Below are 230,686 nucleotides of genomic sequence, written 5' to 3'. Positions count from 1 at the left end.
TTCCTTCAGCAAACATCAAATCATCGTCTGTCAGCTCAGCATATTTCTGCTTTAGTTTGCCTTTCAACTCATTCCAGTTTCCTTTTATTTCTGTGGTATTCATGATTGCATTTTGTTTGTAATTAATAGTAAAGTAAAGTTCTGTTTTAAAATTGAGACCTTTTTACATTAATTCCCGGTTAATTTGCATAATTCACATTTTTGCTTTTAAACCTGATAACGGCGCAGAATCCAAGCCATTTTTTCATGCTCCTGCAGCAATCCGGTTACAAAATCAGCAGAACCTGCGTCTTTGGTTTCATTTTCAAAAATCGGAATGTAATCTCTAAATTCAGTAACCAGCTGTTCGTGATTTTCTAAAAGTTCTTCCAGCATATGTTTTTGTGAAGCATATTCTTTTGGAGATTCTTTTAGTGTTGAGTTTTCGATAAACTCTTTCATGGTTCCAATCGTTTTTTCGCCAAGCTGGCTGATTCTTTCGGCTACTTCATCAATATTAGCTTCTAGAATTCTATATTGATCTTCGAATAATTTATGTAATTCCATGAAGCTATTTCCTGAAATATTCCAGTGAAATTTTCTTGTTTTTACATAAAGAGTCATTTCGTTCGATAAAATAGTAGCTAATATGGTAGTGCTCTTTTTAAGGTTCGCAGCCGATATTCCGATATTTGGAGTCATAATTTCTTTTTGTAGGTTACAAATCAAAATTAGATGACGACTACGCATTTAATTTTACACAATTTTTCTAAGATGTTATATGAATCCAATGTGAAGCTCAAATTCGCAATACATTAATATTATTTGTAATTTTGCCGCACAACAAAAAAAGCAATATGACAACACAACAACTGCACGAACAAATTCTTCAAAAAAAATCATTTTTATGCGTAGGCTTAGATCCAGATCTTACTAAGATGCCACAACATTTATTGGAAAGCGAAGATCCAATTTTCGAATTTAATAAAGCCATCATCGACGCTACACACGATTTAACGGTTGGATATAAACCTAATACCGCTTTTTTTGAAGCATATGGAATAAAAGGCTGGATGTCGCTGCAAAAAACAATTAATTACATCAACGAGAATTATCCAGATATTTTTACGATTGCCGATGCCAAAAGAGGTGATATAGGAAACACTTCGAGTATGTATGCCAAAGCTTTTTTTGAAGATTTAAGTTTTGATAGTGTAACAGTTGCTCCTTATATGGGAAAAGATTCGGTTGAACCTTTCCTGGCTTTCGAAAATAAACATACTATTATGCTGGCTCTAACATCAAATGAAGGAGCATTTGATTTTCAGACCTTAAATGCAAACGGACAAGAGCTTTACAAACAAGTTTTAGAAACTTCTAAAACGTGGAGAAATAGCGAAAACTTAATGTACGTAGTCGGAGCTACTAAAGCCGAATATTTTACTGAAATCAGAAAAATTGTTCCAGACAGTTTCTTGTTGGTTCCAGGAATTGGCGCTCAAGGTGGAAGTTTGTCTGAAGTTTGCAAATACGGAATGAACGATAAAGTGGGACTTTTGGTAAACTCAGCAAGAGCAATTATCTATGCATCAAAAGGAACTGATTTTGCTGAAAAGGCTAGAGAAGAAGCTCTCAAAGTGCAAAAAGAAATGGAAGAGATTATTGATTTGAAGTTTCAGGTTTAATAATTGTTAGACACGAATTCTCCAATTTCTTTTTAATTTGCGGAATTAGTGAAATTAGCAACTAAAATCTACACGAATAAAAAATTAGTGAATTCGTGGCTGAAAAAACTTCTTCTTAAATAAACATGAAACAATTAACCGACCAAATAGGAACGATTCATTCTTTTGAAACGACTCCAAAACGTATTATTTCGCTTGTTCCTTCGCAAACTGAATTATTATATGATTTAGGTTTAGAAGAAAAAATCATCGGAATTACGAAGTTCTGTGTCCATCCGTTTCATTTCAAATCAATCAAAAAAATGGTGGGAGGTACTAAAAAAATCCACTTTGAAAAAATAAAGCTTCTAGAACCCGATATTATTATTTGTAATAAAGAAGAAAATACAATCGAAATTGTCGAACAATTGCGTACAATTTGTCCAGTTTGGGTAACGAATATAGTTTCTATTGAAGATAATTTCCAGATGATAACCGACTTCGGACAGTTATTCAACTGCAGGACTGAAGCACAAAAATGGAATGATAAATTATCTTTCGCCTTGAGCGATTTCAAAAAATACATTCAAGATATTGCTGTTAAAAAAGTCGCTTATTTTATTTGGAAGAATCCCTATATGGTTGCCGGAAATGATACCTATATTAATGAATTGCTAAAAATCAATCATTTTAAAAATATTTATGAAGATAAAGGCCGTTATCCTGAAATCGAATTAAAGAAGATGCGTCTCGAAGGTGATCCAGATATTGTATTTCTTTCTTCTGAACCGTATCCTTTTAAAGAAGAAGACGCTTTTGAAATAGGAAGATTCACCCATCATGCCAAAACTATTTTCGTAGACGGTGAAATGTTCTCTTGGCATGGCAGCCGACTTTTAAAAGCTTTCCCGTATTTTAAACTTCTACATGAAAGGCTTAAAAATTAGTTTTTTTTGTTTCAGGTTTCAAGTTGTTGGAATGTGAATTTGACTGAAAAGGCGCTAAGATTTTTTTTCGTGGAGTAATTTAAAACGCAAAGTTCGCAAAGATGTGATAGCTTTGCGAACTTTGCGTTTATATTCATAATACTTAGGAAAAAATCTTAGCGTTCTTTGCGGTTAAAATATGTTCAAAGCAAATAGTTGTAAAAAAAGAATGCCGACATCTCGAAGACGCCGGCATTATTTAACTAACCAAAACCAAAATAATAAATAACCAGTTTATTACATTACAAATGTCTGAAATATATCAATCTTAAGCTGTTAAGATCTTGTTATTACTTTGTTGAATATAAGTTAATGTATAATTGGAAAGTAAATTCCAATATTTAAATTCCAAAATCCAAATTCACAATTGGGATTTGGAATTTTTATTTGACTTACTTTTTAAATTGGAATTTTACCAGAATTTAGAATTTGGAATTTTTTCATTTGAATTTAAATAATCCATCAGGATTTATCTAAAAAAAGAATGCCGGCATCTCGAAGACGCCGGCATCATTTAACTAACCAAAACCAAAATAATAAATAACCAGTTTATTACATTACAAATGTCCGACATATATCAATCTTATGCTGTTAAGGTTTTGTTATTACTTTGTTGACCATAAGTTAAGATTTTTAGAAACCTATTTTTGAATATTGTAAAGCTAGGTTAAGAGTGCAAAGTTGTAAAAGTTAAGAGGTTTTTAAACATTAATAATAATAAAACCCGACAAGTTTTTTAAACTGTCGGGTTTTATTATTATAAAGCAAAGTATAATTCTTTTTAAAAAACTTTGCACCTAAGAAAAAACAACTGTCTTATTACTATACACCATTGTTTTTCTTTCGGAATGTAATTTAATTGCTCTTGCCAAAACTATTCGCTCTAAATCACGTCCTTTCATGATAAAATCTTCAACAGAATGAATATGTGATACTCTGGCAATATCTTGTTCAATAATTGGACCTTCGTCTAATTCTTCGGTTACGTAATGACTTGTTGCACCAATAATTTTCACGCCGCGTTTAAAAGCCGAATGATAAGGTTTTGCACCTGGAAAAGCTGGCAAAAACGAGTGGTGAATATTTATAATTCTATTTTCGTAAAGTTCAATCAATTTTGGTGTTATAATTTGCATGTAGCGGGCTAAAACAATAAAATTGATATCATATTTTCGTAATAATTCAATTTGTTTGGCTTCACCTTCCTCTTTATTGTCTTTTGTAAAAGGAACACAGTGAAACGGAATATCGAAGCGTTCGGCAATTCCTCTTAAATCATTGTGATTGCTTATAATCACTGGAATTTCAACATTTAATTCATCGGCGCTGTATCGGCCTAAAATATCAAATAAACAGTGGTCGTATTTAGAAACAAACAACGCCATTTTTGGTTTTTGTTCTTGATTGTACAAATCCCATGACATATTGAAATCCACAGCAAGTGTTTTTTCAAATTCAGCTTTTATATCATCGATTGTATTTCTGTGATTGGTAAATTCACATTCCAATCGCATAAAAAAGACATTCTGCTCGACATCAACATGCTGATCGATATAAATAATATTTCCTTCTACTCTGGCAATAAAAGCAGTCACTGCGGCAATAATACCTTTTTGGTCTTTACAGTGAATCAGAATGGTTATTTTTTGCATTTTGGCTTGTTTTGGTTTAATCGGTTAATTGTTAATTTGTTTAACTGCAATATAGATGCTGAAAATTATGAAAGACTAAAGAAGATAAACCTTTGAACCTTTGCAACTTTGAGCCTTGGCAGCTATAAAAAAACTATTTTCCGTCTTGCAGGGCAAAAACACTTTTCAATAAAGGAGTTGTTCTGGCGCTGATATTGTTACGGATTTCTTTTTCTTCTACAGCAATCATTTTAAAAACACCTGATAAAGCCTGATTGGTTGTATAATCTGTTAAATCTGGATTTACCTTTTTTACCAATGGTATGGTGTTGTATTTATTGATGATTTTTGTCCACACAGCATCGGCACCTACTTTTTGAAAAGAGCTTTTAATTACAGGATTGAATTTTGAATATAAAGCTGTGGTTGTAGTTCCCTGTAAGTAGGTAGTTGCAGCGCTGTCATTTCCTAAAAGGATATTTTTTGCATCTGTAAATGACATATTTTTTACAGCCGAAACGAAAATCGGAGTAGCTTCTTTTACGGCATCTTCGGCAGCGCGGTTTAGCATTTTAATACCTTCATCAGCAAGAGAACTCAACCCGACTTTTCTTAAAGTGGCGTCTACTTTTTGCAGTTCTTCTGGCATTAGAATTTTTACAGCTTCATTTTTATAAAAGCCATCTACTGCGGTTAATTTACTCACTTGCTGGGTAATTCCTTTGTTAAGAGCTTCTCTTAATCCAGAAGCAATGTCTACGCCTCCAACTCCAGGAACCTGAGAAGATATTTGAGGGAATTGATTTAGAGTTTGTTGTACCTGTGCACAAGAGGTAAGTGAAAATGCAACGGCTAATAATAAAATCTTTTTCATTGTGGGGATTTGTTTAAGTTTCAAATGTAGTATTTTATTCAAAAATAACGCCACAAATATATTCAAAGACCAATAACATTTTGTTATAATAATTAATGCAAATTGGTTGTTATTAATTTCCAGTTATTTTGATTGAGATCATCCTGAGTCCAACCAAAATGATATAAAAGAGGTAATAAATGAGGAAGTTCTTCATAATCTGTTTTTTCACCAATTTCGGTATTTAAAAAATTAGAATATAAAGGTTTTAATATATCAGAAGCGTTATTATACAATTCTTGACCAACCCAATTGCTTTTTCGAATTAAATTCCCTTTGTTGTAAATTTGGATATCATATAAATCAAAACATTCTGGATGGCCAGTAAAAACTGTAATGTTATCATATTTTTGTGAGTAAGCGATATAAAATTTCTCCAACTTAACAAAACCGCTTTCCATTAAAATTGTACCGAATGATTCATTTTTATAAAAAATATGATGAGAATTAGCATAAAGTAATTTAGAGGAACATTTATCAAGCGTATAGTTTTGCTTATTTTGGGTTATTTTAAATGATTTATCTAAATCACAGTAGACATCTGACAATATTTCTTGCCAATCTTCATTAGGTGGTAGGATAGTAAAACGAATGTATCCCATTATTTTGCTCCAATTTATAGGTGTCATTTTTAAATTAATATTTTTGTTAATGAAAAAACTATGGCCAAGACATTCTACTATTATATTGCCAAAATTCTTTACTAGAAATATAAGCAGGCTGCAGTTGTAGTATGGGTCTGTTATTGGCATCAAATAGCAGTACACGAATGATCTTTTCTTTGGTGTCATTCATTTCGATATTGCCATCTGCATCATCAATTAATTTCTTTTTCTTTAAATAAAGAGTAGGTTTTTCGATGATAAATTGGGTTACTGCTTCTCCATCTAACTTTAAATCGCATCCAATTAAATTTCCTTTAATATCGTATGATTCAATTTTGTTCAAATACTTATTTTCATAATAATATATTTCAAAAGCAATTTGGCAAGATCCCGGCTGTACTTTATGGTTATTTAATCGAAAACGAAGTATCTGGTTTTTAGAATTTGTAAATTCGATATTGCCATTTCCCTGAGTATTTACACTATTATGAAGTATTCTGGCAGGTTTTGAAAACTTGGTGATTCGGTTTGTGTAAGATTGATAATTTTGAGCTGATTGAGCCCATGAGGAAAAACATAGAAAAAGCGTTGTAAGCACAAGTAAATAAGATTTCATGGTATCGGAGGTATTAAAACTCTGCTTTTTCTTTATTGAATTCTCTAATAGCATCCATAAAAGTATTTCGGCTAAAGATTAAAGTATGTGTAAAGGATAAAACTATTTTGCCTTCGTAGTTTATAAAATTAATAGTATTCAAGATAGTATTAAGAGTAATGCGTCTAAAATCATCAAAATAGTAAACATTATCATCTTTAATGATTTTATCTTTAAATAATCTGAAACTTTTAGAATCAATATTTTGGAATGATTTATTGCTGACAACGAAAAACTGGTTTAATAGTTTTTGCTGTAAATTCATATAATGAAAAGTGACTTCCTCGCCGTTTTTTAATTGTTCTACGATTTTTGGTGTGTACTGTGACGCATGCTGATCAATTATAAAATCTAAAGCTTCAATATTATTGGAATAATCAGGAGAAATAACCTGCCAAGAATCTTGATCAGATCCTCTAAACATAATATTGTTAGGCATAAAAAGTTTTTTTCCAGATGCATATGGGTAAATGTCTTTTATTTCATCAAAATACAGTTTTTTTTCGACTGCATTAAACGACGAAACGATTCCATTTTGATATAAAGAAAAAACAGGCTTTTTGGAAAGATAAATGGCAACTGACAATAACAAAATGCCAATCCCCATAAGAAGGGCAATTGTTTTGTAAATTATGAAAACATCACCGCTAAAGTGCACACTATCAATAGGGAGAATCGTTGTAAAACAAATAAAAACTGAAGCAGCTGTAAAAAGTATAAAAACCACAATAGCAGTTATCAGCAAAATTCTTCCCGGTTTGCAGGTAAAAGCAAGGTTTCCTAAAGTATCATTTATCATGGTAGTCAGATTTTAAAATGACTGCAAAAGTATTTTTTAAAATCCCTTCGATACTACCACAATACGTTTTTAAAATAACATATTAAGTTTTTTATTTAGGATATAATCTAAAGAATATATGTTTTTATTTTTGAAGTAAATTAATTTCTTCTTCTGTTTTTTCAACGTAAACCGACATTTCTTCGTAGTTCCATTTTCCTCTTTTATGAGCTACCACAAATAAAGTTCCTTTTCCTTTTGGACCTTTTATAGGAATCTGCAGATCGCATTCGCCTTTGTCGCCGCTTACGTTTATGCTGCCAGAAATCATTCCGTCGGTTTCAATTGGATTTCCTAGTTTTTCGGTTACAATTTTATTCTTTTTTACGGCTGCTATAGATTCTTTGTAAGCATCAGAGTCTTTCATCATTGAAGTAACGCCAAAGAAAATTCCGGCAATAAACAATCCAAAAAGGATAATAAGGCTTAAACATCCAGTTGGAACAAACCATTTCCAGTTTCTGTCCCACCAGTTTTTTCTTTGTATCAACTCATTAGAATCTTCCATAAAATTGTTTTTGGTTTAAATTAGTTGAGGCTAAAATAAGAAATTTATTGAGTCTTAAAAGTTATGTCGTAAATAAAAAAATCACCTATAAATTTAAAGGTGATTTAATTTTGAAATGATGTTACATCTTATCGATTACTAAGAGCAATTTCTTCTAAAGCTTTAGGATTGCTAATAGCTTTTGAAACTTCTTGTTTTCTTAAATTGTCATGATCACCTGTTCCAGTGCTTAAAATTAATTTTTTAGGAATAATAGGCTTTTTATCAAATAGGGTGACATACAATAAAACTGCCTGTAAAAATCCGCCATCATTTAAAAAATGAAGTGTACTTTGGCCAAAGCGAAGATTATCTTTGTTGTTTTTCAAATACTGATAGCCATGTTTTCCTTCGTAAGCATCTGTAACAGCATCACCAACTCTCAGCATCCCTGCATTTTTTATGAACGCGGTCGCTAAAATTGTATTTTTTCGCAATTCTTTATAATACTCGTTATAATCAGAATTTGTATAAGGTAGAGGAGGTATGTTTTGATACACATAAATTGCCGCATCTGGGCTGTTTTTATGTATTTTTTCTGCAATCAGTTTTAGATTTGTTCTATATTTTTCCACATTTGTTAATGCGGTTGGCGTTGATTCCTGTAAGACCACATAATCATAATAATTTCCATCTTTATCTATATTTGAAAAATTCTGATTGGCTTCTGTCTTATTGGTATAATATACTTTGTCAAGTCCAACTCCCATCGTTATCAATTGTTGCACATTTATATTTACATTATTCGCGTTACATAATTCTTGAAATAAAGTGGGAGCGCTTACAAAATATTCTATCTGACTATTGCCTATAAATAATATGCGGGGAGGACCTATAGCTTTTGGGGCTTTTGGTTTACGTATTCCATCTGCTGAAATTGGATTCTCAGAAGTAAAGTTATTACATGAAATAAATAGGAATGATGCAATACTACTAAAAAAGAAAACGTGTTTTTTCATTATGATTCATTAAAAAAAGATTGTGCAAATCTCATTCTAACTAATCACGTTCTCTGCCTCAAAAAGATTTTAAAATAATAATTTAAGGTAAAAAAGTTTTTACTGCAGATATTGAAGATCGGGACGATAAACCGGATTGTTATTTTTTAATTCATTCAATATATCCTGAGTATAATCTTTTCCGCCTTTAATTAAAAAATAAATGGATTTAATAACATATATTGGACCATACGGAATAATACGCCAGCTTAATGATAAATTTAAAAAGAAATGCTTTAAAGCATATTTGAAAGTAGTTTCGTTTGGGCGGATAAAATAAATATTCGAAAGTTTAAATTTTTTAAAGAGTTTTGAAATGGTATTCGGAAAAATTACGAATTTCCCGCCTTGCTGCACCAATAGATTTATTTCGAATAGGGTTAAACCTTCTGTATTATTTGTTTTCATGCTGAGTAAATTTAAAATAATAGTTGGGTATGTAATCTTCTGTAAAAGTCCGAAGAAAAAAATGTCCTGCTGGGAAAAAAAGTCTAAAAAACACTAAAATAAGCTTTTTTTTAAAAGTGATAAAAAAATCGGAAACCCAATAAATGAATTCCCGATTTGTTTTATTTAATAGTAAATTAATTTGCAGTAAGAGTTTTTTCTGGATTTAATTCAGCGTCTTTTTCATAGACATCCGGAAAGAAACCTACTTCTCCGTTTTCGTTAACCAATGAAGTAAAATAACAGATGTAAATTGGCACTTTTTTAGAAAGTTTAAAACTGTTTTCTACTTTTCCTGCCATTGCTTTGTCGATTTTTTCCTGAGTCCATTCAGGATAATCTTGCAACATCGCTGCGGCTAATTCTTTTGCCATTTTCACATTAATACAACCATGGCTGAATGTTCTTTTTTCGAAATCGAATAAGGTTTTAGACGGTGTATCGTGCATATAAATATCATCTGGGTTTGGGAACATGAATTTTACCAATCCCAATGAATTTCCAGGTCCTGGTTTTTGTCTTACCTGACCGTTCACGACTTCCATGTTATGTTCGGCTAGATAATTTTTATCGGCTGCGATTTTCAATTTCAACTCATTGTCAACAATACTTTGAGGTACTGTCCAATATGGACTAAAAACAATTCTGTCAATTTCTCCGTTAAAAATAGTAGTTTTAGTTAAAGGCGATCCTACGAATACACTTGATGTTAAAACGACTTTTCCATTTTTTACATAAATCAATTCATAAGAAGGCACGTTTACCATTACAAACTCATCATTATTAACCAATTGAGGAGATATAGCTCTAATTCTTTCCATGTTCAGCATCAATGTTTTTACCTTATCTGAAACTGGAATATTCATTTCTTTAATGTGTTCTTCGGCCAGAATATAGTTGGGTTTAAAACCATTACGAACTTTATATTTCATAACAGCATCCATCAATTCACGATCATAAAAATCACTTTTAGAATCTTGTTTTAAATCGCCTAATAAATATAAGCGTGTTCTAACTTGTGCAATAGTGCTTGAAACAGCATCTGGACGTAACTCTTTATAAGGCACTTCGGTTACGATAGGTTTCCATTTGCTTGATCTTTCAAGTTTTTTATATTTTTTTAAAACATCCTGAAGTTTATAATATTGGTCGTATAAATTTCCGTCGTCTTCCACTTTAGCTGTTGCTTCTTCGATTGTACTGTAGTTCAGAAAATCTTTAAGCATAGCATCATAAGCTATTTTTTTCTTGTCAGCGTTATTTTTTTTGGTGTACACTACATATAAAGAACTTAGTAACATATCAGCATCTGTTCTGGAAAAATTGGCATCTGATGAAGAATCAAATAACTGATCTATTTCTTTTTGATATGGAATAACCAAATCATTTGTTTTTTTTGCTTTTTGGTATAAAATACTTCCAAACTCGTTGATCTCATCTTCATCATACCAAATGGTTCCAAGAGTTCTGTTTTTATATAATGACATTACTTCAGATTTATACTTTTTTAAATCAGAATACCTCTTGAAGAAGTCATTTGAAATGTTTTCTTTTACGTCATCATTATCTGAATTTTTAAAAGAAATGGTGTTTGATGTTTTTTTATATTTTAAATTGTCATTTTCAATTGTTGCAAAAGAAGATACAAAAAAACTCAAACCTAAAATTACGGTGAATGAATAAAATGTTCTCATTTTTAAAATTTTTACGTTATACTTTTTCATGTTTAAGTCGTGGTAAAAATTTGGGGCTTTTCAACAATGCTAAATTAATTTAGGAAGGCTCAAAAGATGTTTTCAGATTTTAATTAAATGTTGCGAAATTGCCATGTCTTTAAGCTTTCCTTAACTATATCAGTTAGTTACGCAAATTGTTACCTCTTTGGTTTACGAAATCGATTTAATTTTGTTAACATAAAGCTATAGCCTTCATCAAATATTAAAATATTTTGTACATTGGTCGCATAAAATTATCATATTCATAAAATGGAACAACAAATCCCATATATTCCTAAAAATAAAGTAAGAATTGTTACTGCTGCTTCGCTTTTTGACGGACATGACGCGGCCATCAATATCATGCGTCGTATCATACAGTCTACGGGCGTTGAAGTGATTCACTTAGGCCACGACAGAAGTGTTGAAGAAGTGGTAAATACCGCCATTCAAGAAGATGCCAATGCGATTGCCATGACTTCTTACCAAGGCGGACACAACGAATACTTTAAATATATGTATGATTTGCTTCGCGAAAAAGGAGCAGGGCACATTAAAATCTTCGGAGGCGGCGGCGGCGTTATTCTGCCAAGCGAAATTGAAGAATTACATGAATATGGTATCACCAGAATTTATTCGCCAGATGACGGCCGTTCTTTAGGACTTCAAGGAATGATTAATGATTTGGTACAGCGTGCCGATTTCCCTATTGGAGATCAATTAAACGGAGAAATCGATCATATCGAAAATAAAGTGCCAACAGCAATTGCACGTTTGATTTCGGCAGCAGAGAATTTCCCAGAAATTGCTAAACCAGTTTTTGATAAAATTCACGATAGCAACGCTACTTCTAAAATTCCAGTTTTAGGAATTACAGGAACAGGCGGTGCCGGAAAATCTTCTTTGGTGGACGAATTGGTTCGCCGATTTTTAATTGATTTCCCAGAAAAAACAATTGGATTGGTTTCTGTCGATCCTTCAAAAAGAAAAACAGGAGGTGCACTTTTAGGAGACAGAATCCGTATGAATGCGATTAACAATCCTCGAGTATATATGCGTTCGCTGGCGACACGTCAGTCGAATTTGGCATTGTCTAAATATGTAGCCGAAGCGATTCAGGTTTTGAAAGCCGCAAAATACGATTTGATTATTTTAGAAACTTCCGGAATCGGACAGTCTGATACCGAAATTATGGATCATTCAGATGTTTCTTTATATGTAATGACACCAGAATTTGGAGCGGCAACGCAATTGGAGAAAATCGACATGCTTGATTTTGCTGATTTAGTGGCTTTAAACAAATTTGATAAACGAGGCGCTTTAGATGCTTTACGCGATGTTAAAAAACAATACCAGCGCAATCATAATCTTTGGGATAAAAATCCAGATGAAATGCCAGTTTTCGGAACCATTGCTTCTCAGTTCAACGATCCCGGAATGAACACGCTGTATAAAGCAATCATGGATAAAGTAGCAGAAAAAACGAATTCGGACTTGAAATCGACTTTTCAGATCACCAAAGAAATGAGCGAAAAGATATTCGTAATTCCGCCGGGAAGAACACGTTATTTATCTGAAATTGCCGAGAATAATAGAAATTATGATGAGACTGCAATTGCACAGCAAAAAGTAGCTCAGAAATTATACGGAATCTTTAAAACTATAGAATCGGTTTCTGGAAAAATTCCGCAGATTACAAAAGCAGGAATCGATGACAATAGTGTCATCCAGAGCGGAGTCGAAGGACTTGACGAAAACAGAATCTTCTTAAATCTTTTACTAAATCAATTTGATAAAGTAAAAATGGATTTAGATCCGTACAATTGGGAAATTATTCTGAATTGGGCTGAAAAAGTAGCCAAATACAAAAATCCAGTTTACAGCTTTAAAGTTCGTGATAAAGAAATTAAAATCGCGACCCATTCTGAAAGTTTATCGCATTTGCAAATACCAAAAATTGCTTTGCCAAAATATGAAGGTTGGGGCGATATTTTGCGTTGGAATTTACAGGAAAATGTTCCAGGAGAATTTCCTTTCGCTTCTGGATTATATCCGTTTAAGCGTGAAGGCGAAGATCCGTCAAGAATGTTTGCGGGCGAGGGTGGACCAGAAAGAACCAACAAACGTTTTCACTATGTAAGTGCGGGAATGCCTGCAAAACGTCTTTCAACCGCTTTTGATAGTGTAACTTTGTACGGAAACGATCCCGATTTACGTCCGGATATTTACGGAAAAATCGGAAATGCGGGAGTTTCAATCTGTTGTTTAGACGATGCTAAAAAACTATATTCAGGTTTCGATTTGGTTCATGCTTTGACTTCGGTAAGTATGACGATCAACGGACCTGCGCCAATGCTTTTAGGTTTCTTTATGAATGCCGCAATCGATCAGCAATGTGAGATTTACATTAAAGAAAATGGTTTAGAAAAAGAAGTAGAGGCTAAAATCAACAAATTATATAAAGATAAAGGAATTGAAAGACCGAAATACCAAGGCGAACTTCCAGCAGGAAACAACGGTTTGGGATTAATGCTTTTGGGCGTTACGGGAGATCAGGTTTTACCTTTGGAGGTTTACAACGAAATAAAAGTAAAAACGTTAGCACAAGTTCGTGGAACGGTTCAGGCCGATATTTTAAAAGAAGATCAGGCGCAAAATACGTGTATTTTTTCAACTGAATTTGCGCTTCGATTAATGGGAGACGTTCAGGAATATTTTATTACTAAAAACGTTCGTAATTTCTATTCGGTTTCGATTTCAGGATATCACATTGCCGAGGCAGGAGCAAACCCAATTACGCAATTGGCGTTTACGCTTTCAAATGGTTTCACTTACGTGGAATATTATTTGAGCCGTGGCATGAACATCAACGATTTTGGACCAAATTTATCGTTCTTCTTCTCTAATGGAGTAGATCCAGAATATTCGGTTATTGGACGTGTGGCGCGTAAGATTTGGGCAAAAGCCATGAAACTGAAATACGGAGCCAACGAAAGAGCGCAAATGCTGAAATACCATATTCAGACTTCTGGACGTTCGTTACACGCGCAGGAAATTGATTTCAACGATATCAGAACCACTTTGCAAGCTTTGTATGCGATTTACGACAACTGTAATTCATTGCACACAAACGCTTACGACGAAGCGATTACAACACCAACAGAAGAATCGGTGCGTCGCGCGATGGCAATTCAGCTGATTATTAATAAAGAATTAGGGTTAGCGAAAAACGAAAACCCAATTCAAGGTTCGTTCATCATCGAAGAATTAACTGATTTGGTTGAAGAAGCTGTTTTACAAGAATTCGACAGAATTACAGAAAGAGGCGGAGTTCTAGGCGCAATGGAAACGATGTACCAACGTTCTAAAATTCAGGAAGAAAGTTTGTACTACGAAACCTTAAAGCACAACGGAGATTTCCCAATTGTAGGTGTAAATACTTTTTTGAGTTCAAAAGGCTCGCCAACGGTAATTCCGGCAGAGGTAATTCGTGCCACAGAAGAAGAAAAACAATACCAGATTACAATGCTGGACAACCTGCATAATTTCCACGAAGCAAAAGTAAACGAGCATTTAAGCCAGTTACAAGAAGCCGCCATTAAAAACGAAAACTTATTCGATTATTTAATGGAAGCTACAAAGGTTTGTTCGTTAGGGCAGATTACTTCGGCGTTGTTTGAGGTTGGTGGGCAGTATAGGAGAAATATGTAGAAATTTAATTATATCAAAAAACCTCTCAGATAATGAGAGGTTTTTTTGATTATAGATTTTCTTCTGGTGAAAGATCAATTATGATGTCTTTGTCGAGAACTGAATCAGGATCAATTAGGGGGATAAATATTCCATTAATATCAGTGCCCTCTGTCTTTGCGTGTAAAATTCCACGAGCCACTCCGATTGCTACTACAAGCATTAATCTAGCTGTAGCGAAAGGTAAGGTAAATGTTTTTTTCTTTTTATTTAGAAGTTTTTTAAAGCCTTCTTCGTCTGCTTTAAAATGAGCTCCTGCTTCTATAACTAAAAGCTCATTACTGTCTTTTTTTATTTCAAATTTAAAGAGACACCCTAATATTGATTTCGAAGCATCAACGCCTAACTGTATCGTATTATTCATCGCCCCTTCGGTTTTGTTAAATTCAGAAAATAGGTTTTCTGAACAAAAAAACTGTTCTGTGGTGAGTTTTAGCAATGATACTTCGAGTTTACTTCGTGTAGCCATTTTGAGTTTAATTGTTTTTGATTCGGATAAGTAATTTTTTCAACATAAATATTATTAGAACCAAGTGTCTGTCTCTTGCTCTCTAATTTAATAGTTATTTGTGCTTTTTCTTGTTTTTTAGGGTTTAACTCAGGTATTTCAATTAATTTTACCCCTAATACTTTTTGAATCTTGAATATTGTTTCAAGACCTAAATTTTGTTTTGATCTTAATAGCTTTGAAACATATTGTTTTGTAACTCCAAGTTCTTCAGCTAATTTTGATTTTTTCCAACCAAGTTCTTCGAGTCTTGTTATAATTCTCAAAGAAAGTTCAAAGAAGAAATCTTCTGATTCTTCATTTTCCAATTGTAATTGAAACTCTTCTTTCCAAGAATGTTCGGAAGTAGATTCTTCAATAAGCTGTTTTAGTATTTTATTGTTTTCCATAATAAGTTATAAATCGAGATAACACAAGTCAATTTGGTCGTCATCTCCAGACCTTAAATATTCTTCAGCCTGTTTTAATTTTAGTTTTTGCTCCCTCAAATGTGGTGGAGACATTCCGCTTGTAAGTTTTATACCTCCCCCCGTAACAACGTAAGTGTTTTTAGAACAGCGAATGGCATAAATTCTTAGCCAATTATGATGTAATAAGCCTTTACCTTTATCCCATTCTAAATCCCGAATATTGCCATCAATTAAAGGTTTAAAGTAATCTGAGAGAATTTTAAAATTATTATTTTTTCCATCGGTAATAGCCAAAATAGCTTTTTTCATTTCTTTTGCTTGGACACGTGTATTACGAACAGCGTTAGCAACTGTAATACCTCCCCAAACATCTCTTTTGAGATCAGCTAGATTTGCTGAGAAAAATTTATAAAGCCAATATGGATCATCCCAATTTTTAAACAGTTTCTGAAATTCATTTTCACTTTCACCTTCATACTTAACGGAATATAATATGTCAGGTACTAAACAAACAAGTTTAAATTTACGATAATTACTCATAAAAATCAACTTATAGGTTTATTTTTTGCACAAATATTGATTAATAAAATGGTATTAGCAAATTTTTATTCGTCAAATTCTATAAAATTTGTTATTAAGATTTTATCCATTTAACAATTCTCTGAAAAAAAAGTAAAATGTTTTTTATGAATATGATATTTTAAATAGGTTTGGACAAATATATTTATTCGGTAATCCATTTAAAAAAATGATGTCAGTGTCTATACAAACCTGTTCGAAGTCTTGATATTAATGTTTCAATGTAAAATATTATTGCTTTTGAAAATTCTAATGGACTCTAAATTTTTACCTTTCTATTTTTAATTTGTAAATGTAAAAATAGAAGAGTACTTAATAGATTTTTTAGTTTACTGTTTTCTTTCTTTTCAATAAATTTATATTTACTGCTAACGCAATAATCTCGCTTGTAAAACCAATATTTGCCATTTCCCTCGCTAGCACGAACGTCTCACTCGTGAACACAAAGTAATGCACGAGCGGGACGCTCGCGCCAGCAGACGATTTCCCCTGCTAGCGCGAGTGTCTCGCTCGTGAACTCAAAGGTTATTAAAAAAAATATAATAGCTAAACAACATGTAAGTTTCATTCTTAAAAATTTTTAAAAACGCATTTGGTTAATTAAATTGACTAAATGCGTTTTTTTATTTGAGAAATATTTCTTTTAAACGATATATTTACATCATTGAAAATTATAGGAAAATTAAATTTATGAATGAAAAATTTACTTTAACAGGCGGAGCAAGAATAGGAACGGCAAACGCAAGTTATCCGCTGGCTGATCTTTATGTGGATAAAGAGGTTTTAAAAATCAATGCATCAATTGTTGGAAATTTAATTTTTCAGCCAAAAGATATCATTTCTATAGAAGAGTATCATTCAATTCCTATAATTGGAAACGGAATTAAAATAAATCACAGAATAGAAAAATACAATCCAAAAGTTATATTCTGGACTTTTAAAAATCCTGCTACAGTTATTAATGAAATTAAAAAAACGGGATTTTTAGAAAATACAAATTCAGAAATAAGTACTGAAGATTTGAAAATTCTCGAAAGACAAAATCAAGGAGGATTTCCTATCAAAAAACCTGTTGTTGTAATTTTTGTAGTGTTATGGAATTTACTTTTTTTGTTGGACATTATTCCTTTCTTTTTGCAAGATAAACCAGAAGGTTTTCCAATTGGAATAGGCATGAATATCGCTATTGGATTAGCTTTCTTGAGTTCAATTTTACTATTGATATCAGAAAAATTCAGAAGCTTGATTCTAAAAGAAGGAAGAGAATTTGACGATATTAAGAAATTTGCATATCTGCTTGCCTTTGTAAGCGGGATGATGTTCGTTCAGTTTACAATTATGAATCTTTAACACTTACAAATTAAAACTATTCCACAACCTCCCCAACATACCCCAAAAACTCCATTTCATCTAAAGGAAACAATTGCAAAACCGTTTCGAGAACCAAACCTACATTTATAGATTGTTTTCTCTTCTTTTCTACATTGTGCATATCGTGATCGAGGGCGAGTATGCAGAGTTTCAGCATATCGGTAATGAGACAGCCGAGTTCAAAATAATTTAAAACCTTGATTTTGGCGGTGTATTCGTTTGGTGTGTCGTTTACGGCTTGTAACGTACGGAAATGTAAAGCAGTTAATTGTTTTAGATATTCTAGATTTTTAGTTTCCATAAGGCATATATTTTTTAATTGGTGTTTCTATAAATGGCTTTACAATTTGACTTCTGAAAAAAATATTATAAGAAAAATTGTACTTTTGTTTTGGTTTGGCGAAGGAAGAAATAGATTGTATCGTACCGAACCGTTTTGGCTGGTATCGAACTGATCAAATTAGTTTTTTACCAGTTAAAGTTTCTCACACTTAATTATTATCTTTGAATTATGAGCACACTAACAAAACCAAACCATTTAGGACGAAAAATAAGCCGTATTCGTGAACTTCGTGATATGAAACAGGAAGCTTTAGCGCAGGCTTTGGGAATAAGTCAGCAAACTATTTCGGCTATTGAAAACAGTGAAACTATAGAAGAAGATAGACTTATTGAAATTGCAAAAGCTCTTGGTGTAACGGTTGAGGCTATTAAAAGTTTTTCTGAAGAAGCTGCGATTAATTATTTTAATACTTTTACCGATACAAAAGATAGCCAAATGAATTTTGGATACGGAAACGGAAATCATTGTACTTTCAATCCATTAGATAAATTAGTAGAATCTTTCGAAGAAAATAAAAAACTTTACGAGCGTTTGCTTCAATCGGAAAAAGACAAAATTGAATATTTGGAGAAATTACTAAAAGAGAAATAACGAGCATTTTACAAGCATAGAAAAACTTTTCAGAAATGAAAGGTTTTTATTTTTAAAGAAAGTTAAAGAATAAATTTACCCATAGTTTTCTCCTTTCGTCGAAATGACAATATTGTGGTTCTATAAAAAGTTCCAATGGAACGAAACATATTGTAAATATGGATTTTACTCCATCATAAAAATCATGAACATAAAAAAAGCAGTTCTTGGTAAGAGAACTGCTTTAATCGTTTTTTGTGGGGGCAAAAAAAGGTGGTTTAACGACGAAATCCTGGACTATAGTTTACAGATTCGTCTAACTTAACTGTTTTTACCCTCTTGGCAGCAACTTTAATTTCGTGTTTAGCAACTTTTTCGTTTGCTTTTACTTCCAAAACGTAAGTTCCAGCAGGAAAACCTTCTAGACTAATTGTTTTAGAGATTTCTAATTTGTTTGCTGCAGACTCGCCCGCATAAAGTAAATTGTGATTTTCGTCAAAGATAGAGAATGATGCATTTTCTACTGTGTCTAAAGTAAAGCTAACTACTTTTCCTTTTCCAGTTTTAATGTTTAAAATGTAATCTCCATTTCCATCAATGGCATAAGTAAATACTGTTGCTAAAAAAAAGGCCGCAACCAAACCTGCTTTGGTAAATTTTGTCATGTTTTTTTTGAAATTAATTATTAATATTACTAAATGTGGAACGTTATAAAACTACAAATAGAAATTTAATTTTTTGCAAAAATAATATCTTTTTTGATACTTAAAATGCTGAATTAAAACTCTTTCGACGTTTTATTTACGCTATGTACGTAAATAAAGGGCTTACGGATTATTTTTTTTTGAATTTTTTAATGGTGTAGAAATCAAGGGAATACATTTATTAAGAATAATTTTTCAAAAAAAATAAAAATGCATTTTTTGCTTCAGTAAAATGTAAAAAAAAACAGCTCAATAACCACAAAGAGCTGTTTCTAAAACAATCACGTTTTTAACTTTACTAACTATCTAACCTTGTTTTATACTTATGAGAAGTATAACTTTTTTAGCGTACTGCTACGCTTGTATTTTTAGCAGAAACTCCTGCTTTGTACACTGATGATATTGCTTTTGAAGATAAAACAGTATTTGTATCAGTAATTTTAATTTCGTGTTTTACTTTTTTTACGTTGTCTTCAACTTCTAAGAAGTAAGTTCCTTCTGGAAATTCTTCAAGGCTGAATGTTCGTAAAATTCCATCTTTACCTGAAGCAGTTTCAGAATAAATTAGAGAACCGTCTTTATCATAAATCGCAACATTTGCTTTTTGCACTCTGTTGATTGCAAAAGTGATTAGCTTTCCGTTAGCTTTTATAACGTGAAGATTAAAATCTCCATTTCCATCAATTGCATACGTACTTCCTGTAAAAAGTACTGCACATACTAAACTCAATTTTAAAATCTTTTTCATAGTTCTTAGTTTTTAAATTATTAGTTTAATTCTCTGATGTAAAATTACTACAAGAAGGCATGTTTTTTAGTTGCTCTATTTTCCAATTTCGATGCTGTATTCTCATTTACGAAACCGTTATAGGTTAAAATTTGAATTATTTTTATCGTTTTTGTTAATTCGGCTATTTTTTTTCAACGTTTTTGCAAAATAATAATTTTACGTTGAACTAACTTTTGGGTAATACCTTGCGAGTAAAAATTAGGGCTTTGTAAACTTGGTTTTACCCGAAAGTAAAGAGCAAAAAAAAACAGCTCAATAACCACAAAGAGCTGTTTTTAAAACTTACGTTTTTAAACTTTACTAACTATCTAACCTCATTTTATACTGTATGAACAAGTATAAGTTTTTAGCGTTTCCGCTATATTTTTACAGAAAATCTGTTATTATTTTTGTAATGCTTTTGGCGACAATACTGTTGCAGAAGCAGTAACTGTGATTTCGTGTCTTGATTTTTTAAAATTGTCTTGAATTTCTAAAAAGTAAGTTCCGGTTGGAAATTCTTCAAGACTGAAAGTTCTTAAAATACCTTCTTTACCAGAAGCATTTTCAGAATAAATTAAATTATTGTCTTTGTCATAAATGCTAATGCTTGCTTTTTGAACTTGGTTCATGGCAAACGTGATCATTTTTCCATTTGTTTTCAATACATGAAGGTTAAAACTATTTCCTCCGTCAATTGCATACGTACTTAAACCTGAAAGGAGCACTGCCGCTACTAAACTTAATTTTAAACTCTTTTTCATAACTATTTGTTTTTGTTGTGTTGTTGTGTCTAATTCTCTGATGTAAAATTACTTTAGTTATGCTTGTTTTTTATCAACTCTATTTTCCAATTTCTATGCTATATTCTCATTTACGAAACCGTTATAGGTTAAAATTTGAATTATATTTATCGTTTTCGTTAATTCGGTTATTATTTTTCAACGTTTTGGCAATATGCAGGTTTTGTACTTGATAAGAAAAAATAGAATATCACAGTTTTTTTTCAACCGCTTTTAACCGCAAAGTGCGCAAGGAAAAAAGCGCAAAGTTCGCAAAAGCTTTATATATAAACTTTGCGAACTTTGTGTAAAATCTTTGGTGTCATAGAGGTTCAAAAAGAAAAAAGTATAGAGCAAAAAAAAACAGCTCAATAACCACAAAGAGCTGTTTCTAAAACTTACGTTTTTAAACTTTACTAACTATCTAACCTTATTTTATACTTATGAGAAGTATAACTTTTTAAGCGCAAGGATAACGCTTGTATGGTATAGCAGAAAATCTGCTTATTTCATTCTTAAAGAGCTTTTGCAGATAAAACAGTGCTCTCGTCTGTAATGGTAATTTCGTGTCTTGATTTTTTAGAATTATCTTGAATTTCTAAAAAGTAAGTTCCAGCTGGAAATTCTTCTAAACTGAAAGTTCTTAAAATACCTTCTTTACCAGAAGCAATTTCAGAATAGATTAAGCTTCCGTATTGGTCATATATACTAATATTTGCTTTTTGAACTTGGTTCATTGCAAATGTTATTTTTTTTCCGTCATTCTTTAATACGTGTAAATTAAAAGCATTACCACCATCAATTGCATATGTACTTACAGTTGTTAAAAGTACTGCTGCTACTAAACTTAATTTTAAAATCGTTTTCATATTCACTTATGTTTAAATTCTTAGTTCATTTCTCTGATGTAAAATTACTTCGGAAGTTCAATTTAAAACACAACTCTATTTTCCTATTTATGTGCTATATTCTCATTTACGAAACCGTTATAGGTTAAAATTTGAATTATTTTAGGTGTTTTTGTTAATTACGGTATAATTTTTCAACGTTTTTACGAAAACGATATTTTTTGAAAATTTCTATATTTCCTACAAAAATGTGAGATTGGTATAAATTCATTTTATAAAATGCGATATGTTAAAAAAAAATGGGATAAAAATATCAGTCAGAGAAAAAATGGTTGTTTTGATTGTTAATTTTAAGCTGTAATTTTTAAATTTTGATGAAAAATTCTCATTTGCGAAACCGTTATAGGTTAAAGATTGCGTTTTTTTAGATGTTTTTGTTAAATTTGCTATTATTATTTAAAGATATTTATCATGAAAACAGTTGCCCCAGCTCTTGAAGTGATAACTAACTCATACGGAAGTTCTTTTACCTACACCAAACACGCCGAAAAGACCAATAGTAAAGCTCATTTATGGCATTATCATCCAGAGATTGAGTTGGTGTATATAAATGGCGGGGCAGGAAAAAGACAAATAGGAAGCCACGTTTCCTATTATACAAATGGTAGTTTGATTCTGATAGGCTCTAATTTACCGCACTGCGGTTTTACAAATGAACAAACGGGAAATATAAATGAAACCGTTATTCACATTAAACCTGAATTTTTAGGAAATGGTTTTTTTGATGTTCCTGAAATGAGAAAGATTCAAAATATTTTGAGTCAGGCCAAAGGCGGAATTGCTTTTGGAGGAGATACAAAAAAAAGAATAGGAGATAAGATCGAAATGATGGAAACCCAGCAGCCATTTGAGCGCTTGCTGACACTTTTGAGTATTTTAGATGAATTAGATTCGTCTGAAGAATACACCATGCTCAATGCCGATGGTTTTACGATGGAACTCCAAACACAGGATAACGACCGTATGAATGTAGTCTTTAATTATGTAAAAGATAATTTTCAGCAGTCTATTGCCATCGATGAGGTTTCAAATTTGGTAAGCATGACCACGCCATCATTTTGTCGTTATTTTAAAAAGATTTCCAATAAAACCTTTACTGAGTTTGTAAACGAATACCGTTTGGTGCACGCTTCAAAACTTCTGGCCGAGAAACCAATGAGTATTAACGAAGTTTGTTATGAAAGCGGATTTAATAATTTCAGCCACTTTAGTAAATCTTTCAAGCAATATACAGGTAAAAGTGCTTCGCAGTACCGCCTTGAACACAAGATAATTATTCAATAGTTATTGATTGTATTGTTATAAAAATTATATTTACTCCTTATTATTTTAAAAACGTAACAAGTTAATAAGGAGCAAAATATAACCTAACAAAAAACCAAGAACTAAATGAATTTATTCAGAAAACCTCTTATCTTCCTGTTTTTAGGATTGGCATTATTTAGCTGTAATAAAAAAGAAACAGCATTTTCAGACCCTTTACTTACCAATCGCGATACGACTGTTAATCCAGCAGATGATTTCTTTACGTATGCAAATGGCGGCTGGTTCAAAAAAAATCCAATTCCCGGCACCGAAAGCAGTAATGGTATCATGAAAATTGTCATGGATACTATTAACAAGCAAATCAAAAACATTTGCGAAAAATCAGCAGAAGAAAACGCTCCTAAAGGAAGCAACAAACAAAAAATTGGTGATTTTTATGCTACAGGTATGGATACTCTTGCAATTGAAAAAGCAGGTTTAACTCCTTTAAACGCCGAATTCCAAAAGATTAATGACATAAAAGATGTTTGCGAACTGGTAAATGTAATTGCACATTTGCAGACAATTGGCGCCAATCCGGCATTTTCATTTTATGTTTCCCAAGATGATAAAATAAGCAGTAAATATGCATTGTTCTTCAATCAGGGCGGACTTGGGATGAAACAAAGAGATTATTATCTTGATAATGACAAGCGTAATGTTGCCATCCGTGCAGAATATATGAAACATCTTAAAGCGATGATGCAATTTACAGGCGAAGAGGATGCTGCGGCTTCAAAAAATGCCGATGTAATTATGAAGCTTGAAACGGAATTGGCAAAATCTTCAAGAAAATTAGAAGAATTGAGAGATCCTTTGAAAAACTATAATAAACTTAGCGTTGATAAATTCAATACCTTAACTTCTAATATTGACTGGAAAAAAGTCTTGCCAGTTTTAGGTATTGCAAAAGCAGATTCTGTTATCGTGGGTCAGCCTGAGTTTTTTAAAGCTCTTAATGGAACTTTAAAAACATATAGTATAAACGACTGGAAAACCTATCTAAAATGGAATTTGATAAATTCATATGCTGAATATCTTCCTAAAAAATTTGAAAAACAGGATTTTAAATTTTTCCGTACCGTTTTAATGGGCGTTACCGCTCAAAAACCACGCTGGGAAAGGATAGTTTCACATACAGATGATTACTTAGGCGATTTAATTGGTCAAGTATATGTTGCCGAATATATGCCAAAAGGGGTAAAAGAAAAACTGCAGGAAGTAGGAAACAACATTCGTGATGTATTTGCAGACCACATTAAAAAGCTGGACTGGATGAGCGAACCTACCAAGAAAAAAGCATTATACAAGTTAAGTAAAATTGTAATGAAACTGGGATATCCTGATAAATGGAAAGACATGAGCCAGCTTTCGATTGACAGAACTTCGTTTTGTGGGAATGTTTTAAAAGCGAATAACTGGGCTTACAAACATATGATTAATAAATACGGAAAACCTGTTGATAAAAACGAATGGGGAATGCAGCCTCATACTTATAATGCATATTATAGTCCGAGTAACAACGAAATTGTGATTCCGGCTTGTAATATAATAGTTCCAGGATATGAAGGACGTATGCCGGATGATGCTATTATATATGGTATAATTGGAGGTTCGTTTTTTGGACATGAAATCACACACGGCTTTGACGATCAAGGAAGTCAGTACGACGAAAAAGGAAATTTAAATAATTGGTGGACAGCAGAAGATTTGAAAAAGTTTAAAGCCAAAACAAAATTAATCGTTTCTCAATATAGTAAGTATTCTATTTCAGGTAAAAATGTAAACGGCGATGCTACCCAAGGTGAAAACATTGCTGATTTAGGTGGAGTAGTAATGGGATACGAAGCTTTTCAGAAAACAAAACAGTTTAAAGAAAATGAAAAAATAAACGGATTAACTCCAGATCAGCGTTATTTTCTGGCATATGCATATTCCTGGATGATTAACCGACGTGACGAAGCGAAAATTAATCAAATCATGACTGATGTTCATGCTCCAGAACAATTTAGAGTTAACGGACCTATGAGCAATATTCCGCAGTTCTATAAAGCATTTAACGTAAAAGAAAACAATAAAATGTATTTGCCTGATAGCCTTAGAGTGTCAATCTGGTAAGCTGCATCGCAAAATCATAATTGTAAAAACCATCAAATCTTTTTGATGGTTTTTTTAATGGAAATTACGACAGAAAAGCAAGTCGGATTTTTCAGATAGTTTATTGAGAAAAAGACCTATATTTACAATCCTTAATCGAAAAACTATCAAAATGAAAAACCTTAAAATTTTAGTATTTGCAGTTTTGCTTTTCGCTTCGTCAATGTCCTATGCAGCAAAAGTAGACACTTTACAAATTGCAAGTACGGCAATGGGAAAAACCTATAAAGCGGCTGTCGTGCTGCCAAATACCTATGCCAAAAGTAAAACCACTTTTCCGGTGATGTATTTGTTACATGGAGCTTACGGACATTTTAGTGACTGGTTAAAAAATACTCCAAATAAGAAATTGGTTCAAAGCTTATCAGATCAATATAACTTGATTATCGTAATGCCAGAAGGTGAAACATTCAGCTTTTATCTGGACAGTCCTGTAAATAAAGAAAGTCAGTTTGAAACTTTCATTACACAGGAAGTAATTCAAAAAGTAGATCAGACCTATAAAACCATCAGCAATCGAACAGGACGTGTTATAACAGGACTTTCAATGGGCGGACATGGTGCTTTGTACCTTTCAACCCGACATCCAGATTTATTCTGTGCTGCAGGAAGTATGAGCGGCGCTGTAGATATGGGAGCAATGCTTAACAGAGATTCTTCGGCTCAGGTGGTAAAATTAATGCAGCCCGTTTTTGGCGATAAGAGCGGCAGTACCGAAATGTATGAACAACATGCTGTTTTAGGAATGTTGGATAAAATAAAAGCCAACAAACTTCCTTTAATTATTGACTGCGGTGTTGATGATTTCTTGATAGAACCAAACAGAGAATTACACAGAAGAATGGTTTACAATAAAATTGAACACGATTATACCGAACGTCCAGGCGCACATACATGGGAATATTGGGAAAATTCTTTACCATATCACGTATTATTTTTCAGCAAAATTCTGCTTAAAAACCAAACGGTTACAAAAAAGTAAGAAAAAAATAGCGGATTTTAAGACTTAACATTTTTTTTGGTTTGATTTTTGGAATACCTTTATAATACAAACCTTAAAAAATAATTATTATGAAAAAGATACTTACCTTATTTGCAGTTATTGGATTAGTTGCATTCTCAAGTTGCGAAGGACCAGAGGGGCCTCCGGGACAAGATGGAATAGGAGCTCAAGCATTTGAAATTTTGAATACAAATTTTTCGTATAATGCTAATGACGGTTATTTTATATCTGGAACTTTTCAAAGTAAAGTTGGGGGTGATTTATTTGATGATGAAACAGTTTTGATTTATAGATTGAAAGGAACAATAAATTCTCAAACTCCAATTTGGCAATTAATTCCAACTACACTTTATTTTGATAATGGAGATGAAATAACGTATGATTATGATTTTAGTAAAAAAGATTTTCAAATTTATGTAGGAGCAAATTATAATCTAGCAGAAACTCCTAGTTATATAAATAGCCAATCTTTTCGTATTGTTATAATTCCTTCTGCTTTAGCTTCAACAATAAATAAAAATAGTCTTACTGATGTAATGAAGGCTGCAAAATTAAGCGAGAGCCAAGTCCAAAAAATTAAACTTTAATATTTTGGATATATAAGTAATTAAAAAAGGGAATCGAAAGATTCCCTTTTTTAATTTACTGCTTAATAAATGTTTTTTGAGCAATTCCTAAATTTTGGTTTTCAATAGTAATGAAGTATGTGCCAGCGGGTAAACTTGCGACATTTATATTTATCAATTTTGAATTTAAAATAGAGTAATTGTTTGAATTTACTGTATTCCCCATAATATTAGAAACTGTAACTTTTGCATCTGATATATCTACTGTACACTCAATATTTAGAGTTGAAGAAGTTGGATTTGGATATATTTGAATAAACGGTACTGATGCCGTGCCATCTAAAGATACTTCGTTACTATAACTGGAAACAGTTCTATTGATTAATCTGTTGGTTACAATTGAATAGTTTATTTTAGTAATTCTTCTATATCTATATGTTGTTTGAAAGGCATAACGAGGGTTTCTCATATTTGAAACAACCGTAAGTGGCTGTGAAGGAAAATAATCTTTAGAAGTTGCGTTTGGAATATCTGCCCAAACAGAAATTGAATTTCCTCCTTGAATATTTTGGCTTTGCCACTGATAGTTAAGCGAATTTATAGCGAAATTATCACCTGCTTCTATTGGGGAATCAACGCCGGCAGTTGAACCAGTAATTATTTTAGGATTTTCAAAGCTGGTTTCGGATTGAATCTTTAAAATTTGATCACAACAAATAGTATTGTTAAAGCGTAACCCTCTTACGAGAATTTTTAATTCGTTACTTACTCTTGAGATGTTTTTATAAATTGCAATCCTTCTAATGGAATAATTTATATCTTCTGAATTTGAGGCTTGTGATAAAGTAGCTGAAAAATTAATATCTGCATTGTTTTCATTTGGTATTGTAATCCATGGATTAGAATCCAAACTTGTGTTTTTATATTCCCATTTATAAGAATCAACGCGTACTACATCATCTCCTCTTTGATTTATATGATTTGGATCTTGTAGCATATTCAAATTAATCATTGATGTAAAGCCATATAAATTAAGTGTTTTAACACTTGATAATTCATAGATTCCATCTGAATTAGGAGTGTCATTGGTGGTAATTGTATTTGTTAGTATAGGTGAGGGTAATACAGTTATAGTTACAGCGTTGCTTTTATTTGGTTTGGTCGAAGTACCTGCGTAACCCAAACTTCTTGTTACGGTAAAATTTTTTAGTTCTGCTATATAATCAAAAGTTAATACTTTGTTTGCATTGTCGACATTTAAAAACCTTACCGATGGATTTCCATTTGCTTCCCAAGAAGCACTTATACCGTATGTTTTGCCTTGGTATGGATTTAAGTATTGAGAACCAGTTATGGGTGTTGGTCTATCTCCTAATCTAACAGTTTGGTTGCAACACAGTGTATTTGTAATTTTTGCAGGATCAGGAGCGTCGGCTGGAGGATTTACGCCGCCGTTCATTGTTGCACTTTTGGTTACGGGAACATAGGAACTCTTATAGACTACGCCACCCGGTGTTTTGTATTCTGCATAAATTTGACCTCCAGAAGTAGAAATGCTATTCCAATCAATGTTTATTACGAAACTTTGTGTTGCAGTTTTTCCTTCTCCAAAAAAGAGCATTGTACTGCTTCCTCCAATTGATATAGTAGGGGTTAAACCACTTACTGTATATACAGTAACAGTTCCGGTATTTCCTGGGATAGTTGGCATTTCAACTCGAACACTCAAAGCTACAGTAGAGTATGGTGTTCCTCCTAGATTAACAGAAGTACCATTAAAAGCGTTTCCATTTACAGTTGTTGGAATTAATGTAACTTTTTGAGCAAATGACCCAAGAGTAATAAAAAATAATAAAAAAAGATAATTGTACTTTTTCCTCATGATTTAAAATAATATAGGATTAATAATAAAGCAAAAATATATTTTAAATACGAAATACCTTATTTTTTATTGTTAAAAAGTATGAAAAGTACTAATTTTTTATGATCAAAGGTAAAAAAAAAGGAATCGAAAGATTCCCTTTTTTTTATTACTTATATATTTCTAAAACTTATTCTTCAGTAGAATCTGAATCCGTAAGTTCTTTTTCTTCTCCAAATTTTAAAGAAACTAGAATTCCAACTAAAAGAGAAAGGGCAATAAATCCTAAAGAAGCCCATTCTGGTACGTGGATCCAATCGTGTAAAAGCATTTTTAAACCAACAAATGCCAAAATAGCGACTAAGCTGTATTCTAAATAACTGAATTTTGCCAGCATATTGGCTAAGAAAAAATACATAGAACGCAATCCAAGAATAGCAAAAATATTAGAACTAAATACTAAAAACGGATCTGAAGTAATGGCTAAAATAGCAGGAACACTATCGACTGCAAAAAGGACATCCATAACTTCAATTACAATCAAAGCAACAAATAATGAAGTTGCCGCTTTTTTTCCTTTTTCGGTTCTAATGAAAAATTTCTCGCCGTCAGTCTCTGAAGTAATTGGTATAATTTTTCCTAAAGCCTTATATATAAAAGAATCTTTTGGGTGAAAATCCTCATCTTCTCCAGAAAACAGCATTTTTACAGCGGTAAATAACAAGAACGCACCAAATAGATAAGTCGTCCATGTAAATTTATTAATCAGCATTACCCCAAAGAAAATCATTAATCCGCGAAAAATAACAGCTCCCAGAATTCCCCAGAATAAAACACGGTGCTGGTATTTCTGTGGAATTTTGAACGAAGCAAAAATAATAGCAATAACAAAGATATTGTCAACACTTAACGAAAGCTCGATCAAATATCCAGTAATGAATTTCATGGAAGCCACTGCCGGTTTTAACTGATCTGGATTTTCGATATAATCGGTCGTGTACAACCAGTATATAACACCTGAGAAAATGAAGGATAAAGTTACCCAGATTAGAGTCCATTTACTGGCTTCTTTAGTGCTGATGATATGTGGGGTTTTATTAAAAACTCCCAAATCCAAAGCAAGGATAAAAACAACTGCCAGTAAAAACAAAGTCCAGACTATCATAATGATTTTTTTAAATGATTTACAAAGATAACTTTTGATGTTTAAATTAAAAATTAATTAGTACGAAAGGTACTTTTAAAATTTTTGGTTGATTGTTGGTGGTTGATGGTTGTGAATTTTTAATTTTTAATTTTTAATTTTTAATTCTTAAAATAGATATCCTTATTGTTTCTAATAAAAAATGCCTGCAGTTTTTGCAGGCATTTTTAGAAAATATATGGTAAGCTTTAAATTATAGAGCTGATTTAACAGTTTTGATAATTCTAGCAGCAATTTTGTATGGGTCTCCGTTTGAAGCTGGTCTTCTGTCTTCTAGCCAACCTTTCCAACCTTTTTGAACAGTCATTAAAGGAATTCTGATAGAACATCCTCTGTCTGAAACTCCATAAGAGAAATCATTGATAGAAGCAGTTTCGTGTTTACCAGTTAAACGCTGCTCATTGTAAGCTCCGTAAACTGCGATATGCTCTTTAGTAACAGGACGGAAAGCTTCACAGATTTTCTCGTAAGTTTCTTGAGAACCACAAGTTCTAAGAACTGAGTTAGAGAAGTTAGCGTGCATTCCAGAACCATTCCAGTCAGTATCTCCTAGAGGTTTTGGGTGATATTCAATATAGTAACCATATTTCTCAGTTAAACGGTCTAATAGGTAACGAGCAACCCAGATTTCATCTCCAGCTTTTTTAGCTCCTTTAGCGAATAATTGGAATTCCCATTGTCCACAAGCAACCTCTTGGTTGATTCCTTCAAAGTTAATTCCTGCAGCGATACATAAATCAGCGTGTTCTTCAACTAATTTTCTACCGTGTGTGTTTTTTCCACCTACTGAACAGTAGTACATCCCTTGTGGAGCAGGGTATCCTCCAACTGGGAAACCAAGTGGAAGTTGAGTTTTAGTATCCATGATGAAATACTCTTGTTCGAAACCAAACCAAAAATCATCATCTTCATCATCAATTGTAGCTCTTCCGTTAGAAGGGTGTGGTGTTCCGTCTGCATACATAACTTCAGACATTACTAACCATCCGTTGATACGAGTTGGATCAGGATAAATTGCAACAGGAACTAAAAGACAGTCAGAAGAACCACCTTCAGCTTGTTTAGTTGACGAACCATCAAATGACCAATTTCCAAGTTCTTCTAATGTTCCTTTGAAATTTTCGTGCTCTTCAACTTTAGTTTTACTTCTAAGATTTTGAGTTGGTTCGTATCCGTCTAACCAAATGTACTCTAACTTAATTTTAGCCATAATAATATAAATTTATTTTTTTTGTTTTTTCGCTGGGTCAAATATAGATTTATTTTTTTAGTCCTAAAAATTAGGGGGCTATTTTGTTTTGGCGAGTGTGATTTTTTGGAGAAGCGCAATTTTCGAAGGGGTATATTTTAAAATAAGTAATTTTTTATGGGGTAAAAAAATAAATTCGTAATAATTAAGGGGTATTTTTGATTTTTTGGGTTAAGGAATTATGAAAAAATGTTTATTTAATGAATAATATTGCGGTTTTTTGTTATATTTCTGCATACGACAATGTATATTCTCTGAAAAAACCGTCTTTCATTGTGAAATTAGAGTTCAAAAATCTAAATTTTATATTCTAAAAAGGGACTTTAATTGTTTATATTTGTTCCTCATTTTTTTAATGAAAATTATTACGAATTTAAAATATATAACCAATGTCAACATTACGTTTCCAGGCTTTACAAGAAGCTTCTAATAGAAAGCCGCTGCATTTTGAAGAAATGGACCGAAAATCAAATCTTTTTGGCTCAAATGTGTTTAATGAAAAAGCGATGAAGCAGTACTTAACTCCCGATGCTTTTAAAGGAGTAAGAGATGCCATTCAGCACGGAACTAAAATCGACAGAAAAATGGCCGATTATATCGCCATGGGAATGAAAGAATGGGCTCTGGCAAAAGGAGTTACACATTATACACACTGGTTTCAGCCGCTTACAGGAACAACCGCAGAAAAACATGATGCCTTTTTTGAAACGTCTTATGACGGAAGCGATCCTGTAGAAAAATTTGGAGGGGCACAATTGGTACAGCAAGAACCAGATGCGTCAAGTTTTCCAAATGGAGGAATCAGAAATACTTTTGAAGCAAGAGGGTATACCGCTTGGGATCCAACTTCGCCTGCTTTTATATATGGTACAACTTTGTGTATTCCAACTGTATTTATTGCATATACAGGTGAAGCTTTAGACAATAAAATACCTTTATTAAGAGCTTTATCTGCAATTGATGAAGCTGCGACAGAGGTTTGCCGCTATTTTGATAAAAACGTAAAAAAAGTAACTGCAACTTTAGGATGGGAGCAGGAATATTTCTTGATTGATAAAGCTTTGGCAAATTCTCGCCCTGACTTAATGATGACAGGAAGAACTTTATTAGGACACACTTCTGCAAAAGGACAGCAGTTAGACGATCACTATTTTGGATCTATTCCAACTCGTGCTCTTACCTATATGAGAGATTTAGAGCAGGAATGTATGCTATTAGGAATTCCGGTAAAAACACGTCATAATGAGGTTGCGCCAAATCAGTTTGAGTTAGCGCCGATTTTTGAAGAAACCAACTTAGCCGTAGACCACAACTCTTTATTAATGGATGTAATGCAAAGAGTAGCTGAGCGTCATGATTTTAAAGTGTTATTTCACGAAAAACCATTTAAAGGAGTAAACGGTTCAGGAAAACACAATAACTGGTCATTGGCTACTGATACTGGAGTTAACTTATTAAGTCCGAGTAAAACGCCAATGAGTAATTTACAGTTTCTGACTTTCTTCATTAATACGATTAAAGCGGTAAATGATAACGAAACTTTATTAAGAGCTTCTATTGCAACTGCAAGTAACGATCACAGGTTAGGAGCAAACGAAGCGCCGCCAGCTATTATGTCGGTTTTCATTGGAGCACAATTGACTAAAGTTCTATCAGAATTAGAGAGCGTAACGACAGGAAAACTTTCGCCAGAAGAAAAAACAGATCTTAAATTAAACGTTGTTGGTAAAATTCCAGATGTATTATTAGACAATACTGATCGTAACAGAACTTCCCCTTTTGCCTTTACAGGAAATAAATTCGAATTTAGAGCAGTTGGTTCAAATTCAAACTGTTCAAATGCGATGACAACTTTAAATGCAATTGTAGCAAAACAGTTAATCGACTTTAAAAATGAAGTTGAAAAACTAATTGATACAAAAGACATGAAAAAGGACGATGCTATTTTCAACGTACTAAGAGAATACATCAAACAATCTAAAAAAATCCTTTTTGAAGGAGATGGTTACAGCGAAGCTTGGGAAAAAGAAGCGAAAAAAAGAGGATTGAGCAACTTTAAAACAACTCCAGAAGCAATCAAAGCAAAAGTTTCGAAACAAGCGTTGGATTTATTTGCTGAATTAGGAATCTTTAATCATGTTGAAGCTGAAGCCCGTTATGAAATTGAATTAGAAGAATACACTAAAAAAATCCAGATTGAAGGACGTGTTTTAGGTGATATTGCTAGAAACCACGTTATTCCTACTGCCATTCGTTACCAAAATACTTTAATTGAAAATGTAAAAGGTTTAAAAGAAATTTTCGGAAAAGACTTTGAGGACATTGCACGAGAGCAGATTGTTTTAATTAAAGAAATCTCAGGTCATATTGAAGGCATCAATTCTAAAGTATTAGCAATGACTAACGAAAGAAAAAAAGCCAATCAATTAACAGACGCTCAAAAAATGGCCGAAGCCTATTGCAATAATGTGAAACCATATTTTGAAGATATTCGTAATCACTGCGATAAGCTAGAACTTTTAGTTGATGACGAAAGCTGGACTTTAACTAAATACAGAGAATTATTATTTACCAAATAATAGTTTTCTGAAACCCAATTTACAAACCTGTCTTTTATAAGACAGGTTTTTTTATGCCAAAATATTTGATTTTTTTCGAAACCTATATTTGAATAAGCCAAAGAATTAAAAAAAGGGATTATCTTTGCACCACATCAACACAAACTAATTTTCATGAGTTCAGATTCTAGTAAAAGATATGCACAAAGAGGTGTTTCGGCATCAAAAGAAGACGTTCATAACGCTATAAAAAACATCGACAAAGGTTTATTTCCGCAGGCATTCTGTAAAATTGTTCCTGATTATTTAACTCAGGACGACCAACACTGCCTTATTATGCATGCCGATGGAGCGGGTACAAAATCATCTTTGGCTTATATGTATTGGAAAGAAACCGGAGATCTTTCGGTTTGGAAAGGAATCGCCCAAGATGCCTTAATCATGAATATCGACGATTTGTTATGTGTTGGTGCAACAGATAATATTTTACTTTCTTCTACTATTGGAAGAAATAAAAACCTAATTCCTGCCGAAGTTATTTCGGCTATCATCAACGGAACAGAAGAATTAATCAATGAATTAAAATCATTCGGAGTTACGATTCATTCAACTGGTGGAGAAACCGCAGATGTTGGAGATGTAGTTCGTACAATTATTGTTGACTCTACTGTAACAGCTCGTATGAAACGTGCAGATGTTGTAGACAATGCAAACATCAAAGCGGGTGACGTAATTGTAGGTTTGGCTTCTTTCGGACAGGCAACTTATGAGAAAAGTTATAATGGAGGAATGGGAAGTAACGGACTTACTTCTGCACGTCACGATGTTTTCGGGAAATATTTAGCTAAAAAATATCCAGAAAGTTATGATGCGGCAGTTCCTGAAGAATTAATTTATTCTGGACAAGTTAATTTAACAGATGAAGTTGAAAACAGTCCAATCAATGCCGGACAATTAGTGCTTTCTCCAACGAGAACTTACGCACCTATTATCAAGAAAATTTTAGACAAATACACTCCAGAAGATATTCATGGAATGGTACACTGCAGCGGTGGTGCACAGACTAAAATTTTACATTTTGTAAAAGATTTACACGTTATAAAAGACAATTTATTTCCAGTTCCGCCATTGTTCAAATTAATTCAGGAGCAGTCAAAAACAGATTGGAAAGAAATGTACCAAGTTTTTAACTGTGGGCACAGAATGGAGCTTTACGTTCCGGAAAACATTGCAGAAGATATTATCGAAATTTCGAAATCATTCAATGTTGATGCGCAAATCGTAGGTAGAGTAGAAGCTTCTGAAGAGAAGAAACTTACTATTACAAGCGAATACGGAACATTCAATTATTAAAAAATACTTAAACCATATAAGTTATATAAGTTCATTTTAATTTGACAGATCAGATTTGTCAGGCTGAGCGAAGTCGAAGCCCAATTTTGATTTGACTCTTCAATTTCATTCAGAAAGAATTTATATTTACTTATATAACTTATATGGTTTCAAAAAACACATAATATGTACGAATTACTTTTTTGGAGATATCTAGACGAAATGTATCTGAACAATCAGGAAGTTTATGAAGCTCTTGTAGAAAAACAAGAAGTGGAAGGTCTGGCTGTTCTTCAAGTCGAAGTAATCGTAAACAGAATCAATTCGGTCTTTTCTGAATGGGAAAGAGTCGATGAAAACAGCTGGAAAAATCCAAAAGGAAAAGGCGCATTTCAAGTTATTACAACACCTCAAAGTATAAAAATCGACTGCTACGGTACAGAAGGAAAAACCATGAATAAATTAGTAGATATCATGGAAGAATTCAAATGTCCGCTTTACGACCCGCAAGTTCCGGAACGTTATGACGAAATGAGTGAGTAGGTTTTGTTTACTGTGAATGTGAGATGAAAAAAGCCCTTATTTTTGTTTGTTCGATCCTTTTAAGCATTATTGTAGCTTCACTTTTCGGGATTTTACATAATCAATTTACATTTACCATTTCAAGCGAATTTTTTACCGAAGTATTATTTGAAAGATTCGGTTTTGTAGAATACGGAAGAACTACTCCAAGATTAACCGCTTCACTAATTGGCGTATGGTGTGTTTGGTGGATTGGATTATATGCTGGATTTATCTTTGCATTTATCGGTCTGTTTTCTGCTAATGCAAAAGCAATGATAAAAAGCATTAGTTATGCCATTCAGATAATGCTGACTACCACTACAATAATAGGTTTATTAGGTTTATGTTATGGTTTTCTTGGTTTTTCAAATTTAGAATCAAATTGTTGTTTCCCTCTTCAAATTATAAATGTGAAAAATTTTATTGCAGTTTCTGAAATGCATAGTTTTAGTTATGCAGGCGGAGGAATTGGTGTTGTAATTGCAGTTATATGGCAGTTAAGACAACTGAAAAAAAATAGAATTTTTAAGAGTTTAAATAACGATATATAAAGACTAAAAAATATGAATACAGCTTCAAATTTCAGTTTCTCCGATAAGGTAATTTTAGAAGATAATTTAGTTTTACTGCGTCCTATTCAGGAATCAGATGTTGAAAATCTTTTGGAAATCTCAATCAACGAACCTGAAACATGGAAATATTCTTTAGTTGGTGCTGAAGGAAAAGAAAATTTGATTCATTATATTCAATTAGCAGTAAAAGCTAGAGAAAATCAAAAAGAATTTCCATTTATTGTATTCGATAAAAAATCGCAAAAATACGCTGGATCAACTCGTTTTTATGATATCAATTTAGAATTTAAAACACTTCAGTTAGGCTACACTTGGTACGGTTCAGCTTTTAGAGGAACCGGTTTAAACAAACACTGCAGATTTTTATTATTACAATTCGCTTTCGAAACTCTTAAAATGGAACGAGTAGAATTCCGCGCCGATAATAATAACGAACGAAGCATTGCCGCAATGAAAAGCATTGGCTGTAAAGTCGAGGGCATTCTACGAAGCAATATGCCTACAAGAGAAGGTAATATCCGTCGCGATTCCATAATTCTAAGTATTCTAAAAGACGAATGGTTCGACGAAGTAAAGGAAACCTAAAGAAAAAGCTTTAGATCCTAGTATTCAATAATTAAATATATTCCGTTCCTACGGAACTCAATTTCTGTTGCTATTATTTTTTCAACGGATTTTATCCGTTGCTACAATAGTAATCATTTTATTACAATTAGATTAAAATTCATAACTCACAACTCACAATTCACAATTTATAACTCATAACTCATAACTCACAAAGAATCTTACCCATCCTTCAAAATTAAATTCTGCTCTTTTCTCAATTTCACAACCAATTGATCCACATACGTTTTGATTTTCTGCGGAAGCGAATTCCAATTACTGTCCTTTTTAAAACTTCTGCAATAATCTAAATCACATTCTACAGCACGGATTGCATATTTTTTGTTTTTGTAAACTGTAATTATTTTTACACGTCTTGTATAATCGTCTTCAGTTTTTGATCCATATACAATTACAGGATCAGCATAACCATCTCCATCAAGATCTTTTGCACTGCAATATTTTGTCCAAAACCAAATACTGGTTTCTTTCGGATCAGTATCTTCTAATAAATCAGTAATTCTCCATTTTTCTAAAAAACCGCCATGATCATTAATCACGCAAATTGCTTGAATTTTGGTATTCAAAGTATCTTTTTTAGAAATTGTTTTTTGGTTTTCGGTGAAAACTAAATCATAAACTCCGCCTTTATCGCTGAATTCGATTGCTTTGTAAATTGGAAAATCTGCAATTTCGTTAAGTTCTCTTTGCGAAATTTGTTCTTTAGTCAATTTATAGCTTTCTATTTTTTGAGAGAAAATAGAAGCTGAATTCATTAGTAAAAAAATTAAAAGGACTTTTTTCATTAGGCATATATATTTTAACAATCAAAGATAAACGGAAATTAGTTTAAAATTTTTTAGAAACTCTATTTTGTCGTAATTTTCTAGCTTTAATTATTTTGCTACATTTTTTTATTATGAGATTATTTTTGTTGGGTTTTATATTCTTCTCTAGTCAGCTTATTGAAGCCCAAACCATCATTTCAACAGAATTTAATGAACCCGTAGATTTTGTAAATCCATTAATAGGAAGTGATTCTAAACCCAGTCTTTCAAACGGAAACACTTATCCCGCAATTGCACTGCCATGGGGAATGAATTTCTGGACACCACAAACAGGAAAAATGGGCGATGGATGGATTTATACCTATTCAGCTGATAAAATCCGTGGATTCAAACAAACACATGCGCCTTCGCCGTGGATGAACGATTACGGACAATTTTCGATTATGCCCGTAACTGGAAAACCTGTTTTTAATGAAGATGAGAGAGCAAGCTGGTTTTCGCATAAATCAGAAATTTCAAAACCCTATTATTACAGCGTTTATTTAGCCGATTACGATATTACGACTGAAATAACACCGACTGAAAGAGCGGCTTATTTTAAATTTACTTTTCCTGAAAACGATAAATCGTATGTTGTTATTGATGCATTCGACGGCGGTTCGTATATAAAAATCCTTCCGAAAGAAAATAAAATCATTGGGTATTCTACCAAAAACAGCAAAGGCGTTCCTGCAAATTTTAAAAATTACTTTGTCATTCAGTTTGATGAACCTTTTGAAGAGATAAATACTTTTAACCGAAAATCCTTAAGCAAAGCCAGTGAAGTAACAAACGATCATGTTGGAGCTGTTGTAGGTTTTAAAACTAAAAAAGGTGAAATAATTACCGCAAAAGTTGCTTCTTCGTTTATTAGTATTGAACAAGCTGAATTAAATCTGAAAGAAATTGGTTCTGATGATTTCGAAAAAACCAAGAAAAAAGGAAGAGAAATCTGGAACAAAAGCCTAGGCGCTATTATTACTGAAGGCGGTACAAAAGACCAGAATCAAATGTTTTATTCTTGTTTGTACAGAACGATGCTTTTTCCAAGAAAGTTTTACGAACTTGATAAAGATGGAAATATTATTCATTACAGTCCTTACAACGGAAAAGTATTGCCGGGATATATGTTTACCGATACTGGATTTTGGGACACTTTCAGGGCGTTATTTCCGCTGTTAAATATAATGCGTCCGAATTTGAATGCCAATATTCAAGAAGGACTTATAAATGCTTACAAAGAAAGCGGCTGGCTTCCAGAATGGGGAAGTCCCGGACTGCGTAATGTAATGATTGGAAATAATTCTGCTTCGGTGGTTGCCGAGGCTTATCTTAAAAATAAAGACACCTACAAATACGATATTGAGACATTGTATCAAGCATTAAAGCACGGAGCAAACAGCGAAGGTCCGCTTAATGCTGTTGGACGATTTGGAGTAAATTATTATAATAAATTAGGATATGTTCCGTATGATGTCTCCATTAACGAAAGTGCAGCCAGAACATTGGAATATGCTTATGATGATTTCTCAATTTACCAGCTTGCAAAAGCATTAGGAAAACCAAAAGAAGAAATCGATTTGTATAAAAACAGAAGTTTGAACTATAAAAATCTGTTTGATCCTGAAACGAAATTAATGCGCGGAAAACTGGAAAACGGAAAATTTACAAGCCAGTTTAATCCTTATAAATGGGGAGATGCTTTTACAGAAGGCAACAGCTGGCATTATACATGGTCGGTTTTTCACGATGTCCAGGGATTGATTGATTTAATGGGCGGTAAAAATAAGTTTGTAAAAAAACTGGATCAGGTTTTTTCACTCGAACCTATTTTTGATGAAACGTATTATAAAAGTGTGATTCACGAAATCCGCGAAATGCAGATTGCCAATATGGGACAATACGCTCATGGAAACCAGCCTATTCAGCACATGATATATTTGTACATGTACGCTGGTACACCATGGAAAACGCAATACTGGGTGCGTGAAACCTTAAACAGAATGTACAAACCAACACCTGATGGATATTGCGGAGATGAGGATAACGGACAAACATCGGCTTGGTATGTGTTTTCTGCTTTAGGATTTTATCCCGTTTGCCCAACCTGCAACGAATATGTTATTGGCGCACCCCTCTTTAAACGTGTGACAATTAATTTAGAAAACGGAAAACAGATTGTAATCAATGCTCCAGACAACAGCCAAGAAAATAAATATGTTCAGAATATTTTTCTGAATGGAACAGAATACAATAAAAATTATTTCAGCCATCAAGATTTAATGAATGGAGCTGCCATACATTTTGAAATGAATAATTCCGAAAATAAAGACCGCGAGAACCGCAAAAGTGAAGTTCCATTTTCACTTTCAAATGAAAATAAATTATAGATAAATGAAAAAAAGTATTTCAACGATTTTAAGAGAATGCAAAAGCATTTTGGTTTTTTCAGTTTTACTGTTAAGCATTGGAAATGTAAATGCACAGAAATTAAAAAACCTAATTCAATATGTTGATCCTATGATTGGAACTGCGAAAATGGGGCATACGTATCCAGGAGCAACAGTTCCTTTTGGGAGTGTTCAGTTAAGTCCCGAAACCGATACAATCGCATACGGTTTAAATGGAAAATACAATGGAGAAGTCTATAAATACTGTGCGGGTTATCAATATGAAGATAAAACCATTGTAGGTTTCAGCCACACCCATTTCAGCGGAACTGGACATTCTGATTTAGGTGATTTTTTAATTATGCCCACAACAGGAAAATTGCAGCTAAATCCAGGAGTTGCTTCAAAACCATTATCGGGTTATCGATCGGCTTTTTCACATTCAACAGAAAAAGCTGAACCAGCATATTACAGCGTTCTTTTAGAAGATCATAACATTAAAGCCGAACTTACAGCTACAACAAGAGTTGGAATGCATCAATATACTTTTCCAAAATCAAATGAAGCTCATATTATTCTGGATTTAACTTCTGGAATTTACAATTATGATAAGAAGAATGTTTGGACTTTTGTTCGTGTTGAAAACGATACTTTAATTACCGGATATCGTCAGACAAATGGCTGGGCAAGAACCAGAACGGTTTATTTTGTAATGTCTTTCAGCAAACCCATAAAAAGCTACGGACAAGCGCCATTAGAAAAAAGTGTTTATCGAGGATTTTGGGGAAGATTTGATCAAACCAAAAACTTTCCAGAAATGGCAGGGCAAAACCTAAAATTGTTCTTTGATTTTGACACACAAGAAGGAGAAAAAATCAAAATAAAAATGGCGTTATCGCCTGTAAGTTCTGCAGGAGCCTTGGAAAACATGAAAAAAGAAATTCCAGATTGGGATTTCGAACGCGTGAAAAAACAAAGCCAGGAAATCTGGAACAAAGAACTGAATAAAATTCAAGTAGAAACTATTCAAAAAGAAGATTTAGTAAATTTTTATACCGCAATGTATCATGCCTTTTTGGGGCCTACAGAATACATGGATTTAGATGGAAATTACAAAGGTTTGGACATGAATGTTCATAAAGCAGATAATTTTACCAACTACACAAGTTATTCCTTATGGGATACTTACAGAGCGCTTCACCCTTTATTTAATATTGTACAGCCTTCTAGAAATTCAGATATGATTAGTTCTATGCTGGCACATTCAGATCAAAGTGTTCATAAAATGCTGCCAATCTGGTCACATTATGCCAATGAAAACTGGTGTATGATTGGTTACCATTCCGTTTCTGTTGTTGCTGACGCAATTGTAAAAGGAAATGGTAATTTTGATGCCGAAAAAGCACTTCAAGCCTGTGTAAATACAGCAAAAGTGCCTTATTTCGACGGATTGGAATATTACATGAAAAAAGGCTATGTTCCTGAAGATAAAAATGGTTCATCGGTTTCTAAAACTTTAGAATATGCATATGATGACTGGGCGATTGCACAAGCAGCAAAGAAATTAGGTAAAACTGAAATTTACAATGAATTTATCGAAAGATCGAAGAATTATAAAAATGTGTACGACGAGAAAACGGGTTTTATGCGTCCGAAATTAAATGACGGAACTTTCAAAAAAGAATTTGATCCGCTTGATACACACGGACAAGGTTTTATTGAAGGGAATTCATGGAATTACAGTTTATATGTACCGCAAGATCCGGCTGATATGATCAATATGATGGGAGGAAATGATAAGTTTAAAGTGCGTCTGGATTCGTTGTTTAATATGCATCTTCCAGATAAATATTTTGAAAATACAGAAGACATTACAAGAGATGGAATTATTGGAAATTACGTTCACGGAAATGAACCTTCACATCACGTAGTATATTTATACAATTGGACAGATTCGCCTTGGAAATCGCAGGACAAAATCAGAATGATTCTGAAAAAAATGTATAGAAATGGAGCCGATGGTTTGGGAGGAAATGACGATTTTGGGCAAATGAGTGCTTGGTACATTTTCAGCAGTTTAGGATTTTATCCGGTTGCGCCGGGTTCTGATGAATATGCATTGGGAAGTCCGCTGATTAAAAAAGCTATTTTCAATTTAGAAAACGGAAAAAACTTCGAAGTTGAAACGGTAAATCAATCCGATAAAAATGTTTTTGTTAGCAAAGTTTTATTGAATGGGAAAGAACTTTCAAGACCTTTCTTAAAACATGCTGATGTTGTAAATGGAGGGAAAATTACTTTTTATATGACATCAAAACCTAATAAAAAGAATTATAAAAGTTAAGTTAAAGCTTCGACTCCGCTCAGCTAGACAATAAGACATTTAAAAATTCGAGAAAATTTGTGTAATTCGTGGCAGAACACCAAAAAACTTCACGAAATTTGCATTTCAAATAAAGAAAACGAAATATGAAAATAAATTTAAAATCAGGAATTGATAAATTATTATTCGGAATGAAGCAGAATGATGTTACAGCTGCTTTAGGAAAACCTGATAAGAACTATAAAGACGAAGACGAAAATGTGATTTTTGTGTACAATGCGCACAAAATGAGATTGACATTTTATGAAGAAGAAGATTTTAAATTAGGGTATATTGTGGCTTCTAGCAACAATCTAGAAGTTTTCGGATTCAAAATTATTGGAAGAAAAATCACTGATGTAAAGAAAGATTTCGCTGCAAAGGGAATCACAAAATATAATCAGGAAACATTTGACACTTTCGAAAACTATTTCAATGAAGACAATTGGTTCATTCTTCAAACTGAATTTGATGAGGTTGTAAAATTCGAAATAGGAGCAATCATCAACAATAAAGATGAATTTGACTGGAAATTTCCTGTGAAGAAATAAGAATATAGAAAATAGAATATAGAAAATAGAATATAGAGGAAAGAAGTTGAATCTAGCATTGTCAGGCTGAGCGAAGTTGAAGCCACACAAACTGAATCAGAGTGTTAGATTTCGACTTCGCTCAGTCTGACAAAAACATAAAAAAACCGACAATCACTTGTCGGTTTTTTATTTTATAAACTGAAAAGATTATCCTTTCAGCCATGCATTTTTAAGTTTTTCTTTTGAAGCATCAGTAGCTTTAAAAGTTTCAGATTCTTCGTAAGGAAGTTTTACAGTTCCTTTAATAGTTTCTTCTTTCCCGCCACGTTTCACTTTTAAAGTAATAGGATCATTTTCTTTCCAATTTTCACTTTCACCAATTAAATCGTAAATGTTGTCTAAAGAATACGCTTTATTGTTGATTGCTAAAATTATATCGCCTCCTTTTAAATTTAAATTTTTAAAGAAATCATTTGGCTCAATATCAGGACGAACAGCAATTTCTTTTGTTTGCTTATCAATTTTGATATATGGAGTTTGTCCTTTCAAGAAAATTGCCCCCGCTTTTTTCTCAGTAGCTTTTGTTACACCCACTTTAGCCAAATAGAAATCATACGGAATTGGCGTTGTTCCTTTTACATATTTGTTTAAGAAATCGCCAACTTCCGGATAAGTAAGCTGCGTTATTTTTGCGAATAAATCCTCATCATTAAATGGTTTTTCAACGCCGTATTCCATTGATAATTTATGCATTAAGTCAAGAATTCCTCTTTCTCCATTGCTTTTTTCTCTAATGATAATGTCAATGCACATTCCAATTAAAGCACCTTTTTGGTATACGTTTAAGTATTGGTCTTTATAAGGCTGCTCCAATACATTTTTACTCATTACTGTAAACGACATCGTATCGTCTAATCTTTTTGACTGCTCGATTTTATCAGCAATACGAGTGTAGAATTCAGCTTCGTCAATTAATCCTTGATTGATCTGGAAAAGATTCGCGAAATATTCTGTAACTCCTTCGTACATCCATAAATGTTCAGACATTTGTGGAGCGTTATAGTCAAAGTATTGGATTTCTTTTGAGTGAACCGTTAATGGTGTTACGATATGAAAGAATTCGTGAGAAACCACGTCTTTCATAGATTCAACCAATTTTTCTTTTGGCATTGACTCAGGAAGCACAACTGTAGTAGCTGTTGGGTGTTCTAACGCCCCAAAACCATGTGCATCGTCTTTTGCCATACTTGACAAGTACAATAAAACAGTATATTTTTTATTAGAATTTACTTTTCCTAAAAAGTTTTTCTGAGCCGTCATCATCGTTTTCATTTCCGGTGTGATGCTCTCTGCTGTAAATTTTCCTGTTGGAGAATATACAGCAATCAAAATATCCATTCCGTTTACGTTGAAAGTAGTATAATCTGGTTTAGAATACATAATTGGGTTTTCAACTAAAACAGCATAACGTGGAGTTGTAAAAACATCGCTTGTTTTGCTCGCATCTTGGTCTGTCATCGAAGTCGCTCCCCAAAGTGTTTCAGGATGTGTAATGGTAACTTTGTACGGAATTTCTAATTTGTCTTTAAAATATCCAACAAAACCGTGTGTGTTAACCATGAAATTTTCTCCGGCTTTAATGTTAGTTCCTGCTGGTGAGAAAACGTCATCATTACCAAATCCAGTTCCTTTTTCAGTATCAAAAGTGTCATTGACTAAATACGTGATTTTATGTAACGCCTTAGCATTTGAAATGGACCATGAGTTATCATCAAGTCTTTTTACGGTTAATGGATTTCCTTTGGCATCAAAAGCTCTAAAATCTTCTGAATATTTTCCGTAGTTGTCAGTAGAATACGTTCCAGGAACAGTTTTAGGAATGCTGTAAACCACTTCGTCAGTTTTAATTGGTGGAGGAGTTACAGTTACTAAAACTTTATCATCTTTTACGTCTGTTAGATTGATATTAACTTCTACGACATTTTTTCCGCCGGCGGCAGAACTACCCGTTTTACAGCTCCAAAATGTTACCGCAAGAGCCAGGGTGTAAAGTATTTTCTTCATCTGTTTATGTTTAGTTATAGATATTTGACTTAAAAAATATCAAAAAGTTACAAAAAATTGAATATAATAAAAAAACTCCTGATTTACAGGAGCTTTATATTAGTCAAATTTATTTTTTATATAATATTTTCCGTCTAGATCTTCATCAAAATCATCAATTTTAATTGGTTTTGGTTTTGGTTTATTCGCAATAGCCTTCTTTTTCCACATCTCAAATTTTTCAAGAGGCATTTTCTTTTTCATGATTTCAAGAACTTCTTTTTCTGCCAATCCAAATTCTTTTTTGATAATTTCAAATGGATTTCTTTCTTCTAAGGCTAAAGAAACAAGCTTCTCAGTTTGTTCCACAGTTAACTCTTTGCGGTTACTCTTTTTCATCTCGTGAAAATTAATTCAATAGTGGGTTAATGTTTAATAGATTGACTTTCATTTTATATTTCAATATTAATAAAAAAAATAATTAGTTGGTTCGCTGCATTGCATTTTTTTAATGATTTTTCATGTTTTTTGCTGATCTTGATTTTTGAAACGGAATTTGCAGTAAATTTTTCAATTGATTGTTTTCTTCTGCCAGCATATGCGTGTCAACTCCATACATTATTTTCTCTTTTGGAAGAGAGGTAAAAGTGCCAAAAATACGATCCCAGACAGAAAAAATATTTCCATAATTACTGTCGGTGTAAGGCAGAACATAATGATGGTGCACCTTATGCATATTTGGCGATACAATAAAATAACTTAAAAAAAGATCTACTTTATGGGGCAGTGAAATATTAGCATGATTGAATTGCGAAGCAATAACGGATAAGGATTGATACAGGAAAACCATCCACATAGGACTTCCAACGACAAGAACTCCGAGTGTTGTAAAAATAAAACGGATTACGCTTTCGCCCGGATGATGCCTGTTAGCACTTGTGGTGTCAATCCAAGTATCGGTATGATGAATAAGATGAAAACGCCAAAGAAACTTTATTTTATGCTGCACCAAATGTGCTAAATAAGCCCCAATTAAGTCCAATAAAAGCAAACCGATAATGGTGTAAATCCAGAGCGGAATTTCAGGAATCCATTGAAGAATTCCAAAATGATTTTCGGTAGTCCAGTTTGCCGTTTTGATTAAAATAAAAGCCAAAACAAAATTGACGATTATTGTAGTCAGAGTAAAGAAAATATTGATTCCCGCATGATGCCATTTTCGATACTGCATTTGAAACAATGGAAATGTATTTTCAATCATCCAGAAAATAGTAATTCCTCCAATTAAAATTAAACTCCGATGCGAGGAAGGAATGGTACTGAAGTAAGAAATAATTTCGTTCATAACAATAATATTTGGAGTGAAATGACGATTTCCTTTTCCGATTTTATCCAAAGAAAAAGAGAAAATCAATATAAATATATTTGATTTTCTCCTTCCATTTTAAATTTTATGAAATATTTTTAAGCTTCTTCAGTCTTCTGCAACAATGTTTTATAAATAAATCCAGCTGCTATCGCACCTAAAATAGGCGCAACTAAAAACAACCAGACTTGCGAAAGCGGTTCACCGCCAGCAAAAATAGCTTGAGAAAGCGATCTCGCAGGATTAACAGAAGTATTGGTAATAGGAATACTAATTAAGTGGATTAAAGTCAATCCCAAACCAATGACAATACCGCAGAAACTAGTATTGGCAAATTTATCTGTAGCTCCTAAAATTATCAATAAGAAAAATAAAGTCAGCACAAACTCAGCAATGAAAGCGGATTGCAATGAATAGCCATCGGGAGAAAAAGCTCCATAACCATTTGAGGCAAAAGCTCCAGCTTTGGTATTATCGATTACAAAACCTGCTTTTCCGGAAGCAATTGTGTATAAAGTCCCGGCCGCAGCAATTGCTCCAATACATTGAGCAATGATATACGGAATGAGTTCTTTGGCCGAAAATCTTCCGCCAGCCCATAATCCAAATGATACAGCAGGATTAAAATGCCCGCCTGAAATATGCCCTACAGCATACGCCATGGTTAAAACGGTCAAACCAAATGCTAATGCAACACCTGCAAATCCAATTCCTAATTCAGGATACGCTGCTGCAAAAATGGCACTTCCACAGCCTCCAAACACCAGCCAATAAGTTCCGAAGAACTCTGCAAACAATTTTTTCATAGTAAAATAAATTTAGATTAATAGATTTGATTGTTATAGGGTATACTGATAAGCCCAAAAAATCAAAACAATTTGTAAGGGCAAACGTACAAATAAAATCCATTTTGGCAGACCAAAACCTGCTTTTTTATTTTGAAACATGAATAAATTTGCCGGAAACACGGCTATAAGCAGCACAATGATGCCCCATGCTGCCAATTGGCTTGTAGAAGAAATCATAAGAAGAATGCCTAGTATGATTTCGGCGGCTCCACTAATGATATTTATTGTTTTAGGTTTTTTAAAAATCGGGGGAATGATCCTAATATACATTCCGGGTTTTCTAAAATGATTAACTCCAGCAAGTATATAGAGAACGGACATTACATATAGATGCCAAGGTAAATTCATAATAGCTAATTATTTATAACGAAATTATAAAAAAATTAACAATTATTGCACTACAAAGCTTAGTTTTTTAATGAGCGCTAAAAAGTCTTAAATTTTGCGTTTAAAATTGACATTCATAATGATGATGGCAAGAATAATTAAAACAATTCCAAGCCATTGCGTCAGAATTACTTTTTCATCTAACAAGATAAAAGCCATCATAACTGATACAGGAAGTTCTAATGCCGAAACAATACTTCCTAAACCAATTCCGGTTAATGGAAAACCTAAATTCATTAAAAGCGGTGGGATAATCGTTCCAAACAGTGACAATACAATTCCCCATTTTAAGAAAATTGCCAGATTAAAAGGAGTTACCTGCGTAAAAAAGCCAAAAGTAAAAACAATTACTGCTCCGCCCATAAGCATGTATAAACTGCGTTGAGCCGAAGAAATTCCAACTGCCACACGATTTGCCGTAAACATAGTAGTAGTAAACGAAGCTGCGGCTAAAATTCCCCAGACAATTCCGCGCCAGTCTAATTTGATATCATTGTTTAGGATATTCGTTGCTAGAACAGTTCCTGTAAGTACTATAAAAACAGCGATTACTTTTTGTTTGGAAGGTAATTTCTTTTCTAGAATCATTTCGAGTAGAACACCCATCCAGACCGTCTGCATTAATAAAACTATTCCAATAGAAACAGGAATGAATTTTACTGCCAGATAATAAAACAAACTTGTCATTCCCAGTGAAGTACCAGCAAGCATTAAACTAAAGATGTTTTTTCTAGTTGCTTTTACGACTTTATCTTTGTTTTTAGCTTTTTGAAAAGCGTTAATGATCAAAATACCAATTAGTCCAAGTACAAATTGAGAGGTAGTTACTTCTGCAGTTGTATAACCTTCTGAATAGGCCATTTTGACGAAAGTGGCTAACATTCCGTAAGTTGTAGCTCCTAAAGCAACTAAAAATACTCCTTTTAATACGTTATTTTGTGACATTTTGATAATTTGTTTTAAAAAAATCAAGCCGGCAAAGGTAAGCTATTTTATTTAGGAATTAATAGAAAATATGCGCAAACGTTATCATTGTTTGTGTTTCAGAGCATTTGAAATGTTGAAATTTGAAGATTCAGCAGAATGCTGAAAATTAAAAAAGCCATCAAAAATTATTCTGATGGCCTTTTTAAATGTTTGAAACCGAGATTATTTCACCGGTTGATTTTGATATGTTTCTATTTCGAAAATTAAAGTAGCGTTTGGCGGGATAACACCTCCAGCACCTTTTTCTCCATAAGCTAAATTAGAAGGAAGGAAGAAAATCGCTTTTTCACCATCTGTCATCATGTCTAATGCTTCGATAAATCCAGGAATCATTCCGTCTTTTTTACCCACTGTAAAAGGGAAAGCTTTATAACCGCCTTGTGCATCTCTGTTTGGATCGTATTTTCCATAAGCTTTAGCTACTTCTGACATGCTGCTGTCAAAAAGATTTCCATCTTCAAAATATCCTGCGTAGTGAAAGTAAATAGTTGAACCTTCAGCTCCTTTTACGCCAGTTCCATTTTTAGTAATTACATATTTTAAACCAGAAGCAGTTGTAGTCGCTTTTGCTTTTGTTGCTGCGAAGTAAGCTGCTTTTGCAGTTACCACTTTTTTAGCTTCTTCTTTTTTAGCCTCTTGTTTTTTTACATCTTCAGCAAAAACTTTAACAGCGTCGAATTTCTTTGCCGCAGCGCCTTTGCGCGTAATGGTAATTTTTGTCATCACATCGTCTTGAACAATTTTGTTTACATTGTCCATTCCTGAAACTACATGACCAAAAATCGTGTGTTTTCCATTTAACCATGGCGTGTCTTTATGAGTAATGAAAAATTGGCTTCCGTTTGTTGCAGGTCCTGAATTGGCCATTGCCAAAACACCGCCTTTTTCAAAACGTAATTCTTCTACAAATTCATCCTTAAAAGAATAACCTGGGCCTCCAGTTCCATTTCCTTCCGGATCTCCTCCTTGAATCATGAAATCATTGATAACACGGTGGAATTTTAATCCATCATAAAATGGTTTTCCTTTTAATCTTTCCACTTTTACGTAAGGATTCTTACCTTCTACAAGTGTAATAAAGTTTGCTACTGTTACTGGAGCTTTTACATATTCTAATGCTACTACAATATCGCCTTTTGTGGTTGAAATTGTAGCAAAAATTCCGTCATTTGGATCTGTTGCGGCTACTGTTTTTGCTTTTGCAGCTGTAGGTTTTGCAGCTGGTTTTTTAGTTTGTGCCTGAATATTTACAACAGCCAGACAGAATAAAAATAGAAATTTAAATTTCATCGTATTCGAATTTAAGTCTTTAAATTATACTGAGATAATTATGGTTTTTCTAATAATTGAACTTCAAAAATAATATTTGCATTTGGTGGAATTACTCCTCCAGCACCTGCTTCTCCATAAGCTAAATGAGATGGAATAAAAAGAACAGCTTTGTCTCCAAAAGAAAGTTTTTCGATACCTTCAATAAATCCCGGAATCATACCGTCTTTACGGCCTGCTTGAAAAGGAATTGGCTGGTAGCCATGTTGTTCTGCTCTTGCGGCATCAAATTTTCCAAATGTTTTATTTACTTCTTCAATGCTTGAATCAAATAAGGTTCCGTTTTCTAAGAAACCTGCATAGTGAATGTACAATTGAGCTCCAGTTGCTGGTTTTTTTCCAGCGCCTTTTTCTGTAATTACATATTCTAATCCGCTTGCTGTTTTAGTAGCTTTTGGTTTTAAAGATTCTAGGTATTCTACTTTTTGTTTTTGGGCTAAAGTATATTTAGAAGCTTCTCCAAAATAATCACGTAATACTTTTACAGCATCGAATTTTTTAGCTGCTTCGCCGCTTCTAATGATGTTTACAGAAACAATAGTATCACCTTGAACCACTTTGTTTACCACTTCTTGTCCTTTTTCGTCAACTACATGTCCAAAAATAGTATGAAGATTAGTTAACCAAGGAGTTTCAACGTGTGTAATAAAAAACTGGCTGCTGTTGGTTCCTGGACCATTGTTTGCCATTGCTAAAACACCAGCTTTGTCGAATTTCAAATCTGAAAATTCGTCTTTAAATTTATATCCTGCATCTCCAGAACCTGTTCCTTCAGGATCTCCTGTCTGAATCATGAAGTTTTCAATCACTCTGTGGAATTTTAATCCGTCGTAAAAGTGTTTGTTTTTTAAATAATCTTTTGTTACAAATTCGTTTTTACCTTCTGCTAAGGTTACGAAGTTTGCCACCGTTACGGGCGCTTTTTTATAGTCTAATTCAACAAGGATATGTCCTTTATTCGTTTCGATATCAGCATATAAACCATCAGGCAGATTACTGTGTTCGTCCTTGCATGAATAAAACGAGCTAACGGCTAATAACAATAGAAAAATCTTCTTCATTTTTTAATACGTTTTTTATGGGTTTAAGGTATCTTTTTTAGTTTGGGCTGCAGGTTTTGCAACTGCAGGTTTTGATGTTGGCGTAGTCGAACCAGAAGGTTTTACAGCATTAGCAGAAGTTGGAGCTTGCGCTGGATCTGGAACAAAATTTCGTAAAGTTACAGTGCAGATTAATGACTGATTAGGTCCAATCTTTTTGTTGTCACCATGATAACCGTATGCCATATGCGATGGAAACAAGAAAGTAACCACTTCATTTTTCTTCATGTATTTAATTCCGTCGCGTAATCCCATCATGATGTCTTGTTTGTCAACATAATACGTCTGCGGACCTAAATCGGCTTCAGAATAAATGATTTTACCTGTAATGTCTTTAATTTCTAAATTGAAGTAAGCAATATCTCCTTTTTTTGGAGCACCAGTTTCTGCATTGCTTTTTTCGTCATAGCAAAACCAATATCCTTTTTTAGTCGCATAGTACTTTACTTTTGGATTGCTTTTGATGATTTTTTTAATAACATCTTCTTCACTTGCTACCAGTTTTTTATTTCGGTCGGCAGATTTTTTCATGAAAGAACCAGACGCTCTCGAAATGGGTCTGCGTGCTTCTTCATGGTGCTTGCATCCAGCCAATATAACTGCCAGAAGCAAGGTGTAAATACTAAGTTTCAAGTAGTTCATATTGGGGCTATAATTTTAATTTAGTTACTAAATCTTCAAACTTTTTAACGGTTTCTTCCATTGAAGCTTCAGATCTTCCGCCTGCGGCATTCATGTGTCCGCCTCCGTTGAAGTGATCTCTTGCAAACTGGTTAACATCGAATCCTCCTTGCGAACGGAAAGAAATCTTGATTATTTTTTCATCTTTATTTTCGATAAAGATAGCAGTAAAAACTATTCCACGAATGCTCAAACCATAATTAACAATTCCTTCTGTATCACCTTTAACATAATTAAAAGAATCTAGTTCTTCCTGCGTAAGGGTTGTATAAGAAGTTTTATGTTCTTCAAAAATTTTCATGTTTTGAAGTCCGCGTCCTAAAAGCTGTAAACGGCTGAATGAGCTGTTGTCGTATAATAAAACCGGAATTTGTGTATTCTCAACTCCTAAATCAATTAATTCAGCAATAATACGGTGTGTGTTTCCTGTAGTTCCTGGAAAACGAAATGAACCTGAATCGGTTAAAATTCCTGTATAGATACAAGTAGCAATGGTTTTATCGATGTCTTCTTTTTTGTTTAGGAAAGAAATAAAGTTATAAACCATTTCACAAGTAGAACCATACGATGTATCAGAATACATATAAGTCGCATAATCGTGTGGTTTTTCATGATGATCGATCATGATAAACGGAGCAGTCAGTTTTGCTAAAGTATGCTCCATTTCGCCTGTACGATGAAATGCATTAAAGTCAAGTGTAAAAATTATCTCGGCTTCTTCTAATATTTTAGTGCAGTTTTCGGTATCTTTTTCAAATATTTTCACTGTTTCTGATCCTGGAAGCCAAGCTAGAAAATCTGGAAAATCATTAGGAGCAATCACGGTTGGGTGGTGATTGTTTTTTAGTAAAAAATGATATAAACCTAAAGTAGAACCCATGGCATCACCATCTGGTCCTCTATGTGGAATTATGACTATTTTCTTTGGTGTTGCAAGCAATAATTGTATCGCCTGAATATCTTGTATTTTCATAGTGTGCGAATTTACATTTTTTTAATGTAATGCTGAAAATATTTTTAGTAGGCAGCGATAGTGTTCAGTGTTCCGCATTTTTGTGTTCAGTCTCATCAAATGTTTTTTTAATTTTTTATATGCTTAATATTGAACGCTGATGAAAAGGATTCGCTATCGCGAAAACGCTGATTTAAACGGATTTTTATTTATAAAGTTTCTAAGTTCCGTAGGAACGTTTATTTTGTAGCAACGGATTTTAATCCGTTGAAAATATAAAAGTGTCGTACAAAAGTTCCATAGGAACGAAACATATAAATTGAAGGAATTTGAATTTTAAATTTAGGAATTTTTGAAATTTCAATTTTTTTAAAGATTCTCTAATTCTTTTTTCTGAAATCTTTGATACAATTTGTATTTGGGACCTTTTACAATTTGAGATTTGTAAATCCCCACAGAACCTGATGAAAAATAGGCCACAATACAAGCAATGGCAATAAAAATTCCCGGAGCAATTCCAAATAATTCCATTCCCATAATCGTGCAGGCGATAGGAGTGTGGGTGGCGCCTGAGAAAACAGCAACAAATCCAATTCCGGCTAAAAGAGCAATTGGCATTGGAATAAAAACCGATAAAGCACTTCCTAAAGTAGCTCCAACAAAAAATAACGGTGTTACTTCTCCACCTTTAAAACCAGCTCCCAATGTAAATCCTGTAAACAAGATTTTAAGCAGGAAATCGTACCATTCATTTGGTGTTGAAAAAGAATCTACGATTACAGGAACGCCAAGTCCAGAGAATTTAGTAAATCCCAATCCTGCAATTGCAATAGCTAAAACCGCACCGCCTATAACAGGACGAAGCGGCGGATATTTAATATTTTTTGAAAAAAGAGATCCCCAGAAATGAGTGCTTCTGGCAAATAATAAGGCAGCAAATCCAGATAAAATTCCAACAATTAGGGTAAAGAATAAATTGTTTACACTAAGTTCAGGAATAACAGGAATGCTGTAATGTGTGTGTTTGATTTCCCAAAATTCTACGCTAAAATAAGCGGCGTAAGCGACTAAAAAAGAAAGGAGGATGCTTTTGAAATTAATTTTACTGAAGTATAAAACTTCTAAGGCAAAAATAGCTCCTGCCAATGGTGTTCCGAAAACTGATGCAAAACCAGCACTGATTCCTAAAATGATTAAAATTTTGCGTTCGGTATTCTTGAGTTTGAAAATTTTCGTGAACTGATCAGAAATAGCGCCTCCCATTTGTACTGCTGTTCCTTCACGTCCTGCTGATCCTCCAAACAAGTGAGTTAACAAAGTTCCCAGAAGGACTAAAGGTGCCATTTTTAACGGAATTACTTTATGTGGATTTTCATATTCTTCCAATAAAAGGTTATTTCCTTTCACGACAGATTCTCCCCAGTAATAATAGCTTAAACCTACTAGAAATCCACCCACAGGCAAAAGCCAAATGATCCAATCATGCGCCATTCTGAATTGTGTCACCCATTCTAAAGAAACTAAAAAGAAAGCTGAAGCCGATCCTGAAAATATACCGATTAAGAGACAAATAAGAATCCATTTCGGAATATCAAGCAGTAATTGTTTTGGATTTGGAGTATTCATTAATATGAAGAGGCTTTTTTTTTGCCACGAATTCACAAATTTAAAAAATTACTATAGAATACTCGTTGGAAATTATTTTCAACACATAGAAACATAGTTTATCTAAACTTAAAAAAAAGGCGTTTCACTAGTTTAAATGCACATAGTTTAGCTATGTTGGAAACTTGTTTCTTCCATTTTCTTTTTCGACACAAAAATCTGTGTCCCTATGTGTTAAAATATTTGAATTTTTTAATTTCACCCAACGGGTTATAGAATATAATAATTCGTGAATTCGTGGCTATAAAATAATTACTGAACCACAGCAGTAAATTCTATTTCAACCAAATATTCTGGAGCAACCAGTTTGCTGATTCCATAAAAACCAGTTGTAGGTTTTACATCTTTAAAAAATGCCGAATGCGCTCTGGCTACTTCTTCAAAAGTAGAAACATCTGTTGTGAAAATTCGGGTTCTGATAACATCTTTAATGCCTACATTTAAGTCTTCTAATACTTTTTCGACACGCTCTATAATATTATACGTTTGTGCATAAGCATCATCGGCTTTTACTTTATCGCCGTCCACAATCGCAACAGTTCCCGAAACTTCAATAATATTACCAATTCTTACAGCGCGGCAGTATCCCATTTTGTCTTCCCAAGGTGATCCTGTTAAGATGTTTTCTCTTTTCATTTTATGAGTTTTTTTGAATTCTTTCTTTAGATTTTAGAAACAAATTCAGATTAATTAATGCGCTGCAATTTATGAAATAAGGCTCGTATAAAAGAATTATAATAAGTTGAAATCACATTATAAATGGTTCTTTTTTGTGATATTTATTCACTTTGGTTTTCTTCGTAAATCCGGAGTTTGTTTTGTGTATTGGTTAAATGCTGCTGCAAAACTTCGATCTTGTTTAAAAGGTGATAAATAGCATCAATTCCTTCCATGTTGATATTGAGGTCATAATGCATACGCATCATTTTTTCTATTGCCGGCAGTTGTTCCGACTGTAGAAATTCATCATTTTCTTGAATAATAATTTCAACCAGACCATAATTATTAAGGTCTTTTATAAAAGTATTTTCAATTTCGTGATACAGACAAAATTGTTTTATTTGAATTAAATTTTTACTGCTCATGACTTTCTAATTTTAGATAATTCTTCAAATAACTCTTTTTCTTTTTGCGATAGATTGGTTGGGATTTTTAAATTATAAGTCACATACAAATCACCAAACTGATTTTCTTTTTTATAAACCGGAAAACCTTTTCCCTTTAATTTGATCTTAGTTCCCGGCTGAGTTTCGGCAGGAACTTTGATTTTTACCTTTCCATCAAAAGTTTTAATGTTAATTTCACCGCCTAAAATTGCCGTGTATAAATCCAGATCAACATTTGAATACAAATTATTGCCTTCACGTTTAAAATCGGAGTTATTATCGATTAAAAAAGTAATATATAAATCACCATTTGGACCACCATTAACACCTGGTCCGCCATGTCCCGGAATTTTTATAACCTGTCCGTTTTCAACTCCAGCCGGAATAGTAATTCTGATATTTTTTCCGTTTACGGTTAAATTTTGTTTGTGAGTGGTATAAGCTGCAGTCAAATCCAGTTGCAGTTCGGCATTAAAATCTTGTCCTCTATATTTGGATTGACTTCGACTGCTTCTTCCAGATCCATACATAGAATTGAAAAAATCTGAGAAATCGCTTCCTGAAAATTCATCACCAAAACCTGAAAAATCCTGACTGCTTTGTCTTGAATATTGTCTTTGCTGTTGCTGGTTTGGATTGTAACCGGCTTTTTCAAATTCGTCTGCATGCTGCCAGTCTTTTCCGTACTTATCGTATTTTTTTCGGTTTTCGGGATTGCTTAAAACTTCGTTTGCTTCATTGATTTCCTTGAATTTTTTTTCCGCTTCTTTGTCATTAGGATTCAAATCAGGATGATATTTACGTGCCAGTTTTCGATACGCTTTTTTTATTTCGGCTTCCGTAGCAGATTTTGTAACATCCAATACTTTGTAATAGTCAATATAGTCCATCTTGTTTGTATTTTAAGATAAAATAAATTTGATAATGAAGTTAAGAATAAGTTGGTAAGAATCAAAATGGTGTGTTCTTTTTAAACAAAAAAATAACGAAATGCCCCTGCAGGTTTGAAATTTAATTTTTTTGTCTTAAGAATTAATCATTGGATTTTTGGCAGGTTTTTTGATTCCAAAAAATAGCCTAATATATTGTTATAATAGTCTTAAAGTTGTCGCGCCAAATTTATTTATGTTATTTTTGTGATGTACTTGATTCTATTAAAAAATTAAAAGCCCATTCGATAAAACTTTTTCAATGAAGCATATTTTATTTTTCATATTATTTTTTGCTGCTGTAACGGTTTCAGCACAAACAGAATTTGGAACCAAATACAAACCTATCGCTGCACCGAAATTTAGTGCAAAACCCAAAAAAATTCCCACTCCTGTAAAAGATCCCCAAGCAGAAACTACAGATATGCCGAGTATAAAAACGCCAAACGTTTTTGATAATACCAGCATAACGCCAAAATCTCAATTGCAGGTTGGTGCAGAGAAAAGCAAATTTTCGATGTATGAAAAAAATGAATTTGCGAATCCAGGTGATCAGTATGTAGCAAAAATGGAAAAAGATGTAGACAAAGCTTTAAAAGATGCGGGTTTGCGTGAAGGTCGCGGTACACTTGTGAAGAAGAATATTTCATTAGGAGACTTTAAAACAAAAGCCGAATATTTTATTGTCAAATTCCGTGATTTTGGAGCAATTGATGGCGATTTGGTGAAAGTTTCTTCAAATGATATGGTTATTGCAGAGCGAATATTATTAGATGCAAACTTTAAACAAGTAAAAATAAATCTAGCCAATGGTTTCAATAAATTAGATTTCGAAGCTTTAAACATTGGAACTTTAGGAGGAAATACAGCTGAAATTCAGGTTTACGATGATAAAGGCCAGTTGGTTACCAATGATTACTGGGATAATCTAGCAGCAGGATTTAAGGCATCGATTATTGTTACGAAAGAGTAATTTTTATAGTTGCAAAGCGACAAAGGTTCAGAGAAGCAGAGTTTTACACTTACCTCTGAACCTTTGTCGCTTTGTTGCTTTGGGCCTAAAATTAAAATGGATCTGCAGTCACTCTAAACTTCATATCTGCTTTTACCGTTACGTCTTTAGTTAAAGTTTCTTTTAAAGTAACCTGTGTTCTGATTTTGTAACTGTCTGCTTTAATATATTCATCCAGTCTTTTATCCGTACAGATTAAATCAATCGTGTTTGAAGAGGTATTGATATTGTCTTGATACGCTAATTCTATTTCGTTAGAATTGTTGGTTGAAATATAAAGATGTACTGATTTCAAAAAAGTAAACGTTTTGTCTGAAGGATCAGAGATTGATAATTTCAACGATCTGATTTTTACATCTTTTACCAGACTTGCTTTTGTTTTGTTGTTTGCAAATTCTGCTGAAGAATTGGTGGTAACTTCTGGTGTGATAATTTCCGAAGGCAGATTAATAGGCGATGTACTCTGGATTTTAATCGAAGTTTCATTCGAAATAGTAAAAGATAATAAATCATCGACTGCATTACAAGATGAAAAAAATACTGACACAAGAACTGTCAGAGCAATAAGTTTTGATTTCATAGTTAAATTTAAATGGTTTTTCTGTAGATACGAATTTTTGAGTGGTTTGGATTTTCTGTAAAGTTACAAAGTTACAAAGGTCCAAAGTTACAAAGGTTAAGGTTCTTTAAATTTTGCCTAGGAACCTTTGTCACTTTATCCCTTTGCACCTAAAAATCGGACGATTAAAAAAAAATAAATTTTTTCATTGTTCCGATTTTTCAATTTCGAATTTAAAAAGTATTTTTGCGCATGCAACACAACGTACTTATTTTAGATTTCGGATCGCAATATACACAGCTTATTGCGCGTAGAGTTCGCGAATTAAATATATTCTGCGAAATTTTTCCTTACAATCACATTCCAAGTGATTTATCAAGTTATAAAGCCGTAATTTTAGGAGGAAGCCCTTTCTCTGTTAGAGGAGAAGATGCGCCACATCCTGATTTATCGCAAATTAGAGGTAAAATGCCTTTGCTTGCCGTTTGTTACGGAGCACAATATTTAGCGCATTTCAGCGGTGGAGAAGTAGCAGCTTCAAACACTAGAGAATACGGAAGAGCCAACTTGTCTTATATTAAAGAAAATGAAACTTTTTTTGAAGGAGTTTCAGAAAACAGCCAAGTTTGGATGAGCCATAGCGATAGTATCAAAGCACTTCCAACAAAAGCCGTAAAATTAGCAAGTACGCATGATGTAGAATACGCAGCTTACAAAATTGAAGGCGAAACTACTTATGCAATTCAATACCATCCAGAAGTTTACCATTCTACAGATGGATCAAAAATGTTAGAAAACTTCTTAGTGAAAATTGCTGAAGTTCCTCAAAACTTTACTCCAAACGCTTTCGTAGAAGAAATGGTAGGAGAATTGAAAGAAAAATTAGGAAACGACAAAGTAGTTCTTGGTTTATCTGGAGGAGTAGATTCTACTGTTGCGGCAGTTTTATTAAACAAAGCAATCGGACAAAACTTATATTGTATTTTCGTAAACAACGGACTTTTACGTAAAAACGAATTCCAAAATGTATTGGATCAATACAAAGGAATGGGATTAAATGTAAAAGGTGTTGACGCTGGAGACCGTTTCCTTTCTGAATTGGCAGGAATCAGCGATCCTGAAACCAAACGTAAAACAATTGGTCGTGTATTTATCGAAGTTTTTGATGATGAATCACACTTATTAGAAGACGTAAAATGGTTGGCGCAAGGAACAATTTATCCAGACGTTATCGAATCGGTTTCTGTAAAAGGACCATCAGCGACCATTAAATCGCACCACAACGTTGGTGGATTGCCAGATTATATGAAATTAAAAATTGTAGAACCACTTAGAATGCTTTTCAAAGATGAAGTAAGACGAGTGGGAGCTACATTAGGAATAGATCCAGAATTATTAGGAAGACATCCTTTCCCTGGACCTGGATTATCAATTAGAATTTTAGGAGATATTACACCAGAGAAAGTTAGAATTTTACAAGATGTAGATTCTGTTTTCATCGAAGGATTAAAGTCTTGGGGATTATATGATAAAGTTTGGCAGGCTGGAGCAATTTTGCTTCCTGTAAACTCTGTTGGTGTTATGGGTGATGAACGTACTTATGAAAAAGTAGTGGCACTTAGAGCGGTAGAATCTACAGATGGTATGACTGCTGACTGGGTTCATTTACCGTATGATTTCTTGATGAAAGTATCGAATGATATTATTAATAAAGTAAAAGGTGTGAACCGTGTCGTTTACGATATTAGTTCAAAACCACCAGCAACAATTGAGTGGGAATAGTAGCATAAATTAAAATTAAGGTCTTACATTTGTAAGGCCTTAATTTTTTATAACCTACTATTTATGAGAGAACTTTTAACGATTTCTCTTGTGTTTATTTTGTCTTTTAACAAAATAGCTGCGCAAGATTCAATTATTGAACATACAATTCAAAAAGGAGAAACCGCTTATTTTATTGCCCAGAAATACAAGGTTTCTATTGACGAGATTTACAAACTCAACCCAGAATCTCAAAACGGAATCAAAGACAATCAAATTATAAAGATTCCAGTTCATTCCTCAGAAAATACAAATTTAAAGCAGCAAACCCATATTGTTGCGCCAAAAGAAACACTCTTTGGTTTGTCTAAACAATATAATGTTTCGGTTGAAGCTATTCAAAATGCCAATCAGGCTGTTCTTGTAAACGGACTTCAAATCGGACAAGAATTAATTATTCCCATTATTGTAAATTCATCTAAAACGGAAAATGCAGCTCCTTCAAAAACGACACATCACGTTGTAGCAAAAGAATCCTTGTTCAGCATTGCTAGAGAATACAATGTTTCGGTTCAGGATTTAGAAAGCCTCAATAAAGATATCTTGGTAAATGGCTTACAGATTGGTCAGACAATTACCATCCCAAATAAACGAAAAACAGTAGACGGAAGAGTTCGTGTAATCAATCAAGAAACGGTCTTTCATGTTGTAGAACCAAAAGAAACTAAATTTTCGATTGCTAAGAAATACGGAATTTCAATTGATCAATTGGAATCGCAAAACCCTGAAATCGTAAACGGATTGATTGTTGGAAACAAGTTGGCCATCAATACTACAGCAATAAAACCAGCAAACGAAAGCGAAGAATTAATGCTGGCTCTAGCCGAAAAACAAGTTGTAGTTGAAAAAACAAAAGCCAAAACGGTTGAAATTGAAGATTTAAAAGACCGACTTGTGGTTCAAAAAGAAATGAACCAGAAAATTATAAAGATTAACGATTTGAAAGTGAATCTGAATGATATGAATGGTTCAAAAGAAAATTCGGTTGAAAAATTACGTTTGGTTTTAGAAGCCAATAAAAATGTTCAGGACATTTTAATGGCAAAATTAGATTCATTGGTAAATGCCATGAACAGCGATTTGAAAGAATTAAAACGCATGGATATCTTGAATGTAGATGAATCTAAACGTTTAGAAAAACTTTCTTATGAAAGCATCGGTAAAACAAGTTATTTGTCTTCTCAGCTAAAAAAAGAATTGGCAGAAAACAGAAAAGTGTATGCTGGTTTAATGAATAAAGTAGAAAAAATAGCTGTAGAAGAAAACCAGGAGTACAAGAAAAAAGTCCGCGAAAGCGAAAAAAATAATAACGTAACCTCGTTACAACAGCGACTTTCGTTAGAAGAAATTAAACGTTATAAAATAGATCAGGAAAAAGGCGACGCTCAAAACCAGCTTTTAATTGCCAAGATAGATTCTTTAGATACTCAAAAACAAATTGAAGTAAAACGTCACATCAGTAAGGCTTCTTATTATAGTATGGAAGCCCGGAAATTTAATGATAAACTGGCTTTGGTAAAACTAAAAAAATACCAAGGCGAAGCCATTAAAAAGCAAAATAAACCAGTTTCTGAAGAAATTTCAAAAGCAATTTCGATAGAAGAAATGCGCAAAGAGTTGAAAGAAAACCCATTTAAAAATGAAAAAAATATAAAGATTGAAGTTTATGATAATCTTAAAGAAGTTTCGAATGGCTATTACTTAGTTTTGGGTATATTTACAGATTCAATGATGAGAGATAAGTTAATTATGAAACTCATTGATTCAGGCGATTTTAATGCTAGTTTTTTCTTCAATGTAAACAGTCTTTCGTATTATGTTTACGCAGATAAGTTCGAAAACATAGAAGAACTTTTGTACCAATGCAAGAAAAAAGAAGAAGATGAGTTATATAAGAACATTATTATTGCTAAGTTAGATGTCGATCTTCGATAATATTTTTGAAGAGTAAACAAATGGCGTGAATCTTGTATAAGAGGAAGTATTAACTTGTGAATTGAATTAAAAATTAAATTGTTTTAAGCCATATTATGAAATATTTTTCAACATTAGTATTCTTTGTTTTTTTTGTAACCTGCTCTGCTTTTTCACAGGGGAAAGTAGTTAAATACACTGTTTCGAGTGGTGAAACAATCAATCAGATTGCTCAAAAATTCAAAGTTACCCCTTATGATATTTACGAATTAAATCCTGATGCAAGAAGCGGCATAAAACCTAATACTGTTTTATTGATTCCGTCAACAACTAATAAAGGTGTGGATAAAAAAGAAACAGCTGCGGTAAAATCAGCAGGTAATTCAAAAGAAATAATTCATGAAGTGCAGCCAAAAGAAACATTTTGGAGCATCGAACATAAATATGGTATTTCAGATGAAGCCTTAAAAGCAGCAAATCCGTTTTTAGAAAAAGATGGCATTCAAACAGGACAGAAATTAGTGATTCCTGCAAAAGGAAGCATGCCAAAAACAGCTGTAACAGTTGATAAAAAACCGAAAGAAAGTGGATCTGAAAAATATGTTTTTCATGATGTTCAGCCAAAAGAAACCAAATTCGGTATTGCTAAACAGTATAATATGTCTGTTGAAGAATTAGAAAAACGTAATCCGGATATTGTTTCAGGTCTGCCTGTTGGATATAGACTGACTATTAAAGGTAAAGCGCCAAAAACAGAAACAACAACAACGGCAAAAACTGAAGAACCTAAAAAAACTGCTGAGACTTCTAAAAAAGCAGTTAGTTATATGGAATATCAAGTTAAGCCCAAAGAAACTTTTTATAGTTTAGGACGCGTTTTTCATCTAACACAAGATGAACTAATCGCTTTAAATCCTTCACTTTCTGAAGGAGTAAAAGAAGGAATGGTTTTGAAAGTTCCTGCTGGATATGTAGCACCGCAGCCAATCGTAACGCCACAAGAAAAACCATCTGAAACGATAGCGACTAAAGAAGTTGAAAAACCTGCTGAAAAATCATATGAAAATACTGGTGGCGGTATTAAAATTGTAGATAAAGTAAAATCAGAAACCGTTTCTATTGATCCTGAAATTGTAGAGCTGACTAAAAAAAGAGGTCAGATTGATCGTAAAAAAGTTGTTTTATTACTGCCATTTAATTTAGCAAAATTACAAAGCGATACAACTGGAATGGCTGCCCGATTAAAAACAGATAAGTTTTTAAATATGACCCTTGATTTTTATTCTGGAGCAATGATGGCGATTGATTCGGCTAAAACATTGAAACTGCCAATTGATGTTTCGATTTATGATTCTCAGGAAACGAAAACAACTTCTAATGTTTCAAGTTTAATTGCTCAGAATAAATTACAAAATGCGGATGCCGTTATCGGACCATTTTATCAAAATAATGCTGAAGCGACAGCGAATTCACTTCGTTTGTTTAATGTTCCCGTAATTTCTCCATTGTCTAAAGATGTTGCAAATCCTATTGATAACTTGTATCAAACGATTCCGTCTAATGATGTGGTTCGAAATGCAATTTTTGATTACATGAGATCTAAAAACGGAAATATTGTAGCTGTTGTAGATAAGAAAAAAGAATCCGTTATCAGTTATATCAAGCAAAACCAAAGAGGAGTTGTTTTTGCATCTTTAACAGAAACTGGTGCTTTAGATGCTGCTAATCTAAAAAGTTTGCTGCTGCCTAATAGAATGAATTATGTGGTAATGGAAACTGGAAATACAGCTATGATTAAAACGGTGATTAAAGCTTTAATAGATGCTCAGAAAACCTGTCAGGTACAGTTGGTGATTCTAGAACAAAACAGCACATTAGATACAGATGAAATTAGTTTTAACAATCTGGTAAAATTAAAATTGATGTATCCTTCAGTTACACGTGACAGCGATGAACAATCGGCATCGATCTTTAAGAAAGAATACAAGCTGAAAAATAAAACGTATCCAAATACTTACGCAACCAGAGGTTTTGATGTTACTTTTGATACAATGATGCGTTTGGTTCAAGGAAAAACATATCAAGAAACAACAGATTTAATGACTACGCAGCAAGTAGATAATAAATTTCAGTTTTATAAAAAAGAAGATGGAGGGCATGCCAATAAAGGCGTCTACATTTTATATTACGATTCAGACTTAACTTTAAAAGTAGCAAATTAATGACATCAAAAGTAACCTATTTAGGCGATTTAAGAACGAAATCAGTTCATGTGCAGTCAGGAAGCGAAATCGTTTCGGATGCGCCTTTAGATAATAACGGAAAAGGAGAAGCTTTTTCTCCAACAGATACAGTTGCTAATGCATTGGCTAGCTGCATGATGACCGTAATGGGAATTAAAGCTCGAGATATTGAAGTAGACTTCGTTGGTTCTACTGCAGAAGTAACCAAAATCATGAATGCAGAACCTCGTCGTATTGGCGCAATTGAAATTGTTTTTGAAATGAAAAGCAATGCAGATCAAAAGGCAAGAACAATCTTAGAACGTGTAGCCATGACCTGTCCGGTGTTTTTGAGTTTAAGTTCAGAAATTGAAAAAAAGATTAGTTTTAACTGGAATTAATACTTACAAAAAGAAAAGCCATACATGATTGTATGGCTTTTCTTTTTGTAACACATTCAATACAATTCAAACGAATATTAACAAAATATTCATATCGAATTTGGGAAATTACTAATAAATTGAATTATCTTTGCTTTGCAAAAAATACGCATTTCTATGCAAAAATAATGCAGTATATCAAAGCGAAATGAGATTCAGTTTTGATAGATAATTTTATCTTTATAGGAAAGATAAAAAATAATATTCTGCTTAAAATCAATAATTTATACTCGTATCGCATATAAAGGTTTTATCTTTATAAGATGAAATACGCATATCAGCTAATAGAATAAAAAAAACTATATCATGTTAAAAAGTAAAATAGACAAAGCGACAGGATTTGAAAAACGCTTCGAAAACATCAATACGGTTGTATTTGAAAATTCGGGTGAGGCATCAAAAGCTGTTGCGCAGGAAATTGCCGCTTTAATCCAGTCAAAACAAAAAGAAAACAAACCGTGTATTTTAGGTCTGGCAACAGGATCTTCTCCGAAAGGACTCTATGCCGAACTGGTGCGCCTTCACAAAGAAGAAGGTCTTAGTTTTAAAAACGTAATCAGTTTTAATCTGGACGAATACTATCCGATGGAGCCGAACTCAATCAACAGCTACGTGCGTTTTATGAAAGAGCTTCTGTTTGACCACGTCGATATTTTACCTGAAAACTGCCATATCCCGGACGGACTTTTAACCAAAGAACAGATCGCAGATTACTGCCATGAATACGAAGCCAAAATCGAAGAACTGGGCGGAATCGATCTGCAGATTCTGGGAATCGGAGGAAACGGGCACATTGGTTTTAATGAATCGGGATCGCTCCAGAACTCAAAAACACGTCTGGTGGCTCTGGACCATATCACAAGAGTGGCAGCAAGCAAAGATTTCTTTGGATTGAACAATACGCCGAGAACGGCAATCACACTCGGCGTGAAAAAAATCATGGAAGCGAAAAGAGTGATTTTACTGGCCTGGGGAGAAGGAAAGGCGAATATTGTTAAAAGATCAGTTGAAGATGAAGTAACGAACAGAGTTCCGGCTTCATTTTTACAGGAACATGATAATGCTGTTTTTATTCTGGATAAAGAAGCTTCTTCAAAACTTACCAGAATCAACAAACCGTGGCTGGTGGAGAAAATTGTGTGGACAGATAAACTGACCAGAAAAGCGGTTTTAGGTCTGGCATTAGACCTTAAAAAACCAATTTTAATGCTTACCGATGCTGATTATATCGAAAACGGAATGAGCGACCTGCTGGCAGATTCAGGTCCGGCTTACGATATCAATATCAAAATATTCAACAAACTGCAGAATACCATTACGGGCTGGCCGGGCGGAAAACCCAATGCAGATGATACCAACCGTCCGGAAAGAGCAGAACCGGCAAAAAAACGTGTCCTGATCTTCAGCCCGCATCCAGATGATGATATTATCAGCATGGGAGGAACCTTTATGCGTCTGCAGGAGCAGGGGCATGAAGTGCATGTTGCGTACCAGACCTCCGGAAATATTGCAGTTGCCGATGATGAAGCGCTCCGTTTTGCCAGATTTGTGATTGACTACAATGAAAAATTCGGAATTAAAAGCGAGGAAGCCGACAGCATCTACAAAAAAGCGCAGACTTTCCTTGAAAACAAAAAGAACAGCGAGATTGATATTCCTGAAGTCCGCTATATAAAAGGACTGATCAGAAAAGGAGAGGCAAGGGCAACGAGCCATTTTGTGGGGCTTCCGGACGAGCAGATCCATTTTATGGAACTTCCTTTTTATGAAACCGGAACTATTGAGAAGAAACCAATCGGACAGGAAGATATCCAGATTACGATGGATCTGATTGAAAAAATCAAACCGCACCAGATTTATGCGGCAGGCGATTTAGCAGATCCGCACGGCACGCATAAGGTATGCCTTGACGCGATTTTTGAATCGGTTAAAAACCTGAAACCGAAAGCATTCATGAATGACTGCTGGCTGTGGCTGTACAGAGGCGCATGGCAGGAATGGGGGATTGACGAAGTGGAAATGGCAGTTCCGATGAGTCCCGACCAGGTTCTGGCGAAACGCCACGGAATCTTCAAACACCAGTCGCAGAAAGACGGTGTTGTTTTCCAGGGAACTGACTCTAGAGAGTTCTGGCAGAGAGCCGAAGACAGAAACCGCGAAACCGCTGAATTGTACCACCAATTAGGTTTAGCGACTTATGCGGCAATGGAAGCATTTGTGAGATGGCATTACTAAGAAGGTTCTAAGGCGCTGAGGGGCAAAGGTGCAAAGGTTTCTAATCTTTGTGTGAATCTTTGGCTTTATGTGAATTTATAATCTTAAGCAAAAATTTGAAGCAGGAAAAGAGAATTGAATAAGTTCTTTTTTCCTGCTTCTTTTTGTTTAGATGCTAAGTCACTGAGATAGTGATATGCTAAGTTTTTAATCTGATAATTTTTTATTCCTAATAGCTATTGGGAGTGGCAAAAGGAAAAATAAGTGATAATTTTGCATGAAGAAAGGCGTGAAGTCTTTATTCTTTCATCTAGTATATTTCTTCTAAAAAAATGGATCAAGACAAAAAACAACTTATAAAATTAGCACACGCCAAAATGCCTTTCGGGAAATACGAAGGGCGATATTTAATTGATTTACCGGAATATTATGTTGTTTGGTATCATAGTAAAGGATTTCCAAAAGGAGAATTAGGACAGCAATTGCAACTTATTTATGAATTGAAACTAAATGGTTTAGAAGAATTGATCAGAAATATAAAGAAGCAGTATCCAAAGCCTTAAAATAATTAGATAATGGAAATTTAGAAAATTAGATAATGTTTTAGAGAGATAACATTAAAATGTTGCTTTAAAGTGAATTTAATTCATTGTTTTCTAATTATAACTTATCTATTTCTTAAATTTTTTAATTGGTAAATTTTCTAATTAGCAAATTGTCTAATTAAATTTGTACTTTTGCCAAGTTTTTTACACAACTACTTACAAACAAACAACAGAATGAATCAAACAAAATATATTTTTGTTACAGGAGGTGTGACCTCTTCATTAGGAAAAGGGATTATCGCGGCATCTTTGGCAAAATTGTTACAAGGAAGAGGATACCGTACAACTATTCAGAAATTTGATCCATACATTAACGTAGATCCGGGGACACTAAACCCGTATGAACACGGAGAATGTTATGTAACAGATGATGGAGCTGAAACTGACTTAGACTTAGGACACTATGAGCGTTTCTTAAACGTTCCTACTTCTCAGGCTAATAACGTTACGACAGGAAGAGTTTATCTTTCAGTTATTGAAAAAGAAAGAAGAGGAGAATTTTTAGGAAAAACGGTTCAAGTTGTTCCTCATATCACAAACGAAATCAAAGACAGAATGCAATTGCTGGGAAAATCTGGCGATTATGATATTGTTATTACTGAAATTGGTGGAACTGTTGGTGATATCGAATCGCTACCTTATATAGAATCTGTTCGTCAGTTAGTTTGGGAATTGGGCGAAAACAACGGAATTGTGATTCACTTGACATTAGTTCCATATTTGGCTGCTGCAGGTGAACTAAAAACAAAACCAACACAGCACTCTGTTAAAACATTAATGGAGAGCGGTATTAAAGCCGATATTTTGGTTTGTAGAACAGAGCACGAATTGTCTCAGGAATTACGCCAGAAATTAGCTTTATTCTGTAATGTGAAGAAAGAAGCAGTTATTCAATCTATTGATGCTTCTACAATATATGAAGTTCCAAATTTAATGCTTGAAGAAGGATTAGATGTTGTGGCTTTAAAGAAATTAGATCTTCCTAAGAAAGCATCTCCAGATCTTAAAACTTGGAATACGTTCTTAAAAAGATTAAAAAGTCCAAAACAAACTGTAAACATTGGTTTGGTTGGGAAATATGTAGAAATGCAGGATTGTTACAAATCTATTTTAGAGGCGTTCATTCATGCAGGTGCTGCAAACGAAACGAAAGTAAACGTGATTTCTATTCACTCAGAGCACATCAATACTGATAATGTTGAAGAAAAATTAGGTTCTCTTGATGGAGTTTTAGTTGCTCCAGGTTTTGGAGAAAGAGGAATTGAAGGAAAAATAGAAGCAGTGCGTTTTGTGCGTGAAAACAACATTCCTTTCTTCGGAATTTGTTTAGGAATGCAGATGTCTGTTATCGAATATTCTAGAAATATTTTAGGGTATGCAGAAGCGAATTCTACTGAGATGAACGAGAAAACCACTCATCCAGTAGTAAGTTTAATGGAAGAGCAGAAAAACATAACGGATAAAGGTGGAACAATGCGTTTAGGTGCTTGGAAATGTGATATTAAACCAAATACTTTAGCATACAAAATTTACGGAGAGAAAACAATCTCTGAGCGTCACCGCCACCGTTACGAATACAATAATAAATATGCTGATGAATTGCAGAAAGCAGGTTTAAAAGCTTCTGGAGTAAATCCAGATACAGGATTGGTAGAAATTGTAGAATTAGAGAATCACCCATTTTTTATTGGAGTACAATACCATCCTGAATACAAAAGTACCGTTGCCAATCCGCACCCAATTTTTGTAAACTTTGTGGCTGCAGCTGTAAACGCACATAAAAAATAATAATTCATTCTAAGAGGTGTAACATTTAAATTAAACGAATACTAATAACCTCAAACGAATAACTTTTTTTAAAATAATGGAAGAAAAAAAATTAGATCTCAATTCGATCATTGGTTTTGTATTGATATTTGGACTTTTGATTTGGATTATGTACCAAAATCAACCGTCTGAAAAAGAAATCGCTGCTGAAAAAGCCAAGAAAGAATTAGTAGCTAAACAAGAAGCTCAAGCGAAAGCTGATAAGGCAAAAACTACATCATTACCAGCTGCTGCTGTAACTCCTGGAGATACAGTGCAATTGGCGCAATTGCAAAAAACATTAGGTGGTTTCGCTTATTCTGCGACACTTCCTTCTGCAAAAGAATCTTTTACGACTATTGAAAACGAAAAGATCAAACTTAAAATTGCTAATAAAGGTGGGTACATTGTTGAAGCAACTTTAAAAGAATTTGAGAAATTTAGAAAAGGATCAAAACAATTAGTAGAGTTGATTAAAGACAACAATTCTAATTTAAACCTTCAGTTACAAACTACTGATAATAGAACTTTAAATTCGAAAGATTTGTTTTTTGAACCTACATTAGAAAAAGTAGGAGCCGATCAAGTTTTATCTATGCGTTTAAAAGCAGGTGTTAACGAATTTTTAGAATACAAATACATTTTAAAACCAAATGATTACTTAGTTGGTTTTGATATTCGTTCTCAAGGATTAAACCGAGTTCTAAATTCTTCTAAACCAGTAAATTTACAGTGGGATTTAAAAACGTACAGAAACGAAAAAAGTGTTTCGTATGAAAACCGTTATGCTGAAATTTATTATAACTATGAAGATGGAAAAGAAAGTTATGTAGGTCAAGGAGACCACAAAGAAGAAAATCCTGAAAAAGTAGATTATATCGCTTTCAAACAGCATTTCTTTGCTACCATCCTTCAAACGAATACTGCTTTTGCAAAAGCTGATTTAGTATCTCAGAATTTAGTAAAAGACGAAAAAATTGATACTGTTTTCACCAAACAATTTAATGCTACAGTTCCTTTAGCTTTTACAAATGGTGAAATCGATTATAAAATGAACTGGTATTTTGGACCAGCAGATTACAAAGTATTAAAATCTTACGATAAAGATTTCCAAAAAATTATCCCACTAGGATGGGGAATCTTTGGTTGGATCAACAAATTAATTTTCGTTCCGTTATTTGGATTCTTAAGTTCAACAATTGGATTGTCTTTAGGAATTGCGATTATTATTTTTACCATTATTATCAAATTGGCTATGTCGCCAATTACCTATAAATCATTCCTGTCTCAGGCTAAAATGAAAGTTTTAAGACCTGATATTAATGAGTTGGGCGAAAAATACAAAAAAGACCCAATGAAAAAACAGCAGGAAACTATGAAACTGTACAACAAAGCAGGAGTAAACCCAATGGCAGGATGTATTCCAGCATTGATCCAGCTTCCTTTTATGTACGCTTCGTTTCAGTTTTTCCCTGCTGCATTTGAACTAAGACAAAAAGGCTTCCTTTGGGCAGATGATTTATCTTCTTTTGACTCAGTTGTAAAATTACCTTTCCATATTCCATTGTATGGAGATCACATTAGTTTGTTCCCAATTTTGGCAGCAATTGCGATTTTCTTCTACATGAAAATGACTTCAGGAGATCAGCAAATGGCAGCTCCACAGCAGGAAGGTATGCCGGATATGGCGAAAATGATGAAAATCATGATCTACGTATCACCGTTGATGATGTTAATTTTCTTCAACAGCTATGGAGCAGGATTGAGTTTGTACAACTTTATTTCAAACTTAATTACAATCGGAATTATGTTTGTAATTAAAAATTATATTGTAGACAGTGAAAAAATTCACGCTCAAATTCAAGAAAACAAACAGAGAGAGCCTAAAAAACCAAGCAAATTCCAACAACGTCTTCAAGAAGTGATGGAACAGCAGGAAGCGGCTAAAAAAGCTCAAAATAAAAAGAAATAAAAACTTAAAAAATCCCGTTTTATCGGGATTTTTTTTTGAAGAAACTTTTGTGATATAAAAGTAAAATCAAAATTTTAACTTTGGTGATAGTATTGTATACTTTCTGAAGCTAAATTTCGTTAAAGTTTAAAATTGATTAAAACATGACTTCTAAAAGAATTTTAATAGTATTGGCATTCATAAATGTCTTTTTAGTAAATGCTCAGACAGAGTTTAATAAAGTAGATGCTGATGGTAAAAAGGATGGTGTCTGGAAAGGATTTTACGAATCAAAACGTCCAAGATATGAAGGAACTTTTAGTCATGGAAAAGAGACCGGAATATTCAAGTTTTTTGATGATACTAAAAAAGGCGATGTAATTGCAACACGTGATTTTACAGCAAATGATGGCAGTTCGTACACAATTTTTTACGATCAGAGTAAAAATAAAGTAAGTGAAGGAAAAGAAATTGGAAAAGACAGAGAAGGGGAATGGAAATATTATCATAAGGCTTCTAAAGTTCTAATGATTTCTGAAAATTATAAAAAAGGAAAACTTGACGGCCCGAGAACTGTTTATTATCCTAATGCTAAAGTTGCTGAAGAAATGACTTATGTTAATGGCTCAAGAGAGGGAACCTATAAAAAAATGGGTCAGAATGGTACGCCTTTAGAATTAACCACTTATAAAAACAACGAATTTAACGGCGATGCTGTTTTTTATGATGCCGATGGTGCTGTAGCTTCGAAAGGAAAGTTTGTAAACGGAAAAAAAGCTGGAATATGGCAATTTTATACTAAAGGCAAATTAACCAAAGAAGTTAACATGAGCGATCCGAAAAGCAGTTACCAAGCCGATTCAAAACCTAAAAATAAATAGGCGGATATAAAAGAAACAATTTCCAGCCACGAATTCACGAATTTATTTAAATATAAAAGATTCGTGAATTCGTGGCTGATTTTTTTTAAATTTGAACTCAATTATACTTTGATTGAATGGATTTAAACGAACTTGTCGGACGATTTTTATTATTGTTTTTTTCGATTTTGGTTTTGTATTTTTTCTCCAACAGAAAAGACAATGAAACCATAAATCCGTTAATGGTTATTGTTGGATTGTGTACTTTTTCGCTTTGCTATTTGTTCACCAAAATCGAAATTGGCGTTGGCATTGGATTTGGTTTGTTTGCGATATTTTCAATCCTGAGATTTAGAACACAATCCTTTACCGTAAATGCCATTATTTTTCTTTTTGCAACCATTACACTTTCTATTCTCGATATTATGTATCCGTTTGAGAAAATAGAATTACTGCTCTTTTTTCAAATTATAATCATTGGTTTTTACATTGCAGCTTCGGTGATTGTAAATAAAAAAGCCTCAAAATATTTAAATACTGTTGATGTCAAAATAGCCCTGTCAAACGGTTTTTCCTTAGATCATAAAACCATTAGAAAAAACATTCAGGAAAAAATTAATATTGATGACTTTGAATTCAAGATTGTACTGATAAACACCGTTTCCAATGAAATAGATGTATTGGTTTTTTATTGATTAGTCATTAAATGGACGAACCTGTTTGATATACAAATCACGACTTTCTCCCACAATTTTAAATTCAATATCTACTGGATGAAATGCGTTTTTTCGCCAGTAACGATACATTTTTTCTTCAATTTTCTTGCTGACCATAAAAAGATGGCTCATTTCGGTTCTGCTTAATAATGGCTCATTGTTATTAAGATTAGAATTGGAAGTATAATCCACATCAAAATCTTCGTCGCTCGTTCCTGAGTTAAAGTGATACGCTACAAACTGCTCGCAGACTTCTCCTTTTTCAGGTTTTACAACTGAATTCTCACCCTTTTGAATGTTGACCGTAATTCCAGGAAAGTTTTGTCTGAATATATTCTTGGTAATAATAACGCCATTGGCCAGTTCATCAGGAAAAGAACGATGAACCAAAACGCCCATCGCAATATTATGCTGGTCAATGCCGTAAATTTCTCTTTCATTATAAGAAGCTTCATTCCATACACTTGCCCAGACTTGTTTAATTGCTTTTTCAAATGTTTTGATGCTGTCGCCCATAATTCCGGTTTTAGAATCGTATAATCCAGCACCATTAAAATCATCTAAATCTTCGGCATTTGTAGAAGATCGAAATCTGAAATTTTTAAACTTAGCATTTTTAAATTCGAGATTTAACTTCGAAATTAATTCTGGATCAATAGATTCTTTTTTAATAGCGTCACGAATTTTTTTCAGCTGATTGTTTATCCAAGCAATCGAATCTTTCTTGGGAAAAGCCAAAAGTTCCTGTATTAAAGGTGAAATCGATTTTTTCTGAATGTGTTTGGTATAATAATAAAACGGAATCGCATGTGCGTTTTCTGGAACTTTAAAAGGAATTTCTTTTGAAACTGCTATTAAATACGCCATATTCTGCGCTTTCGATCCAATATAATTAACCCCTTTTTTAGGAATTTTAGACAAATCGACCAAATTGGTAATAGTGGTATCGATTGTTAATTTTTTCTTTTTGGAATTTGTTTTCAGTGCTATGTTCTTAGTACTTTCTTTAATGAAAAATGTATCAACTTCGATTTTTAATTCCACTTTTTTAGAAAGAAATCGGCTGATATTTTGATCCGTAAAAGCTTTTGTATATGCCATAATTGGAATTTTTCTGTTTTTACCTAAAAGCACTAAATGACTTAAAGGTGTCTGCAGTTCAGTCACAATAATTCCACGGACATTTGGAAGGATATCTGGTGTTCCGTCAAGAATTACAATTTCATCAGGATTGGGTTTAGTTTTTTCTAAATCATTGATTTTGTATTGCTTTAAGATGCCAACATTTGTTCCGCCTACAACTTCCTGATATTTTAATTCATTAAAAATATAATCTGATTTGACACACGGAATTTTAAACTTTTCCAATCGGAACCATTCCATTTTTTCGGGATTGTTCAAATAGAACTTTAAATTATCTCCAATAAAAGTGGATTTTTTAACGAGGTAAAAAAAGCGTTCAATCAATTCAATAGGCATGTAATCTGAAGCTGCCAGTTCGAAAATCCATTTATCAGTTCCTTTAATATGATTAAGGTTTCCAAGAAGAAAATCACGATTTTTCTCTGTATTACTGTAATTTTCATTATTAAAAACTTCTAAATCATGATTGTAATGCAGATAATTTGTAACAAAATCATAATGAAGCGAAATCAATGTACTGTTGAAGTAATACATTTTTTGTTTTCTTAAATCATAAATCACTTTTACAGATTCAATATTCGAAAATTTATCCGATAAAGGCTTGCCTCTAAATGCTTTATACGCTTCGTAATCAGCTAATGATGACGAATATCGCTGTGCACTTACCGACAGTAAAGTGAAAAATAGAAATAAACTGTAAATGTATTTTTTCATAATACTTTATTTGAATATTAAAAGTAAGTATTTAAACCATAAGTTTTATCTACCGCTGGATTATATAAACTAATTGAAAGCCCTTAAATTTTCTAAAATATGACGTACCTTTGCACCCTTATAAAAAATTAAAAGTTTTAAAATGAAACGAGTAGTAGTTGGTCTTTCTGGTGGAGTAGATTCTAGTGTTGCCGCTTATTTATTGCAGCAGCAAGGATACGAAGTTATTGGGCTTTTTATGAAAAACTGGCACGATGATTCGGTTACAATCTCTAATGAATGTCCTTGGTTAGAAGATAGTAATGATGCTTTATTAGTAGCCGAAAAACTTGGTATACCGTTTCAGACTGTTGATTTAAGCGAAGAATACAAAGAAAAAATCGTTGATTATATGTTCAACGAATACGAAAAAGGAAGAACTCCAAATCCTGACGTGCTTTGTAACCGCGAAATCAAATTTGATGTTTTTATGAAAATCGCTTTAAGTCTTGGTGCTGATTATGTGGCTACAGGGCACTACTGCCAAAAAAGTGAAACTGAGGTTGACGGAAAAACTGTTTATCAATTAATTGCAGGAAACGACGTTAATAAAGACCAGTCTTACTTTTTATGTCAGTTGTCACAAGAACAATTATCAAAAGCGTTGTTTCCAATTGGAGCTTTAACAAAACCTGAAGTACGCGAAATCGCGGCTGAAATGGAATTGGTAACAGCAGAAAAGAAAGATTCTCAAGGATTATGTTTTATTGGAAAAGTACGTTTACCGGAATTTTTACAGCAAAAATTACAACCAAAAGAAGGTAAAATAGTTCAAATCGATAAAAACGACCCAATTTATAATAATGAAATTCCAGCAGGAATATCATTAGAAGAAGAATTAAAAATAGAAGCTAAAAAACTAGAATATCTTCCAACAATGGGTAAAGTTGTGGGAAAACATCAAGGGGCTCATTATTTTACAGTTGGACAAAGAAAAGGTCTGAATGTAGGAGGAACTACAGATCCGTTATTTGTAATTGCCACAGATGTCGATACGAATACTATTTATACCGGTTTGTCTAGCAATCACCCAGGTTTATTTAAAAAAGCGCTGTTTGTAGGTAACTCAGAAGTGCATTGGGTTCGTACTGATATGGCTTTAAAACCGGGAGAATCAATGGAAGTAATGGCCAGAATCCGTTACCGCCAGCCTTTGCAAAAAGCCGTTTTATATCAATTTGAAGACGGAATGTACGTTCGTTTTGAAGAACCTCAATCGGCTATTACAGAAGGACAATTTGTAGCTTGGTATTTAGAAAATGAATTAGTTGGTTCGGGAGTAATTTCTTAGCTTTATACTTTCTTAGGAAGAAATTCCGCTAAAAAGTATGCTATGAAATATACCTTTACTTTTCTTTTAGTATTTGTTTCGTTTTCAATCTTCGCACAGGAAGATGCATGGGTTTATTTTACAGGAAAACCCAATGCTCAGGATTTCTTCAATAATCCGTTGCAAACACTTTCGCAGAAAGCTTTAGATCGTCGTACAAACCAAAATATTACCTTGGATATTTCCGATGCGCCGCTTGAAATCACATATGTAAATCAAGTGAAAGCTAGTACTGGAATTACAGTATTAGCACAATCTAAATGGATGAATGCGCTTCATATAAGAGGAACTCAAAGCGATATTAATGCACTTGCATCACTTTCTTTTGTAAACAAAATAGTTTTTGCCAATAAAGCCTTAAATACAACGGCTAAAAAAGTTTCTGAAAATTCAGTTTCCAAGGTTAAAGACAAATTGAAAACCACAATCGATTACTCTTACGGAAATTCATTAAATCAAATCCAGATGTTAAACGGACAAGTTCTGCACCAGCAGAATTTTACCGGAACAGGAAAAATAATTGCAGTTCTCGATGCAGGTTTTCCAGGTGTAAATACTGCTCAACCATTTCAGAGATTACGAGATAATAACCTGATTTTAGGCGGATACGATTTTGTTAACAGAAACGCCAATTTTTATTCAGGAAACGATCATGGCACCGAAGTGCTGTCAACTATGGGAGGTTATAAAGAAAATGCTTTAGTGGGAACTGCGCCAGACGCTTCGTATTATTTATTTATAACTGAAGATAATGCTTCCGAAAATCCAGTTGAAGAATCTTATTGGGTAGAAGCCACAGAACAAGCAGACGCTTTAGGAGCTGATATTATAACTACTTCTCTAGGATATTTTGCTTTTGATAATGCCAATTACAGTCATACTTACAGCGATATGAACGGAACGACAAATTTCATTTCAAAAGGGGCGGAAATCGCTTTTAGTAAAGGAATGATCGTTTTGGCCTCAGCAGGAAATGAAGGAAATACAACAGAAAAACATATAGGCGGACCCGCAGATGCAGTTTCGGTAATAACAGTAGGATCAGTAACTTCTGCGAAAGTAAAATCAAGTTTTAGTTCCATCGGACCAAGTTATGATAATCGAATCAAACCTGATATTATGGCTCAGGGAACTGCATCTGTAGTTTCAGATACTTCGGGAAATATTGGTACTGCAAACGGAACTTCATTTTCTTGTCCAATTATGGCGGGAATGGTGGCTTGTCTTTGGCAGGCTTTTCCAAATAAAACCAATCAGCAAATCAGACAGATGATTTTGGCTTCTTCCGACCGATTTACCAATCCAGACAATAATTATGGCTACGGAATTCCAAATTTTGGATCGACTTTAAGTGTAGAAAGATTTCAATCAGATTCAGATTTTTCGGTGTATCCAAATCCTGCAAAATCAACTATTTCTTTTTCATTTCAAAATGATACAGCTTCTGTAAGTGTTTATTCTATTTTAGGGCAAAAGCTGATTGAGAAACAGATAACAAACCAGAATCCGGTTCTTTCGGTAGAAAACTTAACAAGCGGACTTTATTTTTATACTTTTGAATCAAATGGTCAAAAAAAAACCGGAAAAATACTAAAACAATAAGCGTTTTTGATGAATAGAATTACGAAGCTTTTCAATATAAAATATCCAATTATTCAGGGAGGAATGATTTGGAACAGTGGTTACAAATTAGCATCTGCAGTAAGTAATGCTGGAGGTTTAGGGTTAATTGGAGCAGGATCGATGTATCCAGATGTTTTGAGAGAACATATTCAGAAATGCAAAAAAGCAACCAATAAACCTTTTGGAGTGAATATTCCAATGTTGTATCCTAACATTGATGAAATTATGAATATTGTGGTAGAAGAAGGCGTGAAAATCGTTTTTACTTCTGCCGGAAATCCCAAAACGTGGACTTCATTTTTAAAGGAAAAAGGAATCACAGTCGTACACGTTGTCAGCAGCAGTATTTTTGCGTTAAAAGCACAGGAAGCTGGAGTTGACGCTATTGTTGCCGAAGGTTTTGAAGCAGGCGGACACAACGGCCGTGACGAAACGACGACTTTAACGCTGATTCCCATGGTGAAAGAAAAAATCCAGATTCCTATCATCGCTGCCGGCGGAATTGCCACAGGAAGAGGAATGCTTGCCACAATGGTTTTAGGTGCCGACGGAGTTCAAGTAGGAAGCCGTTTTGCTGCCTCAATTGAATCATCAGCTCACAATAATTTCAAGGAAACAATAGTTAGTATAAAAGAAGGTGATACTCAATTGACATTGAAAGAATTAGCTCCAGTTCGGTTAGTAAAAAATAAGTTTTATAATGATGTTCAGGCATTGTATGAAAAATGTCCTTCAAAAGAAGATTTGATTCAGTTATTAGGCAGAGCAAGAGCTAAAAAAGGAATGTTTGAAGGAGATCTTGAAGAAGGAGAACTTGAAATTGGCCAGATTGCCGGTTTAATTCACGAAATTCTGCCTGTAGAACAAATAATTCAGGAAATGATGTCTGATTTTAAAAATGCCTGCGAAGAAAAAGCTACATTTGACTTTTAATTGCTGGTAAGAAATATTTTATGAATTCTATACGAATATATATACTTTTTTTGTTTTTAGGTTTTGGCGTACACAACGTTCAAAGCCAGAGTTATCATTTTAAAACATCAGGATTTAGCGTTTTAGAAAAAACAGAAAGAGGGAAGTGGGGCAAATGGTCCGATCTTGACTTGGTAAACCTTTCAGTTGTTCTAGACACCGATAAACACCGAATTGTGGTCTATTCTCAAGAAATACAGTTGTATAACATTTTGGATTACATCGAAAGAGAAGAAAATGAAACCGATATTGTGTACTCATTTATGTGCAAGGACAATGACGGACGTGAATGTAAGCTTTCTATTATCACCAGAAAAAAACAAGATTACCGCAAACAGCTTTATATCAATTACGACGATCATATTATAGTGTATAACCTTTTTATGGTATAAAAAATAACCCCGGCACTATAAATGTCGGGGTTTTTTGTATAAGACTTAAAAATTTTACACTTCTATATCTTTAATAAACTCGTCGTATTCTAGATAAAACATTTCAAGAGCATGCATTTTTTCATTAAAGAAATCAAAAATAGCATCCCAATGATTTCTATTACTGAAACCAACATCCAGTTTTTCAACCCAAATTCGGCTGATTGTTTTACCACTTTCAAGAGTATAATTTTTCTCAAAAACCAAATCTTGAATAAATTCTTCTTCCAAAATACCTTTTAAAGCTTCCAGTTTTTCAAAGTAAGCATTTCGTTTTTCGTCGCTTCGGTGTTCAATGTCAATTAAAACCTGTGCTTTTTTATTATCAACATAAAACTTAAAAGAGAAATCTTTTATTTTGGTATCATACAGCACCCATTTACGAGGATATTTTTCTGCAAAAGCTACCCAAAATTCTCTTTTTATTCGTTGTGATTCTTCTCTGCTGTACATTTTTATGGCTTTGTTCCCGAAAACTTGTAGAACCGCATTTTCTGGAGTATATTTATATTTTAATTGAAAGTACAAAAATAAACTTTGAATATGGATTTTCAAGATTTTTTGCAATATGTTCCTAATTTAATTCCAGTTGAACTTCCAGCAGAGCTGTCACATATTAAAATGGCTCCCAAAGAACGCATCCAAGCTTTGAAAAATCTAGATGTTGAAGCAAGAAATCCAAGAATCGCTGCTGTAATGATGTTGTTTTATCCGAAGAATGGAAAAACACATCTTGTTCTGATTGTCCGAAATGCTTACAACGGAGTACATTCTTCGCAGATTGCTTTTCCAGGAGGAAAATATGAAATTTCAGATTTTGATTTCAAAGACACTGCTTTAAGAGAAACTAATGAGGAAATTGGTATTCTTCCAGAAAAAATTGAAGTTATTAAACACTTCTCGCCAATGTATATTCCGCCAAGTAATTTTTTGGTGCATCCTTTTTTAGGAATTGCAAAAGAAGAGCTTTCATTTTATCCAGATGTCCGCGAAGTTGCGGGAATTATTGAATTACCGCTTTCGGACTTCTTAAATGACGATATTATTATTGAAACCACATTGTCAACTTCTTATGCAATTGATGCAGTAGTTCCAGCGTTTGGTATACAAAATCATATTGTATGGGGCGCTACAGCGATGATTTTGAGCGAGCTGAGAGATGTTTTGAAACTCACATTTGAGCAGAAAATATAAAATTATAAAAATAACAATTTGATAATCATGGCAATAGTGATTAATATTAGAGAATCTTTTAAACTATTGCTAAACGAATAAATTTTGTATGTTTGCGACTTAACTAAAAATGTAAAAACAACGTTATGGGATTGTTTAAACGAAATCCTTTTGGACATATATTATTCATCAAGAAATGGTTAATCCGTATTTTGGGAGCCATGACCCACCGAAGATATAGAGGTTTTAATGAATTGCAGATTGACGGATCTGAAATTATTAAAACATTGCCGGACACTAACGTATTGTTTATCTCAAATCACCAAACGTATTTTGCCGACGTTGTAGCGATGTTTCATGTGTTTAACGCAAGTTTAAGCGGACGTCAAGATACGATTAAGAATATTGGTTATTTATGGCAGCCCAAAATGAATATTTATTATGTTGCTGCAAAGGAAACCATGCAGGCTGGATTACTGCCTCGAATTTTGGCTTATGTTGGAGCTATCACTGTGGAAAGAACCTGGCGTTCAAAAGGAGTAGACGTAACCGAAAAACGCGAAGTAAACCCAAATGACACTGAAAATATCCGAATTGCACTTGAAGACGGCTGGGTAATTACTTTCCCGCAAGGAACTACAAAATCCTTTAAGCCAGTTCGAAAGGGAACTGCCCACATCATCAAACAACACAAACCCATTGTAATTCCTATTGTAATCGATGGATTCCGTCGTTCTTTTGACAAAAAAGGACTTCGTATGAAAAAGAAAAATATCCTTCAATCTTTCATCATCAAAGAACCTCTTGATATTGATTATGAAAACGATACGATCGAACAAATCGTAGAAAAAGTAGAATACGCAATCGAACAACACCCATCATTCTTAAAGGTAATTCCGGCAGAAGAACTAAAAGCTCAGGAAGAACTAAACCAAATGAGACGCTGGGATTATTAAAAATTTTAGATTTCTGATTTTAGATTTATTTTTTTAAGTCAAATCGCCTTTAAACCTTTGTTCCTTTGCCACTAAAAAACTTAGCGCCTTAGTATCTTAGGGTATCTCAGAACTTAATTAAAAATCAATCTTCTTCAGCTCTTTATAATTCACATACAATCTGCGTAACAGAGTTCCGTAGAGCAATCTGTAGAAACACCAGAACAATCCAAAGAAACCTAATATTACCAATAGTAATATCCCTATTGTGGTAAACATCGCTTTTCCGCTTAAGGCTAATTTATCTCTTAAAAAAGCCATATCAGGATTGTAGACAAAAGCAATAAAGAAACTTAAAATAGAGGTCACTACAATCATTCCCAGATTGTACCATACATAATATTGTACCGTTTTACGAGTTCTTAAAATTGCACTCATTAACGATTTGGTAGCGACAGTTGTCGAAATCGTCGTGTAGTTTTTATAGAAGATAAATACAAAGACAAGACCCACTAAATAATTAAAATACGTTAAATATTCAAGTGTCGTTACAATTTCTGGATGATTGATTTTTCTAAGAACATCATCAGTATTAATGAAAATATTAGAAAACGTCCAAAATGAAATCTCCAAAATACTGATAATCAAAATCCATTTTACAATAGAAGATGATTTCTTGTGAATCATTTTGTAGATTTCTTTTTCAGAAATTTGTTGAAAAGAATCCGAGTTCTTTTTCCAGTCTTTTTTTAGTAAATCCAGTTCTTTCATAATACAATTTAAGGATTTAATATTTTTTTCAGCTTTCCTTTAATTCGGTTCATTTTCACGCGGGCATTTACTTCGCTGATACCTAAAGTTTCGGCTATTTCTTGATAATCTTTGTCTTCTAAATACATAAACACTAATGCTTTTTCGATGTCATTAAGTTGGTAAACAGCTTTGTACATCAATTTTATCTGTTCTTCCTCTTCATAGTTGTAATCAACATCTTTTACAAAATGCTGATGACTTTCATAATCTACGGTAGATATGGTTCTTTTGGTTTTACGGTATAAGGTAATGGCAGTATTTAAGGCTACACGGTATGTCCAGGTTGAGAACTTGCTGTCGCCTCTAAATTTTGGATAAGCCTTCCAGAGCTGAATGGTAATTTCCTGAAATAAATCTTTATGTGCGTCTTCGCCGGCAGTATATAATCGACAAATCTTGTGGATTATATTCTGATTTGCCTGCAATTGCGCAACAAATGACTGTTCTAGATTTTCGCTCATAAAAGTATTAGTAGTATTGAAATCATTTTTGTTACAGTTGGAATTTAATTTTTTTACTAAGATTAATCAATTTACAGCTGTCTAATAAAAAATTATAATTCTCTGGTTTTGTAATAATTCACCATCAGATCGATAAATTTACTGTAACTTTCCATGCCGTCTTTTTGATTGTTGGTTTTCAAGAAACTATCATATAAAAAATGAAAACCTTCATCGATAAAAGTGTCGTATTTTTTCCAGAAATCTTTACTTTCCTGATAATTTTTCAAAATTCCAACGTTTACTTGTTTTTTTAACTGGTCAAACAGTTTTTCATTTTTAAATTTCCAAATACTAAGGCAATAGCGCAAAGCAAAACTATAACCCGAATATTGAAAATACAAATTGTCGTTGTTTACACAAGCCAAAACGCCAATGAAATTACATTCGCTTTCGCTGGCAAAACCAATTTGATGTGCCATTTCGTGAGCACTCGTAAGCGGAAAATTATACATTGGCAATAAATCATTAACCTGAGCTTCATTGGTAAACGGATTTAAATAACCGCCAAAACCCATATAAGTCAATGGCACGCTGAATAATGATGGCTTAATGCTTAAAATCTCATATTTGAAATACGGATGCTCTTTTGATAGATTGTTATATCCGTTTACATTCATTGTGAACACTTCTTTCTGATAATACGGAAGAACAATTTTTGCGCTGTCATTTTTTGTTATTTTCAGCTGAATTTCATTAGTTTTTGCAATTAATTTTTTCGTAAAAACTAATAATTCGGCATCTGTATATTCTCTTTTAATATCCATTTTTTGGAAAAGAGGTTCACGATAATAATTAAATGCCCAAAGCAGGTGAAAGAAAAAATAAAAAACAGAAATTTTGCCTGTTATTTTTAAAAGATGGTCTTTCCAATCTGTTTTCCATGTTTTTCGAATCTTCCAAAACCAGCTAATAATGGATAAAATCAAAATCGCATAAATGCAATCGCCAACCGAAAATGGAAATCTTCCTAAAACAGATCTTGAAAAATGCGAAATTCGAATGTAGAGATTGTTGCTGTAAAAACCTTCTACGAAATCCAGAAAAAACGGAAGTATTTTGTAAAAAATGATCTGAACTAAAAGAAATAAAGGCAGGATGTATTTTCGTTTTAACATTTTAAAAGAATATAATTATCGTAAATATAATAAACTATTTTGTACTCTTTTTATCATTATTTTTGCATATATAGTTTTGTAGTATGTAAAAGGGAAGAACATGAAAAATGAAATTCAAAATATATGGAAAGATTTTCATTTAGAACTTCAAAAATTTATTTTTTTGAAAGTAAAGAACAAAGAGATAAGTGAAGATATATTGCAGGATGTTTTTTTGAAGATTCAGTTGAACGTTCATACTTTAAAAGATTCTTCGAAGTTAACTTCGTGGGTATATCAAATTACAAGAAATAGTGTTATCGATCATTTTCGAAAAAATAATTCAGTTTTATTTCTTGATAATAATGACATGGCGGAAGATGAAGTAGATTTAGATTTTTCGAGATTGTCTGATTGCATTAATAGTAAAATAAATAATCTTCCTGATAAATACAAACAAGCTTTATTGCTTACTATTCTAAAAGATTTTTCTCAAATTGAATTAGCCGAATATCTTGGAATATCTCATTCTGGCGCTAAATCAAGAGTTCAGAGAGGAAAAGAAAAAGTAAAAACACAAGTCTTAAATTGCAAGAATAAAGATGAAATGAATCTTGATGATTTTTCTTTACAATAATTTTGCGTCTTTTTACGATATACTGCGTCTATGGTTTATGAATGTATAATTAATTCAAAATTGCAAAACATGAATAAACTTAAAAAACTTAACGTACAAATAGTAAATGCTTTTGTTCGTGAAAACAAAGGAGGTAATCCAGCAGGCGTAGTTCTTGATGCTAATGATTTAACAAATGAAGAAAAACTGCTTATTGCTGCAAAAGTTGGATTGTCTGAAACAGCCTTCGTTTCGAAATCAGCTAAAGCAGATTTTAAACTCGATTTTTTTACTCCAAACAGACAAATCGCCCATTGTGGTCATGCGACAATTGCAGCTTTTTCTCATTTAAGTCAGTTGAATAAAATAAATGGTTTTCAATCTTCAAAAGAAACCATAGATGGAATAAAAGAAATCATTCTGAAAGGAGAGCTCGCATTTATGGAGCAACAAGCACCAAAATATGTTGATGTTTCAGAAAAAAGAAAATTAATTCTAGAATCTTTATCCTTAAATGAAAATGATCTTATTGAGAATGCGCCAATTTCGTTGGTAAATACAGGAAACTCGTTTGTTATTATTCCTGTATTAAATTCAGAAATTCTAAAAAAAATAAAACCTAATTTCGATTTGATTAATGATATCAGTAACGATTTAGATTTAATAGGATATTATGTTTTTACCAATAGTGAAAATTCTGAAAGTGATGCAACAACAAGAATGTTTGCTCCTAGATATGGTATCGAAGAAGAATCTGGAACAGGAATGGCGGCTGGACCTTTGGCTTGTTTTTTATATGATAAATTAAATAGTAAGAAAAATAGTTTTCTAATAGAACAGGGGAATTTTATGTCTATTCCATCTCCAAGTTTGATATATGTTGATTTAATTATACAAAATGAACAAATTACAAAACTTATGGCAGGAGGAAAAGGAATAAGTGTTTCTCAAAAAACTATTAAAATTTAAAAAAATTAGATCATTGTTTTTATCTGTTTTAATACTGGTTTTCAAAAAAAATAGTGGCAAAATAGAAATTAAACTTTGTAACTTTGACATTCTTAATTGTTAAACTTCAAACAAAACATAATGAGTCAAGAAGTAAGAAATCTGGAGCCAAAAGCACTTTGGAATAAATTCGCAGATTTAAATGCCGTTCCGCGTCCGTCTAAAAAAGAAGAACGTGTTATTGAGTTTATGAAAAACTTTGGTAACAGTTTAGGTTTAGAAACTTTTGAAGACGAAATTAGAAACGTAATCATAAGAAAACCAGCAACTCCTGGGATGGAAAACCGTAAGCCAATCGTAATGCAGGGTCACCTTGATATGGTGCACCAAAAAAATGCCGATACTTTTTTTGATTTCGATACGCAGGGAATCGATATGTATGTGGATGGTGACTGGGTTCGTGCAAAAGGAACAACTCTTGGAGCTGATAATGGGCTGGGAGTAGCGACTATTATGGCGATTTTAGAAAGTAAAGATATTCCGCATCCAGCAATCGAAGCTTTGTTCACAATTGATGAAGAAACGGGAATGACAGGAGCTTTAAATCTTAAAGGCGGAATTTTACAAGGTCAGATTCTTTTGAATTTAGATACTGAAGAAGATGACGAAATTGATATTGGATGCGCCGGAGGAATTGATGTAACAGCAACAAGAAATTATAACGAAGAAGAAGTTCCTGAAGGTTCTGTTGGATATACGATTACCGTAAAAGGTTTAAACGGTGGGCATTCTGGAATGGATATTCATAAAGGTTTAGGTAATGCCAATAAAATCATGAATCGTTTATTATTTGACGGTTTTGAAAATTTTGGTTTACAGATTACTGAAATTAACGGTGGAAGTCTTAGAAATGCCATTCCGAGAGAAAGTACTGCTAAAGTTATTATTTCTCAGATGTTTGATGAAGCGTATGTGTATGACATGCAGGAGATAATTTCGGATATTAAAGCAGAATACAAAACAACTGAACCCAACCTGTCTATTGAAATTGTAAAGAGCGATTTACCTGAAAAAGTAATGGATTTAGGTGTTCAAGAAGGTATTATAAGAGCTATTTACGCAGCTCATAATGGAGTTTACAAAATGAGTGCTGATATGGCCGATTTGGTTGAAACTTCAAATAACATTGCCCGTGTGGTTATTAAAGACGGAGAAATATTAGTGGGATGTTTGACAAGATCTTCTGTTGAATCGTCAAAATTTGATTTAGCAAATTCTTTGCGTTCTGCTTTTGAACTAGTAGGCTGCGAAGTAGAACTTTCTGGTTCTTACCCAGGATGGACTCCAAATGTAAATTCTGAAATATTAGAAGTTTTAAAAGATATTTACGAAAAACAAAACGGTGAACAACCCAAAGTGGTAGCTTGTCACGCAGGTTTAGAATGTGGAATTTTAGGAACAAATTATCCTGATATGGATATGATTTCTTTTGGTCCAACTATTCACGGAGCTCACTCTCCTGATGAAAGAGCAAGTATTTCATCTGCTCAAAAATATTGGAAATTTGTGTTGGAAATTCTTTCGAATATACCGGTTAAATAAGTTTACAGTATTCAGTCTCAGTATTCAGTCTCAGTATTCAGTATTTAGTCACAGTTTATGGTCTGAGTGCTCAGCTTTGCGAAACTGAAAACTGTGACTGAAAACTAAAAAAGAGAGCAATCATTAATCATTATAATTGCTCTCTTTTTTATAACTGATCATCGTATACTGCGACTGAATACTGAATACTGAATACCGTGACTAAAAATTCTCTAATTACGTTTAAGTACTTTATATTGTTCGTAGCATCCGCTGATGGCATCTAAGATTTGTAAGTCATTTGCGGTTTGGATAAAGGCATCTGAATAACTGCATCGCTGTAAAATTTCAGGAATTTCATCTTTACTAATTCCTAATAGTACAGCTATAGTTTCGCGATCGTATTTCGTTTCCAAAAGGTTTCTAATCGTATCGTCTTTTTTCATATCCTTGAGCTTTTTGAGCTCTTTTCCATTTTTTCCAAAGAAATTGTACAACATATCTGCAGGGTTGAAAATAGAACCTAATACTTTACCAAAAGCATTTGGAGAATATTCGCCGGCCTCGTAACCTTGTGTTAGACCCGAAATACTGTAACGGTAATTTTCTTTGGTTGGAATTAATTTAGAATCGATTTCAAGATATCCTGTTAAACTGAAAGGAGCAATAATAACCTCTTCAAGCGCAATTGCTTTTTCGGTAAGCTGAATTCGAGTTACTTTATTTTTAATCCAGTCATTTGTTACTCTAATTCGGAGGGATTGAAACCCTAAAAGAGAAAAATGGATAGTATCATTTGGCTGTACATCAATTTCAAAATACCCTTTTGCATCTGATTTTGCGCCACGTACTTTGTTGGTGTTAATGATATTTACATTTGGAAGAGGTTGTTTACTATCATCGTTTATAATATAACCCGAAACCCTTTGCGGTGTAGTAGATTCGTTGTCCTGCGCAAAAGTAATCGTAGAGAATAGTAAAAAAAAGAAAACTGCGAAATATTTCATATCCTGATTTAAAGCACTAAAAGTAGTAAATCGAGATTAAATATTTCGCAGTCTATCAATATAATTATAAGAAAATTAACAAAGGCATTGATAACATAGTTAGATATAAGAAAAAATCCCAAATTCCAATTATATCTGGAATTTGGGATTTGTATTTTAAGGGATTAAATAAGTTTAATCTCTTCTTGGTCTTCTTGGTCTTGATGAATCTCCGAAGCTTTCAGAACGTCTTGGAGCTCTATCAGAACCTCCTTCGTTTCTTCTGAAACCTCCTTCTTTTCTAGAAGAAGAATTTCTGTCGCCTCTGAAACCTCCGTCACGAGAACCTCCATCTCTAGAAGAATTTCTATCGCTTCTAAATCCGCCTTCACGTCTTGGAGCAAAGTTTCCATCTCTTCTTGAATCTCCTCCAGAATTACGTCTTCCGCCACGGTTGTTGTGATCGCGTCTTCCGCCACCGTCATTTTTAGAAATCTCAACATTAATGCGACGTCCTTCTAACTGAGTATTGTTTAAGATGTCCATTACTTTATCAGTATGCTCTGGATCAGTATTGAAGAAAGAGAATCCTTCTTTTACATCTACTTTGAAAACATCGTCACGACCTAAGTCTAATGTTTCTTTTAAGTAATCTTTTAACGACATCCAGTCGAAATTGTCTCTTGAACCAATGTTTACAAAGTAACGAACTGCTCCGTTGTTGTTGAATTCTCTTGGCTCAGCATCACCTCTTTCACGTCTCTCGCTAGAAGATTGAACAGAAATATCTCTATTTTTCTTGTAGTAAGTAATGAAACGATTAAATTCTACTGAAACCATTTTCTTGATCAACTCTTCTTTCGATAAATCTTCAAGAACATTGTTGATTGCTGGTAAATAGTTATCAATTTCGTGATCAACCTCGGTATCTTTAATTTTGTTTGCTAAGTGCAATAACTGAATTTCGCAGATTTCGATTCCAGAAGGAATAGTTTTTTCAACAAACTTTTGTTTGATGATTCTCTCAATAGAAGAAATTTTACGCAACTCACTTTTTGTAACTATAACAATAGAAGTTCCTAATTTTCCAGCTCTACCTGTACGTCCAGAACGGTGGTTGTATGTTTCAATTTCATCAGGTAATTGGTAGTTTACAACGTGTGTTACGTTATCAACGTCAATTCCACGTGCAGCAACGTCAGTAGCAACAAGCATCTGAATTTGTCTTCCACGGAATGATTTCATTACACCATCACGTTGTGCTTGAGATAAATCTCCGTGCAAAGCTGCAGCGCTGTATCCGTCTTCAATTAATTTCTCGGCAATAGCCTGAGTGTCTCTTTTTGTACGGCAGAAAACTACAGAAAAAATGTCTGGATTAGCATCAGCCAATCTTTTTAAAGCTTCGTAACGGTCACGAGCGTTTACTAAATAAAATTCGTGAGATACAGTAGAAGAACCTGAGTTTTTAGCTCCAACAGTAATTTCTAATGGTTCGCTCATGAATTGTTTTGCAATTCTAGCAACTTCTTGCGGCATTGTTGCAGAGAACAACCATGTGCTTTTTTCGTCTGGAGTATCTGATAAGATAGATACGATGTCATCATAGAATCCCATGTTTAACATTTCGTCAGCCTCATCAAGAACACAGTAATCTATGTTTTTAATGTTTACTAAACCTCTGTTAATCATGTCTTGCATTCTTCCTGGAGTAGCCACAATAATTTGTGCTCCTCTTTTAATTTCTCTAGCTTGCTCTGTTATACTAGCTCCTCCGTAAACTGCTACCACATTAATACCTTTTTCGTATTTTGAGTAGTTTTTAAGTTCGTTAGTAATCTGTAAACAAAGCTCCCTTGTTGGCGATAAAACTAATGCCTGTGTATTTCTGTTGTCAGCATCAATTTTTTGGATTAACGGAAAACCGAAAGCTGCTGTTTTCCCTGTCCCTGTTTGAGCCAACGCAACCATATCCGTGTCTTTTTCCAATAATAGGGGAATCGCCTTTTCCTGTACCTCTGACGGATTTTCAAATCCTAGATCTAAAATCGCCTTCAGTAACGATTCATTCAATCCTAATTGTTCAAATTTGTTCATATATGTTTTTAAAATAGGGTGCAAAATTACTTTTAATTATTCAGATATGCTAATGCTATTTTAAGATTTATGTATTTGTTATGTTTTGATTATCAAAAAGTTACATTTTTGCTAAAATCATTTTTGTGTGAGAATACCAAATTGCTCTAAAAAACACGTCGTGAAATATCAATTTTAAACACTAAAATGTTGTATTTTAAACAATTATTTTCTTGCGTTCAGAAAATCAATAAGTTGCTCAGTTGCTTTCGCGCGATGACTGATTTTGTTTTTGATTTCGGCAGATAATTCGGCAAAAGTTTCATGATAATCTTCAGGCTGAAAAATTGGATCATATCCAAAACCATGATTTCCAGTTTTATCTAAGGTAATATTTCCCTGAACCAGACCTGTAAAAAGATGTTGTTCACCATTTAAGTTTAAAGCGATAACGGTCTTGAACTGAGCACTTCTGTTTTCTTGATCTTTTAAAGCTTCTAGAAGTTTATTCATATTGTCATCGGCATTTTTCTGTTCTCCGGCATATCGGGCAGAATATACGCCAGGTTCTCCGTTTAAGGCACGAACTTCTAATCCTGTATCATCGGCAAAACAATCATAACCGTATCTTTCGGTCACATAATTGGCTTTTAAAATGGCATTCCCTTCAATGGTGTCAGCAGTTTCTGGTATATCTTCGTGACAGCCAATATCTTCTAAACTTAATAATTGTATAGTGCCATTTAGAATGCTTTGAATTTCTTTGATTTTATTTTTATTGTTTGATGCAAAAACGAGTTTCATGATTATGATATTTTAAAATGAGTCTTTCGATTGAAAATATAAATAGAATTCCAAATGTATAAGCCACGATATCAGACCATAAAAATCCCTGTCCGAGAACGTACCGCCCCAAAAACGTTTTCCTAAGTTCTATCATCCATTGACCTTGATAAAGCTGTAAAAATTCTATACTATAACAAGTTAATGCTGAAAATAATAGTACATAGAAAGCTTTTTTACTAGGAAAAACTACCCGTATCAAAATGTAAATCATGACAGCATATAAGAAATCACCAATCCATAAAGGAACAAATGAAATTTTTCTGGACATGATTCCAAGAAAGATTACAAATAGAAATGAAATGAAATATGAAATTCTGGATCGGCTCAAATTTGATTTGACTTAAGAAAAATTAGTACATTTTTGGTTAAACAAAAATACAAAGATTCAAATAGGTTTGGTTTATTTTATAAATTTATCGGTTCAATAAACTATCTATCTAAAAATAACCACATGAATGTAAAATTTTTTACACTGATTACCGCTTTGTTTCTGCTTGCAAATCAGGGCTATTCTCAAAAAGACAATTCTTTTAATATCAAAAAACAATTGGATTACTGTGCAGAACAGGCTTCAAAGACTTTAAAAGTTATTCCAAATGACGGAACTTCGCCAAGAACGGTTCCAAACGGGAGTAAAGAATGGAAATTTGTAAATTATAAAGATTGGACAAGCGGATTCTGGCCAGGCGAATTATGGTATTTGTATGAAGCAACAAAAGATAAAAAATGGGAAAAAGAAGCTGATAAATTTTCACGTTTCTTAACGCCGTTATCAGTTAGTAAAGCGGCAGACCATGATTTAGGATTTCAGGTATTTAATAGTTTTGGAAACGGATATCGTTTGACTAAAAACAAAGAGTACAAAGAAATCATTCTAAAAACAGCTGATACTTTAGCAACACTTTTTAATCCAAAAGTGGGAACAATTCAATCATGGCCTCATAATAAAATGGGCGGACACAATACGATTATTGACAATATGATGAATTTGGAAATGCTGTTTTGGGCTTCAAAAAACGGAGGCAGTAAAAAACTTTATGATATTGCTGTAAAACATGCCGAAACCACAATGGCAAATCATTTTAGACCTGATAATACATCGTATCACGTTATTATTTATGATTTTGAAACAGGAAAAAAAATCAAAGGAAGAACCGCTCAAGGTTATAGCGACGACAGTATGTGGGCTAGAGGGCAAGCTTGGGCGATTTATGGTTTTACGATGACGTACAGAGAAACGAAAGACACGAAGTTTTTAGATTTTGCTCATAAACTAGCAAGAGTATATCTGGATAAATTAACAACCGAAGATTTGATTCCGTATTGGGATTTTAATGCGCCAAATATTCCAAATGAACCAAGAGATGCTTCAGCCGCTGCGATTGTTTCTTCGGCACTTTTAGAGTTAAGTTTATATACAAAAGACAAAACTTTGAAATCAGAATACCTGACAAAAGCAAAAAAAATGATCGTTTCGCTTTCAGATCAATATCAAAGTCATGATGTAAATTCGGCATTTCTGCTTCATTCAACTGGACATAAACCTGCAGGAAGTGAAATTGATTGTTCTATAAATTACGCAGATTATTATTATCTTGAAGCACTTTTAAGACTTCAGAAAATAAAATAATAAAATCATGAGAAAGAAAATAAGCTGTATTGCATTTGCTCTAATAATGATATTACTGATGGTAAGCTGTAAAAATACCAAACAGAAACTTCAGGAATTTGTAACTACTTACAACGCTTCTGCTGCAAACTTTAAAGCAGATAATGTTACACTTACTACTGCCAGAGGATACATAAATGATAACAAAATCGAGTTACGGTTTGAAACAGGCTTAGAATTAAATGAAGCAAATAAAGTGAAGGCGAATACTGATTTTCCTGCTTTATTGAAAGATCTTATCAATAAAGATCAAAATCTAAAAGAATTAATAGACGAAGGAGTTGAATTTCATGCTTATTATTTAGCAAGCGACAATACCGTACTTCTCAAAGAAATAGTAAACAAACAGACTGTCTCAGATTTGTTGAAATAAAAATTAAATTATACTTAAAGCCTCTTTATAACTGATTAAAGAGGCTTTTTTATGTGTGTTTTTTGTTTGAAATTGCAATGATTTTGTTAATGTGATGTGAATACTTTTTTAATTTAATTAATTTGTAGTCAAATAATTACATAATTAACTTTAATCTTGTGAATGTTGTTTTTGTGTTAAAAGTTTGTTATGTTTGAGTTACAAGTTTAACTATAAAACCAAAAACTATGATCAAAAAAATTACCCAAATCGCATTTGCTTTTGCCTTTGCATTACTGCTGGTAAGCTGTAAGAACACCAAGCAGAAAATTCAGGAACATGTAAGTGAGTACAATAATTCGTCTTCTATTAAGGGGCACGGAATTACAAGTACAGCTGCAAAAGCTTTTTTAAATGATAATAAAATTGAAATAAGAATCGAAACCAATCTTGAAGAAAACGATTCGAATAAAGCAACATATAAAGATTCATTTCCTGATTTGTTACGAGAAATGATTAAAAACGACCAAATTTCTGCTTCTTTGATTGATGAAGGGGTAACATTTGATGTTTACTTTTTGGCTTATAATAACGCTATTCTTGCCCAGCAATTGGTAAATAAAGAAGAATTAGCGGTATTAGAAGGAACCGCAGAACCTAATAAAGAAACCGCTAAACTTTAGTTGACAATTCGGATTCGGAACTTTCGTAAAATGTAAAAACAGTCTCTTTTTATAACTTTAGGAGACTGTTTTTTCTTTTGTTAAGAAAAGAATTTTGGTTTGGTTAACTGTTACTATTCCAGTATGTTTGTGTTATACCTAAATAAATTTAAACCTATGATCAAGAAAATTACTCAAATTGCATGTACACTTGCCATCACATTATTTTTAATAAGCTGTCGAGATACAAAACAGAAAATTCAAGCATACGTGAATACCTTTAATAACTCTTCTGAACTTTTTAAAAGTGATATTATAAGCGGTGCGGCTGCAAAAGCATTTTTAAACGAAAAAAAGGTGGAGATAAAAATTGATACTAATCTAGAACCTAATCCATCTATGAAATCGATATATGCTCAGATGCTTCCCGGTTTGATGGGAGAAATGCTGGGTAAAGATCATGCTTCTATGGATTTAATAGAAGAAGGTGTATTGTTCGAAATTTACTTTTTGGCCAATGATGCATCAGTACTTGCCGAATCTAAAGTTGACAGCAAAGAATTAAAGAAAATTTTGAGCACAAAAAAATCAGAACCTAAAGGCATAAAAGATATATTAAGTCCAGAATCAAGTGCAGATTCAGAATTACAGCAACTACTGACAGTAATGAATAGAAGCATGCCGATTGTAAATGAAGATGGAACTAAAATCATTAAAATAGAAGTAAACAAAGAAAATCAAGTAGTTTATAAAATAGAAGTGCCAAAACAATATGCTTCGGTTTTAAAAGGAGAAGGAGCTAAAGCAATTATGAAAGAAAGTATTTTGAGAAGCAGTGACTTAAAAACTATAATAGGTTCTATTAAACGTTATGGGATTTCGACTATAAAATATGAATATATAGATGATAAAGGAAAACCGGTAAACGATGTTATCCTGACTGAAAAAGACCTGAAATAATGGAAGAAGGGTCTACATGGAGAAGTGTACTCAGTATACTAGCAGTAATATTTATAATCATCAGATTATTGTTTACGTGCTCAAATATGAATAAATCTACTTCTAGGGAAATTGATCCGGTAATGCAGAATTTTCAAAATTCACAGCAAATCATGCAGGAAAATTTAATTCGCCAGAGAGAAGCGCAGAAACAGCTTTCAAATACAGTATTATATTCGAGTTATCAAGGTCTGGATAGTTTATCTACTTTGCAGCGTGAAAATTTTGGTATTCGAAAACTCGAAAAAGATTCGTTGATTTATATAGGATTAAATACGCAGATGAAAATCTTAAAGAATTATTTTCTACAGAATAACCATGATGATTCCCTGCGAATAGCCTTTAAATCACCCGATAATCTAACGGTTTTTATTCATGATTTCGAATCCAAAGGTGATTTGGTCCAAAATCTTAAAAGTTTAAAAAGAGGAAGTGATTTCCTGAAACATAAAGTTGAAAATACGATTGGGCAACTCAAAGCAATATCCTATAAAATTAAGAGAGGAAATAAAAAATACAATGGATATGTACTTTGTTTTCAAGCAGCCGATTTTCAGAATTATTATGAATTTGAAAGTGATCAGCTTACACCAGCGACTTTAAAAATTAGGGCAATCGATTTTTTTGCTCAGAATATGAAAGAAACTAAAAAATAGATATAAAAACAAAAGCCTCTTTGTAAATGCAAAGAGGCTTTGTTTTTAGTTTCGTTTCGTAACATTTGTCAAGTTATCAGGGAAATACAACTCTGATAAATTGGTAAATTCATCACCGCGCATAAAGATGTTAATATCAACATCTGCAAATGAAGTTTTTCCGGCTGCGGCCAAAAGTTCATTGGCAGAATGAAGTGTATTTTTATGGAAATGGTACACACGGTCCGATTTATCGGTTACTACTAAACCTTTCATCAGCATTTTGTTTTGTGTGGCAACTCCTGTTGGACATTCGTTATTATGACAACGCAAAGCCTGTATACACCCTAAAGAGAACATAAAACCTCTTGCGCTGTTGCACATATCAGCTCCCAAAGCAATAGCATGCAGAATTGAATATCCTGAAATAATTTTTCCGCTTCCAATAATGCGTATTTTATCACGGATATTTAAACTTACTAAAGTTTTGTTTACAAAAATTAAAGCCGGTTCAAAAGGCATTCCAACACCATCAGCAAATTCAAGCGGCGCCGCTCCGGTTCCGCCTTCAGCACCATCAACAGTAATGAAATCAGGATACGTGTCTTCGTTTATCATTTCTTGGCAGATTGCTTCAAACTCGGCAGTATTACCAATGCATAATTTAAATCCAATTGGTTTTCCGTTTGATAATTCACGTAATTGTTTAATAAACTGAATCAATCCTTTTGAATCAGAAAAGGCCGTATGTCCAGGAGGAGAAAGAATCATGGTATGAGGAACAACACCTCTAATTTTAGCAATCTGTTCTGTATTTTTAGCAGCAGGTAGCACACCTCCGTGACCTGGTTTTGCGCCTTGCGAAAGCTTAATTTCGATCATTTTTACATTTGGAAGATTGGCTTTTGCCTTGAAATTTTCAGGACTGAAATTTCCTTCTGCATCACGGCATCCAAAATACCCTGTACCAATCTGCCACGTAATATCGCCTCCGCCTTCTAAATGATAATCCGTTAAACCTCCTTCACCCGTATTCTGATAAAAATTTCCTTTTTGAGCTCCAATATTAATGGCTCTTACTGCATGTTCACTTAACGAACCAAAACTCATAGCCGAAACATTAAATAAAGAAGCAGAATAAGGCTGTTTGCAATCTTTTCCGCCTACTATAACACGAGGTAATTCTTCATTTACTTTTGCTGGAAAAATAGAATGTTTTATTCCTTCGTAACTTTCTGTATTTAAGTTTTGCTGTGTTCCAAAGGGAGTACTCGAATCAATATTTTTAGCTCTTTGATACACCAAAGAACGTTGGTTTCTCGAGAAAGGTTTTCCATCAGTAGATCTTTCAATAAAATACTGCTGGATTTCTGGCGCAATCATTTCAAATAAATATCTAAAATACCCCAAAACAGGAAAGTTCCTTAAAATAGCATGTTTTTTTTGCGAAGCATTATAAGCTCCAATAATCAGTAAAATAGGAAGAATAAACACTAAAAGGTAACCTCTTCCGGTGTAATAGTAAATTGCAGCAACAATTAGAAACAATAAGAATCCGTAGATAAAGAATTTTTTTCTCATGTTTTTAAATAATAATAATAGGTAATAAATAATTAGTTGAAACGTAATCGGACATAAACATGTTTAATGCCTTTTTTATCCGATTCCCTTTCATCGATTTCTAGAATATCTGTCAGCGATTTCAGCATTGGCGTAAGCTTAGTATAACCATAATTTCTAGGGTCAAATTCTGGTTTTTTCTTTACAATTAGGTTTCCAACATCTCCTAAAAATGCCCAGCCGTCATCATCTTCGATATCTTCAATTGTAGATTCTATAAGCTCAATAGTTTGTTTGTCAACTTTATGGAGTGCTTTTTCCGCAGGTTTTTCAATAGGTTTTTTGGTGTCCGCCGCTTTTGGTTTTTTCTTTTGAATAGCGCCATCCAAAACCTCCAAATAAATAAATCGGTCGCAGGCAACAATAAAGGAATTTGGTGTTTTCTTTTCGCCAATTCCAATAACTTTCATGCCAGATTCTCGTAAACGAACCGCCAGACGGGTAAAATCGCTGTCGCTCGATACAATACAAAAACCATCTAGTTTTCCTGAATAAAGCAAATCCATGGCATCAATGATAAGAGCAGAATCAGAGGAATTTTTTCCAACTGTATAACTGTATTGCTGAATAGGAGTAATGGCATGTTCCAGTAAAACGCTTTTCCAGCCATTAGCATTTGGTTTGGTCCAGTCGCCGTAAATCCTTTTAGTGGTAGGAGTTCCCAGCTTTGCAATTTCTTCCATCATGCCTTTTACATTGCTGTACGGCACATTATCAGCGTCGATAAGAACCGCAAGCTTTAAATCTCGTGAGCTGCTTAAAGCCATTATTTTTAAATTAGAAATTTGTACTCTCAAAGTTAAAACTAAAATTGGTTTTTAGATGAAATCATAACCGAATAAGTGATTTTTGCGACACTAATTATTTTCATTATAAATAAGGATTTTCTTTAAGAAATTAATTAAAGATAAATTTGTCTTTTATGCAAAGACTCTATATTTTTGTAGAGAATTAATAAAAAAATGTATGTTTTCAAAAGCGTGCGAATACGGAATCAGAGCTTCAATTTTTATTGCATCAAAATCTTCGAAAGGAATTAGAGTCGGCATAAAAGATGTTGCAAAAGAAATTGACTCTCCAGAACCATTTACGGCCAAGATTATGCAGATTTTAACTAAAAGTGGAATCATATATTCGGCAAAAGGAGTGGGTGGTGGTTTTGAAGTCTCTCCCGAAGCTTCAAGATCCATAAAACTAATTCAAATTGTAGATGCCATTGACGGAAATAAAATTTACAGCGGCTGTGGTATTGGACTAAAAGAATGTTCAGAAGAACATCCTTGTCCGGTTCATTATGAATTTAAAAAAATAAGAGAACTTCTTCTTGATATGCTTACCAAAACTACTTTGGAACAACTTGCTTCTGATGTAAAATCAGGTGGTTTTTTCCTTAGAGCAATAAATACAAATAATTAATATTAAATAAATATCTTAAAAATGAATGCAAAAACTAAAACTTCACTAGTAATCCTAATAGGATTTTTAGCGATAACTTCTTGTGGTAAAAAGGAAACCGCTCCTGCAGAAGAATCTGTGGAAGTTAATGAATCTGCTGCAGAAACAACAGCTTCAAAAGCAGAAGAAAACGTACTGGTTATTGAAGGAAATGACCAAATGCAGTTTAGCACAAACGAGTTGAAAGCAGTTGCAGGAAAACCAATCAAATTGACGTTGAAACATGTGGGTAAAATTCCAAAAGAAGCAATGGGACATAACTTAGTAATTTTGCAAGAAGGAACAGATCAAGCTGCTTTTGCTTTAAAAGCAAACGATGCCAAAGCAACGGACTACATTCCTGAATCGGAAAAAGCTTCAATTATTGCTCATACTAAATTATTAGGCGGTGGAGAAGAAGACACTATCGAATTTACAATTGATAAAAAAGGAAAATATCCATTTTTATGTTCTTTCCCTGGACACGTTGCCATGATGAAAGGTATATTAATTGTTGAATAAATAGTATAAGCTCCAAATTTTGAAAAGAAATTTGGAGCTTTTTTATAGTAAAGGGATTATTTTATTTTATAGAGGTAGCAATGATGAATCTAGTTGGAATTAAATTAAAGCAGTGAGTGTTGAGGCTAGATGTTCTGTACTATTTTGATTCTTTGAAGATTGGAAATAGTTTCTTTTCTAACCCTATTAAATAAAAAACAAGAGTCGATCCATTCCTAAAATCTCCTCTTGTTTTTCTGACTAATCAACCTATTTATGTAATGAAATTTGATTTTTTAAATGCCTAAAGGGTGTTTAACCTCAATCTAGCTATGTGTAAAATCTATTTTCTATGTGTTTTAAAAATTAGATTTTTCCAGCTTCCTGATTTATTGCTTCAATTGTTTTCTCATTATTGACACCTAAACCTTCTTGTTGAAAGATTAGTTCTCCTTCAGGATTAAAAACACTAATAATGTTTGAGTGTGAAAAATCGATAGGAGAAATTTGTTTATAATTCACGGCCAATACAGCGGCAAATTCACGAGTATTTTCTTCAGATGAACGAAGAAAAGTCCATGGTTCCTGATTCATGTGGTTTTCAATTGCGAAAGCTTTTAATCTTTCAGGTGTATCTGTTTTGGGATCAATGCTGACTAAAATAAGTTTTACGTTCTGCTTGGTCTTTTTATCAAGTTTTGATTCGATGTCGCGCATATCGGCTACCAGCCTCGGGCAAGCTGCTTTACAACTCGTATAAATCATTACCATAACCAAAACATTCCCTCTAAGACTTTTTAATTCTATATCTTTTCCGTTTTGAGTAGTCCATTTTGAAGGCAGATTATAAATTGATAAATCGCTGATTTCTTTTTTAGTTTCTGCTTTAATTTCTTTTTTATCGGCTTCTTTGCAACCGAATATTGAGAATAAAAAAGCAAAAGCGATTATAGTTTTTTTCATTAGTAATTGATTAAAATTAGAATTTTGGTTTTGTGGTACTGGCACATCTAAAACCAAGATTTCGGGTTGAATATTGTGCTTTTAAACTTCCTCTGAAAGCATAACGCATAAATGCCGCATAATCCATTAAATCAGTTGCATTTACGGATCCGCTTCCGCAGAAAAGGTTTTTGTCGGTACTTTTATCTTTTCTAGATTCTCCAGATAAAAAAATGCTGTTGAAGTCAGATGTCCATTCCCAGACTAGACCATGCATGTCATACACTCCCCAATAATTTTTGAAAGTTTTTCCAATTTCATTTTCATAGGTTTTCGATTTCTCATACCATGACAAAATGTATTCGTTGAATTCTTTTTTGGTTCTGGCATCGATTTTTTTGGTATCGGCCATTGCTACATATTCCCATTCATCCATTGTTGCCAATCGTTTTCCTTCGCATTCGCAATACTTTTTGGCAGCAAACCAAGACACACTTGTAACTGGAGCATTTGGTTTAGCATTACCAAAATCAAAATCAGTTTTCCAATAAGACAAATAGCTTTTATCAGCAAAAATCCCTTTAATTTTAGATTTTTGGTAAGAAGGATTCTTTTTGACAAATTCTAAATATTCACGATTTGTGACAGGGTAAACATCCATATAGAATGATTTTACCACAACAGGCTTTTTGGAAACGGCTCCATAAAGAGGGACAAAAGATCCCTCTTTTATGAGAACCATTTCTGTTTCCTGTGCCTTCATGACATTAAACACAGAGAAAAAGAAAATTGTAAGTATGAAAATGTATTTTCGCATTTATTTTTTTGCTTTATCTTAAAGCCTTTACCATTTCAGGTGTAATTTCTGTTTTGTTATTTCCCCAGCTGCTATAAATGTAAGTCAGTACATTTGCGATTTCATCGTCAGATAAATTCTGCGCTGGCATTACGTTGTTGTATTTTTTACCATTAACGGTTACCTCTCCGGTTAAACCATGCAGAATTGTTTTAATAGCACGTTTAGAATCGGCATTTAAATAATCTGATTTTGCCAAAGGAGGGAAAGTACTTGGAATTCCTTGTCCTTCAGATTGATGGCAGGCAAAACAAGTTGTGCCAAAAATTTGTTTACCAATTTTTACTTTTTCCTCAACAGTACGTTTAGGAGTTTCAGCTTTTGCAGCTGTATTTCCTGGCATTTTCTGGATTGTTCCGCCTTCAGGTAAATAAATACCTTCTTGAATAGTTCCAGAATAGATGCTTTTGTTTTCTTTACCTTCAACTTTCAGCATTCCCAAAGCTCCTTTATTAAATGCTCTGAAAATAGAGTGGTCAACCAAAATGAAAGTTCCCGGAGTTTCGACTTTAAAATCTACAATTGCTGAACCACCGGCAGGAATTAAAGTCGTTTGAACATTTTTGTTGGTAGTGCTTCCGCCTTCAATATGAACTGTGTCAAAGATTTCTCCAATTACGTGGAAAGATGAAACTAAATTTGGCCCGCCATTTCCAACAAATAAACGCACTGTTTCGCCTACTTTAGCAGTTAATTCATTTCCATTTGTCAATGAACCCACTTTTCCATTAAATACAACATAATCAGGAGTTTCTTTCACGGCTTTGTTCATGTCAAATGGCTGAAGACCTTTTGCTCCATATTCACCTTGAGTGTAAAAATCACCCTGCATTACATAATATTCTTTGTCTACAGGAGGAAGTCCGCCTTCTGGTTCAACCAAAATTAATCCATACATACCGTTTGCAATGTGCATTCCCACAGGAGCTGTCGCACAGTGATATACATACAATCCGGGATTAAGAACTTTAAAGCTAAATACTTTTTCATGTCCCGGTGCCACAAGAGAAGATGTTGCTCCACCGCCAGGACCGGTTACAGCATGCAAATCGATATTATGTGGTAATTTATTGTCTGGATGGTTTTTTAAGTGGAATTCTACTTCATCACCTACACGTGTTCTGATGAAGCTTCCCGGAACAGAACCGCCAAAGGTCCAATACGTATATTTTACACCATCAGTCATTGTACCTTCTTGTTCTTTGATTTCCATGCTCACTTTTAGTTTCATGGCTACTCTGTTGCCAATAGGTTTTGGTACATGTGGTGGAGAGGTAAGTTCAGCTTGCATTTCGCCTTCCGTTGTAATATCGGCATAATTTTTAGCCTCGTCTTTTTTACAGCTTCCTAATAAAAGAATGGAGAATAAACACACCAAAATATGCATCTTCATTTTGAATTTGTTTCTAATTTTCATAATACATTGGTTTTTATTTAAGTTTGAATTTGAATCAAAAGTAAAAGACTATTTTGTCCTTTATTATGATAAAAATCATACTTGTCTCCAGAATATTGATTTAAATTGCAATTAGTATAGTATCCTTAAGAGTTGAGCGCAGTTTGAGAGGATCTTTTGAATATTTTTCAATAAAAATAAATGAGGTTCTGAATTTTAGAATAATAATGATTATTTTTGCTCGCTGATTAAAGTAAAAAAAACTACTACACTATATTATGGTAAAAGATTTATTCGAAAGAATTCAGGAAAATAAAGGACCATTGGGAAAATGGGCTTCTCAAGCAGAAGGTTATTATGTTTTCCCGAAGTTGGAAGGTGAGCTGGGGCCTAGAATGCAATTTCACGGAAAGAATATTTTAAATTGGAGTTTAAATGATTATTTAGGTTTAGCTAATCATCCAGAAGTTCGTAAAGCAGATACAGAAGCGGCAATTCAGTTTGGTGCGGCATATCCTATGGGAGCTCGTATGATGTCTGGACACACTACTTATCATGAGCAATTAGAGAATGAGCTTGCTTCTTTTGTAATGAAAGAATCTGCTTATTTATTAAATTTCGGTTACCAAGGAATGGTTTCTATTATTGATGCTTTGGTAACAAAAAACGACATCATTGTATATGATGTTGATTCACATGCTTGTATCATTGATGGTGTTCGTTTACACATGGGTAAACGTTTTACGTACAAACACAATGATCTTGAAAGTATGGAAAAAAACCTGCAGCGTGCTACAAAAATGGCCGAAGAAACAGGCGGAGGTATTTTATTTATTACTGAAGGTGTTTTTGGAATGCGTGGTCAGCAGGGTAAATTAAAAGAAATCGCTGCATTAAAGAAAAAATACAACTTTAGATTATTAGTTGATGATGCACACGGTTTTGGTACACTTGGAAAAACAGGTGCCGGAGCAGGTGAGGAGCAGGGAGTCCAAGACGATATTGATGTTTACTTCTCTACTTTTGCAAAATCTATGGCTAATATTGGTGCTTTCGTAGCAGCAGATAAAACAGTTATCGATTACTTAAAATACAACTTACGTTCTCAAATGTTTGCTAAGGCATTGCCAATGATCCAGACAATTGGTTCATTAAAACGTTTAGAGTTATTACGTAATTCTTCTTCAATTAAAGACAAACTTTGGGAAAACGTAAATGCGTTACAAAACGGTCTTAAAGAAAAAGGATTTAACATTGGTGATACGAATACTTGTATTACACCAGTTTACTTAGAAGGAAGTATTCCAGAAGCAATGGTAATGGTTAACGATTTAAGAGAAAATTACGGTATTTTCCTTTCTATCGTGGTATATCCAGTTATTCCAAAAGGAATTATCCTATTGAGAATGATTCCTACGGCTTCTCATACTTTAGCAGATATCGAAGAAACTTTGACAGCTTTTGAAGCAATTCGTGAAAAACTGACTAACGGAACTTATAAAGAAATTGCTGAACGTACTACAGTCGACGTTTCGTAATCACTTATAAAATTATATTCCTGAAAGTGGGAATTATGTAAAAAATCCATTCGTTATGCGAATGGATTTTTTTTTATTTGAGGTAACTTTATGTCATAATCAACAAAATAAAAATAAAGAGCTATGAAAAAAGTATTAGCAATATCGAGTCTTATTGTGACAGTTCTCGTTTCTTGTAAAAAAGAAATTACCACTACAGAACCAGTACAAATTACACCAAGTCCACCAAAAGAAGCTGAAATTGTAGAACCAGCTGGAGATCAATGTTATGAATGGAGTTCAAAAGGAAATGTAATCGCAATGAGCTTTAATGTAAATTCTCATCAGGAAGTAAATGGGAAATTAAGATATGATTTAGTAGGAAAAGATAAAAACGAAGGAACTTTGATTGGAAACATGAAAGGTGATACTTTAATTGCCGATTATACGTTTAGTTCTGAAGGAGTTTCATCTGTAAGAGAAGTAATTTTTCTTCAAAAAGACGGAACTCTAATTGAAGGCTACGGAGAAGTAGTAACAGCAAATGATAAAGTTTCTTTTAAAGATAGAAAACAGATAAAATTTGATCAAAAAAATACTTTAGTAAAAGTAGATTGTAAAGTAGAGTAATAAAGTGTTTATGAAAATGAAAAATCCATTCGTTTGGGGGCGAATGGATTTTTTTATGTTTTAATTTTTAGTAACGGTTTAGCTTAAGTGATTACTAAATCAAAGATTTTTCAAATACGTTTTTCTTTGGCAGTGGATCTTTGGGTCAAAGTTTTTCCACAACAAATGGATGGCATTATTCTCTAATAATTCAGGAGTTCTAATGCAGTTTTTAATTCCTTTTTCTGAAAACGTTTTATAGTATTCATCAAAAATGATGGCTGTTACACCTTTGTTCTGATACTCTGGATGAATTCCGATAAGATAGAAAACAACATCTTTACTGTGTCTTTTCGCCTTTAATAATTGAAGAAATCCAAAAGGGAACAGTTTTCCTCTTATTTTTTGCAATGCTTCGGTAAAACTTGGCATTACAATGCTGAAAGCTACAAGATTATCATTTTCGTCGAGAACAAATTTGATGTATTCCGGGTTGATAAAGCTGATGTATTTCTTTTTAAAATATTCCTTTTGAATGTCAGAAATAGCCACAAACGACGCTAGTTTGGCATACGTTTCATTAAACAAGTCAAACATCTTGTCTACGTGAGGCATTATGTCTTTTGTTTTGGTGAAATTAAGCGGTTTTAATCCATAACGCTTTTTGATTAATGCTTGAGCTTTTTGAAAGAATTCTGGTTTTACATTTGAGAAAGGAAAGATACTTTCGATATATTGTTTTTCTACCTGAAAACCCAATTGCTCTAAATGAGTTACATAATAAGCATGATTGTACCAAGTAATCATGGTTCCTACTTGATCGTAACCTTCGGTTAATAAACCCACTTTGTCTAGATTTGAGAATCCCATAGGGCCTTCTACATGTTCTAAATTGTGTTTTCGGCCTAATTCAAAAACTTTTTCCAGAAGTGCTTTTGTTACTTCGATATCATCAATAACATCAAACCATCCAAAACGGACTTTTCTCTTGTGTTGATTATTAACCTCAGACCAATTGATAATGGCTGTAATTCTGCCCACAATTTCATTGTTTCGGTAAGCCAGATAGAAGTATGCTTCTGCATTGTCAAAAACAGGATTTTTGGTTTTATCAAATGATTCTAATTCATCAGCAATAATAGGCGGTACCCAATATGGACTGTCTTTGTATAATGAAAAAGGAAATTTGATGTATTCCGTTAATTCTTTTTTGGTTTTGGCTTCTGTAATTGTAATCATTTAAGATTGATTAAGTCTCTTATTTAGAGTTTTGTTAATGAATGTTATTCGTATTTTGCCTTACGTTTTCTTTCTTTTTCCTGATAATCTATGGCTTTTTCATTATCTGGATTCTTTTTAGCTCTGTCTCTGGCTTTATTTTCGTCTTGTTTATTTTTATACCATTGATCATATCTCCATGAAAACCCAACTCCGCCATACAAAATCGATGGTGTGTTTTTAAAATTGGTACTTATAGATGCATCAACTTGCATATTTGGGGATAATAGATAAGCAGCTCCTCCACGAACAATAGCATCGCTGTAAAAATCACTTTTATATCCTTGATTTTCTACAAAACCAGACCATTTTGCATTAAATCCGTGTGTTAAAGTCAAGATGTAACCATAACTTGGATAATCTGTTCCGATGTAATCTGCAATAATATTGGTTACAAAAACCCATCTTCCGCCTCCAAATAAATTTTGGGTTACTAAGGCCACTTTAGGAGAAATGGCACCATCGGGTGAAAAGTAATACGGATTATCAGCACCCACAAAATTTGCTCCTGCAAATATAGAAACTGCTGGGATTAATTCACGCCATTTAAAGCTGTGATTAGCTCTGTAACTGTAAATATTGGCTTTTTTACTTGGATTTTTATAAGGATCGTAAATTAAATACTTAGCTCCTAAAACGGTTTGTCTGAAATTATTTTTTTTATAACTGGTATAGGGTGTGTCAAAGTTTTCCATTTGATACTGTAAATCAAGAATAAATTCTAATTTTTCTAAAAAAGCACCGTATCTAATGCTTAAATCGGTACCAAAACCGCTTGCGTCATAATTTAACAAATCGTGTTTTTCTTTAATACCATAAACACCAATTTCGCCCTGAATAACTGATTTTCCAACTGCATAAGCCGACATTGTCTCGCCTGGACGATTAGAATTAATCACATCAGTGTATTGTGCGAAAAAGAATTGAGGTAAAAGTAAAAGTAGTGCAAAGAGTAAATTTTTAATTTTCAACATAATAATTTGGGGATTAAAAATATAATAACGCATTTCAAATGTACATATTTTATTATTTATTTAAGATTGTTATTTTAATTTTAAACAACGGATTTATTAATTTTGAAAAAAATTATTGATTATGATTATGCAAGAAGCATCAATGACAGGATTAAGATTTATTATTGGCATTATAGCCTTTTATTATATTTTTAAATTTTTAGCTAGAATCTTTTTTCCAATATTGGTTAAAAAGGCTGTAGAGAATGCGTCAGAAAATTTTCAAAGACAGCAGCAGCAATATCAACAATACGCTCAAGGCAATACATGGCAGAACAATACTAATAATGACGAAATAATTATTAATACTGCAAATGCCAAAAACCCGCGCGAAACCAAAAAGGTGGGAGAGTACGTCGATTACGAAGAAATAGATTAAGTTTGTATCCTTAATAAACAGGATTCATCATTAACCAAACCAGCCAAAATTGAAAATAGTAAATAAGTTCTATCCGCACGCCCTTGTAATTCTGGGCTTTATTCTCGTTTCATTAATTTATTTTTATCCGGTTCTGCAGGGAAAACAAATTTTCCAGTCAGATATTGCTCAATACACCGGAATGGCCAAAGAGCAAAATGATTTTAGAGCTGCTGAACATACAGAGCCGTATTGGACAAATTCTGCTTTTGGCGGAATGCCGACTTACCAGTTAGGGGCTAATTATCCATACGATTTTGTGGGTAAAATTGATGATGCTTTACGTTTCCTTCCTCGTCCTGCGGATTATCTTTTCTTATACTTTTTCGGTTTTTACGGACTACTTTTGGTTTTAAAAACAGATCCGTTAAAAGCATTTATTGGAGCAGTGGCGTTTGGTTTCTCCACTTATTTGATTATTATTTTGGGAGTTGGACATAATGCAAAAGCGCATGCCATTGCTTATATGCCTTTGGTAATTGCCGGCTTTATACTTGTATTTCAGAAAAAATATATTTGGGGAGGACTGCTCACCATGTTTGCAGTTGCATTAGAAATTAATGCGAACCACTTTCAAATGACGTATTATTTACTGATTTTCTTATTGATTCTTTCAGGTTATTTTGCTTTTACTTTTATAAAAAACAAAGAATACAAACCGCTTTTAATAGCCATTGGAACGCTGGCTGTAGCCGGAATTTTTGCAATTGGCTCAAATGCCACAAATTTATTAGCAACAAGCGAATATGCTAAATTTAGTACCCGTAGCAACAGTGAATTGACTTATAATCCTGATGGGACAAAAAAGGAAAATGAGAATGCTTTAAGCCGTGAATATATCACAGAATACAGTTACGGAATTGCTGAGAGTTTCAACTTGATAGCTCCAAGACTTTTTGGAGGTTCTAATCACGAAAATTTAGGCCCAGATAGCAGAATGTATTCTTTTTTCCTTGAAAAAGGAGCTTCAGAATCAGATGCGTTGAATTACGCTTCAGCAATGCCGACTTATTGGGGAGATCAGCCTATTGTTGCTGCTCCTGCATATATTGGTATAGTAGTATTCTTTTTAGCTGTTTTGGCATTATTTATTGATAACAGAAGAGTAAAATATGTATTCCTTGCAGGCGCTTTAGTTTCTTTAGTGCTTTCGTGGGGGAAAAACTTTTCATTACTAACGGACTTTTTTATCGATTACGTTCCAATGTACGATAAATTCAGAGCAGTATCTTCTATTCAGGTAATTTTAGAATTGTGTTTTCCAGTACTGGCTGTGATGGGAATCCAATCCTTTTTTAAAGCAAAAGACGAACCTAAATTACAGCAGAAAGCTTTAGTGCAGACAGGAGTTTTTGGTTTAGGTGTGATTGTAATTTTATTTATTGCGAAAAACTTTTTCCATTTCTCAGGCAGCAGTGATAATTTTTATGTACAAAATTATGGCGCGGAATTTATCGATGCTCTTAAAGAAGACAGAAGATCTTTATATTCTGCCGATTTATTGCGTTCAGGATTCTTTATAGTAGTGATTTTTGGTATTTTATGGATGTTTATCAAAAACAAACTATCACAAACTACAACTTTAGTCTTTATTGCACTATTTATGATTTTTGATCTGTTTTTTGTAGATAAAAAATACGTTTCGGCTAAAGATTTTGTAAGTCCAGTTCAAATCGCTGCTCCTTTTCAGGAAACAGCTGCCGATGCTCAAATTTTACAAGACACAACACATTATAGAGTTTTTGAATTAAATGGAAATATGTCTAGCGCAAGAGCTTCTTATTTCCACCATTCAATTGGAGGTTATCATGCTGCAAAACCTAGAAGAATGCAGCAGTTATTTGATTATCAGATTGCTAAAAACAATTTGGAGATACTTAACATGTTAAATGTTAAATACGTTATCCAGACAGATAAAGAAGGAAAAGAAATCCCAACGATTAATCCTGATGCTAACGGAAATGCATGGTTTGTAAGCAGCGTAAAACTGGTAAACAAACCAGACGATGTGATGAAAGCTTTGGATCATATTGATACGAAAGAAGTAGCTGTTTTTAACGTTCGTGAACACGAAGGGAAATTCAGAAATGCCCGTATGAAAAAACAATGGGATACTACTGGAACCATAAAAGTAGTACAGTACAAACCGAATTACATCAAATATCAATCAAATAATGGTAAAGATGGTTTAGCGGTTTTCTCTGAGATTTATTATAAAAATGGATGGAATGCTTATATCGACGGTCAATTAACAGATCATTTCCCTGTTGATTATGTTTTAAGAGCAATGGAAATTCCGGGAGGAAAACATACCATTGAGTTTAAATTTGAGCCTCAGGTAATCAAAACGGGAGGAACAATTGTATTAGCAAGTTCAGTTGGAATGTTCATACTTTTAATTGGAGGTGTTTATTTTGAAAGAAAGAAATTTAGTAAACAGCCTCAGTAATTAGTTTACATTTTAAAATAATAACGATTTTCATTGGAACAAAAAAAGCTTTTAATAATTACCTATTACTTTCCGCCTGCTGGAGGACCAGGGGTACAGCGCTGGCTGAAATTTGTAAAATACCTTCCTGAATTTAATGTTCAGCCCATTGTATATATTCCTGAAAATCCAACTTATCCAATTGTGGATGAAGGATTGGTAAGCGAAATATCAGATAAAGTTATTATTCTTAAAAACAAAATATGGGAGCCGTATCAATTGGCTTCTGTATTTTCTAAAAATAAAACCAAGAAAATCAGCTCAGGGATTTTCCCTCATAAGAAAAAACAAACCTTTCTTGACAAACTGTTTCTTTGGGTTCGTGGTAATTTATTTATTCCAGATGCTCGTGTTTTTTGGGTAAAACCTTCTGTTTCTTATCTTGAAAAGTACATTCAAGAAAACAATATTGATACGATTGTAACTTCTGGTCCGCCACACAGTCTGCATTTAATTGGATTGGAATTAAAAGAGAAATTAAATGTAAAATGGTTTGCTGATTTCCGCGATCCTTGGACTACAATTGGTTATCATAAAGCATTACGTCTTTCATCTTATGCCGATAAAAAACACAAAAAATTAGAACATAAAGTACTGAATTCCGCAGATACTGTTATTGTAACAAGTAAAACTACAAAAGCAGAATTTCAGGCTATAACTGATAAGCCCATTTCAGTAATTACAAATGGTTACGATATTGAAAATGTAGACAAACAGCCATTAGATTCTAAGTTTACATTGGCACATATCGGATCATTTTTATCAGACAGAAATCCTAAATTTTTATGGGAATGTCTGGTTGAACTGCTAAATGAAATTCCCGATTTCAAAACCCATTTAGAAATCAAATTAATTGGTGCTGTGAGTCAGGAAGTATTGGATTCTATTTCAGAATTTAAATTGAATGATTATTTGAATCTTTTAGGTTATGTTTCGCATAATGAAGCTATTGCGCATCAAAGAAAATCTCAAGTATTGCTTTTAATTGAAATTAATTCTGAAGACACTAAAAGTATTATTCCAGGGAAATTGTTTGAGTACATGGTCTCAAATCGTCCCATAGTGGCAATTGGTCCTAACGGTTCTGACTTTGCCGATATTATAACTGAAACGAATACAGGTGTATTTTTTGATTATTCAGAAAAAACGAAATTAAAAAGTGTAATTTTGGACTTTTATAATCAATTTTTAGAAGGAAATTTACAAGCCCATGGTGTTGGTTTACAACAATATTCAAGAAAAAACCTAACAAAACAACTAGCACAATTGATTAAAGAATAATCAACAATCTGAATTCAACAATTTTTAATATCAAAAATGGGTATTGTCTTAAACCAGTCTTTTAAAAACACTATAATAACATACGTTGGTTTTGCTATTGGAGCCATAAATACACTATATCTCTATCCCGTTTTTCTTGGGGCAACTTATTACGCACTAACAAATTATATAACTTCTGCGGCAAACGTAATTATGCCATTGTTTGCGATTGGCATGCAGAATACGCTGGTAAAGTTCTATTCGCAATATGAAACAGAGCAGGAGAGAGAACAGTTTCTGTCATTTACCGCCTTATTTCCTGTTTTAATGTGTATTCCGCTGGGGTTAATTGGGATTTTCTTTTATGATGATATTACCGATTTTGTTTCAAAAGAAAACCCAGTTGTTAGAGAATTCATGCTTTTAATTCCTTTTATTGGGATTTGCATGGCTTATTTTGAGATTTTCTATGCTTGGGCAAGAGTTCATATGCATTCCGTTTTTGGTAATTTTATTAAAGAAGTTGGATTGCGATTGCTTTCAACAATTGCTTTAGTTGGCTTGTATTTTAACTGGATTACTTTAGTACAATTTGTGTATGTTACTGCAGCCATTTATTTTATGGCTTTTTTGGTAACGATGTTTTATGCATTTTACATTAAGAAACCTAATTTCCAAATTACTATTCCTGAAAATGTGAAAGCGGTAATGGAATATACTTTTTACATTATTCTATCAGGAAGTGTGGCAAATTTACTTTTGGATGGTGATAAATTGATGCTGAACCAATACATGAAAATTGAAAACATTGCCTATTATTCAGTAGCAACGTATATTGCTTTAGTGATTTCTGTTCCAAGCAGAGCAATGCATCAAATCGTATATCCGATTACAGCAAAATTAATGCATGAGAACAAACACGATGAATTGAACCGACTTTATAAAAAGACTTCGATTAACCTTCAAATTGTCGGTGGATTTGTAATGCTTTGTATTTTTGTGAACATTAATCAATTATACGAATTGGTTCCCAAAGAATACAGCGGTGGTATTGCGGTAGTATTTATGATTGGTTTATCTAAATATTTCGATCTTATTTTAGGAAACAACAATGCCATTATATTCAATACCAAATATTATAGAATGGTATTGTATTTAGGATTGATGCTGGTTATTTTAACTGTTATTCTAAATATGATTTTTATTCCAATTTTTGGAATATTTGGTTCTGCGTTTGCGACCTTATTATCTATTACTTTATATAGTTTGGCCAAACTTCTTTTTGTGGTTAAAAAGCTTCATTTGTATCCGTTTACAAAAGAAACGATTTCTTCAATGATTTTGACCTTTGCGTTATTTTTGGTTTTTTACTTTTGGGAATTCCCATTTTACCAGCTAATTAGCATCGCTTTAAAATCTATTTTGGTAACTATTTTATATGTTTACTTAAACTACCGCTTTAATATTTCTCCAGATATTAATAAAGTGATCGATACTATCTTAAGAAAGATTGGTATTAAAATATAATTTTAAAAGTATAAAATTCAATTTTAAAATTTTTTAACCATTCTTTTTTGATATCATTAAAAAGGGATACACTTTTTTGTTACATATTAAAAATGTAAAAGTAATCTTAAAATTTAGAAGTTTTTTCTTTGTAATCTGATTTTTAAAAATTAACTTTAATTGATTTTTTAAACACCATTTATTGTTTTAGGTAAAAAAACATTTACAAAACACAATAAAATCGTAACAGAAGTGTTTAAAATTGAAAATCAAGTTCTTATACTTAAATGTTAAAATTTAAGAGTATCACATGCAGACAAACTCAAACAAATGATTATGAAAAGCAATCCGCTTAGCCAGGAACAAAGTGTACAGGTGTTTTCCAATATGATCTCTAACAAAGTTGATAATGGATTTACATTAGAAGAGAGAAATGATGAATTACTTTTTGCTGTTCTTTCTAAAGGAGGAAAAGTAGTTAACCACGGTCTAAATTTCATTATTTTTTGTTTAACCCTCGGATTATGGTCATTCGCATGGCTGTATCTTACTTTCGAGGCTTCGAAACAGAAAAAGGTTTTAGTAGCTATTGACGAAGATGGTTTCCCTTTTGAGGAAAGATGTTTAGTAGCATAAAAAAAGATTGAAAATTAAAAAGCCCTGAATTTATATTCAGGGCTTTTTTTATGGATTGAGTTTATAATTTATCCTTCAAATAAATTCCAGTAACAGATTCTTTTATTTTTGCCACTTCTTCCGGAGTTCCTTCAGCCAATAAATGACCGCCATTTTCTCCGCCTTCAGGGCCTAAATCGATAATCCAGTCGGCACATTTAATTAAATCGAGATTATGTTCGATAACAATTATAGAATGACCTTTTTCGATTAAAGCATCAAATGAGGCTAAAAGTTTTTTAATATCGTGGAAATGCAGTCCCGTTGTAGGCTCATCAAAAACAAACAATGCTTTATCTTTTGTGGCACCTTTTACAAGGAAAGAAGCCAGTTTAATACGTTGCGCTTCACCACCAGAAAGCGTAGAAGAAGACTGCCCTAACTGCACATATCCCAAACCAACATCCTGTAATGGCTGTAATTTCTGAGTGATTTTAGATTGTTTGTTTTTCTCAAAAAATGCAATCGCATCATCAATAGTCATGGTTAGAATATCGTTGATGTTTTGATTATCAAAAGTAACCTCCAAAATCTCTTTTTTGAATCGTTTTCCGCCACAAGTTTCGCAAGGCAGAGAAACATCGGCCATAAAGACCATTTCAACGTTTATCGTTCCTTCTCCTTTACAAGTTTCGCATCGGCCGCCGTCAACATTAAAAGAGAAATGTTTTGCCTGATAACCTCTTATTTTCGATAATTTTTCTTTAGCATATAAATCACGAATATCATCATATGCTTTTATATATGTTACAGGATTTGATCTTGAACTTCTTCCAATCGGATTCTGGTCTACGTATTCAATATGTTTTATTTGGGAAAAAGAACCCGATAATTCAGTAAACTGACCTGCTTTTTCAGCTGCATTTTCAAGTTTTTTCTGCATAGCTGGAAATAAGATCTTTTTAATCAAAGTACTTTTTCCACTTCCAGAAACACCTGTTACTACCGTTAAAACATCAAGAGGAAAAGTAACATTGATGTTCTTCAAGTTGTTTTCTCTCGCACCGATAATATCAATATGATTTTTGAATTTTCGTCTTTTCTTTGGAACGCTGATTTCTAAATCACCATTTAAGTATTTTGAAGTAAGCGAATCTGATTTTAAAATCTCAGGATAAGTTCCTTGTGCGACCAGTTTTCCTCCAAATGTTCCTGCTTCAGGTCCAATATCAATAATCATATCCGCGGCTTTCATGATATCTTCATCATGTTCCACCACAATGACCGTGTTTCCTAAATCACGAAGTGAAAGCAATACTTTAATCAGTCTTTCAGAATCTTTTGGATGCAGACCAATACTTGGTTCGTCCAGAATATACATCGATCCTACTAAACTACTTCCTAAAGAAGTTGCCAGATTAATACGCTGTGATTCTCCTCCAGAAAGCGTAGAAGAATTTCGGTTTAAGGTAAGATAATCCAAACCAACTTCTGTTAAAAATGACAAACGATTGTTGATTTCAACCATCAAACGTTTAGCGATTTGCTGTTCGTACGGATTTAATTCTAAATTTTTGAAAAAAGTTACCAAATGTCTTATTGGAAGATCTACTAAATCAGAAACCGTTTTGCCTCCAATTTTTACGTAAGATGCTTCTTCACGCAGACGTTTACCGCGACAGGCATGACATTTGGTTTTTCCGCGATAGCGCGAAAGCATTACTCTATTCTGGATTTTATAATTTTTCTCTTCAAGTTCTCTAAAGAAATCATTTAAGCCTTGAAAATACTTATTTCCAGTCCAGATTATATCTTTTTGATCTTCTGTAAGTTCAAAATAAGGTTTATGAATTGGGAAATCGAATTTATAAGCATGTTTAACCAATTCGTCTTTGTACCAGCTCATGCTGTCACCGCGCCATGGATAAATAGCACTTTCGAATACAGATAAAGAAGTATTTGGAACCACTAAATCAGCATCAATTCCGATAATATTTCCGTATCCTTCACAAACCGGACAAGCTCCGTAAGGATTATTAAAACTGAACAAATGAACATTTGGTTCCAGAAACGTGATGCCATCCAATTCGAAATTATTAGAATAAGAAAATCTTTTATCTGAACCTACTTCCTGCAAATAACAAATTCCTTTTCCTTCAAAAAAAGCCGTTTGCACAGCATCGGCAAGGCGATTATAGAATTCTTCTTCCTCTTTAACCACGATACGGTCAATGATTAGTAAAATATCTTTATTGTCCAGATTGTGCATGTTATCCGATGAAAATTCATCCAGACGCACCATTTCTTTGTCGACCAGAATACGGGCAAAACCTTGCTGCAAAAGTATTTTTAATTTGTCCTCTAACTGTCGTCCTTCTTCAAGATGAATAGGGGCTAGGAGAAGCCATTTGCTGTCAATTTCCAATGTTTTTACATCGGCAATAACATCAGTAACGGTATTTTTTTTGACTTCCTGACCAGAAATTGGTGAATACGTACGGCCAATTCTGGCGTACAAAAGTTTCATATAATCGTAAATCTCTGTAGAAGTTCCTACAGTTGAACGTGCATTGGTTGTATTTACCTTTTGCTCAATAGCAATAGCCGGCGCAATACCTTTGATATATTCAACTTTTGGCTTGTCTAAACGTCCTAAAAACTGACGGGCATACGACGATAAACTTTCTACATAACGACGTTGTCCTTCAGCGTAAAGCGTATCAAAGGCTAGACTTGATTTTCCTGATCCTGAAAGCCCTGTAATAACAACCAATTTATTACGGGGAATAGCCACATCTACATTTTTTAAATTATGTACCTGCGCTCCTTTTATTATAATATTTTGTTTTGGGTCTAATTTAGAAAGATCACTCTGCATAAAAAAAGTCAATTTTCACAAAAGTAATCAATTTTGAACAGAGTTCTGTTATGGATATTGTTCCAAATCTTAACATTATGGGTTTAGCCCGATCCAATTTGCAAATACACTTTTTTACTAAAAATGTTATTGTTTCAATATAAAATGCGTTATTTTAGGACTGTTTTATTACTATTTAATACCACTTCCAAATTTGAAAACGAAACTTTCTGCCTTATTGTTTTTAATGAATTTCATGCTTTTTGCGCAGGAATTCCCGCCTATTATTAAATATTCTTCCTCTGTTTATGGTGCAGGAAACCAAAACTGGATGATTTCGCAGGATGATAAGAATTATTTGTATTTCGCCAATAATGACGGTCTTCTGGAATACAACGGAACCAGCTGGCAATTATATCCTGGCCCCAATGAAACTATTATTCGTTCCGTGAAAGTGATTGGAAATAAGGTGTATACAGGAAGTTATATGAATTTTGGGTATTGGACTCGAAATGCCAACGGAAAACTAAAATATACTTCGCTGAGCGACGGTATAAAAAACAAAATTCTAGACGATGAACAGTTTTGGAATATCTTGAAATACGATCAATGGATTTTATTTCAGTCGCTTAACCGAATTTATATTTACGATACCAAAACGAAAAAGTTTAAGATAGTCGCACCACGAAATGGCGTTGTAAAATCATTCTCGCAGAAAAATGCGATTTATTTTCAAACCATGAAAGAAGGACTTTTTGAAATCGAAAGCGGAGAGGCTAAGTTGGTTTCAGATCATCCTATTCTTAAAAAGTTTACCATCGCAAATGTGTTTACAACCGATGAAGGATTAATTCTTCAAACTCAGTTAGACGGTATTTATAAACTTGTTGGGAATTCGCTTACGAGAATTGTAACCGATATTGATTCGGAACTAAAATCAGATTTTGTGTACAGCAGCCAGCGTTTAAAAGACGGTAGTTTTGCTTTGGGAACTGTTTCAAACGGAGTTTTTATTTTAACCGATAAAGGAAAACTGCGATATCATCTTTCGCAGCGAAAAGGATTAAGCAACAATACCGCTCTGTCACTTTTTGAAGACCGAGATCAAAATTTATGGATTGGTTTAGATAACGGAATAAACTGCATTAATGTTCAATCTCCTGTACATAGTTTTACTGATGATACAGGAGCTTTAGGAACCGTATATGCATCGGCTGTTTATAACGGAATGCTGTATATAGGAACCAATCAAGGATTGTTTTGTAAACCGACAGAAAGCAATTCTGATTTTAAATTTATTAGCGGAACGAAAGGTCAAGTCTGGTCACTTTTTAAATATGATAATACGCTTTTCTGCGGACATGATTCTGGAACTTTCATCGTTTCAAATGATACCGCAAGACCTATATTTTCTGCTTCCGGAAGCTGGAAATTCGAATCGGTTCCCAATCATCCTAATTTGCTTCTTCAAGGGAATTATTTTGGACTTTCTGTTTTGGAAAAAATCAATAATCAGTGGGTTTTCAAAAATAAAATTAATGGGTTTGATTATTCGTCACGCTATTTTGAAATCACTAAAAATCTTGAAATATATGTGAGCCATGAATATAAAGGGATTTTTAGATTAAAACCAGATGCGTCATTTTCGAAAACAAATGGTTTTTATGCCTATAAAAATCCAGAGAAAGGACAGAGCGCCAGTTTAACTACTTTTAATAATCATATTTATTACGCTTATAAAGGTGGTATTTTCAAATTAAATCCCAAAACAAGATTATTTGAAAAAGACAGCCTTTTGAGTTCTATTTTTGAAAAAGATGAATATACGTCAGGAAAATTAATTGTAGACAATTCGAATAAGATCTGGTTGTTTTCTAAAAATTACATTCATTATTTCTCTGCCAGTAAACTCAGCAATCAGCTGAAACAAAATATAATTCCAATTCCGTCTTCTTTGACCAATTCGATGCTTGGATATGAAAACATTACCCAGATTTCGAAATCAACCTATTTAATAGGAACAACAGATGGTTATTATACCCTAAATATAGATGATCTGAGCTTTAAAAATTACAATGTTTTAATTACAGACATTACGACAAACAAGCAAAACGAAACGTTTAATAATGCGGCGATATATCATGAAGGCAGTTTCCATTCCAACGAAAATAACATTACGCTCAATTATACTGTTCCAGAATACAACAAATACATCAATTCTGAGTACCAATATTTATTAGAAGGCTTCCAGAACGAATGGAGCGAGTGGAGTACCAAAGCAACAGCGAATTTTAAAAATCTTCCGCCAGGGAAATATACTTTTAAAGTACGAGCAAAATACGCCAATACCATTCTGCCGAATATAGCAGTTTATAATTTCGAAGTTCTAAAACCGTGGTACAGAACAAATCTTGCTTTGTTTGTGTATTTTCTTTTAGCGGTTGCCATTGGTTATTTCATTAATAAAGCCTATCGAAACTATTATCAGAAGCAAAAAGAAAAGCTAATTGAAGAAAACAACCTTTTATTAGAAATTCAGGAACTTGAAAACGAGCAGCGATTGATGAAACTTCGCAACGAACAGCTTTCTCAAGATGTGGATAACAAAAATCGCGAACTGGCAGTTTCGACAATGAGTTTGAATAGTAAAAATGAATTACTGGCATTTATTAAGGAAGATTTAAAGAAAACAGCTCAAAATGACAGCTCAAATATTAAATCTGTTATTAGTACCATCAATAAAAATATTACAGAAGAAGATTCTTGGAATGTTTTTAAAGAAGCTTTTGATAATGCCGATAAAGATTTCTTAAAACGTATTAAACAGATGCATCCCGCCCTTACGCCAAACGATCTTCGTTTATGTGCTTATCTCCGATTAAATCTGTCTTCAAAAGAAATTGCTCCACTATTTAATATCTCTGTTCGCAGTGTTGAAATAAAACGATACCGATTGCGAAAAAAGATGGATTTGCAGCACGAAAACGGTTTAGTAGAGTATATCTTATCTGTATAGGAATTCAAAAATAGGCTCAAAAAAACTATACATTACCACAACATTAAGCTTTTGTTGGGAAATTTAACCTTAAACGTTAAAGAAATTAACATTCGTAATATATAGTTAAATGGCGGTGTTTTTTGTTATATCCTGATTTTGTACTGGTTTTTTTTATGATGTATGTTTTTTGTTGAGGTTAATTTTATCGTTTTCATAAACGGAACAAATAATTTTAGCTTTCAATAAAAACTAACTAATTATGAAATCTAGATTATTACTAACAGTACTGTTACTGTGCACAGGTTTTGTATTCTCGCAGAATCAAGATGTATCAGGAACGGTATTAGATGCCTCAGGATTATCATTACCAGGCGTAAATGTAAAAGTTAAAAATTCGTCCAAAAGTACAACCACGGACTTCGACGGATCTTTTAAACTAACGGATGTTCCAAAAGGAACTTCAATTGTTTTCAGTTATATAGGATACAGAACTCAGGAAGTTCTGGTTTCAGGACCCAAAATGACTGTAAAAATGAGTGACGATGCAAAATCATTAGATGAAGTCGTTGTAATTGGTTACGGTAGCCAAAAGAAAAGAGAAGTTACTGGAGCCGTGTCTGTATTAGACAGTAAGACTATCGATGTTTTGAAACCAGCAAGAATCGAACAGGCATTACAAGGAACTATTTCGGGTGTTAACGTAACAACGCAGTCTGGTGCTCCGGGTGCACCTCTTGATATTCGTATACGTGGTATAGCTACGAATGGTGAAAACAGACCGACCGTGATTATTGATGGATATGTTGGAGATTTAGGACTATTAAACCCAAGTGATATTGAAACGATTACTGTTTTAAAAGATGCCCAGGCTGCGATTTACGGAACTATTGGAGCAAACGGTATTATTTTGGTTACGACCAAAACAGGAAAAAAGAACTCTAAAACCAGAGTATCTTTTAACAGCTATACAGGTTTTCAGCAGACTTCAAGAAAACTGCCTACTTTAAACGCTACAGAATATGCTTTACTATTAAATGAAAGCTACGCAAATGGTGGAAGACCAATTCCGTATCCAAATGTAAGCGGATTAGGAAAAGGTACAGATTGGCAGGATGAAGTTTTTCAAAATGCACCCATCATTAGCAACGACTTAAATATCTCTGGAGGTTCTGATAAACTTACCTATTCTGTGAGTGGTTCGCACTTAGATCAAGAAGGTATTGTGGGCGGAGATAAATCTGGGTTCTTAAGAAACACTGCCAGAATTGCCCTTGGAGCTGATTTAAGCGATAAAATTAAATTAAAGACTAACGTAATTTATACCTATTTTACCAGAAATACATTAAATGAAAATGGTTTAGGATCTGTACTTTTTAATGCATTAAACGTTCCAGCAACTTTAAAACCGTATAATGCTGACGGAACCTACACTTTAGTACCAAGTACAACAGGTTTAGGAACTGAAATCATTAACCCATTGGCACAAATTGCGAATACGTATAATGATTACAACTATAAAAAACTGAACGGAAACTTTGGTCTTGATTATAAAATCTTCAAAGGATTTACATTATCAGGATCGATTGGTTTCAATACTTCGAACAGCGAATCAAAAACTTTCGGAAAACAAATCAGCTACGGCGGAAAAGTATTTGACGTACAAAGAAGTTCTGTTACTCAAGGAGCTGTAAACGACAATAACTACTCATTTGACCTCTTCGGAACATATTCAACAAAAATTGCAGACAGCCATAATTTAGTGGGAACTGTTGGTACAACTATCTTCAAAGAATGGGGTAACGGTTTGTATGCTACAGGTTTTGATGTTCCAAACAATTCATGGGATTATGCTGATATTTCTTTAACAAAAGGAATTTCTGAAACACTAACAAACAGTTCTTACATCTACGATCAAAGAAGACTTTCTTATTTTGGAAGACTTCAGTACGATTATAAAGGAAGATATTTACTTTCTGCAATGTTAAGACGTGATTCTTCTACGAAATTCGGTCCTGGAAACAAAGTTGGATATTTCCCTTCTTTCACCGCAGGTTGGGTAGTTTCTGATGAAAATTTCTTCGGACAGCCAAAATTCATCAACTTCTTAAAATTCAGAGCTAGTTACGGAACATTAGGAAACGACCAGATTCCAAATTACGGTTACCTAGGATTATTATCTGGAGAAGCAACATATGTTTTCGACGGATCTTTAGTAAATGGAACAGCAACTGGACAAGTACCAAACCCAGATTTAAAATGGGAAGAAGCACAGAAATTTGACGTTGGTCTTGACTTAAAATTATTAAGTGATAAAGTTTCTGTTGTAGCCGATTACTTTATCGATACCAGAAAAGATTTATTAATACCAAATATTCCAGTTTCAGGGATTAACGGTACAGGCGCACCAGGAGCAAGCGCACCAACATTAAACGCAGGAACAGTTAAAAACTCAGGTTTCGAGTTTGCGATCGATTATAAAGATAAATTCTCAGATGCATTTTCTTTCAGCGTAGGTTACAACGTTACTTTCCTTAAAAACAAAGTAACGGAAGTAAACAACGGAACAGGTTTTATTGAAGGAGGAGCTTTTGGAGTTGGACAGCCTGCACCATCAAGAATGGAAGTTGGAAAACCAATGGGATATTTTTACGGATATAAAACAGACGGAATCTTCCAGAATCAAGCAGAAATTGATGCACATCCTTCTCAGTTAGCTTTAGGAGCAAATGCTGCGCCTGGAGATATTCGTTATGTAGATGTAAACGGCGACGGTGTAATTGATACAAAAGATAAAACAAACATTGGAGATCCAATTCCCGATGCTACAATGGGTTTCAATTTACAATTGAACTACAAAGCACTTGATTTTGTTGTGTTTACATTCGCTTCAGTGGGGAATGATATGGTACGTAATTATGAAAGAACACTTTCTGATGCCAACCGTATCAACTATGTATTAGACAGATGGACAGGACCAGGAACAAGTAATTCTACACCAAGAGTTACAACTGGAGCAACTGCAAACAATGTTTTCTCTAATTATTTTGTTGAAGATGCTTCATACATCAGAATTCAAAATGTGCAGCTTGGATACACGCTAAATCCAAATATTTCCCAAAAAGCTGGAATTACAAAATTAAGGCTTTATACGGGAGTAAATAACCTTTACACATTTACAAAATACAAAGGTTTTGATCCGGGTGCTTCCAACGGAGCTCCAATTGGAGGCGGAATCGACTACGGTTTCTATCCAATCCCAAGAACCTTTTTATTGGGCTTAAATGTTAATTTTTAATTTGAATTAAAATGAAAAAGTATTTTATAAAATCCATTATAGCACTAGCTCTGATTTCGGCGGTAACTACTTCCTGTTCAGATGAGTTTGTAGATCCAAAACCTGAATATTCAATAGATTCAGAGAATTATTTTAATTCTAAAGAAGAGTACGATAACGCTTTGATTGCCGCTTACGATTTGCTTCAGGCTTCTTATGTAAATGTTTTATTAGGCGAAATTGCTTCAGATAATACACTTTGCGGTGGAGAAAGCCCAACAGACGTAATTGGTTTCCAGCAGATTGATGATATGATTCATACTCCTGTAAACAGTAACTTAAGAGATATTTGGAACTGGATGTTTGCTGGAGTACAAAGAGCAAACTATATTTTAGAATTCAAAGACAAAACAGATTTTCCTGGAAAAACTCAGGTAATTGCTGAAGCTCGTTTTTTAAGAGCTTACTATCAATTTGAATTGGTAAAATGGTTTGGCGGAATTCCAATGAAAGGCGATGCGAGATTTAAAATTGGAGATGAGAAAACAATCGGACGTTCTTCTGTTGCAGAAGTATACGCTTCAATCGAAGCCGATTTGATTTTTGCATCAGAGAATTTATCTCCAAATGCGGCTCAAAAAGGAAGAATTACAAAAGGAGCTGCTCAAGCTTTACTAGGAAAAGCCTATTTGTATCAAAATAAATTTGCACAAGCAGCTACAGCACTTGATGCTGTAATTACTTCAGGAAAATACACATTAGTGTCTGATTATAATGCCATGTTTGAAATGGATGGAGAAAACGGATCAGAATCTGTTTTTGAAGTGCAATACACAGACGTAGAAGGAGCAGGATTTGGATGTTTACAATGTAGTGAAGGAAACGTAGCAGTTGGTTTCAACGGTATTCGTAACTATTCAGGACCATTATTTTCTTCAGGATACAGCTTTAATATTCCAACTCAGGAATCTGCTGATGCTTTTGAAAGCGGCGACAAACGTAAAGATGTTGCTATTTTAGATATCAATGCATGGGCACTGGCAAATGCTTCTTATGACAATGGAAACGGAATTACTTTCGGAAAAGGAAATGAAGATACAGGTTTCTTCAACAGAAAATACCTTCCTAGAAAAAGAAGTTCAGCAGCTCAAGGAGATTTAAATCTTACGAATCCAAACAATTACAGAGCAATTCGTTATGCCGACGTTCTTTTAATGGCTGCAGAAGCGTATAACAGAGGATCAATCAACGATGCAAAAGCGAGAACATATTTAAATGAAGTAAGAAGACGTGCTTTTGGTGATAACAACCACGATGTAACTGCTTCTGGAACTGCTTTAACAGAAACTATTTTAGCAGAAAGAAGAGTAGAACTTTTTGGTGAAGGACACCGTTTCTTTGACCTTGTAAGAACTGGAAAAGCTGCCGGAACAATACCGGGCTTTAAAGCGAATAAAAACGAATTATTCCCGATTCCTATTGAAGAAATTCAGTTTGCAAACGGAAACTGGGCACAAAATCCTGGATACTAAAAAACAGCAATTATGAAAAAGATATATTTTATTATAAACCTATTCGTTTTGGCCACAATTATGGGTTGTGCAAACGATGATCTGGATATTGATTTAGATGGTATAGCAGCTCCTGCCAATATTTCGGCCTTAACAACCGTAACGCAGGACAATACAGGAAAAGTGACTTTCTTACCAAAAGGAGAAGGAGCAACACAATACAAAATCAATTTTGGCGACGGAAGTCCTGTTTCTGATTATGTATCAATAGGAGGAACCGTTTCTCACGTTTATAAAGAAGGAGTTTACAAATCTAAAATTATTGCTTACGGATTAAACGGAAAAACAACTGAAGTTGAGAAAGAAGTAGTAGTTTCTTTTAGAGCTCCTGAAAATTTAGTAGTTGTAGTAACCAATGACTTATCAGTTTCTAAAAAAATAACTGTAACAGCAACAGCAGATTTTGCTTTGTTCTATGATGTTTATTTTGGAGAAACTGGACATCCAGATCCTATTTCAGCTAATAATGGCGAATCAGTTTCATACACGTACCAAGAAGCTGGAACATATACTATTAGAGTAGTTTCTAAAAGTGCTGCTATTAAAACGACTGAATATACTCAAGAAGTTACTGCTAAATTGGTAGTGGCGCCATCTACATCGGCACCAACTCCTCCAAATAGACAAGCTTCTGATGTGATTTCAATTTACGGAACAAAATATGCAAATGTTGCTGGAACAAACTACTTCCCAGATTGGGGACAGGCAGGACAAGGAAGCAGCTGGGCTGAATTTGACTTAAACGGCGATAAAATGCTGAATTATATCAAATTAAGCTATCAAGGAATTGCTTTGGCAGACAATGTAACAATTGATGTTTCTGGAATGGAATATTTCCACATGGATGTTTGGACACCAGATTTGCAAAAAATTGAAACATCTTTAATCAGTAAAACAAATGGTGAAAAACCAGTTGTAAAAGATTTAACAGCAAACCAATGGACAAGCATTGATATTCCGATTTCGGCATTTACAAGCCAGGGATTAACAGTGGCTGATATATTTCAATTGAAATTTGTGGGAACACCATGGGCTGGCGGAACTGTATTTATTGATAATATCTATTTTTATAAAACTCCAGCAGAATCAATTGCATTACCACTTGATTTTGAATCAGCAAACCTAACCTATACTTGGGGCGGATTTGGAAATGTGGATGCTTCGGTAGTAACAAACCCTAATAAAACGGGATTGAACGTTTCAAATAAAGTTGTAAAACTAGACAAAAAATCAGGAGCAGAAACTTGGGCTGGTGCAAGCTTGAATTTAGAAAATACTTTAGATTTTACTAAAGGAACTAAAGTAAAAGTATTGGTCTGGTCTCCAAAAGTTGGAGCTGATATTTTATACAAAATGGAACTTTCGACTTCTCCAAAAGATGGAAACGGAAATCCAAGTGTTAATTTTGAAGTACACGCAGCTACCACAGTTGCCAATGCATGGGAAGTATTGACATTTGATCTTACTAGTGCAGCTTCATTCAGTACAAGCATTAAATACGACAGAGTAATATTGTTCCCTGATTTTGGACAAAACGGAACGGGAGCGACTTACTACTTTGATGATATCAAACAATCCAACTAAAACAAGAAATCATGAGCAATAAATTAATTATAAAGATAGTATCCTTATTTACGATTCTCTTGATGACGGGTTGTCAGAAAGATGATTATACATTCGGATCAATAAATGCACCATCTAATCTTAAGGTAACAGCCGAGATTGTAGGTAAAACAGCCGATGATCCTTACGGAGACGGTTCTGGAACTGTAAAATTTACAGCGGCAGCAGATAACGCAATTTCATACAAATATGTGTACAGCGATGGAACTTCTGATAATGCACCAAATGGTAAAATCACTAAACGATTCACTAAAACCGGAGTTAATACCTATACTGTAACTGTAGTTGCTACCGGAAAAGGCGGATCTGCAAGCAACACTACAATTGATGTTGAGGTAAAAAGTGATTTCAGTGACGATCAAGCAGTACAATTGTTAACTGGTGGAAGTTCTAAAAAATGGTATTGGGCAGCAGGTGAGCCGGGGCACTTAGGTGTTGGACAAAATGATGGCGATGCGACCAAAAACTTCTATGCTAATTACTATCAAGCAGGACCATTTGAAAAAGCAGGTTCTCCAACAAGCAGCTGTTTGTATGAAAATGTATTGACTTTCTCTTTAGATGGAGAACAATTGAAATTTCAATTAGACAATGGCGGATCAACATTCTTTAACGCAGCTTTTTCAAGCGTAGCAGGAGGAAGTGGACCAGATGATGCTTGTTTATCATATAACACAAGCGGAGTGAAAACAGTTTCATTAAGCCCTTCAGAATCAGTTGTAATGTCTAATCCAGATCATGCAACACAAACAAGAGGAACAACAATGAACTTCTCAGATGGTGGATTTATGGGCTACTATATCGGACAAAGTTCGTATGAAATCCTTTCTATCACAGCAAACCGTATGGTTGTTAGAGCCGTTATGGGAGGAAATCCAGCATTAGCTTGGTACCATATTTTTACAACGACACCTCCAAACCAAAATCCAACTACGGATTACACCAATTTAGTATGGTCAGAAGAATTTAATACTGACGGAGCACCAGATCCAGCAAAATGGGGTTATGATTTAGGAAGAGGTAATAATGGTTGGGGAAATAACGAACAACAAAACTATACTAATTCAGCGTCGAACATTGTGGTACAAGGTGGAGTTCTTAAAATCACTGCTAAAAAAGAAGCTTCTGGCGGAGCAAATTATTCTTCAGCAAGAATTAAAACGGATGGAAAATACTCCTTTACCTATGGAAAAGTTGAGGTGCGTGCTAAACTTCCAGCAGGTGGAGGAACATGGCCGGCAATCTGGATGTTAGGACAAAATTATGCTACTAAAATCTGGCCGGAATGCGGAGAAATTGATATAATGGAACACGTAGGAAACAGTCAGAATCTGATTCACGGAACTTTGCACTACCCTGGACATTCTGCTGGAAATGCTAACACAGGCTCTAAAACAATTCCGAATGTTTCAACAGAATTCCATATTTACAAAACAATATGGAGTCCAGCATCTGTAGCTATTTACGTTGATGATACATTGATACATACGGTGCCAAACGATGCATCACTGCCTTTTAACAGCGACTTCTTCCTAATATTGAATTTTGCTATGGGAGGTACTTTTGGAGGTAATATTGATCCTGCTTTTTCACAGGCAACTTTTGAAGTTGATTATGTTAGAGTGTATCAATAGGTTAATTAATTAGTAATTTTAAGTAAGAAGGTCAGTTTTGCGACTGGCCTTCTTATGTTTTAAAACGCAATCAAATAACATGAAAAAAGTAATTTTGGTTTTATTAATCAGCAGTTTCGCTTTTGCACAACAAACAAAGAGAAAACTGGTATGGGAAGAAAATTTCAACAAAAAAACTTTAAACGAAAAAGTCTGGAATTTCGAACTTGGAGACGGCTGTCCAAATCTTTGCGGCTGGGGAAATAACGAAAGACAAATTTATACCAAAAACAACCACGAGTTTAAAGACGGCAATTTAGTAATCGAAGCTAGAAAAGAAGGCGAAAAATATACTTCAACTAAAATTACAACCAAAGGAAAAAAAGAATTTAAATACGGCAGAATAGAAGCAAGAGCAAAGCTTCCTATCGGGCATGGTTTATGGCCGGCATTTTGGATGTTAGGAGCCAATATCGACGAAGTAAAATGGCCAAAAACAGGAGAAATTGATATTCTTGAGTACATAGGAAGAGATCCTCACATGGTTTACACTACCTTACATACTCAAGACAGTCACGGAAATACAATCAATACAAAACGAACTGAATTTCCTACTATTGAGGAAGGATATCACGTTTATGCCATAGAATGGGATAAAGATAAAATTGAGTTTTATGTAGATACCACTTTGGTGTATACTTTTAATCCTGAAAATAAAAATGAAGATACCTGGCCTTTCGATAAGCCGTTTTATATAATTGTGAATCTCGCAATAGGAGGTAATTTTGGCGGACCTGAAGTCGATGATTCGGTTTTACCGCAAAAATATTATGTAGATTACGTTCGCGTTTATCAATAATATAGTACAAAACAGCCAAAAGCTGGACAGAACAGTTGTAATCTTCTTTAAGTCTTTTATTGTTAAATGTTTACAACTGTTTTAAAAGCTTTTTAGTAGCCTGTTTTTCGCATTATTTTTTAACGATTTTGACTAAAAAACAACGCTCCAATAAAAAACTTAACGATTTATTGTTAATTATTATTGCTTTTGTTTGCTTTATAAAATAAATATTTGTTAAATTTGGTTCAGAATATTAACATAACCCAATAAAAGATACGCCTATTATATAAAACTACTTTTTAGAAATTACTCCAAATTATTTAAAACTAAAAAAGTAGTATTATGGCAGATCTGCACATTCCAGACGCTCTATTAGTGAAAAATTATGTCGAAGGCAACGAAACTGCCCTTGCGACATTGATTAAGCGACATGAATCTAAAATATATGGATTTATATATTCAAAAATTGCTGATAGAGATATTTCAAATGATATTTTTCAAGATACTTTCATTAAAGTAATCAAAACTTTAAAAAGCAACTCCTATAATGAAGAAGGTAAATTTCTTCCGTGGGTAATGCGTATTTCACACAACCTGATTGTGGATCATTTCCGTAAAACTAAAAAAATGCCCATGTACAGAGAAACCGAAGAATTTTCGATTTTCTCTATCATGTCTGATGATGCATTAAATGTAGAAGGGAAAATGATTTTAGATCAAGTTGAGGTAGATCTAAAAAGATTGATTGAAGAACTTCCTGAAGATCAAAAAGAAGTTTTAATCATGCGTATGTATCAGGATATGAGTTTTAAAGAAATATCAGAATTAACTGATGTAAGTATCAACACCGCATTAGGAAGAATGCGTTATGCGCTAATGAATTTGAGAAAAATTATCGACAAACATCAAATTATTTTGACCAACTAATACTAATTTGAAAATAAGTCCGTTATACTTGGTATAAACATTTTCATAGTATGGCGAAAATTTACTCAAAGAAAGCATTAGCTTCAAACGATTTAAAACCTAAAAAAGAAGTTGTTTCTTTTTTGCTTAGTTATTCACAGGCTCTAAAAGTGGTGAAAACACAAGACAATAAAAGTTTTGAAATCATGGCTAATTAAACAGCCCGCCGCTATGGTCGGATGTTTATTCTGATAAAACCAAATGGTCGTTTTGGTTTAAAAGCTCACTATTTGTATGCAAATACAGATAGTGAGTTTTTTTATGTACACCTCTTCGTAATAAGAATTAACTCAAGATGTAAGTTTTTTGGTTGTATTTTAATATTTATTGTTAAAGTTTTAAATTTTTTAATGTATTTATTACTTTATTCGATAATTAATTTTATTTTAGTTAAAAAGTAAATTTTATCTCATACAAAACGAGGATAAGCTATTTTTAATATAATTGATAACCAAAACCAAAATAAAAATTTTAACTAAAAACCAGTATTTATATGACAAAAAACTACTCACCTGCATTTCTGTTTTGTTGTTTGTAGATCCTAATTTTTTATTATGATCTAGATTTTACATCTGTAAAATCTTTCCCAAAAACCTAATCTATTTTAAATAACAAAACCTAACAAGAAATGAAAAATAACCTTAGAATGTTATCAATTTCATTATTGGTAACCATTGGAGTATTTGCTCAAAAAGAGCAAATTAAAGAAGCGCAAGCTTTATATGATAAAGGAAAAAACGAAGAGGCATTGGCAGTTTTGAAAAAAATAGAATATCTCATCGTAAACGCTTCTGATACTGATAAATCGGATTTCTTTTTTATAAAAGGAAATGTTTGTAAAGATTTAGCAGCCAAAAACATTGATGCTGTTACTAATTTCGCTTTAGCATCGAGTGCTTATCAGGATATCCTTTTGTATGAAAATGATTCCCGAAATTACAAGTATGCGTTTAAAGCTAATCAAGCGTTAAAAGCAATGAAATCAACATTAGTAGATGGAGCTTTTAATGATTACAATGCTGGAAAGTTCAAAGAAAGCGCGGCTAAAAGTTATGAAGTGTACCAAATCGATAAAAAAGACACTTTAAACTTAATGAACGCTGCTGGAGCGGCTCTTTCAGGTAAAGATTATGTCTCGGCAATAAAGTATTTTGATGAACTTAGACGAATTAATTATACCGGAAAAGGAGTCGTTTATTATGCAACAAACAAAAAAACAAAAGTAGAAGAAGCTTTTATTTCGTATAGTGCCCGAGAATCAAACATTCAGGCAGGACTTTATGAAAAGCCAAGAAACGTTTATCCTCCTTCTAAAAAAGAAGAAGTATTAACCTCACTTGCCTTCTGTTATCTTGAGCGAAATGATTATGTAAATGCGGCGAAATATTATGAAACAGATTTGCAGTTAAATGCAAATTGCATGGATTGTTATATTAACCTCACGTATGTAAAAATGCAGCAGAAAAAGGAGTTGGTCAATCAAATGGATCTTTTGGGAAATACTCCTAAAGATTTAAAAGAATACGATAAACTGAATGCGCAAAAAGATGAAATTGTAAAAAGTGCTATTCCGTATCTTCAAAAAGCGCTAACAATAGAACCTAAAAATGAAGATGTTATAAAATCTCTTTTAGGTGTTTATCGTTCGTTAGATATGATGAACGAGTATAATGCATTAAAAAACAGTAAATAAAAATAAAAAAGAAGCTGCTAAACTTTCTTTTTAGCAGCTTCTTCTAATATTGATTTTTTACCAATAGTTCTGGTAATAATATCTCTTTCTAAATTCCATCCTCTTGCTGGAGAATATTCACGTCCATACCAGATTATCTGTAAATGGAGGTCATTCCATAACTCTCTTGGGAATAATCGTTTAGCATCTTTTTCTGTTTGAACGACACTTTTTCCATTAGAAAGATTCCATCTGTGCATTAATCTATGAATGTGCGTATCAACTGGAAATGCGGGCACTCCAAAAGCCTGAGACATTACCACACTGGCCGTTTTGTGTCCAACAGCTGGTAATGCTTCAAGTGCTTCAAAACTCTGAGGAACTTCGCCATTATGTTTTTCAATTAAAATTTCGGACAAACCATGAATTCCTTTTGATTTCATAGGAGACAGACCACACGGACGAATAATTTCCTTAATTTCTTCAATCGTCATTTTTACCATATCATACGGATTATCTGCTTTAGCAAATAACAAAGGTGTAATTTGATTTACACGCACATCTGTACATTGCGCAGAAAGCAGTACGGCAATTAATAATGTATAAGGATCTTTATGGTCAAGCGGAACAGGTATAGTAGGGTAGAGTTCTTTTAAAGTGTCAATAACAAATTGTACACGTGCTTCTTTGTTCATTTTTGTAATTTAAATATTGGTAAAAATAAGGAATTATAGTTTATAAGTTATCTTTGTGAGTGAATCTAAAATCAACAATCTAAAAATAGAAATTATGACAACATTAAAAGCTGGAGACAAAGCACCTAGTTTTTCAGGAACAGATCAAGATGGAAAAACTCATAAATTATCTGATTATGCAGGAAAGAAATTGGTAGTTTTCTTTTATCCAAAAGCAAGTACGCCAGGCTGTACAGCTGAAGCTTGCGATTTAAGAGATAATTTTCACCGTTTTCAAGCCAATAATTACGAACTTCTTGGAGTAAGTGCCGACAGCCCAAAAGCACAGATAAAATTCAAAGAAAAATATGAATTGCCATTTCCCTTATTAGCTGATGAAGATAAATCGGTAATTAATGCTTTTGGAGTTTGGGGACCAAAGAAATTTATGGGTAAAGAATATGACGGAATCCACAGAACTACTTTCGTAATAGATGAAAAAGGAATCATTGAAGAAGTAATCGAAAATGTAAAAACAAAAGAACATGCTTCGCAGATATTGAAATAGTTTTTTATTTGAGGTTTCAAGTTTCACGTTTCAAGTTATTGTTGTAGCGGATATTTTTTTTACCGCAAATTACGCTAAGTTTTTTTACTTAAGTTTATGCTAAATACGCAAAGTTCGCAAAGCTAAATCTACACAACGCTTTGCGAACTTTGTGTTTATATTAAGTTTGGCTCAAAAGAAAAACTTAGCGTGCTTTGCGATAAATTAAACATCAAGTACACAACTTGAAACCTGAAACAAAAAAAGTCCCTTTTTCTGGGACTTTTTTTATTACGTATTTTGTTCTAATTCTTTCTGTGGATGATATCCAAAAAGATGATGTTCTTTGATGATTTCCGAAATACCCGGCGGGAGCATTGGTTCCCAGCCTTTTTTTCCTTGGTTGATCATTTTTAAAACCTCACGAGAGAAAACAGATAAATTATCAGGATCATAATCTTCAATATCCACAACTTTTCCATTAAACTTGAAGAACTTGTATAGTTCTTTCATTCTCGGATGCACTTTTAAGTTGTTTGAATTCATTAATACACCATCTTCATCTAACATTGGATACAAGAATACTTTCATATCGCGGTAGAATAATTTTCCAAAAGCTTCCAGAATTCCTCCACTTAAATGACGGTAATATTTCTCATCAAAAATGTCAACAAGATTATTGACACCCATTGCTAATCCCATACGAGATTTAGTATAATTAGCGAAGTATTCAACCACTTTGTAGTATTCTTGGAAATTCGAAATCATAACCGTTTGTCCAAGCGAACAAAGTAATTCAGCTCTGTCCATAAAATCACGTTCGTCGATTTCTCCATCAGAACGTAAATTCGAAAGCGTGATTTCAAAAACAACAAGTGTATTATTTTTTTCAACTTTATTTTCTTTGAGAAACATTTCTAATGATTTCTCATACATATCCATGTTCACTTTTGTAACAGGGCGGAAACTTCCTCGTAAAGCTAAAAGGTTCTTTTTGTAAAGAATAGCAGCCGGAAGAATGTTTTTTCCTTCAGGATTGAACATTACGGCATCAGTCATTCCGTTTTTAACCAACTGTAAACTCATCAAACGATTGTCAACATCGGCAAAACGAGGTCCAGAAAAGTTAATGGTATCGATCTCTAATTGGTCTTTGTCTAAGTGATCGTATAAATAACGCAGTAAACGTTTAGGATCGTTGTATTTGTAAAAAGCACCGTAAATTAAGTTAACCCCTAAAATTCCCAGTGTTTCTTGTTGTAATCTTGCGTCGGTTTCTCTAAAACGAATGTGAAGAATAATTTCGTTATAAGCTTCGTCCGGCTCTATTTGGTATCGAATTCCAACCCAGCCATGGCCTTTAAATTGTTTGGCAAAATCTATTGTGGCAACTGTGTTGGCATAACTAAAAAAAAGTTTTGTAGGGTGTTTTTCTCGGCTTAAACGCTCTTCGATGATTTGTCCTTCATGAGTAAGCATTTTTTTAAGACGCTCTTCGGTTACATATCTTCCATCGGTTTCGGTACCATAAATGGCGTCGCTAAAATCTTTATCATAGGCAGACATTGCTTTTGCAATTGTTCCCGATGAACCTCCGGATCTGAAAAAATGTCTAACTGTCTCTTGTCCAGCGCCAATTTCAGCAAATGTTCCGTAAATATTCTCGTTTAAATTAATGCGTAATGCTTTGTCTTTTATAGAAGGAATCTGTTCGATGACCCTGTCACCTTTGAGTTTTATTTCTGTACCCATTTTATTTTAAATAGATTTGTTACAAAGTTAGCAAATTAGGCTTCTAATGAAAGAGAAATAATCCTATTTTTGTAAAAAAATTAAGTTCAATTGAAGGTCTATTTTTTAGGTACTGGTACTTCCCAAGGCATTCCGATTATCGGAATCGATCATCCCGTTTGTAAAAGCACTGATGCTAAGGATAAAAGACTCCGCGTATCCATTTGGATTTCGTGGGACGAGCATTCCTATGTAATAGATTGCGGCCCCGATTTCAGGCAGCAGATGCTTTCCTGCGGCTGCCGTAAACTCGATGCGATTTTGTTTACACATGAACATTCCGATCACACTGCTGGATTGGATGATATACGTCCGTTTAACTTCAGACAAGGCGAAATTCCAATTTACGGACACAAACGCGTGTTAGATAATTTAAGACGACGTTTTGATTATGTTTTCGAAACTGTAAACAAGTATCCAGGTGCGCCAAGTGTAAAAACAATCGAAGTTCTAAACGACCAACCATTTGAGGTTGGCGATAAAATGGCCATTCCAATAAACGCCATGCACGGAGATTTACAGGTTTTTGGATACAGAATTGATGATTTTGCTTATTTAACTGATGTAAAAACAATCGAAAAAACCGAAACGGATAAGCTAAAAGGCTTAAAAGTTTTAGTCGTAAATGCGCTGCGCGTTGAACCTCATGACACGCATTTTAACCTGCAGGAAGCACTAGATTTTATTAATCTGGTTAAACCTGAAAAGGCGTATTTAACACATATTAGTCATGTATTAGGCTTTCATGAAGAAGTACAGCAAAAACTTCCTGAAAACGTCTTTTTGGCTTACGATAATCTTGAAATTACAATTTAATTATACCACAAAATGAAAAAATCCTTAATGCTTTATCTTTTTATCCTTGCGATATTAATGAATGTTTTTACCTATATGTTTTACAGCCGTGAGGTAAAATTTGAGCAGGATAGATATGAAAAGACGACTAAAAAGTTAAGAGACAGCATTACTCTTGTGTCAACAAAACTAGCTGAAGCAGATTATTTTTCTTTAGAACACAATGAAAATGCACAAAATTATTTCGATAACAGTGCTTCTGGAGGAAAAATAATTTTATTCGAAAAACTGATTCCAGTTGTAACAGAGAAATTATTAGATTTCAACTCTAATCCTAAAGGGAATCCTTATACTGGACAAGACCAGATTGGTCCCAATAAATTTATCATTAATAAAGTAAAAATCTTAAACCATAGATGGATTATTGCAGATTACAGCAATGGAGAATTATGGGGAGAAGTCTTGTTAAAATACTTTGTTGACGATAAAGAAAACATTACTTTTGAAGTAAATCAAACTTGGTTATATCAAAAATAGGATTTTAAATCCTATTTTTTTTGACCTCAAAATAAATAGGATATATGAAAAAGATGTTTTTGTTTTCGATTATGCTTACCGCTGCAATTTCATGTGGTAAAAAAGTTTCCCAAGAAAATATAACTTCAAAAGAACCTCAAAAAGAAGCAATTGTAGGAGCAGATTCCGATTCTCATGGTTGTAAAGCTTCTGCTGGATATAGTTGGTCAATACTTAAAAAAGAATGCATCAGAGTTTTTAAAGGAACAAAATTGTCACACTACGATAATGGAAAATCCTATACCACCGCATCATACGTAATTTTTGACGGAAATAAAGCTGAACTTTTCTTAGATATCCAAAAAGAATCTATCATTTTAGAAAGAAAATCCGAAGGTGATTCGTGGGTTAATGGCGATTGGCAATTAATTCCTTGGAAAGGTTATGTGCTTAAGAAAGGAAAAGATATTCTTTATACAGGAGAATAAATTTAAATTGCTTCGCCTGTTCGCTATCGCTCGGGTCCAATTTTTTGAAATTCCAAATTCCAAAGTTGGAACCTGAAAAACTTTGACAAAGTTCTAAAAATTCTAGGTTGAAAAATCTTAATCTTCTTCGACCAATTTCCAGTTAAGAAAAGTTGCGATTTTATTAAATATATTCAATAGTTTAATGAAATTCTCATTGTTATCTTTTACGCAAACAATGCTTATTAAATTTGTGGTATTTTCATCTGTGTCGCGACTAGACCAACTATTAAAGCTTTTAGCATTTAATAGTGTTATATCTGTAAAGGGAAAATTGATTTGATTTTTGAAATTAAAATCTGATTTCTGTTTTAATTCTTTAAACGATAAAAGAAATTTTCTTATTTCAGCAGTTTTTATAGAAGAGGTTAATTCTTCATCATAACAAATATTGAAATAGTGATAGCGATCTGACCACATGATTTAAACAATTCCTTTAATAAAATCAGAAGTTACTACTTGGGCAAATTCTTCGTTCAAACTTGCTAAAGCGGTTTGGTGAATTAATTCAGCAGAGAAAACTTCACCGTTTATCCCTTTTTTATTGAAAGTTGCTGTAGCATCAGAAACTAAATATACGTTGTAACCAAAATTTCCTGCCATTCTTGTCGTGGTAGAAACACAATGATCTGTAGTTAAACCTACAATTACAAGATTCGTTATTTTGGCATTATCAATAAGTTCTTTTAAATTGGTTCCAATAAAAGAGCTGTTGACATTTTTTTTAATAATGGTTTCTCCTTCAAGAGGTTTTACCACATTTTGAAATTCATTACCTGGATTTGATTCATTTAAAATCGAATTCGGATTTGAAGAACAATGTTTTATATGAAAAATAGGGAGTTTTTTAGTTCTCCAGATTTTTAAGAGTTCACCTGCTTTTTGCTCAGCATTTGTATTATTTCGATCTCCGCCCCAATAAGCGACGTCAAGAAATCCTTTTTGAATATCAATTAAAATTAATGCTGGATTGTCAAGTTTTGAAATACTCATTTTATTACAAAGGATTTAGTTAAAAACTGTGACTGAATACTAGCCAATCAGCCAATTTTTAAAATCAAAGAAATTTTGTGGCGAAACTCCATGGCCAACAGGATATTCTTTGTAAACCACAGGAATGTTTAGCTTCTCTAAAATAGCTGGTGTTTTTCTTGCCCAATCAATTGGAATAACTTGATCGACAGTTCCGTGTGAAGCGAATATTTTTAGGTTTTTAAAATCGTTATTTTCAAATCCTTCTTTGATGATTTCTTCATTGAAATAGCCACTCATCGCGACAATTCGCTGAATTTTTTCTGGATAAGAAAGTGCTGTTGCATAACTTAAAATCGATCCTTGGCTAAATCCTATTAAAGTTACATTATTGGCATCAATTGGATAATTTGCGACTAATTCATCAATGAAAGAAGCGATTCTGTCCCTAGAAGTTTTTGCTTGCTCATTATCCGAAAATTTATTTTGATCAGCATCAAAGTTGATGGCATACCAAGCATAAGCTCCATATTGCAAATCGTAAGGTGCTCTTGCGGAAATGATATAATAGTTATCAGGAAGTTCTGAAGCAAAAGAGAATAAATCGGCTTCGTTGCTGCCGTATCCGTGTAATAAAAGTAATAACGGATTTTTATCTAAAATTACTTTTGGTTCTTGTATTTTATATTCTAAAGATAGATTCATTTTAGAGGGGGTTATGAGTTTTGAGTTATAAGTTATGAGTTTCCTTTTGTGGAACTTTGTCAAAGTTTTTAATTTCCAAGTTTTAGCTTCCAAGTTTGGAATTTGGAATTTTTGTATTGGAATTTAAAAAATTACCCAATCTTTTTAAACCATTTTTGAAATAATTCTCCAACTAAAGGAATTGGTCTCATTTGACCTTGAATGGCATTAAAAATACCAAAAGTCCACAGAATTGAAATACAAATCCACATTGGGAACGTGATGAAAAAACTATCGAAATTACTGATGATGGCTCCAAAGGAGATAAAAGTTAAAGACAAACCTAAGGCTTGACGGATATGAAAAGAAGCAAAACTATTTTTGTTTTCAGAATTCATACTCATAGCGATTAAAACGCCAATAATTAAAATGTAGCTGGTTATCGCGATTGATTTTCCTTCTTCGACTGAATTATTCATTGTATTATTTTGTAACAAGTTGATTTTGATTTAAAATTCCATAAACAGAACCTTTGATTTCAGTTCCTAAGAAAGCAGAATTTTTAGATTTTGAAAGAATGTTTTCTTTTGTAAAAGTTGATTTTCCTTCAGTTGAAAATAACGTAATATTCGCTTTTGCACCTTCTTGAATAACAGGGTTTTCAAGACCAAAAACACTTCTTGCTGCAGTAAGTTTTTTTATTATAGTTTCTACTGGTAAAACTGTTAATAAAGCCCCAAAAGCACTTTCTAAACCAATAGTTCCGTTTTTGGCTGTATCGAATTCCATTTTCTTGAATTCGATATCGATTGGGTTGTGGTCTGAAGTAATTACGTCAATTGTTCCGTCAGCAATTCCATTTAATAAAGCTTGTCTGTTAACTTCAGTTCGTAATGGAGGTGTCACTTTAAAACGAGTGTCAAAGCCGTCTAGTTTTTCATCGGTTAAAATCAAATGATGCACAGATGCGCTGCAGGTTACATGTAAACCTTTTGCTTTCGCTTCTCTAATTAATTCCACTGATTTAGCTGTAGAAATAGTAGGAATGTGAAGTTTTCCGCCTGTATATTCTAATAAAAATAAGTTTCTAGAAATCTGAAGTTCTTCGGCTAAATTTGGAATTCCTTTTAAACCTAATCTTGTAGAGACAATTCCTTCGTTTGCCACACCATTTCCTTTAATGTTTGAATCTTGCGAATAAGCGATTACCAATCCGTCGAAATCCTGTACATATTGTAAAGCAATTTTCAGAATATTGGCGTTGTCGATGCTTTTGTTGTAATCTCCAAAAGCAATCGCTCCAGAATTTTTCATGTCAAAAAGCTCCGCCATATCTTTTCCTTCACTAGCTTTTGTCAAAGCACCGATTGGGAAAATTTCTGTAGCAAATCCATTTGCTTTATTTTTTACAAAATTTACCTGAGATTGATTGTCAATAATTGGTAATGAATTGGGTTGTAATGCAATTGCTGTAAAACCGCTTTTGGCTGCAACTTGTAATCCGTTAGCAATAGTTTCTCGGTCTTCGTAACCTGGCTCGCCCAGTGAAACACTGCTATCAAACCACCCTTGAGAAACATGAAGATCTTCAAAACGAACAACTTGAGCATCATCATTTGGAAGAGAAACTCCTATTTTTTCTATTACACCATCTGCAATTAAAAGATCAACAGTCTGATTGTGAAACGGACTTTTTGAGTCGATAATTTTGGCGCTTTTGATGATTAGTTTCATATTTTGGATATTTATTTTATTCAAACATTAAATGTTTTTTATTTTCTACCATGAAGAAATTAAGTTCATAAAGAGAAAGAGCTTAATTCTCTGGACATTTATAATAAGATCATAAAGGAAAAACTTAATAATCTTAATGTCTTAATGGTAAAAAAAATCATTTTACAAATTTTATAATTGCTATTTCTAATGCTAAAAATAACAGTGCAAAGATAACAAACCATTTCCAAATCTGGCTGTCGGTACGTTCAGTTTGTAAGGTGTTAAAAATGGTCGAAATCGTATCGGCCGTCTTGAAATCAGAAACTACATTTGTGTTTATTTGACTCAAATCGCTTTCAGTTCTTTTGTAATTAAAACTTAAATTTTCAACCCATTCTTTTTTGTCAAAAACACTATAATTTCCAGCTGTTTCAGGAAAATCATTGAAGGTGAGTTTGACTTTATTATTCAATATCTGCTGGATTGGTATAAATTGATCGTCTGTGCCTTTTACTTCAAGAATGGCATCTTTTGTCAATAAAACATCAACAAAATAAGGCTGATTATTACCAATAGTTAAAGCATTTACACCAGTTTTCTGATTGTTTTGAGCGATTTTATAAAATAGCGGAACAATTAAAGGCGATTGCTGAAAATTGGAATTGCTGCTGTTTATTGGTGCCGAAAAAACAGTAATTCCAGCTGTTGGGTTTTGAACTGCAGTTACAAAAGCACTTTGGTCTTCGTAAGATAAAACGGCTGGATATGGACTTGATATATCAAAAGAAGAATTCGTTTTTGGATATTGGAAATTCGTGATTTTATTCTCAAAAACACCTGAAAATAAAGGGTGATCAAAATTGATTTTCGTAATCAGTTTGCTTTCAGTTTTAAGATTGTTGAATTGGATTTTTCCAAAATTCGCCAAGAAAGAATTGAAGTTAGAAACCGAACTTTTCTCGGAAGGAATCACAACCAAATTGCCTCCTTTTGCAACAAAAGCTTTTAAAGTGGTTTGTAAAGCCTGAGGAATTTCGGCTAATTCATTTAAAATAATCGTGTTTTGTTTTTCTAAACTATTATAGTCTAAAGAGCCGATTGCGTAATTGTTGTAATTGAATTCGGCGGGTGTATAAATTCTAGATAAGAAATTGCTTTTTTCAGGTTCGCCAATACTGATTACGTTTGTTTTTTTGTTTTTAGAAATACTGAAAAACAATTTGTTGTCATAAGCCAATCCATTGTCTTCTATGGAAACATAACCGTGAAAAGCTTCTTTTGGAATGGTAAAATTGATTTTCTTTTTCTTTGCGTCAAAATTGATAATCGTTTTGGCAATTAATTTATTTTGATTGTACAAAGCCGTTGAAACAGGTTTGAAATCTTCACCATATGCCGATAAATTCACACCAATTTCGTAGAAGTTTTCTAAAGTTTGATTGATGTACACGCTGTCAATCGAGATGTTGTTTTTCTGTTCAGCTTCTGGAATTATGAAATAAGGCTTTTCTTCAAAATCAATATTTTTAGTGTCTTTTTCACTTAAACCAACAGCATCAGTAATAATTACGATATCTTTTTTATAGGCTGATTTATGTGCTTTTACTTTTGCCAATATGGACGAAAGTTCAAATGGTGTTGCGCTGTATTTTAGGTTTTGTAAAGCGCTTTTAGATGATTTTATATCGGTATTCCAGTAATTTTCGGTGTTGGTTAAAAGGGAGAATTGAGCGGTTTCGGGTGTGTTTTCTAATAATTCCTGAACGGCACGTTTCAGTAATTCGCCTTTTTTGCCTTTTGCCTGCATACTGAACGAATTATCCAGAATGATGTACATTTCGTTTGTGGCATTTTTGCTGTCTTTTGCTTCGAAAAATGGTTGGGCAAAAGCGATAACCGCACACGTTAACAGTAACAAACGGGTGGCAAGCAATAATCGTTTTTTGATTTTTGAACTTTTACGGGTTTGAACAGCAAGCTCTTTTAAAAAACGAACGTTCGTAAAATATGAAGTTTTAAAACGTCGTAATTGAAATAAATGAACCAAAATTGGAACAATCAATAAAAATAGAAAGTATAGAATTTCGGGATGTTTAAAATGCATTCTGACTTCGATTTACTTCGCTACGTTTTGTTTTTCGCGAAGATGCTGGTCAAAAATACGAATTAAAAATTATTTAAACCCTATAAGTTCGCATAAGAGAGAAAAGAGAAAAGAGAAAAGAGAATAGAGAATAGAGAATAGAGAATATTGCTTATACATCTTAAATGAACTTATATGGTTTAAAAGGCGTAAAAATGTAACTTTTGTAATTTCTTTTGTAACAAACAAACTATTACAAAAAGATATTAATGCGTATTTTAGCTAATTCTAAAAAACAAACTATGAAAAAAATATCTTTAATATTATTCTCGGCTTTGGCAATCACAACTACAAAAGCTCAGAATAAATTTAACTTGTTGGTTGGAACGTATACTAATACGTGTAAGAGTAACGGAATTTATGTTTATGAATTCAATTCGGCTACAGGTGATTTTAAATTAAAACAATCTTCTGAAAATGTTGTCAGTCCAAGTTATTTATCAGTTTCTGCAGATAATAAATTTTTGTATGCTGTAAACGAAAATGGAACTCAGAGTACCGTGAGTGCTTTTAAATACGATTCAGCTTCGGGAAAAATAAGTGTAATTAATAAAAATGACGCATTAGGAGCAGATCCATGTCATTTGATTAATGATGATAAAAATGTAATTGTTGCGAACTATTCTGGCGGAAGTATTGTCGTTTACAAAAAAAAGGCAGACGGAGGAATTACAGAAGTTCAGCAGTTAATTCAGCATGAAGGAAAAGGACCAAATGAAGCACGTCAGGAAAAAGCTCACGTACACATGGTGACTTTTTCTCCAGATAAAAAGTTTGTTTTGGTAAATGATTTAGGTTTGGATAAAGTATTCATCTACAAATATAATCCAACTTCAAAAAACGAAATACTGACTTTAAAAGGAAGTGTTGACGTGAAAAAAGGAAGCGGACCAAGACATTTAACTTTCAGTAAAGACGGGAAATTTGTGTATTTGCTTCAGGAATTAGATGGTACATTGACGACTCTAAGCTATGATAAAGCAGGAAGTCTAAAAATTATAGCTGAAACGAGTATTCTTGCCAAAGATTTTAAAGGTGGAACTGGTGCAGCGGCGATTAAACTTTCGCCAGACGGAAAATTTTTATATCTTACAGATCGTGTAGATGCTAATACTATTTCGATTTACAAAATCCAGAAAAACGGAAGTGTTGAACTAGTTGAACAGCAAAGTACTTTAGGGAAAGGGCCAAGAGATTTTGCAATTGATCCAACAGGAAATTATGTTTTAGTAGGACATCAGTACACCAACGATATTGTCATTTTCAAAAGAAACGCCACAACAGGAAAATTAACAGATACTGGAAAAAGAATCGAGTTGTGTTCGCCGGTTGGGTTGGTGTTTACGAAAATTTAATTTTAGGTTTAAAGTAACAAAGGCTCAAAGGTGCAAAGGTTTTTAAACCTGCACTTTTGAGCCTTTTTAATACTTTGCCACTTTGGTCCTTTGAACCTCTGTGCCTATGAGAAATTATTTATTTTTCTTTTTCTTCTCGTTTCTTGTTTTCAACATATTTCTATTGACAGAACCGTGGGTTTTCTTTTTGGTTTTTGATGGTCCGCCCAGATTGACTTTTTGATTCTTTTTTGATTTTTCATGAAAAGCACCATCACCTTCTAGTTTTGGTTTTTTCATTAAAAACTTTCTTGGCAATTTGTCTTTTTCAGGTTCGATTAATTTTTCTGAAACTTCAACTTCTTCAGGAAAATCAACGATTTTAAGTTCCTGATCCATTAAAAGTTCAGTTTCGATTTTATATTCTTCTTCTCTTGGAGTAACAAAACTAATTGCAGTTCCGGTGGCATCGGCACGACCTGTACGCCCAATTCTGTGCATGTATAATTCAGGTTCTTCAGGAAGTTCGAAGTTAATTACGTGAGTAATATTAGAAATATCCAAACCTCTTGCCATAACGTCGGTTGTAATTAATCCGCGAAGATTTCCTTCTTGAAATTCAGCCATCGTACTCAAACGGTAATTTTGAGATTTATTAGAATGAATTACACCAAATTGTCCTTCAAAAAGCTCATCAATACGATTGAAAAGCATATCTGAAATCTTCTTGTTGTTTACGAAAACCAAAATACGACTCATACTTTCGTCGGTTTCCAATAAATGTTTCAGCAGATTTACTTTAGTATTGAAATTCGGAACATTATAGGTAAGCTGTGTAATTTTTTCAAGCGGAGTTCCTGACGGAGCCAAAGTAACTTCTTCGGGAAAATCGAAATAATCATTCAAAAGATTATCAACTTCATCTGTCATAGTTGCTGAGAACAGAATATTTTGACGTTTGGTTTTCATCATCGCAAAAAGCGCAGTCAATTGAGGTCTGAAACCTAAATTCAGCATTTCGTCAAATTCGTCTATCACAAGTTTTTGTGTTTCGTCAAAGCGAACTACAGCATCAAGCGCTAAATCCATGGTACGGCCTGGCGTTCCTACTAAAATATCAACACCTTCGTAAACGGCTTTTTTTTGTGTATTGATGTTAACACCTCCGTAAATTCCAAGGGTTTTAACGGACATGTATTTGGTCAATTTTTCTACTTCTTCAACCACTTGAACAACTAATTCACGTGTGGGTACCAGAATTACGATTTTTGGTGTATTGGTATTTGTGAATTTGTAAAGCTTTAAGAGAGGCAGTAAGTACGCAAATGTTTTACCAGTTCCGGTTTGTGCAATTCCCATCATATCACGTCCAGACATGATTACAGAGAAAGATTTTTCTTGAATAGGAGTAGGCGTAACAAATCCTAATTCGTCAACGGCTTTTTGTAATGATTTTGGAAGATTGAATTTTTCGAAAGTGCTCATCTGCATAAAATTTTTGCAAATGTACGTTAAAATGATGGTTTTTTGTTGAATTTGTAATTTTAGATGTCTTTTTGTCTCTCTGAGCAAAGTCGAAGAGCATTTCAATTGGAACGTGGGCTTCGACTTCGCTCAGCCTGACAATATGTGATTTATGTGATTTTGTAAAGTTTAAAACCCTTCAAAAACGCCTAATCCAAATAAAGCAAAATCGTATTTTACGGGATCTAAAGCATCCATTTCGCGGAGTTTTTTGTCTAATTCGGCTAATGCTTTTGCATCGTTTTGTTTTCGTTTCAAGATGTTAAGTTTGCGGGCTACATTTCCAGAATGCACATCAAGCGGACAGGACAATGCGGCTGGGGAAATACTTTTCCAGATTCCTAAATCGACACCTTTTGCATCCTGACGAACCATCCATCGCAGGTACATATTAATTCGTTTTGCCGCCGAATTGTTCATTGGGTCTGAAATGTGTTTTTGTGTTCTGGCTAAATGATCGATTTCGAAGAATATTTTTTTGAATTCGCTGATGCTTTTCTGTAAACTGTTATTTTCTTGATTTTTGGCAAATACGGCTTCCAATCCGTTGTGGTTTTTATAGATATGCTGTAAGCCTTTAATAAATCCGCCAAAATCTTTTCCGTTGAAGGTTCTGTGAACGAAATTTTCAAGATCAGCGAGATTTTCTTCAGAATGCGACATAACAAAATCGTAAGGTGTATTACCCATCAATTCCATCATTTTATGCGCATTTTTGATAATCATTTTTCGGTTTCCCCAAGCAATAGAAGCACTTAAGAAACCAGCAATTTCGATATCTTCTTTTAGCGTAAATAAATGCGGAATCTGCACAGGATCACTTTCTATAAAATCCTGATTGTTATATTGAATGACTTTTTCGTCAAGAAATTCTTTGAGTTCTTTTTGATTCATGTGAAATGAAATGTTCTTATTATTCGAGTGCCCTAGCCCTGATGGAAGCGGCATCCTTTTACTGGCTTCTTTAGCAAGTAAAAGATATAGCGGACAGCAGGAAACAGCTTCTAATTACTAATCTGCCCGTCGACCATAACTAATTTTCTGTCGGCCATATTGGCTAATTCTTCGTTATGTGTTACGATTACAAAGGTCTGTCCGAATTCATCACGAAGTTTAAAAAATAACTGGTGGAGGTTTTCGGCTGAATGGGTATCGAGATTTCCAGAAGGTTCATCGGCAAAAATGACATCAGGTTTATTGATTAAAGCTCTGGCTACGGCTACACGCTGCTGTTCTCCGCCCGAAAGAGCGCTTGGCTTATGATTAATTCTATGGGATAAACCTAGGTATTCTAATATTTTTTTGGCTTCTTTTTCAGTTTCTGCTTTTGGTTTATTGGCCATAAAAGCAGGGAGACATACGTTTTCTAAAGCAGTAAATTCGGGTAATAATTGATGAAACTGGAAGATAAAACCTAAATTCAGGTTTCTGAAATCAGATAAGATTTTATCTTGTTTGCTTTTTTTAGAAAAATATCTGTTGTAATAAATCAGCATTAAAATTATGGGAAGTATTAATATGGCTGTTGTTACGTAACGCATTGTGTCATCGAAGATTTTACCTCTAAAAAACAATAAAAAAAACGCTAAGGCTAGAATATAAATTAATCCTGACCAAGTAATGATTTTAAAAGTTCTTTCTTGTTTTGAATTGTCGTTCTCGACATCTTGCAAAGCAAGTACATTTTTACCGTTTATAGTTAATGATGAATCAGGATTGCGTTCGGGTTTATCTAAAGTTCCTAAAATTTGTAACAAAGTGGTTTTTCCGGCACCTGATGCCCCAACAATCGAAACAATTTCGCCTTTTTTGATATGTAAATCAACTCCTTTTAAAACTTCAAGTTTATCGTAGAATTTATGTATGTTTTTTGCTTGTATCATGTAGTGAAACTGTTTTTACAAAGAAACGAAGATTATAATCAATATTCAAATTCTGAATTCCAAATGGTCTAATTATAATTCAAAATCTAAAGTCTACAATCTACAATCTAGAGTCTACAATTACTAAATCGGTATGTTTCTTGATATGGGAATTTAGAAATTAAATTTCATAATGAAATAATATTGATTTCGAGTATAATTTTTAAATTCGATTAAACTTTAAATAATTGTAATATGCAAGATTTGAAAGTAGTAGAAGATAATAGAATGTCAAAATTAATTATTGGGCTAATTTTGGACGGAATTGGTATGATTTCTTTTTCGATTCCATTACTTGGAGAGTTTTCGGATGTAATCTGGGCTCCAATTGCAGGTATTATTATGACTAGAATGTATAAAGGCAGAGTAGGAAAGGTAGCGGGAATTTTGACTTTTCTTGAAGAGATTATTCCGTTTACAGATGTGATTCCATCTTTTACTTTAACTTGGATTTACACCTATTTTTTTACAAGACAGCCTAATGATTTTGAATAAAATCTATTTTTCTTAAAAATATAAAGGTTTAAACTTTGTCTTTAAATAAAAATCCAAGTCCCATGTTTTTAAGCATTTTCTTTTCAAAATTCCAGAAGAATTTAAACTGCCCAAAAATAGTTCCAATAAAAACTAGTAAAACTTGATAAATTGGGAATATAATAATAAGACGAATTAGGGTAAACCAGCCTCCAAAATCTTCTTTGGTAATACCCAGCCAAACACAGAATGGTTTAGACAGCCAAGCAGATGCCGATCCTGTAATGGCAAAAACGATAAATATAATTATGGCTTGTAAATTTGAGGTGATTCCCCAGCGTTCTTTTAGTTTGTTCATCGCTATTTGTAATGATTACAAATATAGTATATTATCTTGATGGAACATAACCCCAAAGCTTTTGTTTGTAAGTATTTTGAAAATAAATCATGTAATTGTAAATTAAATAATTTACTTCATAACCGTAATGTATGTCCGGACGATAATTAATCGACATTTCATATAAGTTTGGATTATATCGCTGTGGTTGTAAAACTCGATTATTCCACTCGGTTACATATAAATAGTTTTTATTTTCAAGGTATTGTAATGAATAATAATTTCTTGGATAGGCTCTTGAAGCAAGCCAATTGGTAAACCCGTTATCAATTATGATGACTTCGTATTCTAATGAATCATTTGCGATTCTTACGGTATCATTTCCTTTTTTAATTGGCGTCGTATCTGTACTAGCAATATTCTGCGAAGCTGTAGAACATGCTATAATTGTAAGTAAAACAATCAATATGGAAATGCATTTTTTCATAATCTGAGTTTAGAAACTTAAAATTACGAATAAAATGGAAAGGGGAGATGGATTTTAACAGTTTTTAAAGGAGCAAAGGAACAAAGGTTCAAAGAAGTAAAGGTTTTAAGATCAATTTTTTAAACTTTGAACCTTTGTCGCTCTGAACCTTTGCGCAAAAAAAACTATTTCCCAAACAATTTCCCGAAAAGTCCAGAAATTCCTCCTTTACTTTTGGTAACTGCTATGGCATCTTCTAAGTCTACTTTTCCGTCTCCGTTTTGGTCAAGTCCAAACTGCATTCCGTATTTTGAAATGGTATCCATTATACTTGACGCTTGTCCGCTGTTTCCTGAGATGGAATTGATGATATCTGAAATTTGAAAACTTCCATCGTTTGGATCTTTTGCCTTATTTACTAACGAGCTTAAAATTTGTGGAATCATACTTGAAGCAACTCCCGATGCATCTGAACTGCTTAAACCGTATTTTTCTCCTAAACTGCCGCTCAATTGCTGTGAAATCTGCTTTACCACAGGATTAGAATTATCAATTGATGCATTTCCGTTGAATAAACCGGCAAGTTGTTCTACTCCTCCTTCTGAAGCTATTTTTTGCAATCCTGAGAAAATAGACGAACTGGTTTCGTTGATTACAGCTTCATTGTGTTCATTTGGGACAGCGGCGTTGTTTACAACTGCATCACCTCCGTACTGCTTTACTAATTGGGTTAATTGTTCAAACATAATATCAAGGTTTAAATTATACTCCAAAAATAACAAAAAGAAAGGGATTTACTACAAAATTGTAATAAATCCCTTTAAAGATAACTTTTTTATTTTATCTAGCTTAACAAAGTAATAATTTGTGAAGCTAACTCAGTACCAATTCTATCTTGTGCTTCTCCAGTTGCAGCTCCAATGTGAGGCGTTAAAGAGATTTTAGAGTGCATTAAAATTGCCATTTCTGGTTTTGGTTCGCTTTCGAAAACGTCTAAACCTGCAAAAGCCACTTTTCCTGAATCTAAAGCTTTTACTAATGCTACTTCATCAATTACACCACCACGAGCACAGTTTACGATTCCAACACCGTCTTTCATGATTTCAAGTTCTTTTTCGCCAATAATGTAACCATCTTGTGCAGGAACGTGTAATGTAATGAAATCAGCTTCTTTGAATAAAGATTCTAAAGATTGAGAAACGATTGTAGTAGTAATTGATTGTCCGTCGAAAAATTCAACTTTTACATCAACTTGAGGAATAAAGCTATCAGCAGCGATAACTTTCATTCCAAGGCCAAGAGCCATTTTTGCAGTAGCTTGTCCAATACGGCCAATACCAACAATACCTAAAGTTTTACCTCTTAATTCAGTTCCGTTAGCATATGCTTTTTTCAAACCTTCAAAGTTAGAATCTCCTTCAAGAGGCATATTTCTGTTAGAATCATGTAAAAAACGTACACCAGAAAATAAGTGTCCGAATACCAATTCAGCAACAGATTCTGAAGATGAAGCCGGAGTATTAATTACATGAATTCCTTTGCTTTTAGCATAATCAACATCGATATTATCCATACCAACACCACCACGACCGATGATTTTAATACCTGGGCAAGCATCGATAATATCTTTACGAACTTTAGTGGCACTACGAACTAAAATTACGTCAATATTGTTTTCGTTTATATAGTTAGCTACTTGTTCTTGAGCTACTTTTGTAGTGATAACTTCAAAACCACCTTTTTCTAAGGCTAGAATTCCGCTTTTAGAAATTCCGTCATTTGCTAATACTTTCATTGTATTTTTATGTTTATTTGGTTAATCGTTTAATCGATAAACCAGTATTTGATTTTTCTTTTTTGATATTTTAAAGGAAATATTTTTACGATTAAACAGTTAAACAAATTAACGATTAAACGTATAAACGGTTAAACTTTAGATTCCAAAGCTTTCATTACATCAACTAAAACCTGAACACTTTCGATAGGCATAGCGTTGTAGATTGAAGCTCTGTAACCACCAACAGAACGGTGCCCAGGTAAACCAGAAATGTTTGCTGCTTTCCATAAAGCGTCAAAAGTTTCTGTGTGTTCTGGATTGTTCAATAAGAAAGTCACGTTCATGTTAGAACGGTCTTCTACTTTTGCAGCACCTTTGAATAATGGGTTTCTGTCGATTTCAGTGTAAAGTAATTCTGCTTTGGCGTTGTTTAATTTTTCAACAGCAGCGATTCCGCCTTTTTCTTTAATCCATTGCAAAGTTAAAAGAGAAACGTAAACTGCAAATACAGGTGGAGTATTGTACATACTTTCTCCTTTAATGTGTTTAGCATAATCTAGCATACTAGGAATAGTTCTTCCATTTTTGCCTAAGATTTCTTCTTTAATTACTACTAATGTCGTTCCTGCAGGTCCCATATTTTTTTGAGCTCCAGCATAGATTAAATCAAATTTAGAAAAATCTAATTCACGTGAAAAAATATCAGAACTCATATCGCAAACAACAGGAACATTTGTTGTTGGGAATTCTTTCATTTGTGTTCCAAAGATGGTATTGTTACTTGTGCAGTGGAAATAATCAGCATCAGCTGGAATTTCGTAACCTTTAGGAACATAAGTATAATTGTCTTCTTTTGAAGAAGCTACGACAACAGTTTCACCGAAAAGTTTAGCTTCTTTAATGGCCGCAGTTGCCCACGTTCCTGAATCTAAATAAGCTGCTTTTCCGTTTTCTTTTAATAAATTGTATGGTGCCATTAAGAATGCTGTACTTGCACCACCTTGTAAAAATAAAGCCTGATAACCTTTTCCTTGAAGACCTAATAATTCTAAAGCAAGGGAACGAGCTTCCTCCATAACTGCAACGAAATCTTTGCTTCGGTGCGAGATTTCAAGAATAGATAACCCTGAATCATTAAAATTTAAAATTGCTTTTGATGCCTTCTCAAAAACTTCCTGAGGTAAAATACTTGGTCCTGCGCTGTAGTTGTGTTTTTTCATGGTTGTTGTTAATAGTCGAAAATTTTAAAGACGCAAATTTCGGTAATAAGAGCCGAAAAAGCGTTAAAATATTCGAAATAATTAAACAATTTATTACTTTGTTGTTAACAAAAACGTTATAGTATCGACATTATCTGCGTAATCCCACAATTGCGGTTTTTGAGTTTTTCCGAATGGGATGCTATGGGATACAAAATCGTTTCCAACGATGCATTGAATTTGATCCTGATCTGCCTGAAGACGCTTTTCTAGTTCTTCTAGATTTTCATAATATTCATAAAAAACACTCGAAATAGGAGAGGCATAACTCGAATCTTCTTTTAATGTCAGAAAACCGTTGTCGATAAGTTTAAAATTACTCATTAGGAAAACAGCTTTGTTGTAATCGTAGTTGTTGGCGTATTTTTCGTATTGAATAACATCTTGATATTTGAAAACGGCTTGAAAAAAATCATCAAAAGAATACCCTTTTGGAACAAAAAGTTTAGAGACATTTCGGCATCCTAAACCAAAATATCTAAAAATATCTTCTCCTAGAGCTTCTAATTCTTCTTTGGTTTCTTTTCCGTTTAAAACAGCTGCCGAATTTCGGTTTTTGCGGATAATTGAAGGTTTGTCTTTAAAATAATATTCAAAGTAACGAGACGTGTTATTACTTCCGGTGGCTATTACTGCATCGAAATTTTCTAGTTTTCCTTCCACGAAAGTGATTTTATCTTTTAAATTTTCATCAACAGCAATTAAATATTTTGCCAAGAATGGCAATAAATGCTGATCGTTTGACGAGGTCTTAACCAAAGCTTTGTTTCCAGTTATTAAAACCGATAGAAAATCATGAAAACCAACTAACGGAATATTTCCTGCTAGAATCAAAGCGACAGTTTTTGGATTTTCGTTATTCTCATCAATTTTATAAGCGGAAAGCCATTTGTTGATGTTTTCTTCTGTCAACGCTTCTGCCCACGATTGTACCGAAAAATACACTTGTTCTGGCGTATACCAGCCATTGTGGGATTGTGATAGATGAATCAGCTTTTCGAAATCATCAAAAAAGATATCATTATATAAAACGTCGGATTTCTTCGTGGAATTTCCTTCAGAAAACTGACTTAAAAATTTTCCTAATTCAACAAAAACACTTTTTTTTGTTTCTAATGTCATAATGTTTGCTTATGAATTGTTTTGATTGTAATTTTGCAACAAAAATAAGCATAATTAAGTCGAAAGTCAAAAGCCATAAAGTCAAAAGCGATGCTTGTCTTTATTTTGACTTTGGAACTTTAAGACTTTTAACTTTAAGATCAATAAACGATGGCAATAATTATAACTGACGAGTGTATAAATTGTGGGGCTTGCGAACCGGAATGCCCTAATACAGCAATCTATGAAGGAGCAGATGACTGGAGATATAAAGATGGAACAAGTTTAACAGGAACTGTAGTTTTACCTGACGGAACTGAGGTGGATGCTAATGAAGCTCAAACTCCAATTTCTGACGAAATCTATTATATCGTTCCAGGAAAATGTACAGAATGTAAAGGTTTCCATGACGAGCCTCAATGTGCAGCGGTTTGTCCAGTTGATTGTTGTGTACCCGATGATAATCACGTAGAAGATGAAGAAACGCTATTAAATAGACAGGCATTCCTGCATGGCGAGTAATCTTAAGCTTCTTAATATATCTATAAAATCCTGAGTTTTCTCAGGATTTTTTTTATCCTGAAATCAGGTATTTTTTAAAGTTAGTTTACTGATAACGAATGTTTTATTTATCGAGTGTTGCTTTATTGTTAAAAAAACTATACTTTAGTTGAAAAAATAATAACGCCTATGAAGAAATTACTACTCTTATTTGTCGTTTTACTCAACTATGTAAGTGTTTTTGCTCAAAATGAAGAGTATTCTATAATTGTAAAAGATATAGAAACGCTTCAGCCTATTGAAAACGCAACGGTTGTTATTTTGAAAACCAAGCAGATCTTATCGAGCAATAAAGAGGGAAAAGTTACTTTTATAGTAAATGGTGCTTCAAATGTTGAAGTTTCTGAAACTAATTATGAAAGTTTAACGATGCGTTGGGCATCATTAAAAGAAAATGGTTTTGTTGTTTATCTAAATAATAAGGATAATAAACTGGATGAAATCGTATTGTCGAAACAATCTCCTCAAAAAGTACTTCAAAAAATCGTTTCCAACTCAGCGAAAAAATTAGCTTCTTCGTATCGTTTAAAAGTATATGTAAGAGAGTTTTTTATGCTGGATAATAAATATTCGTATTATAATGACGGATTAGTAAATTTTCAATTCAGCGGAAAATCGGGAACTACACTTTTGGTCGAGCAGAACAGATCGTATGGTTTATTAGAAACTGATGTCAGTTCAGATTTACGAGGTTATGATCTCAATAATATTATGAGCAATTATACGGATTTGAAATATTTTGATCCGCTTTTAGATCCGAAGGCGAAAAAGGAATACGATTTTATTATTCGCGGCCACGATAAAAACAAGGATTATTATGTAATGTATATTACGCCTTTGGACAAAGCAAAAGAAGCCGTAGATAAATTTGAAATTGTTTACGATCCGGAAAAGAAACTTATCATTGAATTTTCAATCGATATAACGCCTCAGAACCTCGATAAGATAGAAGAGAAAACAGCGGTGAATTCTAAAAATATTACGAAATCATTCATCAAAGTAGATTACAGACTTGATGGTGAAGATTATTATTTGCTTGGTTCAAATGAAGAAATTGCTTATAATCTTATTTTAAAAGAAGGAAAGAAAAAAATCCACGTTAGAAATAGTTTTACAACTACGGGTTTTAACAGACAAAATTTCACGTATAAAGAAAGCGACGTTTTTAAAGAGAAATCTCTTTTCAATAAAAGGAATAAAATCCTAACCAATTACTGGGATATTTCGGGCTTTGTAGCTACTGATGAAGAAAAAGCAATTATTGCATCTTTAGATTATAAATTATAGTTTCAAAAAAAAGCAGAAATTAAAAATCCTGAGCTTTCGGCTCAGGATTTTTTTATGATTTAAATTGTTTTTTAGAAATTAAATCCAAGTCTGGCATAGTAATAAGCACCGCTGAAACCCATTTGTACAGCATCCCAATAACCACCAGCTTCTGTGTTTCCTTGTTCATCCTGTTTAGTTGGATATACATTAAATAAGTTGTTGCTTCCAATGCTTAGTTTCAAACTTTTAGTGAATTGATATCCTAAAGTAAGATCTGTAATTAATCTTGGATTATAAACATCGTCTTCATCAGCATAATCAACCAAAACTACTTTGCTGAAACGTGTAAAAGCTAATCCTGCATCGAATTTTTTGAAAGTATAATTTAAGTTCAATCCAAATTTATTATCAGGAGCTGAAGCTAATAAAAATGCTTTTTCACGTTTTCCAAAGAATGTAGCTTCATCAAGCGAACCATTCTTTACTTTGTCGATTTTCATATCGTTGATGTTTCCAACCAAAGTGGCACCAAACTGAGAAGAACCAAATTTTTTCTTCCATGATAAAACCAAGTCTAAACCGTGTGTGCTGGTGTCTACACCATTGGCAAAAAACTGTGCTTCAGAAACACCAAGATTTAAAGAACTTGCATCAAAATATCCGGTTAAAACGATACGGTCTTTTACCTGAATATAATAACCATCAACAGTAGCTGTAAAATCTCCGAAAGAAGCTGTAAAGCCTAAAGAAGCATTTGCTGCTTTTTCTTCATTTAATTTGTCAATTCCAAAAGCTCTGGTTACAGGACTGTTATTTGGAGCCAATAAAACTTCGGTGGCACCGCTTGAGTTAAAGTTGGTAAAACGTAGATTGTAATAAATCTGTGCTAGAGAAGGTGCACGAAAACCTGTACTGATAGATCCTCTTACATTAATATGATCTGTAATTTTAAGTCTTGATGCTAATTTTCCGTTTACAGTACTTCCAAAATCGCTGTAGTTTTCAAAACGGACTGCGGTACTTACCATTAAAGCATCGGTAATATCTAACTCACCATCAGCATATAAAGAAAAGTTAGTACGGCTTTCATTTACTTCGTTGGCAGGACTGTAACCTGGAAAACCTTGCGAACTTCCCGGTCTTGGGTTTCCAGAAACAGGATCTATGGGAGCACTTTGTGTAGTTGGATCGGTTATAGGTTTTCCATTGGTGTCATAAGTAGTATAGGAACCTTCTTCACCAGCAAAAATTTCAAACTTTTCCACTCTGAATTCAGTTCCAAAAGCAATATTCAAACCATTCAGAACACTGTCGTAGTTTTTAGAAACATCAAAATTAGTTGTGTTTTGAAGCAGGCTATGTCCTCCGGCATCGAATTCGTGCGGTGATTTTTCTTCAAGAGAGGCATTGATAGTTCCTTTAATATCGTACTGAAATTTATTCATTCCGAATGTATTACTTAAATCAAATTTCCATCCTCCCGAAGACTGAGTTCTGATTCCAGCCGCAACTGAATTATCATTTATTTTTGAAGTGATTCTTGGAGTATATCCACCCGGATAAACCGATTCTACTACTCGTTCACCATCGTTACGTGTAAAAGCATAAGCATCAGTATCTCTAAAGTTGCTGCCTCCGAAAGCATAAAATTCGGTTTTATCAGCAATAGGAATCGCCAGATTGGCAAATAAATTAACGCCTCTCATTTCGGCATCACCAAAACCTTTTCTAAAATCGTAAGCTGGACGAAGTGTTTTGTTTTTGTTTAGGAATTCTCCTGTAAGGTTTACAAAACCGCCTTTAGTTCCAATTGCGGTACCATAGTTCGCGGCAACTCTTACAGAACCTCCGTCAAAATCTTGATCTTTTCCGTATGAATTTCCATTACCATGCTGGTCTAAACGATATCCTTCTGTATTGGGAGTTCCTGGCAGAAAATCGCCTTTTGCATGTGTATTGAAAGCTCCATAGGTGATAGAACCTGTAAGTTCATCTACATTGTCATTTGTTACAATATTAATAACTCCTGCAATAGCATCAGAACCATATTGAGCCGAAGCACCGTCGCGTAGAATCTCGATTCTTTTAATAGACGCTGCAGGAATTGCATTTAAATCTGTTCCAGTATTACCACGTCCGCGAGTTCCAAATAAATTGATTAATGAAGATTGATGTCTTCTTTTTCCATTAATCAAAACCAGCGTCTGGTCAGGTCCCATACCTCTTAAGGAAGCTGGATCAACGTGATCGGCACCGTCAGAACCAGATTGTTTATTGGCGTTAAATGAAGGAGCAACATACTGCAAAAGCTGGTTGATTTCTATTTTTCCACTTTGAGTCGTTACTTCTTTCACATTAATAACATCAATAGGAACTGCCGAATTTACAACAGTTCTTTTCGTGTTTCTTGATCCCACGACAACAACGTCATTTAAAACTTGTCCGTTGCTTTCATCAAGAGTTACACTTAATTGATCTGAAGCTGTTTTTTCTACAGTAGCAAATCCTACATAACTAAAAACTAAAATTGCACCTTCTTTAACTTTAATTCTAAAGCCTCCTTCAAAATCGGTTGAAACACCATTTGAAGTTCCTTTTTCGACAATATTCACACCAGGGAGGGGATTTCCTGTTTTGTCCTTTACGACACCCGAAATTTCTTTTTGGGCAAATAGAAACGCTGAATTCAACAGGAATAATAATAATGCAATCTTTTTCATGGTTGTTGGTTTTTTGGTTTGTTTTTTGTTGGAAATTTTTCTAAAATTACCATTTTTTAACAAAAGCTTAATAAAAAGTTTAAAAATTTTTAGGAATAACCTTAAAATTATATTAATGCACATTTTTACTTCGCTCACGAGGTATTAAATCTTATATTTGCAAAATTTTAAAGCCAAAAAATATCATTTTAGCAGAAAGCAAAAATTATAAATAGGTTATAATTCATTAAATTACAAGTTAAAACGTCCGTGTCTAAGCCTAAAAAAGACCGACTAAAATAAATAGAAACAAACAGATGAAAGCAGGAATTGTAGGATTACCAAATGTTGGAAAATCAACATTATTTAATTGTTTATCTAATGCAAAGGCGCAGAGTGCGAACTTTCCGTTTTGTACAATCGAACCAAATATTGGTGTTGTAAACGTTCCAGACCCAAGAATTAATAAATTAGAAGAATTAGTAAAACCAGAGCGTGTTCAAATGGCAACTGTAGATATCGTAGATATTGCAGGTTTGGTAAAAGGAGCTAGTAAAGGTGAAGGTCTTGGAAACCAGTTTTTAGGTAACATTAGAGAGTGTAATGCTATTATTCACGTTTTACGTTGTTTTGACAACGATAACATTGTACACGTTGATGGAAACGTAAACCCAATTCGTGATAAAGAAACTATCGATATCGAATTACAGTTAAAGGATTTAGAAACTGTTGAAAAACGTTTAGAAAAAGTAAAACGTGCTGCTAAAACAGGAAATAAAGAAGCACAGACAGAAGAAGCTTTATTAAATAGAATTAGAGAAGCTTTATTGCAGGCAAAATCTGCAAGAACAATTGTGCCTCAAAATAATGACGAAGAAGTTTTATTAGAAAGTTTCCAATTGATTACAGCAAAGCCAGTTTTATACGTTTGCAACGTTGATGAAAGTTCTGCAGTAAGCGGAAACAAATATGTAGATCAGGTTCGCGAATTAGTAAAAGATGAAGACGCTGAGGTTATTGTGCTTTCAGTAGGAGCAGAGGCTGATATCACTGAATTAGAAAGCTACGAAGAGCGTCAGGTTTTCCTTGAAGATATGGGATTAGAAGAGCCGGGAGCTTCAGTTTTAATTCGTGCAGCTTACAAATTATTAAAACAGCAAACATATTTTACAGCAGGTGTAAAAGAAGTTCGCGCTTGGACAATCAATATTGGAGCAACTGCACCACAAGCAGCTGGAGTTATCCACACTGATTTCGAAAAAGGATTTATCCGTGCAGAGGTAATTTCATACGACGATTATGTTCAATACGGTTCTGAAGCAAAAGCAAAAGAAGCTGGAAAATTCAGAGTAGAAGGAAAAGAATACGTGGTAAAAGATGGTGATGTAATGCACTTCCGTTTCAACGTTTAGTCTTTTTTTTAGAGAATAGAATAAAGAATAAAGAGAATAGAAAAAACTGCTGGAGAAATTCGGCAGTTTTTTTGTTTTAGAAAATAGTGGAAAGGGGAAAGAGGAAAGAAGAAAGAAATTAGACAAAAGTCATCGTTTGTCAGGCTGAGCGGAGTCGAAGCCCAAGCAAAGATTGTCGATTCTCTCAGTTGAGTTTCTTGTGTGTCCTTCGACTTCGCTCAGGAGGACAAAAATGAGATGAAATATTTTTTCAAATAAACGCAAAGTTTGTCAGGCTGAGCGGAGTCGAAGCCCAAGCAAAGATTGTCGATTCTCTTTGTTGCGTTTCTCGTGTGTCCTTCGACTCGCTCAGGACAAAAAATGAGAGTAAAAAAATTGAAAAAAAAATACTTGTAAATCTGCGCTTTCGCGAAAGCGAATCAGAAAAATCCACATTCTATTTTCAACAAATAAATTTTTGGCTTAAAAATTGGTTACAGAAAAATTAACCAATTACTAATCTAAAATCAACCAATCAAATGCTAAAAAAATCTTTCAAATTTCTAGGCTGGACTTTATTCGGAATTTTCACTTTCCTTGCTCTTTATGTTACATCAGTTTTACTTATTTCAAAAATAACAGTCAATTCAGATATTGCAAAGGTGGAAGAAGAAAATGGGGTTCCTATTTACATTCTTTCCAATGGAGTTCATACTGATGTTGTAGTTCCTATTAAAAACGAAATCAAAGACTGGCGAAATGAAATCCAGTTCAATCAAACCAAATCAAAAGATTCTTCAATGAATTATATCGCTTTTGGCTGGGGTGATAAAGGTTTTTACTTAGACACGCCGGAATGGTCGGACTTAAAAGCAAGCACCGCCTTAAAAGCGGCTTTTGGTGTGAGTTCTTCGGCAATGCACACTACATTTTTTAAACAGTTGAAAGAGGGCGAAGATTGTAAACGAATCTTGATTTCAAAAGAAAACTATCAGAGTTTGGTTAATTATATTTCGGATAGTTTCAGTGATCCTGTTCATCCACAATGGATTGAAGGCCATAGCTACGGAATGAAAGATGCTTTTTATGAAGCCAAAGGAAGTTACAGTCTTTTTTATACTTGCAATACCTGGGCGAACAATGCGTTAAAGGCAGCAAACCAAAAAGCAAGTTTGTGGACGGTTTATGATAAAGGGATTTTTTGCCATTATAAATAGTATGGTCAACCAAGTATAGTTCCTATGGAACATTAAAACCATGAGATTTTTAGTTGTTACCAAAATAAAATCTCTAGCGAGATATATAATTCATTGAAAAAAACTCTGTCAGGAGTATAATATCGGTAGAAAAGATTTTTACACAATTAAATTTGTCCCGTAGGGGCTATATAAGTTTGACATGAAAAAAATGTAAAATCTGAATAAAATCCAAGAATACCGTTTTTTTGATTATTGCTTAAATTTGAGAGTATATCAAAAAAATCAGCAAAATGAAATCCAAAAATATCTTTTCAAAAACATGGTTTCTATTAAAGAATACTTTTTTAGAGTTTAATGATGACAATGCCATCAAACTAAGTGCCGCATTATCGTATTATACCATATTTGCACTTCCGCCTTTATTAATTATTATCATAACAATCTGTGGTTTTTTCTTTGGTGAAGAAGCTGTTACAGGACAGCTCTACGGACAAATAAATGGTTTGGTAGGCAATGGTGCAGCAACGCAAATTCAAGAAGCAATAAAGAATGTGCAATTGTCTGGAAATAATGTTTTTGCAACTGTATTTGGAATTGTAATGTTGTTAATTGGTGCCTCGGGAGTTTTTGCAGAAATTCAGAGTTCTATAAATTACATTTGGGGACTTCGTGCGAAGCCTGATAAAGGAGTTAGAAAATTTATACAAAACAGATTAATGTCATTTTCTATGATTGCATCTGTAGGTTTTTTAATGATCGTCAGTTTGTTTATCAATACAGTATTAGATTTAGTGAGTGCGCGTTTAAAAATATATTTTCCAGAAAGTACCGTTTATTTATTTTATGTAGTTAATATAGTTATTGTGCTGGCTAGTATAACCCTTTTATTTACCATAATCTTCAGAACTTTACCTGATGGAAAAATCAAATGGAAAGATGCCATTATTGGATCGAGTGTAACCGCAGTACTATTTATGATTGGTAAATTTGCCATTGGATTCTATTTGGGCAGTTCTACAGTTGCTTCAGTTTATGGAGCTGCAGGATCTGTAATCATTATTTTAGTTTGGGTTTATTATTCCGCAATAATTCTTTACTTTGGAGCAGAATTTACAAAAGTCTATGCAAAATCATATGGAGGAAAAATTTATCCAAATGAATATTCTGTAGAGATTGCAAAAGAAGTTTACGAAATCGAAGATGTAACCCAAGAATCCACACAACAAAGATTAACAAACGAGAAAATATGAAAATTATAGCCTTTGGAGGAAGCAACAGTACACAGTCAATTAATAAACGTTTAGCAACTTATGCATCAAGTTTATTTGAAAATGCCGATGTTGAAGTTTTAGATTTAAACGATTATGCCATGCCGCTATTCAGTGTTGATTTAGAAAAAGAAGTAGGACAGCATCAAATCGCTCAAGCTTTTTTGAATAAACTGAAAGAAGCTGATATTCTGGTAGTTTCAATGGCTGAAAACAACGGGAATTATTCTGTTGCTTTCAAAAATGTTTTCGACTGGAGTTCGCGAATTGAAAAAGATGTTTTTCAGCATAAACCAATGTTATTATTAGCAACTTCTCCTGGAGGCAGAGGCGGTGCATCAGTTTTAGGAATCGCTCAAAATCTTTTCCCGCGTTATGGTGCCGAAATTAAAGGAACTTTCTCATTACCAGCTTTTGGCGCGAATTTTGATTTACAGGAAAATAAAATATCAAATCCTGAATTGGATCAACAATTAAAAGAAATTATCAAATCAAGTTTTTAAATCGATGCCCATAAAAAAGATTGCTTTTATATTCCTTTTTTTCAACATAATTTTTTTGAATTCCGCTTTAGCGCAAAAGCTAACTGAAGTCGATAAAATTGTTGCAAAATATCCTAAAAGTTTTGCCAGCACAGAAAAATTAGCAGACAAAATCAATAAAGATTTTAGTTCTGACTATGACAAAGCACGCGCTGTTTACAGCTGGATCGCCTTAAATATTAAATACGATTATAATGCATTTCTAAATCCACCTAAAATACAAGGATTTAGTTATTCAACAGAAGCTGAAAAACAACGAAAACTGAAACAGCTCAATGACAACCTGATTCAGAAAGCTTTCAAATCACAAAAAGCAGTCTGCGAAGGATTCACGGCTTTGTATCAGCATTTGGCAGAATTAGTCGGAATTGAATGTGAAATAATAAGAGGGGATTCTAAGACCCGATTGGCAGATATCGGCAGAAAAAATACATCTTCAAACCACGCTTGGAATATTGTTTTAATTGATAAAAAATGGCGCTTGATTGATGTAACCTGGGGACAAGGATATTATGACAGCAGCAAAGGAAGAATGGTAAATGATTTTAATCCAGTTTACTTTGATACTGATCCAGATTACTTTTTCGCAAAACACTATCCAGATTCCGGTACTTATTTAGGAAATAGAATAAGTAAAGATGATTTTTTAAATGGTCCGCTGATTTACAATAAGACTATAGAAAATGATAATAAAATTAAATCCCCAGATTCAGGAATACTGGAAGTAAAAAGTGGCGATAAAATTACGGTCGAAATCAAAAACATTTCTAAATCAGATCAGGTTTTCTATTTAAATAAAAGGAATCAGCCCGTTAAAGTTCAAAACCCGAAAGAGAAAAGAGGCAGCTTGGAATTTCAAATTCTTGCCGATAATAATTTGGGAGATTACATTACTATTTTTGTAAATACCAATAGCATTGTTTCGTTTAAAATAGTTCATAAATAGATTCCTATTCTGTATTGTAAGATTTTCATCTTTCCTTAATTTACCGTACCTTAGCAGTAAATGATTCGAATTTATTGCCATGGAAACTACTTTTTTGAAATCGATTTTAGATAATGATTTCTACAAATTTACAATGCAGCATGCTGTAATAAAACTTTTTCCAAAGGCTAAAGTCCGTTACGGATTTATAAACCGTGGAAAACATATTTTTCCAGCTGGTTTTGCAGATTTACTTCGTCGTTCAGTCGATGCGATGGCAGATTTGAAACTTACCAAAGACGAAAAAAATTATCTGGCGCATTATTGTCCTTATCTTGATCCAACTTATCTGGATTTTCTTCAGGGATATAGCTTTGATCCTTCAGAAGTGCAAATAAGTCAAGAAGGTTCAGAAATTAGCGTTACCGTTGAAGGATTTTGGTACCGAACAATTTTGTGGGAAGTGCCTCTTATGTCTTTAATTTCGGAACTTTTTTATAAAGCCAGCCATTTAATTCGTTTAAATGATGAAGCTATAAAAAATCTGACCAAAGAAAAAATCGATAATTACAATACACTCGGAGTTTCGGTTTTAGAATTTGGTACCAGACGTCGTCATTCATACGATGTTCATAATTTAGTTAATGAAACGCTGAGAACCTACGGCGGACAAAGCTTTATAGGAACCAGTAACGTACATTTTGCGATGGTCAATAATAGAAGACCTTTAGGAACGCATGCACATGAATGGTTTATGTTTCATGCCGCGCAATATGGTTTTAAAATGGCCAATTCAATGAGTCTTGAACATTGGACACAGGTGTATGGTGGAGATCTCGGAATTGCGTTAACAGATACGTATACAACCGACATATTTTTTAACCAATTTGATAAAAAATATTCCAAACTTTTTGATGGCGTTAGGCATGACAGCGGCGATCCTGTAGAATTTGCTCAAAAAGTAATTTCCCACTACGCCAAAATGGGAATCGATCCAAAATCGAAAGCAATTGTTTTCTCGGATTCGCTTAATTATGAAAAAGTTAAAATCATTTCTGATTTCTGTGAAGACAAAATAAAAATGTCTTTCGGAATAGGAACTAATTTTACAAATGATGTAGGATTGCCTTCCATGAACATGGTCATAAAATTAACAGATACAAAACCTGATAGTACACATTGGCAGGGAGTTGTAAAATTATCCGACGAAAAGAACAAAAATACGGGAACACCCGAAATGATTGCGCTGGCGAAGCAAGTACTCGGAATCAAATAGTATTTTTTTGCTGAAAAAGCAGTTTTTTTATATCTTTAGCCCCCGATTTATTTTAAAATCAATTTAAATAGACTTAAACTGTTATTATTCGTAACAAAAAAATAATACGCTTTTATTTTTTACCGATAAATGGTACATTAGCCAAAAATCCTTAATTCATTTATGCTAGAGCAAAATCAATATACCGAAGATAATATTCGGTCACTCGATTGGAAAGAACATATCCGTATGCGTCCGGGAATGTATATCGGAAAACTTGGAGACGGATCTGCACCAGATGATGGTATTTACATTCTTCTAAAAGAGGTTTTAGATAACTGTATCGATGAGTTCGTTATGGGCTCAGGGAAAACTATCGAGGTAAGTATTAAAGAAAAAACGGTTACAGTTCGTGATTACGGACGTGGTATTCCGTTGGGAAAAGTGGTCGATGTCGTTTCGAAAATGAACACAGGAGGAAAGTACGATACTAAAGCTTTCCAGAAATCAGTAGGTTTGAATGGTGTCGGAACAAAAGCGGTAAACGCGCTTTCGACTTATTTTCGTGTAGAATCGGTTCGTGAAGAGAAACAAAAAGCAGCTGAATTTTCTGCTGGAAATTTAGTTTTAGAAGAAGACGTAATAGAAACTACAAAACGTAAAGGGACAAAAGTAACTTTTACGCCAGACGAAACTATTTTCAAAAATTATAAGTTCCGTTTAGAATATGTTGTAAAAATGGTCAAAAACTACTGTTATTTGAACAATGGTTTGACGATTATTTTCAACGGAGAAAAATACTATTCAGAAAATGGACTTCGTGATTTGTTAGAAGAAACCATCAACGAAGAAGACTTAGAATATCCAATTATTCACCTGAAAGACCACGATATTGAGGTAGCGTTAACGCATAGTAAAACGCAGTACAGTGAGGAATATCACTCTTTCGTAAATGGTCAGAATACAACACAGGGAGGAACGCACTTAGCGGCTTATCGTGAAGCAGTTGTAAAAACTATTCGCGAATTTTACAATAAGAATTTCGAAGCATCAGATGTTCGTAAATCGATTGTAAGTGCGATTAGCATTAAAGTAATGGAACCGGTTTTTGAATCTCAAACCAAAACAAAATTAGGTTCAACCGATATGGGTTCTGATGATGGAACTCCAGCTGTTTCTGTTCGTACTTTCGTTAATGATTTCATCAAAACGAAATTAGATAATTACCTGCATAAAAATCCAGCAACTGCCGAAGCTTTATTGCGTAAAATTCTTCAGGCAGAACGCGAGCGTAAAGAATTATCAGGAATTAGAAAACTGGCAACAGATCGTGCTAAAAAAGCCAATCTTCATAATAAAAAATTAAGAGACTGCCGTGCGCATCTTCCAGATACCAAAAATCCAAGAAACTTAGAAAGTACACTTTTTATTACCGAGGGAGATTCGGCTTCTGGATCGATCACTAAATCGCGTGATGTAAACACACAAGCAGTTTTCAGTTTACGTGGTAAGCCTTTGAATTCATACGGGATGAGTAAAAAAATTGTGTATGAAAATGAAGAATTCAACTTATTGCAAGCAGCACTTGATATCGAAGACGGATTAGAAAAATTACGTTACAACAACATCGTAATCGCAACTGATGCCGATGTCGACGGAATGCACATTCGTTTGCTTTTGATTACTTTCTTTTTGCAGTTTTTTCCAGAATTAATCAAAGAAGGACATTTGTATATTTTACAAACTCCACTTTTCAGGGTTCGTAACAAAAAAGAAACGATTTACTGTTATTCTGAAGAAGAAAGAAAAGAAGCAATCGAAAAACTAAAACCAAAACCAGAAATTACCCGATTTAAAGGTTTGGGAGAGATCTCGCCAGATGAGTTCAAAAACTTTATTGGAGATACGATCCGTCTTGATCCGGTTATGATGGATAAACATACTTCGATTGAACAGTTGTTATCTTTCTATATGGGAAAAAACACTCCTGACAGACAAGATTTTATTATTAAGAATTTGAAGGTTGAAATTGATGAGCTTGAGGAAGCTTAAAGAAAATACTTCAGTTAAAATTAAATTGAAAAAATACTGAAATAATTCAGCATAAAAAATGAAAGACGAAGAAGACGACAACTTGATTCCAAGCGACGACGAGAATAATCAGGATGAAAACCAGATTGATGGCAATCAAAATGGAGATGACGATGAAATTATCGACGTAGATGCTAAACATTTTGAAGGACAGCATTTTTACGAAAATCAAGAAGAAGAAGGCGAAGATGTTATTACGAAAGTAACCGGAATGTATAAAGACTGGTTCCTGGATTACGCTTCGTACGTAATTCTGGAGCGCGCCGTTCCTGCTATCGAAGACGGATTCAAGCCTGTTCAGCGTCGTATTATGCACTCGTTAAAAGAGTTGGATGATGGTCGTTATAATAAAGTTGCCAATGTAGTAGGACACACTATGCAGTATCACCCACACGGAGATGCGAGTATTGGTGATGCAATGGTGCAGATTGGACAAAAAGATTTATTGATTGACTGCCAAGGAAACTGGGGAAATATCTTAACTGGTGACGGTGCGGCCGCTCCCCGTTATATCGAGGCACGTTTATCTAAATTTGCTTTGGAGGTTCTGTATTCTCCAAAAATTACAGAATGGGGATTATCGTACGATGGTAGGAAAGCAGAACCTATTAATCTTCCAGTAAAATTCCCTTTGCTTTTGGCGCAGGGAGCAGAAGGTATTGCGGTAGGTCTATCAACAAAAGTTTTGCCGCATAATTTTAACGAATTAATTGACGCTTCGATTAAAATTTTAAAAGGAAAACCGTTTACGCTCTATCCTGATTTTATGACTGCTGGTATAGCCGACGTTTCAAATTATAACGACGGAATGCGTGGCGGACGTGTACGCGTGCGCGCTAAAATTTCGCAGTTAGACAAAAATACATTGGTAATTACACAGATTCCGTTTTCGACCAATACTTCTAGTTTGATTGATAGTATTTTGAAAGCCAATGAAAAAGGTAAAATCAAAATCAAGAAAATTGAAGACAATACCGCTGCCGATGTTGAAATTTTAATTCACCTTTTCCCAGGTGTTTCGCCAGATAAAACAATCGATGCTTTATTTGCATTCACAGCTTGTGAAACTTCTATAGCACCTTTAGGTTGTGTTATTGAAGATAACAAACCGTTGTTTATTGGAGTTTCTCAAATGTTGAAAATTTCAACAGAAAGAACGGTTGATTTACTTAAGCAGGAACTTGAAATTCAATTAGAAGAATTAAAAAATAAATGGCATTTTTCTACTTTGGAGAAAATCTTCATTCGTGAAGAAATGTACATTGATTTCAAATTATATGGAGACAGAGAATCATTATACAAATACTTGTATGACAGATTTGAGCCTTTCAAAAAGTCATTTGTTAGAGAAATCAACGATGATGATTTACAGCGTTTGACTCAAATTCCAATGATTCGTATTACTCGTTTCGATTCTGATAAGGCAGACGAATTGATTTCGAAGCTGGAAGAAGAAATGAAAGAGGTAGAATACAATTTGGAACATCTGACTGATTTTGCTATTTCTTATTTTACCAAATTAAAAGAGAAATACGGAAAAGGACGTCAGCGTCAGACAGAACTTCGTGTTTTTGATAACGTTGAGGCTACAAAAGTAGTTTTACGTAACACAAAACTATACGTAAACCGCGAAGAAGGCTTCGTTGGAACAAGCTTAAAGAAAGACGAATACGTAGCTGATTGTTCTGATATTGATGATGTAATTGTGTTTTTGCGCGACGGTAAAATGATGATTACCAAAGTTGATTCCAAAACATTTGTTGGAAAAGATATTATTCACGTCGCCGTGTTCGATAAAAGTGATAAACGTACCATTTACAACATGATTTATCGTGATGGAAAATCAGGACCATCCTATATAAAACGCTTTAATGTTACTGGAGTCACTCGTGATAAAGCGTATGATTTAACAAATGGAACAAACGGTTCACAAGTTGTTTATTTCTCACATAATCCAAATGGTGAAGCTGAGGTTGTAACGATTTTATTACGCCAAATAGGAACAATTAAAAAACTGAAATTCGATATTGATTTTGCTAAATTGGCGATTAAAGGCCGAGCATCAAAAGGAAACTTGGTAACCAAATATCCAATCAAGAAAATTGAATTAAAAGAGAAAGGAATTTCGACTTTACTCCCAAGAAAAGTTTGGTTTGATGATACCGTAAAACGTTTAAATGTTGATGGAAGAGGAGAACTTCTGGGTGAATTTAAACCGACAGATAAAATATTAGTTATTAGTCAGTCAGGTAAACTAAAGGTGATTATTCCAGAATTATCGACTCACTTTGAGGAAGATATGATTGTGCTGGAAAAATGGAAGCCTAAGAAACCAATTTCTGCCATTTACTATGATGGTGAAAAGGAACGATATTTCTTAAAACGTTTCCTAGTAGAAAACGAAGGAAAAGAGGAAAGCTTTATAACTGATCATCCAAATTCGCAATTAGAAATTGTATCTACAGATTATCGTCCGGTAGCCCAATTGGTTTTTGCAAAAGTAAAAGGAGTTCAAAAAGACGATCTTCATATTGATGTTGAAGACTTTATAGCCGTAAAAGGTTTTAAAGCCTTAGGAAATCAATTAACAACTGATAAATTACGACAAGTCAATTTGTTAGATCCGCTTCCATATGAAGAACCTGTAGAAGAAGTTCCAGAAAAACCAGAAATTTCAGAAGATGATCCAGTCGAAACTGAATTAGATGATGACGGCCAAATCGGTTTGGTTTTAGAATAAAATAAAAAACGCTAAGATTGATTTCTTAGCGTTTTTTATATCTTTCATTTAAAGTTAAAAAACTTATTGTTGTATTTTTTTAACTTATTGTAGACTTTATGCCAAAACTCTAGTTTTATATTTGTTTCTATTTTTTAAATAGAAATTAAATTTAGTATGAAGATCAGATATTTTCTTATTTTAATAGTATTGTTATCCAGTTGTACTAATAATAAATTCTATAGTTATGTTTACGATTATGATACAGATAAACCGATTAAAGATGTGTACGTAAAAGTAAACGGGATTGTGACGAAAACAGACGATCTTGGATATTTTAGTGCCGATGTAAAATCAAATGAAGATTGCTTGATAGTATTGCACAAAGAAGAATATGAAATTAAAAAAGTATATCGAAAACCAGATTCTTTGGGAATGTTCAGTGAAAGAAGTTTAAAAAAATCTAAGATTTATTTGTTTAAAAAAGAAAGTGATTTTTATAGTAATGAATAATTTAGAGTATAATTGCTTTTTAAATAAGCTGTCAGAATACTCCTGACAGCTTATTTAAACAAGAAATTCAAATTAATCGCTTTTTTCTCTCTTAACTTTTTGATAATTTTTAAAAACGCAATAGCGGTAATATAAGCGTCACCTAAAGCATTATGACGGTCTTTTTTTGAAATGTCGAATTTATCAGCAAGATCATCAAGAGTGTAATGATCTTTTCGTTCAAACAAATGCGATTTTATGAGTGTCTTTTTGTACAAATAAGCTGTGTCTAAAGTTTTGTTGGTTAACTGCGGAAGACCATTTCGTTCCAAAGCTTTATTAATCATCGTGATATCAAAAATAGTGTGATGTGCAATGATGATCGAATCACCTAAAAAATCTAAAAACTGTTGCAAAGCTTCTAATTCTGTTGGACGTTGTATAATGAAAGCTTTCAAAATTCCATGAATCTGAGCGGTCGCTTTATCATAATGCTCTTGTTCGAGATAAACTTCAAAACTGTTTTGAACTGCAATAATTCCATTTTGAAGAACCAATGCTCCAATGCATAAAATTCGGTCGTTATCATAATCAAAACCTGTTGTTTCTGTATCTAAAACTACAAAACGTGTTTCTTCGATTGTAATATTTTCATCGAATAGATTCTCTTCTTTTTTCCAAAAATTGAATAATCCCATCATTATACCAGATTTGAAATATTAAAGCGCACCGAAATCAATTCCTGAAGTTCTTTAATGGTTTTAAAAGTACGTTTCAGCTTAATTTTTTCCATTTTGGTTAAAGATTCCAATTCGATAAACTGACCAGAATCATGGTGCAGCAAACCTTGTTTGGTTCTGAATTTCAGTAAGGCTTTAAATGAATACGAACAGGATAAATACAATTCTCTATTATTAGGTTCTAGTTCAGCCAGTTTTTCGAAACGTTCAGCGGTATTGCTGATTCCTTTAACCGAATGTGACAAAATTAAAACTCGTGCAGCATCAGTCAGAGGCATTAAAGCTCGTCGTTTAATGTCAAAATTATCTTTGTTAGCACCATCTTGTTCGACTAAAAATTGTCTGAAGAAACCAGTAGGAGAAGGGCTTTGCAAAGCACCGCTTACCAAATGCATATAAAAAATAGGATTGGCTTTTATAGTTTCAAAAATATAATCCGATAATTGACTCACAATTTCAGTATCGCCATAGGTAGAACTATAATCAAAGAAAATGAACGATAATAAAACCTCATTTTTCCCTGGATTGGTAATCCAATGATGTACCTGACTTTTCCATTCATCAAGACTCATACACCATTTGGGGTTTGATGCCATCATTTCGGCAGGGCAATAATCGTATCCAATTTCAAAAAGACCTTTGTTGACAAGCCCGGCAAATTTTTGAAAATAAACTCTTGTTTCATCTCTAAAAACCTCGTTTACATTTTCGTATACAATGGCATTATCCTGATCGGTATGAAGCATTTGTTCGCCCCGACCTTGGCTTCCCATGGCTAACCAGGCAAATTTAGCCGGTGGCGGACTGCTCATTTTATCCAAACAGATTTCAATAACCCGCGTTGTACAAGCTTCATTAAGTTCTGTAATGATTTTGGTAATCAAAGTCATTGGAATATTTTGATCCAGATAACCTTGCAGTAACTGCATAATCTGGTTACGGATTGGTTTTATTTCTTTGATTTTTTTGGTTCGTTTTAGCGCTTTAATCAATACTGCTGGATTGTTTCCTAGCGCTACCATAACATCATGTTTTGATAGAATCCCAACCGCTTTGGTATTTACCGTACCGTCTTTTGTTAAACATAAATGACTGATATCACTTTTCATCATTGCCATTTGCGCCTCAGTAACCGTCATTTTTTTGGGATACGTAATAACGGGTTTTGTCATGATCGTTTCGGCGGTTGTCGTTATCGGGAAATCTCCCGTTACGATTTTATTTCGAAGATCTTTATCGGTTAAAATACCAATTGGGAGCATTTCATCAACAATCAAAATCGCACCGACTTTTTTCTTGCCCATGATTTTCGCAATGTCCTTTACAGTTGTAGACGGACTGCAGGTTACAATTTTTTTCGAATATTTTATGGGTGTTAAATCGAAAGAGTGGTTACTTGTTTGAAGATTTTCATTCAAATCATCATCTCCGTATAATTTATCTTTATGAATATCAGAATATGGATTTCGGGTGTTCGAAGCATAGCTTTCAATCAGGAAATTGCCAACATTTCTGTTCTCTAGCGCATAAGGTTTAAAAACGGCAATCGGAATCGCATACAAAATACTTTCCTCATGAGCGACTGCTTCCATTATATAGTTTTCCTGTGCCAAGAGCGGACGAAGACCAAAAATATCACCTTCGTCACACATATCTAGAACGGTATTTTTAGTGCTTTTTTTCAAAGCCACTGCGCCTTTATGAACAACATAAAAAGAATCGTGGGTTTTATCATTCTCAGCAAAAATGACAGCGTCTTTTTCTTTGTAGATAATAGAAATCTGTTCCGATAATTTTTCTAAATCTTTTTGATGAAGAAAATTAAACGGCGGATAACTCTTTAAAAAGTCAGCAACTCTTTGCGAAATGGTATTTTTCATTTGGTTAGATTTAGGTTCTAAAATACTATTTAAAATAGAAATGTAAAAGAAACACCTTTTATTTTTTAGTTACAAAGAGACAAAGTTGTAGAGTTATAAAGTTTTAAAAAATGAAGATATTAAACTTTGTGAATTATTGACTTCATAGTTTAAAAAAAGCTCCAAAATTGGAGCTTTAATATATTTCAAATTAGGTTTTAATCCACTTTATGAACGGTGCCTCGTTGTTTTTCTTCAGAACCAACTAAGCCATATTCGAACGTATAAGAATCTTTAGAAGTGGTTAAAATCTTCATGCTGATTGCTTTTTCTTCAGCCATATTTTTGGGATGCTTTTTTTGCAGTATATATTCGCAGTCACTTACCCAGCGGATAGTTGCGGTATCTGTTTTTCCTTCAAAAGTTTCGATTTCAATACTGTCTTTGCGTTCAAAAAAGGTCGTTTTTTTTACTCCGCTGACTTCAGTCTCAAATTTAAATTTTCCGTTTTTGAAATCTTTGCAATTGTGTTCTGCATTATAACAAGATACTAACGCTAGAACTGGAAATAAGAATATAATTTTTTTCATTTTAATTAAGTTATTTTTTAGGAGCTATTCCTGCTGTCCGCTATATCTTTTCCTGGCTAAAGAAGCCAGAAAAAGGATGCCGCTTCCATCAGGGCTAGGAAAGGACATTGTAAATAAGAATTGAACTAATAAAAAGAGCAAAAATAATATTGAGAATCCCGAGAAAAATTAAATTACGTCTTTTATTATCAACAGTTTGTTCAGTTGATAATTCTGTCTGGCAGAATTTAATTATAACCCAATACCAAAATCCTCCTAAACGAACATGATATTCAATCATTTCAACCTTTTTAGTTCGTCATCGGTAAAGTTCTTAATTTCTTTTTCTTTGGCAAACTTTTCAGCGTTGTAATTACTTGATTTATTTTTCGGGATCGACAAGCTGTTCCATTCGCTGTTTTTCAGCTGTTTGGCATAAAAAACCATCTGTCCAACATGATAGGGATAATGCGCTAATTGACGATTTATAGCTTCAATAACCGTATGACCTTCATTTCGAATGTAAATAATATCAGAGAGTTGTTCTGGTTTTAAACTTTCCAATGCATTTTCCAGACAGTCCCAGCCTTTGTTCCAAATTTCTAAAACTTCCTCTTTCGATTGTAAATCATTTTCAAATTCGGCATCGCGGTTTCGCCATTCTTTCTCGCCGTCAGAACTTAGAAAATCGGTCCACCTCGAAAGCATATTGCCCGAAATATGTTTTACAATGGTGGCAATGCTGTTAGTATCCTCATTTACAGTAACAAAAAGCTGTTGAGGTTCTAATTGATCCATTGCTTTTTCGCCAAGCATTTTATAATACAAAAATTGTTTTTTGGCACTTTCCAGATAGGATTGATCTGCGCTCATAGAGTTTAATTTTTAATTAAATCAAACGATTTTAATATCATATTTGTCTAATAATCCAACAATTCCACTGGTAGAAAATTGCGCTTTTCGCATCGGATTAAATTCAGGGTCAATCTTAAAATTGTAAGCTGTTCTAAAATCAACTCCAGCTAATTGGGTTTCATTAAAAATGGCTCCGTCTAAATTACAATTGTCAAAAACCGAACTGGTTAAATTGGTTCCAATAAAGGTTACTTCGCGAACTGAGGAATTAATGAATTTGGTTTTAGGCATTTTTTTATTCGAAAACAACGCATAATCTAAAACACATTCTTCAAAATGAACTTGAAACAAAAAATCGTCGCATTCGTTAAATGCAATCCCTAAAAGTTTGCAGTTTCTAAAAGTGACATTTTTTAAACTCGTTCCAGCCAGACTTGTCATAGAAAGATTGCAATCGATGAATTCACAATCCAGAAAAGTATTGTATCCAAAATTACTGTTTGAAAAGTCGCAGTTTTTAAATACACAATCTTCGAACTCCCGGTTGTTTATTTTTTTATCAATATAAACGACTTTTTCGAATGTTTTTTGAATGTGAATTAGACTTTCCATGAATGTTTTTTGTGGATAATGTGATTAAGGATTTAAACTTATTAGGTTGATTTCTCAATTATTTAGTCGTTAAATATACCTTTCATTATGATTCTCAATCCCAAAAAGATTAAAACCATCGAAGACAAGCAGGCAATAATTCCGATTCCTAAAACCAAATAATGCCAATTGGTATGCTGATTTTGAAATGCGTTGTAAATTAGTGAAGGGCCGATAAACAATAACGGCAATGCACCAGTTAAATATTTTATTCCTTTCATTAGTAATTGTTTGTTTGTTGCCATGTTTTTTGTTTCAGGTTTTAAGTTTCTTTGACTTGTGTTCAACCGCAAAGCACGCAAAGTTTTTTATTAGAACTTTAACTAAAGCGCAAAGTTCGCAAAGCTTTTACAAAAACTTGCGAACCTTGCGTAAAACTTCGCGTGCTTTGCGGTTAAACAAACCTTTTACTTATTATAATTATCAACAGCGTTCCTTACACTGCCATACTTTTTTAATAATTCTGATGCTTCTTCATATGAAACTGGAATTTCTCCCATAATCATTTTTACACCTCGGTCAACTAGTTTAATGTTGCTTAACTGCATATCGACCATTTTGTTTCCTTTTACTTTTCCAAGCTGAATCATTGATGCAGTCGAAATCATGTTTAAAACCAATTTCTGTGCAGTTCCTGCTTTCATTCTTGAACTTCCAGTGACAAATTCGGGCCCAACTACTACTTCAATAGGAAATTTAGCAGTCAATGCCAGCGGACTTCCTGCATTGCACGTTATACAGCCTGTTGCAATATTATTTTCGTTGCAAGTTTCTAAACCACCAATAACATACGGAGTGGTTCCCGAAGCCGCAATTCCAATTACTATATCATTTTGATTGATGTTGTGCGCTTGTAAATCAAGCCAAGCTTGCGTTGGATTATCTTCGGCATTTTCTACAGCACGACGGATAGCGGTGTCACCTCCTGCGATTATTCCGTTTACCAAATCAAATGGAACGCCAAAAGTTGGCGGGCATTCAGAAGCATCTACAACACCTAAACGGCCAGATGTTCCAGCTCCAATATAAAAAATACGTCCGCCCAATTTTAAATTTGACACAGTTTGTGCTACTAAAGCTTCTATCTGCGGTAAGGCTTTTTCGACTGCATGAGGCACAGTTTTGTCTTCGTTATTAATATTGGTCAGTAGTTCATTGACTGACATTTTTTCTAAATGTTCGTATTTTGAAGATTGTTCGGTTGTTTTTGTAAACGTCATTTTTTGTAGAAATAGTTATCCTCCAAAATTAAACTTTTTTATGGCAACTCAGTAAAAAATCAAAGTTAAACTGAGCAAGATTTTTAGCCTTTTTTCAAATGCTTTTGCGTCTTCGAATTGTTTTGAACTTCTGTCTAAATGAAGTAAAATGCTATATTTGTTTTATAATAAACACCAATGGACAAATTAAATTTTTTAAATGTAATCGCCTGGATTGCCGTTTTTGTTTCGCTCTTGCTGGCGTTTTTTCTTTTTACTGTAAAAACACAGAATAAACTGGCGAACCGTTTATTTGCCTTCTTTTTTATTTTAAGTGCGCTGGATCTGAGTGGTTTCTTTTTTTACGAATTTATCGAAGGACAATTGAATCTAGAAGCTTTTAGATGGACAACATGCTTATTAGGAATGCCGTTGTTTTATTTGTTTGTTTTGGCAGTATGTTATTCTGATTTTCAATTAAAATGGAAACATTTATGGCATGTGATTCCTTTTTTGGTTGTGAATTTAATTTTTATTCCCCGATTTTATGCAGCAGATGAATTGCAGAAAATCCAGTTTTTCGAAGTGCACAATCAAATGCCTGAAATGCTGTTTTTTCGTGTTGTAGTCGAAATTCAGTATTTGTTTTACATTGTAAGTGTTTATTTGATTTTAAAGAAGTATAAAGAACTTTATTTAGAGAATTATGCCAGAACAGGTTTTTCAACCTACAAATGGCTTTTTCAAATGACTACGGTTTTTCTTATTGCACATTCAATTGTGGTATTGAAAAATTTATTGCGTTATACAAATTTCAAGGAAACCTTTATTTGGGCTAATGTTTTGGTGGGAAGTATTGCACTGCTCGTTACGTGTTGGTTTATAATGAAAGCTTTAAATCATCCTGAACTTTTTAGAGGCATAAATTCAAAATTAAAACTAGCAAAAGACATTCTTCCGGAAACTGAAGAAAAACAAACCTCTGGTACTTTTGAAAATGACGTAATCAAAAATCAGATTTTGAGTTTAAGAGAATATATGGATCAGAAGGAACCTTTTCTTGATCCTTCGTTGACCATTCAAGAATTAAGTAATCAAATTAATATGCCGGTTCGTGAATTGTCGGTTTTAATTAATCATCATATCGATCAGCATTTTTTTGATTTTGTCAATGAATATCGCATTCAAAAAGCCATGAAGATTTTAAAAGATTCGTCAAAAAGCAATCTTACGGTTTTGGAAATTCTGTACGAAGTTGGTTTTAATTCTAAATCTTCATTTAATACTGCTTTTAAAAAATATACTAATTTAACACCAACAGCTTATAGAAATAGTTGAAAATAAAGGTTTTGTAAAAAGTCGAACTTGATGCTAAATAAAGTCGAACCCATTTCTTGAGAATAAAATGGTTCGACTTTTTTTGTCGGTCGAATTCCGAAAATTTCTGATAGAGCTTTGCTTCAAATTAATCGAACAAGTTAAAATTAGAAATCATGAAAAAATTAAACCTCCTTATTCTATTAGTATTGCCTTTATTTTGTTTAGCACAGTCGGCATTGCAATTAAAAGGGAAAGTATCAAGTGAAAAAGCTCTTTTGGAATGGGCAGATGTTTCGATATTCAATTCGGAAGGAAAAATTATCGACGGAACTACGACCAAACCAGATGGAACTTTTGAAATCGTTCTTAAAAAAGGGAGTTATAAAATTGGAATTAGTCTTTTAGGATTTTCAGAATATCAACAGGAAATTGCACTTGAAAAAGATACTGATTTAGGAATTATAATTTTAAAAGAAAACACGACAAGTTTAAACGAAGTAGTTGTGAAAACGAAAAAGAATACAATTGAACAAAAGATTGATCGTGTTGTATATACTATAGAAAACAATATTTCGGCAGTAAGCGGCGATGCTTTAAGCGCAATTAATAATGCACCTGGTGTTGTGGTGCAAAGTAATGCGATCACTATATTAGGAAAAGGTGCATCGAGAGTTATGATCGATGGCAGAATGATTGAGTTATCTGGTGAAGAATTGAATAGTTTTTTAAAATCTATTTCGGCAAATGATATTAAAAATATTGAAGTTATTGCCAATCCGCCTGCAAAATACGAAGCAAACGGAACAGGCGGAATTATCAATATCATTATGAAAAAAGGGATGGTTAATTCATGGAAAAATACTTCAACTCTTTCATACGATCAGAATAAATACGGAATTTTTACGCTTAGAAACAGCTTTTTCTACAATAAAAATAAATTCAGAATGGCGTTGAGCGCAAATGGGCGAATTGGAAATACAAACAATACAGAAGATTTAGATGTGTATTATCCAACAGGTCTTTGGCAGCTGCGAGATGTTTCAAAACAAAAAGAAAATAGTCTTTCTGGCCGTATTTCGCTGGATTATGATATTTCGGATAAAACAACAATTGGAATTCAGTATTTAAATGAAAATTATACTCCTGATATGAAATCGAATACAATGATTCATATTTTTAATAATGCCAATACCATTGATTCGCTTTTGGTAAATAAAGGTTTCAATAGGAAATATTCAGGAAGCCAGGCGTACAATGCTCATTTGATTTCGAAATTGGATTCTGTGGGCAGAAAAGTAAGCGTTGATTTGGATTATTTTACTTATAATTCAAGATTTGATAAGAACTTCACTGCTACATCTTATTCACCTGAAGTAACTTATAGAAACACGAATCAAGCAGCGAGAAATAATTCCAATCAGAATATTGACAATATTAGTTTGAAAACAGATTTTGATTATCCTTTAAGCATAATGGATTTGTCGTATGGCGCTAAAATTAGTTTTATAAAAAGCAACAGCGACGTGTTTTATTACAATAACATCAGCGGTTCTCCAGAATTAGATCCCAATCAGTCGAATGTGTTTGAATACAAAGAAAATAACCAGGCGGTTTATTTGAACGGAAATAAGAAAATCAATGATAAATTGACATTTCAGTTGGGATTACGATTAGAAAATACGCAGACAAACGGTTATTCTGAAACCTTAAATCAGAAAATTAAAAATGATTATTTAAAGTTGTTTCCGAGTTTTTATATTGATTATCAGTTGAGTGAAAATCATGGTTTTAATTTGAATTATGGAAAACGAATCAATCGTCCGGGATTTGGATTGTTAAATCCGTTTCGTTCGTATATCAACAGTAATAGTTATTCTGAAGGAAATCCTTTTTTAAGACCTTCATTCAGTAATAATTTTGATTTTACGTATACGTTTAAAAAGAGTTTTAGAACGAATATTTTCTTTAATAGAACAACGGATGGTTTTGGTGTCGTTTTTAAATCAAATCCTGAAATCAACACACAGATTATAAGCCGTGAAAATTATTTTAATGAAAATTCATTTGGAATAGGCGAGAGTTATAATGCAGAAGTGACAAGCTGGTTTGAAACGCAGAGTTCGGTTTATCTTTTAGGATCTAAAACGAGTTTTATTTCTCAATTGAATGCTGTTCCTTCCAATACTGAACAGCTTTATTTTACAACCGAAAATACTTTTTCGTTGAATGAAACTTCAAAACTGCAGGTAGAATATTTTTACAGTTCTCCGTTTAAAAAAGGATTATATGAAGTTGGATATATGGCTGGTTTGAATATTGCGGTGAGAAAGAGTTTTCTCCAAAATAGTCTTCAGTTTACTTTTTTGGTGAATGATCTTTTTAATACGTCTTATTTAAAAGGATATAAATCAGTTGTAAATGGTGTTGCTCAGGTATACAGCCAAAATGAAAGCAACCGATTCTTAAGATTATCTGTTGTGTATAATTTTGGAAACAAGAAGATAAAAGTGCAGGAAAGAGATTTTGGAAATAAGGAGGAGAAAAAGCGAGCTGGAAAATAATTAGATAATTTGGAAATGTGGCAATTAGATAATTTATCCTAACAGGTTTTTAAAACTATTTTTCTAATTCTTATTGCGTGAGGGATAGGAGCAAATTACCGAAGTAATGCGGATAGCCCGACAGTATTTACTAAAAGACCCAATGAACGCACAGTTGATTGGGTCTTTTAGTAAATAGTGGCACGCCCTAATTATAAAATGAATGCCAATACTATTCCGAGTACGATCATCGAAACTTTGGCAATATTGAATTTATGTCCTTCACTGCTTTCAAAAATAATAGTTGATGAAATATGGAATAAAATACCAATTACGATGGCAGTGATTTCGGTGTAATATTGATTTAAAAAAGCTAAATATTCGGATGCAATTGTACCAAGAGGCGTCATAAGTGCAAAAGTGACCATGAAGGCAAAAATGGCTTTTTTATTTAAGTCGGCATTGATGAAAAATGTGGTTAAAATAACGGCAATTGGCAGGTGATGAATGGCAATTCCGACCGCCAAACCGTGATGATGACTTACGGGAAATCCTTCTAAAAAGGCATGAATGCAAAGGCTTATAAAAAGTAACCACGGAATCTGAGACATTTTTGCGTGTCCGTGTACGTGACCGTGTTCGGCTCCTTTTGAGAAAAATTCGAGTATGATCTGAAATAAAATCCCGACCATTATAAAAATCCCAATATTGTGATTGTGTGATTCGTAAACTTCAGGAAGAAGGTGCATCACGGTTAATGACAATAAAAAAGAACCACTAAAGGCTAGCAGTAATTTTAAATTGGTTTTGTTTTGAGGTTTTATAAACAAAGCCACACTATATCCTAAAAGTACAGAAAATAAGGGTAGTAAATAGTTCATTTGTATTTGTTTAATCGTTGATTCGTTTAATCGTTTCATTGTTTTTGTGTCCGATTGCACGGTTAAACAACTAAACGACTAACCAATTTACTTAAAAATCATGATTAATCTTTCGCTTTCTGTTTTATGGAATTTTTTGAGTTTGTAATCTCCAAAAATATCCAAAAGGTAAATTCCTGCTTCATCCATTAATTCCTGAAAGTCTTTTAAAGATAAAGCTTTTACTTTTTCGGTAAAATGAAATTTTCTGCCTTGATCTTCAAAGTCAATTTCTTTGAAAATATGCCCGTCTTCAACATATCGTTTAATATGAAAATCGATTCCGTCTACGGTTTTCACTTCTTGAGGAACCAAAGTTTCGATTACCTGATTGACGTTCATAAAATCGATTACGGCAAAACCATAGTCAGATAAACTTTCCTTGATTGCTTTTAAAGTAGTTAGGTTGTCATCGTCGTTTTCGAAATAACCAAAACTGGTAAAAAGGTTAAAAATAGCATCGAATTTTTCTTCAAACGGTTCACGCATATCGTGTACTTTGAAATGCAGGTGATCGTTGCTGTTTTTGCTGGCTTCGGTAATGCTGTTTTCAGATAAATCGGCTCCTAAAACGTCGTATCCTAATTGATTTAAATAAATAGAATGACGCCCTTTTCCGCAGGCCAAATCAAGCACTTTTGCTTTTTCAGGAAGGTTGAGATAGTGGGTCAGATTATCCATAAAAATCTGAGCTTCTCGGTAGTTTCTATCTTTGTATAAAATATGATAATACGGAGTATCAAACCATGACGTAAACCAATTTTCGGTGTTACGGTCTTGATTTGGCGTTGATGAGTTATGTGGTTCTGACATTTATTCTATTTCAATTAATTCAAAGTCCGGCAAATTTAGTGTATTTTTGCCGAAAAATAACTATTAAACAGCGATACGTCAATAATCGTTCGTTAATCAGAGATGTACGGCAGTGCATCTTTTTAAATTTTAGTTTTTTTAATTTAAAAGAAAAGATGGAAGAAAATTTTAGAATGATAGCCAAATGTTTTTTTGGTTTTGAGGAGATATTAGAGAAAGAATTGCGTGCGCTTGGTGCTCAGGACGTTCAAACAGGAGTGAGAATGGTAAGTTTTAAAGGAGATAAAGGTTTTATGTATAAAGCCAATTTATCGCTTAGAACGGCTTTGAAAATCTTAAAACCAATTTATTCATTTAGAGCTAATAATGAACAAGCGTTGTACAAAGGTATTTCGGGTTTAAACTGGTCAAAATATCTAAATGCCAACCAGACTTTTGTAATCGACACAACGGTTCATTCTACTTTTTTTAATCATTCTGAGTTTGTTTCTCAAAAGTGTAAAGATGCTATTGTGGATCAGTTTAGAGAAAGAACAGGACAAAGACCAAGCATCGATAAACAATATCCAGATTTAAGAATCAATGTTCATATCGATAAAGATCAGGTTTCGGTTTCTTTGGATACTTCTGGAAATTCACTTCATCAGCGTGGATATAGAACGGCTACCAATATTGCTCCTATTAATGAGGTTTTAGCAGCGGGAATTCTTTTATTGTCTGGTTGGGACGGACAAAGTCATTTCTTGGATCCAATGTGCGGTTCGGGAACATTTTTGGCTGAAGCAGCAATGATTGCCTGCAATATTCCAGCGAATATCAATAGAAAAGAGTTTGCTTTTGAAAAATGGAAAGATTGGGACAACGACTTGTTTGATACTATTATCGATAGTTTAATGAAGAAAACAAGGGAGTTTAATTATACTATAAAAGGTTTTGATAAAGCGCCAAGTGCGGTAAGCAAAGCAAAAGATAATATTAGAAACGCTAATTTGGAAGATTATATTTCGGTTTCTGAAAATAACTTTTTTGACAGCGAAAAGGAAACAGAAGGGAAACTGCATATTGTTTTCAATCCGCCGTATGATGAGCGTTTGGATATTCATATGGAAAGATTTTACAGTAATATCGGCGATACTTTGAAGAAAAATTATCCAGGAACAAATGCGTGGTTTATAACTGCAAATCTCGAAGCTTTAAAATTTGTTGGTTTAAAACCTTCTAGAAAAATCAAACTCTACAACGGAAGTCTTGAAGCGCGCTTGGTAAAATACGAAATGTACGAAGGAAGTAAGAGAACGAAGTTTCAAGTAAACGAATAGTAAGAAAGAGACAAAGTTACAAAGTGACAAAGGTACAGAGTTAAAACTTTGTCCCTTTGTTTCTTTGTCCCTTTGAACCTTAAAAATAAAAAAAAATGACAAAACTACAAGTAAGAGCTTTTTTATATCAATTAGGAACATTTGCAATTTTATTTATAGCTGGAAGGTTTATAATTGCCATGTACACAGGTTTAACTGGGATTTGGATTCCGATGACTTCTTTTGTTATCGTAACCATTATTGGTCCTAAATTTCAGGCTGTAAAAACAAAAGATGGTGAAAAGCTTTTCATGAAATGGATATTTGTAAAAGGAATTAGAGAAATTGGATAATTTTTAAATCAGCATTATGAAAAAAATTGGACTTATAGGCGGAATAAGCTGGGTCTCAACAACAGATTATTATAAACTTATAAATCTGGGAATAAATGAAAAGCTGGGAGGATTGAATTTCTCAGAATGTTTGGTTTATTCTTTTAATTATGCTGATATTAAAAAGAACAACGACAATAACGATTGGGATTCGACTTTTAATATGCTTTTAAAAGGCTGTGAATTTTTAAAGTCGGGTGGAGCAGAAGCAATTGTTTTATGTGCCAATACGATGCACTTAATTGCCGATAAACTTCAGGATGCGATTAAGCTTCCGGTTATTCATATCGCAGTTGAAACGGCTGTTGAAATCCAGAAACAAAACCTTAAAAAAGTGGGTTTATTGGGAACTAAGTTTACAATGGAACTTGATTTCTTTAAAAATAAACTGGCCGAAAAAGGAATTGAAACCATAATTCCAACCAGCGAAGAAGATAAAGATTTTATTCATTATACTATTTTCGAAGAATTAGGAAGAGGAATTGTAACCGATGAAACGAAAAAGCATTATTTAGAAATAGCCAATGAACTAATTAAAAATGGAGCTGAAGGGATTATTTTAGGTTGTACCGAAATACCTTTGGTTATTAAAACCGAAGATTTATCAGTTCCTATTTTTGATACGACACTTATACATGCAAAGGCGGCTGTTGAATTTCAGTTGTCTTGACAAATAAAAAAAGCCTCGAAATAATTAATCGAGGCTTTTTTATGATCTAGAAAACTCTATTTCTTTTTTTTAGGTGCTTCTTCTTTTTTGATTTCCGGTACAATTACTTTTTTCTTGTAAATCGGAATAAAATATGAAACCGTATAGTTGAAGCCTACTCCAAAACTTCCGTCGTAAGTTCGGTTGAAGCCCGGAATATAAAGGTTGTCAAAACCGGCTGGTTTGTTGTTCATAGCTAAAAGCTTTAGCTGCACTCCAAAACCAACAAATATATTATTGAAAACTTTTGCTTTTATTCCCATCGCAACTTCAAGCCAAGCAGCAGAAAGTCCGCTGTGTTTCTCATTTGCAGCAATTGAAGGCTGTTCGCCCCAATACGGATTTGGATTGTAAATCTTATAACTATTTAAATCTTGGCTGAAAGAACTAAATCCTCCGCGAAGACCAATCGTAATTAGGTTTTCCATATCAAGCCAGTTGTCGTACAAGTTGTAATCGAAACCTCCTTTAATATAAGTTCCTGTCGCTGTAGAGTTTAATCGGTCGTCATCAGTAGTTTTATCTTCAAAACCTAGTTCGGCTGCGATATAATATCTTTTAGTCAAACGCCAGTCGGCAGTAAATTCGATTCCTTTATAATCTTTATCGTAAAAAGCACGTGTTAATTTATACAAATCTACACCTACACGTAAACCATAACGATCTGTTTTAGGAGGAACAGGAACACTGTCTTTTTTAACTTCTGGAGTTGCTGATTTTGGAGCCGTTACTTTTGGTTTTTTATCGTCAAGATCTTTTAGAGTTATGGTATCTTTTGTTACTTGAGAATGTCCCAAAAACATTGATAAAAGAAAACAAAGACTAAAAGTATATTTCAAGATGTGTTTCATTTTCTGAATCTATGTTATGGGTTTGTAATAATGAATTCTGTATCCAAAGACCATCACCAGAAGGTCCGTCTGTTAATACATAATCCCATGTATTTCGGTCAGGATTAGTTCTTGAATTTAATGTGAAAATCGTTTTGAAACCGCATGCTCTCGAAACATAAACATTCTGGCGGGTGTAGTTAAAAGTAATTACATCAGTATTTATTGCTGTTGGATCTGTACTTGCAGCATTGTATATAAAACTATAGGTAGTAGAATCAGCATCAATTTTTAACGGAATAGAAATAGTATTTCCGTTTGCTAAATATTTAGCATCTCCAGCAGCAGATTTATTAAATACAATTCCATTTGCATCACCACCCTGTCCAACAACTTTTAAGTTCAGAACATTTTTTGGCGTGGCAGGATCTGCAATATCAAAGAATTTAATTACTAATCGGGGAGTAGTAGGTGTATTTGCATCACAAATATCATCTTTCTCACAGCTGGACAATCCAAAAGTAAAAAGCAATAAAAAAGCAACTATTTTTCTCATTTATAATTTTATAATTAACGAAGTTCTAAAAGTACAACATTTTCAACATGATGCGTCTGTGGAAACATATCAACAGGACGAACACGTGTTACTTTGTATTTTTCATCCATTAAAGCTAAATCTCTTGCTTGTGTAGCAGAATTACAGCTTACATAAACTACTTTTTTAGGAGCAATTTTTAAAATCTGATCAATAACCAGTGCGTGCATTCCGTCTCTTGGTGGATCAGTTATAATAACATCTGGTTTTCCGTGCTGTGCAATAAAAGCTTCATTGAATACCACTTTCATGTCACCAACAAAAAACTCACAATTCGTAATATTATTGCGTTCCGCATTTGCTTTAGCGTCTAAAATAGCTTCAGGAACACTTTCTACTCCAATTACTTTTTTGGCTTTTTTAGAAACGAATTGTGCAATAGTTCCCGTTCCAGTGTATAAATCATAAACTGTTTCGTTTCCTGTAAGCCATGCAAAATCGCGTGTTATTTTGTATAATTCATATGCTTGATCAGAATTGGTCTGGTAGAACGATTTAGCGTTGATGCTGAATTTCAAACCTTCCATTTCTTCCAGAATATAATCTCTTCCTTTGTAAAGTTTAATATCCTGATCGTAAATAGTATCGTTTTGTTTTGCATTTACCACATATTGTAAAGAAGTAATTTGTGGAAATTTTTCATATAAATGATCTAAAATCAATTCACGATTTGCTTTGTCATCTTCAAAAAACTGAATCAAAACCATGATTTCACCAGTTGAAGCGGTACGAATCATTAAAGTTCGCAATAAACCTGAATGTTCTCTCGGATTAAAAAAAGCAAGATTATGCTCGTTGGCAAAAGCCCTGATTTCGTTTCTAATAGCATTTGAAGGATCTTGCTGTAAGTGGCATTTCTCAATGTCCAGAATTTTATCCCACATTTTCGGAATATGAAAACCTAAGGCATTTCTGTTGCCTAAATCTTCTGTGCTCCCAATTTCTTTTTCGGTTAACCAACGGCTGTTTGAAAACGAAAATTCCATTTTGTTTCTATAGAAAAGCTGTTTCTCTGAACCTAAAATATCTTCAAATTCAGGAAGTTCTACTTTCCCAATTCGCTGTAAATGATTTTTTACTTCGTTTTGTTTGTAATACAACTGCTGGCTGTATTTCATATTCTGCCATTTGCATCCGCCACACACACCAAAGTGCTCGCAGATTGGATCAATACGATGTTTGGATAATTCGTGAAATTTCACGGCTTTTCCCTCGTAATAGGCTTTTCTTTTTTTGAATGTTTGTACATCAACAACATCGCCAGGCACTACATTCGGAATAAAGATTACTTTTCCGTCTGGAGCTTTCGCTACTGATACTCCTTTTGCTCCGGCATCTAAAACTTCAATTTGATGAAAGACAACTTTGTCTGTATTTTTTCTTCCCATAGCGCAAAAATAAGCCTTTGTAAACTTTTACAAATTTAATTTTCAAAATATTTTATCAAATTATTGAATTTGTTGGTTTGCTGAACTTTAAAAGCTAACTTTGCCTTAGTATTACCCCAAAATGCTACGATAATAACCTATAGTCTTGTTATGTATTTATGAAGTTATATCATAATCTTTCACAAATTGGCTTTTTAAAGAAAAGCTATGCGTTTAAATTTTTATTTGTCGCATTTATAGGGATTCATATTCCGCTGATTGGGATTTTGTTTTTTGTACTTTTCTTCGAACATACCGTTTCACCAATGTCTATTTTGATTTTTTCTTTAATTATGACTTTATTGGCAACGGCAGTTACACTTTTGGTTTTAAAACAGCTTATTTATCCTATTTCTATTGCATCAAAATCACTGGATGATTACAGAAACAGCCGAAAATTATCCGTTCTGCCAACAGATTATACAGATGAAGCAGGTTTGTTAATGTGCAATATTCAAGAGTCTATTTACGAATCGGAGAGTTTTATAAACGAAAAACAGGATTTGATTTATATGCTTTCACATGATTTAAAAAACTTTGCAGGAAATCCGCAGGGTTTGGCTAAATTAATTTTAAGCGAAAATCCTTCTGAATCTATTAAACATTTGGCAGATTTAATATGCGAATCGACTAATCTGCAATTTCGATACATCGAAAACTTTATTAAGCTTTTAAAAGAGCAGGATCAGGTTGTAAAAGTCAATCAGGAAATCAGGACTATTTCATTCTCAAACGTTGTTCCTTTTATTAACGAACAGGTTGAACAACGCTTGCTGGATAAAAACATAACATTGAATTTAAGTGTAGAAACAGATGAAGCGAGACTTAAAATTGATGAAGGTCTGCTGGTTCAGGTTTTAGTAAACTTAATAAGTAATGCAATCAAATTTTCTTATTTTGACAGTGAAGTTAAAGTACGGATTTACAAAGAAAACTCTCATTTAGTCATAACCGTAGCCGATAAAGGTATTGGTTTTGATAAAACACAAATTGACGAACTTTTTAAGAAGTTTACCAAAATGAGCCGTCTTGGAACCGCAAACGAAACTTCGACTGGAATCGGGCTTTATTTATGTAAAAAGATAATCGAGAAAAATAAAGGAAAACTCAGTGCGTTAAGCGAAGGCAAAAACAAAGGAGCCGAGTTTAAAATTGAATTTGAAATCTAGTTTTTTTTAAGGCTCTAAGGTGCTAAGATACTAAGGTTCTAAGATTTTTAAATAGTTTAAACCTTAGAACCTTAGCCTTTCAGAACCTTAGTCTCTTAAACTACCACAAGTGGTGAACGGAGGTTTTTATATACTTTTCGTAAATTTCATTCATTGCATTAATTTTCTCAGGGGTTAATTGAGGAAAATCATAAACAGACAAATTAGAAAGTACATGACTTTCTTTTGATGCTCCTGGAATAATACAGCTTACATCATTAAAACTTAAAATCCATTGTAAAGCAATAGGAGCAAGGTTTTCGGTTTCTGGAAATAATGCTTTTAATTCTTCAACCGCTTTTAATCCCAGTTCGTAATCAATACCAGAAAAAGTTTCGCCTTTATCAAAAGCTTCTCCGTTACGATTAAAATTGCGGTGATCTTGTAAATCAAAAGTGGTTTTTGCATCAAATTTACCCGTTAAAAGTCCGCTCGCTAATGGTACACGCGCAATGATTCCGATATCCTTCTTTCTGGCTTCTGAGAAAAACAATTGTGAAGGTCGCTGACGGAATAAATTGAAAATAATCTGAACCGTAGTTACATTCGAATACTCGATGGCTTTTAAAGCTTCTTCCACTTTTTCGACACTTACACCAAGATTTAGTATTTTTCCTTGATCTTTTAAACGGTCAAAAAGTTCGAAAATCTCAGGACGATAATATACTTCTGTTGGCGGACAGTGCAATTGAATTAAATCCAGAGTTTCTAATCCTGTTCTTTTTAAACTGTCTTCTACAAATTTCTGAAGCACTTTTGGCTGATATCCTTCATTTACATGCGGATTAATCTGGCGTCCGCATTTTGTAGCCACATAAATACGCTCAGAACGCGAACGAACAACCCTTCCAACAGCAGTTTCGCTTAATCCGTTTTCATAAACATCGGCAGTATCAATAAAATTAACACCATTGTCAATTGCCGTATTGATAAGTTCGTCGGCAGTTTTATCATTAAATCCTGATCCCCATTTTCCTCCAACCTGCCAGGTTCCAAGTGAGATTTCAGAAATATTAAAATTGGTTTTTCCTAGTTTTCTGTAGTTCATTTTTTTCTTTTTAGTTATAAAGATACAGAGTTGCAAAGGTTCAAAGGTTTCCATTGAGATTAAACTTTGTCCCTTTGAACCTTTGCCTCTTTGAGCCTTTTAGTCAAATAAATCCGAAGACAAATAACGATCGCCTCTGTCGCAGATTACGGCAACCACAACTCCTGATTCCAGCTGTTCTGCTATTTTTAAAGCCACAGCAACAGAACCTCCGCTGCTCATTCCGGCAAAAACACCTTCTTCTAGTGCTAATCTTTTGGTCATTTCGCGTGCTTCTTCTTCGCTTATATCAATAACGGTATCAACTTTAGAAGCATCAAATATTTTTGGTAAATATTCCTGAGGCCATTTGCGAATTCCCGGAATTTGAGATCCGTCGCTTGGCTGTGCGCCAACAATTTGAATGGCTGGATTTTTTTCTTTTAAATAAGTCGAAGTTCCAATAATGGTTCCTGTAGTTCCCATTGCCGAAACAAAATGAGTTACTGTTCCTTCTGTATCATTCCAGATTTCGGGGCCTGTAGTTTTGTAATGCGCTTTCCAGTTGTCGTCATTGGCAAACTGGTTTAGCATTAAATAACCGCCTTGCGCGACTTTTTTATCAGCATAATCTCTAGAACCAATAATTCCATCTTCGGCAGGCGTTAAAATAACTGTCGCGCCGTAAGCACGCATGGTTTGTGTGCGCTCTTTTGTGGAATCTTCTGGTAAAACCAATTCGATTTCTATTCCAAATAATTGAGCAATCATTGCCAGAGCAATTCCTGTATTTCCGCTGGTTGCTTCAATAAGTTTATCCCCTTTTTTAATTTCGCCTCTCTCAAGAGCAGCGGCAATCATGTTGTATGCAGCACGGTCTTTTACACTTCCTCCGGGATTGTTTCCTTCAAGTTTCAGTAAAAGTTTTACGTTTTTATTTTTAACCAAATTGACTGTTTCCATCAATGGTGTATTTCCAATCAGGTTTAATAATTTCTGTGGACCCATTTTATTTTTTTTCTTTTATTTTGACTTCTGTTGTGGTGGTATTGGTAACGATCGAATCTTCGGGAATAGATTTGGTTACCCAAGCATTTCCGCCAATAATACTATTTTTCCCTATGGTTGTTTCGCCTCCCAAAATTGTAGCATTGGCATAAATGCATACATTGGCTTCAACGGTTGGATGTCTTTTAGCGTTTTTCATGTCTTTGCTTACGCTTAAAGCTCCCAATGTAACTCCCTGATAAATTTTTACATGTTTTTTTATAACGGTTGTTTCACCAATTACAATTCCAGTGGCATGATCGATAAAAAACGGAGAAGCAATATCGGCACCTGCGTGAATATCAGTTCCCGTAATTCGGTGTGCATATTCGCTCATCAGCCTTGAAAACAATAGTAAATCCAAATGATATAATTCGTGGCTCAATCTGTAAATTGCAATGGCATAAAATCCCGGATATCCTAAATATACCTCATCGATGCTGTTCGACGCCGGATCGTTTTCTAGAATATATTCGGCATCCTGATTTAATTTTTCTAAAACTCCGGGAAGTTTTTCAACAAATCTGTCCCAGATAGAAGCGCATAAATTTTGAGGTTTTTTGCAGGCCAAAACAGCAATCTCTTTGAATCGGACTTCAAGGTCGTCGATGCTTTCGTCCAAAGCAGCATTTGAATCAAAAAGAGTGTAAAAAAGCTTTTCTGTAAAGTCTTCGGTCTTGGTTTTAATACCGTAGTTTATGTTAGAATGACTCTTTAAAGCCTTTATGTTTTGTATGATATTTTCTTTTGTCACAATTGAAAAATTGAGTGGATAATTTAAAACGCTAAAATTAAGGTGTTTTTTGTTAATAAGGACATGAATTGTATAAAGAAATTTTGCTCTAATAATTGGATTTGTGATAATTCAGGGATTTTTAAATCTAGATATTTTATAGGATTCTTAAGAACTTAATTGTGTAAATTAGCAGATAAAATTTCTAAAAAAATGAAAAATAATGCAGTTTTTAAAAGTGCAATTTCCGGTGATTCTTTTTCAGAAAGTGAGAAAATCTGCGGAAAAGATATTCATAATCCTATTTTAAGCCTTATTGTAAAAGATCATCCTTCTTTTTGTGATACAGATTGCATTTCGGTTCAAGAGCTGAATGAATACCGACAAAAATACATTTCGAATTATTTGTCTACCGAAATTGGAATGCTTTCCGACTTAGAGAAAAGTGTGATTGCTTCTTTAAAAGAAGATAAATCGATTGTAAATATTGTTGAAGACGAAGAGGAAACAAGGAACATCGGACAAATTGTAGCAGATAAAGTGGCCGATTTTGGCGGAAGCTGGACTTTTATTATTTCATTTGTAGTTTTTATTGCTGTTTGGATTGGCTCTAATGTTTACATTTTGATGAATAAGGGTTTTGATCCTTATCCGTTTATTTTGCTCAATTTAATTTTATCTTGTATTGCAGCGCTTCAAGCTCCGGTAATTATGATGAGCCAGAATCGTCAGGAAGAAAAAGACCGAAATAGAGCTAAAAAAGATTATATGATTAACCTGAAATCTGAGTTGGAAATTAGAATGATTCATGATAAAATTGATCATTTGATTATGCATCAGCAGCAGGAATTAATCGAAATTCAAAAAGTACAGATTGAGATGATGAACGATATTTTGAATCAGATTAAAAAATAGAAAGCTATAAATAAAAGTGTTTATAGTAATATCCAATGCACATAAAAATAAGATTTATGCCTGCCGCTTTCCAGATTATTTTTTGATAATTTCTGGACTTGTCCAAAAAATATAAGGCCAATAAAATTAGAAATAAAAGAGTAGTGTAGAGAGCCGGATACATTTTAAAAGCGGCCGAAAATTCACCCTGAAAAATTAAGACAACTGAACGCTGAAAACCACAGCCCAAACACTCAATTCCGAAGAACTTTTTGAAGAGACAGGGGATCATATATTTTTCTAAATTCACAGGATAATTTTTTTACAATTTTACAAAAATATTGCATAACATTTCAGAAGAAGAGGAACTTCTATTTTAAAGTTTTTTACTTTTGAAATCTCAAACTTTTGAAAAATGAAAATCTTTAAAATTTTAATCATGATTCTTGCTATTTCAGTTGCCTTGTATGAGCAGGTTTCTGATGATAAAAATGTGTATATAACGGTAGTTGCTATTGTCGTTTTTATGTACGGAATGATGCAGCTGAGTGCAAAAACACCAAGTAAGAATCAAGAAAAAGAGAAGCAAGATGCTGAGTAAAGGAGATAAGGTTTCGGTTTTAGACGAAGCGATTAATGGAACCGTACTTTCGGTTAAAAATAACGAAGTTTCGATAGAAACGGAGGATGGATTCATGATGACATTTTTCGTCAATGAATTGGTTAAGATTCAAGATTCCAGTGATTTAATGAATTCTATTAAAAGAATTAATTTAGAAGAAGTGACCAAGGAGAAAACGGAGCCTAAACCACGTAGTTTTGTGAAAGAAAAGAAAGATAAACGTGATGTTGCGGTACCGGAATTTGATCTTCACATTGAAAAATTAGTTCCCAATAAGCGCGGCATGACGAATTATGATATTTTGACTTTACAGACTGAAACGGCAAAACGACACATTGAATTTGCGATTAAAAACCGCATTCCAAAAATCGTTTTTATTCACGGTGTTGGCGAAGGCGTTTTAAAAGCAGAGCTTGATTTTTTATTAGGCCGTTATGACGGAGTTGATTTCCAAGATGCCAATTATCAGAAATATGGTCTCGGTGCAACCGAAGTTTATTTCAGACAAAACAATAGATAATACGATTATTTTCAGGTTTGAAAATTTAACTTAAAAGCATAAAAAAACGTCTGTTTTTTATCCCGGTTTTATTATGAAATCAGAGATGAAAAACGGACGTTTTTTGTAAGAATAAAATTCAGATTTTATATCTGTAAAAAATGTCTTTTAGTTACTTGCAGACGTTTCGGTTATGGTACCTAAAACGAAACTATTGGCTAGGAAAAATTTCGTATTCCCTTTTTTCAGAGTAACATTTTTCAGTGTTATAGTATGCGTATACGTAATGTTAGTTGTTCCTGCTGTTACGGTAGTTACTTCGATGGTTCCTGAAGTATCTGTTGTGCCATCCCAAGTTCCAGAAATTGTTGGAGTTGAAGGTACAGGACTAACACAGAAATAAGACGAAGTCAAAGTTCCTGTATTTGATTTGAAAGTCGTATAATTTACTTTATTGGTTGTCGATGAAATTGGAGCACTTCTTGTTCCAGCTTGTTTTACAATAAGATCTGCATCAAGATTGCTTATCATTAGATAAGATGTTGAGTTAAAATTGTAAACGTTTTTCTTATCGGAGCATTGCGATGCATTTTCAGGAAATGTAAAACTCATGTTTTCAGGAGAAGTTTTGTAATCTCCAAAAACAAATTCTTCTTCAGTTTGAGGTCCGGCCGGTTTTAGGAAAGTTATATTTCTAAAAATAATATTATGTGTATATCCAGTAATTCTCGTGCTTCCATCTGTTGGACTTGGATCTCCTATATTAGCAATTGATTTAATGACAATTTTTCCTGCAGTTGCCTGCCATTCTTCTGTAATATTTGGAGTCCTAGGCGGAATTGTTCCACAAATGTTTTCAGTGCCTACAGTACCATCATATGCTCTATAAACAACACGATACGTTGAATTGTTAATGTCATATACAATTGAATCATTTACAGGGGTAGCATCATTCGGAATGCTGTTTAATGGCAATTGAAGTATTAACGATTCCTGTGATTTGGTTTTATATATTAAAGTATTAATATTATTTTCAGGACAGCTTGCTGCAGTTGCAGCATCAAAATCGATTGTATCAACAGTTAGGTCGCCGTCGTCACAGCCGTTTAGTAAAAGAGCCAGAAATAATAGGCTTGCATATTTTTTCATCGTTGTTTTATTTGTGCCAAAAATAGTGAAAAATTTGGCAAAAGATATTTAAGATTCGACAATTGATATTTTATAACTTTGCAACAATGAAAAAAGTATATCTCGATAACGCCTCAACAACTGCTATGCGACCTGAAGTTATTCAGGAAATGACAAAAGTTATGACAGAAGACTTTGGTAACCCGTCTTCTACACATAGTTTTGGCAGAAATGCAAAGACCATTTTAGAACTTTCCAGAAAAAGCATTGCCAAACATTTTAATTGTGCTGCACAGGAAATTATTTTTACTTCTGGCGGAACGGAAGCCGATAACTGGATTTTAAGATCGGCAGTTGAGGATTTAAAAGTCGAACGTATTATCTCTTCTAAAATTGAACATCATGCGGTTTTGCATGCGATTTTAGCATTGCAATCCGATTACAATATTCAAGTTGATTATGTGAATGTAAAGGAAGATGGAAGTCTTGATTTGACACATCTTTCTAATTTATTATCTCAGGAAAAGAAAACCATTGTCAGCTTAATGCATGTTAATAACGAAACGGGAACAATTCTAGATTTAGAAAGAGTTGGAACGATTTGTAAACAATACAACGCATTATTTCATTCAGATACGGTTCAATCTGTTGGTAAAACCGAAATCGATCTTCAAAATATTCCAGTTGATTTTATTGTAGCAAGTGCTCATAAATTTCACGGACCTAAAGGTGTTGGTTTTGCTTTTGTCCGAAAAAATACAGGGTTACAACCTTTGATTTTTGGAGGCGAACAAGAAAAAGGTCTTCGTGCCGGAACAGAAGCGGTACATCAAATTGCAGGAATGGCAAAAGCACTGTCTCTTTCGTATGAAAATTTAGAAGAAGAAAGAAGTTATATTTCAGATTTAAAAAAGTATTTGATCGAACAATTGGAAGTTCATTTTCCAGGTTTCAGAATCAATGGGAAAAAAGAAGATTTTTATAATATTATTAATATCACACTGCCTTTTTCTTCAGACAAAACGTCGATGCTTTTGTTTAGTTTAGACATGAAAGGAATTGCCGTTTCAAGAGGAAGTGCTTGCCAGTCAGGAAGTATTAAACCTTCTCATGTTTTAAAAGAAATGCTTTCCGAAGAAGATTTAAAATTACCAAACCTCCGAATTTCTTTTAGCCATTATAACACAAAAGAAGATATTGATTGGCTGATTGAGAGTCTGAAAAGTGTTTAGGGAAAGGTGCAAGGTTTGAAGGTTCAAAGAGGTAAAGGTTCAAAGAGGTAAAGGTTCAAAGGGGCAAAGGTTAAAGTTTATAAGAAAAAACTCCGTTCAAATTGAAAATTTGAACGGAGTTTTTTCTAAAATCTAAAATCTAAAATCTAAAATCTAAAATCTAAAATCTAAAATCTAAAATCTAAAATCTAAAATCTAAAATCTAAAATCTAAAATCTAAAATCTAAAATCTAAAATCTAAAATCTATTTTCTGATTATTTTTACTTGTGAATCTTTAGTCAGTTTTATGATCGTTGACGATTTTCCGGAAACTTTATCCTGATTTAATTTTACGACATAATCAACGCCATTTATGATTTCTGGACTAATATCTTTAAACGACATTGGAGTAGGTTGTCCTGAAATATTTGCTGATGTAGAAACCAAAGGCTTTTTCATTCTTTCCATTAATTTGTAACAAAAAGGTTCTTTTACCAATCGTACTCCAAGCGATTTATCGGCAGAAATAACGTTTGGTGCTACATTTCTGGCGTCATCTAAAATAAGTGTCGTTGGTTTTTCAGATAAATCCAGAATCTGCCAAGCAACTTCAGGGATTTCTTTAAAAACGTTGTACATCATTTTTTCACCATTCATCAAAACGATCATACTTTGTGTTTCGGCACGCTGTTTTAGTTTGTAAATTTTAGCTACAGCATCAGGATTTGTGGCATCACAGCCAATTCCCCAAACTGTATCAGTTGGATAGAGAATGATGCCGCCTTCTTTGATAACTTCGAAAGCGTTGTGAACTTCGGTATTAATATCTTGATTCATAATTTAATAATGTTTTTATACGGACAGCAAAAATTACTGTATTTGTGTGTTTATAATTTGTGTGATTTTTTCTAAATCTTCTTGTACCATACCAACATAAAGTGGAAGACATAAAATTCGAGATGCAATCGATTCAGATATTGGCATTTCTTTTCCTTTGGTATAATCAATCGTATTTAAAGAGGGATAAAAATAACGCCTTGGTATAATATTTTCTTTAGCTAAAGCCTCTATGACCTTTAATAAAGTTTCTTCAGAATCAAAAACGGCAGGATAATAACTGTAATTCCATTCTGTGTTTTCTCTTATTTTTAAAGGTTTTACCTTTTGTAAATCAAGATGTTCGTTATAAAAATCAACCACTTTTTTTCTCTCTGCAAAAATATGATTTATATAAGGAAAAACAGCCAGTCCCATTGCCGATTGTAATTCAGAAATTTTAGCATTAATTCCTAATCCATGAAAAGCCAAAGGGCCATTGTGTCCAAAATTATGGCTGTAATATAATTTGTGATACGTTTCGGCATCGTTGCAAAACATGGCACCGCCTTCGCCTGTATGGAATATTTTCGTAGCATGAAAACTACAAGTGCTTACATCTCCATAATTAAAAACAGATTCGTCATTGTATTTTACACCAAAACAATGCGCCGCATCATAAATCACTTTTAGATTGTGTTTTTTAGCGATTTTTTCAATTTCAGTTACATGACACGGATTTCCGAAAACATGTGTTGCTAGAATTGCTGTCGTTTTAGGTGTTATGGCAGCTTCTATTTTGCTTTCGTCAATAGTTAAATAATCAGGGTCGATATCTACAAATACAGGAGTACAGTTTTCCCAAACTATAGCCGCTGATGTTGCTACATACGAAAATGGAGTCGTAATTATTTCGCCTCCATTTCCAAAAAGCTTTAATGCAATTTGAATAGGAATCGTACCGTTATTAGTAATAATTATAGAAGAACTGTTTAAAAATGTTTTCAGTTTTTCTTCTAATTCAAGGGTAAGTTCACCTCGATTGGTAAGCCACACTTTGTCCCATGCGCGTTTTAGGTGAGAATTGTATTCTTCTTGCGGAGGAAGAAAAGTTTTGGTTACAGCAATCATTTTATTACAGATTTAGTGCGTTTAATTTATCTTTGAGGGTAACTATTGTTATATTTGTGCGGTAAAATTAGGAAAAGAAACCTTAATTTTTGATATAACTAAATATTATAACATTTTAAGAATTAAAACTTCTAGATAACAGTATTGGTTGACAGTACATTAGATTTTTGATGATAGTACAAGAATGTTTTTTTGATATTTGGTATGATTAATGTGAAAAAAGAACACAAAATAAATTTAAGATTACTATGGAAATCAATGCCTTTTTGAAAAATTTTGCAGATATTTTAGATGATACAGATGCAGCTTTAATTACACAGGAAACTGTTTTTAGAGATTTAGACGAATGGAATTCGTTAACGGCTCTTTCATTAATCGCTATGGCTGATGAAGAATATGATGTAAAATTAACAGGAGATGATATTAAATCTTCGAATTCTTTACAAGACATTTTTGAAATTATTAAAAATAAAGCATAATTAAATGGCAGCTTTTTCAGTAAATGATGTTGCAATAAAAGGTATTTCATGCAGTGTTCCTAAAAATAAGGAACTCAATGTAGACCTTGATATACTAACACAAGAAGAAATTCAAAAATTTATTGAGGCAACTGGAGTTGAAGAACGACGTATTGCCCCAAAAGATCTTTGTACGTCTGATTTATGTTGCGAAGCTGCTGAAAAATTAATTACAGATTTAAATTGGCAGAAAAGTGAAATAGAAATTCTGGTTTTTGTTTCGCAGACTGCTGATTATATTTTGCCTGTTTCTGCTGCTATACTTCAGGACAGATTAGGACTTTCTACAGACTGCATTGCTTTTGATGTGCCTCTGGGATGTTCCGGTTATGTGTATGGAATCTCTATTATTGCCGGAATGATGAAAGCTTCTGGTTTAAAGAAAGGACTTCTATTAGCTGGTGATACTAGCAGTAAATTACTTTCGAAAACTGATAAAAGTACCGTTCCGCTTTTTGGAGATGGAGGAAGTGCTACAGCATTTGAATTGGATGAAAGCGCAGAAAGCTTACAGTTTGATTTAGGTACTGATGGTTCAGGCTATAAAACGATTATGATTAATGACGGAGGTTCAAGAAATAGAATTAATTCTGACTCTTTAATTTATCAAACAATTTCTCCGGGAATTGAAAGAAATGCATGCCAGCTTATTTTAGATGGTATGGATGTTTTTGGTTTTGGTATTTCGCAAGCACCCAAAACAGTAAATAAACTTATTGAAAAATTTAAAATCGATAAGGACAATATCGATCATTTTGTATTTCATCAGGCCAATTTGATGATGAATAAAATGATTGCCAAAAAATTAAAATTACCTGCAGAAAAAGTACCATACTCCTTAAAAGAATTCGGAAATACTTCTTCTACAACAATTCCGTTAACAATAGTTACGCAATTAAAAGACAATTTAGCCAATACTTCTCAGAGTTTAATACTTTGCGGTTTCGGCGTTGGTTTATCTTGGGGAACAGCGAAAGTAAAGCTTGATAATATTGTGATTTCAGATTTAATCGAAATATGATAAAGAATTTAAATTACATAGACGAAGAAATTTACCTGAAAGAGAAGTCTTTATTTTTAAATGAATCCTGGATTTTAGCCGCGCACAAAAACGAATTACTAAATAACAACGATTTTGTAACTTTTGAGTACTACGAGAATAAAATTTTTATTCAAAATTTTAACGGTGCGATAAAGTCTTTTCAAAATGTTTGCCTTCACAGGTTTAATACCATTCACGAAGAACCTTTTGGGAATCGTGTTTCGTCTTGTTTATACCACAACTGGACATACGGAAAGAAAGGAAATGTAATTGGTTTAATGTGTCGAAATTCATTTGAAAGGGATCATATTAACGAATTGAAATTAAAAGAATACGAAGTGGCTCAATGTGGCGATTTTATATTTTTAAAATTGAATGATCAATTCAATGAAACTTTAGAAGAATATTTAGGAAATATTTATACTCCGCTTGAAGAAATAAGCAGGCATTTTGGATCAAAAACAATTGATTATTCTATCGAACATAAAGTAAACTGGAAACTTCTGGTTGAAAACGTTTTAGAATGTTATCATTGTACGGCAGTACATGAAAACTCATTTGCAAAAATGGGATTTGGTTCTTTGCCACCCGAAAAATTCGATTTTTATAATGCACACAGTTGGTGTGAGTTTCCGAAAGGAGAAGATGTAAAACCAAATAAAATTATAGAAAAAGCCCTTTCAGCAAGAACTTTTAAAACACAAGGATATCTTCATTTTCATATTTACCCCAATGCTTTTGTAAGTACTGTTGAAGGAAAAGGATTTTATTTAGGTTTTATGCTGCCACAATCTCCATCGAAAACAATTTTAAGAGTTCGTTATTTCGCTGCAAAATTTGAAAAAGAATTAAGCGAATCAGAACAGAATATTATTGATTTTATTAATAATAGTTCAAATGAATCCTTGGATTTGGTTTTAAATGAAGATAAAAAAATCATTGAAAGCGTGCAGTCAAATCTGGCAAACTTTAAAGATCATTCGCCAATATTTGGTGAAGAAGAATTTAGGATTTTAAAGTATTACGATTATTTAAACACAAAACAAGAATTAAAATAACAACAATGAACCCATTCGATTTATCAGGAAAGAAAATTTTAGTAACCGGAGCCTCTTCTGGAATTGGCTTTGAGACTTGCCGTGCCATTGTAAGACAAGGCGGTACTTTCGTCGCTGTGGCCAGACGTACTGATTTTCTTGAAAAATTAATCAAAGAATGTGGTAACCAGAATAGTTTTATAGCTGCTGATTTGTCTCAAATGGACGATATAAAAGCTATTGTAGAAACAATTGAAAATATAGATGGAATTGTACATTCGGCTGGTATCGTTTCTTTAGCACCAGTTAAATTCTATTCAGAACAGTTAATGAACGAAATGAGAAGTATCAATTTCGATTCTATTACCTATCTCGTTAATTTGATTTTTAAAAAGAAAAAAATAAACAAAGGAAGTTCAATTGTTTTGGTTTCATCTGTTGCAGGTTTATTCGGAATGAAAGGAAACGGAATTTATGCTGCCAGTAAAGGAGCTTTAATTGCGATTTCAAAAGTCTGGGCAAATGAATTTGCAGTCAGCAAAACCCGTGTTAATTGTGTTTCGCCTGGTATGGTAAAAACAGAAATAACTTCAAAGTCTATTGAAAATTTATCTCTAGAAGTAATTCAAGAAGATGAAAAGAAATACCCGCTGGGTTATGGAACACCTGAACAAGTTGCTTATCCAATCGTGTTTTTACTATCAGATGCTTCGAGCTGGATTACAGGTCAGAATTTAGTTTTAGACGGAGGAAGAACTTCAACAATATAAATCAAAGATGAAAGCGAATATAAAAGCCATTTCGTATTATCTGCCCGAAGCAGTTTTATCAAATGATTTAATCAACAAGGATTTTCCAGAATGGGATATTGAAAAAATTAGTTCGAAAACCGGTATTAATTCCCGTCATATAAGTGCTTCAGATGAGTTCTCGTCAGATATGGCTGTAAAAGCAGCTGAGAAGCTTTTTGCAGAACATCATATTGATAGATCAACGATCGATTTTTTATTGTTCTGCACGCAGAGTCCAGATTATTTTCTGCCAACGACAGCTTGTATTATTCAAGAAAAATTAGGTTTAAATACTTCAATTGGAGCATTAGATTATAATTTAGGATGTTCTGGTTTTGTATACGGATTAAGTCTGGCAAAAGGATTAATCGCTGGTGGAATGGCTAAAAATATTCTGCTGATTACCTCTGAAACCTATTCTAAATTCATTCATCCAAAAGATAAAAGCAATAAAACCATTTTTGGAGATGCCGCTGCCGCAACGCTAATATCAAGCGAAAAAGGCTTTTGTTCGATTGGTGATTTTATTTTTGGAACAGATGGAAAAGGAGCTGAAAATCTTATTGTAAAACAAGGCGGAATGCGTTTTCCAGTTTCAGATAGTAATGACATTGAAGATGAATTTGGAAACATCCGAAACGATAAAAACCTATACATGAACGGAACAGAAATTTTCAATTTTACAGGAGAATTTGTTCCTAAACTTACCGAATCAATTCTGGAAAAATCGAATTTATCAAAAGACGATATCGACCTTTTTATTTTCCATCAAGCTAATAAATACATGCTTAATCATTTAAGGAAAAAGATAAAAATTCCTGAAGATAAATTTTTCATCGCCATGGATCATTGTGGAAATACCGTTTCATCGACCATTCCTATTGCTGTTTATGAAGCTCAGAAACAAGAGAAGTTAACAGATATAAAAAATGTAGTATTGGCAGGTTTTGGCGTGGGATATTCGTGGGCAGCTTGTAATTTAATTATCGAATAATGAAGAATTTAGTAATTGTAGGAGCAAGAGGTTTTGGCAGAGAAGTTTATGATCTTGCCACTCAGTGTGCTGGTTTTAATATAGAGTATATTGTAAAAGGATTTTTGGATGATAAATCCGATGCTCTAGAAGAATTTGCAAACTATCCGCAGATATTATCTTCTGTAGAAGATTATAAAATTGAAGAAAACGATGTTTTTGTCTGCGCGATGGGATCTATAAAATGGAAAAAACATTATGCAGAATTAATTCTTGCAAAAGGAGGGAAGTTCATCAATTTAATTCATCCTTCGACTAAATTAAATACTAATGCAGTCGTAGGAACTGGTTTGCTGGTTTTTATGTATGCTAACATTAGCAATGATTGTATTATAGAAGATTTTGTCACAATTCAAGGTTATGTAGGTTTAGGACACGACACAAAAATATGCAAATGGGCACATTTAAGTTCCTATTCTTTTACAGGCGGTTTTGTTGTTTTGGAAGAAGAAGTAACTTTAAACACAAGAGCTACAGTATTGCCAAACGTTATTGTTCGAAAAGGAGCTACAGTTGGTGCAACGAGTCTGGTTATTAAAAACGTCAAAGAAAATACAACTGTTTTTGGTATTCCGGCTAAGAAAATAGAATTTTAAATTTATTTTTTATAATAAAATTCTTATAAATTCGTTTAAGAAAAACGTTTTTATAATAAGAATATAGTGAATAAAAATAAAACTGTTTTAATGATTTGTTCCTGGCTTGATTACAAGCTAAACTTAGGAAGTTTTTTTATGGAACAAGCTGCAATATTAAGTAATGAATTCAATTTTGTCTTAATAAATTTTAGACCGGTCAAATTTAAAATTAAAAATTACAAGAAGTTTTTTAAGATAGAAAAGAATATCTATGAGAATAAAATTAGTATTCTGTATTTATACTATCCATCGTTTAAAATTTTAAAAAATAAGTATTTTTTAAAATGGATTGAAAAGAAAGCTTTTAGAGTTTTACATCAGTACTTAAAGAAAGATAATATTACAATTGATTTAATTCATGCACAAAGTGTTTTTGACGCTGCATTTTGGGCTTTAAGTTATAATCAAGAATATAAAACGCCATATTTGTTAACCGAACACAATCAATTTACATTGAGGAATGTTGATAAGCAAAAGATTAAAAAGCTGGATATGGTTTTGAAAAAATCTAAATTTAATTTAGTTGTAAGTAATGATGTAATAAGACAATTTGCAACAAATTATTTTTTTAGCGATTTCATAAACATTGGAAATACAGTAGATGAAAAGCTATTTAATAATTGCAATAGAATGAAAAGTAATTTTTTTGAAATTATAACTGTTGGCGCATACGCACCAATAAAAAATCAAATAAAGGCTTTAAGAGCACTAAAGATCATTGATGATTTAAATTACAAAAATATTAGATTCACTTGGATTGGTATTAATGCTTGGGGAAATAATTGCAAAGAAGAAGTTACTAACTTAATCCAAAGTTTTAATTTTAAAAATATTAAAATAAAAGTAGTAGAAACAGCTTCAAAGCAAGAAATCGTTTCAGCATTACAAAAGTCAGATGTTTTTGTATTTACAAGTTTATGTGAAACCTTTGGAATCTCACCTTTAGAGGCTTTGTTTACTGGAGTGCCAGTAATTACTACTCAATCTGGAGGTGTAAATGAATTTATCAATGAAGAAAATGGAGTTATTGTTCCTGTCAAGGATTTTAAAGCCATTGCAGAAAATATTATAAAAATATTGAATAATGAATTAAAGTTTAATTCAGAATTAATATCTAAAAATGCTATTGCAAGTTTTGGAATCAAAGCATTTAAAGAAAAAATAATTCCGATATATAATAAAACTATTAATTCATGAATATTCAAAAAGTAAAAAGCATCTAATAATATGAGAGATCAAAATGCCATTATTTCAAATTGGGAAAATAATGATGCAAAACCAGTAGTCAGCATTTTATGCGATGCTTATAATCATGAAAAATTTATTAAAGAAACTCTGGACGGTTTTCTAAGTCAAAAAACAACTTTTCCTTTTGAAATAATTGTTCATGATGATGCTTCGACAGATAATACACCTGCTATTTTAAAAGAATATGCAGAAAAATATCCGCAGATTGTTAAATGCATTTTACAGAAAGAAAACCAATATTCTAAAAAAGTAAATTTTTGGAGTGATGTCACTTTTCCTATGGCTAAAGGGAAATATATTGCGTTATGTGAAGGCGACGATTACTGGATTGATGAATTTAAATTACAGAAGCAGGTTGATTTTTTAGAGAACAACAACGACTATGTTATTGCGTGGACAGATTATCTTAACAGAAAAGATACTCAATTAGTTCCAAATGATTTTAAAGATACTTTGCCGGAAGTCTATACAATAGATTTTAATACTATTTTACAACCTTATTGTACATATACATTGACTTGTGTTTTCAAAAAAGATGCGGTTGATCCATTGGATTATAAAAAATTTAAATACGGAAAAGACAATACACTCTATGCATTGGCACTTTGCCACGGAAAAGGCGCTTTTATGAATTTTCAAGGAGGCGTATACAGATTGCATTCAGGAGGAGTATATTCGTTAAAAACACCATTTTTCCAACGTTATTCCTCATATTTAAATATTAGGGAAATATTCGAAAATATCCCTCAGTCTAGAACTGCGAATATTAAAAAAGTGATGGGTTCTTTGTTAAAAGCTTCGGCTGTTGAAGCTTTAAAACTTCGTAAGAACGATGAATTTAAAAATGCCGAAGAACCTAAAAAAGCGATTGACGAATTTTTAGAACAAGCATCTTTACTGGTAAAAATTAAATTTTTGTGGCGTTATATAAAATCAAATCTATAACGCTATTTTCCTTTTAAAGATTTAAAATAAATAATCGTTCTGTCCAATAAACTGATTTTGCTGAATAATGAAGCAGCATCATTTTTAAGAAATCTATAAAATGACTTATTATAACTTGCAGCATTTCTTATAGAGCGTATTAAAACCTTATTGATATGTTTTTCAAATAATTCCTGATTGAAATATTGAACCTTAGCGTTTTGAGAAACAAGATATTTAGAAGCATTTATGGCTTCTATAATTTCTTCAGGAGAAAGTTTTTTCTTTAGAGAAACAGCATTTAAGTAAGCATCAATTTTCGGATCAGAATCTGAAATCTCTAAATGTTTAAGCTGATTTATTTTTACTCTTCTTACAGATCGATTTACATTATCGATTTTTGTTTTACTGATATTGGTATTGTGCTGTCTGTAATTTAATAATGATTCAGGAATATTATAAAAGTTAGTTTTAGCCAATAATCGGCTCCATAAATCATAATCTTCAACAGGAACGTAATCATTGTCGAATTTTAAGTTTCCTAAAACTTCTTTTTTAAACATAACGGTTGGATTTCCAATGTTACAACTGTGTAAAAAAGATACTTTTATAGCGTCGCTGTCTACAGCGTGTTTAATAGTTTTGCTTTCAGCTCCAAAAAAAGTAAACCAAGTGCCGCAAAGCCCAATTTCTGGATTATTTTTTAGAAATGTGAATTGTTTTTCAAAACGATTCGGCATCGCAATATCATCGGCATCCATTAAAGCAATATATTCTCCTTTTGCAATATGTATTCCTTCATTTCTAAGATTTGCAGGGCCAACATTTTGTTCTTTATCAATCAAAACAATTCGGTTGTCTATAGCCTTAAATTTGTTAATTATTTCTAAACTTTCATCTGTAGATTTATCGTTTAAAATTATAAGTTCAAATTCTGAAAAAGTTTGGTTCAATATACTTTGAATGCTTTCACCTAAGAAAGGAATTGCATTAAAAACGGGCATTATTACAGAAATTTTAGGTTCTAGCATGATTTTTGTTTTGATAAAACAAAGGTAATATTTAAGTTAAAATTATCTTAAAGAATAAACAGTAATTTTCATTGATAATGTCAGAATGTTATTATCTTTGCCCTAACAAATTTAATTAAATGAAAAAAATTCAGGTTGGATTTTTAGTGTCTTACGACTATGAATTGCTCAAAATTGCAATACCCCAAATTTACAAAGAATCCGATTCGATTTTTTTAGCAATTGATAAGCAGAGAAAAACCTGGAAAGGAGAAACTTTCGAAATAAAAGAAGATTTCTTCGAATGGATAAAATCGATTGATGTTAATTCTAAAATTGAGATTTTAGAAGATAATTTTTATCATCCAGAATTAACAAGCATGCAGTGTGAAGTTTTAGAACGAAAAGCACTTGCAGAGAAAATGGGTATAGGTAATTGGTTGATTCAATTAGATGCAGATGAGTATTTTTTAGATTTCAAAGGATTTGTAGATTTCCTGCGATCTAAAAATCATTATCTTGATAACCCGCAGAAAAACCAAATTCAAATATCTCCGTACTTAATTAATCTTTACAAAAGGGTTGATGATGGTATATTATATGTGGAAAGACCAACGAAAATTATGGTTGCCACAAATTTTCCAAGTTACCGCGTAGGTAGACAAACCCGCAAAAGAATAATTTATTATAAAGGAGCAGTTCTGCATGAATGCATTTCGAGAACAAAAGAAGAACTTGAAATGAAATTCAATAACTGGGGGCACGACACCGATATTAATAAAGAAGAGTTTTTAGAAAAATGGGAAACCGTAAATGAGAGTAATTATAAAACGATGAGAAACTTTTTTTATATGGAACCCGAAAAATGGAAAAAACTGGCTTTCGTAAAAGGCACTACTTTTAATGAAATCGAGAAAAATTTAGATTTTAATGAAGTATTGCCCTCAGGCTTTTACATTTGGAAAAAGAACTTCGGGCAATGGTTTAAACATTTAACTAAAAAATAGTTTATTTCAAGATCTGATGATAAACATTTAAATATTCTGCAGCTGCAATTTTCCAATCGAAACTTGCAGCTCTTTTTTTCAATAAAGGCTCGAGTTCGCTTTTATGATTGTTGAAATGCTCTAATCCTTCAAAAAGAATATTTTTCATGTATTCAGGATCAAAATCACTCCAATAATTAGCGATATCTCCTCCAATTTCAGGAAGCGAAGTCTTGTCTGATAAAAACACGGGCTTTCCAAAGCTCATAGCTTCAATAGGCGGAAGTCCAAATCCTTCTCTTATGGACGGGAAAAGAAATGCAGTACAATTTTTCATGTAAAATTGCTTGGCTTCATCACTTACTTTTCCAGTTAAGAAAACTTGATTCTGCAATCCATTATCATCAATTAATTTTCGAATAACACCACCATATTTTTTAGTATTGTTTCCAGAAATGATTAAATTAAAATCTTTTACCAATTTCATCATGTTCACGATCGAAACATAATTTTTTCGTTCTATAAAATCTCCAATGGTATAAAAAAATGGTTTATCTACAGGAATGTTGCTTGCAAAATTTGTAGTGTCAAGTAAAGTAGATATTGGATTTCCGTTGTAAATGATATGCTCAGGCACATCAGGTACTTTAAAATATTGATGTGTTTGTTTTTTGGCAAACTCAGAAATATAGGTAATAGCAGTTGCCTTATTCAGTTTTTCGATGAATAAACGATTACGTTTATGATTCATATCTGCAGATATTTCTTCTACAAAATTGACATCATGAATCGTAAGAAGGTACTTAGTATCGGTTCTGGGTTCTAATTTAGAATTCTGGTTTACAGAATGCCATAAATCAAATTTATCAAGAGGTCTGAAAGGCTTGTATCTGTGAAAAGATCTGTATTTGTGATATTTAAATTTATCACCAAACTCGTCTTTAAGCAATTCGGGTTTACCTGCGTTTAGGTGAATTTGTAAATCATCAAAAGATAATTGATTTAATCCTTTAATAAGTTCATAATTAAAAGTGCCTAAACCAGTAGCTCGATTGTTTATGTTGTGAGTTTCTAAAAAAACACTTTTCTTTTCTGACATATTTTTTTTAAACGAAAATACAATAATAATTTGAAGTCTAAAATTCTATGTGTATTTTTGTTTATATATAAATCTACTGATGAATTTTAAAGTAAATCCCATTTTTGAAGCTAGTACAGCATTAATTCTTGATAAAATTAAAACGTTTAATACTTCAGGAACTCTTTTTGGTAATGGTGATCGAAATAAAATAAAGCTTTTCAGCCTTGATGATAAAACGATTAATATCAAATCGTTTAAAATTCCAAACCTTATTAATAAAATAGCTTACCGTTATTTTAGAAAATCAAAAGCAAAGCGCTCATTTGAGTTTGCTACTATTTTATTAGAAAAAGGAATCGGAACTCCACAGCCCATTGCATTTCTCGAGAATTTTAATTTAATAGGATTAAAAGATAGTTATTATGCAAGTGAGCACTTAATTACAGAACTCACGTATAGAGAATTAGTTGAAATTCCTGATTATCCGGATCATGACAATATCTTAAGGCAGTTTGTAAAATTTACTTTTGATCTTCATGAAAAAGGAGTTGAATTTTTAGATCATTCTCCAGGAAATACTTTAATTAAAAAAATAGACGATTCTAAATATGAGTTCTTTTTGGTTGATTTAAACCGAATGAATTTTCATAATGCAATGTCTTTTGAACAGCGAATGAACAATTTCAGCCGTTTAACGCCTAAAAAAGAAATGATTGAAGTAATGAGTAACGAATACTCAAAATTCTATACTAGTAAATCTGAATCTGAAATCTTTGAAAAAATGTGGCAGGCGACTTCTACTTTTCAAGAGGAATTTATGAGAAAGAAAAGATTAAAGAAAAAATTGAAATTCTGGAAAAAGTCTTAATTCTTTTTCTTTATTTTTTTTAACTCTCGAAAACGTTCTGCGACACTCAACGCATTTAGATAGCAGATTATAATGCCTTTTTTGCCGTCTAAAAATCCAAAACGAAAAATATATTGATTCAAAAATTGATAAGCAGGTCTGATGTAAAAATGAAAAAACGTTGGATTGGTATTTTTCATTAATTCTTCCTGTGCTTTTAACTGACCGTAAAAGATCATTTTTTGCTTGTAATCTTTGTAATTAGAATAGGAGTAATGCGTTAATCGGTTTTTAAGTATTTTAATTTCACCTTTTACGATTAATTTTTCGTGTACAATTTTATTTAAATTGTAAGCTGCATTTTCCTTTTTAAAAAGACGGATAATTTTATCAGTCTGCCAGCCGCTGAAGCGTAGTTTTTTATCTTCAAAAATAAAATCACGGTACATAAAATAAGCCGCGGCGCTTTTTTCTTGATTTATAACCGTATTGATTTCCTGCTGAAGTTCAGGACTAACTCTTTCATCAGCATCAATAAAAAGTATCCACGGATTTGAAGCAAGTGCGATAGTGTAATTTCGCTGAAGGGCAAAATTATCAAAAACACGTTGGAAAGCTTTTACATTCTTATAGCTGCAAGCAATCTCAAAAGTTTTATCAGTGCTAAAAGAATCAACAACAATAATTTCATCGGCGAAAGCCAGATTGTCAAGAACCTCGCGTATATTAGGTTCTTCATTATGAGTTATTAATAAAGCCGATAATGATTGTTGAGCAGTCATTTTTTTAGCGGATGTTTTTTTCTAGAAATGACTCGATTTTATCCTTAAAATATTCAGGTTTAAATTCCTGATACAAAGACAATGCTTCTTTTTTTAGTGTTTTTTCAGATTTACCTTCAAACAAATCTTCATGATAATCTTTTAAATGCACAGAGAGATGGTGAATTCCATCTTCAAAAGTAGCCCAGATTTTCTTTTCAATCCAAGGAGAAAAAATGATAAATGAAGGTTTTTCAAGTGCTTTTGCCATATTAATTGCACCACCATCATTTCCTATAATAAGATCACATTGATTTACAATACCAATAAATGAGCGAAGATCGCCTCCTAGTAAATCAAAATAAATTTTTTCCTGAGTTGATGGTTTACAGGCATTAAAAACCGTTTTGGCTTCTTCTAACTGTTTTGGGAAGTAGTTAAAGAGAATGTTTACATCAGTAAAATCAGCAATATAATCCACTACTTTCGACATGAATTCTAATGGATACGTTTTTAGTTTTTCACTTCCTAAAAGACTTATCATAACTGTTTTTCGGTCTTTACGTACCTGATGTTTTTCGAATATTGCAATGGCTTCTTGGTTCTCTTTTTCAGAAACAAATAATTTAGGAACAGGATCAATTTCTATCTTTAAATCAAGTGGTTCTAATAACGATAAACGTCTTTCGATTGCCAATCCTAAATTGGTTTTAGGAAAAGGTTCAAAAGGCACATTATCGGTATACAGAAAACTTCTGCCGGGTTTTTTATAGGAAATTCTTCTTTTGGCGTTGCTTAAAAATACCAAAATCCAACTTTCTAGTTTAGAATAAGCGTCAATTACTAGATCATATTTTTCTTTTCTAATCTGTAAGCCCAGATTTAAGAGCTCTTTTTTACTTTGACGATGCTTTTCTTCGAATAAAATGATATTGTCAATATTTGGATTTCCTTCTAAAACAGCAGTTGTAGAAGCGTAAACCAGATAATCTATTTGCGCATTTGGATAAGCTGTACGCAGATTATTGCATATAATACTGCTGACCAAAACGTCGCCAATCATTTTTTGTTGAATAACAAGTATCTTCATGTAAAACTCTTAATCGGATTAAGTGGTACAAATTGAAGCAAAAAAAATCCAAATTCCAATCATTACAATTGGAATTTGGATTTTTTAGTATGTTTTTCTTTAAATGTTAAACCGCAACATCGTATTCACGAAGTGCATTGTTTAAAGAAGTTTTTAAATCTGTAGATGGTTTACGAGTACCAATAATTAAAGCACAAGGAACTTGATATTCTCCAGCCGCAAACTTTTTAGTATAACTTCCAGGAATTACTACAGAACGAGCAGGGACATAACCTTTCATTTCAACTGGCTCATCTCCTGTAACATCTATAATTTTTGTAGATGCAGTAAGACATACGTTTGCTCCAAGAACTGCTTCTTTTCCAACGTGGACACCTTCAACAACGATACAACGAGAACCAATAAAAGCACCATCTTCAATAATAACCGGAGCTGCTTGTAATGGCTCAAGAACACCACCAATACCAACACCACCGCTTAAGTGAACGTTTTTACCAATTTGAGCGCAGCTTCCTACAGTTGCCCACGTGTCAACCATTGTTCCTTCGTCTACATAAGCACCAATGTTTACATAACTTGGCATTAAGATTACACCACTCGAAATGTAAGCTCCGTAACGCGCAACAGCGTTCGGTACTACACGAATTCCTTTTTCAGCATAATTTCTTTTTAGTAACATTTTATCATGGTATTCAAAAATACCAGATTCCCATGTTTCCATTTTTTGAATTGGGAAATACATTACAACGGCTTTCTTCACCCATTCGTTTACCTGCCATTTGTCACCAACAGGTTCAGCAACACGTAATTTTCCTGCGTCTACTAATTCGATAACTTCTCTAATAGCATCTGTTGTAGTAGTTTCTTGTAATAAAGCTCTGTTTTCCCAAGCTTGTTCAATTATAGTCTGTAAAGAATTCATAGTTTAAATTTTTGGCAAAGATAAGGTATTTACAGAAAAGCAAAAAAGTTAAACGGTTTGAAAGTGTTACAGATTTAACTTTTTGTTTTTAATTTGAGAAATAAATTATTCTCAGAATAGTATAATTGGATTTAATATACCCCTAAAAGTTTTTTTTATATCAAAATATGATAAAAATCAGATTTTGACCTTTTTGTTCTCTCTACTTTTGACCTAATAATTCTTACGAGCTAGAATTAAGAAACATTAATTTAATGGATTAGATATGAATCAGGAAAATCAGCCTCGAACTCCAGTTACCATTATTGATAAAGAAGTTACCTGGGACAAAACACAAGTAATTATGAGTAAAACAAATGCTTTTGGTATTATAGAATATGCCAATGAAGTTTTTGTTGATGTTTGTGGTTACGAAGATTACGAATTGATGGGGCAGCCCCATAATATTATTCGTCATCCGGATATGCCGAAAGTTATTTTTAAAGTACTTTGGGAAAATCTTAAAAATGGAAAAAACTTTCACGCTATTGTAAAAAATCTCGCAAAATCAGGAAGATACTATTGGGTAATTACTGATTTCGATATTGCAAGAGATGAGAATGGAGTGATTGTAAATTACTTTGGAAGAAGACAATCTGTTCCTCAAGAAGTAATTGCCATGCATATTGAGCCATTGTATAAAAAGTTACTTCAGATAGAAGCAGCAAGTGGAGTTGAGTTCAGTGAGAAATATTTAATTGGGTTCTTAGAAGAAAAAAATAGAACGTATGTTGAATACATAAAGGAGTTAATTTACGAACATGAAAAGAATCAAGCAAAATTTGCTCATTATGAAGAAGAGAATGATGAGGAAGAGGAGCATAGAGGTTTTTTCAGCCGTTTATTTAATCGATAAATCAGAATAATTTTTTAGGTTTTAAATATTTAGGTTCAGTCCGCTTTGGAATTTTTCAGGGCGGACTTTTGGATTTTTATATTTTAATTAATATCCTCAATCTAAGTTAAATTCAAATAAAATGTATTTGAAAAGGCTTATATTTGTATACTAAAGAAAATGTTATGGAAGCGATTAGATTGGAATTTCAACCGGAGATTAAAGAAAAAATATTGAAAGTATTGAGTTCTTTTTCTTCAGATGAATTAAAGATAATACCGGAAGATCCTGATTTTGATAATAATAAAAAGAAAGTACATGAGGCATACACCAAATTGAAAAGCGGAACTTCAAAATTGTATACTGTAGAAGAAGTTGATGAAATTCTGGAAAAAACAATTTCTAAATATGAAGATTAGTTTTACTGAAGATTTTTTGTTTGCTTTAAATAACCAAGTTCATTATATAGCCAAAGATAAACCAAGAGCGGCTAGAAAATTTAAAAATGATTTAATAAAAAATATAAAGAAAGATATTCAAAACCCTTTTCATTTTAAAAAATCAAGATACTTTGAAAATGAAAATATTAGAGATTATGTTTTTAAGGGATATGTTTCTATCTATGAGGTAAATGTTGATGAAAATAAAGTTGTCTTCTTTGCTTTCATTAAGTATAGAAATTCTTTATAAGTTTCTGAAATTTCCTTTCTATCTTTGATAAAAAAATCAAAATGCCAAGAATTCTTTCTATAGACTACGGACAAAAACGCACAGGAATTGCTGTTACTGACGAAATGCAGATCATAGCATCTGGTTTAACCACAATTCCAACACATACTTTAATAGACTTCTTAAAAGATTATTTCTTTAAAGAAAAAGTAGAAGCAGTTTTAATTGGCGAGCCTAAGCAAATGAACGGACAGCCATCTGAAAGTGCATCAGTGATTAATGGATTTGTAACTCATTTTTCAAATATTTTTCCAGATATGAAAGTAATTCGAGTAGATGAACGCTTTACTTCAAAAATGGCATTTCAAACTATGATAGATAGTGGACTTAGTAAAAAACAGCGCCAAAATAAAGGGTTGATTGATGAAATTTCCGCAACAATTATGCTTCAAGACTATCTTTCTTCTAATCGATTCTGACTTTACAGCCGATTAATTTCACTTTATTTAGAAAAAAATATGATTTTCTAACTTTTATCATGCAGATTTTAGTTTTTTTTTGCGTTTGAAAAAAGTACCTTTGCATTTTTAAAAACAAATACTGTTATGCCTGACAATACAATACGTTCCAGTAGTGATGTAGTGCTTATTGGAGCTGGAATTATGAGTGCAACTCTTGGAGTTATTTTGAAAGAGCTGCAACCGGATATACAAATTGAAATCTACGAAAGATTAGATGTTGCAGCAGCCGAAAGTTCAGATGCTTGGAATAATGCCGGAACCGGACATTCTGCTTTTTGTGAACTTAATTACACGCCTGAAAAGCCTGACGGAAGTATTGATCCTAAAAAAGCAATCAGTATTGCAGAATCTTTTGAAATTTCACGTCAGTTTTGGGCATATCTTGTAGAACAGAAAAAAGTTCCATCTCCTGAAAATTTTATAAAAAGCGTTCCTCACATGAGTTTTGTTTGGGGAGATAAAAACGTTGAATACCTTAAAAAGAGATTTGAAGCACTTCAAAGTAATCCAATTTTTGCTGACATGACTTTCAGTACAGATCCTGAGCAGTTAAAAGAGTGGATGCCGCTTGTGATGGAAGGCAGAGATGAAGGAGAAAAATTAGCTGCAACTCACATGGAAATGGGAACAGATGTTAATTTTGGAGCTCTTACCAGAAGTATGTTTAATTACCTTGAGAAGTTAGATGGGGTTAAATTATTCTTCAATCACGAAGTAAAGAAATTAAGACAGCGCGAAGATAAATCATGGAGAATTAAAATAACCGATATTGCAACCGGACAAAAACGTAAAGCATATCCAAAATTTGTCTTTATTGGAGCTGGTGGCGGTTCATTACCATTGTTGGAAAAAGCAAATGTACCTGAAGGACACGGTTACGGAGGTTTCCCTGTAAGCGGTCAATGGTTAAAATGTACCAACCCTGAAGTTATCGCAAAACACCAGGCAAAAGTATATGGAAAAGCAAGTGTGGGCGCTCCGCCAATGTCTGTTCCGCATATTGATACTCGTGTAATTGATGGCGAAAAAGCGCTTCTTTTCGGACCTTTCGCAGGATTCTCAACACGTTTCCTTAAAAATGGATCGTATTTAGATTTACCTTTATCGATAAAAGCAAATAACTTAATTCCGATGTTATCTGCTGGATATCATAACATTCCTCTAACGAAATACTTAATTGAGCAAGTACGTCAGTCACCAAAAGACAGAATGAAAGCGCTTCGCGAATATCTGCCTACTGCACGTTCAAAAGACTGGAAACTGGAAAGAGCAGGACAACGTGTTCAGGTAATTAAAAAAGACGAAAAAGAAGGTGGCGTTTTAGAATTTGGTACAGAAGTAATTAATACACATGACGGAACTTTAGCTGTTTTATTAGGAGCTTCTCCGGGTGCTTCAACAGCTGTAGCGATTATGATTGATTTAATCAGCAGATGTTTTACCAATCAAATTAAAACCCCAGAATGGGAAGCCAAAATGAAAGAAATGATTCCTTCTTATGGTAGAACATTAAACGATAAACCTGAACTTTTAGCAGAAGTAAGAAAACATACTGCAGAGGTTTTAAAAATAAAATAATTGAGTTTACAAACTCTATAAAAAAAAGCAAATCCAGATGAATTAATCTGGATTTGTTGCTTTTAGTTCTTTCGTAATTTTTAATATTTTTTCGGCTAGATTACTCATCCAGATTAACTGCTCGATTACCATCTGTGCTTCCTGCATTTTTGCCTGACGGGTTTCTTTATCCAGTTCGTCATCGGCAGCAAGACGATTGAAATTTCTACGTTTTAATTCTTCAAATTGCAGCGTTACATCTTCTTTATCAAAAAACGTATCTGTAATAATGGTTTCATTTCTTAAAATTGAAATAGAATGTTCTAAATTCAATAAAATCGTTTTAATAATATAATTGAATGATTCTGATGCAGATGTAGTTTGATGCGACTGAATATAAGTTGAAAGTGATGCCAAAGCCGATAAAAGCGAATGATTTAAAACCACAAGTTTATTAACTAGAGGCATTGTTTTTTGTTTCGATTTAGGCTCCTGCATCATTCGTTGAAACGATGTCATTAGATTTCCAATCTCAACAAAAGCATTTTTTCTTGATAAGCGGTAAGAAGTTGGTACTTCTCCTTTTGCATTATAAAAATCAGCAATCTCTTTCAGATAATTTTTATTGGCTCTTATCGAGTTTTCCAAGTGAATAGGGGTATTGATAAACTCCCAAGCCGGCCATAAAAACTGATTAGCAATAAAAGCCAAAGTAGCTCCAGTAAGAGTATCTAATATTCTAAACTGAATCACTTCAACCACATTTGGTGTTAAAATTCCATAAATGAAAACCACATACATTGTTACAAAAGTAGCGCTGATTTTGTAGTTGATTTGCGTGAATGAAATTCCGAGAAGCATACACACAATTGAAAAAATACTTAAAACAACATGATTTTGAATCACAGAAACAATTCCGAAAGCCATTAATCCGCCCAGGATAGTTCCGAACATACGATTGTAAGAACGTTCTTTGGTTAAACCATAACCTGGACGCATGATAACAACAATCGTTAATAAAATCCAATACACGTTTTGTAAATCCAGCATTTCACCAATAAACAAACCTACTAAAATGGTAATCGTTAATCGTAACGAATGTCTGAATATAGATGAAGAATAACTAAGGTTTTCAATTAAAGTTCGGATGGGATAATATTGCGGTGTCAGGAACTTTTCAAGCTCTTTATCTTTGTCTTTCAGTTTATAAGACTGCATAGCGAGCGATAAAGCACGCTGAATAATCTTGATTTTACCGACTTGATTTTTAGCATATTTCAGCATATTGGTCAGCATCAAAACTCCTTCTGCAGCTTCTTCTTTTCCTAACGTTTTTTCATAATCAAAAATCGCAAATTCAAGAGCGTCTAATTCATTTTTAAGATCGTTCTTGTCAACATATACTGCTATATGATGTACGTTTTTTGAAAGTTTCTTTAAAGTAGAAGCCAGTTTATAAGCGACATTTTGATACGTACGCAGAACATCAGGATGTTTGGCAAATTTCTCGTGAAGCTTACTATGGTCAAATGAAGTATAAAGTGCCAGCTCCTGAATTTCTACCAAAGTAATAAACACCAAAAGCATTTTACGATTCTGGCTCGTAGTTCCAGATGTATTTTGATTGCCAATTAGCATTTTACGAAGATCCTCATGAATTAAATTAAGATCGACTTGTATTGCTAATTGCTTTTCAATAATCTTTTCACGATTGGCTTCTGGGCTCCATAAATCGCCTCTTAGTTTTAAATATTTTGCGGTCAATTTTATTCCTTCAGCAATTTGTAGCTCTACATATTTATAAGGTTGTACAAAATGAAATATAAGAGAAACAATCAAGTATAAAATTCCACCTATAAATATATAGCTAGAATATTGTAAAGCCTCTAATCCTTGATGTAAATGTCCAAATGAAAGAGAAATAGACAATAAAGCAGAAAACGATACCAAAGTTGCTCTTTGCCCATAAACCGAAATCATCGAACATAAAAATAATAGAAATCCTAAAAACGGGTAAAATAAAACCGGATAAGGATAAGCAAGATTTACCAATAAATTAACTCCCGAAACAATTAAAGAAGCTACAATGAGCCCTTTTATTTTATGGCTTAAAGAACTCGGAATATCACTTGGATACGTATAAAAAGCACCTAAGGCAATTGTAAAACCAATTTCAAAATGTCCTAAAAAGTTCAAAACCAGCACAGGCACAACAGAGGCAATAGTGACTTTTGATGCGTTTAAAAAAGAAGTACTGTTGGTGAATTTTGAAATACGATCAAACATATAGAGAGGTTTACTAGCAAAGTTAAGAATTGTACGAAATATTTTGGCATAATTATAGATGAGTTTTTCGAAGCATATAAAAAATATGTTATAATATAGCTTTACGGCTAATCGTTGACTATTTTTTACTATTTTTGCCAGCTGAATTACGCAAACTTTTAATACAGTTTTCGTTAGATAAAACATTAAATAAACACAAATGATTTTACCAATTGTAGGATATGGTGATCCTGTTTTAAGAAAAGTAGGTACGGCAATAACACCCGATTATCCAAACCTTAAAGAAACGTTAGCAAACATGTATGAAACCATGTACAATGCTTCAGGAGTTGGACTTGCTGCACCGCAGGTAGGTCTGCCAATTCGCATTTTTGTTATAGACACAACACCTTTTAGTGATGATGAGGATTTACCAGCAAACAAACAAAAGGATTTAAAAGGTTTTAAAAGAACTTTTATCAATGCTAAAATCGTTAAAGAAGAAGGTGAGGAGTGGAGTTTTAACGAAGGATGTTTAAGTATTCCAGATGTCCGCGAAGATGTGTACAGAAAACCTACCGTTACTATTGAATATTGTGAAGAAGATTTTGTAATGAAAACTGAAGTTTTTGACGGTTTGATTGCAAGAGTTATTCAACACGAATACGATCATATAGAAGGAATTTTATTTACAGATAAAATATCGTCTTTGAAAAAGCGTTTGATTCAGAAAAAATTAAAAAATATCACTGAAGGCAAAACGTTTCAAGACTACAGAATGAAATTTGCTGCTGCTAAAAAAGGCAGATAATGTTCTTAAAATTTAGAGCATCAAACAAAAACTAGAAAATTCTTAATACTAATTTTAATAAACATGAATTTAGACAAAATTTTAGCCATTTCTGGGAAACCAGGTTTATATGTATTGAAAGTTCAGACTCGTACAGGTTTTGTGGCAGAATCATTATTAGACGGAAAAAAAATTACAGTAAACTTAAAAAGTAACGTAAGTTTATTATCAGAGATTTCAATTTATACATACGAAGGAGAAAAACCATTGACTGAAGTAATGCAGAAAATTGCAGTTAAAGAAAACAAAGGTCAGGCAATCTCTCACAAAGAAGATAATGCAACTTTGAACGCTTACTTTAAAGAAATTTTACCGGAATATGATGAAGAAAGAGTTTATCCTTCAGATATTAAAAAAGTATTAAACTGGTACAATACTCTACAAGCTAAAGGTTTAGTGACAGATTTAGCTCCTGCGGCTGCTGAAACTCCAGAAGAAGCTCCTGCTGCTGAAGAAAAACCAAAGAAAGCTCCAGCTGCTAAAAAAGCAAAAGCTAAAAAAGAAGAATAGTAGTTCATTGAACTCAAAATATATTAATCCTGTTAAGACATTTTCTTGACAGGATTTTTTAATTTTACATCATTCGTTACAACCCAGAAAAAAACTTCACAATGAGCAAAGAACTTCAATTAAAAGCTTTCGAAAGATTATTAATTATTATGGATGAACTTCGTGAGCAATGTCCGTGGGATAAAAAGCAGACTTTGCAAACCCTTAGACATCTTACCATTGAGGAAACCTATGAATTAGGAGATGCTATTTTGGACAATGATTTAAATGAAGTGAAAAAAGAACTAGGAGACTTATTGCTCCATATTGTTTTTTATGCAAAAATAGGTTCAGAAACAAATGATTTCGATATTGCAGATGTTTGTAATGAGATTTGTGATAAATTGATTCATCGTCATCCTCATATTTATAGTGATACAGTGGTAAAAGACGAAGAAGAAGTAAAGCAAAACTGGGAAAAGCTAAAACTAAAAGAAGGGAAAAAATCAGTTTTAGAAGGAGTTCCAAGAAGCCTTCCTGCTTTGGTAAAAGCAAGCCGAATTCAGGACAAAGTAAAAGGTGTAGGTTTTGACTGGGAAGAACCACACCAAGTTTGGGATAAAGTTCAAGAAGAATTAGAAGAACTTCAAGTAGAAGTCAAATCTGGAGATCAGGATAAAATAGAAGCTGAATTTGGAGATGTATTATTCTCTATGATCAATTACGCCCGATTTTTAAATGTAAACCCAGAAGATGCCTTAGAACGCACAAATAAAAAATTTATTAAACGTTTTCAGTATCTTGAAAGTAAAGCAAGTGAATTAGGTAAACCTTTAGCAGATATGACTTTGGCAGAAATGGATGTTTTTTGGAACGAAGCTAAAAAGCAATAATTATTCAGCCATTTTTTTTAATGCTTTTACATTTTTAAGCATTATTTTTTTACCCACTAATTCAATCAATTCCATTTTATTAAAATCAGATAATAAACGGATACAGCTTTCGGTTGCTGTTCCAATTATTCCAGCAAGTTCTTCTCTGGTAAGCTGTACTTTTAAAGTTTTATCAGGATTCTCACCAAAATCATCATGAAGCTGTAATAATGTTTCAGCCAGACGTTGTTTTACCGTTTTTTGGACTAAAGCAATTTTGTTATTCTCAGATTCTTTTAAATCCTCGCATACAGATTGCATCAAGTTCAAAGAGAATTGATTGTTATGATTAAAAAAATGGATAATTTCTGATTTCGGAATAAAACAAACCTCCATATCGGCGATTGCTTTTGCAGATAAATTGGCAGGTTCATTGCTAATCATAGAACGCTGGCCTAAAAGTTCACCAGATTTTACCAGTTTTACAATCTGGTCTTTCCCATTAGCACTTAATTTAGAAAGTTTCCCAACTCCATCTTTTACACAAAAAACACCATTAGTAACATCGCCTTCTTCAAAAATAGCTTCACCTTTTTTAATAGAGTAAGTCGTTTTACTGCTAGCGAGTTTCAAAACTTCATCTTTGTTAAGAGCTTTTAACGAAGAAAGCTGTCTTACAATACATTGATCACATTTACTCATAGCAATTAAAAAAATTCAGGTGCAAAATTAACAAAAATTATCTTTCATTGGTAATTTTATAACCTAAAAAATACTTAAAAAAGGGATTATCGATGTTTGGTCGTTTTAATTTGCTAAATTAGAACTTTGAATCCATTTATAACATGATAAATATCATAGTTATTACCATTCTTGTTTTGGAATCTTTGCAGGATTAAAAAAGACAAATTATGAGTGAGCAGAATTGTTTTCATTGTGGATTAGTAATTCCAAAAAATGAAGAAATCAATTTTGATGAGAAGAAGTTTTGTTGTACCGGCTGTAAAACGGTTTACGAAATTTTTAGTCTAAATGATTTAACCTGCTACTATGATTTTGAAAAATCGCCTGGAGCCACACCGCAGGATATTCAAGGCAAATATGACTTTTTAGAAAATGAAGCTATTATTTCTAAAGTGCTAGAATTTCACGAAGGAAATACTGCAATAGTTTCATTAAATATTCCACACATACACTGCAGTTCATGTATTTGGATTTTAGAAAACCTTAATCGTCTTCAGTCTGGAATTACTACATCACAAGTAAATTTCCCAGAAAAAAAAGTCCGAATCACATTTAATTCTGAAACGGTTTCTTTAAAAGAAATCGCTTATCTGCTCAGCTCAATTGGTTACGAACCTTATATTAGCTTAGAAAATTATGAAACAGGAAAAAACAAAATTGATCGTAGTTTGACCTACAAACTTGGGGTTGCTTTCTTTTGTTTTGGTAACATCATGCTGCTTTCATTTCCAGAATATTTCGAAATAAAAGAATTTTGGCTCGATAGTTACAAACCGTTTTTCAGACTTTTGATTTTTCTTCTGGCATTGCCAAGTTTCTTGTATTCTGCCAGTGGTTATTATGTTTCGGCTTATCACAGTATTAGAACCAAAATGTTAAACATTGATATTCCAATTGCATTGGGGATTATAGTCATGTTTATACGTAGTTCTTACGACATGCTTATGGATCATGGACCTGGCTTTTTTGATAGTTTAGCCAGTTTGGTTTTCTTCATGCTTCTTGGAAAAATGTTCCAGATCAAAACCTATAGTTTTTTAAGTTTCGAAAGAGATTTTAAATCCTATTTTCCTATTGCTGTAACAAGGATTAATTCTGATTTATCTGAAGAAAGTGTTCCTATTTATGATGTTTTAAAAGGAAACAGACTTTTGATTAGAAACCAAGAATTAATTCCGGTTGATGGTATTTTAATTAGTGAAAAAGCAGAAATCGATTATAGTTTTGTTACAGGCGAAGCGGTGCCAATTACTAAAGTCTCTGGCGATAAAGTATTTGCTGGTGGAAAACAGATTGGAAAGGTAATCGAAATGGAAGTATTGCATTCTGTTTCACAAAGTTATCTTACTCAATTGTGGAGTAATGAGATTTTCCAGAAAAAAGTAGATCAAAAACATAAAACTATTACAGATAAAATAAGCCGTTATTTTACCCCAATATTATTGTTGATAGCCTTTGTAGGTTTTGGTTATTGGATATTTTTTGATGCTAATACGGCTTTTAATGTTTTTACCGCTGTATTAATTGTGGCTTGTCCATGTGCTTTGGCGCTTACCTCTCCATTTACTTTTGGGAATATTCTGCGTATTATGGGAAAACAGAAAATGTATCTCAAAAATGCTTTGGTAATTGAGCAATTGGCAAAAGTAGATACCATAGTTTTTGATAAAACTGGAACTATTACCACCAATAAAAAATCTAATATTGAGTATGAAGGAAAAGAACTTTCAGATCAAAATTATGAATTGATTAAAAATGTACTGCGAGGATCTAACCATCCGTTGAGCCGTATGTTATATGATTTCTTGCCTGAATATGGTAGAATTAAAATAGCAGAGTTTGAAGAAATTACTGGTAAGGGAATTTTAGCTTTCGCAGATAATAAACAAGTAAAAATTGGCTCCGCTTCTTTTGTAGAAAGTTCTGTTTTAGATACCTCAGAGATCGAAAAAACCGCTCTTCATATTAAAATTGATAATGAGTATTATGGAAAATTTGTGTTCCAAAACCAATATCGTGATGGATTAGAAGAACTTTTTAAAACACTTAGCAAATACTATGATATAAAAGTACTTTCGGGTGATAATGATGGAGAAAGAGCAAATCTCGAAGCCATTTTACCACAAAACACCGAATTGATTTTTAATCAAAAACCCGAGCAGAAACTAGAATTTATCAAGAAACTGCAGGAAACAGGAAAAAATGTTATGATGGTTGGAGATGGTTTAAATGATGCTGGCGCTTTGGCACAGAGTAACGTTGGTATTTCTGTTTCTGAAAATGTAAATGTCTTTTCACCAGCCTGCGATGCCATTCTTGATGCAGGCGAATTTTCAAGACTGGATTACTTCCTAAAGTTGTCTCATAAATCCATTTTAATCATTAAAATGAGTTTTACTTTATCACTGCTTTATAATGTCGTTGGACTTGCATTTGCAGTTACTGGAAACCTCCTTCCGTTAGTAGCTGCTATCATTATGCCATTAAGCACCATTACGATTGTAAGTTTTGTTACGATTATGTCTAACTATTTCAGCAAGAGTAAATTAAGTTGATAAAAAGTATTTTTGAAGATTTTTTTTATTAATTTTAACATTCTTCTTTGACTATGATAATTATCATATTTTAAACGCCGATGACCTAGTAATTTTGTCCTTATAAATTTACGGTATGAGTGTTATTTATCTTTTAATTTCAGTAAGTATTTTCGTGGCAGTTTGCTTCTTTATTGCCTTTGTTATTGCCGTTAAGTCTGGACAGTATGATGACGATTATACACCATCAGTCAGAATCCTTTTTGATGATGAAACCAAAATTATTTCCCAAAATAATAATTCACCAATTGAAGAAAAACAAGTATAAATTATGGAAATGGAACAGTTTTATTACGACAACAAAATTGTAAAAAAATTCATTTACGCCACTATTCTTTTTGGGGTAGTGGGTATGTTAGTGGGGCTGACCTTGGCGGTTATGTACCTTTTTCCCAACATTACAGATGGGATTTCGTGGCTTAGTTATGGTCGTTTAAGACCATTACACACCAATGCTGTCATCTTTGCTTTTGTTGGAAATGCTTTTTTTGCAGGAATGTATTATTCGATGCAGAGATTGCTTAAAACCAGAATGTTTAGTGATTTTTTAACTAATCTGCATTTCTGGGGCTGGCAGTTAATCATCGTTGCAGCAGCAATCACACTGCCTTTAGGATATACTTCGTCAAAAGAGTATGCCGAACTTGAATGGCCTATTGATATTGCAATAGCGTTAATCTGGGTGGTAATGGGGATTAACATGATTGGAACAATGCTAAAACGCAGAGAACGTCATTTATATGTTGCCATTTGGTTTTACATTGCTACGTTCGTAACAGTTGCGGTTCTACATATTTTTAATAACATTGAAATTCCAGTTTCTGGTTTAAAAAGTTACTCAGTTTATGCAGGTGTTCAAGATGCACTTGTACAATGGTGGTACGGACATAATGCGGTTGCATTCTTCTTAACAACACCTTTCTTAGGATTGATGTATTATTTCGTTCCAAAAGTAGCAAACCGACCTATTTACTCTTATAGATTATCAATTATTCACTTCTGGTCTTTAATCTTTATCTATATCTGGGCTGGACCTCACCACTTATTATATTCAGCTCTTCCAAGCTGGGCACAAAACTTAGGAGTTGCATTCTCGGTTATGTTAATCGCTCCATCTTGGGGAGGTATGATAAACGGGCTTTTAACTTTAAGAGGAGCGTGGGACAAAGTACGTGAAGAACCTGTTTTAAAATTCTTCGTCGTAGCGATTACAGGTTACGGAATGGCGACTTTTGAAGGACCAATGCTTTCTCTTAAAAATGTAAACGCTCTCGCTCACTATACTGACTGGATCGTAGCTCACGTACACGTAGGAGCTTTAGCATGGAACGGATTTATGTCATTTGGTATTATTTATTGGTTAATTCCGAGAATGACCAAAAGCACCTTGTTTTCTAAGAAATTAGCGAATTTCCACTTCTGGATTGGAACATTAGGGATTATTATTTACACCATTCCATTATATGTAGCAGGTTTTCAACAAGCTTCAATGTGGAAACAATTTAATCCGGACGGTACTTTAACTTACGGAAATTTCCTTGAAACGGTAACTGCAATCATGCCAATGTATTGGATGAGAGCAATTGGAGGAAGTTTATACCTAATTGGTATGTTAACATTGGTTTACAATATTATAATGACTGTAAAAGCAGGTGAAACAATTGAAGACGAATTGGCACAAGCTCCAGCTTTACAAAAAATAAAAAGCAATAGATTGAGCGGAGAAAAATTCCACTCATGGTTAGAAAGAAAACCAATCCAGTTAACCATTTTGGCTACTATCGCGATTTTAATTGGAGGTATTATACAAATTGTACCAACTATAATGGTTAAAACGAACATCCCAACTATTACTAGTGTAAAACCATATACACCTTTAGAATTGGAAGGACGTGATTTATACATTAGAGAAGGCTGCGTGGGCTGTCATTCACAATCTGTACGTCCATTTAGAAGTGAAGTAGAACGTTACGGAGTTCAATCAAAAGCAGGAGAATTTGTTTATGATCATCCATTCTTATGGGGTTCAAAACGTACAGGGCCAGATTTATTGAGAGTAGGTGGCAAGTACAATGATAACTGGCACTTTAACCACTTCTGGAATCCGCAAAGTATATCTACTGGATCAATAATGCCAGGATACAAATGGTTATTTGATAATAAACCTATGGATATTTCATTGACAGAAAAGAAAATGAAAGCAATGAAAACCTTAGGTGTGCCATACTCTGATGAACAAATTGCAAACGCACAACGTACTTTAAGAGAACAAGCCGTTAAAATCGAAAAAAGTTTAGAAAGCGATCCTGACTTTGTCAAAAGTTACGAAGAAAGCCGTAAAAAAGCTGAGGCAAAAGGAGAGAAATTCGTTCCTATGAATGAAAGAGAAATAGTTGCTTTGATTGCTTACATTCAAAGACTTGGTACTGATATTAAAGTAAAAGAAACTAAATAACAGCATTATGTTTGAACAAATAAAACACAATATGGAAACGATATCGGGTATAGAAATTTACCCGATTATTTCCCTTTTGATTTTCTTCCTTTTTTTCGTAGGATTAGGCTTTTGGGTGTTCTCTTATAGAAAAGAAAAAATTCAGGAAATGAGTAATATACCTTTAGATGAAGGCTTAGTGTAATTGAAAAGATAGATAAAAATGAAAAAGTTTTTCCCAGTATACGTTAGAGTACCGTTGATTTTCTTCATCGTATTTGCTTTAATGGAATTTTTTATAGACTCAGGCGATAAGCCAGCTTTTATAAAATATCCAATGGTGTCTCTGTTTTTGCTTCTCTTTTTATTCATTTTGATTGCAATCGAAATTACGCTAAGTGCTGTAAATAGAGTGCTGTATCAATTAATGACGCCAGAAGAAAAAGCGAAATTAGAATATGAAAACAGTTTAAGCTTAAAAGAAAGTACCTGGTTCAAAGAATTAATGCATAAGCTTACTAAAACTGAACCAATGTCTAAAGAAGCTGATTTGTTGATGGATCATGATTATGACGGAATCAAAGAACTTGATAATAATTTACCGCCGTGGTGGGTGTATTTATTCTACATCTGTATCTTCTTTGGAGTTGTGTACGTAATTCGATATGATGTTTTAGGAGCGGATGATCAAGAAATGGAGCTTAAAAAAGAATTAGCCCAAGCAAAAATTGATGTTGCTGAATATATGAAAACCGCACCTGATTTAATGGATGAAAAAACAGTTGTTTTACTTACCGATGCCCCAAGCTTAGCAGAAGGTAAAACGATATTTACAACAAATTGTGCTGCCTGCCACCGTGCCGATGCCGGAGGTCAGATTGGACCAAACCTTACAGATGACCGTTGGATTTTAGGAGGAGGAATTAAAAACCTATTCCACACCATTACAAATGGAGGACGTGACGGAAAAGGTATGATTGCTTGGAAAGGAACCTTAAAACCTAAGGAAATTCAAAAAGTAGCAAGTTATATCCTGTCTTTACAGGGAAGTAATCCTAAAGATCCAAAAGCCCCTGAAGGAGAGGTTTGGGTTGACGATGCCGCACCAAAATCAGACGCCGCAGCTAATAAACCAGCTGATAGTGCCGAAGTTAAAAAATAATTACAATAAAATACCATGTCAAATTTACCAGACGAAACTTTTAGAGACAGTATAGGAACCATCGATGAAGGTGGTAAACGAAAATTTATATTTCCTAAAAAACCGTCTGGTAAGTTTTACAATTACCGCAAAATAGTCAGTTATGTTTTATTGGCTATTCTATTTGTAAATCCCTTTATAAAAGTAAACGGAAACCAATTTATGATGTTCAATATTTTAGAACGTCGTTTTAATATTTTCGGATTCCCCTTTTGGCCTCAGGATTTTTACCTCTTCGTAATTTCAATGCTTGTTGGCGTTGTATTTATCATCTTATTTACCGTTGTTTTTGGAAGAATCTTTTGTGGATGGATTTGTCCACAGACCATTTTTCTTGAAATGGTTTTCCGTCGTATTGAATATTGGATTGATGGCGATCGTGGTGCACAATCGCGTTTAGCAAAACAAGAATGGAATGCTGAGAAAATCAGAAAAAGATTGACTAAATGGACAATTTTCTTCCTGATTTCCTTTCTTATAGCCAATGTATTTCTGGCTTACTTGGTAGGAAGTGATACTTTGTTCTTAATGATTGAGCAAGGACCTATTCAAGAAGCAAGCAATTTTATAGCACTGCTTATTTTTACAAGTATTTTTTATTTCGTCTTTGTTTGGTTTCGCGAGCAAGTATGTATTATCGCTTGTCCGTATGGAAGATTACAAGGAGTACTTTTAGACAATAAATCAATTAATGTTGCTTATGATTTTGTACGTGGTGAAAAAGAAAACGGACGTGCTAAATTCAATAAAAAAGAAGACAGAGCTTTAACTGGAAAAGGTGATTGTATCGATTGTCTTCAATGCGTTCATGTCTGCCCAATGGGAATTGACATTCGAAACGGAACTCAGCTCGAATGTACCAATTGTACTGCCTGTATTGATGAATGTGATCACATTATGGAAAGCGTAGGATTGCCAAAAGGACTTATTCGTTATGCTTCTGAAGATGAAATTGCAAAAAAAGAACCTTTCAAATTTACCACAAGAATGAAAGGATACACAGCAGTTTTATGTATTCTATTAAGTATTTTCGTGGGAATGCTCTTTTTAAGAACAAATGTTCAAGCTGTAATTTTACGTTTACCTGGACAACTTTTCCAGCACCAAGGTGAAAAAATAAGTAATGTTTACACCTATAAAATTGTAAACAAAACCATGAAAGACTACAATGATATTCACTTTGAACTAATTGATCAAAAAGGAGAGATTGATAATGTTGGAAAAAAACATTTTAAAGTCGCAAAAGAAGGGATATCACAAGGAACTTTATTCATCAAAATTGATGAAGTATTATTAGAAAGTGATAAAACTAAAGTTAAAATAGGAGTGTATAATGGTTCTGAACTCCTCGAAACAACAACCACGAATTTCTTAGGACCACGAAGTTTTAATTAAAATTATATATCATGAAAATTAATTGGGGTACCGGAATTGTCATTGCATTTGCACTGTTTATGACATTTATTTTATATTTTGTTTTTGAAGTACAATCAAATTCTAAATACGATAATGAGTTGGTTGTAGAAGAATACTACAAACACGATACGCATTTTCAGGAAGAAATGGCCAGAATTCAAAATGCACACGATTTGCAACACAAACCATTAATTAAATATACAACTGACAATGGTTTGTCAATAACTTTTCCTGCAGGTTTTAAAAGTGACAAGATAAAAGGAAATGTTCAGTTATACAGACCTTCAAATAAAAAATTCGATTTTAATACCCAAATCGCACTAAACAATTCTTCATTAATTATTCCACAGAATAAATTGATTAAAGGACGTTGGGATGTCAATATGGAATGGCAGTATGAAGGTAAAAGATATTTAACTAAAGAAGTTATTTACGTCAATTAAATAGATACAAAATGTTATTTTCATCTTTATTTTTGGGTCTTATCAGTAGTCTTCACTGCGTAGGAATGTGCGGTCCAATTGCTATGATGCTTCCTGTAGATCATCAAAATGAGGCTAAAAAAATAACACAAATTCTCACCTATCATTTCGGCCGATTAACCGCTTATGGAGTAATTGGTTTAATTTTCGGATTATTGGGTCGTGGTTTCTTTCTGGCAGGAATGCAGCAAAAAATGTCTATAATTATCGGAATTGCGATGATTGTAATTGTTTTGATTCCAGAGAAAGTTTTTGCTCAATATAATTTTTCAAAACCCGTTTACAGAATTATCTCAAAAATAAAATTCCATTTAGGAAGCCAGTTTAAAAAGAAAAGTTATAAATCTCTTTTTACGATTGGCTTATTAAATGGTTTTCTGCCTTGTGGAATGGTTTATGCGGCTTTGTTTGGTGCAATTGCCATGCAGAGTGCTGGTCTTGGTGTAACGTATATGCTGCTTTATGGATTAGGAACGATTCCATTAATGACTACAGTAGTTTACGTAAAATCATTATTAAAGTTACCATTTCGAAACAAAATTCAAAAAGCAATTCCGTATGTTGCCGTGATAATTGGAATATTATTTATTCTAAGAGGTTTAGGTTTAGGAATTCCTTATTTATCTCCTTCTAATATGAGCTTGTTTGTTCAAGGAACTCCTAATTGTCATTAAACCGTCATTGAGAATAAATTCGTTTCAGGAGATTTTCTTTTGAGGTGTAAATCAAAAGCCATACAAATATTACGTACGAATGGTCGTCCTGCTTCTGTAATTTTAATCGAATTCTCTCCAATTATAATTAATTCATCGTTTTCTATTTCTTTTAAAGACAATAAAACCTCAGGAAGTTCTTCAAAATATCCTGTTTCATTATTCCAGGAAGTTTCAAGTTCGCAGGCAAGATTCAGAATGTGTTTTCGGATAATAAGATCTTCTTCATCTAAAATATGACCTTTTACAACTGGCAATTGATTCCATTCTAGAATTTGATAATAATCTTCTAAATTTTTAGTGTTTTGAGCAAAACCATACCAGCTGTCACTTATAGAAGAAACCCCTAAACCAATCATAAGTTGTGTTTTAGAAGCACTATATCCCATAAAATTTCGATGCATTTTTTTGTTTTGAGAAGCATGAAATAAACTGTCAGTTTTTAAAGCAAAATGATCCATACCAATTTCATGGTAACCATTTGCAGAAAGCAGAATCTTTCCAGTTTCATAAAGCTGTCTTTTTTCAGCATCCTTAGGAAGATTTTCTTCGTTGAAACCTCGCTGTCCATTTCCTTTTATCCAAGGCACATGTGCATAACTATAAAATGCTAATCGGTCTGGTTTTACAGAATTTGTTTTTTCTACAGTATCGATTACATCTTCTATTGTTTGAAATGGAAGTCCAAATATAATATCGTGCCCTATTGAAGTATAGCCAATTTCTTTTGCCCAAAAAGTCACTTTGGCAACATTATGAAAAGGCTGAATACGATTAATCGCTTTTTGTACTTTTTCGGCATAATCCTGCACGCCAAAACTCACTCGACGAAAGCCTAATTCATATAATTTTTTAAGCTGTTCGTAAGTAGTGTTATTAGGATGACCTTCAAAACTGAATTCATGATTTTCGGCTTTATTTGCAAAACTGAAAATGCCGTTAATAAGATGTTCTAAATTATTACTTGAGAAAAAAGTTGGAGTTCCTCCGCCTAAATGGATTTCTTTAATGAGAGGACGTTCAGGAAGTAAGCTGCAGTATAAACTCCATTCTTTTAAAACGGCTTTGATGTATTTTTCTTCAACAGAATGATTTTTTGTAATTCGTTTATTGCATCCGCAAAAAGTGCACATACTTTCGCAAAAAGGGAGATGGATATATAAACTGATTCCGTTTTCTGAATTACTCTCCGAAAATGCTTTTTGAAATGATGATTTCCATTCTTCAACTGTAAAAGCGGCTTCATTCCAATAAGGGACTGTAGGATAACTGGTATATCTTGGCCCAGGTACATTGTACTTTTGGGTTAATGAAATTTTCATAAAGATGGATTTAGATTTCACCAAAATTACTATTCCAAAATGGGCTATAAAATGACAAATATCATATTAGTAAATAAAAAAAGAGACCCGAAAACGAGCCTCTTTTGCTGAATTAAATAACTAACACTATATAGAATCTTGTATGATTTTAAGCCATTTTTTCGCAAACATATGATCTTGATAAGCACTAATTTGTTTAATGCGGTCATCATCAAAATCATAGAATGGAATTGTTATTTTTTTAGATGTTTCTCTATCTTGAAACTCGTAATCAATCTTAATAATGGTATCTGAAGCACCTTCGGTTGTTAAAACCAATTTACAAGAAGAAACGCTTTTTAAATCGACATAAGTTGATTCTTGTTGGTTTGGGTTGAAATTCATTAATATGAATTTTCTATTTTTTTGATCTATCGTAAGCGTTTTATTGCTTTGCGTTTCTGTTAGATCAAATTCTTGTGGATTATTGGGGTTAAATTTCTTTTTGATATTTAAGATTCTCGATTTGTTTGCAGCGCTCGATCGTGCTGAAAAATAAATTGGGATGGCTACTATGATTGCGATCACAATACCCATTATAGTTACAGTTGTATCCATTTTTTGATTTTTAATTTGGTAAAATAAACATGAAATTATAAGCGGTTTTCAGGTGGAAAACGGCTTAGTGCTATAAGAAGAATGAATTCTTCTCAATTAAAATTTCAAGGATTTATTTACCAGAAAAAATGGAAGGCGTAGAGCATCAATGAGATTTTTCGGCTCTGCGTAGTAAACTGTTTAGTAAAGTTAAAGCAAGATTTAACGGTTTCATGCTGCGGTACAACAACTAACAGTGAATCAAACCATTTGATAACTACAGGGTAGTCTGTTTTGATATTCGCAGCAAACTGATAACTGCCTTGCGGCTGAATAAAAGCCGAAGAATCTGCAATATCTTTACTGAAATTAGAATCGGTTTTTTGACTTTCAGTTATTTGTACAGGAGTATCGTTTGCTTGAACAGCAAAAAATGCGATAACCAGCAGGGATAAAAATAGTACAGTTTTACGAATCCAATTCATGGGGGCGAATTTAGTTCATAAAACACAATAAAAGAAATTTTAAAGTGCTAATTAGTTCTTAAAAATGCTTTTTTGTTTCATTCTCAGCTTAATTACTTAAGCTGAGAATGAAAAATATATTTTATTTATTGCTGCATTTTAAAATAATAATCGGCAGAATGTTTACCGCCTCCGTAAAATAAAAAGAAAATACAAAGCAGTAATACCAAAATGGCGACCATAAGACTTTCAGAGTGCATTTTTCCCATGAAATTTACGAGAACTGCCCCAAAAAGAATTGGAAGCTGTGCCGCAATTGCCCAGCGCGTAAGTAATCCAAAAACAATCATTATTCCTCCAATCATATGCGCGGGCGCAATATAATGCAAGAGGAACATACCGCCTCCAAATTGATCAATTGGAGAAATTAAATCATGTAGATATTGGATATTTGTTACAAATGAAATGCCTTTCATAAATAAAAAAACACCCAATATAATACGTACTAAATCTACTGGTAAATAAGTATGCGAGTTTGCCCACTTATTCAAGCTTTTAACATTTTCCATGATACTACGTGATTAAGAATTGTACATTAAAATTAGTAAATTTTAATGACATTATTAAAATAAGTATCTGAAAATGAGATTTTTGATTTTTATTTAACGCATTCTGAGTCTTGAAAACGACTTAAACCTGAATTACGCCTAAATTAAATGGTTTTTCGATAGGAGCATGATTGGCAGCTTCGATTCCCATTGAGATCCAAGTGCGCGTATCTAAAGGATCAATAATCGCGTCTGTCCATAATCTTGAAGCTGCATAATAAGGTGAAACCTGCTCGTCGTATTTCGCTTTAATTTTATTGAATAGTTCTGTTTCTTTAGCTTCGTCAATTATTTCTCCTTTTGCTTTAAGCGAAGAAGCTTCGATTTGTGCTAAAACTTTTGCCGCTTGTGTTCCGCCCATTACGGCAAGTTCTGCACTTGGCCATGCAAAAATTAATCTAGGGTCGTATGCTTTTCCGCACATCGCATAATTTCCTGCGCCATACGAATTCCCTACAACAACCGTAAATTTTGGTACAACAGAATTACTTACTGCATTTACCATTTTTGCGCCATCTTTTATAATTCCGCCATGTTCTGATTTTGAGCCTACCATAAATCCGGTAACATCTTGCAAAAATACCAATGGAATTTTCTTTTGGTTACAGTTGGCAATAAATCGAGTTGCTTTATCGGCACTGTCAGAATAGATAACACCGCCAAATTGCATTTCGCCTTTTTTGGTTTTAACTACTTTTCGCTGATTTGCCACAATTCCCACAGCCCAGCCGTCAATTCTGGCATAACCAGTAATAATGGTTTGTCCGTAACCATCTTTGTAAGCTTCAAATTCTGAATTATCGACCAGACGCTTGATAATTTCCATCATGTCGTATTGTTCTGAACGCGATTTTGGCAGAATTCCGTATATATCATTAGGATTTAAAGAAGGTTTTTCAGCTTTAATTCGGCTGTATCCAGCTTTATCAAAATCACCAATTTTATCAACTATATTTTTAATTTTATCCAAAGCATCTTTATCGTCTTTGGCTTTATAATCCGTAACTCCAGAGATTTCGCAGTGTGTTGTTGCTCCGCCTAAAGTTTCGTTGTCAATTGTTTCTCCAATTGCAGCTTTTACCAAATAACTTCCCGCAAGGAAAATACTTCCGGTTTTATCTACAATTAAAGCTTCGTCGCTCATAATAGGCAGGTAAGCACCTCCAGCAACACAACTTCCCATAACGGCCGCAATTTGCGTGATACCCATACTGCTCATTTGGGCATTGTTTCTAAAAATTCTTCCGAAGTGTTCTTTATCAGGAAAAATTTCATCCTGCATTGGCAGATAAACTCCTGCACTGTCAACCAGATAAATAATTGGTAATCTGTTTTCGATAGCAATTTCCTGCGCACGAAGATTTTTCTTTCCTGTAATTGGAAACCAAGCTCCGGCTTTCACAGTTGCATCATTAGCAACAACAATACATTGTTTTCCTTTAATGTAGCCAATTTTTATTACAACACCGCCAGATGGACATCCGCCATGTTCAGCGTACATTCCTTCGCCGGCAAAACCACCTATTTCAATACGATTTGAATCTTTGTCCAATAAATAATCGATACGCTCACGTGCCGTCATTTTGCCTTCTGAGTGTAATTTTTCGATTCTTTTTTCGCCTCCGCCTAGTTTTACTTTGGCAAACTTTTGTTTTAATTCTGAAAGGAGTAATTTATTGTGATCTTCGTTTTTATTGAAGTTTAAATCCATGATATAATATTGATTTTACAAAATAGTGTTGGCTAATTTACAAAATCAATTGAAATAAACGAAGATGCTTTTGCGAAAACGAAAACCTTTTCTGTAGTTTTTAAAATCAAATAATTTTCTTTAATTTGTTTTTTATACTAATTAGTATTTTTTATGTCTAAAGCCGCAAATACCAGACTCACTATTCTTCATAAAGCATTTGAACTGATTTATACAAAAGGATATCAAACAACGAGCATTGACGAAATTATCGCTACAACCCAAGTAACGAAAGGGGCTTTTTATTACCATTTTAAAACCAAAGATGAAATGGGAGTTGCTATAATTGAAGAAATTTTGAAGCCTACAATGCAGGAATACTTTATAAAGCCGACAGAAAATTCACGTAATCCAATTGAAGATTTTTACAATATGATTTCTTATTTACTGCTGGAAGATCCTTTTTTGCAAACGCAATATGGCTGTCCAGTGGGTAATTTGACGCAAGAAATGGCTCCATGGAATACTAAATTCAGTCGTGCTTTAACCGAATTGGTTAATTTATGGAAAGAGAAGATTGTAAAAGCAATTGAAAAAGGGCAGGAGCAGGGATTAATTAGAAAAGATGTCGTAGGAGAACAGGTCGCATTTTTTATCCTTTCCGGTTATTGGGGAATTCGTAATTTTGGAAAACTTCATAATGATAAAAAAGTGTATTTGGTTTATTTACAAGAGTTTAGAAATTATTTGAATGGACTGAAATAATTTTTTTCTTTAAAAACATACTAACTAGTATGTTTTTAAATATATTTGCATTGTCTTTAATCAAAAAACGATGCATCAATCTATTTTAATCTGCCATTCATTTATGAGATGGCTCGTATTGTTGAGCTTATTATATTCAATTTACAGAGCTTACAAAGGATATTTTTTCCAACTTTCTTTTACCAAAACAGACAACCTCATCCGGCACTGGACAGCAACAATTGCCCATATTCAGCTTCTTTTTGGGATATTGGTGTATGTGCAGAGCCCTATTGTGAAATATTTCTGGAGAAATTTTAAAGATGGAATTCAGAATTTGGATATGGCTTTCTTCGGGCTTATTCACATTGTTTTAATGCTTGCTGCGAT

218 protein-coding genes and 2 pseudogenes (2 of these 220 running past the window's edge) are annotated in these 230,686 nt (G+C 33.3%); 116 read left to right on the top strand and 104 right to left on the bottom strand.

All coding sequences use genetic code 11. The features are described 5' to 3' along the window. Together P2W75_RS12615 and P2W75_RS12610 are read right to left on the bottom strand one after the other, a co-directional pair. Positions 1–103, bottom strand: the 5' portion of a protein-coding gene (locus P2W75_RS12615) for a CsbD family protein (protein ID WP_008462351.1). It extends 83 nt beyond the left edge of the window; 103 of the gene's 186 nt are visible here — the first part of the coding sequence; its start codon is at positions 101–103; its stop codon lies beyond the left edge, outside the window. 104 nt (positions 104–207) lie between these two features. Beyond that, on the bottom strand, positions 208–681 hold the full coding sequence (locus P2W75_RS12610; RefSeq protein WP_207297107.1) for a Dps family protein: 474 nt from the start codon (positions 679–681) through the stop codon (positions 208–210). A gap of 155 nt (positions 682–836) precedes the next feature. On the opposite strand from P2W75_RS12610, the gene pyrF reads away from it, so the two are divergent. Together pyrF and P2W75_RS12600 are read left to right on the top strand one after the other, a co-directional pair. Then, complete coding sequence (pyrF, locus tag P2W75_RS12605) at positions 837–1,664, top strand: orotidine-5'-phosphate decarboxylase (RefSeq protein ID WP_276380727.1); 828 nt, start codon at positions 837–839, stop codon at positions 1,662–1,664. Positions 1,665–1,789: 125 nt separating this feature from the next. After that, the gene (locus P2W75_RS12600; protein ID WP_276380726.1) at positions 1,790–2,590 is read left to right on the top strand and encodes an ABC transporter substrate-binding protein; all 801 of its coding nucleotides are present in this window, start codon (positions 1,790–1,792) and stop codon (positions 2,588–2,590) included. A gap of 836 nt (positions 2,591–3,426) precedes the next feature. On the opposite strand, the gene purU is transcribed toward P2W75_RS12600, so the two are convergent. The 9 genes from purU to P2W75_RS12555 all read right to left on the bottom strand — a co-directional run bounded on the left by purU (position 3,427) and on the right by P2W75_RS12555 (position 10,957). After that, the gene (purU, locus tag P2W75_RS12595; RefSeq protein WP_207297104.1) at positions 3,427–4,281 is read right to left on the bottom strand and encodes a formyltetrahydrofolate deformylase; all 855 of its coding nucleotides are present in this window, start codon (positions 4,279–4,281) and stop codon (positions 3,427–3,429) included. A 133-nt stretch (positions 4,282–4,414) separates the two neighbouring features. Further along, positions 4,415–5,134, bottom strand: coding sequence for a DUF4197 domain-containing protein (locus tag P2W75_RS12590; RefSeq protein WP_276380725.1), 720 nt, complete (start codon positions 5,132–5,134; stop codon positions 4,415–4,417). 92 nt (positions 5,135–5,226) lie between these two features. Further along, positions 5,227–5,802: a hypothetical protein gene (locus tag P2W75_RS12585; RefSeq protein WP_276380724.1), complete on the bottom strand. Its 576-nt coding sequence runs from the start codon at positions 5,800–5,802 to the stop codon at positions 5,227–5,229. Positions 5,803–5,833: 31 nt separating this feature from the next. Further along, positions 5,834–6,394, bottom strand: coding sequence for a hypothetical protein (locus tag P2W75_RS12580; RefSeq protein ID WP_276380723.1), 561 nt, complete (start codon positions 6,392–6,394; stop codon positions 5,834–5,836). Between the two features lie 13 nt (positions 6,395–6,407). Further along, complete coding sequence (locus tag P2W75_RS12575) at positions 6,408–7,232, bottom strand: hypothetical protein (RefSeq protein ID WP_276380722.1); 825 nt, start codon at positions 7,230–7,232, stop codon at positions 6,408–6,410. 124 nt (positions 7,233–7,356) lie between these two features. Continuing rightward, complete coding sequence (locus P2W75_RS12570) at positions 7,357–7,779, bottom strand: cytochrome c oxidase assembly factor Coa1 family protein (protein ID WP_207297100.1); 423 nt, start codon at positions 7,777–7,779, stop codon at positions 7,357–7,359. 128 nt (positions 7,780–7,907) lie between these two features. After that, the gene (locus P2W75_RS12565) at positions 7,908–8,777 is read right to left on the bottom strand and encodes a hypothetical protein (protein ID WP_276380721.1); all 870 of its coding nucleotides are present in this window, start codon (positions 8,775–8,777) and stop codon (positions 7,908–7,910) included. A 99-nt stretch (positions 8,778–8,876) separates the two neighbouring features. Continuing rightward, the gene (locus P2W75_RS12560) at positions 8,877–9,224 is read right to left on the bottom strand and encodes a hypothetical protein (protein ID WP_276380720.1); all 348 of its coding nucleotides are present in this window, start codon (positions 9,222–9,224) and stop codon (positions 8,877–8,879) included. Between the two features lie 176 nt (positions 9,225–9,400). After that, positions 9,401–10,957 carry a murein L,D-transpeptidase gene (locus P2W75_RS12555; protein WP_207297097.1) on the bottom strand — a complete coding sequence of 519 codons (1,557 nt, stop codon included), beginning with the start codon at positions 10,955–10,957 and terminating at the stop codon, positions 9,401–9,403. A gap of 291 nt (positions 10,958–11,248) precedes the next feature. Here P2W75_RS12555 and P2W75_RS12550 point away from each other — a divergent pair, with 291 nt between their 5' ends. Then, the gene (locus P2W75_RS12550; RefSeq protein WP_276380719.1) at positions 11,249–14,689 is read left to right on the top strand and encodes a methylmalonyl-CoA mutase family protein; all 3,441 of its coding nucleotides are present in this window, start codon (positions 11,249–11,251) and stop codon (positions 14,687–14,689) included. Positions 14,690–14,738: 49 nt separating this feature from the next. Here P2W75_RS12550 and P2W75_RS12545 read toward each other — a convergent pair whose 3' ends face one another. Genes P2W75_RS12545 through P2W75_RS12535 form a run of 3 tightly spaced genes read right to left on the bottom strand, consistent with a single transcriptional unit; the run spans position 14,739 to position 16,186 of the window. Then, positions 14,739–15,197 carry a hypothetical protein gene (locus P2W75_RS12545; RefSeq protein WP_276380718.1) on the bottom strand — a complete coding sequence of 153 codons (459 nt, stop codon included), beginning with the start codon at positions 15,195–15,197 and terminating at the stop codon, positions 14,739–14,741. Continuing rightward, positions 15,161–15,625 (bottom strand): helix-turn-helix transcriptional regulator, encoded by a 465-nt coding sequence (locus P2W75_RS12540; RefSeq protein WP_276380717.1) that lies wholly within the window; start codon positions 15,623–15,625, stop codon positions 15,161–15,163. The genes P2W75_RS12545 and P2W75_RS12540 overlap by 37 nt, the downstream gene beginning before the upstream one ends. 6 nt (positions 15,626–15,631) lie before the next feature. Continuing rightward, positions 15,632–16,186 (bottom strand): hypothetical protein, encoded by a 555-nt coding sequence (locus tag P2W75_RS12535; protein ID WP_276380716.1) that lies wholly within the window; start codon positions 16,184–16,186, stop codon positions 15,632–15,634. A gap of 729 nt (positions 16,187–16,915) precedes the next feature. On the opposite strand from P2W75_RS12535, the gene P2W75_RS12530 reads away from it, so the two are divergent. After that, positions 16,916–17,575, top strand: coding sequence for a hypothetical protein (locus tag P2W75_RS12530; RefSeq protein ID WP_276380715.1), 660 nt, complete (start codon positions 16,916–16,918; stop codon positions 17,573–17,575). Positions 17,576–17,591: 16 nt separating this feature from the next. Here the strand turns inward: P2W75_RS12530 and P2W75_RS12525 are convergent, their stop codons facing one another. Further along, positions 17,592–17,897 carry a hypothetical protein gene (locus P2W75_RS12525; RefSeq protein ID WP_276380714.1) on the bottom strand — a complete coding sequence of 102 codons (306 nt, stop codon included), beginning with the start codon at positions 17,895–17,897 and terminating at the stop codon, positions 17,592–17,594. Between the two features lie 210 nt (positions 17,898–18,107). Between P2W75_RS12525 and P2W75_RS12520 the strand changes: the two genes are divergently transcribed. Beyond that, positions 18,108–18,530: a helix-turn-helix domain-containing protein gene (locus P2W75_RS12520; protein WP_276380713.1), complete on the top strand. Its 423-nt coding sequence runs from the start codon at positions 18,108–18,110 to the stop codon at positions 18,528–18,530. A gap of 257 nt (positions 18,531–18,787) precedes the next feature. Here P2W75_RS12520 and P2W75_RS12515 read toward each other — a convergent pair whose 3' ends face one another. The 4 genes from P2W75_RS12515 to P2W75_RS12500 all read right to left on the bottom strand — a co-directional run bounded on the left by P2W75_RS12515 (position 18,788) and on the right by P2W75_RS12500 (position 21,633). Continuing rightward, on the bottom strand, positions 18,788–19,174 hold the full coding sequence (locus P2W75_RS12515) for a secretion protein (RefSeq protein ID WP_207297091.1): 387 nt from the start codon (positions 19,172–19,174) through the stop codon (positions 18,788–18,790). A gap of 382 nt (positions 19,175–19,556) precedes the next feature. Further along, positions 19,557–19,961, bottom strand: coding sequence for a DUF3244 domain-containing protein (locus P2W75_RS12510; RefSeq protein WP_207297090.1), 405 nt, complete (start codon positions 19,959–19,961; stop codon positions 19,557–19,559). Between the two features lie 425 nt (positions 19,962–20,386). After that, a complete protein-coding gene (locus P2W75_RS12505) occupies positions 20,387–20,746 on the bottom strand; it encodes a DUF3244 domain-containing protein (RefSeq protein ID WP_207297089.1) in 360 nt (119 codons plus the stop codon). A gap of 533 nt (positions 20,747–21,279) precedes the next feature. Next, positions 21,280–21,633: a T9SS type A sorting domain-containing protein gene (locus P2W75_RS12500; protein WP_207297088.1), complete on the bottom strand. Its 354-nt coding sequence runs from the start codon at positions 21,631–21,633 to the stop codon at positions 21,280–21,282. A gap of 450 nt (positions 21,634–22,083) precedes the next feature. Here P2W75_RS12500 and P2W75_RS12495 point away from each other — a divergent pair, with 450 nt between their 5' ends. The 4 genes from P2W75_RS12495 (at position 22,084) to P2W75_RS12480 (ending at position 26,724) form a co-directional block, all read left to right on the top strand. After that, entirely contained in the window at positions 22,084–22,956 is an 873-nt protein-coding gene (locus P2W75_RS12495) for an AraC family transcriptional regulator (RefSeq protein WP_276380712.1), read from the top strand. 105 nt (positions 22,957–23,061) lie between these two features. Further along, positions 23,062–25,095, top strand: a complete 2,034-nt coding sequence (locus P2W75_RS12490; protein WP_276380711.1) for a M13 family metallopeptidase — start codon at positions 23,062–23,064, stop codon at positions 25,093–25,095. A gap of 151 nt (positions 25,096–25,246) precedes the next feature. After that, positions 25,247–26,116, top strand: coding sequence for an alpha/beta hydrolase family protein (locus P2W75_RS12485; protein ID WP_276380710.1), 870 nt, complete (start codon positions 25,247–25,249; stop codon positions 26,114–26,116). A gap of 89 nt (positions 26,117–26,205) precedes the next feature. Further along, positions 26,206–26,724, top strand: a complete 519-nt coding sequence (locus tag P2W75_RS12480; RefSeq protein WP_207297084.1) for a hypothetical protein — start codon at positions 26,206–26,208, stop codon at positions 26,722–26,724. A gap of 55 nt (positions 26,725–26,779) precedes the next feature. Here P2W75_RS12480 and P2W75_RS12475 read toward each other — a convergent pair whose 3' ends face one another. From P2W75_RS12475 to P2W75_RS12465, 3 genes are all read right to left on the bottom strand, one after another. Continuing rightward, a complete protein-coding gene (locus tag P2W75_RS12475; RefSeq protein WP_276380709.1) occupies positions 26,780–28,585 on the bottom strand; it encodes a T9SS type A sorting domain-containing protein in 1,806 nt (601 codons plus the stop codon). A gap of 169 nt (positions 28,586–28,754) precedes the next feature. Further along, positions 28,755–29,729, bottom strand: a complete 975-nt coding sequence (locus P2W75_RS12470; RefSeq protein ID WP_207297083.1) for a TerC family protein — start codon at positions 29,727–29,729, stop codon at positions 28,755–28,757. A gap of 232 nt (positions 29,730–29,961) precedes the next feature. Continuing rightward, the gene (locus P2W75_RS12465; RefSeq protein ID WP_132990016.1) at positions 29,962–30,978 is read right to left on the bottom strand and encodes a glutamine synthetase beta-grasp domain-containing protein; all 1,017 of its coding nucleotides are present in this window, start codon (positions 30,976–30,978) and stop codon (positions 29,962–29,964) included. 428 nt (positions 30,979–31,406) lie between these two features. Between P2W75_RS12465 and P2W75_RS12460 the strand changes: the two genes are divergently transcribed. From P2W75_RS12460 to P2W75_RS12440, 5 genes are all read left to right on the top strand, one after another. Then, complete coding sequence (locus P2W75_RS12460; RefSeq protein WP_207297082.1) at positions 31,407–33,596, top strand: glutamine synthetase III; 2,190 nt, start codon at positions 31,407–31,409, stop codon at positions 33,594–33,596. Between the two features lie 153 nt (positions 33,597–33,749). Beyond that, on the top strand, positions 33,750–34,928 hold the full coding sequence (locus P2W75_RS12455; RefSeq protein ID WP_207297081.1) for an AIR synthase related protein: 1,179 nt from the start codon (positions 33,750–33,752) through the stop codon (positions 34,926–34,928). A 165-nt stretch (positions 34,929–35,093) separates the two neighbouring features. Then, positions 35,094–35,450, top strand: coding sequence for a hypothetical protein (locus P2W75_RS12450; RefSeq protein ID WP_207297080.1), 357 nt, complete (start codon positions 35,094–35,096; stop codon positions 35,448–35,450). 23 nt (positions 35,451–35,473) lie between these two features. Then, a complete protein-coding gene (locus tag P2W75_RS12445; RefSeq protein ID WP_276380708.1) occupies positions 35,474–36,022 on the top strand; it encodes a hypothetical protein in 549 nt (182 codons plus the stop codon). Between the two features lie 12 nt (positions 36,023–36,034). Next, positions 36,035–36,628, top strand: a complete 594-nt coding sequence (locus P2W75_RS12440; RefSeq protein WP_276380707.1) for a GNAT family N-acetyltransferase — start codon at positions 36,035–36,037, stop codon at positions 36,626–36,628. 200 nt (positions 36,629–36,828) lie between these two features. On the opposite strand, the gene P2W75_RS12435 is transcribed toward P2W75_RS12440, so the two are convergent. Further along, a complete protein-coding gene (locus tag P2W75_RS12435; RefSeq protein ID WP_373921632.1) occupies positions 36,829–37,452 on the bottom strand; it encodes a M949_RS01915 family surface polysaccharide biosynthesis protein in 624 nt (207 codons plus the stop codon). Between the two features lie 113 nt (positions 37,453–37,565). Between P2W75_RS12435 and P2W75_RS12430 the strand changes: the two genes are divergently transcribed. The 3 genes from P2W75_RS12430 (at position 37,566) to P2W75_RS12420 (ending at position 42,776) form a co-directional block, all read left to right on the top strand. Then, positions 37,566–39,863 (top strand): GH92 family glycosyl hydrolase, encoded by a 2,298-nt coding sequence (locus P2W75_RS12430; RefSeq protein ID WP_276380705.1) that lies wholly within the window; start codon positions 37,566–37,568, stop codon positions 39,861–39,863. 4 nt (positions 39,864–39,867) lie between these two features. Beyond that, positions 39,868–42,207, top strand: coding sequence for a GH92 family glycosyl hydrolase (locus P2W75_RS12425; protein WP_276380704.1), 2,340 nt, complete (start codon positions 39,868–39,870; stop codon positions 42,205–42,207). A 125-nt stretch (positions 42,208–42,332) separates the two neighbouring features. Then, positions 42,333–42,776, top strand: a complete 444-nt coding sequence (locus tag P2W75_RS12420; RefSeq protein WP_276380703.1) for a hypothetical protein — start codon at positions 42,333–42,335, stop codon at positions 42,774–42,776. A 189-nt stretch (positions 42,777–42,965) separates the two neighbouring features. Here the strand turns inward: P2W75_RS12420 and P2W75_RS12415 are convergent, their stop codons facing one another. The 14 genes from P2W75_RS12415 to P2W75_RS12350 form a co-directional block, all read right to left on the bottom strand. Further along, a complete protein-coding gene (locus P2W75_RS12415; RefSeq protein ID WP_276380702.1) occupies positions 42,966–44,822 on the bottom strand; it encodes a peptidase M61 in 1,857 nt (618 codons plus the stop codon). A 99-nt stretch (positions 44,823–44,921) separates the two neighbouring features. Beyond that, positions 44,922–45,200: a DUF2805 domain-containing protein gene (locus P2W75_RS12410; RefSeq protein WP_207297071.1), complete on the bottom strand. Its 279-nt coding sequence runs from the start codon at positions 45,198–45,200 to the stop codon at positions 44,922–44,924. 109 nt (positions 45,201–45,309) lie between these two features. Beyond that, positions 45,310–46,146 (bottom strand): sterol desaturase family protein, encoded by an 837-nt coding sequence (locus P2W75_RS12405; RefSeq protein ID WP_276380701.1) that lies wholly within the window; start codon positions 46,144–46,146, stop codon positions 45,310–45,312. A gap of 119 nt (positions 46,147–46,265) precedes the next feature. Then, positions 46,266–46,973 carry an aquaporin Z gene (gene aqpZ, locus P2W75_RS12400; RefSeq protein WP_207297069.1) on the bottom strand — a complete coding sequence of 236 codons (708 nt, stop codon included), beginning with the start codon at positions 46,971–46,973 and terminating at the stop codon, positions 46,266–46,268. A 33-nt stretch (positions 46,974–47,006) separates the two neighbouring features. Then, positions 47,007–47,363 (bottom strand): DoxX family protein, encoded by a 357-nt coding sequence (locus P2W75_RS12395; protein ID WP_276380700.1) that lies wholly within the window; start codon positions 47,361–47,363, stop codon positions 47,007–47,009. 87 nt (positions 47,364–47,450) lie between these two features. Next, positions 47,451–48,347, bottom strand: a complete 897-nt coding sequence (locus tag P2W75_RS12390; protein WP_276380699.1) for a DMT family transporter — start codon at positions 48,345–48,347, stop codon at positions 47,451–47,453. Positions 48,348–48,551: 204 nt separating this feature from the next. Then, the gene (locus tag P2W75_RS12385; RefSeq protein WP_276380698.1) at positions 48,552–49,679 is read right to left on the bottom strand and encodes a peptidylprolyl isomerase; all 1,128 of its coding nucleotides are present in this window, start codon (positions 49,677–49,679) and stop codon (positions 48,552–48,554) included. A 38-nt stretch (positions 49,680–49,717) separates the two neighbouring features. Next, the gene (locus P2W75_RS12380; protein WP_207297065.1) at positions 49,718–50,779 is read right to left on the bottom strand and encodes a peptidylprolyl isomerase; all 1,062 of its coding nucleotides are present in this window, start codon (positions 50,777–50,779) and stop codon (positions 49,718–49,720) included. 15 nt (positions 50,780–50,794) lie between these two features. Beyond that, positions 50,795–51,460, bottom strand: coding sequence for a gliding motility-associated peptidyl-prolyl isomerase GldI (gene gldI / locus P2W75_RS12375; protein ID WP_207297064.1), 666 nt, complete (start codon positions 51,458–51,460; stop codon positions 50,795–50,797). 7 nt (positions 51,461–51,467) lie between these two features. Next, complete coding sequence (locus P2W75_RS12370) at positions 51,468–52,472, bottom strand: bifunctional oligoribonuclease/PAP phosphatase NrnA (protein ID WP_207297063.1); 1,005 nt, start codon at positions 52,470–52,472, stop codon at positions 51,468–51,470. Positions 52,473–52,820: 348 nt separating this feature from the next. After that, complete coding sequence (locus P2W75_RS12365; protein WP_276380697.1) at positions 52,821–54,077, bottom strand: voltage-gated chloride channel family protein; 1,257 nt, start codon at positions 54,075–54,077, stop codon at positions 52,821–52,823. A 291-nt stretch (positions 54,078–54,368) separates the two neighbouring features. After that, entirely contained in the window at positions 54,369–54,752 is a 384-nt protein-coding gene (locus tag P2W75_RS12360; RefSeq protein WP_056204327.1) for a RidA family protein, read from the bottom strand. Between the two features lie 143 nt (positions 54,753–54,895). Further along, positions 54,896–55,201: a chaperone modulator CbpM gene (locus P2W75_RS12355; protein ID WP_276380696.1), complete on the bottom strand. Its 306-nt coding sequence runs from the start codon at positions 55,199–55,201 to the stop codon at positions 54,896–54,898. Next, positions 55,198–56,112, bottom strand: coding sequence for a DnaJ C-terminal domain-containing protein (locus tag P2W75_RS12350; RefSeq protein WP_207297060.1), 915 nt, complete (start codon positions 56,110–56,112; stop codon positions 55,198–55,200). Before P2W75_RS12350 ends, P2W75_RS12355 begins: the two co-directional genes overlap by 4 nt. 301 nt (positions 56,113–56,413) lie before the next feature. Here P2W75_RS12350 and P2W75_RS12345 point away from each other — a divergent pair, with 301 nt between their 5' ends. Then, positions 56,414–57,124, top strand: a complete 711-nt coding sequence (locus tag P2W75_RS12345; RefSeq protein WP_207297059.1) for a hypothetical protein — start codon at positions 56,414–56,416, stop codon at positions 57,122–57,124. Positions 57,125–57,215: 91 nt separating this feature from the next. Here P2W75_RS12345 and P2W75_RS12340 read toward each other — a convergent pair whose 3' ends face one another. After that, complete coding sequence (locus P2W75_RS12340; RefSeq protein WP_207297058.1) at positions 57,216–57,743, bottom strand: hypothetical protein; 528 nt, start codon at positions 57,741–57,743, stop codon at positions 57,216–57,218. A 231-nt stretch (positions 57,744–57,974) separates the two neighbouring features. On the opposite strand from P2W75_RS12340, the gene guaA reads away from it, so the two are divergent. The 10 genes from guaA (at position 57,975) to P2W75_RS12290 (ending at position 72,250) form a co-directional block, all read left to right on the top strand. After that, entirely contained in the window at positions 57,975–59,504 is a 1,530-nt protein-coding gene (guaA, locus tag P2W75_RS12335; RefSeq protein WP_276380695.1) for a glutamine-hydrolyzing GMP synthase, read from the top strand. Between the two features lie 63 nt (positions 59,505–59,567). Next, positions 59,568–61,478, top strand: coding sequence for a LysM peptidoglycan-binding domain-containing protein (locus P2W75_RS12330; RefSeq protein WP_276380694.1), 1,911 nt, complete (start codon positions 59,568–59,570; stop codon positions 61,476–61,478). A 95-nt stretch (positions 61,479–61,573) separates the two neighbouring features. Next, the gene (locus P2W75_RS12325) at positions 61,574–63,679 is read left to right on the top strand and encodes a LysM peptidoglycan-binding domain-containing protein (RefSeq protein WP_276380693.1); all 2,106 of its coding nucleotides are present in this window, start codon (positions 61,574–61,576) and stop codon (positions 63,677–63,679) included. Beyond that, positions 63,679–64,080 carry an OsmC family protein gene (locus P2W75_RS12320; protein ID WP_276380692.1) on the top strand — a complete coding sequence of 134 codons (402 nt, stop codon included), beginning with the start codon at positions 63,679–63,681 and terminating at the stop codon, positions 64,078–64,080. Before P2W75_RS12325 ends, P2W75_RS12320 begins: the two co-directional genes overlap by 1 nt. A 345-nt stretch (positions 64,081–64,425) precedes the next feature. Next, a complete protein-coding gene (gene nagB / locus P2W75_RS12315) occupies positions 64,426–66,354 on the top strand; it encodes a glucosamine-6-phosphate deaminase (protein ID WP_276380691.1) in 1,929 nt (642 codons plus the stop codon). A gap of 311 nt (positions 66,355–66,665) precedes the next feature. Beyond that, positions 66,666–66,896 carry a DUF3820 family protein gene (locus tag P2W75_RS12310; RefSeq protein ID WP_276380690.1) on the top strand — a complete coding sequence of 77 codons (231 nt, stop codon included), beginning with the start codon at positions 66,666–66,668 and terminating at the stop codon, positions 66,894–66,896. 216 nt (positions 66,897–67,112) lie between these two features. Further along, positions 67,113–68,726 carry a CTP synthase gene (locus P2W75_RS12305; protein WP_276380689.1) on the top strand — a complete coding sequence of 538 codons (1,614 nt, stop codon included), beginning with the start codon at positions 67,113–67,115 and terminating at the stop codon, positions 68,724–68,726. Positions 68,727–68,802: 76 nt separating this feature from the next. Then, positions 68,803–70,716 (top strand): membrane protein insertase YidC, encoded by a 1,914-nt coding sequence (gene yidC / locus P2W75_RS12300; RefSeq protein WP_276380688.1) that lies wholly within the window; start codon positions 68,803–68,805, stop codon positions 70,714–70,716. A 143-nt stretch (positions 70,717–70,859) separates the two neighbouring features. Further along, positions 70,860–71,576 carry a toxin-antitoxin system YwqK family antitoxin gene (locus P2W75_RS12295; protein WP_276380687.1) on the top strand — a complete coding sequence of 239 codons (717 nt, stop codon included), beginning with the start codon at positions 70,860–70,862 and terminating at the stop codon, positions 71,574–71,576. Positions 71,577–71,692: 116 nt separating this feature from the next. Beyond that, on the top strand, positions 71,693–72,250 hold the full coding sequence (locus P2W75_RS12290) for a DUF4956 domain-containing protein (protein WP_207297048.1): 558 nt from the start codon (positions 71,693–71,695) through the stop codon (positions 72,248–72,250). Here P2W75_RS12290 and P2W75_RS12285 read toward each other — a convergent pair whose 3' ends face one another. Then, the gene (locus tag P2W75_RS12285; protein ID WP_276380686.1) at positions 72,251–74,128 is read right to left on the bottom strand and encodes a PEP/pyruvate-binding domain-containing protein; all 1,878 of its coding nucleotides are present in this window, start codon (positions 74,126–74,128) and stop codon (positions 72,251–72,253) included. A 142-nt stretch (positions 74,129–74,270) separates the two neighbouring features. On the opposite strand from P2W75_RS12285, the gene mnmA reads away from it, so the two are divergent. From mnmA to P2W75_RS12265, 4 genes are read left to right on the top strand one after another with little or no spacing between them, the layout of a single operon-like run. Then, positions 74,271–75,458 (top strand): tRNA 2-thiouridine(34) synthase MnmA, encoded by a 1,188-nt coding sequence (gene mnmA, locus P2W75_RS12280; protein ID WP_276380685.1) that lies wholly within the window; start codon positions 74,271–74,273, stop codon positions 75,456–75,458. Positions 75,459–75,500: 42 nt separating this feature from the next. Next, on the top strand, positions 75,501–77,099 hold the full coding sequence (locus P2W75_RS12275) for a S8 family serine peptidase (protein WP_276380684.1): 1,599 nt from the start codon (positions 75,501–75,503) through the stop codon (positions 77,097–77,099). A gap of 9 nt (positions 77,100–77,108) precedes the next feature. Further along, the gene (locus P2W75_RS12270; RefSeq protein ID WP_276380683.1) at positions 77,109–78,053 is read left to right on the top strand and encodes a nitronate monooxygenase family protein; all 945 of its coding nucleotides are present in this window, start codon (positions 77,109–77,111) and stop codon (positions 78,051–78,053) included. A 20-nt stretch (positions 78,054–78,073) separates the two neighbouring features. Further along, complete coding sequence (locus tag P2W75_RS12265; protein WP_207297043.1) at positions 78,074–78,484, top strand: hypothetical protein; 411 nt, start codon at positions 78,074–78,076, stop codon at positions 78,482–78,484. A gap of 54 nt (positions 78,485–78,538) precedes the next feature. On the opposite strand, the gene P2W75_RS12260 is transcribed toward P2W75_RS12265, so the two are convergent. Further along, positions 78,539–78,976 carry a DUF4268 domain-containing protein gene (locus P2W75_RS12260; protein ID WP_276381006.1) on the bottom strand — a complete coding sequence of 146 codons (438 nt, stop codon included), beginning with the start codon at positions 78,974–78,976 and terminating at the stop codon, positions 78,539–78,541. A gap of 90 nt (positions 78,977–79,066) precedes the next feature. On the opposite strand from P2W75_RS12260, the gene P2W75_RS12255 reads away from it, so the two are divergent. Together P2W75_RS12255 and P2W75_RS12250 are read left to right on the top strand one after the other, a co-directional pair. Then, positions 79,067–79,717, top strand: coding sequence for a CoA pyrophosphatase (locus P2W75_RS12255; protein WP_276380682.1), 651 nt, complete (start codon positions 79,067–79,069; stop codon positions 79,715–79,717). Between the two features lie 125 nt (positions 79,718–79,842). After that, positions 79,843–80,652, top strand: coding sequence for a 1-acyl-sn-glycerol-3-phosphate acyltransferase (locus tag P2W75_RS12250; protein WP_207297041.1), 810 nt, complete (start codon positions 79,843–79,845; stop codon positions 80,650–80,652). A gap of 117 nt (positions 80,653–80,769) precedes the next feature. Here P2W75_RS12250 and P2W75_RS12245 read toward each other — a convergent pair whose 3' ends face one another. The 3 genes from P2W75_RS12245 to P2W75_RS12235 form a co-directional block, all read right to left on the bottom strand. Continuing rightward, positions 80,770–81,402, bottom strand: a complete 633-nt coding sequence (locus P2W75_RS12245; RefSeq protein WP_207297040.1) for a hypothetical protein — start codon at positions 81,400–81,402, stop codon at positions 80,770–80,772. Positions 81,403–81,410: 8 nt separating this feature from the next. Further along, a complete protein-coding gene (locus P2W75_RS12240; protein ID WP_007810116.1) occupies positions 81,411–81,905 on the bottom strand; it encodes an RNA polymerase sigma factor in 495 nt (164 codons plus the stop codon). A gap of 92 nt (positions 81,906–81,997) precedes the next feature. Next, positions 81,998–83,062 (bottom strand): DUF3810 domain-containing protein, encoded by a 1,065-nt coding sequence (locus P2W75_RS12235; RefSeq protein ID WP_276380681.1) that lies wholly within the window; start codon positions 83,060–83,062, stop codon positions 81,998–82,000. 100 nt (positions 83,063–83,162) lie between these two features. Between P2W75_RS12235 and P2W75_RS12230 the strand changes: the two genes are divergently transcribed. The 3 genes from P2W75_RS12230 to P2W75_RS12220 all read left to right on the top strand — a co-directional run bounded on the left by P2W75_RS12230 (position 83,163) and on the right by P2W75_RS12220 (position 86,207). Further along, positions 83,163–83,678, top strand: a complete 516-nt coding sequence (locus P2W75_RS12230; RefSeq protein ID WP_207297038.1) for a sigma-70 family RNA polymerase sigma factor — start codon at positions 83,163–83,165, stop codon at positions 83,676–83,678. A 69-nt stretch (positions 83,679–83,747) separates the two neighbouring features. Further along, positions 83,748–84,626, top strand: coding sequence for a PhzF family phenazine biosynthesis protein (locus tag P2W75_RS12225; protein WP_276380680.1), 879 nt, complete (start codon positions 83,748–83,750; stop codon positions 84,624–84,626). A 120-nt stretch (positions 84,627–84,746) separates the two neighbouring features. Then, on the top strand, positions 84,747–86,207 hold the full coding sequence (locus tag P2W75_RS12220; protein WP_276380679.1) for an aminoacyl-histidine dipeptidase: 1,461 nt from the start codon (positions 84,747–84,749) through the stop codon (positions 86,205–86,207). 212 nt (positions 86,208–86,419) lie between these two features. Here the strand turns inward: P2W75_RS12220 and P2W75_RS12215 are convergent, their stop codons facing one another. From P2W75_RS12215 to P2W75_RS12200, 4 genes are all read right to left on the bottom strand, one after another. Then, on the bottom strand, positions 86,420–87,193 hold the full coding sequence (locus tag P2W75_RS12215) for a carboxypeptidase-like regulatory domain-containing protein (protein WP_207297035.1): 774 nt from the start codon (positions 87,191–87,193) through the stop codon (positions 86,420–86,422). Positions 87,194–87,367: 174 nt separating this feature from the next. Beyond that, positions 87,368–89,269: a DEAD/DEAH box helicase gene (locus P2W75_RS12210; protein ID WP_207297034.1), complete on the bottom strand. Its 1,902-nt coding sequence runs from the start codon at positions 89,267–89,269 to the stop codon at positions 87,368–87,370. Positions 89,270–89,473: 204 nt separating this feature from the next. Continuing rightward, positions 89,474–90,052, bottom strand: a complete 579-nt coding sequence (locus P2W75_RS12205; protein WP_276380678.1) for a non-canonical purine NTP diphosphatase — start codon at positions 90,050–90,052, stop codon at positions 89,474–89,476. After that, entirely contained in the window at positions 90,024–90,305 is a 282-nt protein-coding gene (locus P2W75_RS12200; RefSeq protein WP_276381005.1) for a DUF2809 domain-containing protein, read from the bottom strand. The genes P2W75_RS12205 and P2W75_RS12200 overlap by 29 nt, the downstream gene beginning before the upstream one ends. On the opposite strand from P2W75_RS12200, the gene P2W75_RS12195 reads away from it, so the two are divergent. The 6 genes from P2W75_RS12195 to P2W75_RS12170 all read left to right on the top strand — a co-directional run bounded on the left by P2W75_RS12195 (position 90,304) and on the right by P2W75_RS12170 (position 94,432). Continuing rightward, positions 90,304–90,438 carry a hypothetical protein gene (locus tag P2W75_RS12195; protein WP_276381009.1) on the top strand — a complete coding sequence of 45 codons (135 nt, stop codon included), beginning with the start codon at positions 90,304–90,306 and terminating at the stop codon, positions 90,436–90,438. The two genes, P2W75_RS12200 and P2W75_RS12195, sit on opposite strands and share 2 nt — an antisense overlap. 107 nt (positions 90,439–90,545) lie before the next feature. After that, positions 90,546–91,724: a glycoside hydrolase family 88 protein gene (locus tag P2W75_RS12190; RefSeq protein ID WP_276380677.1), complete on the top strand. Its 1,179-nt coding sequence runs from the start codon at positions 90,546–90,548 to the stop codon at positions 91,722–91,724. A gap of 7 nt (positions 91,725–91,731) precedes the next feature. Then, the gene (locus P2W75_RS12185) at positions 91,732–92,136 is read left to right on the top strand and encodes a hypothetical protein (RefSeq protein ID WP_276380676.1); all 405 of its coding nucleotides are present in this window, start codon (positions 91,732–91,734) and stop codon (positions 92,134–92,136) included. A 227-nt stretch (positions 92,137–92,363) separates the two neighbouring features. Next, positions 92,364–92,798, top strand: a complete 435-nt coding sequence (locus tag P2W75_RS12180) for a hypothetical protein (protein WP_239023232.1) — start codon at positions 92,364–92,366, stop codon at positions 92,796–92,798. Positions 92,799–92,954: 156 nt separating this feature from the next. After that, entirely contained in the window at positions 92,955–93,737 is a 783-nt protein-coding gene (locus tag P2W75_RS12175) for a hypothetical protein (RefSeq protein WP_276380675.1), read from the top strand. A gap of 86 nt (positions 93,738–93,823) precedes the next feature. Beyond that, positions 93,824–94,432: a hypothetical protein gene (locus P2W75_RS12170; RefSeq protein ID WP_276380674.1), complete on the top strand. Its 609-nt coding sequence runs from the start codon at positions 93,824–93,826 to the stop codon at positions 94,430–94,432. Positions 94,433–94,477: 45 nt separating this feature from the next. Here the strand turns inward: P2W75_RS12170 and P2W75_RS12165 are convergent, their stop codons facing one another. Beyond that, positions 94,478–95,992 carry an FMN-binding glutamate synthase family protein gene (locus P2W75_RS12165; protein WP_207297027.1) on the bottom strand — a complete coding sequence of 505 codons (1,515 nt, stop codon included), beginning with the start codon at positions 95,990–95,992 and terminating at the stop codon, positions 94,478–94,480. Between the two features lie 32 nt (positions 95,993–96,024). Beyond that, a complete protein-coding gene (locus P2W75_RS12160) occupies positions 96,025–96,798 on the bottom strand; it encodes an NYN domain-containing protein (RefSeq protein WP_207297026.1) in 774 nt (257 codons plus the stop codon). Between the two features lie 199 nt (positions 96,799–96,997). Here P2W75_RS12160 and P2W75_RS12155 point away from each other — a divergent pair, with 199 nt between their 5' ends. Both P2W75_RS12155 and azu read left to right on the top strand, forming a co-directional pair. Beyond that, complete coding sequence (locus P2W75_RS12155; RefSeq protein ID WP_276380673.1) at positions 96,998–97,447, top strand: Rrf2 family transcriptional regulator; 450 nt, start codon at positions 96,998–97,000, stop codon at positions 97,445–97,447. A 21-nt stretch (positions 97,448–97,468) separates the two neighbouring features. After that, positions 97,469–97,987, top strand: coding sequence for an azurin (gene azu, locus P2W75_RS12150; protein WP_276380672.1), 519 nt, complete (start codon positions 97,469–97,471; stop codon positions 97,985–97,987). Between the two features lie 345 nt (positions 97,988–98,332). Here the strand turns inward: azu and P2W75_RS12145 are convergent, their stop codons facing one another. From P2W75_RS12145 to nirK, 3 genes are read right to left on the bottom strand one after another with little or no spacing between them, the layout of a single operon-like run. Beyond that, complete coding sequence (locus tag P2W75_RS12145) at positions 98,333–98,929, bottom strand: SCO family protein (protein ID WP_276380671.1); 597 nt, start codon at positions 98,927–98,929, stop codon at positions 98,333–98,335. 16 nt (positions 98,930–98,945) lie between these two features. Further along, entirely contained in the window at positions 98,946–99,725 is a 780-nt protein-coding gene (locus tag P2W75_RS12140) for a formylglycine-generating enzyme family protein (protein WP_207297022.1), read from the bottom strand. 13 nt (positions 99,726–99,738) lie between these two features. After that, positions 99,739–101,181, bottom strand: coding sequence for a copper-containing nitrite reductase (gene nirK, locus P2W75_RS12135; protein WP_276380670.1), 1,443 nt, complete (start codon positions 101,179–101,181; stop codon positions 99,739–99,741). A 257-nt stretch (positions 101,182–101,438) separates the two neighbouring features. Between nirK and P2W75_RS12130 the strand changes: the two genes are divergently transcribed. Together P2W75_RS12130 and P2W75_RS12125 are read left to right on the top strand one after the other, a co-directional pair. Then, entirely contained in the window at positions 101,439–102,698 is a 1,260-nt protein-coding gene (locus P2W75_RS12130) for an aminotransferase class I/II-fold pyridoxal phosphate-dependent enzyme (protein ID WP_207297020.1), read from the top strand. 123 nt (positions 102,699–102,821) lie between these two features. Continuing rightward, positions 102,822–103,307, top strand: a complete 486-nt coding sequence (locus P2W75_RS12125) for a hypothetical protein (protein WP_207297019.1) — start codon at positions 102,822–102,824, stop codon at positions 103,305–103,307. A 99-nt stretch (positions 103,308–103,406) separates the two neighbouring features. On the opposite strand, the gene P2W75_RS12120 is transcribed toward P2W75_RS12125, so the two are convergent. Both P2W75_RS12120 and P2W75_RS12115 read right to left on the bottom strand, forming a co-directional pair. Further along, positions 103,407–104,525 carry a GTP cyclohydrolase gene (locus P2W75_RS12120; RefSeq protein ID WP_276380669.1) on the bottom strand — a complete coding sequence of 373 codons (1,119 nt, stop codon included), beginning with the start codon at positions 104,523–104,525 and terminating at the stop codon, positions 103,407–103,409. A gap of 44 nt (positions 104,526–104,569) precedes the next feature. Further along, on the bottom strand, positions 104,570–105,538 hold the full coding sequence (locus tag P2W75_RS12115) for a transporter (RefSeq protein ID WP_276380668.1): 969 nt from the start codon (positions 105,536–105,538) through the stop codon (positions 104,570–104,572). 127 nt (positions 105,539–105,665) lie between these two features. Between P2W75_RS12115 and P2W75_RS12110 the strand changes: the two genes are divergently transcribed. The 5 genes from P2W75_RS12110 (at position 105,666) to P2W75_RS12090 (ending at position 111,885) form a co-directional block, all read left to right on the top strand. After that, a complete protein-coding gene (locus tag P2W75_RS12110; protein ID WP_276381004.1) occupies positions 105,666–105,956 on the top strand; it encodes a DUF4834 family protein in 291 nt (96 codons plus the stop codon). 49 nt (positions 105,957–106,005) lie between these two features. Beyond that, on the top strand, positions 106,006–108,444 hold the full coding sequence (locus tag P2W75_RS12105; RefSeq protein WP_276380667.1) for a YfhO family protein: 2,439 nt from the start codon (positions 106,006–106,008) through the stop codon (positions 108,442–108,444). Between the two features lie 33 nt (positions 108,445–108,477). Beyond that, positions 108,478–109,764: a glycosyltransferase family 4 protein gene (locus tag P2W75_RS12100; RefSeq protein WP_276380666.1), complete on the top strand. Its 1,287-nt coding sequence runs from the start codon at positions 108,478–108,480 to the stop codon at positions 109,762–109,764. 36 nt (positions 109,765–109,800) lie between these two features. After that, entirely contained in the window at positions 109,801–111,270 is a 1,470-nt protein-coding gene (locus P2W75_RS12095) for a polysaccharide biosynthesis C-terminal domain-containing protein (protein ID WP_276380665.1), read from the top strand. A gap of 315 nt (positions 111,271–111,585) precedes the next feature. Further along, on the top strand, positions 111,586–111,885 hold the full coding sequence (locus P2W75_RS12090) for a hypothetical protein (protein WP_207297011.1): 300 nt from the start codon (positions 111,586–111,588) through the stop codon (positions 111,883–111,885). A 61-nt stretch (positions 111,886–111,946) separates the two neighbouring features. Here the strand turns inward: P2W75_RS12090 and uvrA are convergent, their stop codons facing one another. Next, a complete protein-coding gene (gene uvrA / locus P2W75_RS12085) occupies positions 111,947–114,742 on the bottom strand; it encodes an excinuclease ABC subunit UvrA (protein ID WP_276380664.1) in 2,796 nt (931 codons plus the stop codon). Positions 114,743–114,935: 193 nt separating this feature from the next. Between uvrA and P2W75_RS12080 the strand changes: the two genes are divergently transcribed. The 9 genes from P2W75_RS12080 to P2W75_RS12040 all read left to right on the top strand — a co-directional run bounded on the left by P2W75_RS12080 (position 114,936) and on the right by P2W75_RS12040 (position 129,300). After that, positions 114,936–117,737 (top strand): triple tyrosine motif-containing protein, encoded by a 2,802-nt coding sequence (locus P2W75_RS12080; RefSeq protein WP_276380663.1) that lies wholly within the window; start codon positions 114,936–114,938, stop codon positions 117,735–117,737. Positions 117,738–117,978: 241 nt separating this feature from the next. Then, a complete protein-coding gene (locus tag P2W75_RS12075; protein ID WP_207297009.1) occupies positions 117,979–121,014 on the top strand; it encodes a TonB-dependent receptor in 3,036 nt (1,011 codons plus the stop codon). Between the two features lie 11 nt (positions 121,015–121,025). Continuing rightward, entirely contained in the window at positions 121,026–122,525 is a 1,500-nt protein-coding gene (locus P2W75_RS12070; protein WP_207297008.1) for a RagB/SusD family nutrient uptake outer membrane protein, read from the top strand. A 12-nt stretch (positions 122,526–122,537) separates the two neighbouring features. Next, a complete protein-coding gene (locus P2W75_RS12065; protein ID WP_276380662.1) occupies positions 122,538–124,148 on the top strand; it encodes a hypothetical protein in 1,611 nt (536 codons plus the stop codon). 11 nt (positions 124,149–124,159) lie between these two features. Beyond that, on the top strand, positions 124,160–125,821 hold the full coding sequence (locus P2W75_RS12060) for a family 16 glycosylhydrolase (protein WP_207297006.1): 1,662 nt from the start codon (positions 124,160–124,162) through the stop codon (positions 125,819–125,821). 79 nt (positions 125,822–125,900) lie between these two features. Beyond that, the gene (locus tag P2W75_RS12055) at positions 125,901–126,659 is read left to right on the top strand and encodes a family 16 glycosylhydrolase (RefSeq protein WP_207297005.1); all 759 of its coding nucleotides are present in this window, start codon (positions 125,901–125,903) and stop codon (positions 126,657–126,659) included. Positions 126,660–126,983: 324 nt separating this feature from the next. Continuing rightward, on the top strand, positions 126,984–127,568 hold the full coding sequence (locus tag P2W75_RS12050; RefSeq protein WP_207297004.1) for an RNA polymerase sigma factor: 585 nt from the start codon (positions 126,984–126,986) through the stop codon (positions 127,566–127,568). 50 nt (positions 127,569–127,618) lie between these two features. Next, a complete protein-coding gene (locus P2W75_RS12045; protein ID WP_276380661.1) occupies positions 127,619–127,765 on the top strand; it encodes a hypothetical protein in 147 nt (48 codons plus the stop codon). A gap of 470 nt (positions 127,766–128,235) precedes the next feature. Next, positions 128,236–129,300, top strand: a complete 1,065-nt coding sequence (locus P2W75_RS12040; RefSeq protein WP_276380660.1) for a hypothetical protein — start codon at positions 128,236–128,238, stop codon at positions 129,298–129,300. 17 nt (positions 129,301–129,317) lie between these two features. Here the strand turns inward: P2W75_RS12040 and nth are convergent, their stop codons facing one another. Next, positions 129,318–129,974 carry an endonuclease III gene (gene nth, locus P2W75_RS12035; RefSeq protein WP_276380659.1) on the bottom strand — a complete coding sequence of 219 codons (657 nt, stop codon included), beginning with the start codon at positions 129,972–129,974 and terminating at the stop codon, positions 129,318–129,320. Between the two features lie 94 nt (positions 129,975–130,068). Between nth and bcp the strand changes: the two genes are divergently transcribed. Beyond that, a complete protein-coding gene (bcp, locus tag P2W75_RS12030) occupies positions 130,069–130,521 on the top strand; it encodes a thioredoxin-dependent thiol peroxidase (protein WP_276380658.1) in 453 nt (150 codons plus the stop codon). Between the two features lie 270 nt (positions 130,522–130,791). On the opposite strand, the gene P2W75_RS12025 is transcribed toward bcp, so the two are convergent. Further along, complete coding sequence (locus P2W75_RS12025) at positions 130,792–132,252, bottom strand: TonB-dependent receptor (RefSeq protein ID WP_207296999.1); 1,461 nt, start codon at positions 132,250–132,252, stop codon at positions 130,792–130,794. Between the two features lie 90 nt (positions 132,253–132,342). On the opposite strand from P2W75_RS12025, the gene P2W75_RS12020 reads away from it, so the two are divergent. From P2W75_RS12020 to P2W75_RS12010, 3 genes are read left to right on the top strand one after another with little or no spacing between them, the layout of a single operon-like run. Continuing rightward, a complete protein-coding gene (locus P2W75_RS12020) occupies positions 132,343–133,107 on the top strand; it encodes an MBL fold metallo-hydrolase (protein WP_207296998.1) in 765 nt (254 codons plus the stop codon). A gap of 12 nt (positions 133,108–133,119) precedes the next feature. After that, the gene (locus P2W75_RS12015) at positions 133,120–133,623 is read left to right on the top strand and encodes a hypothetical protein (RefSeq protein ID WP_276380657.1); all 504 of its coding nucleotides are present in this window, start codon (positions 133,120–133,122) and stop codon (positions 133,621–133,623) included. 44 nt (positions 133,624–133,667) lie between these two features. Next, the gene (locus P2W75_RS12010) at positions 133,668–134,090 is read left to right on the top strand and encodes a hypothetical protein (protein ID WP_276380656.1); all 423 of its coding nucleotides are present in this window, start codon (positions 133,668–133,670) and stop codon (positions 134,088–134,090) included. Between the two features lie 462 nt (positions 134,091–134,552). Here P2W75_RS12010 and P2W75_RS12005 read toward each other — a convergent pair whose 3' ends face one another. From P2W75_RS12005 to P2W75_RS11985, 5 genes are all read right to left on the bottom strand, one after another. After that, positions 134,553–135,122, bottom strand: coding sequence for a cysteine hydrolase family protein (locus P2W75_RS12005; RefSeq protein WP_276380655.1), 570 nt, complete (start codon positions 135,120–135,122; stop codon positions 134,553–134,555). A gap of 39 nt (positions 135,123–135,161) precedes the next feature. After that, positions 135,162–135,806: an alpha/beta hydrolase gene (locus P2W75_RS12000; RefSeq protein WP_276380654.1), complete on the bottom strand. Its 645-nt coding sequence runs from the start codon at positions 135,804–135,806 to the stop codon at positions 135,162–135,164. Positions 135,807–135,937: 131 nt separating this feature from the next. Continuing rightward, complete coding sequence (locus P2W75_RS11995) at positions 135,938–136,264, bottom strand: hypothetical protein (RefSeq protein WP_207296994.1); 327 nt, start codon at positions 136,262–136,264, stop codon at positions 135,938–135,940. A gap of 4 nt (positions 136,265–136,268) precedes the next feature. Further along, a complete protein-coding gene (locus P2W75_RS11990) occupies positions 136,269–137,519 on the bottom strand; it encodes a dihydroorotase family protein (protein WP_276380653.1) in 1,251 nt (416 codons plus the stop codon). A gap of 157 nt (positions 137,520–137,676) precedes the next feature. After that, on the bottom strand, positions 137,677–139,605 hold the full coding sequence (locus P2W75_RS11985; protein ID WP_276380652.1) for a BatA and WFA domain-containing protein: 1,929 nt from the start codon (positions 139,603–139,605) through the stop codon (positions 137,677–137,679). 281 nt (positions 139,606–139,886) lie between these two features. Here P2W75_RS11985 and P2W75_RS11980 point away from each other — a divergent pair, with 281 nt between their 5' ends. Continuing rightward, positions 139,887–140,999 (top strand): lactonase family protein, encoded by a 1,113-nt coding sequence (locus tag P2W75_RS11980; RefSeq protein ID WP_276380651.1) that lies wholly within the window; start codon positions 139,887–139,889, stop codon positions 140,997–140,999. 114 nt (positions 141,000–141,113) lie between these two features. Here the strand turns inward: P2W75_RS11980 and P2W75_RS11975 are convergent, their stop codons facing one another. The 4 genes and pseudogenes from P2W75_RS11975 to P2W75_RS11960 form a co-directional block, all read right to left on the bottom strand. Beyond that, positions 141,114–142,463 (bottom strand): DEAD/DEAH box helicase, encoded by a 1,350-nt coding sequence (locus tag P2W75_RS11975; RefSeq protein ID WP_276380650.1) that lies wholly within the window; start codon positions 142,461–142,463, stop codon positions 141,114–141,116. 168 nt (positions 142,464–142,631) lie between these two features. Next, entirely contained in the window at positions 142,632–143,396 is a 765-nt protein-coding gene (locus P2W75_RS11970; RefSeq protein ID WP_276380649.1) for a TIGR02757 family protein, read from the bottom strand. A gap of 110 nt (positions 143,397–143,506) precedes the next feature. Further along, positions 143,507–143,953: pseudogene (locus P2W75_RS11965) on the bottom strand (ABC transporter ATP-binding protein); the annotation flags it as partial. 210 nt (positions 143,954–144,163) lie between these two features. Next, positions 144,164–144,385 (bottom strand): annotated as a pseudogene (locus P2W75_RS11960) (ATP-binding cassette domain-containing protein); the annotation flags it as partial. 234 nt (positions 144,386–144,619) lie between these two features. Here P2W75_RS11960 and P2W75_RS11955 point away from each other — a divergent pair. After that, a complete protein-coding gene (locus tag P2W75_RS11955; RefSeq protein ID WP_207296987.1) occupies positions 144,620–144,919 on the top strand; it encodes a hypothetical protein in 300 nt (99 codons plus the stop codon). Between the two features lie 28 nt (positions 144,920–144,947). Here the strand turns inward: P2W75_RS11955 and P2W75_RS11950 are convergent, their stop codons facing one another. The 6 genes from P2W75_RS11950 to P2W75_RS11925 form a co-directional block, all read right to left on the bottom strand. After that, positions 144,948–145,256: a DUF6787 family protein gene (locus P2W75_RS11950; RefSeq protein ID WP_276380648.1), complete on the bottom strand. Its 309-nt coding sequence runs from the start codon at positions 145,254–145,256 to the stop codon at positions 144,948–144,950. 31 nt (positions 145,257–145,287) lie between these two features. Next, complete coding sequence (locus P2W75_RS11945) at positions 145,288–145,722, bottom strand: DUF6146 family protein (protein ID WP_276380647.1); 435 nt, start codon at positions 145,720–145,722, stop codon at positions 145,288–145,290. A gap of 164 nt (positions 145,723–145,886) precedes the next feature. Next, positions 145,887–146,447 (bottom strand): hypothetical protein, encoded by a 561-nt coding sequence (locus P2W75_RS11940; protein ID WP_276380646.1) that lies wholly within the window; start codon positions 146,445–146,447, stop codon positions 145,887–145,889. 98 nt (positions 146,448–146,545) lie between these two features. Next, positions 146,546–147,496, bottom strand: a complete 951-nt coding sequence (locus tag P2W75_RS11935) for a D-2-hydroxyacid dehydrogenase (protein WP_207296983.1) — start codon at positions 147,494–147,496, stop codon at positions 146,546–146,548. A 131-nt stretch (positions 147,497–147,627) separates the two neighbouring features. After that, entirely contained in the window at positions 147,628–148,698 is a 1,071-nt protein-coding gene (gene serC, locus P2W75_RS11930) for a 3-phosphoserine/phosphohydroxythreonine transaminase (protein ID WP_207296982.1), read from the bottom strand. Between the two features lie 93 nt (positions 148,699–148,791). After that, positions 148,792–149,859, bottom strand: a complete 1,068-nt coding sequence (locus P2W75_RS11925; protein ID WP_276380645.1) for an acyl-CoA reductase — start codon at positions 149,857–149,859, stop codon at positions 148,792–148,794. Positions 149,860–150,009: 150 nt separating this feature from the next. On the opposite strand from P2W75_RS11925, the gene P2W75_RS11920 reads away from it, so the two are divergent. Both P2W75_RS11920 and P2W75_RS11915 read left to right on the top strand, forming a co-directional pair. Further along, positions 150,010–150,360: a 4Fe-4S dicluster domain-containing protein gene (locus tag P2W75_RS11920; protein ID WP_207296980.1), complete on the top strand. Its 351-nt coding sequence runs from the start codon at positions 150,010–150,012 to the stop codon at positions 150,358–150,360. A gap of 168 nt (positions 150,361–150,528) precedes the next feature. Next, positions 150,529–151,686 (top strand): hypothetical protein, encoded by a 1,158-nt coding sequence (locus tag P2W75_RS11915; RefSeq protein ID WP_207296979.1) that lies wholly within the window; start codon positions 150,529–150,531, stop codon positions 151,684–151,686. A 71-nt stretch (positions 151,687–151,757) separates the two neighbouring features. Here P2W75_RS11915 and P2W75_RS11910 read toward each other — a convergent pair whose 3' ends face one another. Continuing rightward, entirely contained in the window at positions 151,758–154,388 is a 2,631-nt protein-coding gene (locus P2W75_RS11910; protein ID WP_276380644.1) for a TonB-dependent receptor, read from the bottom strand. A 296-nt stretch (positions 154,389–154,684) separates the two neighbouring features. Between P2W75_RS11910 and ychF the strand changes: the two genes are divergently transcribed. The 9 genes from ychF (at position 154,685) to P2W75_RS11865 (ending at position 166,270) form a co-directional block, all read left to right on the top strand. Continuing rightward, a complete protein-coding gene (ychF, locus tag P2W75_RS11905; protein ID WP_207296977.1) occupies positions 154,685–155,779 on the top strand; it encodes a redox-regulated ATPase YchF in 1,095 nt (364 codons plus the stop codon). A gap of 518 nt (positions 155,780–156,297) precedes the next feature. Beyond that, positions 156,298–156,975, top strand: coding sequence for a TIGR02117 family protein (locus P2W75_RS11900; RefSeq protein WP_276380643.1), 678 nt, complete (start codon positions 156,298–156,300; stop codon positions 156,973–156,975). A gap of 272 nt (positions 156,976–157,247) precedes the next feature. After that, positions 157,248–158,207 (top strand): YihY/virulence factor BrkB family protein, encoded by a 960-nt coding sequence (locus P2W75_RS11895; protein WP_207296975.1) that lies wholly within the window; start codon positions 157,248–157,250, stop codon positions 158,205–158,207. Beyond that, on the top strand, positions 158,204–158,728 hold the full coding sequence (locus P2W75_RS11890) for an NADPH-dependent FMN reductase (protein WP_207296974.1): 525 nt from the start codon (positions 158,204–158,206) through the stop codon (positions 158,726–158,728). Before P2W75_RS11895 ends, P2W75_RS11890 begins: the two co-directional genes overlap by 4 nt. Before the next feature lie 55 nt (positions 158,729–158,783). Further along, on the top strand, positions 158,784–159,713 hold the full coding sequence (locus P2W75_RS11885) for a transglutaminase domain-containing protein (RefSeq protein WP_276380642.1): 930 nt from the start codon (positions 158,784–158,786) through the stop codon (positions 159,711–159,713). 79 nt (positions 159,714–159,792) lie between these two features. Further along, positions 159,793–160,968 carry a nicotinate phosphoribosyltransferase gene (pncB, locus tag P2W75_RS11880; RefSeq protein WP_276380641.1) on the top strand — a complete coding sequence of 392 codons (1,176 nt, stop codon included), beginning with the start codon at positions 159,793–159,795 and terminating at the stop codon, positions 160,966–160,968. Between the two features lie 162 nt (positions 160,969–161,130). Then, positions 161,131–162,999: a DNA topoisomerase IV subunit B gene (locus P2W75_RS11875; RefSeq protein WP_276380640.1), complete on the top strand. Its 1,869-nt coding sequence runs from the start codon at positions 161,131–161,133 to the stop codon at positions 162,997–162,999. Positions 163,000–163,057: 58 nt separating this feature from the next. After that, positions 163,058–165,778, top strand: coding sequence for a DNA gyrase/topoisomerase IV subunit A (locus tag P2W75_RS11870; RefSeq protein ID WP_276380639.1), 2,721 nt, complete (start codon positions 163,058–163,060; stop codon positions 165,776–165,778). A gap of 156 nt (positions 165,779–165,934) precedes the next feature. Beyond that, positions 165,935–166,270 carry a hypothetical protein gene (locus tag P2W75_RS11865; RefSeq protein WP_276380638.1) on the top strand — a complete coding sequence of 112 codons (336 nt, stop codon included), beginning with the start codon at positions 165,935–165,937 and terminating at the stop codon, positions 166,268–166,270. Between the two features lie 50 nt (positions 166,271–166,320). Here P2W75_RS11865 and P2W75_RS11860 read toward each other — a convergent pair whose 3' ends face one another. The 7 genes from P2W75_RS11860 to murQ form a co-directional block, all read right to left on the bottom strand. Next, positions 166,321–166,947, bottom strand: a complete 627-nt coding sequence (locus P2W75_RS11860) for a PolC-type DNA polymerase III (protein WP_276381003.1) — start codon at positions 166,945–166,947, stop codon at positions 166,321–166,323. A gap of 2 nt (positions 166,948–166,949) precedes the next feature. Then, positions 166,950–168,869, bottom strand: coding sequence for a DUF294 nucleotidyltransferase-like domain-containing protein (locus P2W75_RS11855; RefSeq protein ID WP_276380637.1), 1,920 nt, complete (start codon positions 168,867–168,869; stop codon positions 166,950–166,952). 197 nt (positions 168,870–169,066) lie between these two features. After that, positions 169,067–169,438 carry a DNA topoisomerase IV gene (locus P2W75_RS11850; RefSeq protein WP_276380636.1) on the bottom strand — a complete coding sequence of 124 codons (372 nt, stop codon included), beginning with the start codon at positions 169,436–169,438 and terminating at the stop codon, positions 169,067–169,069. Positions 169,439–169,714: 276 nt separating this feature from the next. Next, complete coding sequence (locus P2W75_RS11845) at positions 169,715–170,290, bottom strand: DUF1572 family protein (RefSeq protein WP_276380635.1); 576 nt, start codon at positions 170,288–170,290, stop codon at positions 169,715–169,717. Positions 170,291–170,311: 21 nt separating this feature from the next. Beyond that, complete coding sequence (locus P2W75_RS11840) at positions 170,312–170,884, bottom strand: pentapeptide repeat-containing protein (RefSeq protein WP_276380634.1); 573 nt, start codon at positions 170,882–170,884, stop codon at positions 170,312–170,314. Positions 170,885–170,946: 62 nt separating this feature from the next. Continuing rightward, positions 170,947–171,168: a DUF6095 family protein gene (locus tag P2W75_RS11835; RefSeq protein ID WP_276380633.1), complete on the bottom strand. Its 222-nt coding sequence runs from the start codon at positions 171,166–171,168 to the stop codon at positions 170,947–170,949. Positions 171,169–171,330: 162 nt separating this feature from the next. After that, positions 171,331–172,143: an N-acetylmuramic acid 6-phosphate etherase gene (gene murQ, locus P2W75_RS11830; protein WP_276380632.1), complete on the bottom strand. Its 813-nt coding sequence runs from the start codon at positions 172,141–172,143 to the stop codon at positions 171,331–171,333. Between the two features lie 177 nt (positions 172,144–172,320). On the opposite strand from murQ, the gene P2W75_RS11825 reads away from it, so the two are divergent. Together P2W75_RS11825 and P2W75_RS11820 are read left to right on the top strand one after the other, a co-directional pair. Beyond that, entirely contained in the window at positions 172,321–173,460 is a 1,140-nt protein-coding gene (locus P2W75_RS11825; RefSeq protein WP_276380631.1) for an AraC family transcriptional regulator, read from the top strand. Positions 173,461–173,615: 155 nt separating this feature from the next. Beyond that, positions 173,616–176,003 (top strand): TonB-dependent receptor domain-containing protein, encoded by a 2,388-nt coding sequence (locus P2W75_RS11820; protein ID WP_276380630.1) that lies wholly within the window; start codon positions 173,616–173,618, stop codon positions 176,001–176,003. A gap of 191 nt (positions 176,004–176,194) precedes the next feature. On the opposite strand, the gene P2W75_RS11815 is transcribed toward P2W75_RS11820, so the two are convergent. Both P2W75_RS11815 and P2W75_RS11810 read right to left on the bottom strand, forming a co-directional pair. Next, positions 176,195–176,863 (bottom strand): ZIP family metal transporter, encoded by a 669-nt coding sequence (locus P2W75_RS11815; RefSeq protein WP_207296960.1) that lies wholly within the window; start codon positions 176,861–176,863, stop codon positions 176,195–176,197. Between the two features lie 87 nt (positions 176,864–176,950). Next, positions 176,951–177,715, bottom strand: a complete 765-nt coding sequence (locus P2W75_RS11810; RefSeq protein ID WP_276380629.1) for a bifunctional 2-polyprenyl-6-hydroxyphenol methylase/3-demethylubiquinol 3-O-methyltransferase UbiG — start codon at positions 177,713–177,715, stop codon at positions 176,951–176,953. Positions 177,716–177,870: 155 nt separating this feature from the next. Between P2W75_RS11810 and P2W75_RS11805 the strand changes: the two genes are divergently transcribed. From P2W75_RS11805 to P2W75_RS11795, 3 genes are all read left to right on the top strand, one after another. Further along, on the top strand, positions 177,871–179,034 hold the full coding sequence (locus P2W75_RS11805) for a class I SAM-dependent RNA methyltransferase (RefSeq protein ID WP_276380628.1): 1,164 nt from the start codon (positions 177,871–177,873) through the stop codon (positions 179,032–179,034). A 95-nt stretch (positions 179,035–179,129) separates the two neighbouring features. Further along, positions 179,130–179,366 carry a hypothetical protein gene (locus P2W75_RS11800; protein ID WP_276380627.1) on the top strand — a complete coding sequence of 79 codons (237 nt, stop codon included), beginning with the start codon at positions 179,130–179,132 and terminating at the stop codon, positions 179,364–179,366. A gap of 16 nt (positions 179,367–179,382) precedes the next feature. Next, positions 179,383–180,075, top strand: a complete 693-nt coding sequence (locus tag P2W75_RS11795; RefSeq protein ID WP_276380626.1) for an aspartate/glutamate racemase family protein — start codon at positions 179,383–179,385, stop codon at positions 180,073–180,075. A 56-nt stretch (positions 180,076–180,131) separates the two neighbouring features. Here P2W75_RS11795 and P2W75_RS11790 read toward each other — a convergent pair whose 3' ends face one another. Genes P2W75_RS11790 through rlmD form a run of 3 tightly spaced genes read right to left on the bottom strand, consistent with a single transcriptional unit; the run spans position 180,132 to position 182,927 of the window. Further along, a complete protein-coding gene (locus P2W75_RS11790) occupies positions 180,132–180,965 on the bottom strand; it encodes a DUF6048 family protein (protein ID WP_276380625.1) in 834 nt (277 codons plus the stop codon). Continuing rightward, positions 180,937–181,500: a DUF6452 family protein gene (locus P2W75_RS11785; protein WP_207296954.1), complete on the bottom strand. Its 564-nt coding sequence runs from the start codon at positions 181,498–181,500 to the stop codon at positions 180,937–180,939. The genes P2W75_RS11790 and P2W75_RS11785 overlap by 29 nt, the downstream gene beginning before the upstream one ends. Positions 181,501–181,514: 14 nt before the next feature. After that, the gene (gene rlmD, locus P2W75_RS11780; protein WP_276380624.1) at positions 181,515–182,927 is read right to left on the bottom strand and encodes a 23S rRNA (uracil(1939)-C(5))-methyltransferase RlmD; all 1,413 of its coding nucleotides are present in this window, start codon (positions 182,925–182,927) and stop codon (positions 181,515–181,517) included. A gap of 158 nt (positions 182,928–183,085) precedes the next feature. Here rlmD and P2W75_RS11775 point away from each other — a divergent pair, with 158 nt between their 5' ends. After that, positions 183,086–184,135 (top strand): sensor histidine kinase KdpD, encoded by a 1,050-nt coding sequence (locus P2W75_RS11775; RefSeq protein WP_207296952.1) that lies wholly within the window; start codon positions 183,086–183,088, stop codon positions 184,133–184,135. Positions 184,136–184,235: 100 nt separating this feature from the next. On the opposite strand, the gene P2W75_RS11770 is transcribed toward P2W75_RS11775, so the two are convergent. The 3 genes from P2W75_RS11770 to epsC form a co-directional block, all read right to left on the bottom strand. Beyond that, positions 184,236–185,222 (bottom strand): aldo/keto reductase, encoded by a 987-nt coding sequence (locus P2W75_RS11770; RefSeq protein WP_276380623.1) that lies wholly within the window; start codon positions 185,220–185,222, stop codon positions 184,236–184,238. A gap of 99 nt (positions 185,223–185,321) precedes the next feature. Further along, complete coding sequence (cysM, locus tag P2W75_RS11765; RefSeq protein ID WP_276380622.1) at positions 185,322–186,209, bottom strand: cysteine synthase CysM; 888 nt, start codon at positions 186,207–186,209, stop codon at positions 185,322–185,324. 1 nt (position 186,210) lies between these two features. Then, positions 186,211–187,002 (bottom strand): serine O-acetyltransferase EpsC, encoded by a 792-nt coding sequence (epsC, locus tag P2W75_RS11760; RefSeq protein ID WP_276380621.1) that lies wholly within the window; start codon positions 187,000–187,002, stop codon positions 186,211–186,213. Positions 187,003–187,194: 192 nt separating this feature from the next. On the opposite strand from epsC, the gene P2W75_RS11755 reads away from it, so the two are divergent. Continuing rightward, positions 187,195–187,896, top strand: coding sequence for a DUF1003 domain-containing protein (locus tag P2W75_RS11755; protein WP_207296948.1), 702 nt, complete (start codon positions 187,195–187,197; stop codon positions 187,894–187,896). 4 nt (positions 187,897–187,900) lie between these two features. Here P2W75_RS11755 and P2W75_RS11750 read toward each other — a convergent pair whose 3' ends face one another. Further along, complete coding sequence (locus P2W75_RS11750; protein ID WP_306801533.1) at positions 187,901–188,167, bottom strand: DUF2752 domain-containing protein; 267 nt, start codon at positions 188,165–188,167, stop codon at positions 187,901–187,903. Positions 188,168–188,290: 123 nt separating this feature from the next. Here P2W75_RS11750 and P2W75_RS11745 point away from each other — a divergent pair, with 123 nt between their 5' ends. Both P2W75_RS11745 and P2W75_RS11740 read left to right on the top strand, forming a co-directional pair. Beyond that, complete coding sequence (locus tag P2W75_RS11745) at positions 188,291–188,476, top strand: hypothetical protein (RefSeq protein ID WP_276380619.1); 186 nt, start codon at positions 188,291–188,293, stop codon at positions 188,474–188,476. Then, positions 188,466–189,017, top strand: coding sequence for a Smr/MutS family protein (locus P2W75_RS11740; protein ID WP_207296945.1), 552 nt, complete (start codon positions 188,466–188,468; stop codon positions 189,015–189,017). Before P2W75_RS11745 ends, P2W75_RS11740 begins: the two co-directional genes overlap by 11 nt. A gap of 147 nt (positions 189,018–189,164) precedes the next feature. On the opposite strand, the gene P2W75_RS11735 is transcribed toward P2W75_RS11740, so the two are convergent. Then, complete coding sequence (locus P2W75_RS11735) at positions 189,165–190,145, bottom strand: hypothetical protein (protein ID WP_276380618.1); 981 nt, start codon at positions 190,143–190,145, stop codon at positions 189,165–189,167. Between the two features lie 86 nt (positions 190,146–190,231). Between P2W75_RS11735 and P2W75_RS11730 the strand changes: the two genes are divergently transcribed. Next, positions 190,232–191,356, top strand: a complete 1,125-nt coding sequence (locus P2W75_RS11730; protein ID WP_276380617.1) for a cysteine desulfurase family protein — start codon at positions 190,232–190,234, stop codon at positions 191,354–191,356. 244 nt (positions 191,357–191,600) lie between these two features. On the opposite strand, the gene P2W75_RS11725 is transcribed toward P2W75_RS11730, so the two are convergent. Together P2W75_RS11725 and P2W75_RS11720 are read right to left on the bottom strand one after the other, a co-directional pair. Further along, positions 191,601–192,173, bottom strand: a complete 573-nt coding sequence (locus P2W75_RS11725) for an L-threonylcarbamoyladenylate synthase (RefSeq protein ID WP_207296942.1) — start codon at positions 192,171–192,173, stop codon at positions 191,601–191,603. A gap of 33 nt (positions 192,174–192,206) precedes the next feature. Further along, positions 192,207–193,283, bottom strand: coding sequence for a DegT/DnrJ/EryC1/StrS aminotransferase family protein (locus tag P2W75_RS11720; RefSeq protein WP_276380616.1), 1,077 nt, complete (start codon positions 193,281–193,283; stop codon positions 192,207–192,209). 248 nt (positions 193,284–193,531) lie between these two features. On the opposite strand from P2W75_RS11720, the gene P2W75_RS11715 reads away from it, so the two are divergent. From P2W75_RS11715 to P2W75_RS11680, 8 genes are all read left to right on the top strand, one after another. Continuing rightward, entirely contained in the window at positions 193,532–193,762 is a 231-nt protein-coding gene (locus P2W75_RS11715; RefSeq protein WP_207296940.1) for a phosphopantetheine-binding protein, read from the top strand. A gap of 4 nt (positions 193,763–193,766) precedes the next feature. Continuing rightward, on the top strand, positions 193,767–194,822 hold the full coding sequence (locus P2W75_RS11710; protein WP_276380615.1) for a 3-oxoacyl-ACP synthase III family protein: 1,056 nt from the start codon (positions 193,767–193,769) through the stop codon (positions 194,820–194,822). Further along, on the top strand, positions 194,819–195,901 hold the full coding sequence (locus P2W75_RS11705) for an aromatic ring-hydroxylating dioxygenase subunit alpha (RefSeq protein WP_276380614.1): 1,083 nt from the start codon (positions 194,819–194,821) through the stop codon (positions 195,899–195,901). The genes P2W75_RS11710 and P2W75_RS11705 overlap by 4 nt, the downstream gene beginning before the upstream one ends. A 5-nt stretch (positions 195,902–195,906) precedes the next feature. Beyond that, on the top strand, positions 195,907–196,650 hold the full coding sequence (locus P2W75_RS11700) for an SDR family NAD(P)-dependent oxidoreductase (RefSeq protein ID WP_276380613.1): 744 nt from the start codon (positions 195,907–195,909) through the stop codon (positions 196,648–196,650). A 7-nt stretch (positions 196,651–196,657) separates the two neighbouring features. After that, positions 196,658–197,665, top strand: a complete 1,008-nt coding sequence (locus P2W75_RS11695; RefSeq protein WP_276380612.1) for a ketoacyl-ACP synthase III — start codon at positions 196,658–196,660, stop codon at positions 197,663–197,665. Then, complete coding sequence (locus P2W75_RS11690) at positions 197,665–198,300, top strand: sialic acid O-acetyltransferase (protein WP_276380611.1); 636 nt, start codon at positions 197,665–197,667, stop codon at positions 198,298–198,300. The genes P2W75_RS11695 and P2W75_RS11690 overlap by 1 nt, the downstream gene beginning before the upstream one ends. Before the next feature lie 66 nt (positions 198,301–198,366). Then, positions 198,367–199,539: a glycosyltransferase family 4 protein gene (locus P2W75_RS11685; protein WP_276380610.1), complete on the top strand. Its 1,173-nt coding sequence runs from the start codon at positions 198,367–198,369 to the stop codon at positions 199,537–199,539. A 30-nt stretch (positions 199,540–199,569) separates the two neighbouring features. Further along, the gene (locus P2W75_RS11680) at positions 199,570–200,535 is read left to right on the top strand and encodes a glycosyltransferase (protein ID WP_276380609.1); all 966 of its coding nucleotides are present in this window, start codon (positions 199,570–199,572) and stop codon (positions 200,533–200,535) included. A gap of 2 nt (positions 200,536–200,537) precedes the next feature. Here P2W75_RS11680 and P2W75_RS11675 read toward each other — a convergent pair whose 3' ends face one another. Further along, on the bottom strand, positions 200,538–201,545 hold the full coding sequence (locus P2W75_RS11675) for a glycosyltransferase family 2 protein (RefSeq protein WP_276380608.1): 1,008 nt from the start codon (positions 201,543–201,545) through the stop codon (positions 200,538–200,540). A gap of 119 nt (positions 201,546–201,664) precedes the next feature. Here P2W75_RS11675 and P2W75_RS11670 point away from each other — a divergent pair, with 119 nt between their 5' ends. After that, positions 201,665–202,531 (top strand): hypothetical protein, encoded by an 867-nt coding sequence (locus tag P2W75_RS11670; protein WP_207296931.1) that lies wholly within the window; start codon positions 201,665–201,667, stop codon positions 202,529–202,531. A 1-nt stretch (position 202,532) separates the two neighbouring features. Here the strand turns inward: P2W75_RS11670 and P2W75_RS11665 are convergent, their stop codons facing one another. Next, positions 202,533–203,609, bottom strand: coding sequence for a glycosyltransferase family 1 protein (locus P2W75_RS11665; protein ID WP_207296930.1), 1,077 nt, complete (start codon positions 203,607–203,609; stop codon positions 202,533–202,535). A 79-nt stretch (positions 203,610–203,688) separates the two neighbouring features. Here P2W75_RS11665 and P2W75_RS11660 point away from each other — a divergent pair, with 79 nt between their 5' ends. After that, entirely contained in the window at positions 203,689–204,459 is a 771-nt protein-coding gene (locus P2W75_RS11660; protein WP_276380607.1) for a Kdo domain containing protein, read from the top strand. On the opposite strand, the gene P2W75_RS11655 is transcribed toward P2W75_RS11660, so the two are convergent. The 3 genes from P2W75_RS11655 to P2W75_RS11645 form a co-directional block, all read right to left on the bottom strand. Then, positions 204,456–205,220: a glycosyltransferase family 2 protein gene (locus P2W75_RS11655; RefSeq protein WP_276380606.1), complete on the bottom strand. Its 765-nt coding sequence runs from the start codon at positions 205,218–205,220 to the stop codon at positions 204,456–204,458. The two genes, P2W75_RS11660 and P2W75_RS11655, sit on opposite strands and share 4 nt — an antisense overlap. A gap of 4 nt (positions 205,221–205,224) precedes the next feature. Then, positions 205,225–206,289, bottom strand: coding sequence for a glycosyltransferase family 9 protein (locus P2W75_RS11650; protein WP_276380605.1), 1,065 nt, complete (start codon positions 206,287–206,289; stop codon positions 205,225–205,227). Positions 206,290–206,395: 106 nt separating this feature from the next. Beyond that, positions 206,396–207,211 carry a 2,3,4,5-tetrahydropyridine-2,6-dicarboxylate N-succinyltransferase gene (locus P2W75_RS11645; protein ID WP_008462641.1) on the bottom strand — a complete coding sequence of 272 codons (816 nt, stop codon included), beginning with the start codon at positions 207,209–207,211 and terminating at the stop codon, positions 206,396–206,398. A gap of 265 nt (positions 207,212–207,476) precedes the next feature. On the opposite strand from P2W75_RS11645, the gene P2W75_RS11640 reads away from it, so the two are divergent. From P2W75_RS11640 to P2W75_RS11620, 5 genes are all read left to right on the top strand, one after another. Beyond that, the gene (locus tag P2W75_RS11640; protein WP_276380604.1) at positions 207,477–208,106 is read left to right on the top strand and encodes a PAS domain-containing protein; all 630 of its coding nucleotides are present in this window, start codon (positions 207,477–207,479) and stop codon (positions 208,104–208,106) included. A gap of 164 nt (positions 208,107–208,270) precedes the next feature. Beyond that, on the top strand, positions 208,271–208,504 hold the full coding sequence (locus tag P2W75_RS11635; RefSeq protein ID WP_276380603.1) for a hypothetical protein: 234 nt from the start codon (positions 208,271–208,273) through the stop codon (positions 208,502–208,504). Beyond that, a complete protein-coding gene (locus P2W75_RS11630) occupies positions 208,494–208,775 on the top strand; it encodes a type II toxin-antitoxin system RelE/ParE family toxin (RefSeq protein ID WP_207296924.1) in 282 nt (93 codons plus the stop codon). Before P2W75_RS11635 ends, P2W75_RS11630 begins: the two co-directional genes overlap by 11 nt. A gap of 41 nt (positions 208,776–208,816) precedes the next feature. Further along, positions 208,817–209,233 carry a Holliday junction resolvase RuvX gene (gene ruvX, locus P2W75_RS11625; RefSeq protein WP_276380602.1) on the top strand — a complete coding sequence of 139 codons (417 nt, stop codon included), beginning with the start codon at positions 208,817–208,819 and terminating at the stop codon, positions 209,231–209,233. A gap of 126 nt (positions 209,234–209,359) precedes the next feature. Beyond that, positions 209,360–210,853: a malate:quinone oxidoreductase gene (locus tag P2W75_RS11620; RefSeq protein ID WP_276380601.1), complete on the top strand. Its 1,494-nt coding sequence runs from the start codon at positions 209,360–209,362 to the stop codon at positions 210,851–210,853. A gap of 42 nt (positions 210,854–210,895) precedes the next feature. On the opposite strand, the gene P2W75_RS11615 is transcribed toward P2W75_RS11620, so the two are convergent. Further along, on the bottom strand, positions 210,896–213,118 hold the full coding sequence (locus tag P2W75_RS11615) for an FUSC family membrane protein (RefSeq protein ID WP_276380600.1): 2,223 nt from the start codon (positions 213,116–213,118) through the stop codon (positions 210,896–210,898). Positions 213,119–213,317: 199 nt separating this feature from the next. Here P2W75_RS11615 and def point away from each other — a divergent pair, with 199 nt between their 5' ends. From def to mazG, 3 genes are all read left to right on the top strand, one after another. Continuing rightward, positions 213,318–213,908 (top strand): peptide deformylase, encoded by a 591-nt coding sequence (def, locus tag P2W75_RS11610; protein ID WP_276380599.1) that lies wholly within the window; start codon positions 213,318–213,320, stop codon positions 213,906–213,908. Positions 213,909–213,971: 63 nt separating this feature from the next. Then, positions 213,972–214,457: a DUF5606 domain-containing protein gene (locus tag P2W75_RS11605; RefSeq protein ID WP_276380598.1), complete on the top strand. Its 486-nt coding sequence runs from the start codon at positions 213,972–213,974 to the stop codon at positions 214,455–214,457. 101 nt (positions 214,458–214,558) lie between these two features. Continuing rightward, positions 214,559–215,329, top strand: coding sequence for a nucleoside triphosphate pyrophosphohydrolase (gene mazG, locus P2W75_RS11600; RefSeq protein ID WP_207296918.1), 771 nt, complete (start codon positions 214,559–214,561; stop codon positions 215,327–215,329). On the opposite strand, the gene P2W75_RS11595 is transcribed toward mazG, so the two are convergent. After that, positions 215,330–216,010 (bottom strand): Crp/Fnr family transcriptional regulator, encoded by a 681-nt coding sequence (locus P2W75_RS11595; RefSeq protein ID WP_207296917.1) that lies wholly within the window; start codon positions 216,008–216,010, stop codon positions 215,330–215,332. Between the two features lie 209 nt (positions 216,011–216,219). Between P2W75_RS11595 and P2W75_RS11590 the strand changes: the two genes are divergently transcribed. The 8 genes from P2W75_RS11590 to P2W75_RS11555 all read left to right on the top strand — a co-directional run bounded on the left by P2W75_RS11590 (position 216,220) and on the right by P2W75_RS11555 (position 224,853). Further along, the gene (locus P2W75_RS11590) at positions 216,220–218,607 is read left to right on the top strand and encodes a heavy metal translocating P-type ATPase metal-binding domain-containing protein (RefSeq protein ID WP_276380597.1); all 2,388 of its coding nucleotides are present in this window, start codon (positions 216,220–216,222) and stop codon (positions 218,605–218,607) included. Positions 218,608–218,722: 115 nt separating this feature from the next. Continuing rightward, on the top strand, positions 218,723–218,914 hold the full coding sequence (ccoS, locus tag P2W75_RS11585) for a cbb3-type cytochrome oxidase assembly protein CcoS (RefSeq protein ID WP_207296915.1): 192 nt from the start codon (positions 218,723–218,725) through the stop codon (positions 218,912–218,914). Between the two features lie 3 nt (positions 218,915–218,917). After that, positions 218,918–221,101 (top strand): cytochrome-c oxidase, cbb3-type subunit I, encoded by a 2,184-nt coding sequence (ccoN, locus tag P2W75_RS11580; RefSeq protein ID WP_276380596.1) that lies wholly within the window; start codon positions 218,918–218,920, stop codon positions 221,099–221,101. 7 nt (positions 221,102–221,108) lie between these two features. Further along, entirely contained in the window at positions 221,109–221,285 is a 177-nt protein-coding gene (locus P2W75_RS11575; RefSeq protein ID WP_207296913.1) for a CcoQ/FixQ family Cbb3-type cytochrome c oxidase assembly chaperone, read from the top strand. A gap of 18 nt (positions 221,286–221,303) precedes the next feature. Beyond that, positions 221,304–222,242 (top strand): cbb3-type cytochrome c oxidase N-terminal domain-containing protein, encoded by a 939-nt coding sequence (locus P2W75_RS11570; RefSeq protein ID WP_207296912.1) that lies wholly within the window; start codon positions 221,304–221,306, stop codon positions 222,240–222,242. 15 nt (positions 222,243–222,257) lie between these two features. Beyond that, on the top strand, positions 222,258–223,676 hold the full coding sequence (gene ccoG / locus P2W75_RS11565; protein ID WP_276380595.1) for a cytochrome c oxidase accessory protein CcoG: 1,419 nt from the start codon (positions 222,258–222,260) through the stop codon (positions 223,674–223,676). Positions 223,677–223,687: 11 nt separating this feature from the next. Beyond that, positions 223,688–224,140 (top strand): FixH family protein, encoded by a 453-nt coding sequence (locus P2W75_RS11560; protein WP_276380594.1) that lies wholly within the window; start codon positions 223,688–223,690, stop codon positions 224,138–224,140. Between the two features lie 11 nt (positions 224,141–224,151). Next, entirely contained in the window at positions 224,152–224,853 is a 702-nt protein-coding gene (locus tag P2W75_RS11555) for a sulfite exporter TauE/SafE family protein (protein WP_276380593.1), read from the top strand. Here the strand turns inward: P2W75_RS11555 and hemN are convergent. The 5 genes from hemN to P2W75_RS11530 form a co-directional block, all read right to left on the bottom strand. Then, positions 224,850–226,214 carry an oxygen-independent coproporphyrinogen III oxidase gene (gene hemN / locus P2W75_RS11550; protein ID WP_276380592.1) on the bottom strand — a complete coding sequence of 455 codons (1,365 nt, stop codon included), beginning with the start codon at positions 226,212–226,214 and terminating at the stop codon, positions 224,850–224,852. The two genes, P2W75_RS11555 and hemN, sit on opposite strands and share 4 nt — an antisense overlap. A 126-nt stretch (positions 226,215–226,340) precedes the next feature. After that, the gene (locus tag P2W75_RS11545) at positions 226,341–226,811 is read right to left on the bottom strand and encodes a hypothetical protein (RefSeq protein WP_276380591.1); all 471 of its coding nucleotides are present in this window, start codon (positions 226,809–226,811) and stop codon (positions 226,341–226,343) included. 116 nt (positions 226,812–226,927) lie between these two features. Next, positions 226,928–227,275, bottom strand: a complete 348-nt coding sequence (locus tag P2W75_RS11540) for a hypothetical protein (RefSeq protein WP_276380590.1) — start codon at positions 227,273–227,275, stop codon at positions 226,928–226,930. Between the two features lie 125 nt (positions 227,276–227,400). Further along, a complete protein-coding gene (locus tag P2W75_RS11535; RefSeq protein ID WP_207296905.1) occupies positions 227,401–227,823 on the bottom strand; it encodes a DoxX family protein in 423 nt (140 codons plus the stop codon). Between the two features lie 121 nt (positions 227,824–227,944). Beyond that, entirely contained in the window at positions 227,945–229,573 is a 1,629-nt protein-coding gene (locus P2W75_RS11530) for an acyl-CoA carboxylase subunit beta (RefSeq protein ID WP_276380589.1), read from the bottom strand. A gap of 153 nt (positions 229,574–229,726) precedes the next feature. On the opposite strand from P2W75_RS11530, the gene P2W75_RS11525 reads away from it, so the two are divergent. Together P2W75_RS11525 and P2W75_RS11520 are read left to right on the top strand one after the other, a co-directional pair. Then, the gene (locus tag P2W75_RS11525) at positions 229,727–230,317 is read left to right on the top strand and encodes a TetR/AcrR family transcriptional regulator (RefSeq protein WP_276380588.1); all 591 of its coding nucleotides are present in this window, start codon (positions 229,727–229,729) and stop codon (positions 230,315–230,317) included. 70 nt (positions 230,318–230,387) lie between these two features. Beyond that, positions 230,388–230,686 carry the 5' portion of a hypothetical protein gene (locus P2W75_RS11520; RefSeq protein WP_276380587.1) on the top strand. The gene runs 160 nt beyond the window's last position, so 299 of the gene's 459 nt are visible here — the first part of the coding sequence; the start codon lies at positions 230,388–230,390; its stop codon lies off the right edge, out of view.

Origin of the sequence: Flavobacterium sp. H4147 (assembly GCF_029360735.1) — a bacterium.
Lineage (GTDB): Bacteria > Bacteroidota > Bacteroidia > Flavobacteriales > Flavobacteriaceae > Flavobacterium > Flavobacterium endoglycinae.
Note: the sequence above shows the minus strand (reverse complement) of the source record. Positions and strands in the feature narration are given on the sequence as shown.

Coding starts and splice junctions, on each gene's coding strand:
- P2W75_RS11690 (WP_276380611.1), top strand. CDS start 197,665: ATGAAGAATTTAGTAATTGTAGGAGCAAGAGGTTTTGGCAGAGAAGTT.
- P2W75_RS12130 (WP_207297020.1), top strand. CDS start 101,439: ATGGTAAAAGATTTATTCGAAAGAATTCAGGAAAATAAAGGACCATTG.
- P2W75_RS12240 (WP_007810116.1), bottom strand. CDS start 81,905: ATGAGCGAAAATCTAGAACAGTCATTTGTTGCGCAATTGCAGGCAAAT.
- P2W75_RS11635 (WP_276380603.1), top strand. CDS start 208,271: ATGGAAGCGATTAGATTGGAATTTCAACCGGAGATTAAAGAAAAAATA.
- P2W75_RS12125 (WP_207297019.1), top strand. CDS start 102,822: ATGAAAAAAGTATTAGCAATATCGAGTCTTATTGTGACAGTTCTCGTT.
- P2W75_RS11920 (WP_207296980.1), top strand. CDS start 150,010: ATGGCAATAATTATAACTGACGAGTGTATAAATTGTGGGGCTTGCGAA.
- P2W75_RS12600 (WP_276380726.1), top strand. CDS start 1,790: ATGAAACAATTAACCGACCAAATAGGAACGATTCATTCTTTTGAAACG.
- P2W75_RS11805 (WP_276380628.1), top strand. CDS start 177,871: ATGGAAGAAAATTTTAGAATGATAGCCAAATGTTTTTTTGGTTTTGAG.
- P2W75_RS12585 (WP_276380724.1), bottom strand. CDS start 5,802: ATGACACCTATAAATTGGAGCAAAATAATGGGATACATTCGTTTTACT.
- P2W75_RS11640 (WP_276380604.1), top strand. CDS start 207,477: ATGAATCAGGAAAATCAGCCTCGAACTCCAGTTACCATTATTGATAAA.
- P2W75_RS12390 (WP_276380699.1), bottom strand. CDS start 48,347: ATGTCACAAAATAACGTATTAAAAGGAGTATTTTTAGTTGCTTTAGGA.
- P2W75_RS11680 (WP_276380609.1), top strand. CDS start 199,570: ATGAGAGATCAAAATGCCATTATTTCAAATTGGGAAAATAATGATGCA.
- P2W75_RS12265 (WP_207297043.1), top strand. CDS start 78,074: ATGAATTCTATACGAATATATATACTTTTTTTGTTTTTAGGTTTTGGC.
- P2W75_RS12090 (WP_207297011.1), top strand. CDS start 111,586: ATGAAAAGCAATCCGCTTAGCCAGGAACAAAGTGTACAGGTGTTTTCC.
- ychF (WP_207296977.1), top strand. CDS start 154,685: ATGAAAGCAGGAATTGTAGGATTACCAAATGTTGGAAAATCAACATTA.
- P2W75_RS12010 (WP_276380656.1), top strand. CDS start 133,668: ATGAAAAAGATGTTTTTGTTTTCGATTATGCTTACCGCTGCAATTTCA.
- cysM (WP_276380622.1), bottom strand. CDS start 186,209: ATGGGTCCACAGAAATTATTAAACCTGATTGGAAATACACCATTGATG.
- P2W75_RS12385 (WP_276380698.1), bottom strand. CDS start 49,679: ATGAAATTTAAATTTCTATTTTTATTCTGTCTGGCTGTTGTAAATATT.
- P2W75_RS11535 (WP_207296905.1), bottom strand. CDS start 227,823: ATGGAAAATGTTAAAAGCTTGAATAAGTGGGCAAACTCGCATACTTAT.
- P2W75_RS12270 (WP_276380683.1), top strand. CDS start 77,109: ATGAATAGAATTACGAAGCTTTTCAATATAAAATATCCAATTATTCAG.
- P2W75_RS11900 (WP_276380643.1), top strand. CDS start 156,298: ATGCTAAAAAAATCTTTCAAATTTCTAGGCTGGACTTTATTCGGAATT.
- P2W75_RS12355 (WP_276380696.1), bottom strand. CDS start 55,201: ATGAGCAGTAAAAATTTAATTCAAATAAAACAATTTTGTCTGTATCAC.
- P2W75_RS11720 (WP_276380616.1), bottom strand. CDS start 193,283: ATGATTGCTGTAACCAAAACTTTTCTTCCTCCGCAAGAAGAATACAAT.
- P2W75_RS12115 (WP_276380668.1), bottom strand. CDS start 105,538: ATGTTGAAAATTAAAAATTTACTCTTTGCACTACTTTTACTTTTACCT.
- P2W75_RS12435 (WP_373921632.1), bottom strand. CDS start 37,452: ATGAAAAAAGTCCTTTTAATTTTTTTACTAATGAATTCAGCTTCTATT.
- P2W75_RS12260 (WP_276381006.1), bottom strand. CDS start 78,976: ATGTACAGCAGAGAAGAATCACAACGAATAAAAAGAGAATTTTGGGTA.
- P2W75_RS11995 (WP_207296994.1), bottom strand. CDS start 136,264: ATGAATAATTCAGTCGAAGAAGGAAAATCAATCGCGATAACCAGCTAC.
- P2W75_RS12535 (WP_276380716.1), bottom strand. CDS start 16,186: ATGAGTAATTATCGTAAATTTAAACTTGTTTGTTTAGTACCTGACATA.
- P2W75_RS12295 (WP_276380687.1), top strand. CDS start 70,860: ATGACTTCTAAAAGAATTTTAATAGTATTGGCATTCATAAATGTCTTT.
- P2W75_RS12320 (WP_276380692.1), top strand. CDS start 63,679: ATGACATCAAAAGTAACCTATTTAGGCGATTTAAGAACGAAATCAGTT.
- P2W75_RS12285 (WP_276380686.1), bottom strand. CDS start 74,128: ATGAAAAAATACATTTACAGTTTATTTCTATTTTTCACTTTACTGTCG.
- P2W75_RS12610 (WP_207297107.1), bottom strand. CDS start 681: ATGACTCCAAATATCGGAATATCGGCTGCGAACCTTAAAAAGAGCACT.
- P2W75_RS11855 (WP_276380637.1), bottom strand. CDS start 168,869: ATGAAAAATACCATTTCGCAAAGAGTTGCTGACTTTTTAAAGAGTTAT.
- P2W75_RS12155 (WP_276380673.1), top strand. CDS start 96,998: ATGTTTTCAAAAGCGTGCGAATACGGAATCAGAGCTTCAATTTTTATT.
- P2W75_RS12050 (WP_207297004.1), top strand. CDS start 126,984: ATGGCAGATCTGCACATTCCAGACGCTCTATTAGTGAAAAATTATGTC.
- P2W75_RS11860 (WP_276381003.1), bottom strand. CDS start 166,947: ATGGGATTATTCAATTTTTGGAAAAAAGAAGAGAATCTATTCGATGAA.
- P2W75_RS12360 (WP_056204327.1), bottom strand. CDS start 54,752: ATGAAAAGAGAAAACATCTTAACAGGATCACCTTGGGAAGACAAAATG.
- P2W75_RS11865 (WP_276380638.1), top strand. CDS start 165,935: ATGAAGATCAGATATTTTCTTATTTTAATAGTATTGTTATCCAGTTGT.
- P2W75_RS12545 (WP_276380718.1), bottom strand. CDS start 15,197: ATGGCTACACGAAGTAAACTCGAAGTATCATTGCTAAAACTCACCACA.
- P2W75_RS11735 (WP_276380618.1), bottom strand. CDS start 190,145: ATGAAAAAATATGCAAGCCTATTATTTCTGGCTCTTTTACTAAACGGC.
- P2W75_RS12060 (WP_207297006.1), top strand. CDS start 124,160: ATGAGCAATAAATTAATTATAAAGATAGTATCCTTATTTACGATTCTC.
- pncB (WP_276380641.1), top strand. CDS start 159,793: ATGGAAACTACTTTTTTGAAATCGATTTTAGATAATGATTTCTACAAA.
- P2W75_RS11840 (WP_276380634.1), bottom strand. CDS start 170,884: ATGGAAAGTCTAATTCACATTCAAAAAACATTCGAAAAAGTCGTTTAT.
- P2W75_RS12395 (WP_276380700.1), bottom strand. CDS start 47,363: ATGAATTTACCTTGGCATCTATATGTAATGTCCGTTCTCTATATACTT.
- P2W75_RS12425 (WP_276380704.1), top strand. CDS start 39,868: ATGAAAAAAAGTATTTCAACGATTTTAAGAGAATGCAAAAGCATTTTG.
- P2W75_RS11800 (WP_276380627.1), top strand. CDS start 179,130: ATGACAAAACTACAAGTAAGAGCTTTTTTATATCAATTAGGAACATTT.
- P2W75_RS12000 (WP_276380654.1), bottom strand. CDS start 135,806: ATGAATCTATCTTTAGAATATAAAATACAAGAACCAAAAGTAATTTTA.
- P2W75_RS12220 (WP_276380679.1), top strand. CDS start 84,747: ATGAGTCAAGAAGTAAGAAATCTGGAGCCAAAAGCACTTTGGAATAAA.
- guaA (WP_276380695.1), top strand. CDS start 57,975: ATGCAACACAACGTACTTATTTTAGATTTCGGATCGCAATATACACAG.
- P2W75_RS12475 (WP_276380709.1), bottom strand. CDS start 28,585: ATGAGGAAAAAGTACAATTATCTTTTTTTATTATTTTTTATTACTCTT.
- azu (WP_276380672.1), top strand. CDS start 97,469: ATGAATGCAAAAACTAAAACTTCACTAGTAATCCTAATAGGATTTTTA.
- P2W75_RS12345 (WP_207297059.1), top strand. CDS start 56,414: ATGAAGCATATTTTATTTTTCATATTATTTTTTGCTGCTGTAACGGTT.
- P2W75_RS12305 (WP_276380689.1), top strand. CDS start 67,113: ATGAATCAAACAAAATATATTTTTGTTACAGGAGGTGTGACCTCTTCA.
- ccoS (WP_207296915.1), top strand. CDS start 218,723: ATGAGTGTTATTTATCTTTTAATTTCAGTAAGTATTTTCGTGGCAGTT.
- P2W75_RS12165 (WP_207297027.1), bottom strand. CDS start 95,992: ATGAGAAAAAAATTCTTTATCTACGGATTCTTATTGTTTCTAATTGTT.
- P2W75_RS12445 (WP_276380708.1), top strand. CDS start 35,474: ATGAAAAAAGCCCTTATTTTTGTTTGTTCGATCCTTTTAAGCATTATT.
- aqpZ (WP_207297069.1), bottom strand. CDS start 46,973: ATGAAAAAATTGTTTGCAGAGTTCTTCGGAACTTATTGGCTGGTGTTT.
- P2W75_RS11530 (WP_276380589.1), bottom strand. CDS start 229,573: ATGGATTTAAACTTCAATAAAAACGAAGATCACAATAAATTACTCCTT.
- P2W75_RS12005 (WP_276380655.1), bottom strand. CDS start 135,122: ATGAGTATTTCAAAACTTGACAATCCAGCATTAATTTTAATTGATATT.
- yidC (WP_276380688.1), top strand. CDS start 68,803: ATGGAAGAAAAAAAATTAGATCTCAATTCGATCATTGGTTTTGTATTG.
- P2W75_RS12495 (WP_276380712.1), top strand. CDS start 22,084: ATGAAAACAGTTGCCCCAGCTCTTGAAGTGATAACTAACTCATACGGA.
- P2W75_RS12045 (WP_276380661.1), top strand. CDS start 127,619: ATGGCGAAAATTTACTCAAAGAAAGCATTAGCTTCAAACGATTTAAAA.
- P2W75_RS12465 (WP_132990016.1), bottom strand. CDS start 30,978: ATGGCTAAAATTAAGTTAGAGTACATTTGGTTAGACGGATACGAACCA.
- mazG (WP_207296918.1), top strand. CDS start 214,559: ATGAGCAAAGAACTTCAATTAAAAGCTTTCGAAAGATTATTAATTATT.
- P2W75_RS12110 (WP_276381004.1), top strand. CDS start 105,666: ATGCAAGAAGCATCAATGACAGGATTAAGATTTATTATTGGCATTATA.
- P2W75_RS12245 (WP_207297040.1), bottom strand. CDS start 81,402: ATGAAAGAACTGGATTTACTAAAAAAAGACTGGAAAAAGAACTCGGAT.
- P2W75_RS12555 (WP_207297097.1), bottom strand. CDS start 10,957: ATGAGAACATTTTATTCATTCACCGTAATTTTAGGTTTGAGTTTTTTT.
- P2W75_RS12525 (WP_276380714.1), bottom strand. CDS start 17,897: ATGGAAACTAAAAATCTAGAATATCTAAAACAATTAACTGCTTTACAT.
- P2W75_RS11870 (WP_276380639.1), top strand. CDS start 163,058: ATGAAAGACGAAGAAGACGACAACTTGATTCCAAGCGACGACGAGAAT.
- purU (WP_207297104.1), bottom strand. CDS start 4,281: ATGCAAAAAATAACCATTCTGATTCACTGTAAAGACCAAAAAGGTATT.
- P2W75_RS11645 (WP_008462641.1), bottom strand. CDS start 207,211: ATGAATTCTTTACAGACTATAATTGAACAAGCTTGGGAAAACAGAGCT.
- P2W75_RS11575 (WP_207296913.1), top strand. CDS start 221,109: ATGTTTGAACAAATAAAACACAATATGGAAACGATATCGGGTATAGAA.
- P2W75_RS12380 (WP_207297065.1), bottom strand. CDS start 50,779: ATGAAGAAGATTTTTCTATTGTTATTAGCCGTTAGCTCGTTTTATTCA.
- P2W75_RS12550 (WP_276380719.1), top strand. CDS start 11,249: ATGGAACAACAAATCCCATATATTCCTAAAAATAAAGTAAGAATTGTT.
- P2W75_RS11910 (WP_276380644.1), bottom strand. CDS start 154,388: ATGAAAAAGATTGCATTATTATTATTCCTGTTGAATTCAGCGTTTCTA.
- P2W75_RS12235 (WP_276380681.1), bottom strand. CDS start 83,062: ATGTTAAAACGAAAATACATCCTGCCTTTATTTCTTTTAGTTCAGATC.
- P2W75_RS12460 (WP_207297082.1), top strand. CDS start 31,407: ATGTCAACATTACGTTTCCAGGCTTTACAAGAAGCTTCTAATAGAAAG.
- P2W75_RS12405 (WP_276380701.1), bottom strand. CDS start 46,146: ATGAACGAAATTATTTCTTACTTCAGTACCATTCCTTCCTCGCATCGG.
- P2W75_RS12185 (WP_276380676.1), top strand. CDS start 91,732: ATGAGAAAGAAAATAAGCTGTATTGCATTTGCTCTAATAATGATATTA.
- P2W75_RS12450 (WP_207297080.1), top strand. CDS start 35,094: ATGTACGAATTACTTTTTTGGAGATATCTAGACGAAATGTATCTGAAC.
- P2W75_RS11915 (WP_207296979.1), top strand. CDS start 150,529: ATGAAGAAATTACTACTCTTATTTGTCGTTTTACTCAACTATGTAAGT.
- P2W75_RS11935 (WP_207296983.1), bottom strand. CDS start 147,496: ATGAAAGTATTAGCAAATGACGGAATTTCTAAAAGCGGAATTCTAGCC.
- P2W75_RS11950 (WP_276380648.1), bottom strand. CDS start 145,256: ATGAACAAACTAAAAGAACGCTGGGGAATCACCTCAAATTTACAAGCC.
- P2W75_RS11740 (WP_207296945.1), top strand. CDS start 188,466: ATGCTGAGTAAAGGAGATAAGGTTTCGGTTTTAGACGAAGCGATTAAT.
- P2W75_RS12170 (WP_276380674.1), top strand. CDS start 93,824: ATGAATAAATCTACTTCTAGGGAAATTGATCCGGTAATGCAGAATTTT.
- ccoG (WP_276380595.1), top strand. CDS start 222,258: ATGTCAAATTTACCAGACGAAACTTTTAGAGACAGTATAGGAACCATC.
- P2W75_RS11750 (WP_306801533.1), bottom strand. CDS start 188,167: ATGATCCCCTGTCTCTTCAAAAAGTTCTTCGGAATTGAGTGTTTGGGC.
- P2W75_RS12565 (WP_276380721.1), bottom strand. CDS start 8,777: ATGAAAAAACACGTTTTCTTTTTTAGTAGTATTGCATCATTCCTATTT.
- P2W75_RS12075 (WP_207297009.1), top strand. CDS start 117,979: ATGAAATCTAGATTATTACTAACAGTACTGTTACTGTGCACAGGTTTT.
- P2W75_RS11820 (WP_276380630.1), top strand. CDS start 173,616: ATGAAAAAATTAAACCTCCTTATTCTATTAGTATTGCCTTTATTTTGT.
- P2W75_RS11670 (WP_207296931.1), top strand. CDS start 201,665: ATGAAAAAAATTCAGGTTGGATTTTTAGTGTCTTACGACTATGAATTG.
- P2W75_RS11890 (WP_207296974.1), top strand. CDS start 158,204: ATGAAAATTATAGCCTTTGGAGGAAGCAACAGTACACAGTCAATTAAT.
- def (WP_276380599.1), top strand. CDS start 213,318: ATGATTTTACCAATTGTAGGATATGGTGATCCTGTTTTAAGAAAAGTA.
- P2W75_RS11715 (WP_207296940.1), top strand. CDS start 193,532: ATGGAAATCAATGCCTTTTTGAAAAATTTTGCAGATATTTTAGATGAT.
- P2W75_RS12325 (WP_276380693.1), top strand. CDS start 61,574: ATGAAATATTTTTCAACATTAGTATTCTTTGTTTTTTTTGTAACCTGC.
- rlmD (WP_276380624.1), bottom strand. CDS start 182,927: ATGGGAAGAAAAAATACAGACAAAGTTGTCTTTCATCAAATTGAAGTT.
- P2W75_RS12530 (WP_276380715.1), top strand. CDS start 16,916: ATGAATGAAAAATTTACTTTAACAGGCGGAGCAAGAATAGGAACGGCA.
- P2W75_RS11710 (WP_276380615.1), top strand. CDS start 193,767: ATGGCAGCTTTTTCAGTAAATGATGTTGCAATAAAAGGTATTTCATGC.
- P2W75_RS11630 (WP_207296924.1), top strand. CDS start 208,494: ATGAAGATTAGTTTTACTGAAGATTTTTTGTTTGCTTTAAATAACCAA.
- P2W75_RS12520 (WP_276380713.1), top strand. CDS start 18,108: ATGAGCACACTAACAAAACCAAACCATTTAGGACGAAAAATAAGCCGT.
- P2W75_RS11675 (WP_276380608.1), bottom strand. CDS start 201,545: ATGCTAGAACCTAAAATTTCTGTAATAATGCCCGTTTTTAATGCAATT.
- P2W75_RS12410 (WP_207297071.1), bottom strand. CDS start 45,200: ATGAAAAAGAGTAACCGCAAAGAGTTAACTGTGGAACAAACTGAGAAG.
- P2W75_RS12540 (WP_276380717.1), bottom strand. CDS start 15,625: ATGGAAAACAATAAAATACTAAAACAGCTTATTGAAGAATCTACTTCC.
- P2W75_RS11655 (WP_276380606.1), bottom strand. CDS start 205,220: ATGACTGCTCAACAATCATTATCGGCTTTATTAATAACTCATAATGAA.
- P2W75_RS11785 (WP_207296954.1), bottom strand. CDS start 181,500: ATGAGAAAAATAGTTGCTTTTTTATTGCTTTTTACTTTTGGATTGTCC.
- P2W75_RS12420 (WP_276380703.1), top strand. CDS start 42,333: ATGAAAATAAATTTAAAATCAGGAATTGATAAATTATTATTCGGAATG.
- P2W75_RS11895 (WP_207296975.1), top strand. CDS start 157,248: ATGAAATCCAAAAATATCTTTTCAAAAACATGGTTTCTATTAAAGAAT.
- P2W75_RS11665 (WP_207296930.1), bottom strand. CDS start 203,609: ATGTCAGAAAAGAAAAGTGTTTTTTTAGAAACTCACAACATAAACAAT.
- P2W75_RS12480 (WP_207297084.1), top strand. CDS start 26,206: ATGAAAAAGATACTTACCTTATTTGCAGTTATTGGATTAGTTGCATTC.
- P2W75_RS12365 (WP_276380697.1), bottom strand. CDS start 54,077: ATGAATACTCCAAATCCAAAACAATTACTGCTTGATATTCCGAAATGG.
- P2W75_RS11555 (WP_276380593.1), top strand. CDS start 224,152: ATGTTATTTTCATCTTTATTTTTGGGTCTTATCAGTAGTCTTCACTGC.
- P2W75_RS12340 (WP_207297058.1), bottom strand. CDS start 57,743: ATGAAATCAAAACTTATTGCTCTGACAGTTCTTGTGTCAGTATTTTTT.
- P2W75_RS12120 (WP_276380669.1), bottom strand. CDS start 104,525: ATGATTACAATTACAGAAGCCAAAACCAAAAAAGAATTAACGGAATAC.
- gldI (WP_207297064.1), bottom strand. CDS start 51,460: ATGAACTACTTGAAACTTAGTATTTACACCTTGCTTCTGGCAGTTATA.
- P2W75_RS11795 (WP_276380626.1), top strand. CDS start 179,383: ATGAAAAAAATTGGACTTATAGGCGGAATAAGCTGGGTCTCAACAACA.
- P2W75_RS12215 (WP_207297035.1), bottom strand. CDS start 87,193: ATGAAATATTTCGCAGTTTTCTTTTTTTTACTATTCTCTACGATTACT.
- nth (WP_276380659.1), bottom strand. CDS start 129,974: ATGAACAAAGAAGCACGTGTACAATTTGTTATTGACACTTTAAAAGAA.
- P2W75_RS11590 (WP_276380597.1), top strand. CDS start 216,220: ATGAGTGAGCAGAATTGTTTTCATTGTGGATTAGTAATTCCAAAAAAT.
- P2W75_RS11985 (WP_276380652.1), bottom strand. CDS start 139,605: ATGCATTTTAAACATCCCGAAATTCTATACTTTCTATTTTTATTGATT.
- P2W75_RS12070 (WP_207297008.1), top strand. CDS start 121,026: ATGAAAAAGTATTTTATAAAATCCATTATAGCACTAGCTCTGATTTCG.
- P2W75_RS12200 (WP_276381005.1), bottom strand. CDS start 90,305: ATGATTTACATTTTGATACGGGTAGTTTTTCCTAGTAAAAAAGCTTTC.
- P2W75_RS11540 (WP_276380590.1), bottom strand. CDS start 227,275: ATGAATTGGATTCGTAAAACTGTACTATTTTTATCCCTGCTGGTTATC.
- P2W75_RS12040 (WP_276380660.1), top strand. CDS start 128,236: ATGAAAAATAACCTTAGAATGTTATCAATTTCATTATTGGTAACCATT.
- P2W75_RS11980 (WP_276380651.1), top strand. CDS start 139,887: ATGAAAAAAATATCTTTAATATTATTCTCGGCTTTGGCAATCACAACT.
- P2W75_RS11615 (WP_276380600.1), bottom strand. CDS start 213,118: ATGTTTGATCGTATTTCAAAATTCACCAACAGTACTTCTTTTTTAAAC.
- P2W75_RS12580 (WP_276380723.1), bottom strand. CDS start 6,394: ATGAAATCTTATTTACTTGTGCTTACAACGCTTTTTCTATGTTTTTCC.
- P2W75_RS12350 (WP_207297060.1), bottom strand. CDS start 56,112: ATGGACTATATTGACTATTACAAAGTATTGGATGTTACAAAATCTGCT.
- P2W75_RS11700 (WP_276380613.1), top strand. CDS start 195,907: ATGAACCCATTCGATTTATCAGGAAAGAAAATTTTAGTAACCGGAGCC.
- P2W75_RS12180 (WP_239023232.1), top strand. CDS start 92,364: ATGATCAAAAAAATTACCCAAATCGCATTTGCTTTTGCCTTTGCATTA.
- P2W75_RS12505 (WP_207297089.1), bottom strand. CDS start 20,746: ATGAAAAAGAGTTTAAAATTAAGTTTAGTAGCGGCAGTGCTCCTTTCA.
- P2W75_RS11815 (WP_207296960.1), bottom strand. CDS start 176,863: ATGAACTATTTACTACCCTTATTTTCTGTACTTTTAGGATATAGTGTG.
- pyrF (WP_276380727.1), top strand. CDS start 837: ATGACAACACAACAACTGCACGAACAAATTCTTCAAAAAAAATCATTT.
- ruvX (WP_276380602.1), top strand. CDS start 208,817: ATGCCAAGAATTCTTTCTATAGACTACGGACAAAAACGCACAGGAATT.
- P2W75_RS11730 (WP_276380617.1), top strand. CDS start 190,232: ATGAAAAAAGTATATCTCGATAACGCCTCAACAACTGCTATGCGACCT.
- P2W75_RS12575 (WP_276380722.1), bottom strand. CDS start 7,232: ATGATAAATGATACTTTAGGAAACCTTGCTTTTACCTGCAAACCGGGA.
- P2W75_RS11970 (WP_276380649.1), bottom strand. CDS start 143,396: ATGAATCAAAAAGAACTCAAAGAATTTCTTGACGAAAAAGTCATTCAA.
- P2W75_RS12415 (WP_276380702.1), bottom strand. CDS start 44,822: ATGAAGAAAATACTTTACACCCTGGCTCTTGCGGTAACATTTTGGAGC.
- P2W75_RS12195 (WP_276381009.1), top strand. CDS start 90,304: ATGACAGCATATAAGAAATCACCAATCCATAAAGGAACAAATGAAATT.
- P2W75_RS12560 (WP_276380720.1), bottom strand. CDS start 9,224: ATGAAAACAAATAATACAGAAGGTTTAACCCTATTCGAAATAAATCTA.
- P2W75_RS11605 (WP_276380598.1), top strand. CDS start 213,972: ATGAATTTAGACAAAATTTTAGCCATTTCTGGGAAACCAGGTTTATAT.
- P2W75_RS12065 (WP_276380662.1), top strand. CDS start 122,538: ATGAAAAAGATATATTTTATTATAAACCTATTCGTTTTGGCCACAATT.
- P2W75_RS12500 (WP_207297088.1), bottom strand. CDS start 21,633: ATGAAAACGATTTTAAAATTAAGTTTAGTAGCAGCAGTACTTTTAACA.
- P2W75_RS12145 (WP_276380671.1), bottom strand. CDS start 98,929: ATGAAAAAAACTATAATCGCTTTTGCTTTTTTATTCTCAATATTCGGT.
- P2W75_RS12055 (WP_207297005.1), top strand. CDS start 125,901: ATGAAAAAAGTAATTTTGGTTTTATTAATCAGCAGTTTCGCTTTTGCA.
- P2W75_RS11545 (WP_276380591.1), bottom strand. CDS start 226,811: ATGGATACAACTGTAACTATAATGGGTATTGTGATCGCAATCATAGTA.
- hemN (WP_276380592.1), bottom strand. CDS start 226,214: ATGAAAATTTCATTAACCCAAAAGTACAATGTACCTGGGCCAAGATAT.
- uvrA (WP_276380664.1), bottom strand. CDS start 114,742: ATGCAGAGTGATCTTTCTAAATTAGACCCAAAACAAAATATTATAATA.
- P2W75_RS11850 (WP_276380636.1), bottom strand. CDS start 169,438: ATGAAAAAAATTATATTCTTATTTCCAGTTCTAGCGTTAGTATCTTGT.
- P2W75_RS11990 (WP_276380653.1), bottom strand. CDS start 137,519: ATGAAACTAATCATCAAAAGCGCCAAAATTATCGACTCAAAAAGTCCG.
- P2W75_RS12510 (WP_207297090.1), bottom strand. CDS start 19,961: ATGAAAAAGATTTTAAAATTGAGTTTAGTATGTGCAGTACTTTTTACA.
- P2W75_RS11595 (WP_207296917.1), bottom strand. CDS start 216,010: ATGAGTAAATGTGATCAATGTATTGTAAGACAGCTTTCTTCGTTAAAA.
- serC (WP_207296982.1), bottom strand. CDS start 148,698: ATGAAAAAACACAACTACAGCGCAGGACCAAGTATTTTACCTCAGGAA.
- P2W75_RS11770 (WP_276380623.1), bottom strand. CDS start 185,222: ATGAACTACAGAAAACTAGGAAAAACCAATTTTAATATTTCTGAAATC.
- P2W75_RS11790 (WP_276380625.1), bottom strand. CDS start 180,965: ATGAAACACATCTTGAAATATACTTTTAGTCTTTGTTTTCTTTTATCA.
- P2W75_RS12455 (WP_207297081.1), top strand. CDS start 33,750: ATGAGTTCAGATTCTAGTAAAAGATATGCACAAAGAGGTGTTTCGGCA.
- P2W75_RS12175 (WP_276380675.1), top strand. CDS start 92,955: ATGATCAAGAAAATTACTCAAATTGCATGTACACTTGCCATCACATTA.
- P2W75_RS12485 (WP_276380710.1), top strand. CDS start 25,247: ATGAAAAACCTTAAAATTTTAGTATTTGCAGTTTTGCTTTTCGCTTCG.
- P2W75_RS11660 (WP_276380607.1), top strand. CDS start 203,689: ATGAATTTTAAAGTAAATCCCATTTTTGAAGCTAGTACAGCATTAATT.
- murQ (WP_276380632.1), bottom strand. CDS start 172,143: ATGACGTTTACAAAAACAACCGAACAATCTTCAAAATACGAACATTTA.
- P2W75_RS11705 (WP_276380614.1), top strand. CDS start 194,819: ATGATAAAGAATTTAAATTACATAGACGAAGAAATTTACCTGAAAGAG.
- P2W75_RS11525 (WP_276380588.1), top strand. CDS start 229,727: ATGTCTAAAGCCGCAAATACCAGACTCACTATTCTTCATAAAGCATTT.
- P2W75_RS12430 (WP_276380705.1), top strand. CDS start 37,566: ATGAGATTATTTTTGTTGGGTTTTATATTCTTCTCTAGTCAGCTTATT.
- P2W75_RS11875 (WP_276380640.1), top strand. CDS start 161,131: ATGCTAGAGCAAAATCAATATACCGAAGATAATATTCGGTCACTCGAT.
- P2W75_RS11975 (WP_276380650.1), bottom strand. CDS start 142,463: ATGAGCACTTTCGAAAAATTCAATCTTCCAAAATCATTACAAAAAGCC.
- P2W75_RS12095 (WP_276380665.1), top strand. CDS start 109,801: ATGGGTATTGTCTTAAACCAGTCTTTTAAAAACACTATAATAACATAC.
- P2W75_RS11810 (WP_276380629.1), bottom strand. CDS start 177,715: ATGTCAGAACCACATAACTCATCAACGCCAAATCAAGACCGTAACACC.
- P2W75_RS12470 (WP_207297083.1), bottom strand. CDS start 29,729: ATGATAGTCTGGACTTTGTTTTTACTGGCAGTTGTTTTTATCCTTGCT.
- P2W75_RS12160 (WP_207297026.1), bottom strand. CDS start 96,798: ATGGCTTTAAGCAGCTCACGAGATTTAAAGCTTGCGGTTCTTATCGAC.
- P2W75_RS12140 (WP_207297022.1), bottom strand. CDS start 99,725: ATGCGAAAATACATTTTCATACTTACAATTTTCTTTTTCTCTGTGTTT.
- P2W75_RS12025 (WP_207296999.1), bottom strand. CDS start 132,252: ATGGGTACAGAAATAAAACTCAAAGGTGACAGGGTCATCGAACAGATT.
- P2W75_RS11940 (WP_276380646.1), bottom strand. CDS start 146,447: ATGTTTGAACAATTAACCCAATTAGTAAAGCAGTACGGAGGTGATGCA.
- P2W75_RS12310 (WP_276380690.1), top strand. CDS start 66,666: ATGGATCAAGACAAAAAACAACTTATAAAATTAGCACACGCCAAAATG.
- nirK (WP_276380670.1), bottom strand. CDS start 101,181: ATGAAAATTAGAAACAAATTCAAAATGAAGATGCATATTTTGGTGTGT.
- P2W75_RS11955 (WP_207296987.1), top strand. CDS start 144,620: ATGCAAGATTTGAAAGTAGTAGAAGATAATAGAATGTCAAAATTAATT.
- mnmA (WP_276380685.1), top strand. CDS start 74,271: ATGAAACGAGTAGTAGTTGGTCTTTCTGGTGGAGTAGATTCTAGTGTT.
- P2W75_RS12225 (WP_276380680.1), top strand. CDS start 83,748: ATGAATAAACTTAAAAAACTTAACGTACAAATAGTAAATGCTTTTGTT.
- P2W75_RS12275 (WP_276380684.1), top strand. CDS start 75,501: ATGAAATATACCTTTACTTTTCTTTTAGTATTTGTTTCGTTTTCAATC.
- P2W75_RS12205 (WP_276380678.1), bottom strand. CDS start 90,052: ATGAAACTCGTTTTTGCATCAAACAATAAAAATAAAATCAAAGAAATT.
- P2W75_RS12570 (WP_207297100.1), bottom strand. CDS start 7,779: ATGGAAGATTCTAATGAGTTGATACAAAGAAAAAACTGGTGGGACAGA.
- ccoN (WP_276380596.1), top strand. CDS start 218,918: ATGGAAATGGAACAGTTTTATTACGACAACAAAATTGTAAAAAAATTC.
- P2W75_RS11695 (WP_276380612.1), top strand. CDS start 196,658: ATGAAAGCGAATATAAAAGCCATTTCGTATTATCTGCCCGAAGCAGTT.
- P2W75_RS12330 (WP_276380694.1), top strand. CDS start 59,568: ATGAGAGAACTTTTAACGATTTCTCTTGTGTTTATTTTGTCTTTTAAC.
- P2W75_RS12250 (WP_207297041.1), top strand. CDS start 79,843: ATGGGATTGTTTAAACGAAATCCTTTTGGACATATATTATTCATCAAG.
- P2W75_RS11570 (WP_207296912.1), top strand. CDS start 221,304: ATGAAAAAGTTTTTCCCAGTATACGTTAGAGTACCGTTGATTTTCTTC.
- P2W75_RS12440 (WP_276380707.1), top strand. CDS start 36,035: ATGAATACAGCTTCAAATTTCAGTTTCTCCGATAAGGTAATTTTAGAA.
- P2W75_RS11560 (WP_276380594.1), top strand. CDS start 223,688: ATGAAAATTAATTGGGGTACCGGAATTGTCATTGCATTTGCACTGTTT.
- P2W75_RS12210 (WP_207297034.1), bottom strand. CDS start 89,269: ATGAACAAATTTGAACAATTAGGATTGAATGAATCGTTACTGAAGGCG.
- P2W75_RS11835 (WP_276380633.1), bottom strand. CDS start 171,168: ATGGCAACAAACAAACAATTACTAATGAAAGGAATAAAATATTTAACT.
- P2W75_RS11650 (WP_276380605.1), bottom strand. CDS start 206,289: ATGAAGATACTTGTTATTCAACAAAAAATGATTGGCGACGTTTTGGTC.
- P2W75_RS11745 (WP_276380619.1), top strand. CDS start 188,291: ATGAAAATCTTTAAAATTTTAATCATGATTCTTGCTATTTCAGTTGCC.
- P2W75_RS11925 (WP_276380645.1), bottom strand. CDS start 149,859: ATGACATTAGAAACAAAAAAAAGTGTTTTTGTTGAATTAGGAAAATTT.
- P2W75_RS11755 (WP_207296948.1), top strand. CDS start 187,195: ATGAAAAATAATGCAGTTTTTAAAAGTGCAATTTCCGGTGATTCTTTT.
- P2W75_RS12370 (WP_207297063.1), bottom strand. CDS start 52,472: ATGAAAATACAAGATATTCAGGCGATACAATTATTGCTTGCAACACCA.
- P2W75_RS12515 (WP_207297091.1), bottom strand. CDS start 19,174: ATGACAAAATTTACCAAAGCAGGTTTGGTTGCGGCCTTTTTTTTAGCA.
- P2W75_RS11725 (WP_207296942.1), bottom strand. CDS start 192,173: ATGAATCAAGATATTAATACCGAAGTTCACAACGCTTTCGAAGTTATC.
- P2W75_RS12290 (WP_207297048.1), top strand. CDS start 71,693: ATGGATTTAAACGAACTTGTCGGACGATTTTTATTATTGTTTTTTTCG.
- P2W75_RS11945 (WP_276380647.1), bottom strand. CDS start 145,722: ATGAAAAAATGCATTTCCATATTGATTGTTTTACTTACAATTATAGCA.
- P2W75_RS11620 (WP_276380601.1), top strand. CDS start 209,360: ATGCCTGACAATACAATACGTTCCAGTAGTGATGTAGTGCTTATTGGA.
- P2W75_RS12015 (WP_276380657.1), top strand. CDS start 133,120: ATGAAAAAATCCTTAATGCTTTATCTTTTTATCCTTGCGATATTAATG.
- P2W75_RS11825 (WP_276380631.1), top strand. CDS start 172,321: ATGGACAAATTAAATTTTTTAAATGTAATCGCCTGGATTGCCGTTTTT.
- P2W75_RS11775 (WP_207296952.1), top strand. CDS start 183,086: ATGAAGTTATATCATAATCTTTCACAAATTGGCTTTTTAAAGAAAAGC.
- P2W75_RS12490 (WP_276380711.1), top strand. CDS start 23,062: ATGAATTTATTCAGAAAACCTCTTATCTTCCTGTTTTTAGGATTGGCA.
- P2W75_RS12590 (WP_276380725.1), bottom strand. CDS start 5,134: ATGAAAAAGATTTTATTATTAGCCGTTGCATTTTCACTTACCTCTTGT.
- P2W75_RS12230 (WP_207297038.1), top strand. CDS start 83,163: ATGAAAAATGAAATTCAAAATATATGGAAAGATTTTCATTTAGAACTT.
- P2W75_RS11845 (WP_276380635.1), bottom strand. CDS start 170,290: ATGAGCGCAGATCAATCCTATCTGGAAAGTGCCAAAAAACAATTTTTG.
- P2W75_RS12255 (WP_276380682.1), top strand. CDS start 79,067: ATGGATTTTCAAGATTTTTTGCAATATGTTCCTAATTTAATTCCAGTT.
- nagB (WP_276380691.1), top strand. CDS start 64,426: ATGTTAAAAAGTAAAATAGACAAAGCGACAGGATTTGAAAAACGCTTC.
- P2W75_RS12190 (WP_276380677.1), top strand. CDS start 90,546: ATGAATGTAAAATTTTTTACACTGATTACCGCTTTGTTTCTGCTTGCA.
- bcp (WP_276380658.1), top strand. CDS start 130,069: ATGACAACATTAAAAGCTGGAGACAAAGCACCTAGTTTTTCAGGAACA.